Annotated in this window: 210 protein-coding genes and 3 pseudogenes (2 of these 213 only partly in view); 102 read left to right on the top strand and 111 right to left on the bottom strand. The window is 59.2% G+C overall.

What is annotated here, in order from left to right:
• The 16 genes from nuoH to BXA01_RS05555 form a co-directional block, all read right to left on the bottom strand.
• On the bottom strand, positions 1-190 hold the 5' end (the start) of the coding sequence (gene nuoH, locus BXA01_RS05630) for an NADH-quinone oxidoreductase subunit NuoH (protein WP_016775282.1). The gene continues 818 nt to the left of window position 1, outside the view; 190 of the gene's 1,008 nt are visible here — the first part of the coding sequence; its start codon is at positions 188-190; its stop codon lies off the left edge, out of view.
• Positions 187-2,901 (bottom strand): NADH-quinone oxidoreductase subunit NuoG, encoded by a 2,715-nt coding sequence (gene nuoG / locus BXA01_RS05625; RefSeq protein ID WP_076563526.1) that lies wholly within the window; start codon positions 2,899-2,901, stop codon positions 187-189. The genes nuoH and nuoG overlap by 4 nt, the downstream gene beginning before the upstream one ends.
• Before the next feature lie 136 nt (positions 2,902-3,037).
• Positions 3,038-4,393, bottom strand: coding sequence for an NADH-quinone oxidoreductase subunit NuoF (gene nuoF, locus BXA01_RS05620; protein WP_024013417.1), 1,356 nt, complete (start codon positions 4,391-4,393; stop codon positions 3,038-3,040).
• Complete coding sequence (gene nuoE / locus BXA01_RS05615) at positions 4,390-4,887, bottom strand: NADH-quinone oxidoreductase subunit NuoE (RefSeq protein WP_076563525.1); 498 nt, start codon at positions 4,885-4,887, stop codon at positions 4,390-4,392. The genes nuoF and nuoE overlap by 4 nt, the downstream gene beginning before the upstream one ends.
• Positions 4,888-4,889: 2 nt before the next feature.
• Positions 4,890-6,674 (bottom strand): NADH-quinone oxidoreductase subunit C/D, encoded by a 1,785-nt coding sequence (gene nuoC / locus BXA01_RS05610; RefSeq protein ID WP_076563524.1) that lies wholly within the window; start codon positions 6,672-6,674, stop codon positions 4,890-4,892.
• A 69-nt stretch (positions 6,675-6,743) separates the two neighbouring features.
• Entirely contained in the window at positions 6,744-7,418 is a 675-nt protein-coding gene (locus BXA01_RS05605) for a NuoB/complex I 20 kDa subunit family protein (RefSeq protein ID WP_016775278.1), read from the bottom strand.
• Positions 7,419-7,428: 10 nt separating this feature from the next.
• The gene (locus tag BXA01_RS05600) at positions 7,429-7,842 is read right to left on the bottom strand and encodes an NADH-quinone oxidoreductase subunit A (protein WP_003223812.1); all 414 of its coding nucleotides are present in this window, start codon (positions 7,840-7,842) and stop codon (positions 7,429-7,431) included.
• 646 nt (positions 7,843-8,488) lie between these two features.
• Positions 8,489-9,814 (bottom strand): isocitrate lyase, encoded by a 1,326-nt coding sequence (aceA, locus tag BXA01_RS05595; protein WP_016775277.1) that lies wholly within the window; start codon positions 9,812-9,814, stop codon positions 8,489-8,491.
• A 474-nt stretch (positions 9,815-10,288) separates the two neighbouring features.
• The gene (locus BXA01_RS05590) at positions 10,289-11,050 is read right to left on the bottom strand and encodes a secretin N-terminal domain-containing protein (RefSeq protein WP_024013416.1); all 762 of its coding nucleotides are present in this window, start codon (positions 11,048-11,050) and stop codon (positions 10,289-10,291) included.
• 288 nt (positions 11,051-11,338) lie between these two features.
• Positions 11,339-11,764, bottom strand: a complete 426-nt coding sequence (locus BXA01_RS05585; RefSeq protein WP_016775275.1) for a GNAT family N-acetyltransferase — start codon at positions 11,762-11,764, stop codon at positions 11,339-11,341.
• Positions 11,757-12,926, bottom strand: coding sequence for a ribosomal protein uL16 3-hydroxylase (locus BXA01_RS05580; protein WP_016775274.1), 1,170 nt, complete (start codon positions 12,924-12,926; stop codon positions 11,757-11,759). The genes BXA01_RS05585 and BXA01_RS05580 overlap by 8 nt, the downstream gene beginning before the upstream one ends.
• Before the next feature lie 86 nt (positions 12,927-13,012).
• A complete protein-coding gene (gene purB / locus BXA01_RS05575) occupies positions 13,013-14,383 on the bottom strand; it encodes an adenylosuccinate lyase (protein WP_003223822.1) in 1,371 nt (456 codons plus the stop codon).
• 126 nt (positions 14,384-14,509) lie between these two features.
• Positions 14,510-15,133 (bottom strand): high frequency lysogenization protein HflD, encoded by a 624-nt coding sequence (hflD, locus tag BXA01_RS05570; RefSeq protein ID WP_039763308.1) that lies wholly within the window; start codon positions 15,131-15,133, stop codon positions 14,510-14,512.
• Positions 15,130-16,254 (bottom strand): tRNA 2-thiouridine(34) synthase MnmA, encoded by a 1,125-nt coding sequence (mnmA, locus tag BXA01_RS05565; protein WP_076563523.1) that lies wholly within the window; start codon positions 16,252-16,254, stop codon positions 15,130-15,132. Before mnmA ends, hflD begins: the two co-directional genes overlap by 4 nt.
• 59 nt (positions 16,255-16,313) lie before the next feature.
• Positions 16,314-16,760, bottom strand: a complete 447-nt coding sequence (locus BXA01_RS05560) for an NUDIX hydrolase (protein ID WP_076563522.1) — start codon at positions 16,758-16,760, stop codon at positions 16,314-16,316.
• A 203-nt stretch (positions 16,761-16,963) separates the two neighbouring features.
• A complete protein-coding gene (locus BXA01_RS05555; RefSeq protein ID WP_076563521.1) occupies positions 16,964-19,189 on the bottom strand; it encodes an NADP-dependent isocitrate dehydrogenase in 2,226 nt (741 codons plus the stop codon).
• A gap of 481 nt (positions 19,190-19,670) precedes the next feature.
• Here BXA01_RS05555 and icd point away from each other — a divergent pair, with 481 nt between their 5' ends.
• Positions 19,671-20,927: an NADP-dependent isocitrate dehydrogenase gene (icd, locus tag BXA01_RS05550; protein ID WP_024013414.1), complete on the top strand. Its 1,257-nt coding sequence runs from the start codon at positions 19,671-19,673 to the stop codon at positions 20,925-20,927.
• Positions 20,928-21,005: 78 nt separating this feature from the next.
• On the opposite strand, the gene BXA01_RS05545 is transcribed toward icd, so the two are convergent.
• Positions 21,006-21,287, bottom strand: coding sequence for a cold shock domain-containing protein (locus BXA01_RS05545; protein WP_076563520.1), 282 nt, complete (start codon positions 21,285-21,287; stop codon positions 21,006-21,008).
• A 224-nt stretch (positions 21,288-21,511) separates the two neighbouring features.
• On the opposite strand from BXA01_RS05545, the gene clpS reads away from it, so the two are divergent.
• Together clpS and clpA are read left to right on the top strand one after the other, a co-directional pair.
• Positions 21,512-21,895 carry an ATP-dependent Clp protease adapter ClpS gene (gene clpS / locus BXA01_RS05540; RefSeq protein ID WP_011334948.1) on the top strand — a complete coding sequence of 128 codons (384 nt, stop codon included), beginning with the start codon at positions 21,512-21,514 and terminating at the stop codon, positions 21,893-21,895.
• Between the two features lie 30 nt (positions 21,896-21,925).
• On the top strand, positions 21,926-24,196 hold the full coding sequence (gene clpA / locus BXA01_RS05535) for an ATP-dependent Clp protease ATP-binding subunit ClpA (protein ID WP_016775266.1): 2,271 nt from the start codon (positions 21,926-21,928) through the stop codon (positions 24,194-24,196).
• 655 nt (positions 24,197-24,851) lie between these two features.
• Here clpA and infA read toward each other — a convergent pair.
• The 3 genes from infA to aat form a co-directional block, all read right to left on the bottom strand.
• Positions 24,852-25,070 (bottom strand): translation initiation factor IF-1, encoded by a 219-nt coding sequence (gene infA / locus BXA01_RS05530; RefSeq protein WP_002553999.1) that lies wholly within the window; start codon positions 25,068-25,070, stop codon positions 24,852-24,854.
• 112 nt (positions 25,071-25,182) lie between these two features.
• The gene (locus BXA01_RS05525) at positions 25,183-25,890 is read right to left on the bottom strand and encodes an arginyltransferase (RefSeq protein ID WP_041477071.1); all 708 of its coding nucleotides are present in this window, start codon (positions 25,888-25,890) and stop codon (positions 25,183-25,185) included.
• Between the two features lie 58 nt (positions 25,891-25,948).
• Complete coding sequence (gene aat / locus BXA01_RS05520; RefSeq protein ID WP_076563519.1) at positions 25,949-26,629, bottom strand: leucyl/phenylalanyl-tRNA--protein transferase; 681 nt, start codon at positions 26,627-26,629, stop codon at positions 25,949-25,951.
• A 521-nt stretch (positions 26,630-27,150) separates the two neighbouring features.
• On the opposite strand from aat, the gene ftsK reads away from it, so the two are divergent.
• The 6 genes from ftsK (at position 27,151) to cysG (ending at position 34,830) form a co-directional block, all read left to right on the top strand.
• Positions 27,151-29,559: a DNA translocase FtsK gene (ftsK, locus tag BXA01_RS05515; protein ID WP_076563518.1), complete on the top strand. Its 2,409-nt coding sequence runs from the start codon at positions 27,151-27,153 to the stop codon at positions 29,557-29,559.
• A 67-nt stretch (positions 29,560-29,626) separates the two neighbouring features.
• Positions 29,627-30,247, top strand: coding sequence for an outer membrane lipoprotein chaperone LolA (gene lolA / locus BXA01_RS05510; protein ID WP_016775262.1), 621 nt, complete (start codon positions 29,627-29,629; stop codon positions 30,245-30,247).
• 195 nt (positions 30,248-30,442) lie between these two features.
• A complete protein-coding gene (locus BXA01_RS05505) occupies positions 30,443-31,765 on the top strand; it encodes a replication-associated recombination protein A (protein ID WP_051600478.1) in 1,323 nt (440 codons plus the stop codon).
• Positions 31,765-32,139 (top strand): fluoride efflux transporter CrcB, encoded by a 375-nt coding sequence (gene crcB / locus BXA01_RS05500; RefSeq protein ID WP_016775261.1) that lies wholly within the window; start codon positions 31,765-31,767, stop codon positions 32,137-32,139. The genes BXA01_RS05505 and crcB overlap by 1 nt, the downstream gene beginning before the upstream one ends.
• 15 nt (positions 32,140-32,154) lie before the next feature.
• Positions 32,155-33,435: a serine--tRNA ligase gene (gene serS, locus BXA01_RS05495; RefSeq protein WP_024013408.1), complete on the top strand. Its 1,281-nt coding sequence runs from the start codon at positions 32,155-32,157 to the stop codon at positions 33,433-33,435.
• Positions 33,436-34,830, top strand: coding sequence for a siroheme synthase CysG (gene cysG / locus BXA01_RS05490; protein WP_041477064.1), 1,395 nt, complete (start codon positions 33,436-33,438; stop codon positions 34,828-34,830). It begins immediately after the preceding gene.
• A 132-nt stretch (positions 34,831-34,962) separates the two neighbouring features.
• Here the strand turns inward: cysG and BXA01_RS05485 are convergent, their stop codons facing one another.
• The 7 genes from BXA01_RS05485 to BXA01_RS05455 all read right to left on the bottom strand — a co-directional run bounded on the left by BXA01_RS05485 (position 34,963) and on the right by BXA01_RS05455 (position 38,949).
• On the bottom strand, positions 34,963-35,964 hold the full coding sequence (locus BXA01_RS05485) for a glutathione S-transferase family protein (protein ID WP_076563517.1): 1,002 nt from the start codon (positions 35,962-35,964) through the stop codon (positions 34,963-34,965).
• A gap of 91 nt (positions 35,965-36,055) precedes the next feature.
• Positions 36,056-37,057 carry a glycosyl transferase family protein gene (locus tag BXA01_RS05480; RefSeq protein WP_076563516.1) on the bottom strand — a complete coding sequence of 334 codons (1,002 nt, stop codon included), beginning with the start codon at positions 37,055-37,057 and terminating at the stop codon, positions 36,056-36,058.
• Positions 37,054-37,389 carry a TusE/DsrC/DsvC family sulfur relay protein gene (locus BXA01_RS05475; RefSeq protein ID WP_016770652.1) on the bottom strand — a complete coding sequence of 112 codons (336 nt, stop codon included), beginning with the start codon at positions 37,387-37,389 and terminating at the stop codon, positions 37,054-37,056. Before BXA01_RS05475 ends, BXA01_RS05480 begins: the two co-directional genes overlap by 4 nt.
• Complete coding sequence (gene tusB / locus BXA01_RS05470) at positions 37,386-37,679, bottom strand: sulfurtransferase complex subunit TusB (RefSeq protein WP_056788919.1); 294 nt, start codon at positions 37,677-37,679, stop codon at positions 37,386-37,388. The genes BXA01_RS05475 and tusB overlap by 4 nt, the downstream gene beginning before the upstream one ends.
• The gene (gene tusC / locus BXA01_RS05465; RefSeq protein WP_076563515.1) at positions 37,679-38,035 is read right to left on the bottom strand and encodes a sulfurtransferase complex subunit TusC; all 357 of its coding nucleotides are present in this window, start codon (positions 38,033-38,035) and stop codon (positions 37,679-37,681) included. Before tusC ends, tusB begins: the two co-directional genes overlap by 1 nt.
• A gap of 2 nt (positions 38,036-38,037) precedes the next feature.
• Positions 38,038-38,430 carry a sulfurtransferase complex subunit TusD gene (tusD, locus tag BXA01_RS05460; protein WP_038860118.1) on the bottom strand — a complete coding sequence of 131 codons (393 nt, stop codon included), beginning with the start codon at positions 38,428-38,430 and terminating at the stop codon, positions 38,038-38,040.
• A 189-nt stretch (positions 38,431-38,619) separates the two neighbouring features.
• Entirely contained in the window at positions 38,620-38,949 is a 330-nt protein-coding gene (locus tag BXA01_RS05455) for a DUF6388 family protein (protein ID WP_041477057.1), read from the bottom strand.
• Between the two features lie 251 nt (positions 38,950-39,200).
• On the opposite strand from BXA01_RS05455, the gene BXA01_RS05450 reads away from it, so the two are divergent.
• The 4 genes from BXA01_RS05450 to BXA01_RS05435 all read left to right on the top strand — a co-directional run bounded on the left by BXA01_RS05450 (position 39,201) and on the right by BXA01_RS05435 (position 45,049).
• A complete protein-coding gene (locus BXA01_RS05450) occupies positions 39,201-40,670 on the top strand; it encodes a site-specific integrase (RefSeq protein WP_076563514.1) in 1,470 nt (489 codons plus the stop codon).
• Positions 40,663-42,588: a hypothetical protein gene (locus BXA01_RS05445; protein WP_076563513.1), complete on the top strand. Its 1,926-nt coding sequence runs from the start codon at positions 40,663-40,665 to the stop codon at positions 42,586-42,588. Before BXA01_RS05450 ends, BXA01_RS05445 begins: the two co-directional genes overlap by 8 nt.
• 218 nt (positions 42,589-42,806) lie before the next feature.
• A complete protein-coding gene (locus tag BXA01_RS05440) occupies positions 42,807-44,636 on the top strand; it encodes an integrase (protein WP_231991016.1) in 1,830 nt (609 codons plus the stop codon).
• Positions 44,637-44,638: 2 nt separating this feature from the next.
• Positions 44,639-45,049: a hypothetical protein gene (locus tag BXA01_RS05435; RefSeq protein WP_076563511.1), complete on the top strand. Its 411-nt coding sequence runs from the start codon at positions 44,639-44,641 to the stop codon at positions 45,047-45,049.
• Between the two features lie 804 nt (positions 45,050-45,853).
• Here the strand turns inward: BXA01_RS05435 and BXA01_RS05430 are convergent.
• Positions 45,854-46,135 carry a helix-turn-helix domain-containing protein gene (locus BXA01_RS05430; RefSeq protein WP_076563510.1) on the bottom strand — a complete coding sequence of 94 codons (282 nt, stop codon included), beginning with the start codon at positions 46,133-46,135 and terminating at the stop codon, positions 45,854-45,856.
• 36 nt (positions 46,136-46,171) lie between these two features.
• On the opposite strand from BXA01_RS05430, the gene BXA01_RS05425 reads away from it, so the two are divergent.
• The 3 genes and pseudogenes from BXA01_RS05425 to BXA01_RS27575 all read left to right on the top strand — a co-directional run.
• The gene (locus BXA01_RS05425; RefSeq protein ID WP_231991015.1) at positions 46,172-46,675 is read left to right on the top strand and encodes a hypothetical protein; all 504 of its coding nucleotides are present in this window, start codon (positions 46,172-46,174) and stop codon (positions 46,673-46,675) included.
• Between the two features lie 226 nt (positions 46,676-46,901).
• Positions 46,902-47,222, top strand: a complete 321-nt coding sequence (locus BXA01_RS27580; protein WP_076563508.1) for an MbcA/ParS/Xre antitoxin family protein — start codon at positions 46,902-46,904, stop codon at positions 47,220-47,222.
• Positions 47,223-47,237: 15 nt separating this feature from the next.
• Positions 47,238-47,450: pseudogene (locus BXA01_RS27575) on the top strand (IS66 family transposase); the annotation flags it as partial.
• A gap of 94 nt (positions 47,451-47,544) precedes the next feature.
• Here the strand turns inward: BXA01_RS27575 and BXA01_RS05410 are convergent.
• Both BXA01_RS05410 and BXA01_RS05405 read right to left on the bottom strand, forming a co-directional pair.
• Entirely contained in the window at positions 47,545-49,329 is a 1,785-nt protein-coding gene (locus tag BXA01_RS05410) for a UvrD-helicase domain-containing protein (protein WP_076563507.1), read from the bottom strand.
• On the bottom strand, positions 49,329-51,467 hold the full coding sequence (locus BXA01_RS05405; RefSeq protein WP_076563506.1) for an ATP-dependent nuclease: 2,139 nt from the start codon (positions 51,465-51,467) through the stop codon (positions 49,329-49,331). The genes BXA01_RS05410 and BXA01_RS05405 overlap by 1 nt, the downstream gene beginning before the upstream one ends.
• A 187-nt stretch (positions 51,468-51,654) precedes the next feature.
• Between BXA01_RS05405 and BXA01_RS05400 the strand changes: the two genes are divergently transcribed.
• The 5 genes and pseudogenes from BXA01_RS05400 to BXA01_RS05380 all read left to right on the top strand — a co-directional run bounded on the left by BXA01_RS05400 (position 51,655) and on the right by BXA01_RS05380 (position 65,352).
• On the top strand, positions 51,655-56,991 hold the full coding sequence (locus BXA01_RS05400) for a hypothetical protein (RefSeq protein ID WP_157115953.1): 5,337 nt from the start codon (positions 51,655-51,657) through the stop codon (positions 56,989-56,991).
• 511 nt (positions 56,992-57,502) lie between these two features.
• Positions 57,503-60,151, top strand: coding sequence for an AAA family ATPase (locus BXA01_RS05395; RefSeq protein WP_076563504.1), 2,649 nt, complete (start codon positions 57,503-57,505; stop codon positions 60,149-60,151).
• A gap of 3 nt (positions 60,152-60,154) precedes the next feature.
• Positions 60,155-60,364: pseudogene (locus BXA01_RS05390) on the top strand (integrase core domain-containing protein); the annotation flags it as partial.
• A gap of 62 nt (positions 60,365-60,426) precedes the next feature.
• Positions 60,427-63,768 (top strand): DEAD/DEAH box helicase, encoded by a 3,342-nt coding sequence (locus tag BXA01_RS05385; RefSeq protein ID WP_076563502.1) that lies wholly within the window; start codon positions 60,427-60,429, stop codon positions 63,766-63,768.
• A 30-nt stretch (positions 63,769-63,798) separates the two neighbouring features.
• Positions 63,799-65,352 (top strand): endonuclease NucS domain-containing protein, encoded by a 1,554-nt coding sequence (locus BXA01_RS05380; protein WP_076563501.1) that lies wholly within the window; start codon positions 63,799-63,801, stop codon positions 65,350-65,352.
• Positions 65,353-65,453: 101 nt separating this feature from the next.
• On the opposite strand, the gene BXA01_RS05375 is transcribed toward BXA01_RS05380, so the two are convergent.
• From BXA01_RS05375 to BXA01_RS05365, 3 genes are all read right to left on the bottom strand, one after another.
• Positions 65,454-67,760, bottom strand: a complete 2,307-nt coding sequence (locus tag BXA01_RS05375; RefSeq protein ID WP_076563500.1) for an ATP-binding protein — start codon at positions 67,758-67,760, stop codon at positions 65,454-65,456.
• Between the two features lie 291 nt (positions 67,761-68,051).
• The gene (locus tag BXA01_RS05370) at positions 68,052-68,459 is read right to left on the bottom strand and encodes a hypothetical protein (RefSeq protein ID WP_076563499.1); all 408 of its coding nucleotides are present in this window, start codon (positions 68,457-68,459) and stop codon (positions 68,052-68,054) included.
• A 63-nt stretch (positions 68,460-68,522) separates the two neighbouring features.
• Positions 68,523-69,323 (bottom strand): hypothetical protein, encoded by an 801-nt coding sequence (locus BXA01_RS05365; protein WP_076563498.1) that lies wholly within the window; start codon positions 69,321-69,323, stop codon positions 68,523-68,525.
• 460 nt (positions 69,324-69,783) lie between these two features.
• Between BXA01_RS05365 and BXA01_RS05360 the strand changes: the two genes are divergently transcribed.
• Positions 69,784-70,134: a hypothetical protein gene (locus BXA01_RS05360; protein WP_076563497.1), complete on the top strand. Its 351-nt coding sequence runs from the start codon at positions 69,784-69,786 to the stop codon at positions 70,132-70,134.
• A 102-nt stretch (positions 70,135-70,236) separates the two neighbouring features.
• Here the strand turns inward: BXA01_RS05360 and BXA01_RS05355 are convergent, their stop codons facing one another.
• On the bottom strand, positions 70,237-70,662 hold the full coding sequence (locus BXA01_RS05355; protein ID WP_076563496.1) for a GNAT family N-acetyltransferase: 426 nt from the start codon (positions 70,660-70,662) through the stop codon (positions 70,237-70,239).
• Between the two features lie 152 nt (positions 70,663-70,814).
• Between BXA01_RS05355 and BXA01_RS05350 the strand changes: the two genes are divergently transcribed.
• The 6 genes from BXA01_RS05350 (at position 70,815) to BXA01_RS05325 (ending at position 76,460) form a co-directional block, all read left to right on the top strand.
• Positions 70,815-71,255, top strand: coding sequence for a hemerythrin domain-containing protein (locus BXA01_RS05350; RefSeq protein ID WP_076563495.1), 441 nt, complete (start codon positions 70,815-70,817; stop codon positions 71,253-71,255).
• A 207-nt stretch (positions 71,256-71,462) separates the two neighbouring features.
• Positions 71,463-72,098 (top strand): lytic polysaccharide monooxygenase auxiliary activity family 9 protein, encoded by a 636-nt coding sequence (locus BXA01_RS05345; protein ID WP_076563494.1) that lies wholly within the window; start codon positions 71,463-71,465, stop codon positions 72,096-72,098.
• 99 nt (positions 72,099-72,197) lie between these two features.
• Entirely contained in the window at positions 72,198-72,785 is a 588-nt protein-coding gene (locus BXA01_RS05340) for an NUDIX domain-containing protein (RefSeq protein ID WP_076563493.1), read from the top strand.
• A gap of 148 nt (positions 72,786-72,933) precedes the next feature.
• Positions 72,934-74,661 (top strand): gamma-glutamyltransferase, encoded by a 1,728-nt coding sequence (gene ggt, locus BXA01_RS05335; protein WP_041477051.1) that lies wholly within the window; start codon positions 72,934-72,936, stop codon positions 74,659-74,661.
• Positions 74,662-74,725: 64 nt separating this feature from the next.
• A complete protein-coding gene (locus tag BXA01_RS05330; RefSeq protein ID WP_056788931.1) occupies positions 74,726-75,259 on the top strand; it encodes a cysteine hydrolase family protein in 534 nt (177 codons plus the stop codon).
• Positions 75,260-75,443: 184 nt separating this feature from the next.
• Positions 75,444-76,460 (top strand): lysozyme inhibitor LprI family protein, encoded by a 1,017-nt coding sequence (locus tag BXA01_RS05325; protein WP_076563492.1) that lies wholly within the window; start codon positions 75,444-75,446, stop codon positions 76,458-76,460.
• On the opposite strand, the gene BXA01_RS05320 is transcribed toward BXA01_RS05325, so the two are convergent.
• Positions 76,427-76,771, bottom strand: coding sequence for a DUF7693 family protein (locus BXA01_RS05320; RefSeq protein ID WP_076563491.1), 345 nt, complete (start codon positions 76,769-76,771; stop codon positions 76,427-76,429). The genes BXA01_RS05325 and BXA01_RS05320 overlap by 34 nt on opposite strands.
• 160 nt (positions 76,772-76,931) lie before the next feature.
• On the opposite strand from BXA01_RS05320, the gene BXA01_RS05315 reads away from it, so the two are divergent.
• On the top strand, positions 76,932-78,377 hold the full coding sequence (locus BXA01_RS05315; protein ID WP_076563490.1) for a SulP family inorganic anion transporter: 1,446 nt from the start codon (positions 76,932-76,934) through the stop codon (positions 78,375-78,377).
• Here the strand turns inward: BXA01_RS05315 and BXA01_RS05310 are convergent.
• Positions 78,345-80,576, bottom strand: a complete 2,232-nt coding sequence (locus BXA01_RS05310) for a response regulator (RefSeq protein ID WP_076563489.1) — start codon at positions 80,574-80,576, stop codon at positions 78,345-78,347. The two genes, BXA01_RS05315 and BXA01_RS05310, sit on opposite strands and share 33 nt — an antisense overlap.
• Positions 80,577-80,763: 187 nt before the next feature.
• On the bottom strand, positions 80,764-81,282 hold the full coding sequence (locus tag BXA01_RS05305) for a carboxymuconolactone decarboxylase family protein (protein ID WP_076563488.1): 519 nt from the start codon (positions 81,280-81,282) through the stop codon (positions 80,764-80,766).
• Between the two features lie 131 nt (positions 81,283-81,413).
• On the opposite strand from BXA01_RS05305, the gene BXA01_RS05300 reads away from it, so the two are divergent.
• Positions 81,414-82,229: an AraC family transcriptional regulator gene (locus tag BXA01_RS05300; protein WP_076563487.1), complete on the top strand. Its 816-nt coding sequence runs from the start codon at positions 81,414-81,416 to the stop codon at positions 82,227-82,229.
• Positions 82,230-82,232: 3 nt separating this feature from the next.
• On the opposite strand, the gene BXA01_RS05295 is transcribed toward BXA01_RS05300, so the two are convergent.
• On the bottom strand, positions 82,233-83,126 hold the full coding sequence (locus BXA01_RS05295; protein WP_076563486.1) for a DMT family transporter: 894 nt from the start codon (positions 83,124-83,126) through the stop codon (positions 82,233-82,235).
• Positions 83,127-83,215: 89 nt separating this feature from the next.
• On the opposite strand from BXA01_RS05295, the gene BXA01_RS05290 reads away from it, so the two are divergent.
• Entirely contained in the window at positions 83,216-84,547 is a 1,332-nt protein-coding gene (locus BXA01_RS05290; protein WP_076563485.1) for an aminotransferase-like domain-containing protein, read from the top strand.
• A 40-nt stretch (positions 84,548-84,587) separates the two neighbouring features.
• Positions 84,588-84,965: a c-type cytochrome gene (locus BXA01_RS05285; protein WP_076563484.1), complete on the top strand. Its 378-nt coding sequence runs from the start codon at positions 84,588-84,590 to the stop codon at positions 84,963-84,965.
• Between the two features lie 509 nt (positions 84,966-85,474).
• On the opposite strand, the gene BXA01_RS05275 is transcribed toward BXA01_RS05285, so the two are convergent.
• Entirely contained in the window at positions 85,475-87,130 is a 1,656-nt protein-coding gene (locus BXA01_RS05275; RefSeq protein ID WP_076563482.1) for a sensor domain-containing diguanylate cyclase, read from the bottom strand.
• A gap of 177 nt (positions 87,131-87,307) precedes the next feature.
• Between BXA01_RS05275 and BXA01_RS05270 the strand changes: the two genes are divergently transcribed.
• Entirely contained in the window at positions 87,308-87,643 is a 336-nt protein-coding gene (locus BXA01_RS05270; protein ID WP_076563481.1) for a hypothetical protein, read from the top strand.
• Positions 87,644-87,717: 74 nt separating this feature from the next.
• Here BXA01_RS05270 and BXA01_RS05265 read toward each other — a convergent pair whose 3' ends face one another.
• Positions 87,718-88,275 carry a phage infection protein gene (locus BXA01_RS05265; RefSeq protein ID WP_076563480.1) on the bottom strand — a complete coding sequence of 186 codons (558 nt, stop codon included), beginning with the start codon at positions 88,273-88,275 and terminating at the stop codon, positions 87,718-87,720.
• A 124-nt stretch (positions 88,276-88,399) separates the two neighbouring features.
• Complete coding sequence (locus BXA01_RS05260; protein WP_076563479.1) at positions 88,400-88,969, bottom strand: chorismate mutase; 570 nt, start codon at positions 88,967-88,969, stop codon at positions 88,400-88,402.
• 199 nt (positions 88,970-89,168) lie between these two features.
• On the opposite strand from BXA01_RS05260, the gene BXA01_RS05255 reads away from it, so the two are divergent.
• Both BXA01_RS05255 and BXA01_RS05250 read left to right on the top strand, forming a co-directional pair.
• On the top strand, positions 89,169-90,527 hold the full coding sequence (locus BXA01_RS05255; RefSeq protein WP_076563478.1) for an MATE family efflux transporter: 1,359 nt from the start codon (positions 89,169-89,171) through the stop codon (positions 90,525-90,527).
• 74 nt (positions 90,528-90,601) lie between these two features.
• A complete protein-coding gene (locus BXA01_RS05250; RefSeq protein WP_076563477.1) occupies positions 90,602-91,159 on the top strand; it encodes a YceI family protein in 558 nt (185 codons plus the stop codon).
• A gap of 4 nt (positions 91,160-91,163) precedes the next feature.
• On the opposite strand, the gene BXA01_RS05245 is transcribed toward BXA01_RS05250, so the two are convergent.
• Positions 91,164-91,649: a DUF3592 domain-containing protein gene (locus BXA01_RS05245; RefSeq protein ID WP_076563476.1), complete on the bottom strand. Its 486-nt coding sequence runs from the start codon at positions 91,647-91,649 to the stop codon at positions 91,164-91,166.
• A 151-nt stretch (positions 91,650-91,800) separates the two neighbouring features.
• On the opposite strand from BXA01_RS05245, the gene BXA01_RS05240 reads away from it, so the two are divergent.
• Positions 91,801-92,487 (top strand): GNAT family N-acetyltransferase, encoded by a 687-nt coding sequence (locus tag BXA01_RS05240; protein WP_076563475.1) that lies wholly within the window; start codon positions 91,801-91,803, stop codon positions 92,485-92,487.
• Between the two features lie 57 nt (positions 92,488-92,544).
• On the opposite strand, the gene BXA01_RS05235 is transcribed toward BXA01_RS05240, so the two are convergent.
• Positions 92,545-93,669: a DmpA family aminopeptidase gene (locus BXA01_RS05235; RefSeq protein WP_076563474.1), complete on the bottom strand. Its 1,125-nt coding sequence runs from the start codon at positions 93,667-93,669 to the stop codon at positions 92,545-92,547.
• Between the two features lie 73 nt (positions 93,670-93,742).
• Positions 93,743-94,846, bottom strand: coding sequence for a polyamine ABC transporter substrate-binding protein (locus BXA01_RS05230; RefSeq protein ID WP_076563473.1), 1,104 nt, complete (start codon positions 94,844-94,846; stop codon positions 93,743-93,745).
• Positions 94,847-94,957: 111 nt separating this feature from the next.
• On the opposite strand from BXA01_RS05230, the gene BXA01_RS05225 reads away from it, so the two are divergent.
• Positions 94,958-95,737 carry a helix-turn-helix transcriptional regulator gene (locus tag BXA01_RS05225; protein WP_076563472.1) on the top strand — a complete coding sequence of 260 codons (780 nt, stop codon included), beginning with the start codon at positions 94,958-94,960 and terminating at the stop codon, positions 95,735-95,737.
• A gap of 60 nt (positions 95,738-95,797) precedes the next feature.
• Here BXA01_RS05225 and BXA01_RS05220 read toward each other — a convergent pair whose 3' ends face one another.
• Positions 95,798-96,739, bottom strand: coding sequence for a class I SAM-dependent methyltransferase (locus BXA01_RS05220; protein WP_076563471.1), 942 nt, complete (start codon positions 96,737-96,739; stop codon positions 95,798-95,800).
• A 197-nt stretch (positions 96,740-96,936) separates the two neighbouring features.
• Here BXA01_RS05220 and BXA01_RS05215 point away from each other — a divergent pair, with 197 nt between their 5' ends.
• From BXA01_RS05215 to BXA01_RS05200, 4 genes are all read left to right on the top strand, one after another.
• Entirely contained in the window at positions 96,937-97,350 is a 414-nt protein-coding gene (locus tag BXA01_RS05215; RefSeq protein WP_016775233.1) for a response regulator, read from the top strand.
• Positions 97,351-97,406: 56 nt separating this feature from the next.
• The gene (locus BXA01_RS05210) at positions 97,407-98,075 is read left to right on the top strand and encodes an HAD-IA family hydrolase (protein WP_076563470.1); all 669 of its coding nucleotides are present in this window, start codon (positions 97,407-97,409) and stop codon (positions 98,073-98,075) included.
• A 162-nt stretch (positions 98,076-98,237) separates the two neighbouring features.
• Positions 98,238-99,035, top strand: coding sequence for an SDR family NAD(P)-dependent oxidoreductase (locus tag BXA01_RS05205; RefSeq protein ID WP_076563469.1), 798 nt, complete (start codon positions 98,238-98,240; stop codon positions 99,033-99,035).
• Positions 99,036-99,056: 21 nt separating this feature from the next.
• Positions 99,057-99,467 carry an SRPBCC family protein gene (locus BXA01_RS05200; RefSeq protein WP_076563468.1) on the top strand — a complete coding sequence of 137 codons (411 nt, stop codon included), beginning with the start codon at positions 99,057-99,059 and terminating at the stop codon, positions 99,465-99,467.
• A 131-nt stretch (positions 99,468-99,598) separates the two neighbouring features.
• On the opposite strand, the gene BXA01_RS05195 is transcribed toward BXA01_RS05200, so the two are convergent.
• Both BXA01_RS05195 and BXA01_RS05190 read right to left on the bottom strand, forming a co-directional pair.
• Positions 99,599-100,993 carry a sensor histidine kinase gene (locus BXA01_RS05195; protein ID WP_056788994.1) on the bottom strand — a complete coding sequence of 465 codons (1,395 nt, stop codon included), beginning with the start codon at positions 100,991-100,993 and terminating at the stop codon, positions 99,599-99,601.
• Entirely contained in the window at positions 100,971-101,654 is a 684-nt protein-coding gene (locus BXA01_RS05190) for a response regulator transcription factor (protein ID WP_056788996.1), read from the bottom strand. Before BXA01_RS05190 ends, BXA01_RS05195 begins: the two co-directional genes overlap by 23 nt.
• A gap of 308 nt (positions 101,655-101,962) precedes the next feature.
• Here BXA01_RS05190 and BXA01_RS05185 point away from each other — a divergent pair, with 308 nt between their 5' ends.
• The 4 genes from BXA01_RS05185 to hcnC all read left to right on the top strand — a co-directional run bounded on the left by BXA01_RS05185 (position 101,963) and on the right by hcnC (position 106,283).
• Entirely contained in the window at positions 101,963-102,892 is a 930-nt protein-coding gene (locus BXA01_RS05185) for a hypothetical protein (RefSeq protein ID WP_076563467.1), read from the top strand.
• A 418-nt stretch (positions 102,893-103,310) separates the two neighbouring features.
• Positions 103,311-103,625: a (2Fe-2S)-binding protein gene (locus tag BXA01_RS05180; RefSeq protein WP_076563466.1), complete on the top strand. Its 315-nt coding sequence runs from the start codon at positions 103,311-103,313 to the stop codon at positions 103,623-103,625.
• Positions 103,622-105,031: a cyanide-forming glycine dehydrogenase subunit HcnB gene (hcnB, locus tag BXA01_RS05175; protein ID WP_076563465.1), complete on the top strand. Its 1,410-nt coding sequence runs from the start codon at positions 103,622-103,624 to the stop codon at positions 105,029-105,031. Before BXA01_RS05180 ends, hcnB begins: the two co-directional genes overlap by 4 nt.
• Positions 105,024-106,283, top strand: a complete 1,260-nt coding sequence (gene hcnC / locus BXA01_RS05170) for a cyanide-forming glycine dehydrogenase subunit HcnC (protein ID WP_076563464.1) — start codon at positions 105,024-105,026, stop codon at positions 106,281-106,283. The genes hcnB and hcnC overlap by 8 nt, the downstream gene beginning before the upstream one ends.
• 120 nt (positions 106,284-106,403) lie before the next feature.
• Here the strand turns inward: hcnC and BXA01_RS05165 are convergent, their stop codons facing one another.
• Entirely contained in the window at positions 106,404-108,212 is a 1,809-nt protein-coding gene (locus BXA01_RS05165; RefSeq protein ID WP_076563463.1) for a monovalent cation:proton antiporter-2 (CPA2) family protein, read from the bottom strand.
• A 250-nt stretch (positions 108,213-108,462) separates the two neighbouring features.
• Between BXA01_RS05165 and BXA01_RS05160 the strand changes: the two genes are divergently transcribed.
• Entirely contained in the window at positions 108,463-109,377 is a 915-nt protein-coding gene (locus BXA01_RS05160; protein WP_016775221.1) for a LysR family transcriptional regulator, read from the top strand.
• Here the strand turns inward: BXA01_RS05160 and BXA01_RS05155 are convergent.
• Both BXA01_RS05155 and BXA01_RS05150 read right to left on the bottom strand, forming a co-directional pair.
• Positions 109,367-110,137, bottom strand: coding sequence for a substrate-binding domain-containing protein (locus BXA01_RS05155; RefSeq protein WP_076563462.1), 771 nt, complete (start codon positions 110,135-110,137; stop codon positions 109,367-109,369). The two genes, BXA01_RS05160 and BXA01_RS05155, sit on opposite strands and share 11 nt — an antisense overlap.
• A gap of 12 nt (positions 110,138-110,149) precedes the next feature.
• On the bottom strand, positions 110,150-111,442 hold the full coding sequence (locus BXA01_RS05150) for an MFS transporter (RefSeq protein ID WP_076563461.1): 1,293 nt from the start codon (positions 111,440-111,442) through the stop codon (positions 110,150-110,152).
• Positions 111,443-112,297: 855 nt separating this feature from the next.
• On the opposite strand from BXA01_RS05150, the gene BXA01_RS05145 reads away from it, so the two are divergent.
• Positions 112,298-112,606, top strand: coding sequence for an RcnB family protein (locus tag BXA01_RS05145; RefSeq protein WP_042609276.1), 309 nt, complete (start codon positions 112,298-112,300; stop codon positions 112,604-112,606).
• A gap of 87 nt (positions 112,607-112,693) precedes the next feature.
• Complete coding sequence (locus BXA01_RS27085) at positions 112,694-113,206, top strand: hypothetical protein (protein ID WP_076563460.1); 513 nt, start codon at positions 112,694-112,696, stop codon at positions 113,204-113,206.
• Position 113,207: 1 nt separating this feature from the next.
• On the opposite strand, the gene BXA01_RS05135 is transcribed toward BXA01_RS27085, so the two are convergent.
• Both BXA01_RS05135 and BXA01_RS05130 read right to left on the bottom strand, forming a co-directional pair.
• On the bottom strand, positions 113,208-113,519 hold the full coding sequence (locus BXA01_RS05135; protein ID WP_041477010.1) for a protealysin inhibitor emfourin: 312 nt from the start codon (positions 113,517-113,519) through the stop codon (positions 113,208-113,210).
• Positions 113,520-113,533: 14 nt separating this feature from the next.
• Positions 113,534-114,580, bottom strand: coding sequence for a M4 family metallopeptidase (locus tag BXA01_RS05130; protein ID WP_076563459.1), 1,047 nt, complete (start codon positions 114,578-114,580; stop codon positions 113,534-113,536).
• A 131-nt stretch (positions 114,581-114,711) separates the two neighbouring features.
• On the opposite strand from BXA01_RS05130, the gene BXA01_RS05125 reads away from it, so the two are divergent.
• The gene (locus BXA01_RS05125) at positions 114,712-115,050 is read left to right on the top strand and encodes an FKBP-type peptidyl-prolyl cis-trans isomerase (RefSeq protein ID WP_076563458.1); all 339 of its coding nucleotides are present in this window, start codon (positions 114,712-114,714) and stop codon (positions 115,048-115,050) included.
• A gap of 32 nt (positions 115,051-115,082) precedes the next feature.
• Positions 115,083-115,493, top strand: a complete 411-nt coding sequence (locus BXA01_RS05120) for a hypothetical protein (RefSeq protein WP_076563457.1) — start codon at positions 115,083-115,085, stop codon at positions 115,491-115,493.
• 33 nt (positions 115,494-115,526) lie between these two features.
• On the opposite strand, the gene BXA01_RS05115 is transcribed toward BXA01_RS05120, so the two are convergent.
• The 3 genes from BXA01_RS05115 to ftrA form a co-directional block, all read right to left on the bottom strand.
• Positions 115,527-115,835, bottom strand: a complete 309-nt coding sequence (locus tag BXA01_RS05115) for a helix-turn-helix domain-containing protein (protein WP_016775213.1) — start codon at positions 115,833-115,835, stop codon at positions 115,527-115,529.
• Positions 115,836-115,838: 3 nt separating this feature from the next.
• Positions 115,839-116,162: a type II toxin-antitoxin system RelE/ParE family toxin gene (locus tag BXA01_RS05110; protein WP_024013362.1), complete on the bottom strand. Its 324-nt coding sequence runs from the start codon at positions 116,160-116,162 to the stop codon at positions 115,839-115,841.
• Positions 116,163-116,353: 191 nt separating this feature from the next.
• Positions 116,354-117,343: a transcriptional regulator FtrA gene (ftrA, locus tag BXA01_RS05105; protein ID WP_076563456.1), complete on the bottom strand. Its 990-nt coding sequence runs from the start codon at positions 117,341-117,343 to the stop codon at positions 116,354-116,356.
• A gap of 101 nt (positions 117,344-117,444) precedes the next feature.
• Here ftrA and BXA01_RS05100 point away from each other — a divergent pair, with 101 nt between their 5' ends.
• The 4 genes from BXA01_RS05100 to BXA01_RS05085 all read left to right on the top strand — a co-directional run bounded on the left by BXA01_RS05100 (position 117,445) and on the right by BXA01_RS05085 (position 121,146).
• A complete protein-coding gene (locus BXA01_RS05100; RefSeq protein ID WP_076563455.1) occupies positions 117,445-117,873 on the top strand; it encodes a rhodanese-like domain-containing protein in 429 nt (142 codons plus the stop codon).
• A 258-nt stretch (positions 117,874-118,131) separates the two neighbouring features.
• The gene (locus tag BXA01_RS05095) at positions 118,132-118,911 is read left to right on the top strand and encodes an ABC transporter substrate-binding protein (protein WP_024013359.1); all 780 of its coding nucleotides are present in this window, start codon (positions 118,132-118,134) and stop codon (positions 118,909-118,911) included.
• Positions 118,912-119,110: 199 nt separating this feature from the next.
• Entirely contained in the window at positions 119,111-120,223 is a 1,113-nt protein-coding gene (locus BXA01_RS05090; RefSeq protein WP_076563454.1) for a succinylglutamate desuccinylase/aspartoacylase family protein, read from the top strand.
• 206 nt (positions 120,224-120,429) lie between these two features.
• The gene (locus BXA01_RS05085) at positions 120,430-121,146 is read left to right on the top strand and encodes an alpha/beta hydrolase (protein ID WP_076563453.1); all 717 of its coding nucleotides are present in this window, start codon (positions 120,430-120,432) and stop codon (positions 121,144-121,146) included.
• Here BXA01_RS05085 and BXA01_RS05080 read toward each other — a convergent pair.
• Complete coding sequence (locus BXA01_RS05080) at positions 121,136-121,693, bottom strand: hypothetical protein (RefSeq protein ID WP_076563452.1); 558 nt, start codon at positions 121,691-121,693, stop codon at positions 121,136-121,138. The genes BXA01_RS05085 and BXA01_RS05080 overlap by 11 nt on opposite strands.
• Before the next feature lie 85 nt (positions 121,694-121,778).
• Entirely contained in the window at positions 121,779-122,552 is a 774-nt protein-coding gene (locus BXA01_RS05075; protein WP_076563451.1) for a hypothetical protein, read from the bottom strand.
• Positions 122,553-122,698: 146 nt separating this feature from the next.
• On the opposite strand from BXA01_RS05075, the gene BXA01_RS05070 reads away from it, so the two are divergent.
• From BXA01_RS05070 to BXA01_RS05055, 4 genes are all read left to right on the top strand, one after another.
• On the top strand, positions 122,699-123,235 hold the full coding sequence (locus BXA01_RS05070) for a chalcone isomerase family protein (RefSeq protein WP_076563450.1): 537 nt from the start codon (positions 122,699-122,701) through the stop codon (positions 123,233-123,235).
• An 80-nt stretch (positions 123,236-123,315) separates the two neighbouring features.
• Positions 123,316-124,635 (top strand): Nramp family divalent metal transporter, encoded by a 1,320-nt coding sequence (locus BXA01_RS05065; RefSeq protein ID WP_076563449.1) that lies wholly within the window; start codon positions 123,316-123,318, stop codon positions 124,633-124,635.
• Between the two features lie 167 nt (positions 124,636-124,802).
• On the top strand, positions 124,803-126,023 hold the full coding sequence (locus BXA01_RS05060) for a putative DNA modification/repair radical SAM protein (protein ID WP_024013352.1): 1,221 nt from the start codon (positions 124,803-124,805) through the stop codon (positions 126,021-126,023).
• Positions 126,020-126,841 carry a TIGR03915 family putative DNA repair protein gene (locus tag BXA01_RS05055; protein WP_076563448.1) on the top strand — a complete coding sequence of 274 codons (822 nt, stop codon included), beginning with the start codon at positions 126,020-126,022 and terminating at the stop codon, positions 126,839-126,841. Before BXA01_RS05060 ends, BXA01_RS05055 begins: the two co-directional genes overlap by 4 nt.
• Before the next feature lie 149 nt (positions 126,842-126,990).
• Here the strand turns inward: BXA01_RS05055 and BXA01_RS05050 are convergent, their stop codons facing one another.
• The 5 genes from BXA01_RS05050 to BXA01_RS05030 form a co-directional block, all read right to left on the bottom strand.
• Entirely contained in the window at positions 126,991-128,010 is a 1,020-nt protein-coding gene (locus BXA01_RS05050) for a branched-chain amino acid aminotransferase (protein WP_041476992.1), read from the bottom strand.
• Positions 128,011-128,261: 251 nt separating this feature from the next.
• Positions 128,262-129,635 carry a dihydrolipoyl dehydrogenase gene (gene lpdA, locus BXA01_RS05045; RefSeq protein ID WP_076563447.1) on the bottom strand — a complete coding sequence of 458 codons (1,374 nt, stop codon included), beginning with the start codon at positions 129,633-129,635 and terminating at the stop codon, positions 128,262-128,264.
• A 4-nt stretch (positions 129,636-129,639) separates the two neighbouring features.
• Positions 129,640-130,914, bottom strand: a complete 1,275-nt coding sequence (locus BXA01_RS05040) for a dihydrolipoamide acetyltransferase family protein (protein WP_076563446.1) — start codon at positions 130,912-130,914, stop codon at positions 129,640-129,642.
• Positions 130,915-131,973, bottom strand: a complete 1,059-nt coding sequence (locus tag BXA01_RS05035) for an alpha-ketoacid dehydrogenase subunit beta (protein WP_003224000.1) — start codon at positions 131,971-131,973, stop codon at positions 130,915-130,917.
• Position 131,974: 1 nt separating this feature from the next.
• Positions 131,975-133,210, bottom strand: coding sequence for a 3-methyl-2-oxobutanoate dehydrogenase (2-methylpropanoyl-transferring) subunit alpha (locus BXA01_RS05030; RefSeq protein WP_071172847.1), 1,236 nt, complete (start codon positions 133,208-133,210; stop codon positions 131,975-131,977).
• A gap of 184 nt (positions 133,211-133,394) precedes the next feature.
• On the opposite strand from BXA01_RS05030, the gene bkdR reads away from it, so the two are divergent.
• Complete coding sequence (gene bkdR, locus BXA01_RS05025; RefSeq protein WP_039762201.1) at positions 133,395-133,883, top strand: Bkd operon transcriptional regulator BkdR; 489 nt, start codon at positions 133,395-133,397, stop codon at positions 133,881-133,883.
• Positions 133,884-134,060: 177 nt separating this feature from the next.
• Here the strand turns inward: bkdR and BXA01_RS05020 are convergent, their stop codons facing one another.
• Positions 134,061-134,924, bottom strand: coding sequence for an MBL fold metallo-hydrolase (locus BXA01_RS05020; RefSeq protein ID WP_076563445.1), 864 nt, complete (start codon positions 134,922-134,924; stop codon positions 134,061-134,063).
• Positions 134,925-135,016: 92 nt separating this feature from the next.
• Between BXA01_RS05020 and BXA01_RS05015 the strand changes: the two genes are divergently transcribed.
• The 3 genes from BXA01_RS05015 (at position 135,017) to BXA01_RS05005 (ending at position 137,580) form a co-directional block, all read left to right on the top strand.
• Positions 135,017-135,358: an ArsR/SmtB family transcription factor gene (locus BXA01_RS05015; RefSeq protein WP_016775194.1), complete on the top strand. Its 342-nt coding sequence runs from the start codon at positions 135,017-135,019 to the stop codon at positions 135,356-135,358.
• A 166-nt stretch (positions 135,359-135,524) separates the two neighbouring features.
• Positions 135,525-136,769, top strand: coding sequence for an NAD(P)/FAD-dependent oxidoreductase (locus BXA01_RS05010; RefSeq protein WP_076563444.1), 1,245 nt, complete (start codon positions 135,525-135,527; stop codon positions 136,767-136,769).
• Positions 136,770-136,779: 10 nt separating this feature from the next.
• Entirely contained in the window at positions 136,780-137,580 is an 801-nt protein-coding gene (locus BXA01_RS05005) for a sulfite exporter TauE/SafE family protein (RefSeq protein ID WP_076563443.1), read from the top strand.
• Positions 137,581-137,631: 51 nt separating this feature from the next.
• Here the strand turns inward: BXA01_RS05005 and BXA01_RS05000 are convergent, their stop codons facing one another.
• The 6 genes from BXA01_RS05000 to BXA01_RS04975 form a co-directional block, all read right to left on the bottom strand.
• Positions 137,632-138,912 carry a TRAP transporter large permease gene (locus BXA01_RS05000; protein WP_016775191.1) on the bottom strand — a complete coding sequence of 427 codons (1,281 nt, stop codon included), beginning with the start codon at positions 138,910-138,912 and terminating at the stop codon, positions 137,632-137,634.
• Positions 138,912-139,439 (bottom strand): TRAP transporter small permease, encoded by a 528-nt coding sequence (locus tag BXA01_RS04995; RefSeq protein ID WP_076563442.1) that lies wholly within the window; start codon positions 139,437-139,439, stop codon positions 138,912-138,914. The genes BXA01_RS05000 and BXA01_RS04995 overlap by 1 nt, the downstream gene beginning before the upstream one ends.
• Positions 139,440-139,514: 75 nt before the next feature.
• Entirely contained in the window at positions 139,515-140,489 is a 975-nt protein-coding gene (locus BXA01_RS04990; RefSeq protein ID WP_076563441.1) for a TRAP transporter substrate-binding protein, read from the bottom strand.
• Between the two features lie 60 nt (positions 140,490-140,549).
• Positions 140,550-141,443, bottom strand: coding sequence for an SMP-30/gluconolactonase/LRE family protein (locus BXA01_RS04985; protein WP_076563440.1), 894 nt, complete (start codon positions 141,441-141,443; stop codon positions 140,550-140,552).
• Between the two features lie 43 nt (positions 141,444-141,486).
• Positions 141,487-142,311 (bottom strand): NAD-dependent epimerase/dehydratase family protein, encoded by an 825-nt coding sequence (locus BXA01_RS04980; protein ID WP_076563439.1) that lies wholly within the window; start codon positions 142,309-142,311, stop codon positions 141,487-141,489.
• Between the two features lie 272 nt (positions 142,312-142,583).
• Positions 142,584-143,879 carry an OprD family porin gene (locus tag BXA01_RS04975; protein WP_016775185.1) on the bottom strand — a complete coding sequence of 432 codons (1,296 nt, stop codon included), beginning with the start codon at positions 143,877-143,879 and terminating at the stop codon, positions 142,584-142,586.
• A gap of 309 nt (positions 143,880-144,188) precedes the next feature.
• Between BXA01_RS04975 and BXA01_RS04970 the strand changes: the two genes are divergently transcribed.
• Both BXA01_RS04970 and BXA01_RS04965 read left to right on the top strand, forming a co-directional pair.
• Positions 144,189-145,844, top strand: coding sequence for an MFS transporter (locus BXA01_RS04970; protein ID WP_073471236.1), 1,656 nt, complete (start codon positions 144,189-144,191; stop codon positions 145,842-145,844).
• Entirely contained in the window at positions 145,841-146,983 is a 1,143-nt protein-coding gene (locus BXA01_RS04965) for an HlyD family secretion protein (RefSeq protein ID WP_076563438.1), read from the top strand. Before BXA01_RS04970 ends, BXA01_RS04965 begins: the two co-directional genes overlap by 4 nt.
• Before the next feature lie 18 nt (positions 146,984-147,001).
• On the opposite strand, the gene BXA01_RS04960 is transcribed toward BXA01_RS04965, so the two are convergent.
• Positions 147,002-147,196, bottom strand: coding sequence for a hypothetical protein (locus tag BXA01_RS04960; protein ID WP_024013337.1), 195 nt, complete (start codon positions 147,194-147,196; stop codon positions 147,002-147,004).
• Between the two features lie 108 nt (positions 147,197-147,304).
• Here BXA01_RS04960 and thpR point away from each other — a divergent pair, with 108 nt between their 5' ends.
• Positions 147,305-147,844: an RNA 2',3'-cyclic phosphodiesterase gene (gene thpR, locus BXA01_RS04955; protein WP_076563437.1), complete on the top strand. Its 540-nt coding sequence runs from the start codon at positions 147,305-147,307 to the stop codon at positions 147,842-147,844.
• Between the two features lie 257 nt (positions 147,845-148,101).
• Here thpR and BXA01_RS04950 read toward each other — a convergent pair whose 3' ends face one another.
• The 5 genes from BXA01_RS04950 to BXA01_RS04930 all read right to left on the bottom strand — a co-directional run bounded on the left by BXA01_RS04950 (position 148,102) and on the right by BXA01_RS04930 (position 153,450).
• Positions 148,102-149,199: a polyamine ABC transporter substrate-binding protein gene (locus tag BXA01_RS04950; RefSeq protein WP_076563436.1), complete on the bottom strand. Its 1,098-nt coding sequence runs from the start codon at positions 149,197-149,199 to the stop codon at positions 148,102-148,104.
• Between the two features lie 195 nt (positions 149,200-149,394).
• Positions 149,395-150,267 (bottom strand): ABC transporter permease subunit, encoded by an 873-nt coding sequence (locus tag BXA01_RS04945; RefSeq protein WP_076563435.1) that lies wholly within the window; start codon positions 150,265-150,267, stop codon positions 149,395-149,397.
• Complete coding sequence (locus BXA01_RS04940) at positions 150,264-151,178, bottom strand: ABC transporter permease subunit (RefSeq protein WP_024013334.1); 915 nt, start codon at positions 151,176-151,178, stop codon at positions 150,264-150,266. The genes BXA01_RS04945 and BXA01_RS04940 overlap by 4 nt, the downstream gene beginning before the upstream one ends.
• Positions 151,175-152,317, bottom strand: coding sequence for a polyamine ABC transporter ATP-binding protein (gene potA / locus BXA01_RS04935; RefSeq protein WP_024013333.1), 1,143 nt, complete (start codon positions 152,315-152,317; stop codon positions 151,175-151,177). The genes BXA01_RS04940 and potA overlap by 4 nt, the downstream gene beginning before the upstream one ends.
• A gap of 371 nt (positions 152,318-152,688) precedes the next feature.
• Positions 152,689-153,450: a gamma-glutamyl-gamma-aminobutyrate hydrolase family protein gene (locus BXA01_RS04930; protein WP_076563434.1), complete on the bottom strand. Its 762-nt coding sequence runs from the start codon at positions 153,448-153,450 to the stop codon at positions 152,689-152,691.
• A gap of 282 nt (positions 153,451-153,732) precedes the next feature.
• Between BXA01_RS04930 and BXA01_RS04925 the strand changes: the two genes are divergently transcribed.
• From BXA01_RS04925 to BXA01_RS04900, 6 genes are all read left to right on the top strand, one after another.
• Positions 153,733-155,109: a glutamine synthetase family protein gene (locus BXA01_RS04925; RefSeq protein WP_007918694.1), complete on the top strand. Its 1,377-nt coding sequence runs from the start codon at positions 153,733-153,735 to the stop codon at positions 155,107-155,109.
• A 183-nt stretch (positions 155,110-155,292) separates the two neighbouring features.
• Positions 155,293-156,786 carry an aldehyde dehydrogenase gene (locus tag BXA01_RS04920; protein WP_172834027.1) on the top strand — a complete coding sequence of 498 codons (1,494 nt, stop codon included), beginning with the start codon at positions 155,293-155,295 and terminating at the stop codon, positions 156,784-156,786.
• Positions 156,787-156,835: 49 nt separating this feature from the next.
• Positions 156,836-158,119 carry an NAD(P)/FAD-dependent oxidoreductase gene (locus BXA01_RS04915; RefSeq protein ID WP_024013330.1) on the top strand — a complete coding sequence of 428 codons (1,284 nt, stop codon included), beginning with the start codon at positions 156,836-156,838 and terminating at the stop codon, positions 158,117-158,119.
• Positions 158,120-158,468: 349 nt separating this feature from the next.
• Entirely contained in the window at positions 158,469-159,017 is a 549-nt protein-coding gene (locus BXA01_RS04910; RefSeq protein ID WP_011333561.1) for a cupin domain-containing protein, read from the top strand.
• 196 nt (positions 159,018-159,213) lie between these two features.
• Positions 159,214-159,498, top strand: coding sequence for a hypothetical protein (locus BXA01_RS04905; RefSeq protein WP_076563432.1), 285 nt, complete (start codon positions 159,214-159,216; stop codon positions 159,496-159,498).
• A 191-nt stretch (positions 159,499-159,689) separates the two neighbouring features.
• On the top strand, positions 159,690-159,974 hold the full coding sequence (locus tag BXA01_RS04900; protein WP_076563431.1) for a hypothetical protein: 285 nt from the start codon (positions 159,690-159,692) through the stop codon (positions 159,972-159,974).
• Between the two features lie 70 nt (positions 159,975-160,044).
• Here BXA01_RS04900 and BXA01_RS04895 read toward each other — a convergent pair whose 3' ends face one another.
• On the bottom strand, positions 160,045-160,476 hold the full coding sequence (locus BXA01_RS04895; protein ID WP_076563430.1) for a hypothetical protein: 432 nt from the start codon (positions 160,474-160,476) through the stop codon (positions 160,045-160,047).
• 158 nt (positions 160,477-160,634) lie between these two features.
• Between BXA01_RS04895 and BXA01_RS04890 the strand changes: the two genes are divergently transcribed.
• The 3 genes from BXA01_RS04890 (at position 160,635) to BXA01_RS04880 (ending at position 163,231) form a co-directional block, all read left to right on the top strand.
• Entirely contained in the window at positions 160,635-161,057 is a 423-nt protein-coding gene (locus tag BXA01_RS04890; protein WP_076563429.1) for an HD domain-containing protein, read from the top strand.
• A 146-nt stretch (positions 161,058-161,203) separates the two neighbouring features.
• Positions 161,204-162,259 carry an AbrB family transcriptional regulator gene (locus BXA01_RS04885; RefSeq protein WP_076563428.1) on the top strand — a complete coding sequence of 352 codons (1,056 nt, stop codon included), beginning with the start codon at positions 161,204-161,206 and terminating at the stop codon, positions 162,257-162,259.
• A 186-nt stretch (positions 162,260-162,445) separates the two neighbouring features.
• A complete protein-coding gene (locus tag BXA01_RS04880) occupies positions 162,446-163,231 on the top strand; it encodes a DeoR/GlpR family DNA-binding transcription regulator (protein ID WP_076563427.1) in 786 nt (261 codons plus the stop codon).
• A gap of 128 nt (positions 163,232-163,359) precedes the next feature.
• Here BXA01_RS04880 and BXA01_RS04875 read toward each other — a convergent pair whose 3' ends face one another.
• The 5 genes from BXA01_RS04875 to BXA01_RS04855 form a co-directional block, all read right to left on the bottom strand.
• A complete protein-coding gene (locus tag BXA01_RS04875) occupies positions 163,360-164,643 on the bottom strand; it encodes an NAD(P)/FAD-dependent oxidoreductase (protein ID WP_076563426.1) in 1,284 nt (427 codons plus the stop codon).
• 148 nt (positions 164,644-164,791) lie between these two features.
• Complete coding sequence (locus BXA01_RS04870; protein ID WP_076563425.1) at positions 164,792-166,156, bottom strand: glutamine synthetase family protein; 1,365 nt, start codon at positions 166,154-166,156, stop codon at positions 164,792-164,794.
• 575 nt (positions 166,157-166,731) lie between these two features.
• A complete protein-coding gene (locus tag BXA01_RS04865; RefSeq protein ID WP_076563424.1) occupies positions 166,732-167,631 on the bottom strand; it encodes a bestrophin family protein in 900 nt (299 codons plus the stop codon).
• 25 nt (positions 167,632-167,656) lie between these two features.
• Entirely contained in the window at positions 167,657-168,655 is a 999-nt protein-coding gene (gene moaA, locus BXA01_RS04860; protein WP_016775169.1) for a GTP 3',8-cyclase MoaA, read from the bottom strand.
• A 119-nt stretch (positions 168,656-168,774) separates the two neighbouring features.
• The gene (locus tag BXA01_RS04855; protein WP_076563423.1) at positions 168,775-169,626 is read right to left on the bottom strand and encodes a CAP domain-containing protein; all 852 of its coding nucleotides are present in this window, start codon (positions 169,624-169,626) and stop codon (positions 168,775-168,777) included.
• Between the two features lie 198 nt (positions 169,627-169,824).
• On the opposite strand from BXA01_RS04855, the gene BXA01_RS04850 reads away from it, so the two are divergent.
• Positions 169,825-170,445, top strand: a complete 621-nt coding sequence (locus tag BXA01_RS04850; RefSeq protein WP_016775167.1) for a cell wall hydrolase — start codon at positions 169,825-169,827, stop codon at positions 170,443-170,445.
• Here BXA01_RS04850 and BXA01_RS04845 read toward each other — a convergent pair.
• Positions 170,442-171,155 carry a murein L,D-transpeptidase catalytic domain family protein gene (locus BXA01_RS04845; RefSeq protein WP_076563422.1) on the bottom strand — a complete coding sequence of 238 codons (714 nt, stop codon included), beginning with the start codon at positions 171,153-171,155 and terminating at the stop codon, positions 170,442-170,444. The genes BXA01_RS04850 and BXA01_RS04845 overlap by 4 nt on opposite strands.
• Before the next feature lie 152 nt (positions 171,156-171,307).
• Here BXA01_RS04845 and BXA01_RS04840 point away from each other — a divergent pair, with 152 nt between their 5' ends.
• On the top strand, positions 171,308-172,924 hold the full coding sequence (locus BXA01_RS04840; protein WP_076563421.1) for a L,D-transpeptidase family protein: 1,617 nt from the start codon (positions 171,308-171,310) through the stop codon (positions 172,922-172,924).
• Positions 172,925-173,010: 86 nt separating this feature from the next.
• Here BXA01_RS04840 and BXA01_RS04835 read toward each other — a convergent pair whose 3' ends face one another.
• The 4 genes from BXA01_RS04835 to BXA01_RS04820 form a co-directional block, all read right to left on the bottom strand.
• On the bottom strand, positions 173,011-173,853 hold the full coding sequence (locus BXA01_RS04835; protein ID WP_076563420.1) for an NAD-dependent protein deacetylase: 843 nt from the start codon (positions 173,851-173,853) through the stop codon (positions 173,011-173,013).
• Between the two features lie 55 nt (positions 173,854-173,908).
• Positions 173,909-174,955 carry a class I SAM-dependent methyltransferase gene (locus BXA01_RS04830; protein WP_076563419.1) on the bottom strand — a complete coding sequence of 349 codons (1,047 nt, stop codon included), beginning with the start codon at positions 174,953-174,955 and terminating at the stop codon, positions 173,909-173,911.
• A 150-nt stretch (positions 174,956-175,105) separates the two neighbouring features.
• Positions 175,106-176,416, bottom strand: coding sequence for an ATP-binding protein (locus BXA01_RS04825; RefSeq protein WP_076563418.1), 1,311 nt, complete (start codon positions 176,414-176,416; stop codon positions 175,106-175,108).
• Positions 176,413-177,153 carry a response regulator gene (locus BXA01_RS04820; protein WP_039762337.1) on the bottom strand — a complete coding sequence of 247 codons (741 nt, stop codon included), beginning with the start codon at positions 177,151-177,153 and terminating at the stop codon, positions 176,413-176,415. The genes BXA01_RS04825 and BXA01_RS04820 overlap by 4 nt, the downstream gene beginning before the upstream one ends.
• Positions 177,154-177,450: 297 nt before the next feature.
• On the opposite strand from BXA01_RS04820, the gene BXA01_RS04815 reads away from it, so the two are divergent.
• The 3 genes from BXA01_RS04815 (at position 177,451) to BXA01_RS04805 (ending at position 179,469) form a co-directional block, all read left to right on the top strand.
• The gene (locus BXA01_RS04815; protein WP_016775158.1) at positions 177,451-177,714 is read left to right on the top strand and encodes a DUF2790 domain-containing protein; all 264 of its coding nucleotides are present in this window, start codon (positions 177,451-177,453) and stop codon (positions 177,712-177,714) included.
• Positions 177,715-177,747: 33 nt separating this feature from the next.
• Complete coding sequence (locus tag BXA01_RS04810) at positions 177,748-178,170, top strand: hypothetical protein (RefSeq protein ID WP_073471218.1); 423 nt, start codon at positions 177,748-177,750, stop codon at positions 178,168-178,170.
• Between the two features lie 87 nt (positions 178,171-178,257).
• Positions 178,258-179,469, top strand: coding sequence for a cytochrome c biogenesis protein DipZ (locus BXA01_RS04805; protein WP_076563417.1), 1,212 nt, complete (start codon positions 178,258-178,260; stop codon positions 179,467-179,469).
• A gap of 17 nt (positions 179,470-179,486) precedes the next feature.
• On the opposite strand, the gene BXA01_RS04800 is transcribed toward BXA01_RS04805, so the two are convergent.
• Positions 179,487-179,948, bottom strand: coding sequence for a GNAT family N-acetyltransferase (locus BXA01_RS04800; RefSeq protein WP_076563416.1), 462 nt, complete (start codon positions 179,946-179,948; stop codon positions 179,487-179,489).
• A 230-nt stretch (positions 179,949-180,178) separates the two neighbouring features.
• Between BXA01_RS04800 and BXA01_RS04795 the strand changes: the two genes are divergently transcribed.
• Positions 180,179-180,991 (top strand): class I SAM-dependent methyltransferase, encoded by an 813-nt coding sequence (locus tag BXA01_RS04795; protein WP_076563415.1) that lies wholly within the window; start codon positions 180,179-180,181, stop codon positions 180,989-180,991.
• Positions 180,992-181,126: 135 nt separating this feature from the next.
• On the opposite strand, the gene pcsA is transcribed toward BXA01_RS04795, so the two are convergent.
• Positions 181,127-181,849 (bottom strand): phosphatidylcholine synthase, encoded by a 723-nt coding sequence (pcsA, locus tag BXA01_RS04790; RefSeq protein ID WP_076563414.1) that lies wholly within the window; start codon positions 181,847-181,849, stop codon positions 181,127-181,129.
• A 260-nt stretch (positions 181,850-182,109) separates the two neighbouring features.
• Here pcsA and BXA01_RS04785 point away from each other — a divergent pair, with 260 nt between their 5' ends.
• On the top strand, positions 182,110-182,847 hold the full coding sequence (locus BXA01_RS04785; RefSeq protein WP_076563413.1) for a tellurite resistance TerB family protein: 738 nt from the start codon (positions 182,110-182,112) through the stop codon (positions 182,845-182,847).
• 132 nt (positions 182,848-182,979) lie between these two features.
• A complete protein-coding gene (gene ligD, locus BXA01_RS04780) occupies positions 182,980-185,622 on the top strand; it encodes a DNA ligase D (protein ID WP_076563412.1) in 2,643 nt (880 codons plus the stop codon).
• Here ligD and BXA01_RS04775 read toward each other — a convergent pair whose 3' ends face one another.
• From BXA01_RS04775 to sodC, 3 genes are all read right to left on the bottom strand, one after another.
• On the bottom strand, positions 185,623-186,024 hold the full coding sequence (locus BXA01_RS04775) for a hypothetical protein (RefSeq protein WP_172833998.1): 402 nt from the start codon (positions 186,022-186,024) through the stop codon (positions 185,623-185,625).
• A gap of 80 nt (positions 186,025-186,104) precedes the next feature.
• Complete coding sequence (locus BXA01_RS04770; RefSeq protein WP_016775151.1) at positions 186,105-186,419, bottom strand: DUF2388 domain-containing protein; 315 nt, start codon at positions 186,417-186,419, stop codon at positions 186,105-186,107.
• Between the two features lie 126 nt (positions 186,420-186,545).
• Positions 186,546-187,067 (bottom strand): superoxide dismutase family protein, encoded by a 522-nt coding sequence (gene sodC / locus BXA01_RS04765; RefSeq protein ID WP_056789153.1) that lies wholly within the window; start codon positions 187,065-187,067, stop codon positions 186,546-186,548.
• A 222-nt stretch (positions 187,068-187,289) separates the two neighbouring features.
• On the opposite strand from sodC, the pseudogene BXA01_RS27570 reads away from it, so the two are divergent.
• Together BXA01_RS27570 and BXA01_RS27565 are read left to right on the top strand one after the other, a co-directional pair.
• A pseudogene (locus BXA01_RS27570) lies at positions 187,290-188,018 on the top strand (MCP four helix bundle domain-containing protein); the annotation flags it as partial.
• A 42-nt stretch (positions 188,019-188,060) separates the two neighbouring features.
• Entirely contained in the window at positions 188,061-188,924 is an 864-nt protein-coding gene (locus BXA01_RS27565; protein WP_442961913.1) for a methyl-accepting chemotaxis protein, read from the top strand.
• 167 nt (positions 188,925-189,091) lie between these two features.
• Here BXA01_RS27565 and BXA01_RS04755 read toward each other — a convergent pair whose 3' ends face one another.
• Positions 189,092-189,523, bottom strand: a complete 432-nt coding sequence (locus BXA01_RS04755) for a nuclear transport factor 2 family protein (RefSeq protein WP_076563409.1) — start codon at positions 189,521-189,523, stop codon at positions 189,092-189,094.
• A 529-nt stretch (positions 189,524-190,052) separates the two neighbouring features.
• Between BXA01_RS04755 and mqo the strand changes: the two genes are divergently transcribed.
• Positions 190,053-191,699 (top strand): malate dehydrogenase (quinone), encoded by a 1,647-nt coding sequence (gene mqo / locus BXA01_RS04750; RefSeq protein ID WP_076563408.1) that lies wholly within the window; start codon positions 190,053-190,055, stop codon positions 191,697-191,699.
• A gap of 76 nt (positions 191,700-191,775) precedes the next feature.
• Here the strand turns inward: mqo and BXA01_RS04745 are convergent, their stop codons facing one another.
• On the bottom strand, positions 191,776-192,204 hold the full coding sequence (locus tag BXA01_RS04745; RefSeq protein ID WP_076563407.1) for a nuclear transport factor 2 family protein: 429 nt from the start codon (positions 192,202-192,204) through the stop codon (positions 191,776-191,778).
• Positions 192,205-192,392: 188 nt separating this feature from the next.
• Between BXA01_RS04745 and BXA01_RS27080 the strand changes: the two genes are divergently transcribed.
• Positions 192,393-192,548 carry a hypothetical protein gene (locus tag BXA01_RS27080; protein ID WP_172833990.1) on the top strand — a complete coding sequence of 52 codons (156 nt, stop codon included), beginning with the start codon at positions 192,393-192,395 and terminating at the stop codon, positions 192,546-192,548.
• Between the two features lie 95 nt (positions 192,549-192,643).
• The gene (locus tag BXA01_RS04735; protein ID WP_083957539.1) at positions 192,644-193,447 is read left to right on the top strand and encodes an OBAP family protein; all 804 of its coding nucleotides are present in this window, start codon (positions 192,644-192,646) and stop codon (positions 193,445-193,447) included.
• Position 193,448: 1 nt separating this feature from the next.
• On the opposite strand, the gene BXA01_RS04730 is transcribed toward BXA01_RS04735, so the two are convergent.
• Both BXA01_RS04730 and BXA01_RS04725 read right to left on the bottom strand, forming a co-directional pair.
• Entirely contained in the window at positions 193,449-194,315 is an 867-nt protein-coding gene (locus BXA01_RS04730; RefSeq protein ID WP_076563406.1) for a CAP domain-containing protein, read from the bottom strand.
• A 250-nt stretch (positions 194,316-194,565) separates the two neighbouring features.
• A complete protein-coding gene (locus tag BXA01_RS04725) occupies positions 194,566-195,336 on the bottom strand; it encodes an alpha/beta hydrolase (protein WP_076563405.1) in 771 nt (256 codons plus the stop codon).
• Between the two features lie 111 nt (positions 195,337-195,447).
• On the opposite strand from BXA01_RS04725, the gene BXA01_RS04720 reads away from it, so the two are divergent.
• Positions 195,448-196,407 carry an aldo/keto reductase gene (locus BXA01_RS04720; protein ID WP_172833997.1) on the top strand — a complete coding sequence of 320 codons (960 nt, stop codon included), beginning with the start codon at positions 195,448-195,450 and terminating at the stop codon, positions 196,405-196,407.
• 333 nt (positions 196,408-196,740) lie between these two features.
• Here BXA01_RS04720 and BXA01_RS04710 read toward each other — a convergent pair whose 3' ends face one another.
• A complete protein-coding gene (locus BXA01_RS04710) occupies positions 196,741-197,634 on the bottom strand; it encodes a LysR family transcriptional regulator (protein ID WP_076563403.1) in 894 nt (297 codons plus the stop codon).
• 96 nt (positions 197,635-197,730) lie between these two features.
• Here BXA01_RS04710 and BXA01_RS04705 point away from each other — a divergent pair, with 96 nt between their 5' ends.
• A complete protein-coding gene (locus BXA01_RS04705; RefSeq protein ID WP_076563402.1) occupies positions 197,731-198,201 on the top strand; it encodes a (R)-mandelonitrile lyase in 471 nt (156 codons plus the stop codon).
• 120 nt (positions 198,202-198,321) lie between these two features.
• On the opposite strand, the gene paoC is transcribed toward BXA01_RS04705, so the two are convergent.
• The 4 genes from paoC to BXA01_RS04685 all read right to left on the bottom strand — a co-directional run bounded on the left by paoC (position 198,322) and on the right by BXA01_RS04685 (position 204,118).
• Entirely contained in the window at positions 198,322-200,520 is a 2,199-nt protein-coding gene (gene paoC, locus BXA01_RS04700) for an aldehyde oxidoreductase molybdenum-binding subunit PaoC (RefSeq protein WP_076563401.1), read from the bottom strand.
• Entirely contained in the window at positions 200,517-201,473 is a 957-nt protein-coding gene (locus BXA01_RS04695) for an FAD binding domain-containing protein (RefSeq protein WP_076563400.1), read from the bottom strand. Before BXA01_RS04695 ends, paoC begins: the two co-directional genes overlap by 4 nt.
• Positions 201,470-202,093 (bottom strand): aldehyde dehydrogenase iron-sulfur subunit PaoA, encoded by a 624-nt coding sequence (gene paoA / locus BXA01_RS04690; RefSeq protein WP_076563399.1) that lies wholly within the window; start codon positions 202,091-202,093, stop codon positions 201,470-201,472. Before paoA ends, BXA01_RS04695 begins: the two co-directional genes overlap by 4 nt.
• Positions 202,094-202,363: 270 nt before the next feature.
• Positions 202,364-204,118, bottom strand: a complete 1,755-nt coding sequence (locus BXA01_RS04685; RefSeq protein WP_056789178.1) for an L-lactate permease — start codon at positions 204,116-204,118, stop codon at positions 202,364-202,366.
• 244 nt (positions 204,119-204,362) lie between these two features.
• Between BXA01_RS04685 and BXA01_RS04680 the strand changes: the two genes are divergently transcribed.
• Positions 204,363-204,569, top strand: coding sequence for a hypothetical protein (locus tag BXA01_RS04680; RefSeq protein WP_016775135.1), 207 nt, complete (start codon positions 204,363-204,365; stop codon positions 204,567-204,569).
• Positions 204,570-204,619: 50 nt separating this feature from the next.
• On the opposite strand, the gene BXA01_RS04675 is transcribed toward BXA01_RS04680, so the two are convergent.
• Positions 204,620-204,901 (bottom strand): hypothetical protein, encoded by a 282-nt coding sequence (locus BXA01_RS04675; RefSeq protein ID WP_041480860.1) that lies wholly within the window; start codon positions 204,899-204,901, stop codon positions 204,620-204,622.
• Positions 204,902-205,181: 280 nt separating this feature from the next.
• Here BXA01_RS04675 and BXA01_RS04670 point away from each other — a divergent pair, with 280 nt between their 5' ends.
• Positions 205,182-206,204, top strand: a complete 1,023-nt coding sequence (locus tag BXA01_RS04670) for a hypothetical protein (protein ID WP_076563398.1) — start codon at positions 205,182-205,184, stop codon at positions 206,202-206,204.
• A gap of 90 nt (positions 206,205-206,294) precedes the next feature.
• Complete coding sequence (locus tag BXA01_RS04665; protein ID WP_024013291.1) at positions 206,295-206,915, top strand: TetR/AcrR family transcriptional regulator; 621 nt, start codon at positions 206,295-206,297, stop codon at positions 206,913-206,915.
• A gap of 164 nt (positions 206,916-207,079) precedes the next feature.
• Here the strand turns inward: BXA01_RS04665 and preA are convergent, their stop codons facing one another.
• The 3 genes from preA to hydA form a co-directional block, all read right to left on the bottom strand.
• Entirely contained in the window at positions 207,080-208,354 is a 1,275-nt protein-coding gene (preA, locus tag BXA01_RS04660) for an NAD-dependent dihydropyrimidine dehydrogenase subunit PreA (protein WP_076563397.1), read from the bottom strand.
• On the bottom strand, positions 208,355-209,722 hold the full coding sequence (locus BXA01_RS04655; RefSeq protein WP_076563396.1) for an NAD(P)-dependent oxidoreductase: 1,368 nt from the start codon (positions 209,720-209,722) through the stop codon (positions 208,355-208,357).
• A 164-nt stretch (positions 209,723-209,886) separates the two neighbouring features.
• Positions 209,887-211,326 (bottom strand): dihydropyrimidinase, encoded by a 1,440-nt coding sequence (gene hydA / locus BXA01_RS04650; RefSeq protein ID WP_076563395.1) that lies wholly within the window; start codon positions 211,324-211,326, stop codon positions 209,887-209,889.
• Positions 211,327-211,950: 624 nt separating this feature from the next.
• On the opposite strand from hydA, the gene BXA01_RS04645 reads away from it, so the two are divergent.
• The 4 genes from BXA01_RS04645 to BXA01_RS04625 all read left to right on the top strand — a co-directional run bounded on the left by BXA01_RS04645 (position 211,951) and on the right by BXA01_RS04625 (position 217,050).
• A complete protein-coding gene (locus BXA01_RS04645) occupies positions 211,951-213,435 on the top strand; it encodes an NCS1 family nucleobase:cation symporter-1 (protein WP_076563394.1) in 1,485 nt (494 codons plus the stop codon).
• Positions 213,436-213,670: 235 nt separating this feature from the next.
• Positions 213,671-214,954, top strand: a complete 1,284-nt coding sequence (locus tag BXA01_RS04635) for a Zn-dependent hydrolase (protein ID WP_076563392.1) — start codon at positions 213,671-213,673, stop codon at positions 214,952-214,954.
• 201 nt (positions 214,955-215,155) lie between these two features.
• Entirely contained in the window at positions 215,156-216,652 is a 1,497-nt protein-coding gene (locus BXA01_RS04630; protein ID WP_076563391.1) for a helix-turn-helix transcriptional regulator, read from the top strand.
• Between the two features lie 140 nt (positions 216,653-216,792).
• The gene (locus BXA01_RS04625; protein WP_024013284.1) at positions 216,793-217,050 is read left to right on the top strand and encodes a DUF1652 domain-containing protein; all 258 of its coding nucleotides are present in this window, start codon (positions 216,793-216,795) and stop codon (positions 217,048-217,050) included.
• Positions 217,051-217,726: 676 nt separating this feature from the next.
• On the opposite strand, the gene BXA01_RS04620 is transcribed toward BXA01_RS04625, so the two are convergent.
• Entirely contained in the window at positions 217,727-218,206 is a 480-nt protein-coding gene (locus BXA01_RS04620) for a copper chaperone PCu(A)C (RefSeq protein WP_076563390.1), read from the bottom strand.
• Positions 218,206-218,811: an SCO family protein gene (locus BXA01_RS04615; RefSeq protein ID WP_016774221.1), complete on the bottom strand. Its 606-nt coding sequence runs from the start codon at positions 218,809-218,811 to the stop codon at positions 218,206-218,208. The genes BXA01_RS04620 and BXA01_RS04615 overlap by 1 nt, the downstream gene beginning before the upstream one ends.
• Before the next feature lie 273 nt (positions 218,812-219,084).
• Here BXA01_RS04615 and BXA01_RS04610 point away from each other — a divergent pair, with 273 nt between their 5' ends.
• From BXA01_RS04610 to BXA01_RS04600, 3 genes are all read left to right on the top strand, one after another.
• Complete coding sequence (locus BXA01_RS04610; protein ID WP_076563389.1) at positions 219,085-220,011, top strand: Gfo/Idh/MocA family protein; 927 nt, start codon at positions 219,085-219,087, stop codon at positions 220,009-220,011.
• Positions 220,012-220,141: 130 nt separating this feature from the next.
• Entirely contained in the window at positions 220,142-220,771 is a 630-nt protein-coding gene (gene ycaC / locus BXA01_RS04605; RefSeq protein ID WP_016774235.1) for an isochorismate family cysteine hydrolase YcaC, read from the top strand.
• Between the two features lie 143 nt (positions 220,772-220,914).
• Positions 220,915-221,115 carry a hypothetical protein gene (locus BXA01_RS04600; protein WP_071171863.1) on the top strand — a complete coding sequence of 67 codons (201 nt, stop codon included), beginning with the start codon at positions 220,915-220,917 and terminating at the stop codon, positions 221,113-221,115.
• A gap of 34 nt (positions 221,116-221,149) precedes the next feature.
• Here BXA01_RS04600 and BXA01_RS04595 read toward each other — a convergent pair whose 3' ends face one another.
• Entirely contained in the window at positions 221,150-221,776 is a 627-nt protein-coding gene (locus tag BXA01_RS04595) for a helix-turn-helix domain-containing protein (RefSeq protein ID WP_076563388.1), read from the bottom strand.
• A gap of 46 nt (positions 221,777-221,822) precedes the next feature.
• Here BXA01_RS04595 and BXA01_RS04590 point away from each other — a divergent pair, with 46 nt between their 5' ends.
• Positions 221,823-222,518 carry a B3/B4 domain-containing protein gene (locus tag BXA01_RS04590; protein WP_076563387.1) on the top strand — a complete coding sequence of 232 codons (696 nt, stop codon included), beginning with the start codon at positions 221,823-221,825 and terminating at the stop codon, positions 222,516-222,518.
• A 163-nt stretch (positions 222,519-222,681) separates the two neighbouring features.
• On the opposite strand, the gene BXA01_RS04585 is transcribed toward BXA01_RS04590, so the two are convergent.
• Entirely contained in the window at positions 222,682-223,419 is a 738-nt protein-coding gene (locus BXA01_RS04585; protein WP_076563386.1) for an SDR family oxidoreductase, read from the bottom strand.
• 126 nt (positions 223,420-223,545) lie between these two features.
• Positions 223,546-224,427, bottom strand: a complete 882-nt coding sequence (locus tag BXA01_RS04580) for a helix-turn-helix domain-containing protein (protein WP_083957576.1) — start codon at positions 224,425-224,427, stop codon at positions 223,546-223,548.
• Between the two features lie 259 nt (positions 224,428-224,686).
• Here BXA01_RS04580 and BXA01_RS04575 point away from each other — a divergent pair, with 259 nt between their 5' ends.
• Positions 224,687-225,451, top strand: a complete 765-nt coding sequence (locus BXA01_RS04575; protein WP_076563384.1) for an SDR family NAD(P)-dependent oxidoreductase — start codon at positions 224,687-224,689, stop codon at positions 225,449-225,451.
• A 174-nt stretch (positions 225,452-225,625) separates the two neighbouring features.
• Positions 225,626-226,543, top strand: coding sequence for an AraC family transcriptional regulator (locus tag BXA01_RS04570; RefSeq protein WP_076563383.1), 918 nt, complete (start codon positions 225,626-225,628; stop codon positions 226,541-226,543).
• On the opposite strand, the gene BXA01_RS04565 is transcribed toward BXA01_RS04570, so the two are convergent.
• A complete protein-coding gene (locus BXA01_RS04565; RefSeq protein WP_076563382.1) occupies positions 226,544-227,473 on the bottom strand; it encodes a LysR family transcriptional regulator in 930 nt (309 codons plus the stop codon).
• 94 nt (positions 227,474-227,567) lie between these two features.
• Positions 227,568-228,209, bottom strand: the 3' portion of a protein-coding gene (locus BXA01_RS04560) for an SDR family NAD(P)-dependent oxidoreductase (RefSeq protein ID WP_016774234.1). 69 nt of this gene lie beyond the right edge of the window; only the last 642 of its 711 coding nucleotides appear in the window; its start codon lies off the right edge, out of view — the gene reads right to left on this strand; it ends in the stop codon at positions 227,568-227,570.

Below are 228,209 nucleotides of genomic sequence, written 5' to 3'. Positions count from 1 at the left end.
TGTCGGCGGCGATCTGGAACATGCCGAACGGGCCAACGCGGTTCGGACCGTAACGGTCCTGCCACCAGCCCAGCAGACGACGTTCGACAAAGCTGAGCAAGGCGCCTGCGACCACCACGGCCAGCAGGATCACGATGGCTTTGATGACCGTCAGGATCACATCGATCACTTCAGGGGTGAACCAGGTCATTGCGCTGCCTCCTGCAGACCGTCGACGGACACGCCGGCGAATGCCGGTGGAATGCCGGCGATGCCCGCAGGCAATGCCACCAGACCGGCGCCCAGTTCTTCATTGATGCGCAGCGGCAGACGCAATGTCTGACCGGCCACGTTCAGGCTCAGCAGGGCACCGTCGTTGACGCCGAGGCGATCCGCTTCGGATTTCGCCAGAGCCACGTACGGAGCCGGAATGCGTTCCTGTACCGGTGCGGCTTTCGAAGAGTTTTCTTCGCTGCCGAACAGGTGGAAGAACGGCACGGCTTGCCAGGTACCCGGCGCCGGGTTGAACGCACGCGGCGCAGCAGCGAACCAGTTCAGCGAATCACCGGTGCTTTCGATCAGGCGTGTGCCCGGGTCGCCAGCGCGCAGATGACCACCGACTTCGTCCTGGAACTTGTTCCACGCTTGTGGCGAGTTCCAGCCCGGCGACCATGCGAATGGCACCTGCTGACGCGGTTCGGCGGAGCCCGAGTAACCTTCCATGGAGAAGGCGAACGCGGTGTCCTGGTCTTGCGGGGTGCGTGGTTCGTGTACGCTGATGTCGGCGCGCATGGCGGTGCGGCCGGAATAACGCAGCGGCTCACGGGCCAGTTTCAGACCCTTGATGCGGAAAGCAGCCGATGGGGCTGCGTCGACGATACGCGCCAGTTGCGCGGTGCTCGAGGCAACGGCAGCGGTGACGTGGTCAAGTTGCGTCCAGTCGATCGGCTGGTTCAGCAGGGTCGAGCGCAGGGCGTGCAGCCAGCGCCAGCCTTCGTGCACCAGAATGCTCGCGTCCATGTATTGCGGATCGAAAACCTGGAAGAAGCGCTGGGCGCGGCCTTCCTGGCTGACCAGCGTACCGTCGCCCTCGGCGAAGCTCGCCGCTGGCAGAACCAGGTGCGCGCGATCAGTGGTGGCGGTTTTCTGATGGTCAGCGACGATCACTACTTTGGCGGCGTTCAGCGCAGCATCGACCTTGGCGTTGGCAGTGCGGGTGTACAGATCGTTTTCCAGCACGACGATAGCGTCGGCCTTGCCATCGATGACCGCTTGCAGCGCGGCGTCGACCGATTCGCCACCGAGCATGGCCAGACCGAGGCTGTTGGCCTCCGGCACGATCAGGCTGATCGAACCGTTCTTCTCGCGCAGCTTCAGGGCCTTGGCGATGTTCGCGGCAGCTTCGATCAGAGCTTTGGAGCCCAGCGAAGTACCGGCGATGATCAGCGGACGCTTGGCGGCGAGCAGGGCATCGGCGATGCGCTGCGCCAGTTCCAGGGCTTCGGCGTCGAGACCTGCGACGGCCGGAGCGCTGGCATCCAGCGCGTGAGCCACGGCGAAACCGATGCGCGCCAGGTCGTCGGGAGCGGCGTGAACGCACTCTTCGGCGACGTCGTCGAGCTTGGTTTCGGCGAGGCTGGCGATGAACAGCGGGTTCAGCGCGTGCTGGCCGATGTTCTTCACCGCCGCGTCGAGCCAAGGCTGTACGCGCATGGCTTCGGCCATGTCTTCAGCCTTGCCCTTGACCGACTGACGCAGAGCCAGCGCCATACGCGCGGCGGTCTGGGTCAGGTCTTCGCCGAGGACGAAGATCGCGTCGTGGTCTTCGATGTCGCGCATGTTCGGCACTGGCAGCGGGCTGTCGTTCAGCACTTGCAGGACCAGACGAATGCGCTCCAGCTCGGAGGCTTCGATACCCGAATAGAAGTGCTCGGCACCGACCAGTTCGCGCAACGCGTAGTTGCTCTCGAGGCTGGCGCGAGGCGAACCGATACCGACGATGTTGCGTCCGCGCAGCAGGTCGGCGGCTTTGTCCAGCGCAGCGTCGAGGCTGAGCTTGGTGCCATCGGCCAGCATCGGCTGACGTGGACGGTCGGTGCGGTTCACGTAGCCATAACCGAAACGGCCACGGTCGCAGAGGAAGTACTGGTTAACCGAACCGTTGAAACGGTTTTCGATGCGACGCAGTTCACCGTAACGCTCGCCCGGGGAAATGTTGCAACCGCTCGAGCAGCCATGGCAGATGCTCGGGGCGAACTGCATGTCCCACTTGCGGTTGTAGCGCTCGGAGTGGGTCTTGTCGGTGAACACACCGGTCGGGCAGACCTCGGTGAGGTTGCCGGAGAACTCGCTTTCGAGGGTGCCGTCCTCAACGCGACCGAAGTACACGTTGTCGTGGGCGCCGAATACACCGAGGTCAGTGCCGCCGGCGTAGTCCTTATAGAAACGCACGCAGCGGTAGCAGGCGATGCAGCGGTTCATTTCGTGGGAAATGAACGGGCCGAGTTGCTGGTTCTGGTGGGTGCGTTTGCTGAAGCGATAACGGCGCTCGTTGTGGCCGGTCATCACTGTCATGTCTTGCAGGTGGCAGTGACCGCCTTCCTCGCACACCGGGCAGTCGTGCGGGTGGTTGGTCATCAGCCATTCGACAACGCTGGCGCGGAACGCCTTGGATTCTTCATCGTCGATGGAGATCCAGGTGTTGTCGGTGGCCGGGGTCATGCAGGACATGACGATACGACCACGGGTGTCGTTCTCGTCGGTGTACTGCTTGACCGCGCACTGGCGGCAGGCCCCGACGCTACCGAGCGCGGGGTGCCAGCAGAAATATGGAATGTCGAGGCCCAGCGACAGACATGCCTGTAACAGGTTGTCTGCCCCGTCGACTTCGAGCGCTTTGCCGTCTACGTGGATAGTGGCCATGGTTCAAAGGTCTTCGTTGGCCCGGTGTCAGCGGGCGTGGCTAATGGAATCTTGTTATGCGTCCGAATCCAAACAGCCCCGGAGGGCGTCATCGGACGAAAGGCGAAGGGCACGGACCCTTCGCCTTTTTAAGCGTTTACGCGCCGACTACGATCGGCCTCGCCAGAGGCGGGACGGCGGCGCTGACAGGCGCAATACCGGCTTCGAACTCTGGACGGAAGTATTTGATCGCGCTGCCCAGCGGCTCCACGGCACCCGGTGCATGAGCACAGAAGGTCTTGCCCGGGCCGAGAAAACCGACCAGACCCAGCAGGGTCTCGATGTCGCCCGGCTGGCCCTTGCCCTGTTCGATGGCCATCAGGAGCTTGACGCTCCATGGCAGACCATCGCGGCACGGGGTGCAGAAACCGCAGGATTCGCGTGCGAAGAACTGCTCCATGTTGCGCAGCAGCGAGACCATGTTGACGCTGTCATCCACCGCCATCGCCAGACCGGTACCCATCCGGGTCCCGACCTTGGCGATACCGCCGGCATACATTTGTGCGTCGAGGTGCTCCGGCAGGAGGAAACCGGTACCGGCGCCCCCTGGCTGCCAGGCCTTGAGCTTGAAGCCGTCGCGCATGCCGCCGGCGTAGTCTTCGAACAGTTCACGACCGGTGACGCCGAATGGCAGTTCCCACAGGCCCGGGTTCTTGACCTTGCCGGAGAAGCCCATGAGCTTGGTGCCCATGTCTTCGGAGCCTTCGCGGGCCAACGATTTGTACCAGTCAACGCCGTCGGCAATGATCGCCGGCACGTTGCACAGGGTTTCGACGTTGTTCACGCAGGTCGGCTTGCCCCACACGCCGACGGCGGCAGGGAAGGGCGGCTTGGAGCGCGGGTTGGCGCGGCGGCCTTCAAGGGAGTTGATCAGTGCGGTTTCTTCACCGCAGATGTAACGCCCGGCGCCGGTGTGGACGAACAGCTCGAAATCGAAACCCGAACCGAGAATGTTCTTGCCCAGCAGGCCGGCCGCCTTGGCTTCTTCCACGGCACGGTTGAGGTGCTTGGCGGCGGTGGTGTATTCGCCGCGCAGGAAGATGTAGCCACGGTAGGTTTTCAGCGCGCGGGCACTGATCAGCATGCCTTCGATCAGCAGATGGGGCAGTTGCTCCATCAGCATGCGGTCTTTCCAGGTGTTCGGCTCCATTTCATCCGCGTTGCACAGCAGGTAGCGGATGTTGATGGATTCGTCCTTGGGCATCAGGCCCCACTTCACGCCAGTGGGGAAGCCGGCGCCGCCGCGACCCTTGAGGCCAGCGTCTTTGACGGTCTGGACGATCGCGTCCTGATCCATCTCGGCGAAGGCTTTGCGTGCAGCGGCGTAACCGTTCTTGGCCTGGTATTCGTCGAGCCACACGGCTTCGCCGTCATCACGCAGACGCCAGGTCAGCGGGTGTGTCTCGGCCGAACGCTGGATGCGGTTGGCTGGACCAAAAGATGTCAGGGTCATACGTAGCCCTCGAGCAGTTTGGCCACGCCAGCAGGCTGCACGTTGCCAAAGGTGTCGTCGTCGATCATCAGCGCCGGTGCCTTGTCGCAGTTGCCGAGGCAGCAGACAGGCAGCAGGGTGAAACGACCGTCGGCGGTGGTCTGACCCAGGCCGATGCCCAGATTGTTCTGGATTTCGCTGACCACCGACTCGTGGCCGCCGATGTAGCAGACCATGCTGTCGCAGACGCGAATGATGTGGCGGCCGACCGGCTGACGGAAGATCTGGCTGTAGAACGTCGCCACACCTTCAACGTCGCTGGCCGGGATGCCGAGGATCTCGCCGATCGCGTACAGGGCGCCATCCGGCACCCAGCCGCGTTCCTTCTGAACGATCTTCAGGGCTTCGATCGACGCCGCGCGCGGGTCTTCGTAGTGATGCAACTCGTGCTCGATGGCCGAGCGCTCGGTTTCACTCAAGGTGAAACGGTCTGTCTGGATAAGCGTGCTGTTCATGCTTAGCGGTCCACGTCGGCCATAACGAAGTCGATACTACCCAGGTACGCAATCAAGTCCGCGACCATGCTGCCTTTGATCACCGAAGGGATCTGTTGCAGATGCGGGAAGCTTGGAGTACGGATCCGGGTACGGTAGCTCATGGTGCCGCCGTCGCTCGTCAGGTAATAACTGTTGATGCCCTTGGTCGCTTCGATCATCTGGAAGGATTCGTTGGCCGGCATGACCGGGCCCCACGAAACCTGCAGGAAGTGCGTGATCAGGGTTTCGATGTGCTGCAGCGTGCGCTCTTTCGGCGGCGGCGTGGTCAGCGGGTGATCCGCCTTGTACGGGCCTTCCGGCATGTTGCGCATGCATTGATCGATGATCTTGATGCTCTGGCGCATCTCTTCGACGCGAACCATGCAGCGGTCGTAGGCATCGCCGTTGACGGCCAGCGGCACTTCGAATTCGAAGTTCTCGTAGCCCGAGTAGGGACGCGCTTTGCGCAGGTCGAAATCGCAACCGGTCGAACGCAGGCCAGCACCGGTGACGCCCCATTCCAGGGCCTCTTTGGTGTTGTAGGCAGCGACGCCGACAGTACGACCCTTGAGGATGCTGTTCTGCAGGGCGGCTTTGGTGTATTCGTCGAGACGCTTGGGCATCCACTCGACGAAATCCTTGACCAGTTTTTCCCAGCCGCGCGGCAGGTCGTGGGCGACGCCACCGATGCGGTACCAGGCCGGGTGCAGACGGAAACCGGTAATGGCTTCGATCACCGTGTACGCCTTCTGGCGGTCGGTGAAAGTGAAGAACACCGGGGTCATGGCGCCGACGTCCTGGATATAGGTACCGAGGAACAGCAGGTGACTGGTGATCCGGAAGAACTCGGCCATCATGATGCGGATGACGTCGACCTTCTGCGGCACCTTGATGCCGGCGAGCTTCTCGACCGAGAGCACGTACGGCAGGTTGTTCATCACGCCGCCGAGGTAGTCGATACGGTCGGTGTACGGAATGTAGCTGTGCCAGGACTGACGCTCGCCCATCTTCTCGGCGCCACGGTGGTGGTAACCGATGTCCGGGACGCAATCGACGATCTCTTCGCCGTCCAGCTGCAGGATGATGCGGAACGCACCGTGCGCCGAAGGGTGGTTCGGGCCGAGGTTGAGGAACATGTAGTCCTCGTTGGCACCGGAACGCTTCATGCCCCAGTCTTCCGGACGGAAACGCGCGGCTTCCTCTTCCAGCTGCTGCTTGGCGAGGTTGAGGCTGAACGGATCGAATTCGGTGGCGCGCGCCGGGAAGTCCTTGCGCAGCGGGTGACCTTCCCAGGTCGGCGGCATCATGATGCGCGACAGGTGCGGGTGGCCTTTGAAGTCGATGCCGAACATGTCCCAGACTTCGCGCTCGTACCAGTTGGCGTTCGGCCAGATGCTGGTGACGGAAGGCATGCTGAGGTCGCCTTCGGACAAGGCCACCTTGATCATCACGTCACTATTACGCTCCAGCGACATGAGGTGATAGAACACGGTGAAATCGGCGCCGGTTGGCAGCCCTTGACGCTTGGTGCGCAGACGCTCGTCCACGCCGTGCAGGTCATAGAGCATGACGTACGGCTTGGGCAGGTTGCGCAGGAAAGTCAGGACTTCAACCAGTTTGGCACGGGCCACCCACAGCACCGGCATGCCGGTGCGGGTTGCCTGCGCGGTGAACGCTTCGGCGCCAAAACGGTTGTTCAGTTCGACGACCACATCCTGGTCGTCTGCCTTGTAAGGCGGGATGTACAGAGCGCTGCCTGTAGTCATGGTTATTTTTTCGCTTTCGGTCAACGTAAAGAATGAAGCCAGCTTCTCGTTACTTGGAACAGAACTGGATCAGACTTCGTCAGGGCTGCGCAGATTGGTGACTGCGATTCGCTGTTCGCGGCGCTGTTCCTTCTGCGATGGCATGTCGGCGCGATACACGCCTTGATCACCAACGACCCAGGAAAGCGGACGACGCTCCTGTCCAATCGATTCCTGCAACAGCATCAAGCCTTGCAGAAATGCTTCCGGACGGGGCGGGCAGCCAGGTACGTAGACGTCCACGGGCAAGAACTTGTCCACCCCTTGAACCACGGAGTAGATGTCGTACATGCCGCCGGAGTTGGCGCACGAACCCATGGAGATAACCCATTTCGGTTCGAGCATTTGCTCGTAGAGACGCTGAATGATCGGCGCCATCTTGATGAAGCAGGTACCGGCGATAACCATGAAGTCGGCCTGACGCGGCGAGGCCCGGATGACTTCGGCGCCAAAGCGCGCGATGTCGTGGGGCGCCGTGAAGGCGGTGGTCATTTCCACGTAGCAGCACGACAGGCCGAAGTTGTACGGCCACAGGGAGTTCTTACGTCCCCAGTTGACCGCGCCACTCAGCACGTCTTCCAGCTTGCCCATGAAAATGTTTTTGTGGACTTGATCTTCTAACGGATCGGCAACGGTTTCCCGCTGGCCAATCGGATACTGCTCGTTAGGAGCATCGGGGTCGATCCTGGTGAGATTGTATTGCATTGCCAAAGCCTCATTGTTTCAGCTTCGCCTGCCGCTTGCGACGAGCTTCCGGAGCCCAGTCAAGGGCGCCCACTCGGAACAGGTAGACAAGACCTGCCAACAGAATTGCTATGAAAACGAGAGCTTCGACGAATCCGGTCCAGCCGCTTTCGCGGACGGACACAGACCATGCAAAGAGAAAGAGGGCTTCGATATCGAAGATCACGAAGAGCATCGCGACCAGATAGAATTTGGCTGAGAGCCGCAAGCGGGCGCCACCGGTAGGTAGCATGCCCGACTCGAACGGTTCGTTTTTGCTGCGACCCCAGGCTTTTGACCCGAGGAGGCTGGAGACGCCAAGCATGAAGGCACACAGGCCGACGACACCCAGAAGGAAAATGGCAAAGCCCCAGTTGTGGGCCATGAGTCCTGTCGCTTCGGGCATGCTGGTAATCCTTAACAGAGAGCAAAGGTCTCTGAGCTTGATAAAGAAATAAGGCAGTGACGATATGTCGCAGCAATCAATCGGGCTGATTTTATGGCTAAACACCCGGCAAGTAAAATTCCAAAGGCGAAATTATTTACCGGATTAAGGACATAGCGCTTGTCCATAGCCCTGCGGCCCATGCGTTGCGGGCATTAGCCGGGTTTCCGTCAATTATGTTTTGTAGGCTTTGTAACGAACATAGTTGCTGCTAAATGATAATTGATATCGTTTGGAGTGGTTTTGTAACTGTTTAACGAGTGAGTGGCTGGGAAGTTGTCTTACTTGCGCGTTACTGCAAGTAGCGAAGCCTACCGTTTTAACGGAAATTTCTGACGCTTGTAGCGCTTCAGATCAATGTTTCGTCTCGCGGCTGACGGTAGCCCTGTGGGAGCGAGCCTGCTCGCGAAAGCGGTGGATCAGCCTCCAGATGTGCAAGCTGACTTGTCGCCTTCGCGAGCAGGCTCGCTCCCACCGGGGATTTATGGGGGCTTTGAGATTCCAGCAGGCAAAAAAACGCCCCGATCCAGTCGGGGCGTCAGTCTTGCGGCTTTGCGGTTAGCTTTTTATTCGATCCGCAAAGGCCGTTTGCTCAGGTGAAGCCGAATCAGTGGAACTGTTCTTCTTCGGTCGAGCCGGTCAGCGCGGTCACCGAGGACGAGCCGCCCTGGATCACGGTGGTCATGTCGTCGAAGTAGCCAGTGCCCACTTCCTGCTGGTGCGCAACGAAGGTGTAACCCTTGGCGGCGTCAGCGAATTCCTGCTCTTGCAGCTTCACGTAGGCAGTCATGTCGTTGCGGGCGTAGTCGTGCGCCAGGTTGAACATGCTGTGCCACATGTTGTGAATGCCGGCCAGCGTGATGAACTGGTGCTTGTAGCCCATGGCGGACAGTTCGCGCTGGAACTTGGCGATGGTCGCGTCGTCCAGGTTCTTCTTCCAGTTGAAGGAAGGCGAGCAGTTGTACGACAGCAGCTGGTCCGGGTATTCCTTCTTGATCGCTTCAGCGAAGCGACGGGCTTCTTCCAGATCCGGCTTTGCGGTTTCGCACCAGATCAGGTCGGCGTACGGAGCGTAAGCCAGGCCACGGGCGATGGCTTGATCCAGGCCGGCACGTACCTTGTAGAAACCTTCCTGAGTGCGCTCGCCGGTCACGAATGGCTGATCGTACGGGTCGCAGTCGGAAGTCAGCAGGTCAGCCGCGTTGGCGTCGGTGCGGGCCAGAATGATGGTCGGCGTGCCGGCAACGTCAGCGGCCAGACGGGCAGCGGTCAGCTTCTGCACGGCTTCCTGGGTTGGCACCAGAACCTTGCCGCCCATGTGGCCGCACTTCTTCACCGAAGCCAGTTGGTCTTCGAAGTGAACGCCAGCGGCGCCGGCTTCGATCATGCTTTTCATCAGCTCGTAGGCGTTGAGTACACCGCCGAAACCGGCTTCAGCGTCGGCCACGATTGGTGCGAAGTAGTCGATGTAGCCGTCATCGCCCGGGTTCTTGCCGGCTTTCCACTGAATCTGGTCGGCACGACGGAACGAGTTGTTGATGCGCTTGACCACGGTTGGTACGGAGTCCACCGGGTACAGCGACTGATCCGGGTACATCGATTCTGCGGAGTTGTTGTCCGCAGCCACCTGCCAGCCGGACAGGTAGATCGCCTGGATACCGGCCTTGACCTGCTGAACAGCCTGGCCGCCGGTCAGGGCGCCCATGCAGTTGACGAAATCTTTCTCTGGACGGAAGGACGGCTTGGCACCCTGGGTGACCAGGTTCCACAGCTTCTCGGCGCCCATTTTCGCGAAGGTGTGCTCAGGCTGAACCGAGCCACGCAGGCGGACCACGTCAGCAGCGGAGTAAGTGCGAGTCACGCCTTTCCAGCGCGGGTTCTCGGCCCAGTCTTTTTCGAGGGCTGCAATTTGCTGTTCGCGTGTCAGTGCCATGGAGATAAACCTCGTCGCGTCTTTTATGAAAAGTTGTTCTGCGGTGGAAAATTCCTGCGCTCGCTGACCAGAAGCTTAGGTGGTCAAGTCGAATTCGGCGGGGTAGGCGACGGGATGAACGATGGGCTCGAGGGGAAGTGAGCAGGTAGTGGCGCGGTGCGGGCGCATTCCGGCGTCGTGGGCCTTTATACGGTCTGCAGCGTGAAGCCGGGTTACCTAAATACGCTTCCGTCCCTCGGGACAACTTCGTTCCAGTCGGCAACCTCGTCAAACACACCTTGTGGGCGGTACAGACACGAAACGGCTCGCGGGGTAGGTGCGAGCGGCGCTTCGAAGGCCCTTGCCAGGGCCTCTGATTAGCGGGAGCGAGGCCATCATGCCTTCGCTTTTTGGCCTCGTCAAACGTTTTGTAGTGCTTTTTTCAAGGCACTACATCTTTCGTCTAATACGACTAATCAGTCAGTTTTCGGTGCTTTAGTCCAGCGTGTCGACTTTCACCCGCAAGGTCATGTCATCGCGGCCTTGAGTCGAGTAGCTGCGGGTCAGCCCCTGTTTGTCGGCCTGAGTCTGGCTGTTGACGCCCGCCAGAGTGATCCATTCGCCGAGGCGCCCGGTGACGGTTGTGTCGGTGCTTTGCACGTTCACTACATCGGGACGTTCCTGGCTCATGCGGTCACGGTTGGTACTGATCGCCAGATGAACGGTCTCGCCGGTGACGCTGGCGGTGACGTAGAAACCTTGGGTGACGTTGCGGTATTGGGTCTCGCTGCTGTAACCGCCGTAGGAGTCGCTCTGGGTGTTGGTGATCGGCACGCTCTGGCCAACCTGAATCAGCGCCGGAGTGCCTTCACTGGTTTGCACTTGCTGAACGCCGCCGTTGCGGCTGGTGGTGCTGCGGCTGATGATCCGGGTCTGGTTCGGCTGGGCGCCGTTGACCGAATAACCTTCGTCGCCACGGCCATTGTTTTCGTTGGTGTCGACGGTGATCAGCAAGCGCTTCGGTGCGGTATCGAGTTGCGCCAGCAGATCTTTCAGTTCCTGTATCTTGCCCGGCTCGGCTTTGACGATCAGCTGATTGCCGTAAGCGCTGACCTGACCGTCCTGGCCGATGAAATCCTGCGCCACTGGCAACATGTCAGCGCTGGTGTGGTATTTGAGGGGGACGATTTCTGTAGCTGCCAGCACCGAAAAACTGCAGCCGAGCAGCAGGGTGGTGAGCAGGGTGCGTAGGGACATGTCCGTTATCTCCGCGTTCGAAAGGCTTGATATTGCCAGTTTGTCGGCCCGGGGTGGGGCAAGTTGAATCGTAGACAGCAAAACGCCCCGGCATCCGAAAATGGCGGGGCGTTTTGTGGTGCGCTGGCGGCCTTTTGTGGTGAGGGGATTTATCCCCGCTCGGCTGCGCAGCAGTCGCCGACCCAGCGCGCTCGATTTAACTGACTCACCGAGTTTTCTGGATTTGGGGCTGCTTCGCAGCCCAGCGGGGATAAATCCCCTCGCCACAGGGATCTAGAGGTTTCGGCATCAGGCCGAATGCCGAACCATGTCGACATGCGGAATCCCGGCCTCAAGAAACTCTTCGCTGACCAGGCTGAAACCCAGGCGCTCGTAGAACGCCGTGGCTTGCACCTGAGCGCTGAGCTTCTGTTGCTTCAGCCCGCGCGCTTCGGCTTCGGCGATGACCGCTTGCATCAGCGCGTCGCCGACCTTCATTCCGCGCCAGTCTTTGAGCACCGAAACCCGGCCGATATGGCCGTCGGGCAACAGCCGCGCAGTGCCGATTGGGAAGTCGCCTTCGAACGCCAGAAAATGCACGGCGGTCGCGTCATCGGCGTCCCACTCAAGCTCGGGTGGCACCGATTGTTCGGCGATGAACACCGTTTCACGAATGCGCCGGATCTCAGCGATATCCTTCTGCCAGTCTGCGACACGAACGCGAATTTTATTCATCGGCGAACCCCAGGCTTCCTTGCTTGACCAGTTCGCAGAGCAGGCTGCGGCCGTCTTCGTCGCTCAGCCACTCGCCGAGGTTGTCGGCGTGCAGGGCGTCAGCGGCGCAGATCAGCTTCAGCAGTTCGCGCAGCTTGCCCGGCAGGTAACGGCTCTGGCCACTGGCGAACAGCAGCAGATCGTCGTCGACTTCCGACCAGGCCAGGCGCGCGCTCGGGTTGCGGATCAGCACGGCGCCGTCCTGCAGGGCGGCGAGGAAGTCTTCTTCTTCGACGTCTTCCGGGCCGACCACCAGTTCCGGGTAGCGCGGCTCGGTCATGTACTGGCCGAACCAGGTCAGCAGCAGACGCTCGTCGCTCATGTGCTCGGCGAGCAGGCTTTTCAGGCGATCCAGCGCATCGTGTTGAATCTGGTGCGGATCGACCGCCGGCTTGGCGTCGGCATCGGTGTAGCGCTCTTCGTCGGTCAGGAACTGGCTGAGGAAGTCGGTGAAGTGGGTCAGCACTTCAGCGGCGCTCGGCGCGCGGAAGCCGACCGAGTAGGTCATGCAATTGTCGACCGCGACACCGCAATGAGCCAGACGCGGCGGCAGGTAGAGCATGTCGCCCGGCTCCAGCACCCATTCTTCGGTCTCGTGGAATTCAGCGAGGATGCGCAGGTCGGCGTGTTGCAGCAGCGGGCTCTCGGAGTCGCACATCTGGCCGATTTTCCAGTTGCGCTTGCCGTGGCCCTGCAGCAGGAACACATCGTAGTTGTCGAAATGCGGGCCGACGCTGCCACCCGGGGCGGCGAAGCTGATCATCACGTCATCGACGCGCCAGCTCGGCAGGAAGCGGAAGTTTTCCAGCAGTTCGCTGACTTCCGGCACGAACTGGTCAACCGCCTGCACCAGCAGTGTCCACTCTTTCTCTGGCAATTTGCTGAACTCGTCTTCGGCGAACGGGCCGCGACGCAATTCCCATGGGCGCTCGCCATGTTCGATGACCAGGCGCGATTCGACTTCTTCTTCCAGGGCCAGGCCGGCCAGTTCGTCGGCGTCGATCGGGCTTTCGAAGTCAGGAATCGCCTGACGGATCAGCAGCGGTTTTTTCTGCCAGTAGTCACGCAGGAATTCGCGTGCTGTGAGGCCGCCCAGAAGTTGAAGAGGAATATCGGAATTCATATGTAACCTATTGAAAAAAAGCACTTTTCAGACGGGAATAAAAACGCCCGGCGCGGCCGGGCGTCTCAAACGGAGCAAACGGTCGATCAGATGCGTTTGGCTTGTGCCACAGCGTTGCCGATGTAGTTGGCCGGGGTCAGTTGCTTGAGCTCGGCTTTGGCTTCGGCTGGCATGTCCAGGCCATCGATGAAAGTCTGCAACGCTTCAGGGCTGATGCCCTTGCCACGGGTCAGTTCTTTCAGCTTTTCGTACGGGTTTTCGATGTTGTAGCGACGCATCACGGTCTGGATCGGCTCGGCCAGGACTTCCCAGCAAGCGTCGAGGTCGGCGGCAATCTTCTGCTCGTTGAGCTCGAGTTTGCTGATGCCTTTGAGGCTGGCTTCGTAAGCGATCACGCTGTGGGCGAAGCCGACACCGAGGTTGCGCAGGACGGTGGAGTCGGTCAGGTCGCGCTGCCAGCGGGAGATCGGCAGTTTGCTCGCCAAGTGCTGGAACAATGCATTGGCGATACCCAGGTTGCCTTCGGAGTTTTCGAAGTCGATCGGGTTGACCTTGTGGGGCATGGTCGACGAACCGATTTCGCCAGCGATGGTGCGCTGCTTGAAATAACCCAGGGAGATATAGCCCCAGATATCACGGTCGAAGTCGATCAGGATGGTGTTGAAGCGCGCGATGGCGTCGAACAGTTCGGCGATGTAGTCGTGCGGTTCGATCTGCGTGGTGTACGGGTTGAAACCCAGGCCCAGCTCGTCTTCGATGAAGGCTCGGGCGTTGGCTTCCCAGTCGATCTGCGGATAGGCCGACAGGTGTGCGTTGTAGTTGCCAACGGCGCCGTTGATCTTGCCCAGCAGCGGCACGGCAGCGACCTGAGCGATCTGGCGCTCGAGACGGTAAACCACGTTCGCCAGCTCTTTACCCAAAGTGGTCGGCGAAGCCGGCTGGCCGTGGGTGCGCGACAGCATCGGCACGTCGGCGAAACGGATCGCCAGTTCGCGGATGGCGTTGGCGGTCTGGCGCATCAGCGGCAGCATCACGTCGTCACGGCCTTCGCGCAGCATCAGGGCGTGGGACAGGTTGTTGATGTCTTCGCTGGTGCAGGCAAAGTGGATGAATTCGCTGACCTTGGCCAGCTCCGGCAGCTTGGCCGCCTGCTCTTTGAGCAGGTATTCGATCGCTTTGACGTCGTGGTTGGTGGTGCGCTCGATCTCTTTGACGCGCTCGGCGTGCTCCAGCGAGAAGTTTTCAGCCAGTTCGTTGAGAACGGCGTTGGCCTCGGCGGAGAAGGCTGGCACTTCAGGGATGCCAGCGTGGGCGGCCAGGCGCTGGAGCCAGCGCACTTCAACCAGAACGCGGGCACGGATCAGGCCGTACTCGCTGAAAATCGGGCGCAGGGCCTGGGTTTTGCCGGCGTAGCGGCCGTCAACAGGGGAAACCGCAGTGAGCGAAGAGAGCTGCATGGGGTGTTCTCGGACAGTCGGGCAACGAAATGGGGCGCGTATCATACATGAAAAAATCCGCCGGTCCGTCGCCAACTGACCGGCGTATTACGCGTTACAGACTACAAAGCCTTCATGACGCGGCGTTTACTCGCTGCGCATCAACGGATAAAGCTCTTTGAGCAACTTGCGGCGGCTGATCACCAACTGCCAGCGATGACCACCGAGCTGACGCCACAGGCGCGCCGAGCGGATACCGGCGAGGAGCAGGGCGCGGATCTTCGAGGCATTGCTCGGCTGCTGCAGGTTGCGCATGTCGCCGTGCACCTGAATGCGCTGGCGCAGAGTGCTCAAAGTGTCCTGATACAACGCACCGCAAGCGGCGACGACGTTTTCGTGGGCCGGGCCAAAGTGCTCCACCTGCGACTGAATCTGCGGCAGGCGCTTGGCAATCGTCTCGAGCATGTCGTCACGCTTGGCCAGCTGTCGCTCCAGGCCGAGCATCGACAGGGCGTAGCGCAATGGCTCGCGCTGCAAAGTGCTTGGATCGCGCTCCAAAGCGCCGATCAATGCGCGATAACCCTCGCGCAGATTGATGTCGTCGCCGCCGTATACATCCAGCGTATCTTTTGGGTCGCGGACCAGCAGGCTGCCGAGCATGCAGCTCAGGCCCGCTTCGTTGGTCTGGCCGGTCTTGGCGATGCGATCGACCAGTACGGCGGCGAGAAACACACCGCCCAGCGCTGTCAGTTGCTCCTGAGTCGGGCTCATGCCTGGCCGCTCCACGGCTCGGCCACTTCGATCACGCCGCCGCCGAGGCAGATTTCACCGTCATAGAAAACCACCGACTGGCCCGGCGTCACCGCACGTTGCGGTTCGTCGAACACGGCGCGATAGCCGCTGGCGGTTTTTTCCAGGGTGCAGGCCTGATCGCTCTGGCGATAACGCACTTTCGCCGTCAGGCGCAGCGGCTGGCTCAGATCGATCGGATTGACCCAGTAGATTTCCGAAGCGAGCAGGGCGCTGGAGAACAGCCACGGATGGTTGTTGCCCTGGCCGACGATCAGCTCGTTGTTCTGCAGATCCTTGCGCAGCACGTACCACGGCTCGTCACCGGCATCTTTCAAGCCGCCGATACCGAGGCCCTGGCGCTGGCCGATGGTGTGGTACATCAAGCCGTGATGACGGCCGATGACTTCGCCTTCGGTGGTCTTGATTTCGCCCGGTTGTGCCGGCAGGTACTGCTTGAGGAAATCGCTGAAACGGCGCTCGCCGATGAAGCAGATCCCGGTGGAATCCTTCTTCTTGGCGGTGGCCAGTTCGTATTTCTCGGCAATCGCGCGCACTTCAGGCTTTTCCAGTTCGCCGACCGGGAACAGGGTCTTGGCGATCTGTTCGCCGCCGACGGCGTGCAGGAAATAACTCTGATCCTTGTTCGGATCGAGGCCTTTGAGCAGTTCGGTGCGGCCGTCGATATCACGGCGGCGCACGTAGTGGCCGGTGGCGATCAGGTCGGCGCCGAGCATCATCGCGTAGTCGAGGAACGCTTTGAACTTGATCTCGCGGTTGCACAGGATGTCCGGGTTCGGCGTGCGCCCGGCCTTGTATTCGGCGAGGAAGTGCTCGAACACGTTGTCCCAGTACTCGGCGGCAAAGTTGGCGGTGTGCAGCTTGATGCCGATCTTGTCGCAGACAGCCTGAGCATCCGCCAGGTCGTCCATGGCGGTGCAGTATTCCGTTCCGTCGTCTTCTTCCCAGTTCTTCATGAACAGGCCTTCCACTTCATAACCCTGCTCGATCAGCAGAAGGGCGGAAACGGAAGAGTCCACGCCGCCGGACATGCCGACAATGACGCGCTTCTTGGATGTGTCAGAAGGGGCTGGATCACGCATAGGGATTCAATGAGTGTCTTGGAAAAGGGCGCGATTCTATCAGGCTCGCGGCCGCAAGGCTAAAGAGAAGGGCGGATCAGTTCGAGGCTGAAGTGATGACCGGCCAGATAATCGTCGATGCAACGGATGATCAGTTCACTGCGCCAGTTGTCGCGCTGGGCGATTAATTCGTCGCGGGTCAGCCACTTGGCGCCAAGGATGCCGTCGTCGAGTTGGTAATCCGGGTGATGCTGCACGGCTTTGGCGCTGAAGCATATGCGCTGGTAAGTCACGCCGTTGCTCGGTGCGGTGTACAGATAAATGCCGATCACGCCTGTCGGCTCGACGTCCCAGCCGGTTTCTTCGAGGGTTTCGCGAATGGCCGCATCGATCAGGGTTTCATCCGGATCGAGATGGCCGGCGGGCTGGTTGAGCACATTGCGCCCACCTTTGTGCTCTTCGACCATCAGGAAGCGGCCGTTGTCCTCGACGATGGTGGCGACGGTGATGTGGGGGAGCCATTCCATAAAACCTTCCTCAATCTATTGGTTAAACCCCAATCCCTGTGGGAGCTGGCTTGCCAGCGATAGCGGTGGTTCAGTCACCATCCATGCTGGATGATAAACCGCCATCGCTGGCAAGCCAGCTCCCACAAAGTTTTGTGGTGATCACAAAACCCGGAAACACAAACCCCGGCACAAGGCCGGGGTCTGTTTAACTCTTTACAACCTTAAACCAGCGCAGCAATCGCCGCGTTGAAGGTTGCGCTTGGGCGCATGGCCTTGCTGATCAGCTCGGCGTCGGCGTGGTAGTAACCGCCGATGTCGACTGGCTTGCCCTGCACGGCGTTGAGCTCGGCAACGATGGTTGCCTCGTTCTCGGTCAGGGTTTTGGCCAGAGTCGCGAACTGCGCTTGCAGTGCAGCGTCTTCGGTCTGGGCAGCCAGGGCCTGAGCCCAGTACATCGCCAGATAGAAGTGGCTGCCGCGGTTGTCGATGTTGCCGACCTTGCGCGATGGCGACTTGTTGTTGTCGAGGAACTGGCCGGTGGCCTGGTCCAGGGTCTTCGACAGCACCAGTGCTTTCGGGTTGTTGTAGTTCACACCCAGGTGCTCAAGGGAAGCGGCGAGGGCAAGGAACTCACCCAGCGAATCCCAGCGCAGGAAGTTTTCTTCAACCAGTTGCTGCACGTGCTTCGGAGCCGAACCGCCGGCGCCGGTTTCGAACAGACCACCGCCGTTCATCAGCGGCACGATCGACAGCATCTTGGCGCTGGTGCCCAGTTCCATGATCGGGAACAGGTCGGTCAGGTAGTCGCGCAGTACGTTGCCGGTCACCGAAATGGTGTCCTTGCCTTCGCGGGTGCGCTGCAGGGTGTACTTCATCGCGTCGACCGGCGCCATGATCTGGATGTCCAGACCGCTGGTGTCGTGATCCTTCAGGTAGGCCTGAACCTTCTCGATCACCACGCCATCGTGAGCGCGCATCGGGTCGAGCCAGAAGATCGCCGGCGTGCTGCTCGCGCGAGCACGGTTGACGGCCAGTTTGACCCAGTCCTGGATCGGCGCGTCTTTGGTCTGGCACATGCGGAAGATGTCGCCGGCTTCGACAGCCTGTTCCATCAGCAGCTTGCCTTTGCTGTCGGTGACGCGAACAACGCCGTCAGCCTTGATCTGGAAGGTCTTGTCGTGCGAGCCGTACTCTTCGGCTTTCTTCGCCATCAGACCGACGTTCGGCACGCTGCCCATGGTGGTCGGGTCGAAAGCGCCGTTGGCTTTGCAATCTTCGATCACGGCCTGGTAGATGGTCGCGTAGCAACGATCCGGGATCACAGCCTTGGTGTCGTGCAGCTGACCGTCGGTGCCCCACATCTTGCCGGAGTCACGGATCATCGCTGGCATCGAGGCGTCGACGATGACGTCGCTCGGCACGTGCAGGTTGGTGATGCCTTTGTCGGAGTTGACCATCGCCAGCGAAGGACGAACGGCGTAGACCGCTGCGATATCGGCTTCGATCTGCGCTTGCTGCTCGGCCGGCAGGGCCTTGATGCGCGCGTACAGATCGCCGATGCCGTTGTTCAGATTGAAGCCGATCTGGTTCAGCACGTCAGCGTGCTTGGTCAGTGCGTCTTTATAGAACTCGGCAACGATCTGGCCGAACATGATCGGGTCCGAGACCTTCATCATGGTCGCTTTCAGGTGAACCGAGAGCAGCACGCCCTGGGCCTTGGCGCTTTCGATCTCGGCAGCGATGAACGCACGCAAGGCGTTTTTGCTCATCACGGCGCAGTCGAGGATCTCGCCAGCCTGAACGGTGGTTTTTTCTTTCAGAACGGTGGCAGCACCGTCCTTGGCGACCAGTTCGATCTTCACAGCGTCAGCGGCGTCGATCAGGACAGCTTTTTCGCTGCCGTAGAAATCGCCGGTGCTCATGTGCGCGACGTGAGACTTGGAATCCTTGGCCCAGGCGCCCATTTTGTGAGGGTGCTTGCGCGCGTAGTTCTTCACCGACAGTGGAGCGCGGCGGTCGGAGTTGCCTTCACGCAGAACCGGGTTTACGGCGCTGCCCTTGACCTTGTCGTAACGCGCCTTGGCGTCTTTGTCGGCGTCGCTGGTCACGGTTTCCGGGTAGTCCGGCAGGTTGTAGCCCTGCGCCTGCAGCTCTTTGATCGCGGCTTGCAGCTGTGGCACCGAAGCACTGATGTTCGGCAGCTTGATGATGTTGGCTTCAGGCGTAACGGCCAGGTCGCCCAGTTCGGCGAGGTGGTCGGCTACGGCTTTGTCGCCCAGTTGCTCGGGGAAGCTTGCCAGGATGCGCGCTGCAAGAGAGATATCGCGGGTTTCCACGGCGATATCGGCCGAGGCGGTGTAAGCCTCGATGATCGGCAGCAGGGAATAGGTGGCGAGGGCAGGAGCTTCGTCGGTGAAGGTATAGATGATCTTCGAGCGGGTGGGCATATTCGGATTAACTCTCTCTTCTTTGCTAAAGCGTGCGCAGAAACTCGAGGGGCGCCGGGTAAGCGCGTTCGTTCAAAGTCATCCATGAACCGAATGTCGAGATTCTTCGCGGTGATGTTGGGTGCATCAGTAGAGCGTCAAGCAGTCAGGCTGCGGTAACAACCCGACCAATCAGGCGGAAAGTCTCGTACTAGAGAGGCCAGCCGTCGTGACCCTGTGGTCAGCGGGCGGCATTATACATAGGTAGCTGGCAATCTGCCGATGGTTCATATGCAACGATTCTCGTCCATTGGTCTAAAGGTCGCAGGGCGCGACCGGGCAAAGACTCGTTACGAATGCTGGAGTTTGGCGCTTTTCCCTTTGCTTTCAGGCTTGTACGAAACGAGATGTGCGCGGCGCAGGAACATAGGGTTTGCGTGTTGATTCAACTGGGTTACGCTCGAAGCAAGCCAGGTGTTCAATCCAAACAATGGAGTTCAGCATGGGTTACAAGAAGATTCAGGTTCCAGCCGTCGGTGACAAAATCACTGTCAATGCAGACCATTCTCTCAATGTTCCTGATAACCCGATCATCCCCTTCATCGAAGGTGACGGTATTGGTGTCGACATCAGTCCGGTGATGATCAAGGTTGTCGATGCTGCTGTTGAAAAGGCCTACGGCGGCAAGCGCAAGATTTCCTGGATGGAAGTCTACGCCGGCGAAAAGGCCACTCAGGTTTATGACCAGGACACCTGGCTTCCGCAGGAAACCCTCGACGCGGTCAAAGATTACGTGGTCTCGATCAAAGGCCCGCTGACCACTCCGGTTGGTGGCGGTATCCGCTCGCTGAACGTGGCCCTGCGTCAGCAGCTCGACCTGTACGTCTGCCTGCGCCCGGTGCGCTGGTTCGAAGGCGTGCCAAGCCCGGTGAAAAAGCCCGGCGATGTCGACATGACCATCTTTCGCGAGAACTCCGAAGACATTTACGCCGGTATCGAATGGAAGGCTGGTTCGCCGGAAGCCACCAAGGTCATCAAATTCCTTAAAGAAGAAATGGGCGTCACCAAGATCCGTTTCGACGAAAACTGCGGCATCGGCGTCAAGCCGGTCTCCCGCGAAGGCACCAAGCGTCTGGCGCGCAAGGCTCTGCAATACGTGGTCGACAATGACCGCGACTCGCTGACCATCGTGCACAAAGGCAACATCATGAAGTTCACCGAAGGTGCCTTCAAGGAATGGGCCTACGAAGTGGCGGCCGAAGAATTCGGCGCGACGCTGCTGGACGGCGGTCCGTGGATGCAGTTCAAGAACCCGAAAACCGGCAAGAACGTCGTGGTCAAGGACGCCATCGCCGACGCCATGCTCCAGCAGATCCTGTTGCGCCCGGCCGAATACGATGTGATCGCTACGCTTAACCTCAACGGTGACTACCTGTCCGACGCGCTGGCGGCAGAGGTGGGCGGTATCGGCATCGCGCCGGGCGCCAACCTGTCCGACACCGTGGCGATGTTCGAAGCGACCCACGGTACCGCACCGAAATATGCCGGCAAGGATCAGGTCAACCCGGGCTCGCTGATTCTCTCGGCCGAGATGATGTTGCGTCATATGGGCTGGACTGAAGCGGCGGACCTGATCATCAAGGGCACCAACGGTGCGATCGGCGCGAAGACTGTTACTTATGATTTCGAGCGTTTGATGGATGGCGCGAAGCTGGTGTCGTCTTCCGGGTTCGGGGATGCGTTGATTTCGCATATGTAAAAGTTGCAGGTACGCAAAAACCGCCTGACTCGATGGGTTGAGTCAGGCGGTTTTTTTATGACCGAATGTTTTGAGGCTTCAACTGGTTGCCGTTTGTTTTTCCGTGGCAATCGCGCTCGGCGCCGAAGCGACTTCGACCGAAGTTATCTTCACGGCATGCAAGCCTTTGGGGCCTTGAACGATGTCGAATGTGACTGCCTGACCCGCTTTCAGGGTCTTGTACCCATCCATTTCAATGGCCGAGTAGTGGGCAAAGAAGTCAATGTCCTTGCCATCCTCATCGCGACCTTCCCGGGCATCGGTATTGATAAAGCCGAATCCCTTGGCATTGTTGAACCATTTCACCTTGCCGACAGCCATGCTCAAATCCCTCTGCAACAGACTCCATCGCTGGAGTATCATCCACGACATCCGCAATCGAATTCGATAAAAGAATTGACTCCGCGGATCTTTTTTACCCACTGTGGGCTCTATTGGTTGTAACACCGTTTTCCCGATAGTCAAGGTGACCGGGCAGTCGTAGTTGAAAACGTGTGCAACCGCCCCCACCACTGTATTCGCACAACTGACGAACCTTTTTTTCCATGCATGCAATCAGCCAGATTCGACTAACATTCAATCAGGATCGCCCGCTTCTCCAAAAGGATCTTCCACAGGAGCACGACGACGATTCGGCAGGCGTTGCTGTTCAGGAAGCAAAGCCCGCGTTACAGGCGCCGCCGATGTACAAGGTGGTTTTGTTCAACGATGACTACACACCGATGGATTTCGTCGTCGAAGTGCTCGAGGTGTTTTTTAACCTGAATCGCGAGCTGGCGACCAAGGTCATGCTGGCCGTCCATACAGAAGGACGGGCAGTATGTGGAGTGTTTACCCGCGACATCGCCGAGACAAAGGCCATGCAGGTCAACCAGTACGCCAGGGAAAGCCAGCATCCGCTACTCTGTGAAATCGAGAAGGACGGTTAATCGCCGACCACTTGGGTATGAGGTGAAGCTATGTTAAACCGCGAGCTCGAAGTCACCCTCAATCTTGCCTTCAAGGAGGCTCGTTCGAAGCGTCATGAGTTCATGACCGTCGAACATCTCCTGCTGGCCCTATTGGATAATGAGGCTGCCGCCACCGTTTTGCGTGCCTGCGGCGCAAACCTCGACAAACTCAAGCATGATCTGCAGGAGTTCATCGACTCCACCACGCCATTGATCCCCGTCCATGACGAGGATCGCGAAACCCAGCCAACCCTGGGCTTCCAGCGTGTCCTGCAGCGTGCTGTTTTTCACGTACAGAGCTCGGGCAAACGCGAAGTGACCGGCGCCAACGTGCTGGTCGCCATCTTCAGTGAGCAAGAGAGTCAGGCCGTGTTCCTGCTGAAACAGCAGAGCGTGGCGCGCATCGATGTCGTCAACTACATCGCCCACGGCATTTCGAAAGTACCGGGGCACGGCGATCACTCTGAAGGTGAACAAGATATGCAGGACGACGAGGGCGGTGAGTCTTCTTCTTCAGGCAATCCTCTGGATGCTTATGCCAGCAACCTCAACGAACTCGCGCGCCAGGGTCGCATTGATCCGTTGGTTGGTCGTGAGTCGGAAGTCGAGCGTGTCGCGCAGATCCTCGCGCGCCGGCGCAAGAACAATCCGCTGCTGGTGGGTGAGGCAGGCGTGGGTAAAACCGCGATTGCCGAAGGCCTGGCCAAGCGCATCGTCGACAATCAAGTGCCGGATCTGCTGGCCAATGCGGTTGTTTATTCGCTCGATCTCGGCGCTCTGCTCGCGGGTACCAAGTATCGCGGTGATTTCGAGAAGCGCTTCAAGGCGCTGCTCAATGAACTGAAGAAACGTCCGCAGGCGATCCTGTTCATCGACGAGATCCACACCATCATCGGTGCGGGTGCTGCGTCCGGTGGCGTGATGGATGCGTCCAATCTGCTCAAGCCGCTGCTGTCGTCTGGCGACATTCGCTGCATCGGTTCGACCACATTCCAGGAATTTCGCGGCATCTTCGAGAAGGATCGTGCCTTGGCGCGTCGCTTCCAGAAGGTCGATGTCGTCGAGCCATCGGTGGAAGACACCATCGGTATCCTGCGTGGCCTGAAAGGGCGTTTCGAGCAGCATCACAATATCGAATACAGCGATGAGTCGTTGCGTGCCGCTGCCGAACTGGCGTCGCGCTACATCAATGACCGGCACATGCCGGACAAGGCCATCGACGTGATCGACGAGGCGGGCGCCTACCAGCGTCTGCAACCGGTGGAAATGCGCGTCAAGCGAATCGAAGTGCCACAGGTCGAGGACATCGTCGCGAAAATCGCGCGGATTCCGCCGAAGCACGTCACCAGTTCCGACAAGGAGCTGCTGCGTAACCTGGAGCGTGACCTGAAGCTGACGGTGTTTGGTCAGGACGCGGCGATCGATTCGCTGTCGACTGCGATCAAGCTGTCCCGTGCCGGGCTCAAATCGCCGGACAAGCCGGTCGGTTCGTTCCTGTTTGCCGGGCCTACCGGTGTCGGTAAAACCGAGGCCGCGCGACAGTTGGCCAAGGCACTGGGCATTGAGCTGGTGCGCTTCGACATGTCCGAGTACATGGAACGGCACACCGTATCGCGTCTGATCGGTGCGCCTCCAGGGTATGTCGGTTTCGACCAGGGCGGTCTGTTGACCGAAGCGATCACCAAGCAGCCGCATTGCGTATTGCTGCTCGACGAAATCGAGAAGGCGCATCCGGAAGTCTTCAACCTGCTGTTGCAGGTCATGGACCACGGCACGCTGACCGACAACAACGGGCGCAAGGCGGACTTCCGCAATGTGATCGTGATCATGACCACCAACGCCGGTGCCGAGACGGCAGCGCGGGCTTCGATCGGTTTCACCCATCAGGACCACTCGTCCGATGCGATGGAAGTGATCAAGAAGAGCTTCACGCCGGAATTCCGTAACCGTCTGGACACCATTATCCAGTTTGGTCGCCTCAGTCATGAGGTCATCAAGAGTGTGGTGGACAAGTTCCTCACCGAGCTTCAGGCGCAGTTGGAAGACAAGCGTGTGTTGCTTGAGGTTACTGATGCTGCGCGTAGTTGGCTGGCGGCGGGTGGTTATGACTCGGCGATGGGCGCACGTCCGATGGCGCGTCTGATCCAGGACAAGATCAAGCGTCCGCTGGCGGAGGAGATTCTGTTTGGCGAACTGGCCGAGCATGGCGGTGTGGTGCACATCGACATCAAGGATGGGGAGTTGACGTTCGACTTCGAAACTACTGCGGAAATGGCCTGACGGCTTGATGTGGATTGGAAAGGCGCCTTCGGGCGCCTTTTTGTTGTCCGGTGTTTTTGGGCTCTGGGTGTATATCCGTTGCTGCGGTGATGGCTTATTACGGTTTCGCCTTTACGGCGAGTCACCTTTTTCAAACGCCAAAAAGGTAACCCAAAACGCTTGCTCCTACGTTCGGCCCTCGCAGGCTCGGGTTCCTTCGCTGCGGGACTGATCCGGGCGCAGCGGCTCCGGTTTGCTCCGCTGCACCTACACTCGCTGTGTCTGGCTGCGCCAGACGGTCGCTGCGCTCCCACGCCCGGATCAATCCCTCCGCTCAGCCTTCCGACGTCGCCGGTGGATCAACAGCAAGATCAAAAGCACTCGAGCTTGCGCTCATTGTTGAGTGGGTCGACTTCGCCGCGGGCAGCTGCGCTGCTTGCTTTTCTGTGGGAGCGAGCCTGCTCGCGAAGGCGGCCTGCTGGTCAACCCGTCTCTATCGAATTCACGCGATCCAAGCGTAGGGGCTGCCGGAGGCTGCGATCTTTTGATTTGCATGCTGTAAGCGCGAAACCGCCAGCGGCAACACCCGCAGCAACGATTAAGTCCCCAGCCTCCAAACCTCAAAACGCAGACACAAAAACGCCCGGCATAAACCGGGCGTTCTGTATTGACTTGATTAACGAGCGCGGTAAGTGATCCGCCCTTTGCTCAAGTCATAGGGCGTCAGCTCGACGCGCACTTTGTCACCGGTAAGAATACGAATGTAGTTCTTGCGCATCTTGCCGGAAATATGCGCGGTTACGACGTGCCCATTTTCCAACTCCACACGAAACATGGTGTTGGGCAGGGTGTCGACGACAGTGCCTTCCATTTCGAAGCTGTCTTCTTTCGACATGCAGTAAAGCCCTCGGTATCCAATGAATGGCCCGGTGCAACTGCGCCAGGCAAAAGCGGCGTGCATTGTGCCCGAAAAATGGTGTTTACGCCAAGGGGTTTAGGCCGCAGGTTCAGTTCAGGATGACCCAGCGCTGATTGATCAGCAATTCGATGGGCCGATATTGCGTCTTGTAGTTCATCTTTTTGCAGTTCTTGATCCAGTAACCCAAGTACACGGCCTCAAGGCCCAGACGCTGGCTCTCGGCGATTTGCCAGAGGATTGCGTAACGGCCGAGGCTGCGGCGTTCTTCGTTCGGTTCGTAGAAGGTGTACACCGCTGACAAACCGTTGGGCAGCAGATCGGTCACCGCCACCGCGAGCAACCGTCCGTCGAGTCGAAACTCGTAGAAGCGCGAGAAGGGCAGGTCACGCACCAGGAACGTCGAGAACTGATCGCGGCTTGGCGGGTACATGTCGCCGTCAGCATGGCGCTGTTCTATGTAGCGCTGGTACAGGTCGAAATATTCTTCGCTGAAGTGCGGTTTGACCGGCTGCACCTGCAAATCCGCGTTGCGTTTGTAGATGCGCTTTTGCTGGCGATTGGTGATGAATTGTGCGGAGGGAATGCGCGCAGGCACGCACGCATTGCAATTCTGGCAATGCGGCCGGTACAGATGATCGCCGCTGCGGCGAAAGCCCATTTCCGACAGGTCTGCGTAGACATGCACATCCATGGGCTGACTCGGGTCGAGAAACAGCGTCGTGGCCTGCTCCTCGGGCAGATAACTGCAAGAGTGGGGCTGAGTGGCATAAAACTTCAAACGCGCCAACTCGGTCATGAATCAACCCTCGGGATAAGCTGGTGGATTAAGTGTAAGCCACCTGCGCAAAAGTCGCTCAGCAAACCCAGGTCGCTGAATTCGGTTGATCTAGATGGCGCTGCAGATAGTCGGCGAATTCGCCGCGCGGAATCGACCGCGCACCGAGGCTGTGCAGGTGATCGGTCGGCATCTGGCAGTCGATCAGCACAAATCCGGCGGCTTTCAAATGCTGGACCAGCGTGGCAAAGCCATATTTGGACGCGTTGTCAGCGCGGCTGAACATCGACTCGCCAAAAAACAGTTGGCCCATCGCCAGGCCGTACAGGCCGCCGACCAGCTGTCCCTCGTCCCAGACCTCAACCGAATGAGCGAAACCGCGCCGATGCAATTCTACGTAAGCATCCTGCATGGCCTCGGTGATCCAGGTGCCGTCGGCGTAATCACGCGGTGCAGCGCAGGCGCGGATGACGGCGTCGAAGTCCTGATCGAAGGTCACTTGATAGCGTTGCTTGCGCAGCAGCTTGCCGAGACTGCGCGAGACGTGCAGTTCGTCGGGAAACAGCACGGTACGCGGATCCGGCGACCACCAGAGAATGGGTTGGCCTTCGGAAAACCAGGGGAAGCAGCCATGGCGATAGGCCTGGATCAGTCGGTCTGCCGACAGGTCGCCGCCGGCGGCGAGCAATCCATTCGGCTCGCGCATGGCTTTTTCCAGTGGAGGAAAGGTCAGAGAATTACGTTGTAACCAAGTCAGCATGGCATCCAGGCTTGCAGAAGGGGAGGGCGGTCAGGGGCGTGCAGGCCCCGCGAAAGAGTTTGCCGCGAAACAGCGCCGCTGTCCTGCACAGTTGTCTGCTGCAGTAAGCATTGAGCTGCAACTTGATGTGTCGCCCGTGGTCGTAAGCGTCGCCGTGTCGATGCTCTTGAGCATTCATGTGAGCCTGATCCGGCCAGGTTCGCTACGATCATCAAATACAGCTCATAAGCCTTTGTCACAAAAGGCAATGCATGCTCCAATTGCAAGGCATTGCGTGTGCGGTTGGCTATGCTCAAGGCTGGGGCCTCAGACATGGCATCGGGCGCACAAACCCGTACAATGCCGGGTTGTGACAGGCATTTCGCTGCGCACAGTGTTTATGGCTGTGTTTATAAAACCAGTGGCACAGTGTTAAAAGTAGTCCCAGTTGAGCTTTTCACCTTTTTTACCTGCCTGGATTGGGCAGTTTTTTATCGTCATTCAATAGATGGACGCGCCTCGGGCGCAGGAAAAGAAGCGTTTTGAAGAAGACCACCGAAGCACCCAAAACAGTCGTTCCGCTCTGGCGCCAGCAACTGCACTACCGGCTCAAGGAAGGTGCATTGATCGCCATTGGCGCTTTGTGCCTGTTCCTGATGATGGCTTTGCTGACTTACGGCAAGGACGACCCGGGCTGGAGCCATAACAGCAAGATCGACGATGTGCAGAACTTCGGTGGCCCGGCCGGCTCGTACAGCGCCGATATCCTGTTCATGGTGCTCGGTTACTTCGCCTATATCTTCCCGTTGCTGCTGGCGATCAAGGCGTACCAGATATTTCGTCAACGCCACGAACCATGGCAGTGGAGCGGCTGGCTGTTTTCCTGGCGTCTGATCGGCCTGGTATTCCTCGTGCTCTCCGGTGCTGCGTTGGCGCACATTCATTTCCATGCCGCGACCGGTCTGCCGGCCGGCGCTGGCGGTGCCCTGGGCGAAAGCCTTGGCGATCTGGCGAAGAATGCGCTGAACATTCAGGGCAGCACGCTGCTGTTCATCGCGCTGTTCCTGTTCGGCCTGACCGTGTTCACCGACCTGTCGTGGTTCAAGGTGATGGACGTCACCGGCAAGATCACCCTCGATCTGTTCGAGCTGTTCCAGGGCGCGCTCAACCGCTGGTGGTCGGCGCGCACTGAACGCAAGCAACTGGTTGCGCAACTGCGTGAGGTTGATGACCGCGTCCACGATGTGGTCGCACCGACTGTCACCGACAAACGCGAACAGGCCAAGGTCAAGGAACGCCTGATCGAGCGTGAGCAAGCGTTGAGCAAGCACATGTCCGACCGCGAGAAGCAGGTGCCACCGGTGATCGCGCCGGCACCGGCCAAGGCGCCGGAGCCGAGCAAGCGCGTGCAGAAAGAGAAGCAGGCGCCGTTGTTCGTCGACAGCGCGGTCGAAGGCACCTTGCCGCCGATCTCGATTCTTGATCCTGCGGAAAAGAAACAGCTCAACTATTCGCCTGAGTCCTTAGCGGCGGTCGGCCACTTGCTGGAAATCAAGCTCAAGGAATTCGGCGTCGAAGTCACCGTTGATTCGATCCATCCGGGTCCAGTGATTACCCGATACGAAATCCAGCCTGCCGCCGGGGTAAAAGTCAGCCGCATCGCCAACCTCGCCAAGGACCTGGCACGTTCGCTGGCGGTGACCAGTGTGCGGGTGGTCGAGGTGATTCCGGGCAAGACCACTGTCGGTATCGAGATTCCCAACGAAGACCGCCAGATCGTACGTTTCTCCGAGGTGCTGTCGACCCCCGAGTACGACAACTTCAAATCCCCGGTCACCCTGGCGCTCGGTCATGATATCGGCGGCAAGCCGGTCATCACCGACCTGGCGAAGATGCCGCACTTGCTGGTGGCCGGTACCACCGGTTCCGGTAAGTCCGTGGGCGTGAACGCGATGATCCTGTCGATCCTGTTCAAGTCCGGGCCTGACGACGCCAAGCTGATCATGATCGACCCGAAGATGCTTGAGCTGTCGATCTACGAAGGCATTCCGCACCTGCTCTGCCCGGTTGTGACTGACATGAAGGACGCTGCCAACGCCTTGCGCTGGAGCGTTGCCGAGATGGAGCGTCGCTACAAGCTGATGGCGAAAATGGGCGTGCGTAACCTCTCCGGCTTCAACGCCAAGGTCAAGGAAGCCCAGGATGCCGGCGAGCCGTTGAGCGATCCGCTGTACAAGCGCGAAAGCATTCACGACGAAGCGCCGCTGCTGCAGAAACTGCCGACCATCGTCGTAGTGGTGGACGAATTTGCCGACATGATGATGATCGTCGGCAAGAAGGTTGAAGAACTGATCGCGCGTATTGCGCAAAAGGCGCGTGCGGCGGGGATTCACTTGATTCTTGCGACCCAGCGCCCCTCGGTGGACGTGATCACTGGTCTGATCAAAGCCAACATCCCGACACGTATGGCGTTCCAGGTATCGAGCAAGATCGACTCGCGAACCATCATCGACCAGGGTGGCGCCGAGCAACTGCTCGGTCACGGTGACATGCTCTACATGCCGCCGGGCACCAGTTTGCCGATCCGGGTTCACGGCGCGTTCGTCTCCGACGATGAGGTTCACCGTGTGGTCGAGGCCTGGAAACTGCGCGGCGCGCCGGAATACAACGACGATATCCTCAACGGTGTTGAAGAGGCAGGCAGCGGCTTTGAAGGCAGCAGTGGTGGTGGCGACGGTGATGATCCGGAAGCCGACGCGCTGTATGACGAAGCGGTGCAGTTCGTCCTCGAAAGCCGTCGCGCGTCTATTTCCGCTGTGCAGCGCAAGCTGAAGATCGGCTACAACCGCGCCGCGCGGATGATCGAGGCGATGGAGATGGCCGGCGTCGTTACCTCAATGAACACCAACGGTTCGCGTGAAGTCCTGGCCCCTGGCCCGGTACGCGACTGAAACGCAACGACTCGGGTGGCGCAATGACGCGCCACCCGCTTTCCCACGAGTATTCAAGAGGACTCTCATGCGCCTTATCCGCATGCTGTTGCCAGTACTGGCGCTGACCACACTCACGGCCCACGCCGATGAAAAGGACGTGGCGCGTCTGACCCAATTGCTCGAAACATCGAAAACCCTGTCGGCGAACTTTTCGCAGTTGACCCTCGATGGCACCGGCACCCAGTTGCAGGAAACCACCGGCAACATGACCTTGCAGCGTCCGGGCCTGTTCTACTGGCACACCAATGCGCCGGCCGAGCAGACCATGGTCTCCGATGGCAAGAAAGTCACCCTGTGGGACCCGGATCTGGAGCAGGCAACCATCAAGAAGCTCGATGAGCGTCTGACCCAGACGCCGGCCCTGCTGCTGTCCGGTGATGTCTCGAAGATCAGCCAGAGCTTCGATATCAGCGCGAAAGAGGCGGGCGGCGTGATCGACTTCACACTGAAGCCGAAAACCAAGGACACCCTGTTCGACAATCTGCGCCTGTCGTTCCGCAACGGCCTGCTCAATGACATGCAACTGATTGACAGCGTCGGCCAGCGCACCAATATCCTGTTTACCGGGGTCAAGGCCAACGAAGCGGTGCCAGCGTCGAAATTCAAATTCGACATTCCCAAGGGTGCCGACGTTATCCAGGAATAAACACCGGCCCTTTGTGTCAGGGCCTTTGTGGTGAGGGCCTGCTATTGAGGGGCTATTGTGGCGAGGGGATTCATCCCCGTCCGGCTGCGCAGCAGTCGTCGCTTTTGGGGCCGCTTCGCAGCCCAACGAGGATAAATCCCCTCACCACAGGTACTTCAGCAGATTTCAGAAAATCAGAGGTTTCAACGCTACGTGATGGATCTGTTTCGCAGTGCACCGATTGCCCAACCCTTGGCCGCCCGTCTGCGTGCAGCCAATCTGGATGAGTACGTCGGTCAGGAACACGTGCTCGCTCGCGGCAAGCCTCTGCGTGAGGCGCTGGAGCAGGGCGCGCTGCATTCGATGATCTTCTGGGGACCGCCGGGCGTGGGCAAGACCACCCTGGCGCGCTTGCTCGCAGAGGTCTCCGATGCGCACTTCGAAACGGTCTCGGCGGTGCTCGCCGGGGTCAAGGAAATCCGCCAGGCCGTTGAAATCGCCAAGCAGCAGGCCGGCCAGTACGGCAAGCGCACGATCCTGTTTGTCGACGAAGTCCATCGCTTCAACAAGTCGCAGCAGGACGCGTTTCTGCCGTACGTTGAAGATGGCACGCTGATCTTCATCGGCGCCACCACCGAAAACCCTTCGTTCGAACTGAACAACGCCTTATTGTCGCGGGCCCGCGTTTACGTGCTGAAAAGCCTCGACGAAGCGGCCTTGCGCAAACTGGTGCACCGCGCACTCACCGAAGAGCGCGGCCTGGGCAAGCGCAACCTGACCCTGAGCGATGAAGGCTTCCAGATGTTGCTGTCGGCCGCCGATGGCGATGGCCGGCGTCTGCTCAATTTGCTGGAAAACGCCTCTGATCTGGCAGAAGACAACAGCGAAATCGGCATCGAGCTGCTGCAAAGTCTGCTCGGTGATACGCGCCGGCGGTTCGACAAGGGCGGTGAAGCGTTCTACGACCAGATCTCGGCGCTGCACAAATCCGTGCGCGGTTCCAACCCTGACGGCGCGTTGTACTGGTTCGCGCGGATGATCGACGGCGGCTGTGATCCGCTGTATCTGGCCCGGCGCGTGGTGCGCATGGCCAGCGAAGACATTGGCAACGCCGACCCGCGTGCGCTGAGCCTGTGCCTGGCGGCGTGGGAAGTGCAGGAGCGTCTCGGCAGTCCCGAAGGCGAATTGGCGGTCGCCCAGGCCATCACTTATCTGGCCTGTGCACCGAAAAGCAATGCGGTGTACATGGGCTTCAAAACTGCACTGCGCGCTGCGGCTGAGAACGGCTCGCTGGAAGTGCCGCTGCATTTGCGCAATGCACCGACCAAGCTGATGAAGCAATTGGGTTACGGCGACGAATACCGCTACGCCCATGATGAACCGGATGCCTATGCCGCCGGTGAAGACTATTTCCCGGAAGAACTCGAGCCGATTCCGTTCTATCAGCCAGTGCCCCGTGGCCTGGAGTTGAAGATCGGCGAAAAGCTCAATCACCTCGCTCAGCTCGATCGTCTGAGCCCTCGGCAGCGGAGAAAATAGTGGTTCCATTGATACTCGCAGTGTCGGTCGGCGGTGTTGCCGGCACCTTGTTGCGCTTCGCCACCGGTAATTGGGTCAGCGCCAATTGGCCGCGGCACTTCTATACCGCGACGCTGGCCGTTAATATCGTGGGCTGCCTGCTGATTGGCGTGTTGTACGGGCTGTTTCTGATACGCCCGGAGGTGCCGATCGAGGTGCGCGCCGGGTTGATGGTCGGCTTCCTCGGGGGGCTGACGACTTTTTCATCCTTTTCACTGGATACGGTGCGCCTGCTGGAAAGCGGGCAAGTGTTGCTGGCCCTGGGCTATGCCGCACTCAGCGTATTCGGCGGGCTGCTCGCAACGTGGGCCGGCCTGTCCCTGACCAAACTTTGATAACGAGAAACCGACATGCTCGATTCCAAACTGTTACGTAGCAACCTTCAGGACGTAGCGGACCGCCTGGCTTCCCGTGGCTTTGCCCTGGACACCGCGCGCATCGAAGCGCTGGAAGAACAGCGCAAGACCGTCCAGACCCGCACTGAAGCACTGCAGGCTGAACGTAACGCGCGTTCCAAATCCATCGGGCAGGCCAAGCAGCGCGGTGAAGACATCGCGCCTCTGATGGCGGACGTCGAGCGCATGGCGGGCGAGTTGAGCGCCGGCAAGGTCGAGCTGGACGCGATCCAGACCGAACTGGATTCGATCCTGCTCGGTATCCCCAACCTGCCGCACGAATCGGTTCCGGTCGGCAAGGACGAAGACGACAACGTCGAAGTGCGCCGTTGGGGCACCCCGACTCAGTTCGATTTCGAAGTCAAAGACCACGTCGCCCTTGGCGAGAAGTTCGGCTGGCTGGACTTTGAAACCGCCGCCAAGCTGTCCGGTGCTCGTTTCGCCTTGTTGCGTGGCCCGATCGCGCGTCTGCATCGTGCACTGGCACAGTTCATGATCAACCTGCATGTCACCGAACATGGCTACGAAGAGGCTTACACGCCTTATCTGGTTCAGGCTCCGGCGCTGCAAGGTACCGGCCAGCTGCCGAAGTTCGAAGAAGATCTGTTCAAGATTGCCCGCGAAGGCGAAGCCGATCTGTACCTGATTCCAACCGCCGAAGTGTCACTGACCAACATCGTTGCCGGCGAAATCGTCGATTCGAAACTGCTGCCGATCAAGTTTGTCGCCCACACCCCGTGCTTCCGCAGCGAAGCCGGTGCGTCGGGTCGCGACACGCGTGGGATGATCCGCCAGCACCAGTTCGACAAAGTCGAAATGGTCCAGATCGTCGAGCCATCGCAATCGATGGAAGCGCTGGAAGGCCTGACCGCCAACGCCGAAAAAGTCCTGCAACTGCTCGGTCTGCCTTACCGCACCCTGGCGCTGTGCACCGGCGACATGGGCTTCAGCGCGGTCAAGACCTACGATCTGGAAGTGTGGATTCCGAGCCAGGACAAGTACCGCGAAATCTCCTCGTGCTCCAACTGCGGCGACTTCCAGGCGCGGCGCATGCAGGCGCGTTTCCGCAACCCGGAAACCGGCAAGCCTGAGCTGGTGCACACCTTGAACGGCTCCGGCCTGGCGGTCGGTCGTACTCTGGTGGCGGTGCTGGAAAACTACCAGCAGGCCGACGGTTCGATCCGCGTGCCGGACGTGCTCAAGCCGTACATGGGTGGCCTTGAGGTCATCGGCTAAATGAAATATCTGCCGCTGTTTCACAACCTGCGCGGCAGTCGTGTGTTGGTTGTCGGTGGGGGGGAAATTGCCTTGCGCAAATCCCGCCTGCTGGCCGATGCCGGTGCGCTGCTGCGGGTGGTCGCACCTGAAATCGAAACGCAACTGGCTGAACTGGTCGCTGCCAGCGGCGGTGAATGCCTGTTGCGCGGTTACGCCGAAACGGATCTGGACGGTTGCGGGCTGATCATTGCCGCTACCGACGACGAAACGCTCAACGCGCAAGTCTCCACCGACGCCCACCGCCGTTGCGTGCCGGTCAACGTGGTCGATGCGCCGGCCTTGTGCAGCGTGATCTTCCCGGCGATCGTCGATCGCTCGCCGCTAATCATTGCCGTCTCCAGCGGCGGTGATGCTCCGGTACTGGCACGTCTGATCCGCGCGAAAATCGAAACCTGGATTCCTTCGACCTACGGTCAATTGGCAGGGCTGGCTGCGCGTTTTCGCAATCAGGTGAAAAACCTGTTTCCAGACGTTCAGCAGCGTCGCGGCTTCTGGGAAGACGTTTTCCAGGGCCCGATTGCCGATCGTCAACTGGCCGGGCAGGGCGCTGAAGCCGAGCGCCTGTTGCAGGCCAAGGTCGATGGCGAACCAATGGTCACCACTGGCGAGGTTTATCTGGTCGGTGCTGGTCCGGGTGATCCGGATCTGTTGACCTTCCGCGCACTGCGTCTGATGCAGCAAGCCGATGTGGTGCTCTATGACCGCCTGGTGGCGCCGGCGATTCTCGAGTTGTGCCGTCGCGATGCCGAGCGGGTGTATGTCGGCAAGCGGCGCTCCGAGCACGCCGTGCCGCAGGATCAGATCAACCAGCAACTGGTCGATCTGGCCAAGGCCGGCAAGCGTGTGGTGCGGTTGAAGGGCGGCGATCCGTTTATCTTCGGCCGCGGTGGCGAAGAGATCGAAGAACTGGCGGCCCACGGTATTCCATTCCAGGTGGTTCCGGGCATTACGGCAGCCAGCGGTTGCGCTGCTTATGCGGGGATTCCGCTGACCCACCGTGACCATGCGCAGTCCGTGCGGTTTGTCACTGGCCACTTGAAGGATGGTTCCACCGATCTGCCATGGGCCGATCTTGTCGCCCCGGCGCAGACGCTGGTGTTTTACATGGGCCTGGTGGGTTTGCCGATCATCTGTGAGCAGTTGATCAAGCATGGTCGCGCGGCGGATACCCCGGCGGCGTTGATTCAGCAGGGCACTACAGTCAATCAGCGGGTTTTCACCGGCACGCTGGCGGATCTGCCGCGAATGGTGGCGGAGCATGAAGTGCATGCGCCGACTCTGGTGATCGTCGGCGAAGTGGTGCAACTGCGCGAGAAGCTGGCGTGGTTTGAAGGGGCTCAAGCGCAGGTCTAAACGCCGCGTCGCCCCGATCGCTGGCAAGCCAGCTCCCACAGGTATTGTGTCAAAGCTGCAATCTTCAGCGTTACACAAGACCTTGTGGGAGCTGGCTTGCCAGCGATGGCGCCCTTAAGAGCTGCTCGAATTTCAACCCCGGCGCCAAACCCCTTTCCCGATCAACCGCTCGCGATCATGCGCTACGCTGAAATCCTGCTGCGGCCCCTTCGGCACTACACCGGTCGGGTTGATGGTCTTGTGGCTGCCATAGTAGTGATGCTTGATGTGCTGGAAATCCACCGTCTCGGCAATCCCCGGCCACTGATACATCTCGCGCAGCCAGTTCGACAGATTCGGGTAATCGGCAATCCGCCGCAGGTTGCACTTGAAGTGCCCGTGATACACCGCGTCAAAGCGAATCATCGTGGTAAACAGGCGCACGTCGGCCTCAGTCAGGTATTCCCCGCTCAGGTAGCGATTGGCACCCAGCAGTTGCTCCAGATGATCCAGTTCGGCGAAGACTTCATCGAACGCCTGTTCGTATGCCTGTTGCGAGGTGGCGAACCCGGCACGATAGACACCGTTGTTCACCGCCGGGTAGATCCGCTCGTTCAGCGCATCGATTTCGTTGCGTAGCGGCGCCGGGTAGAAGTCCAGATCGTTGCCAGTGATCCCGTCGAAGGCGCTGTTGAACATGCGAATGATTTCCGCCGATTCATTGCTGACGATGCGCTTGAGTTTCTTGTCCCACAGCACTGGCACCGTCACCCGCCCGGTGTAATCAGGCGTGTCGGCGGTGTATCGCTGATGCATGAAATCGAAGCCATCGAGTTTGTCGCCTGTCGAACCGAGCGCCTTGTCGAAGGTCCAGCCGTTCTCCAGCATGAGCCAGCTGACCACCGACACGTCGATCAGACTTTCCAGCCCTTTGAGTTTGCGCAGGATCAGCGTGCGATGCGCCCAAGGGCAGGCGAGGGAAACATAGAGGTGATAGCGCCCGGCTTCGGCAGTGAAACCGCCTTCACCGCTGGGGCCTGGTTGACCGTCGGCGGTCACCCAGTTGCGGCGTTGCGCTTGTTCGCGCTGGAACGCGCCGTCCTTGCTGCTTTCGTACCACTTGTCCTGCCAGTGGCCGTCGACGAGTAAACCCATGATCAAGACTCCCAAAACCAATATTCGTTGGAGTCGAGTCTATTCCGATGAGTTCGAACAAAAAGCGCAAAGATCGGGCGCTAATGATCGGTTAGATCGATGTGTTGCGCGCCGCCCAATACTGCTCGGCGGTTGCGAAGGCCTGTTCACGATTCTGACCGAGACCGCGCAGGGCAAGGGCCATGGTCGCAATCAAAGCCATTTGCGGGTAACTGTCGACCTCATCGCCACGCCACACGGCTCTCAAGTGCTCGATGTCCAGCGAGGCGGGTTTGACGTGGCGCTGCGCTGACAGCTGCGGCCATTCTTCATCCCAGCTCTGACCGCCGCTGGTGCCATAAAGGTGGCTGGTGGCGTCGGGGTTGATCTCGATTTCACCGCCATCGCCCTTGACCACAATTGCCGTGTCGCCGAGCAAGTCGCTGGCATCGCGATGCACCGCCTGGTAACCCGGGTGAAAAATGCTTTGCAGGCCGCAGCGTGCGCCCAACGGATTGAGAATCCGCGCCAGCGAGTGGATCGGCGACCGCAGGCCCAAGGTATTGCGCAGGTCGATCATCTTCTGCAGTTGCGGCGCCCAGTCCACCAGCGGCATAAAGGCCAGGCCGCCGTTGTCCAGTGCCGTGCCGACCTGCTGCCAATCACGGCACAGGGGAATGTTCAGTTCGCCCAGCAGTTGTTCGCTGTACAGGCGCCCGGCCGTGTGTGCGCCGCCGCCATGCATGAAGATGCGTACGCCGTTTTGCGCCAGGCACTTGGCTGCCAGCAGGTACCACGGCAGATGGCGTTTTTTGCCGGCGTAGGTCGGCCAGTCCAGGTCGACATTCAGCGCCGGTGCCTGCAAGCGTTCGCGCAGGGCTTCGGTGAAACCGGCCATTTCCTCGGCACTTTCTTCCTTGTGGCGCAGCAACATCAGGAAGGCACCCAGTTGCGTATCCTCGACTTGGTCATCGAGCACCATGCCCATGGCCTCGCGGGCTTCCTCGCGCGTCAGGTCGCGGGCGCCTCGCTTGCCCTTGCCGAGAATGCGCACGAATTGCGCGAACGGATGCTCGGCAGGCGTTTCGAGGGTCAATGCTGGAAAGTCGTTCATAGGCAATTCGTCGGTTTGGGCAGGCCCGCCAGTTTCGCGGCGAGTTTGGCAGGGGTGCCTTTGAACAGTCGGTTCAGGTGCAGGCTGTTGCCTTTGTCGGCGCCGAGTTTCAACGCGGTGTACTTGATCAGCGGCCGCGTGGCCGGCGATAGCTGGAATTCGGCGTAGAAGCTACGCAGAAGCTCAAGGACTTCCCAGTGTTCGGGCGTCAACTCGATGTCTTCAGCGGCGGCGAGGGCGCTGGCGACTTCAGCCGACCAGTCGCTGAGGTCAACGAGAAAGCCGTCCTTGTCCAGTTCGATGGCGCGGGCGCCTACGGTCATTGAATTCATAGCCAGCTGTTGACCTTGGCGTGATGGATCGACAGTTCGACGAAAGCCGGGTAGTCGATAGCCTCGGCCCAGTCTGGAATCTCGATCGCACGCGCCTGTGCGTCCTCAATCAATACAAACAGTCTGATTGCTCGCTCTTGAAGGGTTGAGAACGGCACAGTGTCCGGTTGCAGCGCATACACCGCATCGCCGGACAACAATACCGCATCGGCGCTGCCGAGCAGGCGCAGGCAACTGCTCAGACGATCGTCGCCGAACGGGGAATGAGACAACACATGCAAAGTCGACATCAGAGGGTGATCACCTGATCGTAACGGTCAATAAGGGCAGTGATGTGTTCAGCAGCAAGCGGCTGCGCTTCGTCCAGCGACAGGTTGCCAAGACCGCGAGCATTGGCGCTTTCGACGCAATAGAACAGCTCTTCGACACCAAACATCGGCAGCGCCTGCAGATTGGCGCTGAGGTCTTTCTGCTGCAAGGCCCTGGCGTTCTGCCCGGCGGCCAGTTGCAGCACGCCGTCATCGAGAAACAGCAAACCGATCGGCAGATCGAAGGCGCCACCGGCGAGCACGATATCCAGCGCTTCCCGCGCACCGGGGCCGGACCATGGCGATTGGCGGCTGATGATCAACAGCGATTTGGCCATGTTCAAGCGCCTCCGAAACAGATGAGACGGTCAGCATCCTGCACGGCGTCGTGCAACTGACCCAGACCGGACAATTCCCACGGCGCGCTGAGCGAAATCGCTTCACGCTGGTAACGCTTGGCTTCTTCTTCGTTCAACACACCACGGCGCAGAGCGGCGGCGATGCAGACCACGCCGTCGAGTTGCTTTTCGTTGATAAACGCGCGCCATTGTTTAGGCAAGTCCAGTTCATCCTGCGGCGTCACCACTGCATCGGAGGCGTTGAACACGCCGTCCTGATAGAAGAACAGCCGGACAATCTCATGGCCGCCGGCCAGCGCGGCCTGGGCAAATAGCAGGGCACGGCGCGAGGAGGGCGCATGGGCGGCGGAAAACAGCGCGATGGCGAACTTCATGATGGACTCGATCAGCGAAACTGCGGCCATGATAAAGCTTTATCGCGCGTGCCGCGAAATCTGGTAATACGCGGTTCCCTGTGGGAGCGAGCCTGCTCGCGAAAGCGTCGCCTCGTTCGAGATCAGTTTCGGCAGTCACGCCGCCTTCGCGAGCAGGCTCGCTCCCACGGGAGTGTTGCGGCGGCTGGATTACGGGGTGATGCCGTAAAGATCGCAATACTCGATCCAGTCCATCCCCGCCATTTCTGCCACTTCCCGGTGCACTTCCAGCCGTTGCGCCTGATAGTCCTCGGGCGAATCAGCGGTCAGCTGCAACGTCAGCTCCCAGGCAAACAACCCCTGGCTTTCCGCCTCAGCCTCGAATGCTTCATGCAAGCGTTCTTCGCGGTACTGCGCCTGGGTTTCGCCCTTGGCCTGAGCCAGCAGCGGGTTGAGATGGTCGAGGGTCTCGCGCAGTTCGGGTCGCGCATCGAGAAACAGTTTCAGGGCGTGTTCATGTCGTTGGTCGCTAGGCGCCATGTAATGTCCTATTCCATAAGTTGGACCCTTGGGTCGAATCGCTTAACAAAAAGTGATTGACGCTTTTCACTGGAGAGCTCTCCCATAACGAGCACCATTGACAGAGTTGATGGTGCTTGCATAAAACACATACCTGTCGAATTCGTTGCGTGCGCCCCGAAAATCAAGGGGTATGGACAATCTGCAACGACTTGGGATGCATCGCGACGCCCCGACCTTTAACGTTAACTCACCCATATTCGAGGTGAGCAATGTCTTACACCAATCCAAATCTTGAAGGCCGTCTGATAATCATCTCCCTCGCGCGAGATGCTTTCGCCGATCTATACACGCGAGAAATCCCTGGCGCTGTCTGCTCAATGCTTGAAGGGGGGACTTCGGAGGTTGTGTATAAGGTTAATGAGGCAGGCGCTGAGGATACGGACGATCTGTACCACGTTCCATTCCTGCTTCATCCCAATGGCAAGCCTTGGCATGAAGCAAACTCCTACCTTCTATGGTGTATGCGCGAAAAATCCCCTTCAGAGCGGCGAACTGATGAGGTCCGGCGTCGTGGCAGTAAATTACTCGATTACCTTTTGTTCTGTGAGACCAATAACTTGGATTGGTTGGACTTTTCTGGCTCGCGCCCCCCTCTTCGCCCGACCTATAAATATTTCAACAATTTGGTGATTTTGGGAAAGCGAAGTGGTGGCGTAATAAATCAATATACCTCGGTGGTATATCACTTTTACAAGTATGTATCTCAATATTGGCATCAGCTCGATATAAGGCGAGTGGATACGGTCAAGCAAGTTAAGTTCGTTATTCAGACCCAGCGGGGAGCCCGGGTAATTGACGTCATGAAGCGTAGTCAGACTCGACGCACGCCTTCTAGTAATGCAATTCAAATTGGTTATGTTAGAGACGGCGGCGAAGACTTAAGGCCACTTACCAATACTGAGCTTCGTTTGCTATTAGAAACAATTAATGGAGGTGCTGTTTGGTCCACGATTGAGAGATTGATACTTCTCACGTCCTTGATGACTGGTGCGCGCAAGCAAACAGTTTTAACGATGCGCCTAAAACATTTAAAAGCTTTCGAAGAAACCAGGCTGTTGTCGGAAGGTGCCTATAAATTGCACGCAGGACCATCGACTGGCATCGATACGAAAAACGATAAGGCACAGACTCTATATTTCCCCAAAGAGCTAGCTGAAGAATTGATGGTGCTGGCCAGCAGCCCTACGATGAAGAAGAGGCAAACCATATTTTTGGCCGAACTGCGAGCGCTTTTTCCTGATCAATCATTTGAGGAGGAAGACGTTTATCTGTTTTTATCTGATCAATGTAATAGCTACTATATGGCAAAATCTGATCCTAGATATTTTATGACTAAGTCACCTCAAACAGGCCAGGTGACGGAGACAATAAAGCGTAAGTTACTAAAAAACATACCGGCAGGTTTTCCTGGCGATTTTTCTTACCACTGGTTGCGAGCAACCTTTGCTTACCAACTATATCAGCGTCTTCAGGTTTTAATCGGAGATGGGCTAATGCATTTGGGTGATGATATAGATTTCATACAAAGGCGAATGCATCATGAGTCGCGGCAAACTACTGAGAGCTATTTGAAGTTGTTTAAAATGACGCATGAAAAAATTCGTGCCCAAGAGTTGTGGGAAAATAAGCTATTTAATGGTAGTTACGATGTGCTGATAGTGGATGGTCGGCATGTGTGAATCGGCAAACTTGGAGCACCGTGATACTAGCGTAATAACAGTCGTGGATGCTATGCAGCCATTCCTCGAGCCTGAGCGATTGCGCTTACAACTGTCAAAAAAAATAAAGAAAAAATCGATCGATATAGGCAGTCTGGCATATTTTATACGGGGTAAAAATGTAAATAATCATGATGATAGTGGAACTCCGGTAGTTAAGTCTTCATTTGTTCAGGGTCGTCGAAATTTAATTATGAGACTGCTTGAGAGCTACGCAGTAATGCGTGAATCTTCAATTTTGACTTGGAGCTATCGTTCGGAGTATTTTGTTGAATGGTTAAATAGTAATGGTTATGAAGAAATTTTCGAAAGTGACGTACACGCGCAGCGAGCGTACCGAGATTTTACGTCTTACCTCAATCACAGGATCATGGTTGGAGAGATCAAGCCCTTGACTGCAAGTGGATATCAAGATGGGGCTGTAAATATTATTGAGTTGTTATGTCCTGACACCTTTCACTATATTTTATCCGGTGTTGTTAAAATTCTTGCTCCCAGTGGTTCTGCAACGCCAAGTGATGTTCATGTGCAATTATACAAAGACGTTTTCTTGGCAATTGCGCAGCAGTGCAGTGACTTTGTTTTGAATAATAGCTCTTATCCTTGCGTGGTAAATATTCGGGACTATGAAGTTGTTATATTTCCATCAAATCATGGAGCGATTGGGCCGTTTAAGATGCCCCCGGCAATTTACAATCCCGTTCAACGGCGAGTAGCGACGCCGGAAGAGCATATGGCCGCGAAGAAAAAATTAGACAGGAAGATTATAGTTAGATTTGATTCAAATCGTGCTGTATTGAGCGCGCAAGAAAATCTTGATGCGGCTAATGAAAATAATCGTCATTGGCACCGACTATATCTGAGCGCTCTCGCTGCAAAAGCCTACGCCGGACTTTTTTTGTTAATTACAGGGGCCTCACCTACTGAGTTCTCTCAATTTACCTATGAGGAGGCAATAGAAGTTGAGAAGTCTCCACTCAAAAAAGAATTAAAAGCTATTAAGTTTCGGGCTGGCGGGAAGGGTACATTGTATAATATAGGTCGACACAATGGTTTGCCGCTACTAAGGCAGTATCTCAAGCTTCGTGAGTGGATTTTGAATGGAAAACAGGTGTCTAATTTATTTTTCGCTATGAGTAAAAGTGCGCAGGGCAATAATAAAAATTTTGAAGAGTTTTCAGCGTCGAGCACGATGAAAAAATTTCATGAGTCTATCTCAGGAGTCTTTTTAGATCCTAAGGTTCCGAAGCTATCTTCGCGAAAAATGCGAAAGCATAAAAGCAATGTACAGCATTCAGCTCGCTTATCTCCCACTACAGTTTCTAAATCGCTGAATCACACCGAAGCCGTTAATCTGTCTACCTATGCTGAGGCAACATGGGAGCAGCAGGAAGCGGAATTTGGTCTGTTTTGGCAGTCTGTGCGCCATGCCGCTGATGTAGTTCGTGAGCGCAGTGAAACTTATTCTGGCGATTCAATCTCAACAGCGGCTGGTCATTGTGATGACTTTAATCGACCATCGGTATCAGGCAGCTTGGGCGCGTCGCTTATCGAGCCAAACTGTAGAACACAGTATGGCTGTTTATACTGTTCGCATTATATATGTCATTCCGATGAAGAAGATTTGCACAAGCTCCTCAGTTTGCAATATGTAATTGAGTCAGTGCGAAAGGTAAACGTAGACGCAGGGCATGCTGATGCTCTCTTTAAGGACTTGTCGATAAGAATTGATTTCATAATTAGCGGTATTGGCGAACGCTCCGCATCCACTCTGCATTTGGTCGAGACCGTCAGAGAGAACGTCTATAGCTACGGTATATTGACCCCGTTTTGGGAAAATCGTTTGAGTCGCTATGAACAGATAGGGGTAGTATTTTGAGACGAGGAGTCGAGTCGATAGGTAGTCTTTTTAGTAGTGGAAATTTTTCTGTTGCTTGTGAGCCAGATAATGCTCCGGTAAAGATCTCTAAACCTCGCGCTGATTTTGTATTGTGCCGTAGCGCAAAGGGTCAGCCAACAGCTATATATGGACAGAGCGTTTGGGATTTCAATCCTTATAGGTTGTCAGCTAATAAGATTAGCAGGATATGCTTTATCGTGTTTGACGATCAGAATGACGAACAGAACGCACTCGTTGAAGAGGCGAAATATCTGTTGTATTGTCTGATCTACTTTGGTGGAGGTGGGCGGCTCGGCAAGCTTAGTGTTGCGACACTTTATAGGTATTGGGGGATTCTTCGAGGGGCGATGCAATTTTGTTACGCCCAGAAGCAAAAACCGATTGTCGGCGTATTGTCTTTGCAACAGCTTTTTTCTAATCCGGTCTATATGGCTGCATCAGTTCGCGAACAATTTTCAGGAACAGATAGAACAGCTTTGTCCGGACTATTGTCCCAGTTAGTGCGTGTTGGCCCAGAACGGATTGGGTACAGCGTATTAAATCCGAACCGCTTAAATCTAAGAAGGCCTGACTCTAAACAGTATCCCGTGATACCAACGCGAATATATTTAAATCTGATCAATGTGGTTGGAGATCTGCTAGATCAGCTTTACGAAGGGATTGGATCTTATCAGTCTTTCGTCAAAGCGTTTTCTGACGAACATTACGGGATTAACTTACACAACCAGAAAAGTCGCGGGCTTGGTGGAAAAAGCTACTATCGGCCCGACATGGCGCAAGCGCTCCGAGAACACGGTCTGGAGAACGTGTTAGTTGATGAATTCCGCTGCGTTTTTAAAAAGGATGTTCAGACAGTTTTGCTTAAAATGCAGCATTTGGCTAAAACTGTAATTCATCTATATACCGGTATGCGTGAACAGGAAGTGATGCGCATGTCTTATTCCTGTCTTTCCTCGGAAATTGCTAGGCCACCTGTAATTGATGATCACGGTTTGGTACGCGATCAGCCCCTAACCGTAATGGTAATCTCCAGTACGACAAAATTTACAGGATATAAAAAAGACGGTACATGGTACGCCCCAGAAGAGGTCATTAAGGCAGTTGAAGTGGCGCAGGCGGTCTGTAGAGGACTTGCAAGTCTATATGGTGTTAATGTAGATGCTAGCTGCCCACTATTTCTTAGTCCTTCAATCGTAGGTTATAGTCGGAAAACTCGAGGGGTCAATGTTACTCGGTTTAAAAATCGAAGTGCGCAATTGCATGCATTGCGTGGTTTGAGGATTCAGGCAGAGGACCTGCTAGAACTGGCTCAGAGTGATCCTAGTCGTGACTTTTATAATGAGTCAATATATTCGATTGGTAATTCATGGCCGTTAACTAGTCATCAATTCAGACGCTCGCTCGCATTCTATGGCAGCAGCAGCGGATTTGTTTCGTTGCCAGCGTTGAGAAGCCAGTTTAAGCATATGACCATCCAGATGGCGCGATATTACGCTAATAACTTTGAAAATCTTCGTACGATTTTCGGCTATTACGATCCTGAAAAAAAAGATTTTGTTTTGCCGTCGAGTCATTTCGCATTTGAGCTTCAGATGGCTATGCCCATGTCTGTCGCAAATCAATTAATCGCTGACCTGCTTTTCAGTGAGGAGCCATTATTTGGCGGTACTGGCTCGTATGTGCAAAAACAGAAGCAGCGACTCGAATCAGGTGCAGTTCATATTGAAGATATTCGAGCCGAGACTTTGCAGCGTGTCAAGGATGGAGCTATCAGCTACCGTCCAACGTTGCTTGGTGGATGTTCAAAGGTAGGTCGTTGTGATTTTTACCTGTTGGGTGATTACAGTGAGTGTTTAGTTTGCGAGGCAGCCGTAATTAAACCTAAAAAATTGATAACTGCCATTGAAGCCGCAAAACAGGAGCTAACTTTATACGCGGAGGGGTCGGGCGAGTACCAGATTGTCAAAAGTGAAGTTGAGCGAATGCGCGCTTTCAAGAGTCGTCTTGTTGACTTGGTGGAACTTTAATAATGAAACAGAAATCTACGGGTAAAGGATTGATTATTTGCGAGGAGGCATTACAGCGCCTAGTGGCTGGTAAACCCTACGTCGCCGAGCACGTTGGCTTACCCCTGTCTAAGCTAACTGCGGGAGCTGTGAGCCGAGAAGCTGGTTTTGACCCCGGCTATCTCAAAAAAAACCGTAAATCGCACTTACCATTAATCGCAAAAATACAGTCGTTGCGAGAGGGATCCTCCAATAACCCGAAATCTACAAATGCTGACAGGGTTGCATATCTTGAACGTAAATTGGCAGCACTAGAGGTAAGGCTCGTTATGGCTAATGAATTGCGTGATAAAGTTTTGACTCAGAATCTTCAGCTATGGGAGCGTGTACGGAAGCTTGAAGCTGAAGAGAGTCATGTTTATAGAATAAATTAATTCGATTCAGTGTAAACGCCCGGCGAAGTCAGCGGGCTCTCCCCGATTCGTTTATAGCAACCAACCCGATAGAGAGGCATTGGTTACGCGGGTAAGCGCTTGGCGAACTCCTATTTACTGGTTGCTAGTCGGCAGCCGTTGCTGTCTGCTACGCAAAACAGGGTTTTTATTAGAGATAGTTTGCGTTTTGGAGCAACAGCGGACCGTTCTTCGAAGACATAGAGGAAAAATGGGCTAGCGCTCCTTGGCTCAATGCGGGCCCCAACGATTACGCCGATTCCACAGTAAGCACAAGCCTAAACGCGGTTTTGTGATGCAGCGATGCATCACAAAACTGAACTCCCAATATCGGCGTGACAGTAATAGCCATAATCGATTACTGCTGTGGTACGAGAAAGACCACTTGTCATCAACTCATTTCCTTTGGAGCACCCGCGAACAGGTCATTCACCCCGCTCTGCCACATCAGCATCGATGATGACTGTACCGTTAGCCTAAGCACAGTGACGTGTTCCTTCCAGAAAGCATTAAATTCCCAGGAGTTTTGAAACAATGATCTATGTCGGGTATATCGAGCAGCAACGAAGCGAGGCAGGTCATTGAGTAGGTTCCATTCCTATCGATGGAAATCAGGGCTACCGGAGTAGCTTCGGTCAAATATGCCTTCGGCAATTCTCAACTATCGGCGTTGCCGTTGGGAATACTCGCGATCAGGCTGGCACCGCAAGCGGTTTACATGCCGTCGAGCGCTACGGACACACCACCTGTTGGCGCTGATTGAAAACCGACCCAGCCTTTACTGGGTCAGTTTTCGGTTAGCGACAACTCTTCGCGAATGCGAGTGATTAAAGAATCTAATGTGGCAGTGTCATCCAGCAGAAGGTAACAGCGCATCAGAACCGTCAACGGATGAACGTCCATGACAGAGGCGAGTGCGTCCACTTTTTCAAGGGTTGGCCCCTTTCCGCCACCCTCCAGTTGGCTAAGGTAGGTTTGGCTGCTCAAGCCTCCGAAATCCTCTTGACTCAGATGACGAGATTTTCTCATCTCTCTCAACGCCATACCAAACGCCTGTTTCAGCTCCATTTTTCTCATCCCCGCAAAAGGAATGATGAAGCCGCCTTGAACGCCAGACCTCCATTAACTATTGTTAATATTTTGGGGGAATTTTCCGTGTTTAAAACGCATAGTGCCGCTGAGCTATTTCCAGAACACGTTTTTGAGGGGGCGCGAGTTCAGCACTGGCAGTATGTTGAGCTCGAGATGCATTTTCCGTGGTTTTACATGGAACTGGTGCGGGACTACGGTGACGACATTGTAGGTAGCATGCTTATGGTTCCGACAGTTCCGATACTTCAGCGGATGCTTTTGGAACTGGATGATCACTCTTGGTTTTCTCAAGCCTATCTCATATCTCCTGGCTACCTGAGGGGCGAAAAAAGCTGGGTGATGGAGCCACTTGTAGAGGTGAGCCTTGCGGAAGGGGACGCGAACAATTTGGCGGGTTACATCTACAAAGTTGAAGGGGGCGCGTGCTACAGCATTCAGCACGAGAGCACGGGCGGTGGTCTCAAAACTGCTGAAATAATTTTTTCGGCGGAGCGGCATCTACGTAGGTGTGGGTAAACCGAATCTTGTCGACGTGGCCTTGAAGTTGTTTTATCGCGAATCTCGTTGCTTGACCGATAACTCGGAGGTGGACTGGCGCGATGGCCATCTCGGCTGTTCGGTTCACTCAACTAACGTCATAGCTGTGTGGTGATGGCAACATTCAGGCCTTTGTAACCAAGAACAGGAGTGAAATGACGTATCAAACTGACTACGGAATCAATCAACACAAACACACCCAAGCATGCTGGACAGCTGCACGCGTCTAGCATATCCAGATATTTTCGAGGCAGCAGGGATGGACGACTCACTAGCTTTAGCGCTCAGTTTCCAAGCTCCAGTCGATTGCTGGAGCAGTGAATATCGGAGCTATCTTGTCAGGTGCAGGGAGATTCTAGATATGGCTGAACGGGTACTTGGTAGCCGTCGGTCGGCCGAAAATTGGCTAGAACGAGAAGCTTTTGGCTTGGGCGGTCATGTGCCATGCGATCTGATAGCAACGGAAGCTGGGTGCACTTTGGTGAAGGATCTTCTGACTCGAATCGAGTACGGGGTCTATACATAACGTCGCCGAGCCTGGGCGCTGCATTCGATCAGCGTACTGTATGAAGTGGAACGCCATGTGCGGGACTTGTGCGGTGATGAACGCTGGCGAATACGTCAGGAAAAAGCAGCACCGATCATCAAAAAATTGCATGACTGGCCGCCGACACAGCGAGCCAGTGAGATTGACCGGTTGCTCCCGCATCGGCGGGTACAGCGCTACCGGACAAAATTGCTTCGGGTTTGCTAACGCAAAGAGCCGCGGTGCCTTACCAATCTAATTTTCTGGCTCGCAATTTGTCGGGGCGAGGCGTACTTCCGATGGCGAACTCCCAAGCGGGATGCTACTCGGTTGCGTCATAGTCAAAGACACATGCTAACAGTGCCTCTGTAGCCGCATAGTGGCCATAGCGGCCTTGGGGACGTCCACTTTCAGAAATCAGATGTAGATTCTTGCGGGCACGGGAACCTACAACGTAGAGGAGTTTGTTAGCGGCATCCAAGCTTGCTGCCTCAGTGAAATGAGGCACCATCCCCTGAAGAAGGCCGAACGCAATGACCACATCGTACTCGGCACCCTTTACGCCGTGGATCGTCGAAACGGTGATACCAGTCCGCTCCCGAAATACCTTCTTGAAGAAAGAGATGTCGTTGATATAAGGGGCTCCGTCCTTTTGGAGCCTGTCGATACGAGATTGTGAGCTGCGAAAGAACGCATCGCGGTGCTCCACCAATGCGGGGAAGCTATTCAGGGCTATGCCGAGTCGTTCAAGCAGTGCAGCGAAGGCTTGGTCAAGGTAGACAATCCCATCCGTCTCGGCGATTGCAATTGAGTTGCATTCCCTTAATAGGATGCGCGGCGTCAGACGCGATGTATCAACACCCAAATCACCCAGGTCGCTGATTACATCCCTGGCCCATCTCATGCGACGAACAAGCATCTTCGGCGATGACTCAGTCAGGATGATTTTCGAAACCTTGAACCAGAAGTTGTCTATATCATTGCTAAAGGGGACTAGACCAGGGCCGTCAAATTGCTGATCCGGAAGCATCCTTACTAATTGGCGCGTCGTCGATGCCAATAAAATCCACCATGGGGCGAGCACGCAGATCTCCTCCGGAGGATGCCCGGCCGCAAGGCTTGCCTGGATCAGTCGTACTAGCTCGTCATGCAAATTGGGGAGTGTTACTTGCTGGTTGTACGAAACCTTGCTTGGAAAAGACGAATTCGACCCCGCGCTCTCGATTGATGTCGGATAAATGTTGAAATTCGAGAAGTGGGAAATGATCCTCTTGCTCGAACGGTAATTCCGGGTAAGTGCCATTTCTCTTATCGGGATTCCAGCCTCGGCACGAAAATCAGCCACCGGAACTGCGTAGCCACCGAGGGAGCCATAGATAGCTTGGTTTGGATCGCCGACGATGAAGGTCTTCGTTCGCCCCGCTCCGGCACGCAATATAGCGGTGAGAAGGCCATACTGAATTTGCTTCGTGTCCTGATACTCGTCTACCAGGACATATGAGAAGACCGAAGCGAGAAGTGATGCAATATGCTTTTGATCACGCATCAGGATCTGCGCATACCAAAGGATCAGCTCGAAATCGATCTGACGCGCTTCGGCGAGCTCGCGGAAATATTCACCAAGAATTTTATGAAGCGTCTCATGCTTCCAAGCATCTTTGCAGCCTAAGTGATAGCCCGTTGTGCTGAAGTAGTAATCGCAATCCCAGTGCGTGATCTTTGCGTATGGCGCGCATAGTCTATCGAGCATGAGTTCGCGGTCGTGCTTGTCTAGGACTCGATAGCCGCGGGAAAGCTCTGGAAGGTAGATGCCATATGGCTTAATGATCCACTCGAGGCAAAATGAGTGAATGGTCCCGATCCACAGCTTTGACGTGTCAACACCGAGATCTTCAATGCGCTCCTGAATTTCATCTGCTGCGCGGTGCGTATAAGTAATCGCCACTACAATCCGCTTGTCCGTGGCCCGCGAAAGCTCATAAGCGATCTTATAGGTCAAAGTCCGCGTTTTTCCGCTACCAGGGCATGCGATAAGGAATACGCTCGAAGGTTCCTCGACTGCGGCAGACTGCTCGGCGTTCAATTCACGGGGATCCCAGGCGAACATCAGGCAATCCCTGCCATGAACGAACTAATGGCATCGCCTGGTAGCGCAAGGGCGACAGCAGCTTTTAGGAATACCAGATCGATTTCGCCGCGTTGGAAACGCTCAACCTCACCCCTAAGGATTGCTAGTCGTGGCTGTGCTGAATGATCGGCATAGATTTGGCAGGCAACTCGATACTGTAGGACTCTGGCGAGCAGCAGAGGGGATATTGGCCCATGCGCGAAATGAAGGGCCTGCAAGATGTAGGGAGGGATCGCTACCTGATGGTCCAGTTCTTCGGCGAGCATGATTGCAAACCAGCCTTTCCCTTCATGCTCAGCCATCAACAGCGCACGAAAACCTACTAAGTGAGGCTGACCTGATCGAAGGGCTTCCACCGATTCATTGATAGTGTGCGGCGCTTTATAGACCTTGCTCGCTGCTCGAACAAACGCCTCCTCGTTGCCCGCTGAGACTAGTTCAACTTCAAAGGTGTGTGGTGCATAGAAGGCCGAGACCCAAGGGTTTCCAGCGACAAAGGCATCGAGACCAACCTTGCGTTCGGCGCCAGCTTTTTGGGAAGCTATCGCCTTGCGCTTCTTGCTTGCCAGAAACTCAGGGTCAGTGGGCTGCGGCGTCACATCAAAGAAGGTGGTATCAAGGTCAGTGACTATCGCACAGCGCTTGCGGATTCGGAGGTCGTGAAAAAGGACGGCGACATTTTTGAACCCCGTGCTGCGTATGTTGATGACACTAATACCCAACTCATCAACGCTCAACCCAAGCACCTTTTTCACCAAGATCGGGATCAGTATCTCCTCCGCATCGCCTTCAACGAGCAGCACGCTTTTAGCGAAGAGCAAATTGCTACGGACGGCATCCAGATATCTCTGGATGCTTCTCACCTCTGATGACTCAAGCCCCGTAGCGGGTTGATAAGCTTCGCAATATGAGCCTTGCCGTCCCAGAATGTTGACGTTAGTAACATTGCTCACTTCGGAGATGTGGGTCGAATGCGTTGTGTAGATAATCTGGGCATCGCTATAGGAAATACGGTCGAAAAGAGTCTTCTGGATATGGGTGTGGATGTGCGCCTCGGGCTCCTCGATCAGCAGAAAGTTGGCAATGGCAAGCTTCTCACGCTGATACTTGAATTCAAGAAGCTTCAGCGTCAGGTAGATGAGGTTTGCTCCGCCCAAGCTCAGCTCGTGGATACCACCCTCATACCCGTCATCGGCCTCGCCTACAAAAAGGCGCAGCGACTGAAATAATTTTTCTGCCTCATCTGGTAGGTCAGATTTAATCGAAAGCGAAGCAGGCGAGTAGGTCTCTCCGGCCGCATCCTTGATCGTTTCGCGAATGTGGTTACGAACCGACTGCACGTCTTCGAGCCCCTCGATAGAGGCATTCAGGTCTCTGACCATCTGGGTTATAGGAAGCATTGACACTGGATCGATCTCACCACTCTTGCTCTTGAGTAGCGCAAACAATGGGTTCGTTCGGTTGTTGTGAAACTCGGCAACGACGTCCCGGAGGGCTTGGATGAAGGTCAGTGACACTTCTTTTGTAACCGAGAGGAATCCAGGCACTTTAGCCCCGATCTGAGGAAACTCAGTTTCAGCACTAAAAATACACGTATCGAAATCGCCCACAATCGATTGGTAGACGGTAGGGTCGCTGAAGTCGGCGCTGCTTCTTCCGGTGAACACTGTTTCGTAGTCATCGATCGAGATGGAATTGCGTATTTTCGCGAGCTTCTCATCGTCAAGAATATCGAGAGCAGCCAGCTTGAGCCGGATCTCCTTTTTCGGACGGAAGATGAGGTTATATGTGGCCTTCGCCAGCGGTCCCCCTTCGAATGCAGCCGTGCCGTGAAGAAATAGCGCCTGCACGGCCTCGTCGGCGCTGATCTCTTCAAACTCCACACTGATTATGATCCAGTGGCCTCGCCATTCGCCGAGCGATCGGCAAAAGTCGGATTCCTCCAGTCGATAAGCCGCACGCACCATGGTGTCATCCAGTAGCAGACGAATTGCACGAAGGATATTGGACTTACCTGAGCCATTCTCGCCGATGATGGTGTTGACGCCACGCTGAAACTTCAGCGTCGTGTTGCTGAAATTCCGGTAGTTGACCAATGTCATTTTGGAAATGTGCATAATTCTCCAGAGCGCCAACGCCCGTGAACAACCTTGTCCGTTTGAGCGCGATGGTAGCGTGAGGAGGCATAGTATTCCCACAGAAACAGCTTGCAGGCGCCCACCAATAGGCGCAGCTATTGCGCCGCTCCGCAATAGCTTTATCAAATGGCATAATTCTAGATATTCCCATGGACGCGGCGAATTAGTGACGAAAATGACAAGAGATGATCAGTTCCCAGACTGTTCTGATGAACCGTCTTCAGCAGGTCAGCCCCAAGGCCAGGCAGCCCCTGCCAGCCCTGAGTTAACGGGTGGAGCGGGCTTCACCTTTGAAGATGGCGTAGTTGCTGTCTACGCCGTGGCGCTTTTGGGAGAAACAACTGCAGCGGGTCTGCCTGGCCGTATTGTCAAAAAAATTTCAGTTCAGCAAGGGGCGTTGGGCCACCCCTTGGATGATCTGATCGTCGATGCTAAAGGAGCTGATGATGTGCATATGCGCCTCAGCCTTCAAGTCAAACGGAAGCTGATTATCAGCGGCGCAAAAACCAATCCTGATTTCAGAGAAACAATCCAGCGCGCTCATCTGACTGTGGTATCTGCCGGGTTCCGCAAAGGGCTTGATCGTGTGGGGGCGATCGTTAACGAAATCACAGACGCCAACAAGCGTGTGTTCGAGACGCTTTGTGAGTGGGCACGTGCTGATGCTGAGACGGCGAGTTTTGTAAACAAAGTGATGACTGAGGGGATTGCCGGCGAAAAAAAGAAACAGTTCCAGGTTGTAAGGGGGCTCCTTGGAGAATTGGTTGAAGAAGAGATGTTGGATTCAGCCACTCACTGTTTGCTCTCGCACTTTGTTCTGATGCGGTTCGAGATGCTCCACGAGGGATCCACTACCGAAGCCAATGCGGTGGTACGTCTTGCCGGTAGCCTTAATCCTGCTGAGCATTTTCGTGTAGATGATTTGTGGAGGCGCCTGCTTGCGTTGGTGCGCATTTCGGAGGGAGTGGCCGCTTCGTTTGATCGAAAAACTCTGATAGCGAGGCTGAACGGTGCGTTTCGACTGAGGGCCGCGCCTTCTCTTCGAATTGCAACGTCGCGCATTGCAGAAGAGTCGAGCCTGGCTGCCTCAGAAATTATCAATACCATTGCGGGGGTAAGTATCCCGCGGGAGCGTTTTGTTCAGCAGAGCCGCGTAGCCTTGGAACGAGGCGCTTTCGTTCTGATCGGTGGTCTGCCTGGGGCAGGTAAGTCCGTTGTGCTAAGGGCTCTCGTTGAGGACGCGCTATTAGCAGGGCCTGCTCTTTTTCTTAAAGCGGACCGCATCAGTGGTGCGTCGTGGGCGCAGTACGCTGTCGCCAGCGGCATTGGAAACCATGCGCTGGAAGATCTGCTGGTCGAGCTTTCTGCAGTAGGTACGGCGACTTTGTTTATCGACGGTATTGATCGAGTTGAGGTGGGAGGGCGTCGAGTTTTACTGGACCTTTTCAACACCATCCTCGCATCACCCCTGTTGAGTTCCTGGAAAGTGGTTGCCACTGTTAGAGATACTGGCATGGAGCCGGTGCGAACCTGGCTGCCGAGGGCGCTATTCGACAGAGGGGTTCAGGTGGTTGATGTTGACGAATTCGACGATGACGAAGCCCACTTATTAGCTAGCGCTCAACCTGCTCTTAGGTCGCTGCTTTTCGGCAGTGAGCAAGTTAAAGCGATCGTCCGCCGTCCATTTTTTGCTGGCATTCTCATTATGAGAAATAGCGCAGACGAGAGCTCTCCTCGGTCCGAGGTTGAGCTCGCTACGACATGGTGGACGGATGGTGGGTACGGCGCCGAAGCTGCGCGTGCTGGCCAACGACGCAAGGCACTGGTGCAGCTTGCGCGTGCAGGAGCAAGCAAACTTGGTCGATCCATACCTTCGCTTGATCTCGATCCGCAAGCGCTTGCCGAGCTTGAGGCCGATGGCATCGTGCGACCTGTCCGTGCTGGTCAAACAGTGCGATTCGTCCATGATATTTACTTTGAATGGGCGTTTCTTCAGTACCTCATTTCGAAGGAAGGGGATTGGGTAACCGTCATTCAGGAAGTTGGAGAGCCACCTGTTCTGGGGCGGGTGGTGGAGCTGTTATCTCAGTCGGAACTGCAGGATGGCGAGGCCTGGGAAACCTATCTACACCAGTTGGAAGCAACAGAGGGCATCCGATCACAGTGGTTGCGGGCCTGGATGCTGGGGCCTTTTGGACTTCCTACGTTCGCAACGCATCAAGCGGCCTATAGCAGGGTGTTGCTTGCAGATGAGGCTCAAAGAGTTACGAAACTAGCGGTCTGGTTTCAAGCCGAAAAGACCAAGCCCAATCCCATGGCCTTCAATATGGAGCTGTTCCCGGATCTGGATATGACTGATCGGCTACTGGCAGCTGATCTGATGGCATTCCCGTCTGATTTCAGTTCGTGGCGCTGCTTCTGTCGGTGGTTGATGGATGTTGTGGATAATCTTCCTGCTTCGATTCGTCCAGATTTAACCTCCGTTTTCGAAGTATGGCAAAACGCTTTATTGCATGTGCCAAATGTTGTGTCTGCAGCCATCATCTCCCAAGTGGACGCCTGGCTTGCTGATGTTGAGATTTACAATCACTCACGACAACAACTTGCGGAAGATAGTGCTTGGGAGTGCCTGAAGCGTGATGAGGCGAGAGAACTCGAGTCGAGGCTGCGCAAAATGCTTCTGCAAGCAAGCAAAACCTATCCCGAGTTCGCGAGAAAATATTTGAGTCGTTGGGAAGCAGAAGATGACGATGAGATACCGGCAGCAGTCAGTAATGCGGTTTTCTCATTTGCGCCAAAACTAAGTGTCATTTGCCCTAATCAACTGGCTGCTTTTACGTTACGAGTTCTGCTCGAACCTCTACCTGATGAAGTCTTACGCCGTTCTGCTGAGTCTGGCGAATACTGGAGGGCCGGGCATACTGCTCATGACTGGCGGACGTTATGTATTGCTGACCACCGTAGTTTTTTCCCGAGCGCACCGACTAGAGAGCCGTTCCACTCGCTGTTTTCCATGGCGCCAGCGTCAGCTTTGGCGTTAGTCGGTCAACTTATAAATCATGCCACGCAGGCGTGGCGTCAACTTCAGTGCTTGCCCCATGAGGAACGTCGTACTCCTATCCCCGTTTCACTTAGCTTTCCCTGGGGAGATCGAGTTTTTTGGGGAACAGAGCAAGAGTACGCATTGGTAAAAGGTGGGACAGGGTCGTACGTTTTAGGTACAGCGTTGATGGCGCTTGAGGCATGGGCTTTCAGGCGGCTGGGGGCTGGAGAAGCTGTTGATGATATTCTCAAAGATGTTTTGGCGGAACATAACAGCGTTGCTGTGTTAGCTATTGCGGTGGCAATTGTTCTTGAAAGTCAACACTTCTCCGAATGTAGTTTTCCTCTTTTGGCAAATCAACGGCTCTGGTACTGGGATATTCAGTCAAAGGTGTCTGGGGGCGCTAATCTATTCGGGTTCCGAACGGAGAGTAGAGAGCACGCTAAGGCTGTGAAAGCGATGAACGCCCGACCATGCCGTAAGAGAGAACTGCGGTCATTTGCTTCTGCGAACGTGCTCAGTGAGAGCGAATTGAGTCTGCGTCTTTCCAAGGCCATCACAGCGTTTACTACAGAGCTACCATTTGACTATAAGGAGGATCGTTCGAACTCAGTTATGGTGGACCGATTAAAGCGCACAGCAGGGCTCTGGGCTGAACTAGGAAAGGTAGAGAACTATACTGCCAACTTTAGTGAAGACGGTTCTGCGATTGTCGTGCAACATGTCAATCCAAAGGCGAAGGACGCCGAGTTCGAATCGCTCAACCGTGAGTACTCGGAAATGACAGGGCGTTTAGGGCTGCTCCATTGGGTAGATAAGTTTTTAGAGAATCGCCAGAACAATGCTATGGGTGTTGAGCAGGCCATAGCACGGGCAAAACAGATGGATTCGGAGACTTTATTTGCCGCCGCCGCATACTACACATCTACTGAGTTTCAACAGCAAGGTGCCGTAGCCGGTGTAGCAGCTGTGCTCCTGATACAGGGGCAGGCAGATGCTGACGACCTAGACTGGGCAATCAGTGTTTGTTCTCGAGTTCTCCATATGCCCACGTCTATGATGGGCTTATCCAGAAGCTCGAAACTGCTCCACCATCCTGTGCTCTATACCGTTCACGCCTTAGGTGCGCTACTGCAGGATCCATCGTTCCATGATGACGCTCGGGGCTGGCTTATCAATCTCATGGCTCACCCGTTTGAAGAAATAGGAATTGAGGCTTCGAGGGCAATGTTACGTGCTAACGAAGGGTGTTCAGGCAGCGCATGGCTGGCATTGAGTCTAGCCATGTCATTCTCGATAATCAGACCTCCACACGACAGGAATCCGGAAGACCAGGCTCGCTATCAGGCAGAGATTAAGTCTGCTATTGATGATGCTCTTCAACAAATAGATTCGAATGTGTCTGCAGCTTTGCCGGAGATGCCTCCTGCTTGGTTAAAGCTTGATGTGCCAAGGGTTAGACGAGTTCCTACATTCAGCCTACTCAACACAGAGCCTCGCACAGTAACCGTAGAATGGGAGTTCCCGCCTATTGAGCCGGATACCGAATGGCTTTCAAAGGTGCTTGAGCTCGCCCCGATTTCGGCATTCATGGCTGATACCGTGACAAGGGATTTGCTTCTAACGTGGTGTGATTCGCTCGTCCTCTGGACCTGTGAGCGCCTTTGTCCCGACTGGTCACGTGGTGCAGGCCGTCAAGATTTTAAGGCGAAATCTCACGGTTATTTCGAATGGCGAAACGCTTTGTATCTATTCCTTGCTCGTATCTCGATGATTCTTGATCCTGAGGTGAGTTATCGTCGCTTTATCGCCCCGGTGGTGGGGAAGGATGACGAAACGTTCTGTACGCTGCTGCAGTGTTATGTTGATTACTTAGTCAAAAAAATCAGGAGTGAGCCAACTGTTCAGACAACTGCATTACTGTTACTTGAGAAAATCGTTTCTCGGATTCTAGAGTGCGCAGATTGGAAGAGTGCGGTGTGGAGTGACGGACGCTTACGCTGTTCGGAGCTTGAACAAATAATTAGGGCTCTCTTCTCTATCGATATCAAGAATTCACAAAATGCATCCAAGTTTAGTAATAGCGATTTGAGCGGTATTGCGCCTATTCTGGCGTTAACTGACCCTTTATTGGCCCATCATGGAAAAATACCTTTAGTAGCCTCCTTGTTTGTGAACCGCTGCGAGCGGAATTTTGACACTTATCCTATTGAGCATTTTGTGACTCACCTTGGCCATGTGCTCGGTCGAACCGATGGGATGCCACCCGGTTGGCGTGGAACAACGCTTCCAGCGAGGCTAGCGGGCCTGATTCAGCGATTTTCAGAGCGGACTCAACCTATTCCTGCGTCTGTGGCGCAGATGCTACTAAGTGGATTGGATACGCTGGTAGATCTAGGGGATCGGCGAGCCGCTGCTGTTCAGATTAGTGAGGTATTCAAGGATGTTAGGTCAGGCTAACTATGGGGGGTGGTTAGCTTTGATTCATCCTTCACGCCCATGGCCTCAACATTACTTGTAAACGCCATCCCGTGTTATGAGGGACTTTCTCAAGCTGATACCACGCGTGTCGGTAGTTGATGGCAAGATGGATTCGTTCCTCTACCTGCGTCCGAGTCTCACCCTCAATGAACCGCTTCATGATCACCCCCGATACGATCTAGACGATGAGAAGGTTAGACAATCACTAGCGTTTTCACACAGCCTGGACCCAATCCGGACGTTCGTCGGTTTAGGCTCCAATGGCAGGGGCGAGAGGACGAAGACCCCAGCTTTTGTCCGAGAGCACCCAGTTCGAAGTGGACAGCCGACCGTATCGGGTTGCGCGTCTGCAATAGGCTAAAAGTCGTCGATTGGTGTCTCGCCGTCTTCCGCAAAACATCGAACACGGCTTTCCCCTATACAATGGAGGCATCGTGCCGACATCCCGCGCCCGACCGCATAATCGACAACAACCCCTACGCGAGCGCATATGTCCAAGTCCCTAGTCGAATTCAAACGCTTCTTGGTCAAGTCGGCCCCGAATCTATCCGAATACGAGAAAAAACTAGCCAACCTGATAGTGGGCGGTTTCCAGGAAATCGCGGCGGTCGGGTCAGCCGGAGGCCGGCGCGGGAAAGTCTTGGCAAAACTGATCGTCGAAAAGGGGGAGGCAGCGCCTCCGGCGCTCGAAATCGCGGTCGACGAAGTGGACGCCGACGAAAGCGAGATCGTCCGGCTAACCAAGGTGGAAGTCGAGCACTTTCGTGGTTTCTCCGACAAGCATACTTTCGAATTCAAGAATCCGTACACCTTCGTCTATGGACCGAACGGGACGGGAAAGTCGAGTCTATGCGAGGCACTCGAATACGGATTGCTCGCATCGATCCACGAAGCGGACTCGAAGCGTATCCCTGTCTCGGACTACATCAGGAACGCCACATCTAGGAGGTCGGCGAAACCTGTTCTGTATGGAGATACCGCCAAGGAGAAAGGAGTCGAAGTAAAAGCGGCCCCCCGAAGTTTCGAATTCTGCTTCATCGAAAAGAACCGGATCGACGGATTCGCGAGAGTGGCGGCCAATACCCCGGTCGCCCAGCAGGCGCGGTTGGCGGCGCTGTTCGGCTTGGAAGAGTTCAACACGTTCGCTACGCAGTTCAACGATAGCCTCGACACTTACTTGGCCGAGTTAGTTGGAAAGAATGGGAGGGATCTCGCGGAACGGGAGAAGGTCCTCGCCGGACACAAGGCAACCCTCGAAGGCCTCCCGGAAAAAGCCAAAGCCGCTGAAACGCGAGGCGCTGCGCTGCTATTGAAATATCCGCAGTGCAAGAACCTCGAGGAAATCAAGGCCGTCCTAATCGGCCCCGAAAGCAATGGTGGCAAGCAAAAGGAGAACAACACCGAAATCGGCCGCCTGCAGAACCTTAAAACGGCCACCGAACCCGGAACAGACGTTATCCTTACCAGCGTCTACGAACTACTCCGACTCATCAAAGATAAGGCGGAATCGGAAGCGTTCCTCAACCAGTACAAGGACCAACTTTCTCTTCGGGACCTTTACGCCGCGATCCAGGGGAACCGCGAAAAGTTTGAGAACGAGTGCCCCGCGTGCGCCTCCGAACTCTACCGAGACGGACGACTCGTAGTTCCGGTCGATCCGTACAGCAATGCGGAGGAAAAGCTGAAGTACTTCGACGCCGCCCTGAGGGCCGAAGAACGGATCAAGGAAATCCGAGAGGCACTCGATCTCGGCTGGCGGGACTTGATTTCAACAATCGCCAAGCTTCCGGCGTCCGCCACGGCAGTCGGGTTCGCCAAAGCGCCCGAGGTTGGCTCGTTCAGCGCTGAGGCTTCCAACGCTAAGGACGCGGCGGGCATCGAGACCTTCCTCCGAGCCGTGCCAGCAATGCGCGACCTCTTACAGGAGCTGAAGGACGCGACCGCCACACATAACGGAAAGGTCGAACAATCCAAAGTCGCGATCAGGAAGCTCGAGGACGATAACCTCGCGATCACCAAGGACCTCGAGGAAATAGTGGCCATCTCGACCCTCGGCGCTGCGAACGCGAAGAGCGAGAAGGAGGCGACGCAGGCTATCCAGAAGTTCAAACAAGAGAACGAAGATCTCATTAGGGAGGCGGAAGCCGAGAAACAAGGGGTCGCGAGAAGCTGGAGCTACAGCATCTCTTACGACTCGCTCCGCCAGAAACTCCTGGCCTACAACGCCGGACTGCCCTTGGCTTTGGCAGCGGATCTCAACGAGAAGACCCTCAAGTTTTACAACGAGATCAACAAGAACGACCACCCTTCCGACAGGCTCAAATCCCTGAAGTTGCCGACTGCCGCCGGGGAGAGGATAGAGATTGAGTTCGAGAACGGGGACAAGTGTGACGCGCTCCAAGTACTAAGCGAAGGTCACATTCGGTGCCTCGGGCTCGCGATCCTGTTGGCGAAGATCACCAGGGACTGCCTCCCGTTCCTGATATTCGACGATGTCGTGAACTCGATCGACGATGAGCACCGGGGCGCGATCATCGACCTCATATTGAATCCAGAAGAGGTCGGCAAGAGGCAACTCATCGTCACGACCCACGGTGAGGATTTCGTGAAGCGCCTCGAGAACGCCGTGCCGATGAAAAAGTACAATGAAACGGTGACCCGGATCGACTTCCTCGTACCGTTCATCGCAAAGAAGATCACCGTGAAGCTCGACTCGCCCCGCCACTACCTCACGGTGGCGACCCGCAGCTACGAAGAAGGGCGTATTCGCGACTCCCTGAGTTACATCCGGAAGGCCTTCGAAGAAGAGCTAAACCGTCTCTGGAAGAAGATTGCAAGTAAGAATTTGCAGGCGCAGATCAGTGTTGGAATGAGGGGGCCGGGAGACCCTGACCTTATGAGCTTGGCGACGGGGCTCCACAAGTTCCTCGGCGGGAAGGACGTGGCCGTTTTCCAGGAAGTCGTGCCGCACCTGGGTGAGATACTTGGATACCGCGATAAGCACAAAGTCGAGTGGAATTGCCTGAACAAAGGGACCCATGAAGGGGATCGGGCGGAAGAGTTCGATGCAGTTATCGTTCGGCGCATGCTTGAGACCGTCATCAAGCTTGACCAGGCGATCGAGGCCCCGCAGGCCTGATGGTGGGACAATGCGCCGATGGAGCGTGTGTTCCGCAACTTGGAAACTGAATGGATACCGACCGTGGGCTACATGACAGCTCAAGAGGCGCACCGCGACATCAGTCATTACCTGGTGCATCGGTACAATTGGGTTAGACCGCACCAATTCAACAACGGACTGGCCCCATCTCAGGCCGAGAAAAAACTTAGTGTTGTGTCCGGGATTAGTTGACCACTACAGATTGATGATTGAAATAAATACCCAACCAGCAGACAGCAGGGAAGCACGTTAAAATGAATTTAAAAGAATTACTAGTTGATGCCCGCACGAGTCTGCAGGATGGATCAGTCAACGCGGCGGAGTTCGCAAAAGATCTGAAGGTATTAAAGAAATTCAGCTTTTGGGCCGGGGGAGAAGGAGAGCCCCAGCTTTGGGAGCATCAGCGGGCCGCAATCAGTACCATTGTTGCCTATCTTAATGGTGACAAAGTAGTGCCCGAATGGCCTTCTCAAAAAGAAGCCGCGCTGCTCAAACTTCCTACCGGAACTGGCAAGTCTGGAGTAATAGCTGTCCTGGCCCGATGTATCCCCAAAATTCGTCGTGTGCTTATTTTGACCCCGCGTACTGCCCTAACTGAGCAACTCATCGCGGATATCCGCTTTCGTTTTTGGCAGCATATGGGGCTACATGCTAACGGTTCTGAATTGTTTGTAGGGAGCGTGGAGTCAACCGGAGTACCACTAGAGAATACATCCATCCGACAGTTGCTTCCAAGCAATGTCTCCAAAATAGTGCAACATTTGAATCATGATACGACTGACCGGGCTGTTATCGTAGGCACTCACCAAGCGCTCGCTGCTATTCGCAATACCTCTCTTGCTCTCGAAGATCCAAACTCTGAAAGTTGTGGCGCTCTGCTTAAGCTAGTAGCGCAGTTTGATCTCGTTGTTGTTGATGAAGGCCACTACGAACCGGCGATATCATGGTCTCACGGCGTCCGAGAATTAAATATTCCTACAGTGCTATTGAGTGCAACACCATACCGCAATGACTACAAGTCATTCTGCGTACGTGGGCGCTATGTTTTTAACATGCCTTATCAGGAAGCGTTGGATCGACGGGTGATTCGTCCAGTAGATCTTGTCATGCCGAGGATGGCCGATGTCGCGGAAGACGTTCAGCCCGCAGTAAGCCGGTTTGTCGAGATGCTTAAACAAGAGTTACCTGAAAGATTGAGGGAAGCCGAAAGGTGGTTTCGAGAAGGTGTGGTTCCGAAAGTAATTGTACGAGCTAATGATCTAGAGACGCTCACCTTGCTTCAAGCAGAAATAAATCGTGTGTTTGAAACTCGCGCCGTGGTTATCCACGATAGGGCAAAAGAGTTGGCGGGGAATCTGGATTGTTTCTCGCAGGTTTCGTCAGCGCAGCGTGTTCGGCCGGATGCTGTTTACTGGATACACCAAAACAAGCTTATGGAAGGGATCGACGATCCTGCTTTCGTTGCGATAGCTATCTTCGACCTGATGGGAAGTGCGAGGCAACTAGTGCAACAAATCGGCAGGGCCACAAGGTACTCATCGGACGCACCTGGTTCGCAACAGACTGGCTGGGTTCTGGGCTCCTCAGCGAATGCTGCCAGGATTCACGCATCATGGGAGGGATATCAGGCATATGAAGATTATGCAAAGCGAAACGCCGCACACATTGTCAGCAATGAAGTCGCACTGCCTGATCGCCTGCTCGAATATATGGCCGAGTACCAATACATTAATGGAGAGTTTCGAAAGCGTTTTGGAATTGAACAACCGTTAACTATTTCCGACATCCAGTTGCCACGTACTGCGGTAGTTCTAAAGTCTGAAGAGCCCCTTGCCGATATCCGGCTTCTAGATACGGCGATCAAGGAGGAAATTATGGATAAGGATCGCTTCAAGATAACCCCCATAGCGAACATGCCAGCCGAATCGTTTGGGTTTTCATATTATGCGTGGCGTACCTCTCCGTATCTAGTTGGCCGTTTTTTCTCCGAGTGGAAATTGGGTATTTTTATAGCCGTAAAACAGGGCGATTTAATTTTCATGCACGACACAGAAGGTCTTGTTGTTGATCTAGTTGGCTTGAAGCTCAAGCGCGTTAGCAGGGCGCAAATGGAAAGGACGTTCCCTTCAAATGAAGAGGGGAGTAATTCGCGCCTTTCAAGGATGTCATTCTCTTCGCTCGATATGTCGCAGCATGCTATTCGAGGAATGGCAATGCGAACACGGTCCTTTGCAGACGTGTTTACGGATTTACTTGACCCGTCTTTAGTGCCTTCAACTGCTGCAGGCTTTGTTAATGGTAGTGCTCGCTACGTTGGTTTCGCGCGCTCGCGATTGCGCGATGCATCCGAGCGTTATGTATCGCTAGCCGGTTTTATACAGTGGACATCGGATATTGCACAGGAGTTGGGTAACGAAGATCAACAGCGCAGCCGAGTGTTTGAACGGTATGCCGTGGTGGTTGAGAGTGTGGACGAACAAGAAGCGCAGCCGGTTTCTGTTTTGCTCGATCCTTCGTTAGGTAGTATGCAAGGCGACGAATCGGATGGCGCGGCTTGGGTGCTTCAAGAGGGCGTCGATTACTTTGATTTGTGCGCAGATGTGACTCCAGGGACGGGCGAATTTATAGTCAAAATTGGCGAAGAGGATGTGCGTTGCAAGGTTGAGTTCGTTCCCGGGACTCGAAAGTACCGGCTTACCAGTGACAGGCTGAACGAGCTTGTCCGTGCGCCGGAAGGTGACGACCGTGCGCAGCAACGGACGTGGGTGCAGCGGCTTAATAAAGAGCAGGCATTTCGCATACTTATTCAGCGCCCGGGCGTAGTGTATTCCGAAGGCACCTTTTATGAACCGCGCAATCGCTGGATTCTCGAAGATGAATCCAAACCTATCCTCGACTATATTCACTCCTCGACATCACTCGGCGAGATAATCTCCGAAAAGGGGGAGAATTTCCATGCGGATAAATTGGCGTGGCATCGGCAGTCTATCTTTGGACTCTTCTCCGCAACGTGTGATGCACAACGTGCAGCTGCCGGCATCGATGACGATGAATTGACAACGGCTATTGAGTCTATCCCTTTGTGGTTCTGCGACGACGACGGCCGAGAGGTTGCTGATTTTATTGGCGTTGATACAGTCAATAAAAAAATAGTGTTAGTTCACGCTAAGGTCGGTAAGCAGGATGCAGACGGTCGAGGCTTCAATGTTGGGGGGTTGCAGGACGTTGGGCGCCAGGCACTCGCTAGCTTAGGATTTATATCGCGTGGACAGCCGTCACCTATTTGGACGCCGCAGCGATGGGGGACACCTGTTCAGGCAAACACTGTCACCCTAACTGATGTGAGCCGTATCTTTCGCAATCCCGATCAACTCCCCGTTGAGCAGTTGAACGAAATTCTGAGCACCTCTTGTCGGAATCCTTCGTTTAATAAAGAAGTTTGGATTGTCGGCGCGAAGATGGCCCGAAAGTCGGCCCTTGAAGAAGGACTGGCTCAAGTTTCGCTAACCAACCGGCTTCGCCAGTTTTTGATGCATTGGGACTCGATGCAGACGGCTTGTGCTCGAGCGAACACTCGCTTGAGATTTTTTTGTTGAACTCAAACATCTGGTGCAGGGATAACGCGCATGTCGAAAGCTGTCTTGGGACTTTTTGATAATGAAGACGAGTTGCGTGACTATCTGGCGAAGGATCTAACGATCATCGAGCCGGAGCTTGTGCTAATTGGTACGAACTTCATTGTCGATAATCCGATTGGTTCGGGCGGTGCTTTCGATATCTTGGCCAGAGACCGCTTTGGCAACTTCGTGATTATTGAGATCAAACGCAGTGAACAGGCTGCACGGCACGCTTTGCATGAGCTGAGCAAATACATCGCGCTGTTCATGGAGGACCAGAAAGTCGATAGCCACAGAATTCGCTGCTTCGTGGTGTCCACCCACTGGCGAGAACTGGATGTGCCTCTGTCGTTCTTCCAAGATCTCTGTCCCGTGCAGGTTAAGGGGTTCGAAGTCAAAGCGCATAACCAGACAGTCATCGTTCAGGAACGGCCCTTGCCGCAGGTGAGCCTAGAATCCCGCTTGTCACCCGACATGCGGTTCTCTTTCTTCGACTCTCCAGAAAGTCAGCGGGGGTATTGTGATGATCTTCACTTGGCCTTGCGCGATGTCCCGCACGTACGTGCGGCGCTGATAGTCATGGAGCCCATTGCTGAGCGTGAGCGCATGTCGCTGCTGTGCGCCTGGCGGGTGCCCGATCTGGTCATGGACGATGTGAAAGAGCGGATCTTCAATCCTGAGTTTGAGGAAGAGCACTATTTGTTCCCAGGATGGGAGCTTGAGACAGATTTGTGTGATTGGCTAGAAGATCAGAGCAGCAAAGCCGGTGTGGTTTTGGGCTCAGACTCGCGAGCAACCCCGGAGAAAGTCGAAAACTACAAGGCGCATCACCGTTACATTCAGCTCGTCAAACTAGGCGACTGGCCCCGTAATGACCTTGTGAATAATCTAGCGGAGGTCATGCGATGCCTAGAGGCCAAGGACGTCAGTGGCAAATCGAACCGGGCGAACCGGCATCATTTCACCAAGACCTCCAGCAAATCCGCTGGCAAAGCTTGGGATTATGCATCAGGAGCCTTTGAAGCATTCATCGGGCATAACCCATTCTGGTTGTCGATGTATCGGCAGATGGCCTCAGAAATTCCAGAGGAGGCAACTGTTCAGTTCGCAGGCTTTGACATGCGGCATTTCTACTATGCCGTGCACCAAGGTGTTGAATATCACCAAGCGGAGCTGTCAATGTTTAGCATCACTATCACCGGAAGTGATCTACATACCACGGCTGTCGGTGGCTGGATTTGGGATGGGTTGACCCGGCCGCAGAATGCACGCGCCAACATCGAACAGACGTACGGTAATCTCGCAACTTTATGGGTGCTTCTTCATAGTGCAGTGGATCAGGAGAGGTACGAGTCAGTGTACGAACAACATGGGTTCTTTCCTTATGTTCTCGTCAACGATCTGACGAATAAGTCGACCAAATTGTACGGTCCGGATAATGCACCGTCCCATGGCAGCATATCACTGAGCCTAAGGGCGTTCGTAGCAGCTAACCCTGAATACTGCGATGAGGTCTCGCAGTGTTTAGAGCCTATCCCGCGTAATTTTGCCAGCGTGAGTTGAACCTGCTGAAGTCGATACCTATCTTGGGATAGACCCAATGGTCTACCCATTAGCGGCCGAAGTATACCGCGAAGGGCGCCCCGGGCTACTAGAATAAGTATTTATTCCGCGATCCCATAATTTATAAGTGTGACGAAAAGCGACTGTATATCAGCGTCCGAGACTTCTGGTGTTTTTAATGGACGTGCCACTGGTGTGTAACCTTCCTCCGAAGGCTCTGATTCTTTTTCTATCAAGTAGTCTCTGTGTTCCTGTATCTTTGTCTCCATCCAGGTTTCGAATGGAACATCGAATTGTTTAAGCGCTGAAATTAATTCATGCTCGAATATGTCCAGTTCATCGGATGAAGTGACATCCCATAATCTATCAGTCAACTCACCTAAGAACCCCCGCATCGCGGCTGCGGCCGCGGTACTAGCAGCATTGGGGGCCTCGCCGTATACATCGATCGCTTGTGCAATAGCTCCAATGTCTTCGATCGAAAGTTCATCACCGCTAGAGCTAAGCATTTCAGCAGTAGCTTCGACAAGGATTTCACTCCCAAGTAAATTTTGTTGATCCTCAAGAGATAAGTCTTGATATCGCTCCAAGGCGTGACGGCAATACATTTCGTCAACTGCGCTGATTGGATCATTGTCTAGCGTTTTAAGAGCTTTACTAATGACGCTGAACATTTTCTCATTGGAGTGCAAGCTGGCGCACATTTCAAGTCCGGAGTTCACAATTGCAATCGCCGGCGCCTTCCCTATGTAGGTAATACGCTCCAGCGCCGCCGACCAAGCTTCGTCGTTTGGGATCTGAGAGCTGCACACTTCGTGATTTCTTCTAAAGAAATTCCATATGTTGTTAAGCTCTTCGAGAGTTCCGACGGCAGCCAATACGGATGGGAGTAGTAGATCGCTAATGATTACATTGCTCAGAAAATCCTTGAGTCCAGGATTGTTGAAGTAAACATAGCCATTCGCAAGAGAAGCGATTGAGCCTTCAAGAGGTTTGAGTGCTTGTCGAAAGCTGACGATGGCTACCGAGTCTGTAACAGGATGCGTTGAAGCGCCAAGGAGGCGTTTGTATGATTCAGTAAGCTTTTCAAGGGTGGTGTAGCTGTCCCTGAAAAAGAGTGCAAGCATAACGAAGCGAGACTCTTCGCTAAGGTGCGATCGGTAAGGGGTTTCCCATAGCGCGGATGGGTTGTCAAGAACATTTAGCACAACGTCCTGAATGGGTATGTTTTGCAGTGTCAAATAGTCTGCCGAAGTAAGTAAATCGATTAGTCGCGGGCTAAAATTTGGGTGGTCTATCATTTTTAGATAGAAACTCTCTCTCAGTAATGCTTTTTTTTCATCGGTGCTTAGCGTGGAAAAATATATGTGGTTGAAGACAATTTGGGCTTTGATCGTTCGGGTGTATGCGCCGACATTTAATACTAATTCGCTGGCGGAAACCTTTTCTGAGGCTAGGCGTTCGGATTGGAGTTGAGCCTGCGTCAGCAGGTAGCTACGTGTTGTTAGGATAAAGCGTAGGTCTTTATTGGTGCGGATACGATCCAGAAAAATTGGTAGTCGCTGATCGACATTTCGAATTGCATCGTTGGTTAAGCTGATCTGCCCTAGGAAATCGTCGAGAAAAATAAGGCGTTTTTCGCCGGGAGTACATACCTCCATTGCTTCTTTGAGGTCATCAACCACAAAGACACGCCAATCTTGTGCAAGGTGCATCCATGTTAAAACTCGCGCAAGGGTTGTTTTACCTACGCCCGGCTCACCAGCAATTATTAATGTGCCGCGTCGTTCGAGTATCGCCTCCGCCGCTGCGATGCTTTCATTTTGAACTATGCGGGGTACTAAGTCCTTTATTAGCTCTAGCTCGGCATCTGTTCTATTGTAGATGCCGCTATGAATGATTCGCTCCAAAGTGTCGACGTGAGTTAACCAAAGCTTAAAGTGCTGTCTAAGAACTTTTGGTTGGCGCTCCAGCAAATTATTTATATCTTCTCTGCCTAGGACGTCCTCGCGTGAAAGGGCGGCGTCAGGCATAGCATCGATGATTTTATCCTTCAAGGCCGGGTTTAGTCGGGCTGATGTCGCCAGAATATAACGATCGGGTTTGAGTTTGGCGACTTTCGCATTCTCTATGGCGACGGCACGCAACAGTCCTCTCGTTGGAGTGTCAAGATAGTGTTTCACCTGAATGACAGTAGTCTTGCCAGCTTTTGCAAAACGAAAATCTATTCCTCCGTCCCTCCCAGGTCCAAAGCTTTCGATCCGAAGTTTAATTTCTTCCTGTAGCAAGTCGCGAACCAGGTTTTCGAAGTCAAGGGGCGATAGCTGTCTAAAGTCGTGCATGAATTTGGAGACCCCCGGCTGCTTGCGTGAGACATTAGAGTAAGCCTCATCGAACAAACCACGCACTACATATCTTAGGTCTCCGACGATGTTTTTTCACTTACCTTGGTGGGCTCCGGAAAAATACCCCGTCAACTGTCAATCCTGAATCGTACATGCGATGGTCAGCCTGGTTGGATCTGTCGTACTCATTCAACGGATCGCTTATGTCGTCAATTTTTCTGAATCATTAGCTGTCAACCGAATTAAGCTACTGATCCGTACTGAAGGTCGGCCGTGAACGTATCAATCTTCCCTGAACCTCGGTGATAAAAAGCTACTGGCCGGATGGTCCGTTGGTGGAAGCAACCGAACGTTTCAACGCTTAATGTTGATCGTTTCGATCGCAAATAGGTACAGGGCGAACATCCGAATAAATTCGACACTACCGAGTATTTTCAGGTTAATAGGGTCGGAAAAACTCGACACGTACCAAAATATAACGCACAGGCAGAACGCCAATATCACTCCCCCCAAATAAGGACCCCAACTGAAGTGATCGTGGTCAGCAAGATGGCTGTTCAGGTAGTTAACGCAGAGCACCCAGGATAGTACCAACACAGATGCGATCATTAAAAAAACAGGCAGCAGGAGGCTAGTAACGGAAAAAGGATCCTTGAGTGGCCCGCCGCCTTCCATGAATGTCGAAAAGGCCAAAGCGGAGAACACGTTCAACAATGGGCGAGATTTGATCTTGCCGAGGGCATCCAGAAGTTCCTTAAACACTGTTTTCTATCCTATTTTGTGCGAATTGACGCAGAGGCCCGTTTGCAAATCTTCAACCGATCATCAACGTTTTCGCGAACGGTTCTTATGCTGTCGACGAAGAGCTGCAGCATGCTGCGATTTGCGTTGTGCCATCTGCTGATTGAAAGGCTCCAGGACTTTGTCTAGATCTCGATACAGGTTCGACTTCGATTTCACAACCTCAGTGAAAAAGTAACGCTTGAAAGCAGAACTCTCGAAACGCCCCTGCTTCCACCCGTGCAGCATAAAGTTGCTGGTCAAAAAGAAGCAGAAGCCGCAGAACAAAATGGTCAACTGCAGGAACAATGCTTGATCAGTAGCCAATTCACCCGAAGCGTTTTTTACTAGCAACCAATATGCGGTCGCAATCCCTCCTAGGACCACACAGAACATGAGCAACGGAGCTCGCTTGCGGATGGGTTTCCCAGCGAAACTCACTTGCGTGCCTTGGATTAGGGTGTACAGAGCGTTAACCAGGAAGGGGAAGCCAACGAATGCAATGTCTATTCCCGAAAAAACATAACTCACGGAGTCCAGCCAATAAATGCTGGTCAACGCCACTGCAGTGAGCCCGGCGACGATAAGGTCCTTTTGCAACGATCTGGAGTAATCAAGATACTGCCGGCCATTTTTGCCAAAGCGCGAATGCACATAGTCAACCAGCTCTATATACGCCAATGGCCAGAAAGATGCTGTGAAACCAACGATGTAAAGGGCCTTGAGCAACGCAAGAAATTCAAAATCGTAAAGCAGCGTGAAAGGGTTGACTCTCAAGGCGAGGAACCCCCAAAAGAAAGCCACCAATGAAAGCGGGTAGAAGACGAGGCGGTGCAAGTAGCGCATGAATTTGCCCAGATGTTGGATAGAACTCCAGCCTAATCAGCGAGGATAGGGGCTGCAACTATGACATCAGGCAGACCTAGGTTAAGCCACTCTGAATCTGAGCCTTCGGGATGGGGCAAATAGAGGCGTGATTAGCGATTGACGTGTCAATGTTTTTCCATCTGAACTCGTTTTGCTATTTGCAATGGTGTCAATCCTCTCGACAATGCCCTCTCAAAATGTCAATCCGTCATAGCGAGATTGACAGTCAACGGTGTTGCTAACGAAAGCGCCAAAAGCCCACTAAGTCATGGGCTACAACGCTGTCAATGTCGAAGGTGCTAGCTGATACCTCCTTTGTGTGGCTGAAGATCTCAGAGTGCCGCAGCTGCTCACGCGTGTCGCGCATAAAAACAGTAAAGCAGAACGATTTGCCGCGTTGCAGTGCTACAGTCCGCTTTTTTCTCGATGAGCGAATGCAATGCGAATGCTGATGGTAGTGCTGGCGGCGGCCCTGTTGGCCGGGTGCGCCGGTTCGGTGATGAAAGATGCTCGCAGCAAGAGCCCGGACAAGGTCCTGACCTCGGACAAGCCGGAGAAAGACGTCGCCCGGTGCGTGCAATTCGCATGGCAGGACGAAGCGGTTTTCGGCGTGGACGCGGCGGCCTATCTGGAGCCGCGCGAGTCCGGTGGCACTACGGTTTACACGCGTTCGGCAGAGTCGTTTGTCGATGTGATCACCGAAGCGTCAGGGACAACCTTGAACTATTACGCGCAGAAGAGTGATTTTGTCGCGATGCGGCGGATGGCGGCGATGGCGACCTGCCTCTGATTGTGTGTCGAGGCGGCTGGCGCTTTCGCGAGCAGGCTCGCTCCCACAGGTTGAATGCTTTCCAGTGTGGGAGCGAGCCTGCTCGCGAAAAGGGCGACACAGTCAGTCGATCAGCCGCTTCTGGAAAAAATGCCGCTTGTGCCCCGGTGGATAGTCAACGATCTCACCGAACTGGCTGAAGCCCAGCTTCTTGTAGAACTCCGGCGCCTGAAAATCGAAGGTGTCGAGCCAGACGCCGTAGCAGTTTTTTTCCTTGGCCAGGGCTTCCGCCTGAGCCATCAATTTCGAGCCGATACCCAGTCCGCGACCTTGTTCCGGCACTGACAGCAGTTCGATGAACATCCAGCGAAAAATCATTCGCCCGTACAAACCGCCCAGTATTTCGCCATTCTGGTCTTTGACCATCAAGGCGAACGGTTCGGATTTCGAACCGCCGGTTTGAGCATCGTTGTATTCGATCAGCGGTTGCAGAATGGCCTGACGCTGTTCCTCGGTAGGATTGTGCGTCAACTCGATACGCAAATTCATGCATGACTTCCTTGTGTAATTGAACGCCCAGCCTAACGCGTGTGGGCAAGCGCTTCCAAGCCCTTCGATCAAACGAGCGGAACCGTCAAACCAGCGATGCGGTCTAGGCTTTTATCGCGTCTTTCCCTGAGCGCGATTGATGAGGAAATCCCGTGAATATTTTCGAAGCCCTGCGCGAAAGCCACGAGCGCCAGCGCACTTACGCCAAGGCTCTGATCGCGACCAGCGGCGACAGCCCTGAGCGGGTCGAGGCCTACAAGCAGCTAAAAGCAGAACTGCAAGCGCATGAAACCGCTGAAGAGCGGCACTTCTACATTCCGTTGATGGAAATCGATGAAGGCGTGGACCTGAGCCGCCACGCCATCGCCGAACACCACGAAATGGACGAGATGATGGAAGAGCTCGACGAGACCGAGATGTCCAGTCCGGCCTGGCTGGCCACAGCGAAAAAGCTTTCCGACAAGGTTCATCACCACCTCGAGGAAGAAGAGCACAAATTCTTCCAGATGGCCGGCAAGCTGCTCGACGATAAACAGAAAACGCTACTCGCCGGGCAGTACGAAAAGGAGTATCAGGCGCAACTGTCTGAATGACCAAAGGCGACTCGGCGTGTAGGTGTTCAGCTACACGTTGAGTACGATGCGTCGTCGAGTGCTGGTTATGCATCCAGTATTTACGGGCTTTTTACGTCTTGCACACTGGGACTGTGACAAAAGCGCCGATGGACAAAAAATTCACCTCCGTTAGCTTGAAGGCCTCTCCTCGGGAAGGAGAGTTCTCAAATCAACGGAGTGAAGACGATGAATCAGGCAATCCCACAAACCCAACTCAAACACGGTCGTGTCATCTCGCCAGCAAGCCGCGGCGCAGTGGCCATTGACCTCGGCCTGCTCGGCGCTTGGCAAGTCAATGAAATGGAGGGCGGCAAAAACTTTCCGGCCGTGAATGCTGGGCCGTTCCCGCAACCCTTCGAGACCGACTCGGACAGCGTCGCGCCGCCGGCCGATGGCTACATTCTCAGCGGCGGCAAGACTGATGCCCGCGATTGCGTCAATTACACCGACGACGAGATGAGCAAGGAGCTCGGCCGTTCATTCAACTGGCCGCTGCTGAATGTCGATCCGGGCCAGATTCTTGTGGTCAGTTGGGCGTACACCGCGCCGCATACCACCCGAGGTTATCGCTGGCTGATCACCAAAGACGGCTGGGAACCCCAGCAACGCATCAGCCGTGCGCAGCTGGAAACCCAGCCGTTCTTCGAGGATTTCTACCCACAAGTGCCTTATTACAGTCATGCCGGTGAACTGAAGGCGAAGGTCGATCACCAAGTGCAGCTGCCGGCGAGCAAGAAGGGCCACCATGTCATTGTGCTGATGTGGATCGTCGCCAATACCGGCAACGCCTTCTACCAGGCCTTTGACGTCGACTTTCAGTAACCGCGCAGGCTGAACGAGCCCGGTAGCGCTGCCGGGCTTTTTTTGTCGGCGCAATTGATCGACCATGGCAGTCCCCCCATGAAGACAGGATCAGACGCGATGTCCAACACAGCCGAACGGGTCAACATCGTCGACACTCAGGTGTTGTCCCACGACTGGTATCTGCTGAAGAAAATCACTTTCGACTACCACCGCAACAACGGTGAATGGCAGCGCCAGACCCGCGAGGTCTACGACCGGGGCAACGGCGCGGCGATTCTGCTGTTCAACCGCGAAAAGCGCACGGTGGTGCTGACCCGCCAGTTTCGTTTGCCGGTGTTCGTCAACGGCCACGATGGATTGTTGATCGAGGTGGCGGCGGGGTTGCTGGAAGGTGCCGCGCCGGAGCAGCGCATTCGTGACGAAGCCGAGGAGGAAACCGGTTATCGCGTGCATGACGTGAAAAAAGTATTCGAGGCGTATATGAGCCCCGGCTCGGTGACGGAGAAGCTGCACTTTTTTATCGCTGAATACGACGCCGCGTCCAAAGTCAGCGACGGTGGTGGGCTGGAAGAGGAAACCGAAGAACTGGAAGTGCTCGAATGGGGTTTCGATGAGGCACTGGCAGCATTTCAACGCGGCGAGATCTGTGACGCCAAGACCATCATGCTGATGCAATACGCAGCGATGAATAACCTCTTCGCTTGATTCGGGCAGGAGCTGCCAACGGCTGCGATGGCTCAGCATACTGGCTGAACGGGGAGGCGCAATACGCAAAGCCGACCATACTGCTTGTTGCTCCTGAAGCGTTGCCCTGCGTTTTGCGCAGTCCCCAAAAACAAAAAGAGATCGACTCATGAAGTACGAACCTTTGGCCAGATCGCTCATTGCGACCTCCCTGGCGCTCAGCTGTCTCATGGCTCACGCGGCATCAGTGGCGCCGGTTGCGGCGGAAAACGGCATGGTGGTCACCGCGCAACATCTGGCGACCCATGTTGGCGTCGATGTGTTGAAAAACGGCGGCAATGCTGTGGATGCGGCAGTGGCCGTGGGCTATGCGCTGGCGGTGGTCTATCCGGCGGCGGGCAACCTTGGCGGCGGCGGGTTCATGACTATTCAACTGGCGGACGGGCGCAAGACCTTTCTCGATTTCCGTGAGAAAGCGCCGCTGGCAGCGACCGCCAACATGTATCTGGACAAGGACGGTAACGTCATCCCGGACTTGAGCACGCGCGGCCATCTGGCCGTCGGGGTGCCGGGCACCGTGTCCGGCATGGAGCTGGCGCTGAGCAAATATGGCACCAAACAGCGCAAGGACATGATTGCCCCGGCGATCAAACTGGCCGAAGACGGTTTCGAGCTGCAGCAGGGCGATGTCGAGCTGCTCGAATACGCGACGGATGTGTTCAAGAAGGACATGCGCGATTCCGGCTCGATCTTCCTCAGCAACGGCGAGCCGATGCAGGTCGGGCAGAAACTGGTGCAAAAGGATCTGGCGAAAACCCTGCGGACGATTTCCGAGAAGGGCGCCGACGGCTTCTACAAAGGCTGGGTCGCCGATGCCATCGTCACTTCCAGCCAGGCCAACAAAGGCATCATCAGCCAGGCCGACCTGGACAAATACAAGACTCGCGAACTGGCCCCGGTGGAGTGCGATTATCGCGGCTATCACGTGGTCTCGGCGCCACCGCCCAGCTCCGGCGGGGTGGTGATCTGCCAGATCATGAATATCCTCGAAGGCTATCCGATGAAGGACCTGGGCTTCCATTCCGCTCAGGGCATGCACTACCAGATCGAAGCGATGCGCCACGCTTACGTTGATCGCAACAGCTACCTCGGCGATCCGGATTTCGTGAAGAATCCGATCGAGCACCTGCTGGACAAGAACTATGCGACCAAACTGCGCAACGCCATCCAGCCGCAAAAGGCCGGCGTGTCGGCTGAGCTCAAACCCGGTGTAGCGCCGCATGAAGGCAGCAACACCACGCACTATTCGATCGTCGACAAGTGGGGCAATGCCGTTTCGGTCACCTACACCCTTAATGACTGGTTCGGCGCTGGCGTGATGGCGAGCAAGACCGGGGTGATCCTCAACGACGAAATGGACGACTTCACCTCCAAGGTCGGCGTGCCGAACATGTACGGTCTGGTTCAGGGGGAAGCCAATGCCATCGCGCCGGGCAAGGCCCCGCTGTCGTCAATGAGTCCGACCATCGTCACCAAGGATGGCAAAGTGGTGATGGTGGTGGGCACGCCGGGTGGTAGCCGGATAATCACCGCGACCTTGCTGACCATGCTCAACGTGATCGATTACGGCATGGGGCTGCAGGAAGCGGTCGACGCGCCGCGCTTCCATCAGCAGTGGATGCCGGAGGAAACCAACCTCGAAGACTTCGCCGCCAGCCCGGATACGAAAAAGCTCCTCGAGAGCTGGGGCCACAAGTTTGCCGGCCCGCAGGATCCCAACCACATCGCCGCGATTCTGGTCGGCGCGCCGTCACTGGACGGCAAACCGGTTGGCAAGAATCGCTTCTATGGCGCCAATGATCCACGGCGTAATACCGGCTTGTCACTGGGTTACTGAGCGGAGTAAAAAGGGGCGGGCTCAGGTCCGCCCAATCTCAAGGACTGATCAAGGAAGGCTCGACATGACCACCGCATTACTGATCATCGACGTCCAGCAAGCACTGTGTGCTGGTGAATATCAGTGTTTTGAAATCGACCGCGTAATCGCCACGATCAATGATCTCAGCCAACGCGCCCGCACGGCTGGCGTTCCGGTGGTGTTGATTCAGCACGAAGAAAAGGACGGTCCGTTCGTGCATGGCGCGGACGGTTGGCAACTGGCCGAAGGTTTGCTGACTTCGACGAAAGACCTGCGTGTAGGCAAGACTACCGGGGATTCTTTCTACCAGACCGATCTCGGCAAGCTGCTGCCCAGCGAAGACTTCGAACGTCTGATCATCTGCGGCCTGCAAACCGATTACTGCGTCAACGCCACGGTGCGCAGCGCGCATTCACTGGGTTACGACATCGTCGTCGCGCGGGATGCACATTCGACGGTCGATAACGGCAACATGAGCGCCGAGGACATCATTGCCCAACACAACAAGGACTTCGCCGCCCTAACCAGTTCCGTGGCACGAATCGACGTCAAACCGGCAGCCGAAATCACCTTCTGAACTCACACAAACCCCCTGTGGGAGCGAGCCTGCTCGCGAAAGCGCTGTGACAGCCAACATCAAACCGACTGATATACCGCCTTCGCGAGCAGGCTCGCTCCTTGGGTGAGCATGCTCTACGACAACAGCGATTTACGGCAGCAGCACTGGCATAATCCCCGCCGCCCGAAGAATGGAATCTCTCATGTTCGCTATCTACCTGCGTCACGCCGTGGCGCTGGCCTCTCTCGTCATTGCCTGCACCGCTCACGCCAGCAGTTTCGATTGCACCAGTGCCACCAGCAAAATCGAAAAAGCCATCTGCACTGATCCCTACCTCTCGAGCCTCGACGACAAGCTCGCCACGCAATGGCGGAACACGCTGGGCAAAATTGCTGATCCCAAAACTCTGAAATCCGACCAACGCCAGTGGCTGAAACACCGCAACGCTTGCGGTGCCCAGAGTGCGTGTCTGCGTCGTGAATATCTGATGCGCCTCAGCGAACTCGGACACGCCGTCCAACCGTTCAGTTGGGACGCCACTTGGCAATTGATCCCGCCCGGCACCTCGACCTCGGCGACCCTTGTCACCCAACGTCGTGATGCCACGCATATCGCCATCGATATCTCAGCAGGCGAGGGCGCCAATTCCGGAGACTTGACCGGCGTTGCCATACTCAAGGATGGAACAGCCCTGTACGCCGAGGACGCCTGCAAACTCGCCTTCACGCCCATCAATGGCGTACTGAACGTCACGCAAACCGGTGCGGATTCCGACTGCGGCGGTGGCATGGGCGTGTATTACGCCGGTCGGTATGTCGCCTCCGAACAACCGCTGAAGCTGGATTACGATCTGCTCAGCCTGGGTCTGGCTCGCACACCCGCAGAAGATCAGGTACTGCGTTCGCTGCTCAAGACCGACTACCAGAAACTGGTAGAAACCTCCGGTTCCTTGCAGGTCGGCGAAGACTCAAAAGATATGGCCGATGCTCAGGTTGTAGAAATGTGGATGCGCGGTCTCGGCGGCATCGGCATTCTGATGAGTGCTGCAGACGCACAGGTCTGGCTGATCTTCAAAAGCTACGATGATCAGGGCCATGAACATCTGCGGTACTACACCAACGTGGCGAAGTGGAAGAAGCGGTTGCCCGATGTGCTGCAGGGCTGGTATGACCGCATGCAAGAAAATCAGTCGTCACCGGTTCTGGAAATGATGCCCTGAGCCACATCTCCATCCGCCTCACGCAGTAACCGCTCGATCTGCGCCAGTTCCCATGTGCTGAGCAGACTCACCGGGTCCGTGCCATAACGCTGCCACGTGTTGAGCGTCGCTTCGTCCCCGGCGCAGTTGCGCGCGTATTCACAGTGATGCAAATGTCCGTCGGCGAAGTCCAGCAGCACAAGCCAGCCCTCGATATCAACGGCAATCAGCCCGGACTGGGACATTACCTCGCAGACTTCGAACGCAAGCACGCCCAGCGCAGCTTCGCGCAGACGCTGACACACATCCCGGGCGGACAAATACGCTGACATGCTGCGACTCGATTCGATGGACAAGCCTGCAAGGATAAGGCCCGCGCCACCCCATGTCAGCGTTTCACTGGCCCGGGGCCGAACAATTCCGTAACATTCGCCTCCCTCTTTTTTCGCGAAAACAGCAGCCGTGCCCAGCGGCCGCTCAGTCAGGTAAGCCATGAAACCGATTCGTCTGCGCGCCGATGTCCTCGCCGGACTCACCACCTCGTTCGCCCTGTTGCCCGAATGCATTGCTTTCGCCCTGGTCGCGCATCTCAATCCGCTGATGGGCTTGTACGGCGCGTTCATCATTTGCACGCTGACGGCGTTGTTTGGTGGCCGACCGGGCATGGTTTCCGGTGCGGCGGGTTCGATGGCGGTGGTGATCGTCGCGCTGGTGGTGCAACACGGCGTGCAATATCTGCTGGCGACGGTGCTGCTCGGCGGTCTGATCATGATGGCGTTCGGGCTGTTGCGCTTGGGCAAACTGGTGCGCATGGTGCCGCATCCGGTGATGCTAGGTTTCGTCAACGGCCTGGCGATCATCATTGCCCTGGCGCAACTGGAGCACTTCAAAAGCGGCGAGCACTGGCTCAGCGGTACGCCGTTGTACCTGATGACCGGGCTGGTGCTACTGACCATGGCCATCGTTTACATCCTGCCGCGCCTGACCAAAGCGGTACCGCCGGCGCTGGTGGCGATCCTTGGTGTCGGCCTGCTGGTCTACCTGTTCGGCCTGCCGACCCGCACCCTCGGCGACATGGCGCACATTGCCGGTGGTCTGCCGACGTTCGCCGTGCCGGACATTGCGTGGAGCCTGGAAACGCTGCGCATCATCGCCCCGTACGCGATCCTGATGGCGATGGTCGGCCTGCTGGAAACCCTGCTGACGCTGAACCTGACCGACGAAATCACCGAAACCCGTGGCTATCCGGATCGTGAGTGCGTGGCGCTCGGCGCAGCGAACATGGTGTCCGGTGCGTTCGGCGGCATGGGCGGTTGCGCGATGATCGGCCAGACCGTGATCAACCTCAGCTCCGGCGGGCGCGGGCGCTTGTCCGGCGTTGTGGCCGGTGTGCTGATTCTGTTGTTCATTCTGTTTCTGTCGCCGCTGATCGAGCGTATTCCGCTGGCCGCACTGGTGGGGGTGATGTTTGTGGTATCTCAGCAGACGTTCGCCTGGGCGTCGTTGCGGGTGATCAACAAGGTGCCGCTGCACGATGTGCTGGTGATCATCGCGGTGACCACCATCACCGTGTTCACCGATCTGGCCACGGCCGTGCTGTGCGGGATCATCATCGCTGCGCTCAACTTCGCCTGGCAGCAGGCCCGCGAACTGTATGCCGATGAACATCTTGAAGCCGATGGCAGCAAGCTCTATCGCCTGCACGGCACGCTGTTTTTCGCCTCGACCACGCCGTTTCTCAATCAGTTCGACCCGGCCAACGATCCGGCCAAAGTCACTCTCGATTGCCGCCACCTGAGCTTTGTCGACTACTCGGCGATCGCCGCATTGAAAACCCTGCGTGAACGCTACGCCAAGGCTGGCAAGCATTTACAGGTGTTTCATCTGTCGGAACGCTGCAAGAAATTACTCAAGCGCGCCGGCGTCGATCACGACTGACGCCGCGGGTTTTGCGTCCTTGAACCAGGTCTTGCCGAGAATCCGTGAGACCTGTTCGGCGGAGTAGGGCTTGGCGAGAAATTCGAAACCTTCGTACCCGCTGCGCGCCAGCTCTTCGCTGTAGCCGGAGGTCAGAATCACCGGCAGATCGGGGCGGCGCTGGCGCAGTTCCTTGGCCAACGCGACACCGGTGATGCCCGGCATGACTACGTCGGAAAACACCGCATCGAACGCGCTGGCATCGCTACCGGCCAACTGCAGCGCTTCTTCAGCGTTGGTCGCCCACGCGGTTTCATAGCCCAGATCCTGGAGGATCTGATTGGCGAAACGGCCGACATCGAGATTGTCTTCGACCACCAGTACCCGGCGTTTTTCGCAGGCCGGCTGCACTTCGCCATCGTCCTCTGCCTCGTCCATTTCTGCCTCGATCGCCGGCACTTGCGGCAAATACAAGGTGAACTCGGTGCCTTGACCTAGCACGCTGGAGACGTCGACGTTGCCGCCCGACTGCTTGGCAAACCCGAACACCTGCGACAGCCCCAGACCCGTGCCTTTGCCGACAGCCTTGGTGGTAAAGAACGGTTCGAAGATGTGTTCAAGGGTGTGTGCGTCGATGCCGGCACCGGTGTCGGCCAGGGCAATCGACACGAAATGGCTGCTGGACCCGGCGTGACCGCGAATCGGCGGCAGCGCTTTGTGGCACTCCAGGCGCAATTTCAGCTCACCCTGACCATTCATGGCGTCGCGGGCGTTAAGCGCAATGTTGATCAACGCGGTTTCAAACTGACTGAGATCGACGCGGATGTAGCAGGGGTGATCCGGACGCTCGACGCACACGTGAATCTGCGCGCCGGTGACCGATTCGAGCATTTCGCCGATGTTTGCCAAACGTTCGCCGGCGTCGACTACCTGCGGATTGAGCGGCTGACGGCGGGCGAAGGCGAGCAACTGACTGGTCAGCTTGGAGGCGCGCTCGACGGTGTCGGACACCGCGCGCATGTAGCGCTGACGGCGTTCTTCCGGCAGGTTGGGCTGGCGCAGAAAATCCACCGACGAACGAATGATCGTCAGCAGATTGTTGAAGTCGTGGGCGACGCCGCCGGTCAATTGGCCGATGGCTTCGAGCTTTTGCGACTGGCGCAACGTCGACTCGGCCTGGGCCAGGCGCAGGCTGCGTTCCTCGACCCGTTGTTCCAGCGTGGCATTGAGTTCAGCCAATGCAAGCAAGCCCTCGCGCACGTTCGCATCGGCGCGCACCCGTTCGATGTGCGCCCAGCACCGTTCGGTCACTTCGCTCATCAATGCCTGCTCAAATTGCGACCAGACCCGCGGCACTTTGTCGTGGACGGCCATCAATGCGGTCAGACGGCCCTGCTTGATCAGTGGTACACAAATGGTCGCGGTAATACCGATGGCCTGAAAGGTCGCCGACTCTTCCGGTGGTAGCTCGCTGCGGTTGTCATGGATGACCAGCGGTTCCCCGGCGCGCAGCAGAGTCACTGCCTTCTCACCGAAATCGCGCAGGCGGTAGTGGCCGATGATGCTTGGCGAACCCGGTGCCGCATAGTCGCCGCGAATGGTGAAGCCATCCTCGTCGGCATCCATGTCGGCGTAGGCGCAGTTGGACAATTGCAACTGCTCGACCATCAGCCGCGTGCTCGCCGCCAGGATTGCTTGCGCATCCGTGGCATTGGTCACCGCTTCGCCGATGGCATCGAGGACCGCCAGGCGTCGGTTGAGATAAACGGTCTGAGTGGTCTCGGTGACGGTGTCGATCATGCCGACGACATTGCCGTGGGAATCACGAATCGGGCTATAGCAAAAAGTGAAGAACGCCTGCTCCGGGCCTTTGCCGCGTTCGATCTGCAGAGCAAAGTTTTCGATGTAAGTGGCCTGGCCGGCGTACGCTGCCTCCGCTATGGGCCTGATTTCATGCCAGGCTTCCTTCCAGATGTCGCTGAAAGAACGTCCGAGCGCATGCGGCTTGTCGCCGAGAATCGGCACGAAGGCGTCGTTATAGAGAGTGATCAGTTGCGGGCCCCAGACGATCGCCTGAGGGAAATGCGAGGCGAGACTGAGCGAGACAGTGGTCTTGAGTACATCGGGCCAGTGTTCCAACGGGCCGAGGGGCGAATTTGCCCAGTCGTGACGGCGGATCTGTCCGGCCATCTCGCCGTTGTCTTGCAACCAGTCTGTCATGGGGTTCGTGTCTTTCCGGGGCATTTGTCTGAGAACAAAGACCTGCGCACAGGCTGTTTGGTTTCAGCGCACCAGACACTGTTTGCGCTGCGAATTATTCTGACCTACATCATGGCAGCAAAAAACAGCGCTGGCGAAAAGAGCATCTTTTCGCCAGCGGATTTTTCTTCAGTTCGTGAGCGGCTGCTCAGGCCTCGACGGCGGGGAAATCAATGTCGGTCAGCGCCGTGTTGTTCAGGTAGTTAGTCAATGTCTGCACGGCCACCAGGGCAATCACTTCGATAATCTTGCGGTCATCGATACCGGCGGCGCGGGCAGCGGCCAACTGTTCATCGCTCAAGTGGCCACGGGTTTCGGTCAGTTGGCGGGCGAGGGCGGCGTAGGCATTCAGTTCGCCGTGACGTGCCGCGATGATGTCCTCCGCCGACAGCCCGGCTTTGCCGGCAAACACGGTGTGTGCGGACAGGCAATAGTCGCAACCGTTGACTTGCGAAGTGGCGAGGTAAACGGCTTCTTTCTCTTTGCCGCTCAATGAGGTCTTGCCGAGGATTGCCGAGGCTTGCAGGTAAGTGTCGAATGCAACTGGCGCTTGGGCGAGGGTGGTGAAGACGTTGGGCAGGAAGCCGATTTTTTTCTTCACGCCTTCCAGTGCAGGACGGGTGGCATCGGTGGCGGCGTCGAGGCTGATTGCAGGGATGCGGCTCATGGTGATTCTCCGAAATTCCGCAGCGAAGTGCAGCGGGGATGGAGAGATCTTAGGGGCTGCCAATGGCGCTTTGGCGGCAAATCGTCGAGGATATGCGGCAGATCGTCCAGATATGCCTTCGGGAGTCAGCCATGGATCGCCTTTCCACATTACTCAGTCATTTTGGCGTGAACGCCGGCACCTTTCATAGCGGCGCGTTTTGCGGCGTGAGCGTTCACGAAGGCGAGCCGGTCGGGCACGTGCATGTTCTGCAAGCCGGGGCGTTGCTGCTCAAACCGGGCAACGAGCGGGAAATTCGTCTGGACGAACCGTCACTGATTTTCTTTCCCCGGCCGTTTACCCATCGGATGTTTGCCGACGAAGCCATGGCCAGTCAGATTGTCTGTGCCTCGCTGACCTTCGACGGTGGCTCGGGCAATGCCCTGGCCGCCGCGTTACCGGACTATCTGGTGTTGAAACTCACCGATACCCCGGAATTGCGCAGCACCCTTGACTGGCTGTTCAACGAAGCTTTTGAAGGGCATTGCGGGCGCGTGGCGGTGATGGATCGCCTGTTCGAATTGCTGGTGATTCTGTTGCTGCGCCATCTCATCGGTAGTCGAGATCAGCAACCGGGCATGATGGCCGGCCTGGCTGACCCGCGCTTGTCTCGCGCTTTGAACCTGATCCATGAGCAACCGCACAAGCCCTGGAGTGTGGCCGATCTCGCGGCGGCGGCGAACCAGTCCCGCGCCGGTTTTGCCGAGCAGTTTCGCCGGGTTGTCGGGCAGACACCGGCCGAATACCTGCTGAGCTGGCGCGTCAGTCTTGCGCAGAAACGCCTGCGCGAAGGCCGGCCGATTGCGCTGATTGCCGAAGAGGTCGGTTACGAAAGTCCGTCGGCGCTGGCCCGGGCGTTTCGGCGCAAGACCGGGCTGAGTCCTCGGCAATGGAAAGCCGGACACTGAATACTATTTGGCAAATTTCTTCGCCCCGGCCACGCAGAGAATCACCCCAAGCGTTACGCCGAGCATGCCGACGCTGACCTGCTCATGCAGCAACGTCGCCGCCAGCGCCAGACCGAAAAACGGCTGAAGCAACTGCAACTGCCCGACCGCTGCGATTCCACCTTGTGCCAGACCGCGATACCAGAACACGAAACCGATCAGCATGCTGAACAGCGACACGTAGCCCAGGCACATCCACGCAGGCAAGCTGATGTTGCCGAACGAGGCGGGCGCCAGCCACAGGCTCAGCACTGCCATCAGCGGTAACGACATTACCAGCGCCCAGCAGATCACCTGCCAGCCGCCGAGGCTGCGTGACAGTTTCGCGCCTTCGGCGTAACCAAGGCCGCAGGCCAGGATCGCCGCGAGCATCAGCAGATCGCCGGTGGGCGAGGCGCTCAAGCCTTGGGACAGGGCAAAGCCTACCACCAGCGCACTGCCCAGGATCGAGAAGATCCAGAACACAGGCCGCGGCCGCTCACCGCCACGCAAGACACCAAACATCGCCGTGGCCAGCGGTAGCAATCCTACAAACACGATCGAATGCGCTGACGTTACGTGCTGCAATGCCAACGCGGTCAGCAGCGGAAAACCCAACACTACGCCCAGCGCCACAATCAACAGCGACAGCCACTGATGGCGCGACGGTCGCGGTTGCTTGAACAACAGCAGAAGTCCGACGGCCAGTGCGCCGGCGATCGCTGCTCGCACCACGGTCAGAAACACCGGATCGAATTCCAGCACCGCCAAACGTGTGGCCGGCAGCGAACCGCTGAAAATCAGCACGCCGATAAAACCGTTGATCCAGCCACTGGTTTTTTCCAGTGCCGGGTGGGCCGCAGTCGATGTTGTGTGCATGTCGGTCGCGCTCAAAAAGTGGCTTGTGTCGCCGTGATCCTAGGGCGGAGAATCAGCACAATCAAAAAATTGTCATGGATACAGCCGGCATGCCCCGATCCCGTTACAAGACCTTGGTTGACCGTTATGCGGCGGATATTCGTGGCGGACGACTGCCGCCGGGCACGCGATTACCTACGCATCGGCAACTGGCGGCGCAGGAAGGACTGGCGCTGGTTACCGCTTCACGGGTTTATGCCGAGCTTGAGGCGATGGGCCTGGTCAGTGGCGAAGCCGGGCGCGGAACGTTTGTCCGGGAAACGTCGCTGGCGCCGGGGCAGGGCATCGATCAGAAAGACGTAGCGGTCGGCATGATCGACCTGAATTTCAACTATCCGTCGTTGCCCGGTCAGGCTGAGTTGTTGCGCACGGCGTTGCGGCAACTGGCGTTGTCCGGCGATCTCGAAGCGTTGCTGCGTTATCAACCCCACGCCGGACGTGCCCACGAACGCGCCTCGGTGGCGCGACATTTGTCGACACGCGGCGTGACCGTTGAAGCCGACCAAGTGCTGATCGTCAATGGCGCTCAGCAAGGTTTGGCGGTGACGCTGATGGCCCTGCTCAAACCCGGTGATGTGATCGCCGCCGATGCGCTGACCTATTCCGGGTTCAAGGTGCTGGCCGACGCGTTGCATCTGGAAGTGCTGGCGATCCCGATGACGGAGCACGGTCCGGATTTGTCGGCACTGGACAGGCTCTGCCGCCAGCGTGCGGTGCGCGCCGTGTACAGCATGCCGACGCTGCACAATCCGCTGGGCTGGGTCATGCCACTGGAACAGCGCGAACGATTGGTGGCGATTGCCCGCCGCTATGATCTGACACTTATCGAAGATGCTGCCTACGCGTTTCTGGTCGAAAACCCGCCATGTCCGTTGATTGAACTGGCACCGGAACGGACGTTTTACGTATCGGGCCTGTCGAAAAACATCGCCACCGGTTTGCGCGTCGGCTTCATTGCTGCGCCGCTGCCTCAAGTGCCCGCACTGGAGCGAATCATTCGCGCGACAACGTGGAACACGCCCGGGGTGATGACCGCCATTGCGTGCGGTTGGCTCGACGACGGCACCGTCACCGTGCTTGAGGAGCAGAAGCGTAGTGATGCCATGGCCCGGCAGACGTTGGCGGCCGAGGTGCTGAAAGGGCTGCGCTTCATTGCTCATCCGGCCTCGTATTTTCTGTGGTTGCCGTTGCCCGAAGATGTGCGTGCCGATCAGATCGTGGTCGAGTTGATGCAGCAGCAGATTTCCGTCACCAGCGCCGAGCCGTTTTCGCTGGCGGCCAATACGCCCCATGCGATTCGTCTGGCGTTGGGTTCGGTGGACATGAAGGTGTTGCGTCAGGCGTTGATCACTGTCAGAACGATTGTCGGCGCTTATCTGTAAACTGCGCCCACGCCATGTAAAGCGAGGTTTGGACTGTTTAATGAAATTCACCACAGCACTGCTTCTCGCCTTGATCTTCAGCACCAGCGCTCAGGCTGAGGGTGATCCTGAAGCCGGAGAGAAGATCTTTCCGCGCCTGTGCGGCGGTTGCCATCAGGTTGGCGAGTCGGCCCGTCCAGGGTTTGGTCCGCAGTTGAACGGCATCATTGGCCGGGCTGCGGGGACTTCGGCCAATTATGTTTATTCCGATGCGATGAAGAACTCGGGGATTACCTGGGATCGGGCGACGTTGAAGGCTTATCTGGAGGATCCGAAAGAGGTGGTGCCGGGGACACGGATGATTTTCTGGGGGCTGAGTGATGAGGAGAAGTTGAATAATTTGTTGGCTTATCTGCAGAAGTTCAGTGCTGAGCCCTAGTCGGGCGATGGTTTCCTCGCTGATTGAGTACATATCCATTGCTGCGGTAACGGCTGCTTAGGGTTTCGCCCTTACGGCGAGTCACCTTTTTCAGACGCCAAAAAGGTAACCCAAAACGCTTGCTCCTGCGTTCGGCCCTCGCAGGCTCGGGTCCCTTCGCTGCGGGGTCGATCCGGGCGCAGCGGCTACGGTTTGCTTCGCTGCACCTCCTTGCGCTGTGTCTGGCTGCGCCAGACGGTCGCTGCGCTCCCACGCCCGGATCAATCCCTCCGCTCAGCCTTCCGACGTCGCCCGTGGATCAAGATCAAAAGCACTCGAGCTAACGCTCATTGTTGAGTGGTGCGGCTTCGCCGCGGGCAGCTGCGCTGCTTTGCTTTTCTGTGGGAGCGAGCCTGCTCGCGAAAGCGGTTCTCCTGCCGACCCATATTTGCGGTTTACCCCATCCCTGGAGGAGCTGGCTGGCCAGCGAGGCTGGCGGGCCGACCTGTCTCTGGTTGAAATACGCGGTGTCAGTGGGCATGGAACGCCACCTGATTGCGCCCCGCAGCTTTCGCCTGATACAGCTGCTGATCGGCGCGTTTGATCAGGGCCGTGTGGTTGTTGTCTGCCGGATCTGCCAGGCCAAGGCCAATACTCACCGTGACGTTGCCGACGCCCGGAAACTGCGCTTCGGCGACTGCCGTGCGAATCTTTTCGGCGACGACTTCCGGGGTGTCAGGTTGCGCGACTTCCGGCAGCAGTACGGCGAACTCTTCGCCGCCGTAGCGGGCGACGAAATCGGTGCTGCGTACGCTGTTCTGGATCAAGGTCGCCAGTTGTTGCAGGACCTCGTCACCGACCGCGTGGCCATGGCTGTCATTGATGCGTTTGAAGTGGTCGGCATCGATCAGCAACAGGGCAAAAGGGCGCCCGGTGCGTCGGGACAGCAGCGAGTATTCAGTGATTTTTTCGTCAAAACGGCGACGGTTGTAAACGCCGGTCAAGCCGTCATGTGTGGCCAGACTCAGCAGTTCGGCGTTGGCCTCAGTGAGTGCAGCGGTGCGTTGTGCCACGGTGGCTTCCAGCGAGGCGTTGGCTTCTTGCAGCTCTCGTTCCTTGCCGAGCAGTGACTGCGTCATTGCGTCGATGGACTGGCCGAGCTGGGCGATTTCCAGCACCGGATGCTGCAGCTGGAACTGTGCCCCGGCCTGGTTGTTTTGCACTTGTTTGGCCGAGCGTGCCAGTTGTTCGATAGGGCGGCTCAGGTACAGTGCCAGGTAATAAGCCACCAGACCGAAAACGATGGCGGCGAAAACGCCGAGGATCAGCAATTCGTATTGCAGCATCCGCGCCGGTTGCAGCGCAGTCTCCAATGGCTGGCGAATGGCGATCGACCATGATAGCGCCGTGCCCGATGGCGTCGGCACGGTGACCATGCTGGTCAGGTAACCGTTGGCCGCCGTCCAGCCCGACAATACCGGATCGTTGGTCGCCAGCTGTTGGCCCATCAGCGCTTCGGGGTAGAGCACCTTGCCATCGTGGTCGACGATCAGCGCCTGAATATCCGGCGCCGAGTTCTTGTGGGAAAACGCCGCCGACTCGACGATGCGCGTCACCCAACTCCAGTGTGCATGTGCACCCAGCACGCCAATCACCTGCCCTTCGGCATTGTGGATTGGCGCGGCAAAATCGATGAAGCGCAGCGGCTCGCCATTGGGCAGGCCCGGCAACAACTTGGCCAGCAACACTGCTTCATGGGGATCGCCGGTGTATTGCCGGCGCAGGCCGATCTGGAACCACGGGCGTTTCTGCACCGATTGACCGACCAGCAGATCATTGACCGCCTGGCGCACGTTGCCCTCGGCGTCGGTGACGCCCATCCACGCATATTCGGCGCGCGCCTGGGTGCGCAACTGCATCGACTTGAGGATGGCTGGATTGTCCAGATCGCCACGCTCCAGATGCGGCGCGCGACTGAGCAGATAGACCTCCAGTTGCCGCTCGCGCAGTTGCTCACCCAATAACGTCGCCGCCGCGCGCGCCGTGTTCAGCAACGCGTTGCCGCTGGCCTGTTTCATTTGTTCGGTGGCGATGTGACCGACATAAAAGCCGACGCTCAATAACGTCAGCAGGGACAAACCGCCGAACCACAGGGTGAGATGGCTACGCAGACTGGCTTTGAACATGGAGGCGGGTGCCTGTCTTTATTGAAGTGGCGCCATGGTATGCGACATCGCCGACGGCGGGCCAGCGAACGGGTTCAAGTAAATACAAAGAAGATTGATGCCAATGAGCCATCATTTTGGTTAGAATGCGCGCCGCCCGAGAGACGGATCCCGGGCGTTCCCCCATGGAGTTTTACTGTGAAATACCTCAGCAAAGTAGTCGCCGCCGCACTGTTCGGTGTGGTTCTGGCAGGTTGCACCGGCGCCCCGATGAAAACCGCCCATTACGACAGCAACCAATACACCGTGGTTGGCCACAGCGAAGCATCGGCCACCGGCCTGCTGCTGTTTGGCATCATCCCTATCCGCCAGAACAGCCGATTTGTGCGCGCGCAAAACGCGGCCATCCAAGCCAAGGGCGGCGATGCAATGATCAACACGCAGGTTCAGGAAAACTGGTTCTGGGCCTGGGTTCTGACCGGCTACACCACCACCATCTCCGGTGACGTGGTCAAGCTGAAAAACGCGCAATAAGCGACGGCTGAATGCAAAAAAGCCCGGCTGATCAGGCCGGGCTTTTTCATGGGTGTTGCGGACATGCAGTTGATTCATGCGACACGGCGCTCGATCAGACGATCAGAACCACCTTCGGCAACACGGCGTTCGATCAAGCGATCAGAACCACCTTCGGCAACACGGCGTTCGATCAGACGATCAGAACCACCCTCGGCAACACGGCGTTCGATCAGACGATCAGAGCCACCCTCGGCAACGCGGCGTTCGATCAGACGATCGGAACCACCTTCAGCAACGCGGCGTTCGATCAAGCGATCAGAGCCACCTTCAGCAACGCGGCGTTCGATCAGACGATCGGAACCACCTTCAGCAACACGGCGTTCGATCAAGCGATCAGAGCCACCTTCAGCAACGCGGCGTTCGATCAGACGATCGGAACCACCTTCGGCAACACGGCGTTCGATCAGACGATCGGAACCACCTTCGGCAACACGGCGTTCGATCAGACGATCCGAACCGCCTTCAGCCAGACGGCTTTCGATCAGCTTGTCCGAGCCGCCTTCAGCGACCAGGGTGTGAGCAGGCGTTACTGCAAAAGCGTTAACTGCAAAAACCGAGAAAGCGATGCCGAGAAGGGTTTGGCGTTTCATGATCGTGTGCTCCAGGAAGTTGTTTGTTTGTCTGGAGCCGATGTTACGCCGCGCAGTTTTTATGAGAACTTCATTGAGGTGATGGTGAACATCGACGCCGATGATGTTTGCCAGGAGCGGTGATTCAGAGCGCTTTCGCCCGGATGCACAACTCGCCGCTGGCACGAATCAGCGCCAGGTCATGCAGCGAATCGGCGGCCAGACCGTTGCGGACATCGGCCAGCCATGCTGGGCAATTCGGATCCTGGCGATAGGGCGCGAATGCGGCGTACTGCTGCAGCAAGCGCTTTTGCAGCTCATCCAGCTGCGGACGAATCTGCTTGCCCAGATCCGGACGCGGTGTGTCCGGTGCAGCACCTGCCGCTTGCCATTGCGCGAGCAGACCGTATTGCACCAGTTTGTTCGCTTCCATCTGTGCGGCGATCAGTTGCGCGACGTCGTCCGGATCGAGTTTGTGTTCGGTGGCCAGAGTTCGGGCATTGGCGATGACCTGCGCCTCACGCGGGCTGTCCTGGATCGGCTTGCCGCTGTCCCATTTGGTCAACGCAACCAGATCACCGATGCTCAGGCGTTCATTCAAAGTGGCCAGTAGCGGTTTCAATGAAGCAGGCGCCGCTGCGGGTGCGGCTGCCTGCGCGTAGGCGGCCGACAGAGCGAGGAGGGAGCCAAGCAGAAAATTTGCAACGTTACGCATGAACCGAGCCTCAATAGTACGTGTCGACAGAGTCGCTGATTTACCACAGCCGCAACACTGACACAAAGCGATGCACGGCATTTACACAAATGCAAAACAGACAATCAACACTGTCTGGAAATGTTGATTGCACGCTGCACGCAACTCACCGAAGCTATCGTCAATCAGGCCTGCCGCCGTCGAGATGGACCTCCATTCAATGCAAAGCGCCACCTTCGCCAAGCCGCTCTGGCAAACCTATCTGCTGTTTCTCGCACCGATGGTGCTGTCGAACTTCCTGCAATCGATGTCCGGGACGGTCAACAGCATCTACATCGGCCAAATGCTCGGCACTCAAGCGTTGGCGGCAGTGTCCGGCATGTTTCCCGTCGTGTTCTTTTTCATCGCCCTGGTCATCGGCCTTGGCGCGGGTGCTGGCGTGCTGATCGGTCAGGCGTGGGGCGCGCGCGAAACGCACATGGTCAAGGCGATTGCCGGAGCGACATTGCTGCTGGGTGTGCTGATCGGTTTGGTCGCGGCGGTGCTGGGCACGGTGTTTGCGCGACAGGCACTGACGGGGTTGGGCACGCCGGCGGATGTGCTCGACGACGCGGTGGACTATGCCCACGTCATGTTGTGGATCCTGCCATCGCTACTGGTATTCGTGCTGTTCACCCAATTGCTGCGCGGGGTCAGCGATACGCTCTCACCGCTGCTCGCGCTGATCGTCTCCACTGCCGTCGGGCTGGCGTTGACTCCGGCGTTGATTCGCGGCTGGCTGGGCTTGCCGCCACTGGGCATTCAGAGTGCGGCGTATGCCGGGCTGGCGGGGAATCTGTCGGCAATGGCATGGCTCGCCTGGCGGCTGATCCGCAAGGGCCATCCGCTGGCGCCGGATCGAGAGTTCTTTGCCGCGCTGCGACTGGATCGGGCCATTCTCGGCAAGGTCCTGCGCATCGGCCTGCCCACTGGCGTGCAGATGATCGTGCTGTCGTTGTCGGAGCTAGTGATCCTGGCACTGGTCAACCAGCACGGCTCGCAAGCGACGGCGGCCTATGGCGCAGTCACCCAGATTGTCAACTATGTGCAGTTTCCGGCGCTGTCGATTGCGATCACCGCATCGATTCTGGGTGCCCAGGCAATCGGCGCCGGGCATCTGCAACGCATGGGTCCGATCCTGCGCACCGGGCTGTTGATCAATGTGTGCCTGACCGGTGGCCTGATTGTGCTGGGTTATCTGCTATCGCACTGGTTGCTGGGCCTGTTCCTGACCGAGGACTCGACCCGGGCGATGGCCGAGCATCTGCTGCACATCATGCTCTGGAGCCTGTTGGTGTTCGGCTTCCAGGCCATCATCGGCGGGATCATGCGCGCCAGCGGCACCGTCCTGGTGCCGGTGCTCATTTCGATTATTTGCGTGGTCGGCGTGCAGTTGCCGGCGGCGTATTGGCTGGACGGGCAGTTCGGTTTGCAGGGTGTGTGGATGGCGTTCCCGGTTGCCTATTTGGGGATGCTGATTTTGCAGACTCTGTATTACAAATTGGTGTGGAAGCATCAGAAGATAGAGCGGTTGATATAGGCGCTGGCATAACAACGGGTTGTTGGCTTAAGTTAACCAAGGCCCTCGACGACGCACGCCGCCAGGAGAATGTCATGACGTTGCGATTGCTGCTGGTTGCCGCGTTTACATCGTGCGTCATGGTCGGTGCGCAGGCGGCTGAATATAACCGGGTCAACACCAGCGCCAGCCAGATCAGCTTCACCTATCAGCAGATGGGCTCGCGAATGTACGGCACCTTCGGCAAGTTCGAGGCGACGCTGGACTTCGATACCGACGACCTCGGCAAAGCCCAGACCACGCTGCATATCGATCTCGCCAGCATCGATGCCGGCAGTGAAGACGCCAATACCGAACTGGTGAAACCGGCGTGGTTCGACACCGGGAAATTCCCGCTCGCGGTGTTCAAGTCCAGCCGTTTTACTCAAGTTGACGAGCGTCGTTACCAAGTCGTCGGTCAGCTCACGCTCAAGGGCATCACTCGCGAGGTCGAGGTGCCGGTGCAGTTGAAACCGGACAACGCCATCGGCATCTTCGATGGTGAGCTGGTGCTCAACCGTGAGGCGTTCGGCCTCGGCGCAGGGGAGTGGGCCGACAGCGTGGTGTCCAGAGACATCAACATCAAATTCAGAGTGGTGGCGCCACAACAGTGACCGTTCAGTAATATCGGTCCTGTTCCTTCATCGCCTGAATCTGCCAGAACGTCCGGCCGGAAATCAGCAGGAACAGCAGGGCGAGCGTCACGCCGCCGGTCATGATGTAAAAACCTGCGCGATAGCTTTGCAGCTGGCTGGCGATGGCGCTTTTTTCCGGCATCCAGGGCGAGACCAATAGCGCAATCGGGCCATTGACTTCGTACTGGGTGTGTTCGGCGTAGCGTTCGTCGACAAAATCACCTTCATGGAGCTGGCCCAGCTCGTCGGCATAACGATAGTGAATGATTTTGCCATTCTTGTTCATCAGGATCTCTTCCAGCTGCGTGACAGTGCCGTTGGTTTGCGCGCCATTGAAATTCAGCAGCGCATACAGAATGCCTTGATGGCGCGCCATCCCGGCGAGGAGCAAGACCACGCAGCAGGCGACAGTGAGCATGACGACGCGGTTGTAAAGATGATCTTTTGCGGCTTCGCGCGGGTAATACATGGCCCGGTCCTTGGTAGTGAAATGAGGGTGTTCGTTACATCGGCCTTCGACAGCGGATCTTTAAACGGTGGTCTATCGCGGCACGGTATGATGTCGCGGTTCGTCGACGGCTCTGATCATCGGCAACGTTTTTTATCGCCGGAGTTTGCCCATGCCACGCATCACCCACTACACCTCCCCATGCCCGGAAAGCGTCAACAGCCAGATCCTGCAAATGGTCGTCGATTACCTGACCGACATCAGTGCGGTCGGCCTCGGCCCGAGCAATCTGCTGTACAACGTTTATCAGTACGCGGTGGGTTATGAGGTGCATCTCTACCTTGAGGCGTTGAACGGCCAGAAGGGCACCGAGGTGGAATTGCTGGTGGCCACCGACGATGAGGATCCAGAGCAGGTCATAGGCTTTCTGCTGTACCTGCCGGTGCAGGGCGATTGGGAGGCGTGCAGCGTCGCGTACATGGCGGTGCGTGAAGGTCATCGGCGTCAGGGTGTGGCGCGGGCGATGCTCGCGGACATGGTCGGGCGCTACCCGCATGCGGAACTGGCCTGCAGCATTGGCAAGGTGCCGTATTTCGAGGCACTGGGTTTTGAAGTGATCGGCCAGCGCGAAACCCAGGTGCTGATGAGCACGCGGCATTACCGCAGCAACGGCCTGCGCGGGTTCATCGACACGACGCCGATCTATCGCTCGCTGGAAGTGCAGCAGATTCACACCTATCTGCTGCAGAAGAACGGCAAGCGCGCGATGCTCGATGCGGAAAAACAACGCGACCGCCATCTGGACCAGACCAGCCGCCACGTAGAAGAATTCGTCCGTCAGCGCCTGACTCTGCATTGACCGGGAGCGTGCAATGGACGACTCAAGTACCGCCAGTCGTCCTTGCACAATGCCGGTTCATGCCGGACGCGACCCCGGCCAACCGGATTTTTTCAGCGCCGCCAGAAGCGTCTGCCCATCCAGGCCCGGCACCGAATGACCGTTGCCCTCGCTGCTGTTGCTGGCGAGCAGGGCATTGATGATCGCTTCTTCCACGGCTTCGGTCGCGGCCAGAAACAGCTCGCTGATGTGGTCGTTGTTGACCATGCGCAAACCGTCGCAGGTGGCTGCGCGTTTAGCCTCGTAAGCGGCAGGCGGGACATGATCATTGCCGGTGGCGAAAGCAATGAAGATGTCGCCGCTGTGGTCTTTGTTACCGCCGCCGGTACGCGCCAGGCCCAGGCTGGCACGCTGTGCCAGGCGCGTGCATTGATGGGGCAGCAGCGGCGCATCAGTCGCCAGGCAAACGACGATCGAGCCCATGCCCGGGTGCGGCAGCGCTGCCCGCAGGAACGGTGAATCCTTCTGTTCCATATAGCGCCCGACCGGGTAACCATCGACGCGTAATTCACTGCGAATGCCGTGGTTGGCCTGCACGATCGCGCCAACGGTCCAGCCTCCCTGGGCAGCACTCAAACGGCGCGATGCGGTGCCGATGCCACCTTTGAATTCGTGGCAGATCATGCCGCTGCCACCACCCACCGCACCTTCGCGCACCGGCCCGTTCACGGCGCCGTTCAGCGCTTGGGCGACATGCTCGGGTTTGACGTGAAAGCCGTTGATGTCATTGAGCAGTCCATCGAAGGTTTCCAGCACCACCGGCATATTCCAGTAAAGCCGCCCGTCATCCGGCTGTTGCTCACGGTCCAGCACAATCAGCGCATCCCGCACCACACCGAGGCTGTGGGTGTTGGTAAAGGCAATCGGACTGGTCAGCAGACCGGCCTCGCGAATCCATTCCAGGCCGGTCGCATCACCGTTGCCATTGAGTACATGCACGCCGGCAAAGCACGGTTGCTGGCTGGTCGAGCCGGGGCGCGGCTCGATCAGCGTGACGCCGGTGCAGATGTCACGGCCGCTGCTGCTGCGACCACGTACATTGCTGTGACCGACGCGCACCCCCGGCACATCGGTAATGGCGTTGAGCGGGCCGGGTTGCATCTGGCCAATCAGGATATCGAGATCACGGGCACGCGGATTCATAGGATTCAGTCTCTTCATTGAAAAGGTCGGGCGGCTTACCGCTCGGATGAGGCAGGCAGATTTCTTGCGCGGGTTACTGGCCGTTCTTGACCTTGCTCCACACCCGCGTACGCACGCGTTCGGCGGCTTTGGGTAAGGGTTCGAGGGTGTAGAGGGTGGCCATGGCGGCAGGGGACGGGTAGACCGCCGGGTTGTCGCGAGTTGCTGCTGCCACCAGCGTTGTCGCGGCGCGATTGCCATTCGGGTACGACAAGTGATCACTGACCGGCGCGATCACCTCCGGTCGCAGCAGGTAATCGATAAACGCCAGGCCTTGGGCGCGATTGGGCGCGTCCTTGAGCAGCACCAGAGTGTCAAACCACACAGGCGCGCCTTCCTTGGGCAGGCTGTAGGCGATCTTTACGCCGTTGCTGGCCTGCTCGGCGTTGGTCTTGGCTTCGAGCATCGCCCCGGACCAGCCAACCGCCACGCAGATATTGCCGTTGGACAGATCGCTGATGAACTTCGAGGAGTTGAAGTAGGCGATGTGCGGGCGCAGCTTGAGCAGCAGTGCTTCGGCTTTTTTGTAGTCTTCGGGATTGGTGCTGTTTGGCGGCAAGCCCAGGTAATGCAGGGCGACCGGCAGCATTTCCGACGGCGAATCGAGCATCGCCACGCCGCACTCGGCCAGTTTGGCCAGATTGGCTTCGTTGAACAGCAACTCCCAGGAGTCCACCGGCGCTTTGTCACCCAACACGGCGCGGACTTTGTCGACGTTGTAGCCGATGCCGTTGGTGCCCCACAGGTAAGGCACGGCGTACTGATTGCCCGGATCGTTGACCGCGAGTTTCTTCAACAGCTCGGGGTCGAGATTCTGCCAGCCTGGCAGTTGATCGCGAGGCAAAGGGGCGAGGGCGCCGGCCTTGATCAGGGTCGGCAGGCTGAAGTTGCTCGCCACGACAACGTCGTAGCCGCTGCGGCTGGTCATTAGTTTGCCTTCGAGCACTTCGGCGCTGTCGAAGGTGTCGTACACCGGCCGGATGCCGCTGTCGCGCTGGAAATCATGCAGCGTGTTCGGCCCGATGTAGTCGTACCAGTTGTAGACATGCACGCTCGGTACGTCTGCCGCCATGGCGACCGAGGAGAGACAAAAACAGGCCAGCAGGCCCGGGTTGATAGATCCACGGTGACGACGCATGATGCGGCACTCTTGGCCTGTCGCAGGCCGGTGATGAACTGGAGTGGTCAGGCTAGCGGGCCGGTCACACCAGCCCCATTCCCATCATGGGTTACTCGAAAGGGGTAGTGCGTGGACGCGTTGTTGCAGGAATTGCCGGTGCATCAGAGTCTGGCGCGGGTATTTACCCAGCTCGGGCAGGACGGTTTCTGGCGCGCGCTGGTCGACACCCTGCGCCTGCTGGTGTCGCTGGACAATGCCCTCGTCGCCCTGATGCAGCCCGGCCAGCCGCCGCGTTTGCTGATCGACTTCGACAGCAAGGGCTATGTCGACGATCAGCAAGAGCTGGCCGGTTATACCGCCGGCATGTACCTGCTCGATCCGTTTTATCAAGCCGCCGTCAGCGGGATCAGCGACGGCCTGCACAGCCTGGCGTCCGTTGCGCCGGATCAGTTTCTGCACAGCGAGTATTACCAGAGCTACTTTCGTGCCGTGGTGGGCGAGGATGAATTGCAGTTTCTGATCAACGTCGAAGGCGCGGTACTCGGCTTGTCCCTGGGCCGCTCGACCGCGTTTGGCATGGCCGAGCAGGGTCGGCTGTTGTGCGTTCGTGACTGGGTATTGGCGGCGATGCGTCGCCACATGCAGTTGCTGCCGCCGCAAGGGCCGGTGGCTGAAGCGGTGGTGGGTGATCTGGCGACGCTGCTGGACCGTTTCGATGCCCGGCTGACAGCACGCGAGATCGACACGGCGCGCCTGATCCTGCAGGGCTTTTCCAGCAAGGCGATGGCCCAGCAGATGGGGATTTCGCCGGAGACCGTGAAAGTGCATCGACGCAATCTCTATCACAAGCTCAATGTCACCGGGCATGGTGAGTTGTTTGCGCTGGTGCTGCGGCCGACGGCTTTTTGATCAACACAGAACTTGTGTGGGAGCGAGCAGGCTCGCTCCCACAGAGGCGGCCCTGGTGTTTCAGCTGATGCGGCGGAAGACCAGGGCTTTCAGGCCGCTCTCTGGGTCGATATCGGGAAACTCTGGCGGGTTGTCCAGCCGATGATCGAAGCGCAGGCTCGGCGCTTCCTGGGTCACGCCATCAATGAGAAAGTCGGAACCGAACGACGGGTCGTTCATGCACGCCAGCACCGTGCCTTGCGCGGTGAGCAGTTCCGGCAAGCGGCGCAGCACCCGTTGATAGTCCTTGGTCAGCAAAAAGCTGCCTTTCTGAAACGACGGCGGGTCGATGATCACCAGATCGTACGGGCCGCTGTTGATCACTTTGCCCCAGGATTTGAACAGGTCGTGGCCGAGAAAGCTGACCTTGCTCAGGTCGTGGCCGTTCAGGCGGTGATTGTCACGCCCTCGGCTCAGGGCCGCACGGGACATGTCGAGATTCACCACATGGCTGGCGCCACCCTCGATTGCCGCTACGGAAAAACCGCAGGTGTAGGCGAACAGGTTCAACACCCGCTTGCCCGCCGCCTGTTCGCGCACCCAGTTGCGGCCGTAGCGCATGTCGAGAAACAGCCCGGCGTTCTGCTTGCGCCCCAGGTCAACGCGGTACTGCAAGCCACCCTCGACAATGGTCATCTCTTCGATTTCCTCCCCGATCAGCCATTCGGCCGTGCTCTGCGGCAGATAACGATGCTGGATCAGCAAAGTGTGCGCGCCGGACTGCTGCCATTCGGCCGAGGCGGCGAGTTGCAGCAGTAAATCCCGCAGATCCTGCAGTTGCTCAGGCGCCGGCTCCTTGAACAGCGACACCAGCACCACGCCCTGCAACCAGTCCACGGTCAACTGCTCCAGCCCCGGCCAGCAGCGTCCGCGCCCGTGAAACAAACGACGGGTTTCGCTGGGTGCCGCCGCCAGTGCGGGCAGCAAATGAGCGTGGAGGGTAGCGAGGGCTTGAGGGTTCATGGATCAGGATCGGCCAGGCAAAGGGCCGGCATTTTAACCACAATTGAGGGTTTTCGATGGGCGCCGCGCTTCGAAAAACAACACCTTGGCGAAATCTGCTGTATCAAAAGTGAATTTCTACAAGGCGCGCTGCTCATACCTGATAAGCAGCGGATTCAAACCGCTTATCAAAAATGTAATTCGGGGGAGTGCTGTTCATGTGCCCTACACCTACGTCGAGCGCGCACCTTCCTGGCGGGTTGATTCTGGTTGTCGAGGACGATCCGTTGATTCTGGAGTTTCTTTGCGAAATTCTCCAGGAGGAAGGGTTCAAGGTCGAACCGCAAACCAGCGCCGACGCTGCGTCGCTGTATCTGGAAAAGCACGCGGCGGACGTCGCGTTGTTGCTGACCGACATCACCATGCCCGGCACGCTTAACGGCGCGGACCTGGCCAATCTGTTCGGCGATCGCTGGCCGGAAAAACCGGTGATGGTCATGTCCGGCTATGAAACGCCTGAGACCTCCGGGGTCAAGCATTCGGTGGCGTTCATCAAGAAGCCGTGGGCGATAGGTCAATTGCTCGACTGTGTGGAAAGTGCGTTCAAATCCAAGGCCCCGCAGTTGCACTGACAAGTGCTACATTGCCGGGCCAGGCTGCCCGGCCAACTGTCAGAGGATTTGTTCTTTTGTCTGCACAAGCATCGGTTTTTGATCGCGCATTCGGCGCGTTCCTGTTTGACATGGACGGCACCGTCCTCAATTCCATCGCCGCCGCCGAGCGCATCTGGTCAGCGTGGGCGGTGCGCCATGGTGTTGATGTCGCGACGTTTTTGCCGACCATCCATGGCGCACGAGCGATCGACACCATCACCCGGCTGAATCTGCCGGGTGTGGATGCCGAGCAGCAAGCGGCGTTTATCACCGCAGCGGAAATCAATGACGTTGAAGGCATTGTCGAGATTCCTGCGGCGGCAGCCTTTCTCAACGCGCTGCCGAAAAATCGTTGGGCGATGGTGACGTCAGCGCCTCGCGATCTGGCCCTGCGGCGGATGGCGGCGGCGGGGATTCCCGAGCCGGCGGTGATGATCACGGCGGAAGATGTAAAGGCTGGCAAACCTGATCCTGCGGGTTATCTCTTGGCTGCAAATAAGCTGGGAGTCGAGCCGGCTGACTGTCTGATTTTTGAAGACGCCACGGTTGGCATTCAGGCTGCGGAAGCGGCGGGCGCTGCACTGATGATCATCACCACCACGCACCAGCATCCGATCGAAACGGCGCATGCGACATTGGCCAGTTACGATGCAATCGGCGTCGGGGTCGATGGCGATGGCTTGCTTCATCTGCTGCAAAACTGAACCGGTGCGAAAAGCGTCATCCCCGTCACCGGTCGGCAGCTCAACCATGCCGGCAATATCGCAACTACGCTGATCCATGCTTCTGAAATCGCCGGCGAGTTAGAGCCCGTAACAGGCATCGACCGTCCGGCGAGATCCCTTGCCCACCGATGAGGTAAACGCATGAAGATCGATCTGAGTGGAAAACTGGCCATTGTCAGCGGCAGTACCGGCGGCATCGGTCTGGGCATCAGCCAGTCGCTGGCCGAAGCCGGGGCGACGGTGGTGGTCATCGGTCGCGACACGGCCAAGGTCGAGCAGGCGCTGGCGAGCATACGCCAAGCCGTGCCCAGCGCGCAGTTGCGTGGTCTGACGGCCGATCTGGGCACGGCCGAGGGTGCGGAAAAGCTGTTCGCCGCCGAACCGCGCGCGGACATTCTGGTGAACAACCTTGGCATCTTCAACGACGTCGATTTCTTCGAGACTCCCGACAGCGAGTGGACGCGCTTCTACGAGGTCAACGTGATTTCCGGCGTGCGTCTGGCGCGGCATTATGTGCCGGCGATGGTTGAGCAGGGTTGGGGCCGGGTGATCTTCCTGTCATCGGAATCCGGGGTGGCGACGCCGGCGGACATGCTCAATTACGGCGTGACCAAAAGCGCCAACCTCGCGGTGTCCCACGGCTTGGCCAAACGTCTGGCTGGTACCGGTGTTACGGTCAACGCGATCCTGCCGGGGCCGACTTTCACCGATGGCCTGCAGGACATGCTCAAGGACGCCGCCGCCGAGTCCGGGCGCGACCTGCGCGACGAAGCCGACGCCTTTGTGCGCAAGGCCCGTCCGACCTCGATCATTCAGCGCGTGGCGGATGTTTCGGAAGTGGCGCATCTGGTCACTTACATTGCTTCACCGCTGTCCTCGGCCACCACTGGCGCAGCGTTGCGCGTTGATGGCGGTGTGGTCGACAGCCTGACTATCTGAATTTTCCAAAAGAGAGGTTTTATGCCAACTGCATCCGCAACCATCGACATCCCGGCCTCGGCCGATCAGGTCTGGCAATTGATCGGCGGCTTCAACACGCTGCCGGACTGGCTGCCGTTGATCACCCACAGCGAACTGAGCGAAGGCGGGCGAGTGCGCACCCTGAAAACTGCTGACGGCGGCGTAGTGGTCGAACGTCTGCAGACTTTCGACAACGCTGCCCGAACGTACAGCTATTCGATCGAACAGGCACCGTTTCCGGCCAGCGATTATCTGGCGACGATCAAGGTTGAAGCCCAGGGGCAGGGCTCGCGTGTGGCGTGGTCGGGGCGCTTCAATGCGGTCGGCGTGAGCGATGAAGAAGTGGTGGCGCTGTTCAACGGCATCTACCAGGGCGGGCTCGAAGCCTTGCGGGCGAATTACCCGACCTGAGACGCAGATCGTTCCCACGCTCTGCGTGGGAATGCAGCCCGGGACGCTCTGCGTCCCATTTCGAAAGCCGGAACGCGGAGCGTCCCTTGAGGCATTCCCACGCGGAGCGTGGGAACGATCGGCGCGAGACGTCAGGACTGGCTAATCAAACTCTGCCGACAATCCAGCACCAGTTTCGCCCCGCCCAGATCGCTGCTGCCGACTTCAAGACTGAAGCCGTGCAAGCTGACAATCGCCGCAACGATCGACAACCCCAGACCAAAACCACTCTGCGGCTGGCCACCCTCGGTGCGGTAAAAGCGCTGGAACACCGCCTCACGTTCCGCCTCGGGAATCCCCGGGCCTGAATCGTGCACCTCGATCCGCGTCTGCCCACCGGCATTGACCCCACGCAACATCACCGTGCCACCGGGCGGGGTGAATTTGATCGAGTTGCTCAGCAGGTTTGCCAGCGCTTCGAACAGCAGCGCGCGGTCGCCGTTGAGCGGCGGCAGCGTCTCCGGCATGTTCAGTTGAAAGCGCAGATCGCCTTCCTCGGCCAGCGGCAGATAGAACTCGTGCAACTCCTCCAGCAAACGCACCGGATCAAGTTCGACGAAACCTGAACGGCGCTGGCGATCCTCCAGCTCGGAAATCCGCAACAAACCGCGAAAGCGCGCCATCAGCGTATCCGCTTCAGCCAGTACCAAGTCCAGTTGCGCCGCTTCTTGCGAACCTTCGCCGGCCTGTTGCTGCATGCGATACAACTGCGCGCGCAGGCGGGTCAGCGGCGTGCGCAAATCGTGGGCGATGTTGTCGCAGACACCTTTGACCTCGTTCATCAAGCGCTCGATGCGCTCGAGCATGGCGTTGACGATGGCGGCGAGCATGTCCAGTTCGTCGCGGCGATTGGACAGCGGCAAGCGGTGCGTCAGGTCGCCGGCAACGATGGCTTGCGCGCTGTTCTGGATCGCGCGGATGCGCTGCAGCGGTCGACGCCGCAGCAGATGCCAACCGGCGACCCCGGGAATAATCGTCAACGACACTCCCCAGAACAGCGCGTGCAAAATGATCCGCGTCACCGCAAACAGCGAACCGTTGTCACGCAGCAGCACCAGCCAGCGACCGTCGCGAGTCTGGGTGGCCACAGCATCGCAGCTGTCGCTCGGCAGGGTCGGGTCATCGGAATCGGCGCACTCGGCGAGCATATGGATCTTGCCGTCGAGCGGCAGTCCTTCGGGAATTTGCTGGAGTGCGCCGCCCAGGTAAACACCGTCAGCGCTGAACAGACCATAGGCGTCAATACCGCGAATATCGAAGGTCATGCTGGCCGCGAGCGCGTCTTCGAGTTGCTCGCCGCGAAAATGCGAGAACAGGTGCTGACGTTGCATCAACGAATGTTTGGCGAGCTTGTCGAGGTAGCCGGACACCTCGTAATACATGACCCCCATGAGGATCGCGCTCCACGCCACGAACAGCGAGCTGTACAGCGCCAGCAAGCGGCTGCTGGAGGAGCGCCAGCCGTCAGACGGGTTCGGCAATGACATAGCCCGAGCCCCGTACCGTGCGGATCAGCGGAACGTTGCCGGCCGCGTCGATCTTTTTGCGCAGCCGGCCGATATGCACGTCGATCAGGTTGGTGCCCGGGTCGAAGTGATAACCCCAGACCTCTTCGAAAATCATCATCCGCGAGAGAATCTGGCCGCTGTTGCGCATCAGAAACTCCAGCAGTTTGTATTCGGTGGGCAACAGCGTCAGCACCTGCTCGGCGCGACGGGCTTCGTGGCTGATCAGGTCGAGCTCGAGGTCGGCGACTTTCAGCGTGGTGGCCTGGGTGGCGACGCTGTTCTGCCGGCGCAGCAACACTTCGACCCGCGCGGCCATTTCATCGGTGGCGAACGGCTTGGTCAGGTAGTCATCGCCACCCGCGCGCAAACCGCGTACGCGCTCATCGACGTCGGAGAGGGCGCTGATCATCAGAATCGGCGTCGCCACGCCCATGGTGCGCAGGGTGGTGACGATGGCCAGACCATCCAGCTCGGGCAGCATGCGGTCGAGGGTAATCAGGTCGTAGTTGCCGCTCACGGCGCGGTCGAGGCCTTCGCGGCCATTGTCGACCCAGTCGACGTCCAGCCCGTGGCTGCTCAGTTCGGCAACGATTTCCCGCGCGGTCACGGCGTCGTCTTCGATGGTCAAGATACGAGTCATAGGCAGGCCTGCTGATCGGTTCAAACGGAATGGCAGCATTTTGCCAAGAATTTTCCGTGACGCTTTAAATTAACTTTCATCTTCGTCGCGAAGGTGAATCGGAACTGATCGAATCTGGTCCTCGGTCACCAATGCAGAAAACCCGCAGGTGTTAAGCGTTTATTGCAAATTGCACGGAGCAGGGAAGTTCAAACTTTCTAAATTGTTGAAAAGCATGGATTTATTTAGTTGCTGCAACTGGCACGGTCGCTGCAATTCCTCACCCGACGACTTGTAACACCATTTTTCATGCCTGGAGCACTACAACAATGAATAGATCCCCTGATGGCTATTATCCTGCCTTGGAAGAGTCGAGCAGCGTGTCAGGCGTGTCCTGGGGCGCGATCTTCGCCGGTGCTGCGGCTGCCGCCGCGCTGTCGATGATTCTGGTGCTGCTCGGGTTTGGCCTGGGCTTTTCGGCGGTATCACCGTGGGCCGGAGAAGGCGTCAGCGCCAAGGGCCTGGGCATCTCAACGATCGTCTGGCTGGCGGTGACGCAGATCATTGCTTCCGGTATGGGCGGCTACATTGCCGGTCGTTTGCGGGTGAAGTGGGCCAACATGCACGGTGACGAAGTCTACTTCCGTGACACCGCCCATGGCTTCCTCGCCTGGTGCGTCGCCACGTTGGTCACCGCTGTGCTGGTGGTCGGTTCGGTCAGCAGCGTGATCAGCGGCGGTGTGCAGGCTGGCGCTAACGTTGTTGGCGGTGCTGCCGGTGCGATGAGCCAGGCCGCCGGCTCTGCCGCAGCCAATACTGACAGCGATCAGTACGGCTACTTCGTCGACAGCTTGTTCCGCGATGATCGTCCTGCTGCCGTCAGCGATGACGCTGCACGCGGCACCGTGACCCGCATCTTCGCCCAAAGTCTGGCCAACGGTCAGCTCAGCGCCGAAGATCGCACCTACCTTGCACAACTGGTATCGCAACGTACCAACCTGAGCCAGGCCGATGCTGAACGTCGTGTCGACGAAATCTACGCCAACACCCAGAAAGCCATCGCTGACGCGAAACTGAAAGCTCAGCAAGCGGCCGATACCGCCGCCAAAGTCGCTGCCTACACCTCGTTGTGGATGTTCGTCGCGCTGCTGGCCGGTGCGTTCTTCGCCAGCCTGGCAGCCACCTTCGGCGGTCGTCGTCGCGATGCGGTCGAGTACGTCGAAGTCGACACCTACACCACTACCACTCCGGTCCGTTAAAAAGGAGAGTCACCATGCGCTCATTACTGCTGTTCTTCCTCGGCGTACCGATCCCGATCATCATCCTGATCGCCCTGTTCGTACACTGATCCCTCTGAGGCAGGATGCCTCTGCCGCTTTCATCTTCGGGTGAAAGCGGCTTTTTGCTTTCTGCGGGGCCAGTTCGTCTTCTCCAACTAACCGTTTCCATCCCGCCATTTTCACTGGCCTGGATCAATATTTCGCCTGGCGATATCGCCTACCGTAAATGATCCAGGCCTTTGCTGAGGTATGAGCTACAGTGCTTGTCGCGCACCTTGTTGCGCTGACGAAGTATCCGCGTCGACGTTGAAAACACAGCAATAAAAGCGTCGACGAGGCGTAGTGCAGCAAGGAGCTGTCACAACCTCAACTGAATCTTCACGGACGAATACCGTAAATGAACTGCCTAGAAAGAACTTTCGATATCCAGCCTTTGGTGCAGGCGGACATGACCGTGCACATCAATGGCCAAGCGGTCAGCGCCGCCATCGGCGAAACCGTTCTCAGCGTCATCCAGTCCCTCGGCGTGCGCCAGATCGCACGCAATGACCACGATCAGATCAGCGGCGCCTATTGCGGCATGGGCGTGTGCCAGTGCTGTCTGGTGAAAATCAACGGTCGCCACAAACGCCGCGCCTGCCAGACCCTGGTGCGCGACGGCATGCAGATCGAAACCCAGATCAACCGCGTCGTCGCGCAGGAGGTCGTATGAGCCTGCAACCGTTGATCGTCGGCGGCGGGCCGGCGGGAATGGCTGCGGCCATCGAACTGGCGCGCCACGGCGTGCGCTGCACCTTGCTCGAAGAGGCTTCGCGCCTCGGCGGCGTGGTCTATCGCGGGCCGCTGCGTGATGGTGTGCAACTGGATTATCTCGGCCCGCGTTACTCGGAAGCACTGGACAAACTGCACGGCGAATTTCAGCAGCAATCGGGGCTGATCGACGTGCGCCTCAACCATCGCGTGGTCGGCGCCGAAGGCACCCGCGCAGTGGTGGTGCTCGACGGTGATGAGCAACTGCAAGAGATCGCTTATCCGCAACTGCTGTTGGCCGCTGGATGTCACGAACGCAGCGTGCCGTTTCCCGGCTGGACGTTGCCGGGAGTGATCCTGCTTGGTGGTCTTCAATTGCAGATCAAGAGTGGCGTGGTCAAGCCGCAAGGGCCGGTGATCATCGCCGGCACCGGGCCATTGCTGCCGCTGGTCGCGACCCAGTTGCATGCCTCTGGCGTGCGCGTCGCTGGCGTCTACGAGGCGTGTGCGTTCGGCAAGATCGCCCGCGAGAGTCTGGCGCTGCTGAACAAACCGCAGCTGTTCCTCGACGGCTTGAGCATGCTCGCTTATCTGAAGCTGCACGGCATCCCCATGAACTATGGCTGGGGCGTGGTGGAGGCCCACGGCGAGGGCGAGTTGAAAAGCGTCAGCGTCGCGCCGTATTCGTCGACGTGGGAGGCGGATCTGTCGCGGGTCGAGCGTTTCGAAGCGCAGACGCTGGCGGTGGGTTACGGTTTTATTCCGCGCACGCAATTGAGCCAGCAGATGGGCCTTGATCACGGCTTCAGCGACGATGGCTACCTGCGTGCCCACGCCAATGTCTGGCAGCAAAGCAGCGTGGCGCATGTGCATGTGGCCGGCGACATGGGCGGGATCCGCGGCGGCGAAGCGGCGATGCTCGCCGGCAAGATCGCCGCCACTTCGATCCTGCTGCAACGCGGTGTGCTCGACGCCGAGCTGGCCCGGGTGCGCCGCGATCGTTACGCGAGCAAGCTCAGAGCCATCGTGCGCTTTCGTGCGGCGGTGGATCGCTACACCGAGCGCGGCGTTGGTCAGATCGCTTTGCCCTCAGCCGACACGGTGATCTGCCGCTGCGAACACGCGATCCGCGCCGACATCGATCTGGCCCTGGAGCAGGGTGTGCAAGACATCGCCAGTCTGAAAATGCGCACCCGCGTGAGCATGGGCGATTGTCAGGGGCGGATGTGCGTCGGCTATTGCAGCGATCGTTTGCGCCAGGCTACCGGACGTCAGGATGTCGGTTGGTTGCGCCCGCGCTTCCCGATTGATCCGGTGCCGTTTTCCGCGTTCCAGTCCCTCGGCAAGGAGGGCGCTTGCCATGAGTAAGTTCTACGATGTGGTCATTGCCGGTGGCGGAGTGATCGGCGCCTCCTGCGCCTACCAATTGTCCAAGCGCAAAAATCTGAAAGTTGCGCTGATCGACGCCAAGCGCCCCGGCAACGCGACCCGCGCTTCGGCTGGCGGTTTGTGGGCGATCGGCGAGTCGGTCGGCCTCGGCTGCGGGGTGATTTTCTTTCGCATGATGTCGGCCAACCGCAAGCGCGCAACCCAGGGCGCAGCGGTGGCGGTCGACGCCAGTACGCCGCATATCTTGCCGGCGTCGTTTTTCGATTTTGCCTTGCAGTCCAACGCGCTGTACCCGGCGCTGCACCGCGAGCTGAAAGACAACCACGGCATGGATTGCAAGTTCGAGAAGACCGGATTGAAATTCGTGATCTATGACGACGAAGACCGGCTCTACGCCGAGCACATCGTCGGCTGCATTCCGCATCTGGCCGATCAGGTGCGCTGGCTCGATCAGGCGGCGTTGCGCGCGGCCGAACCGAGTGTCAGCCATGAGGCGCGCGGGGCGCTGGAGTTTCTCTGCGATCATCAGGTCAGTCCGTTCCGCCTCGCCGATGCCTACATGGAAGGCGCGCGGCAGAACGGCGTCGACATCTTCGTCAACACCAACGTCACCGGCGTGTTGCATCACGGCACTCGTGTGACCGGCGTGCAGACGGCGGAGGCGGGGGTGTTCCACTGCAAGACGCTGATCAACGCCGCCGGTGCCTGGGCGGCGGATCTGAGTGAGTGGGCCACGGGGATTCGCATTCCGGTGAAACCGGTGAAAGGGCAGATTCTGCTGACCGAACGCATGCCGAAAATCCTCAACGGCTGCCTGACCACCAGCGATTGCTACGTGGCGCAAAAGGACAACGGCGAAATCCTTATCGGTAGCACCACCGAGGACAAAGGCTTCGACGTCACCACCACCTACCCGGAAATCGCCGGGCTGGTGCAGGGCGCGGTGCGCTGTCTGCCGGAGCTGGCGGACGTCAACCTCAAGCGCACCTGGGCGGGATTGCGCCCGGGCTCGCCGGATGAGTTGCCGATCCTCGGGCCGATGCGTGGGGTCGAGGGTTATCTGAATGCTTGCGGGCACTTCCGCACCGGCATTCTGACCTCGGCGATTACCGGTGTGCTGCTGGATAAACTGGTGAATGACGAGCCGCTGCCGCTGGATATCACGCCGTTTCTGGCGGATCGGTTTGCAGTCACAGCCGTCGAGCCAGCACCCGCGCTGGAACTGGCCTGAACCAATCCCTGTGGGAGCGAGCCTGCTCGCGAATGCAATCTGTCAGTGAAGTATTGGGTGACTGACACGACGCTTTCGCGAGCCGGCTCGCTCCCACAGTTGGTTCTGGCCAAGGCACGATCAGGACTTGCGCGCTTCCTCTTCGAGCTGATCCGATTCAAACAATTTGGCCAGTTCCGCCCGGGCTTCCTGAGCGGTCTGCAGGACTTTGGCGGCATCGTCGTAGACGGCGTGTTGCGCCTCCAGCATCTGTTCGTCGTGATGCTTGAAACGCTTGATCCGCGCATCGGCCTGGGCTTGGGTCAGACCGAGGCCGACCAGCGTGCGCCGGCTCATTTCCAGACTCGAATAATAGGTCTCACGAATCGCTTCCGCGCCGACATCCACCAGGCGATGCACGTGCTGACGGTTACGCGCGCGGGCGATGATTTTCATGTGCGGATAGAGCTTGTGTACCACTTCGGCAGTCTTGATGTTGGTCTCCGGATCGTCCGTGGCAATGACGAAATATTCCGCTTCGCCAACCTTCGCCGCGTGAAGGATTTCCGGGCGCATCGGGTCGCCGTAGAACACTGGCACACCGCCGAAGCTGCGTGACAGTTCGATGGTTTCCACCGAGGTGTCCAGCGCGACGAACTTGATGTTCTGCGCGCGCAGAATCCGCGCCACGATCTGGCCCATCCGGCCCATGCCGGCAATCACCACGCGCGGTGCTTCGGTGTCGATTTCGCGGAATTTCTCCGGCACTTCCACCGGCTGCACTTTCGGGCTGACCAGACGCGCGCAGATCAACAGCAACAACGGCGTCAGCGCCATTGACAGGGTGATGGTCAGCACCAGCAGGTCGTACAGACGCGGCTCGAACAGGCCCTGATCGCGACCGATCTTGAACACCACGAACGCAAACTCACCGCCGGCAGCGAGGACGATGCCGAGGCGAATTGCGCTGATTTTGTTCAATCCTCCTGCCAGGCGCCCAACCACGAACAGCAGCGGCAACTTCAGACCGATCAGCAGCAGGGTCAGGCCCAACACGGTGATCGGCGCGCTCAACAACAGGCTGAGATTGGCGCCCATGCCGACGCTGATGAAAAACAGTCCGAGCAGCAGGCCCTTGAACGGTTCGATCTGCGCTTCCAGCTCATGCCGGTATTCCGAATCCGCCAGCAGCAGACCAGCGAGAAACGCACCCAGCGCCATCGACACACCGACCAGATCCATCAGCCACGCTGTGCCGATCACCACAAGCAACGCGGTGGCGGTGGACACTTCCGGCAGCCCGGTTTTTGCCACTACGCGGAACACCGGACGCAGCAGATACCGCCCGCCGATAACCACCACGGCAATGCCGCCGAGCACCTGCAAGCTGTGACGAATATCGTCGGCGGTGCTGGTGTGATGGTCGACGCCGGCGAGCATCGGCACCAAGGCGATCAATGGAATCGCCGCAATGTCCTGGAACAGCAGAATCGCAAACGCGAGACGCCCGTGGGGGCTGGTCAGTTCCTTGCGTTCGGCGAGGCTTTGCAGGCCGAACGCCGTAGAGGAGAGCGCCAGACCGAGGCCCAGCACAATGGCGCTGTTCAGCGGCTGGCCGAACACCGACAGCGCCAGCACGCCGATCACCGATGCAGTCAACAGCACCTGCGCCAGACCGACGCCGAACACCGATTTGCGCATCACCCACAAGCGGCGCGGCGACAGCTCCAGGCCGATGATGAACAGCAGCAACACCACGCCCAGCTCGGAAATATGCGCAACGCTTTGCGGGTTGCCGATCAGGCCGAGCACCGACGGGCCGATGATCACCCCGGCAAACAGATAACCGAGCACCGCGCCCAGTTGCAGACGTTTGGCCAAAGGCACGGTGAGCACGGCCGCGAACAGAAACACGACAGCGGCTTGCAACAGATTGCCTTCATGGGGCATGTGAACGACTCCTGACTACGGGTACGGCGAGGGTGACAAGGATAAGGGTTACACGGTCTTCAGACCATTCGAGATCCAATGTGGGAGCGAGCCTGTTCGCGAATGCGCTGGGTCAGCCACCTATCCATTGACTGATGCCCCGCGTTCGCGAGCAGGCTCGCTCCCCCAAGGGCAGCTTCCATCAGGTCTGTAATAATTTGCATCAACTGGTTACATTTATAACCCCTGCGCATCAATTTCCGGAAACGCCATGGCCATCAACTTCGACCTCAACGACTTGCAAGCCTTTCGCGCGGTGGTCGAGCAGGGCAGTTTTCGCAAGGCTGCCGACACCGTGCGCCTGTCACAACCGGCGCTGAGTCGGCGTATCGAAAAGCTCGAAGACGCCCTCGGGGTCAAATTGTTCGAGCGCACCACGCGCAAGGTCAGCCTGACCCAGGCCGGGCGCGGCTTCATGCCCAGCGTCGAGCGCTTGCTGGATGATCTCGACATTGCCTTGCTTGGCATCAGCGAAGTCGCCTCGACCCGTCTGGGCCATGTCACCGTCGCCTGCGTGCCCTCGGCGGCCTACTACTTCATGCCCCGCGTGGTCGCGCGTTATCACCAGCAGTTTCCGCGGATCAAGGTCAAAGTCCTCGATTCCAGCGCTCACGATGTGTTGAGTGCGGTGGTCAATGGCGAGGCGGATTTCGGCTTGAGTTTTCTCGGCACGCAGGATGCCAAAGTCGAGTTCGAACCGCTTGTGCAGGAGTGCTATGTCGTCGCCTGTCGCCGCGATCATCCGCTGGCCGGGCGTAGCAGCGTCAGTTGGGACGAGTTCTATCAGCAGGATTACATCGCGCTGGACAAGACTTCGGGCAACCGCTTTCTGCTTGATCAGGCCTTGGGCGGGGTGGTGCCGCAGCGACAGAGCATCTGCGAGACGCGGCATGTGACGACGATGATCGGCTTGGTGGAAGCGGGGCTGGGCGTGGCGGCGGTGCCGTTGATGGCGATGCCCGGCCCGGATCATCCGATCCTGACGCGGGTGCCGTTGATTGAGCCGCAAGTGATGCGCAGTGTCGGCATCATCAAGCGCCGGGATCGCACGTTGACCCCGGCGGCACTGGAACTGGAGCGGCTGGTCGTGGAAATGCGCGTCCAGCCGCCAACGATCAACGCTTGACCGAATCCAGCCCGGTGGCCTGCACGTCAGCCTGAGCGGCCGGTGCAGCGAGGTAGGCGAGCAGGGCCTTGGCTTCTTGCGGATGCTCGGCCTCGACCGGAATGCCAGCGGCAAAACGCGTCACCGACTGCACCGATTCCGGAATCTTCGCGACGAAGCTTACGCCCGGCACGGGCAGCAATTCGCTGACCTGCTGGAAGCCCAACTGATAGTCGCCAGTGGCAACCACCGAACCGACCGGGATCCTGGCAATCATTTTCGCTTTCGGTTTCAGCTGGTCTTCGATGCCGAGTTTCTTGAACAACTGCTGTTCGATGTACACGCCGCTGGCGCTGTCGGAGTAGGCCACCGACTGCGCGTCGAGCAGGGTTTTCTTCAGGCCGTCGACGCTGCTGATGTCCGGTTTCGCCGCGCCTTCACGCACCACCATGCCGATCCGCGAGTCCGCCAGTTCAACGCGGGAGGCCGGGTCGACCTTGCCTTGTTTGATCAGCTCATCGAGGGCGTAACCGACCATGATCACCACGTCGGCGTGCTCACCGCGTGCCAGACGATTGGGAATCGCTTCCGGCGCCTTGCCCATCGACGGGCCGAGGCTGGTGGTGAGCGTGTTGCCCGTTGCGGCGGCGAATTTCGGCCCGAGGATCTTGTAGGCGGCAGTGAAACCACCGGAGGTCATCACGCTCAGTTCTTCGGCCTGGGCCGCGAAGTTGAAGGCGAGACCGGCGAGCAGGGCGGTGACAGTAAAAAGTTTTTTCATGGCGAGTATTCCTCAGGCCGTGACAGGTTGCAGACGACCACCGGCACGGCGGTACAGATAAAGAGTGGCGCACAGGGCGCACAGGGCACCGATGCTCATCCAGTAGCCTGGCGCGGCTTTGTCGCCGGTGTACTGGATCAGGAAGGTCGACATCGCCGGGGTGAAACCGCCGAAGATCGCCGTGGCCAGGCTGTAAGCCAGGGAGAAACCGGCGACGCGCACTTCCACCGGCATGATTTCGGTCAACGCCGGAATCATCGCGCCGTTGTACAAGCCGTAAATGAAGGACAACCACAGCAGCGACAGCAGCATGTTGGTGAAGCTCGGCGCCTGCACCAGGAACGACAGCGCCGGATAAGTGGTGGCCAGTGCCAGCAAGGCCATGCCGATCAGCACTGGGCGACGGCCGATCCGGTCGGACAACGCGCCGCCAATCGGCAGCCAGAAGAAGTTCGACACACCCACCAGCAGCGTTACCAGCAGCGCGTCGGAAGTGCTCAGGTGCAGCACGGTCTTACCGAAGGTCGGTGCGTACACGGTGATCAGGTAGAACGCGGTGGTGGTCAGCGCGACCATCAACATCCCGCCAAGCACCACGCCCCAGTTCTGGCCGAGGGTGCGGAACACTTCGCGCATGCTCGGGCGATGTTTACGCGCGGCGAACTCTTCGGTTTCCGCCAGATTGCGGCGCAGGAAGAAGATGAACGGGACGATCATGCAGCCGACGAAAAACGGAATGCGCCAGCCCCAGGCGGCCACGGCTTGCGGCTCCATCCACTGGTTCAGACCGTAGCCAAGCGCGGCAGCGACGATGATCGCCACTTGTTGACTGGCCGACTGCCAAGCGGTGAAAAAGCCTTTGCGGCCCGGCGTCGCGATTTCGGACAGATACACCGAGACACCGCCCAATTCCGCACCGGCCGAGAAGCCTTGCAGCAGCCGGCCTATCAACACCAGCGCCGGGGCGAACAGGCCAATGGTTTCGTATCCGGGCACCAGCACAATCAATATCGTGCCGCTGGCCATGATCGACAGGGTGACGATCAGACCTTTGCGCCGGCCGACGTCATCGATGTATGCGCCGAGCACGATGGCGCCCAGCGGCCGCATCAGGAAGCCTGCGCCGAATACTGCGAAAGTCATCATCAGGGAGGCGAACTCGCTGCTCGCCGGGAAAAACACAGCCGCGATCTGCGTGGCGTAGAAGCCGAACAGAAAGAAGTCGAACTGTTCGAGAAAGTTGCCCGAGGTCACCCGGAAGATGGCACCGGCCCGCGAGCCGTTGGTAGGGATTGAGGCTGTCATTGAAAAGTACTCCACCGCTTTTATGACGTGCGCTACGGAGAAGCGGCGCACGGTTTTTATTGAGGTGGATGGTGGCGCAGATGTAACAATCTGTTAATTGCATTGTTGGCATGGATTGATGCGTGGGGCGGATCAATGGTTTCGGTGTTTGGCGCATTTGTGGGAGCGAGCCTGCTCGCGAAGGCGCTTGGTCAGGTGATGATTTGTTTCGGTCGACCGGGTACATATCCGTTGCTGCGGTAACGGCTGCTTAAGGTTTCGCCCTTACGGCGAGTCACCTTTTTCAGACGCCAAAAAGGTAACCCAAAACGCTTGCTCCTGCGTTCGGCCCTCGCAGGCTCGGGTCCCTTCGCTGCGGGGTCGATCCGGGCGCAGCGGCTACGGTTTGCTTCGCTGCACCTCCTTGCGCTGTGTCTGGCTGCGCCAGACGGTCGCTGCGCTCCCACGCCCGGATCAATCCCTCCGCTCAGCCTTCCGACGTCGCCGGTGGGTCAAGATCAAAAGCAGGCGAGCTGACACTCGGCCTAAGGTCGAACGCGGAAACTGTAGGACCTGCCGAAGGCTGCGATCTTTTGATCTTGCTCTTGTAGGAGTGAGCCTGCTCGCGATAGCGGTGGTTCAGGCGGCAGTGATGTTGGCTGACGCACCGCTATCGCGAGCAGGCTCACTCCTACAGGGGCCGGAGCTCAGGGCAATAATTGCGCTGTAATACCAATCTCTGTGGGAGCTGGCTTGCCAGCGATGGTGGTCTGATGGACAAAGCCTTCTAACGGCCACCTCCGGCAAAAAACAAGGAATGTTTCCCGCGCCACGCAGTCGGAGTTCAGGTACTACTCATCTGAAAGAGGTTCACCGATGAACAGCAAAACCCTAATCGCCAGCCTGGCCCTTGTTGCGGGCATTGCCGGAATCACACCCATTGTTCAAGCGGCGCAAACCTCCAGCGAACCCGCCGTGCAATCGCCGACCAGCGATCGCCAACTGAAGGTCAACGACCGCGCACCGGAAATGTACCAGCGCGAAGACAAGGCGCTGAAGAACTGGAAAGCCAAAGGTCTGAAAGCACCGATCGAGCAGGCGCAGTGGGTGCAGATCAATGACAAGTACGTGATGGTGATGATCACCAACGGCACGATTGTCGAGATGCAACCCGTCGAGCGATAGATCAGGTTTACAATTGGCCACGGATGGCTGATTGCATTCGAACGCCGTTCCAGTAAAACAGCGGATGTCTGGATGAGGAACAAGGGATTGGACAAGAAACCGCTCTATCGCAAAGTGAACACTCGTACGTGGGGTGTTCGTCGCCACGAATCAGTTGCGCATTATCGCGATCAGCGCAACAGCAAAGCTGCAAGCCGTGACGAAGGCATGCGAAGTTCGATGCACGCAGGCAAACAATACGGGCGAGATTACACGCCGTTGTTTCGCTTCCTGCTGTCTCGGGTTGGCGGTTCTTGGGATGCCATTTTCAGCGAAGCTGTGGCCCGACTGGATCAATCAGCGCCGGTTTTCTGGATGGTTGCCATCCATGAGAAGGATCGCGAAGAAGTCGTGCGACTGGGTGAGTCCAGTTATTTCAACGGGCTGTATGTCGACGAGAAAAATCTCCTGCAAATGGTCAATCCGAAGCTGCAGGCGCAGGACATGACGCCGCGCTGCGAGTGCTGTACGCACACATTCAACGGTGTCGTATTCGGCCAAACCGCAGGCTTTGGCCCACGCACATCGTCAGTTGTCGACGCAGAAGAGCCGGCAGCATGAATCAGAGCAGCTCCCCCTTGTCCCAAAGCTGCACCAGCTCCCCAGGCGCACGATCCTCTGGCACCTTCAACACCATTTCCCCTGACGGGTAGCGCACTTCAATCTGGTAGAAGCGCTGATCCCCACGGCCGGATTCGCTGCTGTCCAGTGGCAGGCAACCCTCAAGCACCGAGCATATTCTCGAACGCTGACTGATGTCGCATTGCGCGAATTCGATTTCCCGTGGGCGGCTCAGGCTGTGAATCGCTGCAACGCCACCCTGGCGAGATACGCGCAAAACGGAATCTTTATCCAGCTCGGGTAGCGTTTTCATACGGTCTCCTCGGATTATTCGATACCGACCTGTGTCCAGGCTTGCTGCACTGTGTCGGCTGCTTCGGCGCCGAAGCGCTGGGCGGCGTGGTCGATCGTCAGTGTTGCGAAAGCGTCGAACGTTGCGTCCTGTTTCAAGCGGTCATCACACAGCGTGTCGTACCAGATGTGTCCGGCTTTTTCCCAGGCGAAGCCGCCAAACGCTCGGGCTGCCAGGTAAAACGCGCGGTTGGGAATGCCGGAGTTGATGTGTACGCCGCCATTGTCTTCGCTGGTGATGACGAACTTGCGCATGTGATCCGGTTGCGGATCCTTGCCCAGCATCGGGTCGTCGTATGCCGTGCCGGGATGCGACATCGAGCGCAGGCCCTTGCCTTGGATCTGTGGCATCAGCAGGTCGGCGCCGATCAACCAGTCTGCCTGCTCGGTGGTTTGGCCAAGGGTGTATTGCTTGATCAACACGCCGAATACATCCGAGAGCGACTCGTTCAACGCGCCGGACTGGTTGGCATAAATCAGCCCGGCTTCGCTTTCGGTGACGCCGTGGGCCAGTTCATGGCCGATGACGTCTAGCGAGCGGGTGAAGCGCTGGAAGATTTCGCCATCGCCGTCACCGAAGACCATCTGCGCGCCGTTCCAGAATGCGTTTTCGTAGCCCTGGCCATAATGCACGCTGCCGATCAGCGCGAATCCCTGATTGTCGATCGAGTCGCGACCGAGCACTTTCCAGAAGAAATCATAGCTGGCGCCCAGCGCATCGTACGCCTCATCGACCGCCGGATCCCCCGATGCCGGCTGGCCCTCGAGACGCACCGGCATGCCTGGCAAGAGCATTTTGTTCTGCGCATCATGCACACTGCGCCGCGCTAGGCCAGGCTTGCTCGCTTCCGGCAGAATCGCGCGAGCCGGCGGCTGCGAAGGGCGGCCGGGGTTGGGCAGCAGGCTGCGCACATGATTGAGCGTCTGCATCGCGGCGTTGCGCTGCGGCTCGGAACCGTGGGCAATGATGCGGTTGAGGATGTAGGGCGGGATGAAACTGCGCAGCAATCGAGAGTCGGTCATCTAAGCATCCTTGTCGTCATACGATGTCGATACACATGTGAGCGGCAAGGCGTGTTTTCGGTTCCATGGATTGCCATCGACGCCGGATTCTGCGAAAAACGCCGCCTGCGAACATCTCAAGAGCCAACGACATGACAGACGAACTGCAAATCATCGACCTGCAACCGGGCGACGGCAAAGCCGCGGTGAAAGGCGCGCTGATCACCACCCAATACACCGGCTGGCTGGAAGACGGCACTGAATTCGATTCGTCCTGGAGCCGGGGCAAACCGTTTCAGTGCGTGATCGGCACTGGCCGCGTGATCAAAGGCTGGGACCAGGGCCTGATGGACATGCAGGTCGGCGGCAAACGCAAGTTGCTGGTGCCGGCGCATCTGGGCTACGGCGAGCGGACCATGGGCAAGATCCCGCCGAATTCGAATCTGGTGTTTGAGATTGAGTTGCTGGAGGTTTTGACGCGGGAGGATTGAAACGGGGAGTTTTTAGCACAGGACTAAGAGTGATGGATATTTGGCAAGTAGTCTCGCAAGTCACCGATTGGCTGATTGAAAAGCATGGTACGCGTGGCAGATCAAGCTACAACTACATGTACGTATTGTCCGTCGCCGCTGGAGTGGGCAGTTGGGTGGCTAGTAAAGAACTGCTTGCCAAGCGCAAAAAGCTCAAAGCGAAGGTGGCTGGCAATCTGCAGGTCAAGCCAATAAGCGTGACCTCTTTTTCTCAGGAGAATGGGATGGCAATAAAGGTAACCGGGACACTTGTTCAAAAGGATGGAATGTTTATCGTAACTTTGGTTCGTCAGGACGATGCGTCCAATATCGAGTCATCCAGTGGAGCATTGCATTCGCTGGATGACGTCGACGGTTACCTTCGAACTCACACGACCTTTGTGCTCGCTGACTTCCGCATATAGGTCAATCGACGACTGTCCTAAACAGATCGTCAGTCAGGCCCATTGCAACGGGCCTGACGGAAAGCAAATGTCCACCTCCAGCCTTGCAGCAGCTGACAGGTTGACCAATGCATCGAGCGAGAATTTGTCGATTTTCCCGTTGAGTACATCATTGAGGCGCGGCTGCGAGATTCCCAATCTCTGTGCCGCGTCCTTTTGAGGGAGCTCCCACGCTCGAATGGTCTCGCAAAGCGAACGCATGAGCTTGGCTCGCAAACGCATGTTGGCGGCTTCCTGAGGCGTGTCCTCCAATGCATCCCATACACTGGAAAATCGTTGGGATGAGTCTTGATGTTCCTTCATGGCTTAACCTATTTCCTGATATCTGGCCCGGGCCAGTTCGATGTCTCTAATTTCCGTTTTACGCGTGGTTTTGTGCATGGCGTGAAGCACATAGATTGCTTCAGGTCGATTGACTACATAAAACACGCGAAACGCCCCTGAGTCCTCGGTGATCCTGATTTCGTTGACACCGCGTCCTACGGTTTTCATAGGGCGCCAATCGAGTGGGGCATCACCCTGTTGCAACAGGTCCAGCTGAAACCCCGCCGCTCTTCGGGCATCAACCGGGAACGCTTTGAGATCTTTCAACGCGCTTCCCACGAACACCACATCCTTGTGTTTCGGCATCGGCTAGTCCTGTGTCAAAAGGAAAAGCGTAATAGCTGAACGTAAGCGGCGACGGTGAGTTGTATTGCAAGAAGTGCCAGTGCGCGTTTGATTTTCAGGTTATATCAGAATCAATATAAAGCAAGCCGCATTTTCCGTTTCACAATTTTCACCGCGAGCGTTTCTGCCGGCCTGGCCCTCAACGTCAGCGCTTAAAACGCTGTGGGATGGAGCGAAAGCTTGTTGCTTCGCCCAAACCGCTCCCGATAAACCGACGGCGGTACGCCCACCACGCTGCGAAACGCCACACGAAAACTCTCCACCGAGCGATAGCCGCAGCGTTGGGCGATCTGCTCGGTGTGTTGATGGGTGCTCTCGAGCAGCTCCCGCGCTCGCGCCAGGCGTTCATGTTGCAGCCAGGCTTTGGGCGTTTGCCCGCTGGCTTCGGTGAAGCGCCGCAAAAACGTGCGCTCGCTCATCGCCGCTTCGCTGGCCAGATCGCGGACTTCCAGCGGTTCGTGCAGGCGTTCGCGGGCCCATTGCATGACGCGCGACAGGTCGCTGCGGGGTGTCGGGCTGACCGGGGTGGGGATGAATTGGGCCTGGCCGCCAGTGCGTTGTGGCGACATGACCAGTCGCCGCGCGACGGCGTTGGCGACCTGCGTGCCGAAGTCACGTGTCACCAGATGCAGGCAGGCGTCGATGCCGGCGGCGCTGCCGGCGGAGGTGATCAGTTGACCGGCGTCGACGTAGAGCACGTCCGGATCGACCTCGATCGCAGGGTAGCGTTGCGCCAGTTCGCTGGTGTAGCGCCAGTGAGTGGTGGCGCGGTGGCCGTCGAGCAGGCCGCTGGCGGCGAGGACGAACACGCCCGAGCAGATCGACAGCAACCGCGCGCCTCGGTCATGGGCCTGACGCAATGCGTCGATCAGCGCTGGCGGTATCGGGGCATCGCGGTCGCGCCAGCCCGGAATGACGATGGTGCGCGCTGCGGCGAGCAGTTCCAGGCCGCCATCGGCCAGCACCTGAATGCCACCCATGGCGCGCATCGGGCCTGGATCGACTGCGGCAATTGCATGCTCGTACCAAGGGAAATCGAACTCTGGTCGGGCCAGGCCGAAGATCTCCACGGCAATGCCGAACTCGAACGTGCAGAGGCCATCGTAGGCCAGAATGGCAACCAGATTGGGCTGAGCAAGCATTTGGCGGAAAACTCCCGGTCGGTGTCTTGCGCGCCACTGTAGCGGCAAGCGCTGTCTCGATAAAGTCAGTTCATCCCCCACAGACAAAAGAGCAACACAACATGACCAGCCTGGTTCGCGAAATCCCCGCCGCACCTTCGGCGATTGCCCTGATGCATTTCAGCAATCGTCTGACCTTCGAAACCGATTGTTCCGACGTGTTCAATAGCCAAGAGCCCGGGGAGGTCGACTTCGTTCTGGTGGATGTGCGAGGCCCATTGGCGTTCGAGCGCGGCCATGTACCCGGCGCGATCAATATCCCGACCCGCTTGCTCACGGCGGAGCGCTTGGCCGATTACCCGAAACACACTTTGTTCGTAGTCTATTGCGCAGGGCCGCATTGCAATGGGGCGAACAAGGCTGCGGTGAAGCTCGCGGCGTTGGGTTATCCGGTGAAAGAGATGATCGGCGGCGTCACCGGATGGCTCGATGAAGGTTTCGAACTGAGCGCGGCGTCAGTCGCCAATACACCTGTCGCCTGCGAATGCTGACGTTTCTGTTGATGCCGGAGGATCGGCGCTTCTTGCTCTGAAAACAGTCTTGTCCTACAGCCTTCGCACCACCACGGCGCACGCGTTGACCCCCGTCAATGCGTGCGCCGATGTTCTGTAAGTAATTGTCGCTTAAAAACAATTGCCTCCGTGCGCGCCGCCATAGACTGCCGGCCACGTCGGTTTTTGCCGTTAGAACGCCATGACCGAACGCTGACTCGAAAGCTGCCAATAAAAGCCTCCGCACGGGAGTAATAAATGAAAAAGCTAGTGATGTTCGGTGCCCTGGCACTGTCGATGTTGTCCCTGACCGCTGTGGCCGAAGACGCCAAGCCGATCCGCATCGGTATCGAAGCCGGTTACCCGCCATTCTCGATGAAAACCCCTGACGGCAAACTCACTGGTTTTGACGTGGACATCGGTGACGCGCTGTGCGCGCAGATGAAAGTTAAATGCACGTGGGTCGAGCAAGAGTTCGATGGCCTGATCCCGGCACTCAAAGTGAAAAAAATCGACGCGATCCTGTCGTCGATGACCATCACTGACGATCGCAAGAAGAACGTCGACTTCACCATCAAGTACTACCACACCCCGGCACGCTTCGTGATGAAGGAAGGCTCCGGCGTCAAAGACCCGCTGACCGAACTCAAGGGCAAGAAAGTCGGCGTGCTGCGTGCCAGTACCCATGACCGCTACGCGACCGAAGTGCTGGTTCCGGCCGGGATCGAACTGGTGCGCTACGGCTCGCAGCAGGAAGCCAACCTCGACATGGTGTCCGGGCGTATCGACGCGATGCTGGCTGACTCGGTCAACCTCAGCGACGGTTTCCTGAAAACCGATGCCGGCAAAGGTTTCGAATTCGTCGGTCCGACCTACGAAGACGCCAAGTACTTCGGCGGCGGCGCTGGCATTGCCGTGCGCAAGGGCGATACCGCACTGGCTGAGCAATTCAACAAAGCCATCACCGAAATCCGCGCCAATGGCGAGTACAAGAAAGTCCAGGACAAGTACTTCGACTTTGACGTGTACGGCCATTAATACGCCGTGAAAAAAAGTGGCCCCGTTTGCGCGGTGGCCACTTTTTTTATGTTTTTTTATTGATGGAAATTCTCTGTGAGAGCGAGCCTGCTCGCGAAAGCGGTCTGACATTCGACATCGTCATCGTCTGACCTGACGCATTCGCGAGCAGGCTCGCTCCCACAGGGATTTGCGTAATCCAGCTATTCAGGAGTTTTCCATGCAACGCATCGACCACGTTCTGCCCTGGAGCCATTTGGGCAGCGAGCGCTCCCTCAGCGTGTTCCGCTACGGCGCCGGCAGCCGCAAGGTGTATATCCAGGCCAGCCTGCACGCCGATGAACTGCCGGGCATGCGTACCGCGTGGGAACTCAAGCTGCGCTTGAACGAACTGGAGCGGCAGGGCCGTTTGCAGGGCGTTATCGAACTGGTGCCGGTGGCCAATCCGATCGGCCTGGATCAGCATCTGCAAGGCAATCACATGGGCCGCTTCGAATTGGGCAGCGGCAAGAATTTCAACCGCGCATTCGTCGAACTCAGCGCCCCGGTCGCTGCGCTGGTGGGCGAGCGTCTGGGCGCGGATGCCGAGGCCAATGTCGCGCTGATCCGCCAGGCCATGGCTCAGATCTTCGAAGAATTGCCGGCGCCGGCCTCGCAACTGGAAGCCTTGCACCGCTTGTTGCTGCGCCACGCCTGCGACGCCGACATCACCCTCGACTTGCACTGCGACTTCGACGCTGCGATTCACCTCTACGCGCTGCCGCAACACTGGCCGCAATGGCAATCGCTAGCGGCGCGGTTGCAGGCTGGCGTCGCGTTGCTCTGCGAGGACTCCGGCGGCAGCTCGTTCGATGAATCCTGCTCGACGCCGTGGCTGCGTCTGGCCAAAGCATTCCCGAACGCGGCGATTCCGGCGGCGAATCTGGCGACGACGCTGGAGCTGGGCAGCATGGGCGACACCCGCGTCGATCAGGCTCAGGCCAATTGTGAAGCGATTCTGGGCTTTCTCGCCGAGCAGGGTTTCATCAGCGGCGAATGGCCGGCGGCGCCGAGCGAATGTTGTGAAGGTCTGCCGTTCGAAGGCACCGAATACCTGTTCGCCCCGCACCACGGCGTGGTCAGTTTCTTGCGCAATGCCGGCGAGTGGGTAGAGCAGGGCGAGGCGCTGTTCGAGGTTGTTGACCCGTTGCAGGATCGCGTGACCACCGTGCGCGCCGGCACCAGCGGGGTGCTGTTCGCGATTGATCGCGGGCGTTATACCGAGCCGGGGATCTGGCAGGCGAAAGTGGCGGGGCGGGTGCCGTTTCGTACCGGCAAGCTGACGAACGACTGATGGCTCTTCGCTGAATTTGCTGACCTCATCGCTGGCAAGCCAGCTCCCACAGGGTTGCGGTTGATCTCAAATTTCGGAGACGCCGCAATTCTTGTGGGAGCTGGCTTGCCAGCGATAGCGGCATCAGCCACTCCACAAAATTTGGATCCTCATCCTAGAATGTTAGGCTCCCCCGCGAACCCGACACTCTGTGAAGGAACGCTGCAATGCTGAAATTGTTCGCCCTGCTGACCCTGCTCGCATCCACCGCCGTTCACGCGCAAACCACCCTGCAATCCGACTTGCCACTCAAGTACCTCGAACAGGTCCACGCCGACGCTGAACCACGTCCGCTGGTGATTTTCCTGCACGGTTACGGCAGTAACGAGGCCGATCTGATCGGCATGAAATTTCAGCTGCCGGCGCAGTACAACTACCTTTCCGTGCGCGCGCCGATGACGTTGGGTGAAGGACGTTACCAGTGGTTTCGCAAGAAGGGCGAAGGCGCCTACAACGGCGAGACCGATGATCTGAAGGTCAGCGGTCAGAAGCTGCGCGACTTTATCACCCAGGCGGCGAAGAAATATCACGCCGCGCCCGACAAGGTGTACCTGATCGGCTTCAGCCAGGGCGCGATGATGAGCTACGAAGTGGGCCTGCGCGCGCCAGCGGTCGTGGGCGGGTTTGCCGCGTTGAGCGGGCGCTTGTTGCCGGTGCTCAAAGCCGAACTCAAGCCCGGGCAAGCGCCACTGCCGCTGAGCATTTTTATCGGCCACGGCACCGCTGATGATCCGGTGCCTTACCGTCACGGCACCGAGGCCAACGCGCTATTGCAGAAGCTCGATTACCAGCCCGAGTTTCACGCGTATCCGGGCGTCGGCCACAGCATCAGTGCGGCCGAGTTGCGCGATCTGAATGGCTGGTTGCAGCGGCTCAATCCTTGACGATGGCTTTGACCAGGGCATCGTGAGCTTTCTTGTCGCTGGCGCGGGAAATCACCTGCACCAGCGCCATCTTCGTCCCCGAGCCGGCCAGCAATGTGGTGTTCAGCGTCTGGCCACCGCCCTGGGTGGCGGTGCTGTCAACCTGACGCAGCCCGAGGCCGGTGCCTTTCTGGGTCAGGCTTTTCTCGCTGAGCTTATTGAAGTCCGGCAGGGCTTTGCGCTGATCGTCGATGAAACTCGACACGCTGCCGTCGAGAAACTCACCGTCGTTGTCCTTGACGTTCTGCCCTGCGGGGATCTGGTTTTCGGCGGCGATGACCACGGTCTTGGTGGTCTGGTTGGTGTACATCGTGCCCTTGGCCCCGCTCGGGCTGGCGGGCAGCGGGTCAGCGACAAAGCCTTTGGGCAGGACGAAGGCGAATTTGCCGTCGAGCAGCGTAACCTTCTCGGTTTTGACCTTTTCCTTGGCGGCGTGCGCGTTGATCGCGGCGAAACCGGCGACGGCCGCCAGCATCAGGACGACGGCTTTTTTGCTCAACAATGACATCTGAAATCTCCGGGAAATGGTCGCGCGAGGCGGGCGATCATCCCACGGAGCGTGCCGGGCGTTCCAGCGCGATTCGTCCGGGCGGTTATTGCGCTTGCGCCTTGGCCAATGGCCGCGCCAGCAGGCGCCGGGTCACCCCGAGCATCGCCACCGACACTGCCACGCCTACGACAAAACCGCTGAGGCCCATGCTTGGCAGCGTCAAGGCGGACACCAGGCAGAACGCTGAAAACGAATACATGCCGGTCGCCGTTGCGCGCAATAACGCAGCGGTAAACGCCGGGCCGCGGGTTTGTTGCGAGAACACCGCCATCACGCTGCCAAGCACCGGAAACACCGCGAGCAGGCCGCTCCAGCGTTCGCCGACGGTGCTGGCGAGCATCGTCACCACCAGCGTCAGCGCCGCACCGGCGATCATCCGCCAGATCAGTTTGTCCGACTTCGGTGCTGGCCCGTTCAACACCGGCTGCACCTCGGGGAACAGATAAGGCGAAGCGAGCAGTGCCACCGCTGCCGCAATCACCGAGAACGGCAAGGACGAGGGGATCACCGACAACACCGTCGCCAGCGCGGCCCACACCGCCAACGAAATGGTCAACGCCCACGGCCAGTTCGCCCGCTGCGCCACCTGCGCATAAGTGATGCAGAAAGCGATCATCGCGAACATCGCCGATAGCGCAGCCACGGCGGATTGCGCGGCAAACTGCGGCCCTTGTTCGATCGCCAGAAAGAACAGAATCGGCCCGACCACCACTGGCAATCCCGACAGCCACCCGGCCACGCTCGGCCCCCAGCGTTTGCCCGCCAGGGAAATCAGCAGGAGAAAGCCGGGAATCAGCAGCAATTTCAGGATCAGCACGCGGGTGTCTCCGTCGGGTCAGGATGAGCCACGTTAGCACTGCCGCCTAAAGATTGCTGCCTATGTTCGCAATTTTTGTATACAAAAAATCAGGCGCGAATCCGGCTATGCTTTGATCATCAGAATGCAGCGGAGACGATACGGCGATGAACAGAACACCCAAGCTCGTTCGTGGCTGTTGTGGCATCGGTTTATGGGCGCTGTTGCTGACGCCGACGTGGGCCAATTGGCAGGACGCAGTGCCGGGCGCGCAAATCATCGGCAGCGGCGATTTCAGCGTGTTCGGCTTCGACGTTTACAGCGCGCGCTTGTGGAGTGCCGCGCGGCCTCTGGCGGATGGCCAGCCGTTTGCTCTGGAGCTGATCTACCGGCGCAACATCTCGCGCGACGATCTGGTCAGCACCAGCGTCGATGAGATCAAACGCCTGGCCGGTTCCCGGGTCACTTCAGCGCAATTGGCCGGCTGGCAGACGCAGATGCAACAGTCGTTTGTCGACGTGCAGGCCGGTACACGGATCACCGGCGTATATCTGCCGGGGCAGGGCGCGCGGTTTTTTGTCGGGCAGAAGCTCCAGCATGAGATTGAGGATCCGCAGTTTGCCAAGGCGTTTTTCGATATCTGGCTGGATCCACGAACACGCAGTCCCGAGTTGCGCGAGCAGTTGCTGGGCGTGAACCCATAGGTTCAGTGATCTTTGCGCTTCAAGGCATCAGGCGAAACGACTAAGCTGCCGGGCTCCCGTTTTTGTTTCTGGATGTGTGCGTGAAATTCAGCTTGCCCAAAATCGCCACCGCGCCGTTTTGCCCGCCGGAAGTGGCCGGCAGTGTCGCGGTCGATCCGACTGCCTCGTTCTTCAAACGTGTGCTGCGTTTCGCCGGTCCCGGTTTGCTGGTGTCGATCGGCTACATGGACCCGGGCAATTGGGCCACTGCGATCGAGGCCGGTTCGCGTTTTGGCTACAGCCTGTTGTTCGTCGTGTTGCTGGCGAGTCTGGCAGGCATGGTGGTGCAGTGCCTTTGCTCGCGGTTGGGCATCGCCACCGGGCGCGATCTGGCGCAGTTGTCCCGTGAGCGCTACAGCACCCCGACTGCGCGCTTGCAATGGATATTGGCGGAGATCTCGATCATTGCCACCGACCTCGCCGAAGTGCTTGGCTGCGCTCTCGCATTTCACTTGCTGCTCGGTTGCTCGCTGACCTTCGGCATCGCTCTGACGGCTTTCGACACGCTGTTGGTGCTGGCCCTGCAGAACCGGGGATTCCGTCGTCTCGAAGCGATCATGCTGGTGCTGGTCGCGACCATCGGTGTGTGTTTTTTCGTTGAGCTGTTGCTGATCAAACCCTACTGGCCAGACGTCGCGATGGGCTTCAAACCGTCGCTGTCGGCTATTGGCGATGCGGCGCCGCTGTATCTGGCCATCGGCATCCTCGGCGCCACAGTGATGCCGCATAACCTGTATCTGCACACATCGATCGTGCAAACGCGGATGATCGGCAAGGACTTGGCGAGCAAGCGGGACGCGGTGAAACTGGCGCGCATCGACACCATCGGTTCGCTGGCCCTGGCGCTGCTGGTCAACGCGGCGATCCTGATTCTCGCAGCGGCGGCGTTTCACCAGTCCGGGCACACCGATGTGGTCGACATTCAGGACGCCTATCACCTGCTCGACCCGCTGGTGGGCGGTGCGCTGGCCAGTGTGCTGTTCGGCGTGGCGCTGCTCGCGTCGGGGCAAAGTTCGACCTTCACCGGGACCATCGCCGGGCAGGTCATCATGGAGGGCTATCTGAACCTGCGCATCCCGTGCTGGCAGCGGCGTTTGATCACTCGCGGGCTGGCGCTGATTCCGGCGTTCATCGGCGTCTGGCTCATGGGCGATAACGCGATCGGCAAGTTGCTGGTGTTGAGTCAGGTCGTGCTCAGCCTGCAGTTGCCGTTTGCCTTGTACCCGCTGATTCGCATGACCAACGACCGGCAATTGATGGGGCCGTTCGTCAATCGCTGGCCCACGCGGGTGCTGGCCTGGGGGCTGTTTGTGTTGATCAGCGGGGCGAACAGCTGGTTGATATTGCAGTGGGCGTTTTGATTACTGAGTTGCGGAGACTGGCAGGGCCTCTTCGCGAGCAGGCTCGCTCCCACAGGTTTTCGCGGGCGGCCACAATTCAGCTGGCCAGCCGACGAGGGGTCATCCATCAACTTGTTTCCCGGCGGGCGAGCCTATACTGTATATGCACACAGTAAAGAGCCCGCGCCATGCAAATCATCGACAAGCTCAGCATCCTCGCCGACGCCGCCAAGTACGACGCCTCCTGCGCCAGCAGTGGTGCGCCCAAGCGCAGCTCCGAGGGCAAGAGCGGGCTCGGTTCGACGGACGGCATGGGCATTTGCCACAGCTACACGCCGGACGGGCGCTGTGTGTCGTTGCTGAAAATCCTGCTGACCAACTTCTGCCTTTACGATTGCCAATATTGCGTCAACCGCCGTTCCAGCGATGTGCCGCGTGCGCGCTTTACCCCGGAAGAAGTCGTGACGCTGACCATGGATTTCTACCGCCGCAACTGCGTCAGCGGCCTGTTTCTCAGCTCCGGGATCATCCGCTCGGCGGACTACACCATGGAGCAGCTGGTGCGTGTGGCGAAGTTGCTGCGTGAAGAGCACGAATTTCGCGGCTACATCCATCTCAAGACCATTCCGGAAGCCGATCCGGCCTTGATCGAAGAAGCCGGGCGCTATGCCGACCGCCTCAGCGTCAACATCGAACTGCCCACCGACGCCAGCCTGCAGACACTGGCGCCGGAGAAGGACATCACCTCGATCAAGCAAGCGATGAACACCATCTACACCGGCGTGCAGACGGTATTGAACGAACCGCGCTCGGCAAAATTCGCCCCGGCCGGACAAAGCACGCAATTGATCGTCGGTGCCGATGACACCGATGACAGCACCATCCTCCACAGCGCTCAATCCCTGTATGGCAACTTCCGTTTGCGCCGGGTCTATTACTCGGCATTCAGTCCGATCCCCGACAGCCCGAAAAGCGTACCGCTCGCCGCGCCGCCGCTGATGCGCGAGCATCGTTTGTATCAGGCTGATTTCCTCCTGCGCAGCTACGGCTACAGCGCTGACGAATTGCTCAAAGGCCCGGGCAATCTGGCGCTCGATATCGACCCAAAGCTGGCCTGGGCGCTGGAAAATCGCGAAGTGTTCCCGCTGGACCTCAATCGTGCCGATGCGACGTTGATCGCACGCATCCCGGGCATCGGCTTGCGCACCACCGAGCGCCTGGTCGAGCTGCGCCGTCAGCGCCGCATCCGTTACGAAGACGTCGCGCGGATGCGCTGTGTGCTGGCCAAGGCCAAGCCGTTCATCATCACCAGCGATTACCACCCGCAACAGGCGGAAGTCACCAGCCACATGCTCTACCAGCAATTACGTGACCGGCCGATGCCGCAGCAGATGGGGTTGTGGGGATGATCAGTCTTGATTGCGACGATCTGTTCGACACCTGGCGCCAGCAGGCGCGCTGGTTGCTCAGCCATGAAATCGACCCGAGTCTGGTGAGCTGGGCGGCGGAAGGCGTTGGCGATCTGTTTGCCAGTGATGATCACATGCCCGAAGGGCAGGGGCCGTTTCAGGCGCGTATTCCCCGTGCGCTGCTCGCCACCCTCGAGCACGCGGCGCGCTATCGCGGCGAACAGCGCTGGAGCCTGTTGTATGAAGTGCTCTGGCGGGTCAGTCACGGCGACCGCACGGCGATGATGGCCGGCGACAAACTCGGCAGTGAGTTGCAGCGCCGCATCAAGCAGGTCAGCCGCGAGGCCCATCATCTGCATGCGTTTGTGCGTTTCATCGAGCGGCCCAAGGATCTGCCTGGTCCACAATACGTGGCGTGGCACGAACCGGCGCATGACATTCTGCACAGCGCCAGCGAGCACTTTATCGGGCGCATGGGCCAGCATCGCTGGTTGATCGCCACACCGCGTGACGGCGTTTATTACGACGGTGAGGAATTGATTCACGAGCGGCAGTGCCCGATTGAATGGCAGCAACTGGCACAGAACGTCGATGACCCCCACGGCGATTTGTGGTTGACCTACTACAGCCACATCTTCAACCCGGCGCGGTTGAACCCGAAGGTCATGCAAGGGCATTTGCCGGTGCGGTTCTGGAAGAATCTGCCGGAGGGCGAGTTGATACCGGGATTGATCACCCAAGCGCGGATGGGCAAGCAGCAGAATGGGCAGGCGAGCGGAATCGCCAGTCGAGCCGGGAAGCGGATTGCTTTGAAATAGAAGATCGAAAGATCGCAGCCTTCGGCAGGTCTTACAGAGACCGTGTAGGAACTGCCGAAGGCTGCGATCTTTTGATCTTTTGCAGCCCAACAAAAAAGCCCTCCATCAATCACTCAATGGAGGGCTTCTGAGCATCTGCAGTCGTCAGATCAAACCTTGACGATCCAGCCCGCTGGCGCTTCGATGTCGCCGGTCTGCACGCCAGTCAGCTCTTTGTAGAGCTTCTGGGTCACCGGGCCTACCTCGGTTTCGCTGTGGAACACATGCAAGTGATCGTTGTAGCTGATGCCGCCAATCGGCGTGATCACCGCAGCGGTACCGCAGGCACCGGCTTCCTTGAAGTCCGCCAGTTTGTCGATCAGCACGTCGCCTTCAACCACTTCCAGGCCCAGACGCGATTTGGCCAGTTCGATCAGCGACAGGCGGGTGATGCCTGGCAGAACCGATGGCGAGTTCGGGGTGACGAACTTGTTGTCGTGGGTGATCCCGAAGAAGTTGGCCGAACCGACTTCCTCGATCTTGGTGTGGGTCATCGGATCAAGGTAGATCGCGTCGGCGAAGTTGGCTTTCTTGGCTTTCGAGCCCGGCATCAGGCTGGCGGCGTAGTTGCCACCGACCTTGGCCGCACCGGTGCCTTGCGGGGCCGCGCGGTCGTAGCTGGAGATCTGGAAGTTGTGCGGGGTCAGGCCGCCCTTGAAGTAGGCACCGACCGGGATGCAGAAGATCGAAAAGATGAACTCGGGCGCAGTGCGTACGCCGATGTTGTCACCGACGCCGATCACGAACGGGCGCAGGTACAGCGCGCCGCCGGTGCCGTACGGCGGGATGAAACGCTCGTTGGCGCGAACTACGGCTTTGCAGGCTTCGATGAACTGCTCGGTGTCGACCGTCGGCATCAACAGACGCGCGCAGCTGCGTTGCATGCGCAGGGCGTTCTGGTCCGGGCGGAACAGGTTGATCGAGCCGTCCTTGCAGCGATAGGCCTTCATGCCTTCGAAGCACTGCTGACCATAGTGAAGGGCAGTGGAGCCTTCGCTGATGTGCAGGACGTTATCTTCGGTCAGGGTGCCTTTGTCCCACTCGCCATCGCGGAAGTACGACAGATAGCGCTTGTCGGTCTTGATGTAGTCAAAACCCAGCTTGTCCCAATTGATGCTTTCGTTACCCATGACACCCTCTATCACTGAACAACCGCCGAAGCGGTTCAAGGCTTCTGACGTTTTTTTGGATGGGCACAACAATACTTCATTCTTGAGCGGTTTCGCAGCCGGAATTCGCTCCGCTGATCGTTCCCTCGACTGATCGTTCCCACGCTCTGCGTGGGAATGCCTCATCGGACGCTCCGCGTTCGGCTGTTGGGACGCAGAGCGTCCCGGGCTGCATTCCCACGCGGAGCGTGGGAACGATCAATTTGACGTATTTACAGATGCAGCGCATGCCCCAGCGCCCGCAACGCCGCTTCCTGCACCGCCTCACCCAAGGTCGGGTGGGCATGGATGGTGCCGCCGATGTCTTCCAGGCGCGCGCCCATTTCCAGGCTCTGCGCGAATGCCGTCGACAATTCGGAAACACCGACACCGACCGCCTGCCAACCGACAATCACATGATTATCCCGACGAGCAACCACGCGGACGAAGCCGCTTTTCGATTCCAGGGTCATCGCCCGGCCGTTGGCGGCGAACGGGAAGCTTGCAACGATGCAGTCCAGCCCGGCAGCCTTGGCCTCGTCCGGAGTTTTGCCGACCACCACCAGTTCCGGGTCGGTAAAGCACACGGCGGCGATGGCGGTCGGGTTGAATTCGCGGCGCTTGCCGCTGATCAGCTCGGCAACCATCTCGCCCTGAGCCATGGCGCGGTGGGCCAGCATCGGTTCGCCGCTCACGTCGCCAATGGCGTAGACGTTGCGCATGCTGGTCTGGCAACCGCTGTCGATCTTGATCGCCGAACCGTTCATGTCCAGATTCAACGCTTCGATATTGAAGCCTTGAGTATTGGGTTTGCGACCGACGGCAACCAGTACCTGATCGGTTTCCAGATTGAGGGTTTCGCCTTCAGGATCGCGCACCTGCAACGTGCCGTCGAAACCCAGCACGCTGTGCTTGAGGTACAGCTTCACACCCAGTTGCTTGAGCGCCTCATGCACCGGTTGCGTCAGTTCTGCGTCATAGGCCGGCAGGATGCGGTCCTGCGCCTCGACCACGCTGACTTCGGCGCCGAGCTTGCGATAGGCGATGCCCAGCTCCAGGCCGATGTAACCACCGCCAACCACCACCAGGCGTTTCGGCACAGACGTCGGCGCCAGCGCTTCGGTGGAGGAGATGATCGGCCCGCCAATCGGCAGGATCGGCAGGTTGACGCTGGTCGAACCGGTGGCCAGCACCAGATGTTCGCACTGGATTCGGGTATCGCCTACTTCCACGGTTTTGCCGTCGATGATTTTCGCCCAGCCGTTGATGACCTGAACCTTGTTCTTCTTCAGCAGCGCGGCGACGCCAGTGGTCAGGCGATCAACGATGCCATCCTTCCACTCGACGCTTTTGCTGATATCCAGGGTCGGCGCGGCAACGTTGATGCCGAGCGCCGAATGCTGGCTGTGATGCTGCGTCTGATGAAACTGCTCAGCCACATGAATCAGCGCTTTCGACGGAATGCAGCCGATATTCAGGCAGGTGCCGCCCAACGATTGGCCTTCGACCAGGATGGTCGGGATGCCCAATTGCCCGGCGCGGATCGCAGTGACGTAACCGCCGGGGCCGCCGCCGATGATCAGCAGGGTGGTGTTCAAAGTCTGCATTCCATTACTCCACAAACAAGGTAGCGGGTTGTTCGAGCAAGCCACGAATGGCCTGAATGAAAAGCGCCGCGTCCATGCCGTCGACCACGCGGTGATCGAAGGAGCTGGAGAGGTTCATCATCTTGCGGATCACCACCTGGCCTTTGACCACCATTGGCCGTTCGACGATTTTGTTTACGCCGACAATGGCCACTTCCGGCAGGTTCAGCACCGGCGTGCTGACAATGCCGCCCAATGCGCCGAGACTGGTCAGAGTAATGGTCGAACCGGACAGCTCATCGCGGCTGGCCTTGCCATTGCGCGCGGCGTTGGCCAAACGCGAAATTTCCGCGGCGCTGTCCCACAGGCTGCGCGCTTCGGCGTGACGCACCACGGGCACCATCAGGCCGACATCGCTTTGCGTGGCGACGCCGACATGCACCGCGCCCAGGCGGGTAATGACTTGCGCTTCGTCGTCGTATCGGGCGTTCATTTGCGGGAAGTCGCGCAGGGCCACCACCAGCGCGCGAACGAGGAACGGCAACAAGGTCAACTTGCCACGGCTGGCGCCATGTTTTTCATTCAGATGCGCACGCAGTTCTTCGATCGCGGTGACGTCGATTTCTTCCACATAACTGAAGTGCGCGGCACGCTGAGTAGCATCCTGCATGCGCTGGGCGATCTTGCGGCGCATGCCGATCACTTGAATCTGTTCTTCGTCGTTGCGTTGAACGTAAGCGGCAGCGGCCGGCGCCGAAGTATTCGACTGACCTTGCGCGAGATAGGCCTCAAGGTCTTCGTGCAACACGCGACCGGCCGGGCCGCTGCCGCGAACCAGACGCAATTGAATACCCAGATCCAGCGCGTGTTTGCGCACGGCCGGCGATGCGAGCGGGCGTTCATCCGCTTCGCGAGCAACTATGGGACCCTGGCAAACGGCAGCCGGACGTGGTGCGGCGGCTGCGGCGGGTTTACTTTCGACAGCGGTCTCAACTTTCGGCGCAACCGGTGCTTCTTTGACCGGCGCGGGTGCGGCGGACTCTTTAAGGTTGCCGGCACCTTCAACCTCGATGCTGATCAGCACACTGCCGACCGCCATCACTTCACCCGGCTGACCACCGAGGGCAATCACTTTCCCGTGCACCGGCGACGGAATATCGACCATCGCCTTGTCGGTCATGACATCCGCCAGCACCTGGTCTTCAACCACCAGATCGCCAACCTTGACGTGCCACTGCGACAGTTCTACTTCTGCGATGCCTTCGCCGATGTCCGGCATCTTGATAACGTGCGTGCCCATTCAGACCTCCATGACCCGTTTCAACGCCGCGCCCACGCGGGACGGCCCTGGGAAATACGCCCACTCCTGCGCGTGCGGGTAGGGAGTGTCCCAACCGGTGACGCGTTCGATCGGCGCTTCCAGGTGATGGAAGCAGTGCTCTTGCACCAGCGACACCAGCTCGGCGCCGAAACCGCAGGTGCGGGTAGCTTCGTGAACCACCACGCAGCGGCCGGTTTTCTTCACCGACTTGACGATGGTTTCCAGATCCAGCGGCCACAGGCTGCGCAGGTCGATGACTTCGGCATCGACGCCGGATTCTTCGGCAGCGACTTGTGAGACGTATACGGTGGTGCCGTAGGTCAGCACAGTCACGTCCTTGCCCGGGCGAGTGATCGCAGCAACGTCCAGCGGCACGGTGTAGTAACCGTCCGGCACTTGGGCTTGCGGGTGTTTCGACCACGGGGTTACGGGGCGGTCGTGATGGCCATCGAACGGGCCGTTGTACAGGCGTTTCGGCTCAAGGAAGATCACCGGGTCATCGTTTTCGATGGAGGCGATCAGCAGGCCTTTGGCGTCGTACGGGTTGGACGGCATCACCGTGCGCAGACCGCAGACCTGAGTGAACATCGCCTCGATGCTCTGGCTGTGGGTCTGGCCGCCGTAGATGCCGCCGCCGCATGGCATGCGCAGGGTCATCGGTGCGGTGAATTCACCGGCCGAGCGATAACGCAGACGCGCTGCTTCGGAGATGATCTGGTCGGAGGCGGGGTAGACGTAGTCGGCGAACTGGATTTCGGCGACCGGACGCAAACCGTAGGCGCCCATGCCGACGGCCACGCCGACGATGCCGCTTTCCGAGATCGGCGCGTCGAACACCCGCGAGGTGCCGTACTTGGTCTGCAGGCCTTCGGTGCAGCGGAACACGCCGCCGAAGTAACCGACGTCCTGGCCGAAGACGACGACATTGTCATCACGCTCAAGCATCACATCCATGGCCGAGCGCAGGGCCTGGATCATGGTCATGGTGGTCGTGGTCATGGCGGTTTCCAACTGAATATTGTTGTTGTGATCGTTCATGTCAGATCCCCAACTGCTGACGCTGGCGCTTCAAGTGCTCCGGCATCTCTTTGTAGACGTCTTCGAACATGGTAGCGGCGCTTGGAATCTGCCCGCCGGCGAGGGTGCCGTACTGTTCGGCCTGTTTCTGCGCGGCAATCACTTCGGCTTCGAGTTCGGCGCTGACGGCGGCGTGTTCTTCTTCCGACCAGTGGCCGACCTTGATCAAGTGCTGTTTCAGACGCGCGATCGGATCGCCGAGCGGGAAGTGGCTCCAGTCATCGGCAGGGCGGTATTTCGATGGATCGTCGGAGGTCGAGTGCGGGCCGGCGCGGTAGGTGACCCATTCGATCATGGTCGGGCCGAGGTTGCGCCGGGCGCGTTCGGCAGCCCAGGCGGAAGCAGCGTAGACCGCGTAGAAATCGTTGCCATCGACACGCAGCGAGGCGATGCCGCAACCGACGCCGCGTCCGGCGAAAGTCGTGGCCTCACCGCCGGCGATGGCCTGGAAGGTGGAAATCGCCCACTGGTTGTTGACCACGTTGAGGATCACCGGCGCGCGATAAACGTGGGCGAAGGTGAGGGCGGTGTGGAAGTCCGATTCGGCGGTGGCGCCGTCACCGATCCACGCCGAGGCGATTTTCGTATCGCCCTTGATCGCCGAGGCCATGCCCCAGCCGACGCCCTGAATGAATTGGGTGGCGAGGTTGCCGGAAATGGTGAAGAAACCGGCGTCCTTGACCGAGTACATGATCGGTAACTGGCGGCCCTTGAGCGGATCGCGCTCGTTGGACAGCAACTGGCAGATCAGGTCGACCAACGGCACATCGCGAGCCATGAGGATGCTTTGCTGGCGATAGGTCGGGAAGCACATGTCGTCGATGTTCAGTGCCAGAGCCTGGGCGCTGCCGATGGCTTCTTCGCCAAGACTCTGCATGTAGAACGACATCTTTTTCTGCCGCTGCGCGACAACCATGCGGTTGTCGTAGATCCGCGTCTTGAGCATCGCGCGCATGCCTTTGCGCAGGATCTCGACCGGCACGTTTTCGGCCCACGGGCCGAGGGCGTTGCCCTGATCGTCAAGCACGCGGATCAAACCACGGGCGAGGTCGGCGGTATCGGCAGGTTCTACATCGACAGGAGGTTTGCGCACCGTACCGGCATCGGTCAGATGCAGGTAGGAAAAATCGGTTTTGCAGCCGGGACGGCCCGAGGGTTCAGGGACGTGCAGGCGCAGCGGTTCATACGCTTGGGTCATGGCTTCTACGCTCGATCTTGTGAATTTCTTGTAGTGAGCTGGCAGTCATTCCGGGATGAGGAAATCTTGTCCTACAACAATCATAGGCGTGGCCAAGAAGAATATTTCTCTGTGTTTCGTTGCGCTGGCGACCATTTGCAGATAGAAATTCTGCATAAACATAAAAAACAGGTGGTTTTGTCTCATGCGCAAACTGGACCGTACCGACATCGGCATTCTCAACAGCCTTCAGGAGAACGCGCGCATCACCAACGCCGACCTCGCTCGCTCGGTGAACCTGTCGCCGACGCCGTGCTTCAACCGGGTCAAGGCCATGGAAGAATTGGGCTTGATTCGCGAGCAGGTCACGCTGCTGGATGCCGATCTGCTGGGGCTGCACGTGAACGTGTTCATTCACGTCAGCCTGGAAAAGCAGGTAGAGGAAGCGCTGCAGCACTTTGAGGAAGCGATCTCCGACCGGCCCGAGGTGATGGAGTGCTATCTGATGGCCGGGGACCCGGACTATCTGATCCGCGTGCTGGTGCCGAGCATTCAGTCGCTGGAACGCTTCATGATGGATTTTCTGACCAAGGTGCCGGGGGTGGCGAACATCCGCTCCAGCTTTGCGCTCAAGCAGGTGCGCTACAAGACCGCGTTGCCGTTGCCTGCGAACGGTTTGACGTTGGGGACGTGAAGATCAAAACATCGCAGCCACGGCAGCTCCATTCGCCGATCGTTCCCACGCTCCGCGTGGGAATGCATCCCGTGACGCTCTGCGTCACTTCTTGAGGCGGAACGCGGAGCGTCCCTGGCGGCATTCCCACGCAGAGCGTGGGAACGATCAGTGGGCTCCGCGCGTGAATCAGCGCGGTCAGAGTTTGTTGAGCGGAATCTTCAGGTAAACCACGCCGTTGTCCTCAGGCACCGGCAGATTCCCCGCGCGTACATTCACCTGGATCGCCGGGAGCAGCAATGTCGGCATGCCCAGCCCGGCATCTCGCTGGGTACGCATTTTGACGAACGCCGCTTCATCGATCCCGTCATGCACATGAATATTGCTTTTGCGCTGTTCGCCGACAGTGGTCTGGCACTGTGAGGCGCGGCCCTCGGGTGGGTAATCGTGGCAAACGTAAAGCTTCACGCTGGCCGGAAAAGCCAACAGCTTCTGGATCGACTTGAACAAGTGCTGCGCATTGCCACCGGGGAAATCACAGCGCGCGGTGCCGACATCGGGCATGAACAGCGTGTCGCCGACGAGGATCTGTTCGCCGTCGATCAGGTAGGCCATGTCCGCTGGCGTATGGCCGGGGACGTGCAGGGCGGTGGCCTTGAGGTTGCCGATCAGGAACGACTCGTTCGGCGCGAAAAGATGATCGAACTGCGAGCCATCGACGCAAAATTCCGGCTCCAGATTGAACAGCGCCTTGAACACATTCTGCACTTTGCTGATCGATTCACCGATGGCGATCTTGCCCCCCAGTTCCCGACGCAGGTACGGCGCGGCAGACAGGTGATCGGCGTGGGCGTGGGTTTCCAGCAGCCATTGCACTTGCAGCCGGTGCGCACGCACGAAGGCGATGATCTTGTCCGCTTGCGTCGTGCCGGTGCGCCCGGCGGCGCCATCATAGTCGAGCACCGGGTCGACGATTGCGCACTGGCCGCCGTCGGCTTCAAAGACCACGTAGCTGTAGGTCGAGGAGGCGGGGTCGAGGAACGCTTCAATCTGGGCGGACATGGCAGAAACCTGTGCTGAGGAATTTCGGGTTGCAACAGTTTATGTAAAAACATAATGTTCGCAGCTTAAGTGACCTTCAAGGCCTCGTGCAAATGCAATCCAGTCTGACCGAATGTGAAGTCGCCCAACTGCGCGCCTCGGCGTCCAAAGCCTGCGCCTTGCTTAAAGCCCTGGCCAATGAGGATCGCCTGTTGATTCTCTGTCAACTGACCCAGGGCGAGCGCAACGTCGGCGAACTGGAAAAAATGACCGGCGTACGCCAGCCGACGCTGTCCCAACAACTGGGCATCTTGCGCGATGAAGGCCTGGTCGCGACCCGCCGCGAAGGCAAATACATTTTCTATGGCCTGGCCAGTCACGAAGTGATCCAGGTGATGAAAACCCTCTCGGGGCTCTATTGCGGAGCGGTACTCAAGAGCTGGGAACAGCCATAAATGCCAGCCCTCACAAACATCTCCTGTGGGAGCGAGCCTGCTCGCGAAGGCGGCGTGTCAGCCGACGAATAGTTGACTGAGCCACCGCTTTCGCGAGCAGGCTCGCTCCCACATTGGTTGTTGTGGTGAGCCAAAAAATCCTTGCGTGCAGCAAAAGGAACAAGCAATGAACGATCAACACTGGGGCCTATCCATCAGTGCGGACATCGTGGTCATCGGCGGTGGCACGGCCGGCATCGGTTTTGTCGCCAGCCTGCTCAAGCGTGACCCGCAGCTCAAAGTCACCGTGATCGAACCGAGTTCACAGCACTACTATCAACCGGCGTGGACGCTGGTCGGCGGTGGTGCGTTTGATGTGAAAGACACCGTCAGGCCTATGAGCAAAGTCATGCCACGGCAGGCAACGTGGATTCAGGCCAGTGTCAGCGCCATTGACCCGCAAAGCCGCCAACTCACTCTCGACGACCAGCGCACCGTCAGCTATCAGAACCTGGTCGTCTGCCCCGGCCTGCGCCTGGCCTGGGAGAAAATCGAAGGTTTGCAGGAAAGCCTCGGCCAGCATGGCGTCACTTCCAACTACAGCTATCAACACGCCCAGTACACCTGGGATCAAGTGCAGAAACTGCGCGACGGCCGGGCGCTGTTCACCCAGCCGGCGATGCCGATCAAATGCGCCGGCGCACCGCAAAAAGCCCTGTACCTGTCTTGCGATTACTGGCGCAAATCCGCCGTGCTGAAAGACATCAAGGTTGAATTCAATCTCGCTGGCGCTGCACTGTTTGGCGTGCCGACCTTCGTGCCGCCGCTAATGAAGTACATCGAACAGTACGACGCGCAACTGGCGTTCAACTCGAATCTGGTCAAGGTCGACGGCCCGGCGAAAACCGCGTGGTTTGAAGTCAAGGACGCCGATGGCAATGTCAGCCGGGTCGCGAAAACCTTCGATCTGCTGCACGTCGTGCCGCCACAAGTCGCGCCGGATTTCATCGCACAGAGTGCGCTGGCCGATGCCGGCGGTTGGTGCGAAGTCGATCCACACAGCTTGCAGCATCCGCGCTATCCCGAGGTGTTCGCACTGGGCGATATCTGCGGCACCAGCAATGCGAAAACTGCCGCAGCGGTGCGCAAGCAGGTTGTCGTCGTTGCGCAAAACCTGCTGGCCGCGCGCAAACAACAGCCGCTGCCGCTCAAGTATGACGGCTACGGCTCGTGCCCGCTGACGGTGGAGAAGGGCAAGGTGATCCTCGCCGAGTTCGGCTATGGCGGCAAACTGCTGCCGACTTTCCCGCTGGACCCGACCGTGGCCCGCCGTTCGGCATGGTGGCTGAAAGCGACGCTGCTGCCGTGGTTCTACTGGCACGGCATGCTCAAGGGCCGCGAATGGCTGACGCGTCTGTCCAGGATCGACTGAGAAAACCCCTATGTTGCTGGCAAGTCTGTTTGGCGTGGTGATGGGGTTGGTCCTCGGCCTGACCGGTGCGGGCGGCGGGATTCTCGCGGTGCCGGCGCTGGTGCTCGGGCTCGGCTGGACGATGACGCAAGCGGCGCCGGTGGCCTTGTTTGCGGTCGGCAGCGCGGCAGCGGTCGGGGCGATCGACGGTTTGCGCCATGGCCTGGTGCGTTACCGCGCGGCGCTGTTGATCGCGGCACTGGGCGCGGTGTTTTCGCCGCTGGGGATCTACTTCGCGCATCAGTTGCCGGAAAAGATTCTGATGATTCTGTTCAGCCTGCTGATGGTTCTGGTCGCTTGGCGAATGTTCAGAAAGGAGCGTCAGCAAGCGGGGCCGAGCGATCACGGCCATGCCAGTTGGGGCCAGAAAAACTGCATGCTCAACGAGCAGACCGGGCGCTTCGACTGGACCGCCAAATGCACCGCCACCCTGGCTGCACTGGGAGCAGTTACTGGCGTGGTTTCAGGTTTACTTGGCGTCGGCGGCGGCTTTCTGATCGTGCCGGCGTTCAAGCAACTGACCGATGTGCAGATGCGCGGCATCGTTGCGACGTCATTGATGGTGATCAGTCTGATTTCCGCGATCGGGGTGATCGGCGCGTTTCATGCGGGGGTGCGTATCGACAGCCAGGGCGCGGCGTTCATTGTCGCCAGTATCGTTGGCATGCTCATCGGTCGCAGGCTTTGTGCGCGAGTTCCGGCGCGGGCGTTGCAGGTGGGGTTTGCCAGTGTCTGTCTGGTGGTGGCGGGGTACATGTTGTTGCGGGCGTGAAGAGCAAAAGATCGCAGCCTCCTTGCACGAGGCTGCGATCTTCTCAGCGGGTTACAACACCAGGTGCGGCAGCCACAGCGAAATCGCCGGAACGTAGGTCACCAGCAGCAACACCAGGAACAGCACGCCATAGAACGGCAGCAGCGCTTTCACGGTGCTTTCGATACTGACCTTGCCCACCGCCGAGCCGACGAAGAGCACGGCGCCCACCGGCGGTGTTATCAATCCGATCCCCAGGTTGACCAGCATGATCATGCCGAACTGCACCGGATCGACACCGATGCCCATGATCACTGGCATCAGGATCGGCGTGAGGATCAGAATCAGCGGCGCCATGTCCATCACCGTGCCAAGCAACAGCAGCATGACGTTGATGCACATGAGGATCACGTAGCGGTTGTCCGACAGGGTCAGGAACAGCGTGGTGATTTTCGCTGGGATCTGCATCAGCGTCATGATGTAGCCGAAGCTGGCGGCGAAACCGATCAGGATCATCACGATGGAGATGGTGCGCACCGTGCGGTGCATCAGCTTGGGCAGCTCGCTCCATTTGTAGTCGCGGTAGATGAACATGGTCACGAAGAATGACCACAGCACCGCGATGGCCGCCGATTCAGTGGCGGTGAAAATACCCGAGAGAATGCCGCCGAGGATGATCACCATCGCCATCATGCCCCATAGGGCTTCGCCGACGATCTTCAGCGCCTGGCGCATCGGAATCACTTCGCCCTTGGGGTAGTTGCGCTTTTTCGCGAAAATCAGGCACAGCACCATTAGGCAGGCGCTCATCAGCAGGCCCGGGACGATGCCGGCCATGAACAGCGAGGCGATCGAAACGGTGCCGCCGGCGGCCAGCGAGTAGAGCACTGAGTTATGACTTGGCGGGGTCAGCAGGGCTTGCACCGAACCGCTGACGGTCACAGCGGTGGAGAAGTCGCGCGGATAACCCTTGCGCTCCATCTCCGGAATCAGCACCGAACCCACCGACGCCGTGTCAGCCACCGACGAACCGGAGATCGCGCCGAAGAACGTCGAGGCGACGATGTTGACCAGTGACAGGCCACCACGGACGAAACCTACCAGCACGCCGGCACACGCCACCAACCGCCGGGACATGCCGCCCTCGGCCATGATCGCACCGGCCAGGACGAAGAACGGAATAGCCAGCAGCGAGAATTTGTTCACCCCCGAGGCGACCTGGATCATCACCGCCTGGAAGGGAATGTCGATCCACCATGCGCCGATCAGCGCAGCGGCGCCCAACGCGTAGGCGACCGGCATGCCGATCAGGATCAATACGATAAAACTGCCCAGCAGGATCAGAGCGTCCATTAAGCGGCACCTTCACTTTCTTCAACCAGGTCGAACTGCACGACCCGACGTTTGCTCTGGTCACCGAGCAAGAGTTTTTCCACGACAAAAATCAGCGTCAGCAAACCGCCCACGGGGATCGGCAGATAGGTCACACCAACGCGCAGATCGGGCAGGGCGGCCATGAACTGGTTCCAGGTGGACATGCACAGCTTGGTGCCCCAGATGGTCATGAAGATGCAGATTGCCGCCATCAGCAGTTGCGAAAAAATCGCTGCTGCGGATTTCAGCTGCGGTGGCATGCGGTCGGTGAGCATGGCCACGGCCATGTGCGCACCGGCGCGGTAACTGGCGGCGGCGCCGATGAAGGTGAACACCATCATCAGCAGGATCGCCGTCGGCTCTGGCCAGCTGGAGCCGGTGCCGAGCACGTAACGGGCGAACACGCCCCAGGGAATCATCAGGGAAATCGCCAGGACGGAAAGGCCGGCGACCCAGATGCACGTCATGTAGATCTTGTCGTTGATACGCAGCAGCAGATTCTTCATCGGGTTCCACCGTAACCGGGCGCGCCTGAACCGCTGGCGCGCCGGGCCTTTTTCATGAGTACGGAGCGGGAGGCGTTACTGAACAGCTTCGATTTTCTTGATCAGGTCGGCGTACTTCGCGCCGTACTTTTCCCGTACCGGAGCGGTGGCGTCGTAGAAAGGTTTCTTGTCGACTTCGATGAACTCGACGCCGGCGGCCTTGAGTTTTTCTTCACTGGCAGCGGACTTCTTGTCCCACAGCACGCGCTCCTCAGCCTGGGCAGCCTTGGCTGCCGTTTTCACCATCTTCTGTTGATCCGGAGTGAGTTTTTCCCAGGTGATTTTCGACATCACGATCGGCTCCGGCAGGATCAGGTGACCGGTCAGGCTGTAGAACTTGGCGTTCTGGAAGTGGTTGTGTTCGAGCAGGGTCGGCGGGTTGTTTTCCGCACCGTCGATCACGCCGGTCTGCAGGGCGCTGAAGATTTCCCCGGTGTCCATGGCGATGCCGTTACCGCCCATGGCGTTCATCATGTCGATGAACATCGGGTTGCCTTGCACGCGAATTTTCATGCCCTTGAGGTCTTCGAGCTTGCGCACCGGTTTCTTGGTGTAGATGTTGCGCGTGCCGCCGTCCATCCACGCCAGGGCTACCAGGCCGAATTCGGAGTTGGTGATCTTGTCGAGGATCTCATCGCCTACCGCGCCATCAATGACGTTACGCATGTGTTGCTGGTCGCGGAAGATGAACGGCATGTTGAACACGTTCACATCCGGCACCACGGGGCCGACGATGCCCAGGCTGACGCGCGACAGCTGCACCGCGCCGACCTGCATCTGCTCGATGACTTCCTTCTCGGAACCGAGCACACCGCCCGGGAAGTATTGGAAGGTCAGCTCGCCGTTGGTTTCCTTTTCAAGCGTTTTGCCCATGCTCTTTTCGGCCACCACGGTTGGGTAACCGTCTGGATGAATATCAGCGAATTTGAGTTTCATATCTGCCTGAGCGCCACCAGCAAAGGTGAACATCAGCGGGAGTGCAGCGGCGAGCAAGGTGCGTTTGAAGTTCATGGGGGTGAGTCTCCAGTCTTGTTATTTTTGTGTTCAAGGCGCAGCGGTGCAGCAGAGGGTTTAAAGCAAATCGTTGAATTGCGGTTCGGCGAGGCCCTTGACGCCTGGCTTCAGGGCGAACACGCCGCCGGCCAGGGATTGCGGGTCGTGGTCATCGCCGGGGCGAATCGAGGCGACAAACAAGGTGTCCAGGTTGCTGCCGCCGAAGGCGCACATGGTCGGTTTCTTCACCGGTACTTCCAGCGAGAAATCCAGTCGGCCATCCGGGGCAAAGCGGTGAATCAGGCCGGCGTCGTTGGCGCAGATCCAGTAGCAGCCTTCGGCATCCACGGCAGCGCCATCGGGGCGGCCGGGGAAATGATTCATGTCGACGAAGATTCGGCGATTCGATGGCGTGCCGGTCTCGATGTCGTAATCGAAGGCCCAGATCAGTTGCACATTGGGGTGCGAATCCGACAGGTACATGGTTTTGCCGTCAGGGCTGAAAGCGAGGCCGTTGGGCACGATGAAGCCATCCAGCTGCGCTTCGATCACGCCCGTCTGCCCGGCGCCGTAGCGATAGAGCCGGCCTTCAAGCGCGTTCAGGCCCATATTCAGCACCATGCTGCCGGCCCAGAAACGCCCTTGGCGATCACAGCGACCGTCGTTGAGGCGCATGTCGGCGCGGCTGTGCTCGACGGTGGCGAGCAACTCACTGTCGAGGCTGCCGTCGCTGTGCGGGTGCAGGCGAAAGAAGCCGCTTTCCATGCCAGCAACCCAGCCGCCACTGCGGTGGCGGGTGATGCAGGCGAGCATTTCCGGGGCCTTCCACGAGGCAACATGCCCGCTGTCAGCGCTCCAGCGTTGCAGTCCGCCGTTGGGGATGTCGACCCAGTACAGAGCGTTTTCCTGCGGCACCCAGACCGGGCTTTCACCGACCGCGTTGCGGGCGTCGACGATCAATTCGGCTTGCATACTCATTCCCATGGTTTTTATTGGAGGGGATCAAGTCGAACGGTCAGTCGCCGAACGGGCCTGCTGCGACGAAAGCGCCGCCCTGGTAGATCCGCGCCGGGTCATCGTCGGCCGGCATCGGTTGCGCTTCGACCTTGTCGCGGAACACTTCCGAGGTGTCCCTGGCTTCGAAACCGAGGTGGCTGGCGTAGCGGTTGTCCCACCAGACGTCTTTGTTGGCGGACATGCCGTAGACCACGGTGTGGCCGACGTTCGGTGTGTACAGCGAGCGTTCGAGCAGTTGCGTGAGATCGTCGAAGCTCAGCCAGGTGTGCATCATCCGGCGGTTCTGCGGTTCGGGGAACGAGGAGCCGATGCGGATGCTGACGGTTTCGATACCGTAGCGATCGAAGTAGAAACTGGCCATGTCTTCGCCGTAGGACTTGGACAAGCCGTAGTAACCATCGGGACGACGCGCCGAAGTGGCGTCGAGCTGTTGGTCCTGTTTGTAGAAACCGATGACGTGGTTGGAACTGGCGAAGATCACCCGCTTCACACCGTGCTTGCGTGCCGCTTCGTAAATGTGGAACACGCCACAGATGTTGGCGCCGAGGATTTCTTCGAACGGGCGCTCGACCGAGACGCCGCCGAAATGCAGGATCGCATCGACCCCTTCGACCAGTTGATGCACGGCTTGCTTGTCGGCGAGGTCGCAGAGCACGACTTCTTCGTGTTCATCGACGGCCGGGGCGAGGGCGGCGATGTCGGACAAGCGCAGCACATTGGCGTAAGGGCGCAGGCGTTCGCGCAACACTTGGCCCAGGCCGCCGGCGGCACCGGTCAGCAGCAGGCGGTTGAAAGGAGCGCGGGGGGTAGAAGTAGACGTCATGGCAATCCCTGAACACATTGTTATTAGGTTTGTTGTAGGTTGTCGTATGACTGCGCTGAAGTATCGGTAGGGTTTCCGGATCTTGTCAACGCGACTTTTGGTGTAGATGACGGAAGGGGCGATTCATTTTCTCAACACCCGATACCTGACCTGCAATGCAATCCCCTTGTGGGAGCGAGCCTGCTCGCGAAGGCGGCGTGCCAGTCAGAACAAGTCGACTGGTCCGCCGCTTTCGCGAGCAGGCTCGCTCCCACAGGGCAAACCGCCAACCCTTACAACAACGAAATCGGATAGCTGATAAAGATCCGGTTCTCGTCAAATTCGTTGGTGCTGAAGTCCCGGCGAATGGTCGCGTTGCGCCATTTCACGTTGAGGTTCTTCAGCGGGCCGCTCTGCACGGTGTAGGCCAGTTCCGATTCGCGGCCCCATTCCTTGCCGTCATTGGTGGTGGCGGTGTGTACGTTATCGCCGCTGATGTAGCGGTTCATCAGGGTCAGGCCAGGCACGCCCAGCGCAACGAAGTTGTAGTCGTGGCGCACCTGCCAGGAGCGCTCTTTGGCGTTGTCATAACTGGCGTTGTAACTGTCGTTGGCCAAGGTGCCGCCGCTGGTGCCGTTGACGCGCATCCAGGCATCGTCGCCGGTGAGTTTCTGCAGGCCGACGTAGAAGGTGTTGCCGCCATACTTGGCCGAGAGCAGGGCGAACGCGGTCTTGTTGTCGAGGTCGCCGGCCTGAGCGCTGCCGTCTTCCTTGCCGGTGAAGAAACCGAGGTTGGCGCCCAGCGTCCAGTCGCCCATCGGCTGACTGTGGCTGAGGTTGAAATACTGCTGCTGGTAGATGTCGGTGAGCTCGGCGTACCACACGCCGACCATCGTGCGTTTTTCGTTGAAGCTGTATTCGCCGCCGCCGAAGTTGAAGCGATCGGAGGTGAACGCACCGCGGCCGTTCATCGACATGTCTTCCATGCTCGCGTCGTTGCGCGGGCTGTTGCCACGAAACTGGCCGCCGTAGACGGTCAGGCCGTTGATCTCGGTGGACGTGATCTGGCCACCGCGAAAGGTCTGCGGCAGGGAGCGGCCATCGTCAGAGCGCAGGATCGGCAGCACCGGCATCCATTCACCGACTTTCAGTTCGGTCTTCGAGACTTTGGCTTTCAGCGCCACGCCGAGGCGACCGAAATTGTCGGCCGGGCGACCGTCATCATGAATCGGCAACAACTGCGTACCGCCAGTGCCTTTGCCGCCATCGAGCTTTTGCGAATACAGCCCGAGCACATCGAGGCCGAAGCCGACCGTGCCTTGGGTGAAGCCGGATTTGGCGTCGAGAATGAAGCTCTGCGTCCACTCTTCAGCCTTGCCCTGCGGATAGGCCGGGTTGACGAAGTTGCGGTTGAAGTAGGCGTTGCGCAGGTTCAGCGTGGCTTTGCTGTCGTCAAGAAAGCCTTCGGCATCGGCGCTCATCGGCAGGGCCAGAGCGAGGCTGCTGCAACCGATCAGGCTGAGGGTCGAACGCGGTTTGAAATGGGCAAAACGTGAAGGGCGGACGGAATTGCGGGCGAGTGGGCTCACTGTGACGCTCCCTGGATCGTTTGTTGTTTTTATTATTTGTTATACGTCGTCGTACAACATCGATGCGGATATTTCCCAGATTTTCGGGGATTGTCAACTGGAAGTTATACGATGACTTCCCATGTGACGCCGAACCCATGTGGGAGCGAGCCTGCTCGCGAATGCGGACTTTCATTCAATGAAGTTGTCGATTGACACAGCGCTTTCGAGAGCAGGCTCGCTCCCACAGGGTTTCAAGGTGTCTGTCGAGTCGTGTATTGCCCGTCAAATTGCGGCAAACTTCCTCCACCCCCAGCACCAGGCCGATTCATGGATAAATACGCCCCGCGCAACTGGCAACCCCACGAAAAGCCCAGCCTGCCCGGTTCTCCGTCGACCCCGTTGCATTCCACGCCCAAGCGCCTGGCGTACGCGGCGGTTGGCGTGCTGGTGGCGGTGACCGGTGGGCTGGGAAACTCGCTGGTGGTTGCCAACCTGCCTTACCTGCAAGGCTCGCTCGGCGCGACCACGGCGGAGATGGCCTGGCTGCCCGCGGCGTATGTGATGACCAACGTGTCGATGAACCTGCTGCTGGTGAAGTTTCGCCAGCAGTTCGGCTTGCGCGCGTTCACCGAAGTGTTTCTGGTGCTGTATGCACTGGTGACCTTCGGCCATTTGTTCGTCAACGATCTCAACTCGGCAGTGGCGGTGCGGGCTGCCCACGGCATGGTCGGTGCGGCGCTGAGCTCGCTGGGTCTGTATTACATGGTGCAGGCGTTCCCGGCGAAGTGGCGGCTCAAAGCGCTGGTGCTCGGCCTCGGCACGTCGCAGTTGGCGTTACCGCTGGCGCGGCTGTTTTCCGAAGACCTGTTGCAGATCGCCGAATGGCGCGGTCTGTACCTGTTCGAATTGGGCATGGCCCTGCTGTCACTCGGCTGTGTGTTGCTGCTGAAGTTGCCGCCCGGTGACCGCTTCAAAACCTTTGAAAAACTCGATTTCCTCACCTTCGCCATCCTCGCCACGGGTGTGGCGTTGTTGTGCGCGGTGCTGTCGCTGGGGCGGATCGACTGGTGGCTGGAGGCGGACTGGATCGGCGTGGCGCTGGCCTGTTCGATCGCGCTGATCATTATGGGCCTGGCTATTGAGCACAATCGCAGCAACCCGATGTTGATGACACGTTGGCTGGGCAGCGGAACGATGATTCGCCTGGCGCTGGCGGTGACCCTGATCCGCATGGTCACCTCGGAGCAATCCACCGGCGCGGTCGGTTTCATGCAGAACCTCAACATGGGCTATGAGCAGTTGCACAGTCTGTATGTGGTGATGCTGATCGGCAGTATCGCTGGGCTTGCCACCAGCGCGTTGACCATCGACCCCAAACATTTGCTGATGCCGTTGATCATTTCCTTGGCGCTGATGGCCACCGGTTCGGTGATGGACAGCTTCTCGAACAACCTGACCCGCCCCGAAAACATGTATTTCAGTCAGTTCCTGCTGGCGTTCGGCAGCACGTTTTTTCTCGGCCCGACCATGGTGTTCGGCACGCGCAACGTGCTGACCAATCCGCGCAACCTGGTGAGCTTTTCCGTGCTGTTCGGGATCTGCAATAACCTCGGCGGACTGCTCGGCGCGGCGTTGCTCGGCACTTTTCAGATCGTGCGGGAGAAGTACCATTCCAGCCACATCGTCGATCATCTGGTGATGTCCGATCCGTTGGTGGCTGCGCGAGTGCAGAGCGGCGGCTCGGCGTTCGGCGGTTTGCTCGCCGACCCGAGCCTGCGCAATCTGGCCGGCATGCGCAGCCTCGCCAATGCGGCGACACGCGAAGCGAACGTGCTGGCCTATAACGATGTCTTCATGCTGATCGCGGTCATTGCGGTACTGACCATGATCTGGCTTTCGATTCGCGCGTTGTGGCTGATGAGCACCACCAAAGCCATTGAACCGACACCTTCCGTACCACCCAGCGGTGCCACTTCTTCATGACCGAACCGACCACCACAACCACCAACGCCATCGCCGCCACACCTGAAGGGGAGGCGCCGCCGTCATCACCCAACACCGCGCCGCGTTCGCTGCGGGTGCGGATCATCTCTTCACTGGGCTTTGCCGCAATCGCCATCGTCGGCGTGCTGATCGTGTTGTATGCCTGGCAACTGCCGCCATTCAGCAGTGCGGTCGAAACCACCGAAAACGCCTTGGTGCGCGGGCAGGTGACGATCATCGGCCCGCAGCTCAGCGGCTATGTGTTCGAAGTGCCGGTGCAGGACTTCCAATACGTCAAGGCCGGGGACCTGCTGGTGCGTCTGGACGACCGCATTTATCAGCAGCGCCTCGACCAGTCCCTGGCACAACTGGCAGTGCAGAAGGCCGGACTGGCCAACGTCGTGCAGCAGCGCAACAGCGCCGAAGCAACGATCAAATTGCGTCAGGCGGTGCTTGCCGACAGCCAGGCGCAGTTGCGCAAGAGCGAGGCCGATCTGCGGCGTAATCAGGACCTGGTGCGCGACGGCTCGGTGTCCAAACGCGAATTTGACGTGACCCTCGCTGCCAACGCGCAAAGCACGGCTTCTGTGGCGCAGGCCAAGGCCAATCTGGAAATCGCCCGGCAGGATCTGCAAACGGTGATCGTCAATCGCGGCTCGCTGGAGGCCGCCGTGGCCAGTGCCGAAGCGGCGGTGCAACTGGCGCGGATCGATCTGTCGAACACGCGAATTGTCGCCCCGCGCGACGGTCAGCTCGGGCAGATCGGCGTGCGCCTCGGCGCCTACGTCAACTCCGGCGCGCAATTGATGGCGCTGGTCCCGGACCAGAAATGGGTGATCGCCAACATGAAGGAAACCCAAATGGCCAACGTACGTGTCGGGCAACCGGTGCGCTTCACCGTCGACGCCTTGAACCACCGCAGATTCACTGGCCATGTGCAGCATATTTCGCCGGGCACCGGCTCGGAATTTGCCTTGCTGCAGGCCGACAACGCCACCGGCAACTTCGTCAAGATCGCCCAGCGGGTGCCGGTGCGCATCACTATCGATCCCGATCAGCAGGAAGCAGAACGCTTGCGGCCGGGGATGTCAGTTGTTGTCAGCATCAACACCGCCGCCGGCGACACCCAACCCCACTGATCAATGCACGGGCTCTATTCATTCGGGCGAGGGGGTGACCCGGCAACTTTTGCGGTTGCGGATCTGCTCGTCGCTGGGTCTCTCGCGAACGAATTCGAAACGCGGTTCGCCTTCGCTGTAATGCACCAGCCAGCCCCATTCCAGTTCGCTTTCGTCCTGTCCGGGATGCGGTGGCCGGGCCCACCAGGGTTCTTTGCTGAGGATCTCGCGCATGGCAGCCTCCGGTTGATGGCAATCCTTGAACTATAGCTTCCTGTCGCGAGTCGTCAGAACAGGCTGTGTAGAATCGGCGCGATCATGACGATATGGGGGGGCAGGGCGATGATGGATGAAGTGCGCAGGCAGGAACCGTCGAAACGGCTGTTTTTCGCTTTGGATTGCCCGCCGGCGCAGCGCAAGGCAATCGCCCAGTGGCGCGCGGAACTGGGCCTGCGCAGCGGCAAACCGGTGCCGGCGGATAATTTTCATCTGACCCTGCTGTTTCTCGGTGCGGTGCCGCTGGCGCAGATTCACGGCGTCTGCGAAGCAGCGGGCAGTGTGCGTATTCCCGGCGAAACGTTGCGCATTGAGCTGGATCGCTTGCAGGTCTGGCATCGCGCCGGTGTGCTATCGCTGGCACCGGAACAGGCGCCGCCCGCGTTGTTGCGCCTGGTTTATGCGCTGGAGCAGGCGATGCTGCCGTTCGGTTTTGAAGAAACCACCCACGAGTTCCGCCCGCACCTGACGCTGGCCCGCGAATACCGCGCGCCGGAGCCGGAGGCGCGCACGCCGCCGGAGTTCTTTCTGCGTGCTGAACGCTTCGCTCTGTTCGAATCGCACAAGGGTCGCTATCGGGTTGTGCAGGACTGGCCGCTGATCTGAACGGACAAAAAAGGCGCCCGAAGGCGCCTGCAAATTCACCCGAGCCGAGGGAGCCGGGTGAGGCCGTTCAGAGCAGGGTGCAGCGGTGGTAAGGCGCTGCGTGAACGGAAATCTGGCAATGTCCGAATTCGATCGAAAACCTGTGGGAGCTGGCTTGCCAGCGATGGGGCCAGCGCATCTAGCGTCATCGTTGTCTGACCCACCGCCATCGCTGGCAAGCCAGCTCCCACAGGGTTTATCAGTGTTGACTGGTGTTTTTATTTACCGAGCTTCACCCGCGTCCAGCCGCGCGTCATGATCCGCTGCGTGGCAATTGGCTGATCCGGCACTGCATACAACGTCGCCATCACCACTTGCGACGGATACGAACCCGGTTCGTTGCGGATCGCTTCGTCCACCAGTGGCGTGGCCGCTGCGTTGGCGTTGCTGTAGCCGATGCTGTTGGTGACTTCGGCGATGATGTCCGGGCGCATCAGGAAGTCCATGAACAGGTAGGCGTTGTCGACGTTCGCCGCATCACGGGGGATGGCGACCATATCGTAGAAACTGCCGGCGCCTTCCTTGGGTATGCTGTAGTCGATCACCACCTTGTTGCCCGATTCCACCGCGCGGGCCTTGGCCTGCAGGACGTCGCCGGAGTAACCGACCGCCACGCAGATGTTGCCGTTGGCCAGATCGGAGATGTACTTCGAGGAATGGAAATACGCCACGTAAGGGCGGATTTTCATGAACAGCGCTTCGGCCTCGGCAATGTGCGCCTTGTCCTTGTCGTTCACCGGATAGCCCAGGTAGTGCAGGGCGGCCGGGAGCATTTCGGTCGGCGAATCGAGGAAACTGATGCCGCAGGCTTTGAGCTTTTCCGCGTTCTCCGGTTTGAACAGTAAGTCCCAGGAGTTGGTCGGGGCATTGGCGCCGAGTACTTCCTTGACCTTCGCCGGATTGAAACCGATGCCGATCGAGCCCCACATGTACGGGAACGCGTGCGCGTTGTCCGGATCACTGGCGGCGGCGTTTTTCAGCAGCACCGGGTTGAGATTCTTCCAGTTCGACAGCTTCGATTTGTCCAGCGGCTGGTAGACGCCGGCTTTGATCTGCTTGGCCAGAAAACTGTTCGACGGCACGACGATGTCATAGCCGGATTTGCCCGCGAGCAGGCGCGCTTCCAGGGTTTCGTTGCTGTCGAAGACGTCGTAGGTCACGCGAATGCCGGTCTCGTCTTCGAACTTTTTCACGGTATCCGGCGCGATGTAATCGGACCAGTTGTAAACACGCAGCACCTTGTCGTTGGCCTGGGCGCCCATGACCATTGCGCCCATTAAGGACAGTGTCAGCAGAGTCCTGCCAAACATTTTCATCGGTACAACTCCCTTCTTCTTATTCAACAAAACTAAAGCTCGGTGCACTTGAACCTTGTGGCGAGGGGATTTATCCGCGCTCGGCTGCGAAGCAGTCGCAAAACCTGAATACGGAGTCTTCAGGTAGAACTGCAGGGGCCGCTTCGCAGCCCAACGGGGATAAATCCCCTCGCCACAGTTGTTCATCGGTGTTGCTCAGGCAGTCGCCGCTGCCGGCTGTTGCCACGACTCATTCGCGGTCTGATCCATCGCTTCCTGAATCGCTTTTTTGCGGTTGGCCTCTGCCTTGCGACCGAAGTACCAGACCAGGAAAGTCACCAGCGACACCGCCAGCAGAATCAGGCTGGCGACGGCGTTGATCTCAGGCTTCACACCCAGGCGCACCGCCGAGAATACCTCCATCGGCAGCGTCGTCGAGCCCGGCCCGGAGACAAAACTCGCCAGCACCAGATCGTCCAGCGACAAGGCAAACGACATCATTCCGCCGGCGGCCAGCGACGGCGCGATCATGGGGATGGTGATCAGGAAAAACACTTTGAATGGTTTGGCGCCGAGATCCATCGCCGCTTCTTCGATCGACAGATCCAGCTCGCGAAGGCGCGCGGAGACTACCACCGCGACATAGGCTGCACAAAACGTGGTGTGGGCGATCCAGATGGTGACGATGCCGCGCTCCTGCGGCCAGCCGATCAGTTGCGCCATCGCCACGAACAGCAGCAACAGCGACAGACCGGTGATCACTTCCGGCATCACCAACGGCGCGGTCACCAGACCACCAAACAGCGTGCGACCCTTGAAGCGCGTCACCCGCGTCAGCACGAACGCCGCCAGCGTCCCCAGTGCCACAGCGGCAATCGCGGTGTAGCAGGCGATCTCCAGCGAACGCAGCACCGAGCCCATCAGTTGCGTGTTGTCGAGCAGGCCGACATACCACTTCACTGACCAGCCACCCCACACCGTCACCAGCTTCGAGGCGTTGAACGAGTAGATCACCAGAATCAGCATCGGCAGATAAATGAACATCAAGCCGAAGATCAGCATGAACTTGGAAAAGTTGAAGCGTTTCATCCCCGTGCCTCCATCTCTTTGGCCTGGCTGCGGTTGAACAGCAGAATCGGCACAATCAGGATCAACAGCATCACCACCGCCAGCGCGGAAGCCACCGGCCAGTCGCGGTTGTTGAAGAACTCCTGCCACAGCACGCGACCGATCATCAGCGTCTCCGGGCCACCCAGCAGTTCCGGGATCACGAACTCGCCGACCACCGGAATGAACACCAGCATGCAGCCGGCAATGATGCCGTTCTTGGCCAGCGGCACGGTGATCTTCCAGAAGTTGTTGAAGTTACTCGAACCCAGATCCTGCGCGGCTTCCAGCAGGCTGTTGTCGTGCTTGACGAGGTTGGCGTAGAGCGGCAGCACCATGAACGGCAGATAGGCATAGACCACGCCGATGTACACCGCAGTGTTGGTGTTGAGGATCTCGATCGGGTGATCGGTGAGTCCGGTCCACATCAGGAACCCGTTGAGCAGACCGTTGTTGCTGAGGATGCCCATCCACGCATACACGCGGATCAGGATCGCCGTCCAGGTCGGCATCATGATCAACAGCAGCAGGACGTTTTGCGTTTCCTTGCCGGTCTTGGTGATCGCGTAGGCCATCGGGAAACCGATCACCAGGCACATCAGCGTGCTCAGTGCCGCGACTTTCAGCGAGCCGAGGTACGCCGACAGGTACAGCTCGTCTTCGCCGAGCAAGGTGTAGTTGCCGATGTTCAGCAGCAGCTGGAATTTCTGTTCGGCGAAGGTGTAGATCTCCGAGTACGGCGGGATCGACAGCGCGGCTTCCGAGAAGCTTATCTTCATCACCAGAAAGAACGGCAGCATGAAGAACAGGAACAGCCAGATGAACGGAATGCCGATCACCAGTTTTCGTCCGCTGGGCACCAGGCGCAAGAATTGCTGATTGAAAGTTCTCATGAGCGCAGCACCACGCCGCTGTCGTCTTCCCACCAGACGTAGACCTTGTCGTCCCAGGTCGGCCGCGCGCCACGGCGTTCGGCATTGGCCATGAACGACTGGACGATCTTGCCGCCGGGCAGCTCGACGTAGAACACCGAATGGCCGCCGAGGTAAGCGATGTCGTGGACCTTGCCTTCGGACCAGTTGTAGCGGAACTCCGGTTGGGTGGTGCTGACGAGCATTTTTTCCGGGCGGATGGCGTAGGTGATCGACTTATCCTGCACCGACGTGCTGACGCCGTGACCGACATAGATCTTCTGTTGCAAGTCGGGGCTGTGAATGATTGCGTGGCCTTCCAGATCTTCCACCACGGTGCCGTCAAAGGCGTTCACGTTACCGATGAATTCGCAGACCATGCGGCTGACCGGCGCTTCATAAATGTCCACCGGGCTGCCGATCTGCGCGATCCAGCCCAGGTGCATGATCGCGATGCGCTGGGCCATGGTCATGGCTTCTTCCTGGTCGTGGGTGACCATGACGCAGGTCACGCCGACGCGCTCGATGATTTCCACCAGCTCAAGCTGCATCTGCGAACGCAGCTTTTTATCCAGCGCACCCATCGGCTCGTCGAGCAGCAACAGTTTCGGCCGTTTGGCCAACGAGCGGGCGAGGGCCACGCGCTGCCGCTGGCCGCCGGACAACTGGTGCGGGCGGCGCTTGGCGTATTGGGTCATGTGCACCAGACGCAGCATTTCTTCGACGCGGGCATCGATTTCGCTGGCCGGCAAACGGTCCTGTTTGAGGCCGAAGGCGATGTTCTGCGCCACGGTCATGTGCGGGAACAGCGCGTAGGACTGGAACATCATGTTGATCGGCCGCTCGTACGGCGGCATGTCGGTGATGTCCACGCCATCGAGCAGAATCCGCCCCTCGGTCGGCCGCTCGAAACCGGCGAGCATGCGCAGCAGAGTCGATTTGCCCGAACCGGAACCGCCCAGCAGCGCGAAAATCTCGCCCTGATGGATCTCCAGGGACACATCGTCCACGGCCACGGTTTCGTCGAACTTCTTGGTGACACGATCGACTTTCACCAGCACCTTTTTCGGTTGCTGCTGACCTTCGAGTGCCTTGCGGTAAGTGCTGGAGGCGTTTGCCATGTGAAACTCCCAACAGGTGTCGTGTGCCTGGCCAATGTGGCCGGGCTTAAGTGGATTGCAAGCCTGTAAGCGCTGCCCCGGTCGAATCGCCGCAATACCCTGTGGGAGCTGGCTTGCCAGCGATGGCGGTGGGTCACTCACCATTAATGTTGAAGGTGACGGCCTCATCGCTGGCAAGCCAGCTCCCACAGGGTTTTGCATTGTTCTGACAGGTATTGCACTTACCGATCCGGCTTGTCCGGCGCCGCCGTCCTGGCTGCCTGGGTCGTACTTGTTGTTATCACGGGTGTTGCGGTTCACGACGGGCGGATGTGCAAACGCACACCCGCCAGCCGTGGGGGCAGTAAATCGTTATCTGGTCTGGGATTGCGTCAGCGCTGACTGCGCTTCGCCGCCCGTTGCCGGCACGCTGCGCCGAACGCCTGGAAAATCTTCAGGTAGTTCGGGTTGTCCAGCACTTGCCATTCCGGGTGCCATTGCACGCCGAGGGCGAAAGTCGGGCTGTGCTCGACCGAGATCGCTTCGATCAAACCGTCCGGTGCCACGGCTTCAGCACGCAGGCCGGGAGCGAGGCGGTCGATGCCCTGACTGTGAATCGAATTGACCTGAAATTCGTCGGGCAGCTCCAGCGCTTCGAACACGCCGCCAGCGATCACACTGACCGCATGGGCCGGGGCGTATTGCACCGCCACGTCCGAGCTGTCGGCTTCACGGTGATCGAGCATGCCGGGCAGCTCGTGCACCTTCTGATGCAGGCTGCCGCCGAAGGCCACGTTCATTTCCTGGAAGCCACGGCAGATACCGAGCACCGGAACGCCCGCTGCGATAGCTGCACGCAATAAGGGAAGGGTAGTGGCGTCACGGGCCGGATCGTGATCCGTGCCGGGTGCACTGGCCGCGCCTTGATAGTGGAAGGGCTCCACGTTCGAGGGAGAGCCGGTGAGCAACAGACCGTCGAGCTGACCGAGCAGGTCATCGATTTCAGTCAGGTTGCCGAGGGAAGGAATGACCACTGGCAACCCTTGAGCGCCAACGCTGACAGCACGTACGTACTTGTCGCCGCTGATGTGATAGGGGTGCAGGCCAATCTGTTTGACGCACGCAGTAACGCCGATCAATGGCTTGAATGCCATTTTTATTCACCTCGAAGTCTGTCACTTGAACGAGCTTTTCCGGAGCTTAGCCTCGTTGATTTTAATTAACAACTGCCATGTAAAAAATTCTAAACGCCATTCATCAAATCGCTCAGGTTTACCGGGGTTTGCCGGCGGATATGGCACGAGAGTGTTAAGAAAAGCCCGAAAAATAAAGGCTGCAGGGCAGGGTGTTCGCTATTGACTTCACTTTGCCTTTCGGATTGACTGGCTGCGCAACACAGTGGTGAACATAATAATTAACAGCTAAATAGGTGCATCATGTCGGTCCCTCTGCGTACCGTTCAACTCAACGAAGCCAACGCATTCCTTAAGAAATATCCTGAGGTTTTGTACGTCGACCTTCTGATTGCGGATATGAACGGTGTGGTGCGCGGCAAGCGCATCGAACGCACCAGTCTTCATAAGGTGTACGAAAAAGGCATCAACCTGCCGGCGTCGCTGTTCGCGCTGGACATCAACGGCTCGACGGTGGAAAGCACCGGCCTGGGCCTGGATATCGGCGATGCCGATCGCATCTGTTACCCGATCCCCGGCACCCTGAGCATCGAGCCGTGGCAAAAACGCCCGACCGCTCAACTGCTGATGACCATGCACGAGATCGAAGGTCAGCCGTTCTTCGCCGACCCGCGTGAAGTGCTGGCCAACGTGGTGCGCAAATTCGACGACCTCGGCCTGACCATCTGCGCGGCGTTCGAACTCGAGTTCTACCTGATCGACCAGGACAACGTGAATGGCCGTCCGCAATCGCCACGCTCACCGGTATCCGGCAAGCGTCCGGTGTCGACCCAGGTTTACCTGATCGACGATCTCGACGAATACGTTGACTGCCTGCAAGACATCCTCGAAGGCGCGAAAGAGCAGGGCATTCCCGCTGATGCGATCGTCAAGGAAAGCGCCCCGGCGCAGTTCGAAGTCAACCTGCATCACGTCTCCGACCCGATCAAGGCGTGCGATTACGCGGTCCTGCTCAAGCGTCTGGTGAAGAACATCGCCTACGACCACGAGATGGACACGACTTTCATGGCCAAGCCGTATCCGGGCCAGGCCGGCAACGGTCTGCACGTGCACATTTCGATTCTGGATAAAGAAGGCAACAACATCTTCGCCAGCGAGGATCCCGAGCAGAACGCCGCACTGCGTCACGCGATCGGCGGTGTGCTCGAGACCCTGCCGGCGCAAATGGCATTCCTCTGCCCGAACGTCAACTCGTACCGCCGCTTTGGCGCGCAATTCTATGTGCCGAACTCGCCAAGCTGGGGCATCGACAACCGCACCGTGGCCGTGCGCGTGCCGACCGGTTCGGCGGATGCCGTGCGCATCGAACACCGCGTCGCCGGTGCCGATGCCAACCCGTACCTGCTGATGGCTTCAGTGTTGGCCGGCATTCACCACGGCCTGACCAACCAGATCGAGCCCGGCGCCCCGGTCGAAGGCAACAGCTACGAGCAGAACGAGCAGAGCCTGCCGAACAACCTGCGCGACGCCCTGCGCGAGCTCGACGACAGCGAAGTCATGGCGCGCTACATCGATCCGATGTACATCGACGTGTTCGTCGCGTGCAAGGAAAGCGAGCTGGCCGAGTTCGAAAACTCGATCTCAGACCTTGAGTACAACTGGTATCTGCATACGGTGTGATCACAGACACCACCGATCCAATGTGGGAGCGAGCCTGCTCGCGAATGCGGTATGTCGTTCAGAATATTGTTGCCTGACACGACGCTTTCGCGAGCAGGCTCGCTCCCACAGGGGATCGGGTTATCAATTTGGATGAGTGGGTGATCACCCGCCGTCGCCCAATTCGCCCTTGTCGAGCTCAAAATAATGACCACAACCCGCAACGACTGGGAACAACGCTTCCAGTCCCTGTCCATCGAATCCCGCGCCTTCATCGACGGTGAATATCGCCCGGCGATCAGCGGCGACACCTTCGAATGCCTGAGCCCGGTCGATGGCCGCTTTCTTGCCGCCGTCGCCAGCACCGATGAAGCCGACGCCAACCTCGCCGTCGAAGCCGCGCGCCAGTCCTTCAGCTCCGGCATCTGGGCGAAAAAAGCCCCGGCCGAGCGCAAGCGCGTGCTGATCCGCTTCGCCGATCTGATCCTGCAACACCAGGAAGAACTGGCGCTGCTGGAAACCCTCGACATGGGCAAGCCGATCAGCGATTCGATGAGCATCGACATCCCGGCGACCGCCAACGCGATCCGCTGGAGCGCCGAGGCCATCGACAAGATCTACGACGAAGTCGCCGCCACGCCGCACGACCAACTCGGCCTCGTTACCCGTGAGCCCTCCGGTGTGGTCGCGGCGATCGTGCCGTGGAATTTCCCGCTGATCATGGCCAGCTGGAAGTTCGCCCCGGCGCTGGCGGCGGGTAACTCGTTCATCCTCAAGCCTTCGGAAAAATCACCGCTGACCGCCATCCGCATCGCGCAACTGGCGCTGGAGGCGGGCATTCCAAAGGGCGTGTTCAACGTGCTGCCGGGCTACGGCCACACCGTCGGCAAGGCATTGGCGTTGCACATGGACGTCGACGTGCTGGCCTTCACCGGCTCCACGGCGATCGCCAAACAACTGATGATCTATGCCGGGCAGAGCAACATGAAACGCGTCTGGCTCGAGGCCGGCGGCAAGAGCCCGAACGTGGTGTTCGCCGACGCACCGGACCTCCGCGCGGCAGCCCAAGCGGCGGCCAGTGCCATCGCCTTCAATCAGGGCGAAGTCTGCACTGCCGGCTCGCGTCTGCTGGTCGAGCGCTCGATTCGCGAGCAGTTCATCCCGCTGCTGGTGGAAGCGCTGCAAGCGTGGAAACCGGGGCACGCGCTTGATCCGGCGACCACCGTCGGCGCCGTGGTCGACCAGCGTCAACTGGACAACGTGCTGCGCTACATCAGCATCGGCCGCGAGCAGGGCGCCGAGTTGATTGCCGGCGGCCAACGCACCCTCGAAGAAACCGGCGGCCTCTACGTGCAGCCAGCGATTTTCGACGGCGTGACCAATGCGATGACTATCGCCCAAGAAGAAATCTTCGGCCCGGTGCTGTCGCTTATCACCTTCGACACTGCCGAAGAAGCCCTGCAGATCGCCAACGACAGCATCTTCGGCCTCGCCGCCGGGGTGTGGACCAGCAACCTGAGCAAGGCTCACACCTTCGCCCGCGGTTTGCGCGCCGGCAGTGTCTGGGTCAACCAGTACGACGGCGGCGACATGACCGCGCCGTTCGGTGGCTTCAAGCAATCGGGCAACGGTCGCGACAAATCGCTGCATGCGTTCGACAAGTACACCGAACTGAAAGCGACCTGGATCAAGCTCTGACTCTTTTACAGCGGCGGCCGCCCCTGGTTGGCGGCCCTCGGAGAAACCTATGAAACAGCAACACGTAAACAGCTACTACGCCGCCACCCGCAACGAAGTCATCGACTTCCCGATTCTCGAAGAAGCGCTGGACTGCGACGTCTGCATCATCGGCGCCGGTTATACCGGTCTGTCCTCGGCGCTGTTCCTCAGCGAAGCCGGCTACAAAGTCACCGTGCTGGAAGCGGCGAAAGTCGGCTACGGCGCCAGCGGGCGCAACGGCGGGCAACTGGTCAATTCCTATAGCCGCGACGTCGACGTGATCGAAGAGCGCTACGGCGACAAGACTGCAGAAATCCTCGGCAGCATGATCTTCGAAGGCGCCGATATCATTCGTTCGCGCATCAAGGATTACGACATCAAGTGCGACTATCGCCCGGGCGGTATTTTCGCGGCGATGAACAAGAAACAGCTCAACGGCCTGGCCGAGCAGAAGCGCAACTGGGAACGCTACGGCAACCGCAATCTGAAGATGCTCGATGCAGCGGATATTCGTCGCGAAGTCGGCTCCGACGCCTACGTTGGCGGCTTGCTGGACATGCAGGGTGGCCACGTTCATCCATTGAACTTGGCCCTCGGCGAAGCCGCCGCCATCGTGCGTTTGGGCGGCAAGATCTACGAGCAATCGGCGGCGGTGGAAATCACCTACGGCGAGCCGATCACCGTGCGCACCGCCAAAGGTCTGGTCCGCGCCAAATATTTGCTGATCGCCGGCAACGCTTATCTGCCGCAAGGCCTCGACAACCGCGTCACCGCGAAAAGCATGCCCTGTGGTTCGCAGATCGTCGTCACCGAACCTCTGACCGAGCAGCAGGCGCGCAGCCTGATCACCAACAACTATTGCGTCGAAGACTGCAACTACCTGCTGGATTACTACCGCCTGACCGCCGACAACCGTCTGCTTTACGGTGGTGGTGTGGTCTACGGCGCGCGGGAGCCGGACGATATCGAGCAACTGATCCGGCCGAAGATCCTCAAGACCTTTCCGCAGCTCAAAGACGTGAAGATCGACTACCGCTGGACCGGCAACTTCCTGCTGACCATGTCGCGCATGCCGCAATTCGGCCGTATCGAAAAGAACGCCTACTACATGCAGGGCTACAGCGGCCACGGCGTCACCTGCTCGCACCTGGCCGGCAAACTGATCTCGGAAATGATCCGCGGCGACGCCGAACGCTTCAACGCCTTCGCCTCGCTGCCGCACATGCCGATGCTCGGCGGCCGCACCTTCTCCGCACCGCTTACCGCTCTGGGTGCCGTCTACTACTCCCTGCGCGACCGCTTCGGCGTCTGATTGACCTTGCCGGCGGCGGTCCGAAAGACCTCGCCGGTTTTTCACTTATGCAAAAGCACTGATGTCCACTGTGGAAGCGAGCCTGCTCGCGAAGAGGCCATATCAGGCGACATCGATTTGCCAGACACTACGCTTTCGCGAGCAGGCTCGCTCCCACAGTGACTGTATTGCCAAGGCCAACAGGACTTTTGCCGCACCATCCATCGAACCTGCTGAGCAACACCGGCAAACGTGATTTAATAGCCGCCTTTCACGGTTCCGGGACACGGGAGCAACGTGATCCGCGCGACCTGCGCGTCACCCGCCACCCACCCCCATCGCCCTTAAGTCGCTCTTACATAAGGCTGTCATGGATACGGGTTCTCGACTCAAACTAGTACGCGAAAGCTACAAACTCTCCCAGCGCGAGCTCGCCCGGCGTAGCGGCGTGACCAACGCGACCATCTCGCTGATCGAACAGAACCGCGTCAGCCCCTCCGTCAGCTCGCTGAAAAAGCTGCTCGAAGGCATACCGATGTCCCTGGCCGACTTTTTTACCTTCGACCAGCCCCCGCGCGAACACCAATACGTATTCCGCGCCAACGAACAACCCGACCTCGGCCGCCACGGCCTGCGCCTGCTGCTCATCGGCGCCTCGGTGCCCAGCCGCCAGATGCGCCTGCTCCGCGAACAATATGCCCCTGGCGCCAGCTCCGGCGAAGAGCCGATCGTGCATGCCGAAGGCGAAGAGTGCGGACTGGTCACGCGCGGCACGGTGGAATTGACCGTGGACGGGCAGGTGAGTGTGTTGAGTGCGGGGGATGGTTACTACTTTCCGACGACGTTGCCGCATAAGTTCCGCAATATCGGCGCGGATGAGGCGGAGATAATCAGTGCGAATACGCCGGCGAATTTTTGAAGGGCAGGCGTTTCGCATAGGTTTACCGAGGTTGATTTGCAGGCCCTCCCAGGCTGCCTGGGGCGTTGTCATGCGAAGCATTCGGATGTCGACATTTTGCGATGTCTTCAGGCAATAACCACTCGTCCGACACATCGCACGTTCGCCCCACAGCTTCTTCCAATGGTGTAACTCCCCACGCAACGGAAGAGCCACCATGCTGAACCAGAAAATTGCAGTGATCACCCTCGCGGCGTTGCTGTTCGGCAGTTCGCCGTACGTGCTCGCGGCGGGCGAAACGTCGACCCCGAAGGCGAGCGACGGTACCAGCCAGACTCGTGAACCGGCGTCTCCAGCCACCAATGCTGACCCGGATGCCGATTCGCTGCCCCCAGGTGGTGATGGTGGCAAGACCGACAATGGGCCGGTGCCTTCTGCCTCCAAACCTACCCCTGCGGGTCAACCATCCGGTAGCAGCAGTGGGGGTAGCGGCGGTGGTTGATGGCTCCCTCGCACTAGAATGCCCGGTTTTCCAGCCGGGCATTTTTCTGCATATCAGATAGTGATTTTTCATGACCCGATTTCTCTTGCGAGGTGAAGGGCTGATTTATTTTTGCCATTCGTCAGCCCCTCCGCATTTTCGCCGCTCGCGTTATTCCAATGCATACCTTACCCCGCAAAGGAACCGCCAACATGCGCAAACCCAACCTCGCAGCACTGACGCTAGCCACCCTGCTATCCGCCGCCTCGCTCTACGCAACAGCCGCCAGCGAAACTCCGGCACCCACCGCTAACGACGGCAATAGCCAAACCAATCCGAGTGCGCCGGAAGACATCCATTCCAATGGCGCCACCGTGCCCAAAGGCACGCAGGGCAACACCACCAATAATGACGGCTCTACACCTTCAGGTTCCAAGCCCAGTGGTTCGAAGCAATCGAACGACAGCGGCACCAGCAGCGGTGCTGGTGAGGGTTGAAGGTGTTTGCAGATGCAGCAAGCCCGGCATCAAGCCGGGCTCTCTGTCAGGCATTCCTCGATAACCGAAGCTATTTAGCCTTCCAGTTCCCGCCGCTGTTCTCGCAATCAATCTTCGCCTGCGCCAGGTGCTCACCGTCGTAGTAATACGTGGTGACTTTGGCGTTGTCGGGCATGTTCAGCGGTTTGGCGCTTTTGTCTTTGCTGGTCGAGTGCGGGTTGGCCAGGGATTCCTGGGTGAGGCGGGCGGTGCAGGTGGCCTGGTAGTGGTCGTCGCAGCGATCGACTTTTTTCTTGGTGGCGTTGAGGGTGTCCTTGCTTTCGTTGCTGCAGGACCAGTTGATGGAGTCCACGGGCATGCCTTCGTATTCGTAGCAGCTGTGGGTTTCCACCGCCGGCACCGAGGCGCTGGAGGAGCGGGTCTGCACGTCGCAGCCTTCGGCCATGACGCAGGTGGGGATGATGGCAAACGTGGCGATCAGGAGCAGCAGTCGGGTTTTCATCGGCAATTCCTCTCCAATGGCGCCGCGTCTGATCGGTGATTTGGCGCTTGTCTGGTTTCGAGGCGGCGAGGGCGGGCAAGGTTCAATCGGTTTGCGCTGAGCGATCTTCGCGTACACTGCGCAACAATCAGAAACATACAGCGCAGGATTCGATTCCCATGGCCCAAACCCTCGAACGCGCTATCGCCATTGCCGCCACGGCCCACACCGGGCAGGTGGACAAGGGCGGGGCGCCGTACATTCTTCATCCGCTGAAAGTCATGTTGCGCATGAATACGCTGGAAGAACGCATCGTCGCTGTGCTGCACGATGTGGTCGAGGATTGCGGGGTGAGTCTGGATGATTTGCGCGGGGAAGGCTTCAGCGAAGAGGTGCTGGCGGCGATTGCGGCGGTGACCAAAGTGCCCGGTGAGTCCTACGAGGATTTTGTCGACCGCGCCGCGCAAAACCCGATCGGCCGGGTGGTGAAGCTGGCGGATCTGGAAGAGAACAGCGATATCTCGCGGATTGCCTCGCCGAGTTGGGAGGATCTGGAGCGGATCGAGAAATATCGGCGGGCGATTGCACGCTTGCGTATGTAAGACGTATTGGATTCTTGTGGGAGCGAGCCTGCTCGCGAAGGCGATAGATCAGTTATCTATCTGTGACTGGCAGGACGCTTTCGCGAGCAGGCTCGCTCCCACAGGGGAATGGTGGTGCGTCAGATAAATAGCCAGGAAGGCGAACTATGAAATCCATTGTGTGCTTGTTGATTGCGGCCGGTTTCGGCGCGTTGTTGCAGTTTGAAGGCGTGCCTCACGGCTTGCTGTTGGGCTCGATTGTCGTTACTGCGTTGTTTGCCAGCAAAACCGGCATCGCCCCGGCAACTCCTTATGGCTTGGGCTACATCCAGGTCACGCTGGGCATCGCCACCGGGCTGATGTTCGAAGCATGGGACAGCGAAACGGCGACGACGATGCTGCCCAGCCTTGGCGTGTTGCTGATCTGCTTGACCGTACAAATTGCACTCGCCGGATGGTGGCTGACACGCGGTGCCGGCTGGAATCGCACCGATGCACTGCTGGCGGTGTATCCCGGCGCATTGGCCGCAGTGTTCGATTTGCTTGAGTCGGAAAAGGCTTCGAGCAAAGTCATCATCGTGCATCTGATGCGACTGCTGTTGATCACCGTGCTGGTGAGTTTGCTCATTCCCGGGCAAGCAGCGGTGGCTGAAGTAGTCAGCGATCCGTTGACCACAGGCATGGCGCTGACCGCGTTCTCTGTCGTCGCGCTGAGCGTATTGCTCGGCCGCCTGCTGTTGCTGATCGGCGTCCCGGCGCCGTTCATGCTCACTGCGATCATCATCACTGCTGTGTTTGTGAAGTCGGGATGGCTGCACGGCTTTCACATGCCGGAGTGGAGTTTGAACCTGGCCGCACTGATTCTTGGCGTGCGTATCGGCTCACGGTTTCAGGGGCTGGGCATCGCAGAGCTGGCGCGTCATGGGCGTACCGCTTTGGTTTCGGTCGGCTTGATGATCGTCGTCGCAGCGGCGTTTGCCGAGGTAGCTGCGCGCTGGCTGGGCAGTGATCCTCTGGCGCTGTGGCTGGCGTACATGCCGGGCGCGATCGAGACGATTGCGATTGTCGCGTTTGGCGGCGGGCTGAATGTGGTGTTTATCCTGACGCATCATCTGAGCCGGATGGTGCTGCTGCATTTTGCCCCGGCGTTGTTGGTGCAGGTCAGGCGTGGCCCAAGGCAATCGCGAATGACACGACGATCATGCAGGCGAAGGCGAAATTGAGATTCATGGGCTGTTCATCCTGAGCTTTTGAGAGTGTGGCCATTGTGAACAGGCGCAGCGCAAAGAAAAAATTCGCCGTGTTGATTCCAATGATCGAAAGCATTGATAGCCGCTGCGTTTGTATTTGCCTGAGACTTTCGCTAGTGTCGCTGAAACCTGCAACTACAAGCACAAACAGGCATAAACATGCACGACCACTCCATCGCCGAATTGCCGTCCCTGCGCCGGCAGAAAATCCTTTTGCTTCTCGAACGTGACGGCAAGGTCATGGCCTCCGAGCTGAGCCAGCATTTCGCGGTGTCCGAAGACACTATCCGCCGCGACCTTGCCGAACTGGACAGCGCCGGGCTGGTGCAGCGCGTGCATGGCGGGGCGTTGCCGCGACCGAAAGACTCGGGCAAAGATTACTTCACCCGCCTGGATGAGACCGACGAGGTCAAAGTACGTCTGGCGCAATTGGCGGCGCAGCATATAGAGGACGGGCAGATTGTGCTGTTCGATTCCGGCTCGACCACGTTGCAGGTGGCGCGCGCGCTACCCCCCAACATCCGCATCACCGCCGTGACCGCTTCCCCACTGACGGCGATTGCCTTGTCCGAATACAAAGGCGTGAAAGTGATTCTGGCGGGCGGTGAATTGAATCCGCATTCGATGTCGGCCAGTGGTCAGGAAGCGCTGCGACTGCTGGCCGGAATCAAGGCGGATCTGGCGATTACCGGGGTGTGTGCGATTCATCCCGAGGTCGGGATTACCTCGCTGCATTTCGATGAAGTGCCGATCAAACAGGCGATGCTCGACAGTGCAACGCGGGTGATTGCAGTGACTACGGCGGACAAGCTGGGCGCGGTGGAGCCGTTTGTGGTCGCGCCGTGTACGCGCCTGCATAGGTTGATTACCGAGCGGCATCCCGGGTCGGGGAATGTCGAGGATTATCGGCGGTTGGGGATTGTGGTGGAGCAGTTGCCGGATTGAAATTTTGTGGTGGGACTGATGGCCTCATCGCTGGCAAGCCAGCTCCCACAGTTTTTGCGGTGTACATGAATTTTGGGTACGCCACGGACACTGTGGGAGCTGGCTTGCTAGCGATAGGGCCAGTAAATTCAGCGCAACCGCTCGAGCATCTGGTAATACCACATCCCCGCCGCCAGCAACGGGTTGCCCAGCAGGTCGCCCATTGGCACGCGAATGTGCTGGCACGCGGCGAAAGTGTCGAATTGCTCCATTTGCCCGGTGATCGCGCGGCTCATGATCTCGCCCATGATGTGTGTGGTGGCGATGCCGTGTCCCGAGTAGCCCTGGCAATACCAGACGTTGTCCGAGAGCTTGCCCAGTTGCGGGATGCGGTTGATGACGATGCCCATCGCGCAGCTCCACTGGTAATCGATCGGCACGCCTTTTAGCGCCGGGAACGTGCGCTCGATACACGGGCGCAGTTCCGCAGCGATGTCGCGCGAATCCTTGCCGCTGTAGTTGGCGCCGCCGCCGAACAGCAAACGGCCGTCGGCGGTGAGCCGGTAGTAATCGAGGACGAAGCGGCAGTCGTACACGGCGAGGTCTTCGGGGTTGATCTGTTGCGCCAGATCACCGAGCGGCGCGGTGGTGACGATGCCGCCCATGGCCGGGAAGATCTTGCCCTTGAGCTGACCCGGTTCGAGCTTGTGATAGACATCGCCGGCGAGCATCACTTGATTGGCGTCGATCTGACCGTGAGCGGTGCGCACGCCAGGTGTGTCGCCGTGGATGATCTCCAGCACTTCACTGTTTTCGAAGATCAGCGCGCCCAGGCTTTCGGCTGCGCGTGCTTCGCCAATGCACAGGTTGAGCGGGTGCAGGTGCATGTTGCGGGTGTTCTTGATTGCGCCGTGGTAGAGCTCGCTTTGCAGCAGGTCGCGAACCTGGCTGCGGTCGAGCAGGCTCACTTCATCGCCCAATCCGCGACGCACGGCTTCGTCGTAATCCTTGCGCAGATCGACCATGTGGCTCGGCTTGTACGCCGCGTGCAAATGGCCGTGTTTGAGGTCGCACTGGATCGCATATTTCTCGACGCGCTCGCGGATGATTTCATGCCCGCGCCAGCGCAGATGCCAGATGAAATCGTCCACGTCATCGCCCAGTTTCGCGCGCATCTGTTTGCGCATCGCGCCGTCGCCGGAAAGGCTGCCGGTGACTTGCCCGCCATTGCGCCCGGTGGCGCCCCAGCCGATCTTGTGGCTTTCGACGATGGCGACTTTCAGGCCTTTTTCCGCCAGCTCGACGGCGGTGGCGACGCCAGTGAAACCGCCGCCGATGATCACCACATCGACCTTGTGCCGACCTTGCAGGGTCGGGTAGTCGGTGTCGCGGTTGAGGGTGGCGGTGTAGTAGGAATTGCAGCGAATGGTCATGTCGGGGTCCACACAAATTTTGAAATCGAAGTGCAATTCCTGTGGGAGCTGGCTTGCCAGCGATAGCGAACTGTCAGTCACCGCCGATGGTGAATGTGCCGGCCTCATCGCTGGCAAGCCAGCTCCCACAGGGGTTGGTGGTAAGGAATCAGGCCTCGGTCAGGTACCACCGCCAATCCTGCTCACCCACTTCAGCCATGAACTGCCGATACTCGGCACGCTTCACCGCCAGATACACCCCAAGGAATTCCTGCCCCAACGCCTCCCGTGCCCACGCGGAATTTTCCAGCGCCTGCAACGACGTCAGCCAATCGGTCGGCAGCAGTTCTTTCGCCTGGGCATAACCATTGCCCTCGACCGGGGCACCCGGATCCAGCTCTTCACGAATGCCACGGTGAATGCCGGCGAGGATCGCTGCCGCTGCCAGATACGGGTTGGCGTCTGCACCGCAGATGCGGTGTTCGATGTGTCGCGTAGGGGCCGGGCCGCCGGGTACGCGCAGGCTGACCGTGCGGTTATCGACACCCCAAGTCGGCGCCAGTGGCGCGTAGCTGTTGGCCTGGAAACGCCGGTAAGAGTTCGCGTTGGGGCAGAACAGCAGCAGCGAATCGAGCAGGGAGGCGAGCATGCCGCCGATCGCCGTGCGCAACAGCGGTGTGCCGGCCGGGTCTTCAGAGGCGAACAGATTACGCCCCTCGGCATCGGCGAGGCTGACGTGCATGTGCATGCCGGTGCCGGCCAGATCATCGAACGGCTTGGCCATGAACGTCGCCTGCATGCCGTGCTTGTGCGCCACGCCTTTGACCAGACGTTTGTAGCGTACCGCCTGATCCATCGCCTCCAGCGCATCGCCGTGTTCGAGGGTGATTTCCACTTGCCCCGGGGCGTATTCGGAGATCGCCGTGCGCGCCGGAATGCCGTGCAGTTTGCACGCGCTGTAAAGGTCGGCGAGAAACGGCTCGATCTGTTCCAGCTCGCGCAATCCATAGACTTGCGTGTGTCGCGGTCGCCCGCCGTCAGCGTCCCGCGCCGGTTGCGGGCGGCCGTTGTGATCGCGTTTGGCGTCGAGCAGATAGAACTCCAGCTCGCAGGCCATGATCGGGTGGAAACCCTCGGCCTTGAGTCCGTCGATCACCTTGATCAGCAGGTGCCGAGGGTCAGCGATGCTCGCCGGCAGGCCCTCGCTCGGGTGCATGCTGACCTGCACGGCGGCGGTCGGAATCTGTCGCCACGGCAGGCGCACCAGACTGCCTTGCAACGGATAGGCGCGGCAGTCGATGTCGCCCACATCCCAGACCAGTCCAGAGTTTTCCACGTCCTCGCCTTGTACGGTCAGGCCGAGGATGGTGCTCGGCAGTGGTCGGCCGCTTTCATACACGGCGAGCAGTTCTTCGCGATGCAACAGCTTGCCGCGCGGCACGCCGTTGGCGTCGAGAATGAACAGTTCGATCATGTCGATATCGGGGTTCTGTTCGAGGAACAGGCGTGCGTCTTCAATGGCTGCGAATTTCATGGCAAATCACTCACGATGGCGCCGCACAGGCGCGCAGATTCGGCCGGACACGACGCGACAAAAAGGCGTAGGTGTCCCGGCAGGGATATCAGGAAAATCGGGAAATTGACTGTCGCGGTTTCAGCTCACGCGATCAGGCAGGAACGGCGATATCCGGCGGGCGTGCGGAATGACGCAGCTTGGAGCGGCGCAGGGCCATGGGCAGATTGACGATGCGGTTCATACGCGGCCCCTGTTGCAGTGGGCGCGTACAGCAGAGACGTGCAACCTTTGCGGTTGTTGTGGTGACGTACTCATAACGCGTGTTTCCGTTGGCGGAAAGCGTCGGCGGCTGGGCAGGCCCGGCGACCGGTGTGCCCGGATAGTAAGGGGGAATTTGCGCGCGTGTAAATGGAAGATTCGTCGGTGGCGCTTTACGGCGTTTGGGCTGATTGGCCGAGTTGCCTTTTTCGCGAGCAGGCTCGCTCCCACAGGAGAATGCATTTCAAATGTGGGGAGCGAGCCTGCTCGCGAATGGCCGCACCTCGGTCCCGAGCGGACGCGCCGGGCCATCTCGTTGTTTGCCGCTGAGCCATTCAGCGCAGCACGTAGTCGTCCGGCTCCGGCGCGGGGGGCAATGGCGAGACGCCCAGTTCGTACAGCACATCGCGCTCCAGCGTGCGCACCAGTGCATCGGTCGGCAGATCGTTTTCATCGCGCCCGAACGGGTCTTCGAGCTCATCGGCAATCGCGTCGAAGCCGAAGAAGGTGTAGCTGACAATTGCCGTGAACAGCGGCGTCAACCATCCCAGCGATTGCGCCATGGCGAAGGGCAGCAACAGGCAGAACAGGTAGATGGTACGGTGCAGCAGCAGGGTGTAAGGGAAGGGCAGTGGCGTGTTCTTGATCCTGTCGCACACGGCCTGGGCCTGGCTCAGGCAGGTCAGGTGATTGGCCAGCAATTGATAACGCCATGGCGACAGCACACCGGCCGTTTCCAGCTCGGAACACTGGCGCCCGAGCTGATGAAGGATCTGTCCGCAGTGATCCGGCGCCGCCCCATCGATCGGCGGGCTGACCCAGTCGGCACTGGCCTGCTCCTCACTGTCTCCACGCAACCGCGCATTCAGCGCGTGGGCGAAACCGCACAGGTTGCGCAACAGTTGCCCACGCAGGCGGGTGTCATCGAGGTCTTGGGTTTCGCGCATCACCGCGCGCACCCGCAACAGCACTTCGCCCCAGGCCTTGCGGCCCTCGTACCAACGGTCGTAACAGGCGTTGTTGCGAAAGCTCAGGAAGATCGACAGCGACAGACCGAGCAGGGTGAACGGTGTCGAATTGATCTGCGCGAAGTAGCTCGGCACCAGTAGTTCGATCAGCACAATCGCCGCCGCCAGCAGTGTCAGCATCAAGGTGCGCACGGCGATGCGTTTGGCGATCGAGCCTCGGAGGGTGAACAGCACGGCCAACTGATTGGGTCTCGGTCTAACGATCATCTCGCGGTCCCGGTTGCGCGGCGAATCAGCCGCCGGTCATGTTCATGAAACGCACCACTTGCACGTCGTCGTTGACTTCGAAGTTGTGTCGATACGGCTTGAGTTTCATCGCCTCGATGATCGCGTTCTCCAGACGTTCCGGGTGGCCCGGATGGGCGCGCAACACCGCTTTGAGGTCCATCGAATGCTCGTTGCCCAGGCACAGCAGCAAGCGACCTTCGACGGTCAGGCGCACGCGGTTGCAGGTACCGCAGAAGTTATGGCTGTGCGGTGAAATGAAGCCCAGGCGAATGTTCGGCGCTTCGGCCACGCGCCAGTAGCGCGACGGCCCTTGCGTCGATTCGGTCGAGTCGATCAGGGTAAAGCGTTCGGCGATGCGTTCGCGCACTTGCGCGCTGGAATAGAAGGACTCGGCGCGGCTGTGTTCGGCGATCGCGCCCAGCGGCATCTCTTCGATGAAGGATATATCCAGATCACGCTCGATGGCGAAACTGACCAGATCGTTGATCTCGTGATCGTTGCGGCCCTGCATCACCACGCAGTTGAGCTTGGTGCGAGTGAACCCGGCGGCACGGGCGGCATCGATGCCGTCGATGACCTGCGCCAGATCGCCAGTGCGGGTCAGCTCTTTGAAGCGCTGCGGATCGAGGCTGTCGAGGCTGATATTCAGGCGCTTGACCCCAGCGTCGAACAGCGGCTGGGCCAGTCGGCCCAATTGCGAGCCGTTGGTGGTCAGGCACAGTTCGCGCAGGCCGGGCAGGGCGGCGATCTGTTCGCAGAGTTGCACGACGCCGGGGCGGATCAGCGGCTCGCCACCCGTGAGGCGGATCTTGCGCGTGCCGAGGGCGACGAAGCTTTGCGCTACCTGGAACAGTTCTTCGAGGGTGAGGATCTGCTGGCGCGGCAGGAACTGCATGTCCTCGGCCATGCAATAGACGCAGCGAAAATCGCAGCGGTCGGTGACCGACAGGCGCAGATAATCCACGCGGCGGTTGTGACCATCGATCAATTCACGCTGTGTCATGGGCTCGCCTCGTGGATGTGGAGCGCCGTCAGCGGGCGCAGATCGCGCAGGGTAGGCTGCGCCCGCCATGCCGTCCAATCACTCTGGCTGACCGAGTGATTGACGGCGTCGATGATGCCTTACGGTGCGCCAAACATTGCCGTCCAGTAAATGCCGGCGTTGCTTTTCGGGTCGGTCGCGTACGCGGCGCCCAGTTCCTGATATTGCGGATTCATCAGATTGGCGCAATGCCCGGGGCTGGCGAGCCAGCCGTCGACGACCTTGCCTACGGTGTCTTGCCCGGCGGCGATGTTCTCGCCGACCAGTTGCCCACTGTAACCGGACAGCTCGGCGCGGTCGCCTGGGGTGCGGCCGTCGCGGTCCTTGTGGTCGAGGTAATTGTTGTTGGCCATGTCGCGGCTGTGATCCTGAGCGACAGTGCCCAGCGTGGCATTCCACGCCAGCGGTGCTGCCGCTGCGAAGGACTGGCCGCCGCACTGGCGCGCCTGGCCGCGCGCGGTATTGAGTTGCGCCAGCAGCTTTTGCCCTTCGCTTTGTGCATCGCCGAGTTTCGCCGTCAGCAGCGGCCGCGCGAGAACGATGCGCCAGTCGCGGTCAACGCGGTTGACACCGATATCGACAAACTGCGGATCGAGCACCACCTGACAGAAGCTTTCCTGAATCGCCTTCATTGCTGACGCCGCATCGCGCGGGCCGTTGAGGGTGATCGCCTGCACGTTGACCATCGGGTACTGGGCGCTGGTCATGGCCTGCTGCAGATCGACCGCGCCGCTGGCCGGCAGGCGCAGCCGTGGATCGGCCGACAGCGGTGGCAACTCGTTTGACGCCTGCGTGCCGCAACGCTGGGGCTGGCTGCGATAGCTGTTGATCGACTCGATCAATTGCAGTTCATCGGCGGCCAGCGCCGAGGTGGCGAACACCACGCCCAGCGACAATGCGGCATAACGCAAAACGGACGGCATGAAGCGCATGGAAATCTCCCTTGAGCTGAATGCGCCCATGATGCGCGAAAGGCCCCCGGTGAGTGAATGTGTTTTTCTTTGCGGCGGATTTTTTTCTGCGCTGGTGTGCCCGCGCATTTGCTCGCTACACTCTGCGAAGACCCCGCAAACCGGGCGTCTCACCGACGTAACATCTTGCCCCGGGCGGGCGCTGACGGAAGAATCGACATGGGATCGAAAGGCTTGGCGGGCGGTTTGTTGTGGATCTTTCTGACCGGCGCAGCATGGGCCGGGGCGCAGGCGCCGATCGAGGCCAAGGCCGAACAGAAAGCCGAGGTGCTCGAAGAGAAAGCGGCAGACAAAGTCAGCGCCGCGCCGGCGCCGAAATCCGAGGCGATCACCCCGACCGAAGCGCAGGCGGTGGACCCGGCCGGCGCCGCGCCGCTGGACGATCCGCTGACCTGTCTCGCGCGCAGTATCTATTGGGAAGCCAAGGGCAAGGACACCCCGGAAATGGAAGCCGTCGCCAGTGTGGTGATGAATCGCCTCGGCCACGACGGCTTTCCCGACACGGTGTGCGCGGTGGTCAAGCAAGGATCGGAAAGCGGCAATTGCCAGTTTTCCTGGTGGTGCGATGGCAAGCCCGATCAGGTCAAGGAAGACGCCGAATACGCGTTGGCCAAGGAAATCGCCGGCAAGGCATTGAACCGTCAGCTCAAGGACCGCACGCGCGGTGCCCTGTATTTTCACGATCGTGGCGTGCACCCGAGTTGGGCCAAGGCCTATCGCAACACGGCGCAGACCGGCAGGTTCCTCTTCTACAAACCCGCCGGAGGCGACGCGCGTTAACTGGCGTGGGTGTTGAGAATGCTCGCCACCTGCCGCGGCTGACAGTTCAGATACGGTGACTTCTGCAACCAGCGTTGATCCGGATACCAGGAAAACATGAACTGGCCGTTCTTCAGGCGATCGATCACCTGTTTGGCGATCTGCGGCCGCACGGCGGGGCAACCCTGACTGCGGCCGATTCGCCCCTGACGCTTGCTCCACAGCGGGTTCACGTAACTGGCAGCATGAATCACGATCGCGCGATCACGGGCCAGATCATTGAAACCGGGTTCCAGACCATCCATGCGCAGCGAATAGCCGTGAGTACCTTCGTAGCTTTCCTGAGTGCGGAACAGGCCGAGGCTGGACTGATAACTGCCTTCACGGTTGGAAAACTGCGTGGCGAAGTTTTCCCCGGAGTTGGAGCCGTGGGCAACCAGGTCGCGCAGCACCAGCTTCTTTTTGCTCAGATCGAAGATCCACAGGCGGCGTTCGGTGGACGGTTGCGAATAATCGATGATCGCCAGATGCCGCGAGGGTTTCGCGCCGTTGTTGACCGCGCATTGCATGGCGTTCAATGCACCTTTGAGCGCTTGGGGATTGAGTTCCGGCGCGGCGTGGGCGAGGCTGTTGTAGAGAACCGGCGATGGCTTGCCGGCGGCAAATACTGGGCTGGTCACGGCGACAAGGGTCGCGGTGCTCAACAGAAGTCGGCGCAAAAACGTCAACATTTTATAAAGTGTCCTCAACTTGCTACATAAACGGCACTTTGGCTCCTGACTCCCAGTCAATACCCGCAGGCTCGCGGTTCGAGCCTGACTGTTCAGCGCACCTGATGTAAGGTTGACCGTCATCTGGACGGCCATGGATTGGAGTAAAGCAGTTGTTCAAAAAGTACGCATGCTACTTGAGCATTTGTTTGCTCGCTGCGCCGTTTGTCGCTTGCGCCGATGAGCCGCTGCCCCCGCTCGAAACCCTGCCGACGCCGGAAACGCAATTGCCGGTCGAGCCGCGCAGCCCGTTGCAGGCAGTTTTGATCAGCCTGGCGCAGTCGTGCCCGGCCATTGCTCCGCGCCTTAATGGCCCGGCGTTGAGCCAGTTGCAGGCGTTTTATGAACAGCAGGACTGGATGCCGGTGTGGGCGAGTGAGTCGGCACGCTTGCCGGCATTGCGCGCGCAATTGCAGCTGTTGGCCGATGATGGGTTGAATCCGAATCGCTATGCCGTGGCCACAACGCCGCCGCAGGATGGCGAGTTGTGTGCCGACATCGACATCAGCCGCAACTACCTGCAGGCCTTGCAGGATCTGCATTACGGCCGTCTGTTGCAGTCGCATTTCGAACCGCTGTGGCGTGTCGACGGCCCGCCGACCGACCGTCAGGCGCAATTGCTCAGCATTGCCGTGCCGGGCATGAACGATATTGCTGCGGCGTTCGACCTGGCCCGTCCGCATCTGCCGCAATATCAAAGCCTGCGTCAGCTGTATGCCGCGCAACGCTTGCAAGCGTTGCCGCAATGGCAGCCGGTGGGCAACGGCCCGTTGCTGCGTCCGGCGATGGAAGACCCGCGCGTGCCGGAACTGGCCCGTCGTCTGTACAACGAAGGTTATCTGGCACACGCACTGGTGACACCGGACAACGCCTACGATGACGTGCTGGTGGAGGCAGTGAAGCACTTTCAGGCCAGTCACTCGTTGCAGGCTGACGGCGTGGTCGGGCCGGGCACCATAGCCGAGCTGAACATCAGCCCGCTGACCCGCCGCGATCAGTTGCGCGTCAATCTGGAACGTTTCCGCTGGATGGCCCAGGACATGGAGCCCAGCGGGCTGGTGGTCAACGTGGCCGCCGCTGAGCTGACGCTGTATCAGGGCGGTCAACCGGTGTGGCAGACCCGCACCCAGGTCGGCCGCGCCGAACGCCAGACGCCACTGCTCAAATCCCGCGTCACCCGCCTGACGCTGAACCCGACCTGGACCGTGCCGCCGACCATCTGGAAGGAAGACAAGCTGCCGGAAATCCGCAAGGACCAGACCTTCCTCAGCCGCCAGAATCTGCAAGTGCTCGACGCCAACGGCCAGCCTCTGGCGGCGGCGGATATCGACTGGGACAACCCGGGCAACATCCTCCTGCGCCAGGACGCCGGCCCGCGCAATCCGCTGGGGCAAATGGTCATCCGTTTCCCCAACCCGTTCTCGGTCTACCTGCACGACACGCCGAGCAAGGCGCTGTTCGACAAAGGCCCACGGGCGTTCAGTTCCGGTTGCGTGCGCGTCGAGCACCCGCTGCAACTGCGCGATCTGCTGCTGTCCCCGGCAGAAAAATCCCGCACCGAGACATTGCTGGCGACCGGTAGCACCCATGAATTTCGCCTGTCGGCGCCGGTGCCGATCCTGATGACCTACTGGACGGCGCAGGTCGACAGCAGTGGCCAGGTGCGTTATGCGCCGGACATCTACAGCCACGACAGCGCATTGCTGGCGGGGCTGGATCGGGCGCACTAAGCCAGAACACTTCGGTCAGTTCCCTCTCCCTCGGGAGAGGGCCAGGGTGAGGGGCAAATCTCAAGTCGAGCGCAATACTCGAAAATTCACCGACCCAGCTCCTCCACCAACCACGGCAAAAGCTCCTCACACGACCCTTCAATCTTCAAATCGAGCAGATCATCCGCCCGGGTCTTGCCCAGATTGATCGCCATCAACGGCTTGCCACGCTCGGCAATCACCCGACACAAGCGAAACGCCGAATACGCCATCAACGACGATCCCACCACCAGCAACCCCGCCGCATTCTCGGCAGCGGCCAGCGCCCGCGCGGCTGTCGGCTGCGCCACGTTCTCGCCGAAAAACACCACATCCGGTTTCATCCGCTCACCCGCGCAATGCGGGCACTGCGGTACCCGGAAGCGCGCTTCAAACGCCGGGTCGAGCAAGGTATCGCCATCCGGCGCCTGCACCGCATCAACACCACTCAGGTAGGGATTGTGTGTCTCCATCTGCTGCTGGATCGCGTCGCGCTCGCTGCGCTGCCCGCAATCCAGGCACAGCACTCGATGCAGGCTGCCGTGCAGTTCGATCACATCGTGGCTGCCGGCCTGATCGTGCAAGGTGTCGACGTTCTGCGTGATCAAAGCGCTGATCCGGCCACGCTGTTGCAATGTCGCCAGCGCCTCATGCGCCGCATTCGGTCGGGCCTTTCGCACGCGCGGCCAGCCGAGCATGGCCCGCGCCCAGTAGCGCCGGCGTGATTCCGGGGCGGCGAGAAACTCCTGATACATCATCGGCTGCCGCCCACGACGCACGCCGTCGCTGTCGCGATAGTCCGGAATGCCCGATGGCGTGCTGATGCCGGCGCCGGTCAATATCAGGAATTTATCGTCGGCCATGGCCTGCAACAGCGTATCGAGATGTTCGCGGATCGGGCTGTCGAGCATGCTCAGCACTCCAGAATGGGCAGTGCCCCGCAGGTTAGCACGCGATCCGCACGGGTTACTTGCGCGCCTCCAGAATCAGGTTGAACGGCGTTTGCGTGGCGCGGCGGAACTGCTTGAACCCAGCCTCGACAAAAACTTTGCGCAGGCGCATTTCCCCAGCTTGCGCACCGAGCCCGAGACCGACTTCCTGTGACAGCGAATTGGGCGTGCAGATGAATGTCGAGGCGGCGTAGAACAGGCGTCCGACCGCGTTGAGATTGTCGTCCAGTTTGTCGTTGGCGAACGGTTCGACCAGCAATACCGTGCCATCGTCTTTCAGCGACTCATAAGCGTGGCGAGCGGCGCCGACCGGGTCGCCCATGTCGTGCAGGCAGTCGAAAAAGCAAATCAGGTCGTAGTCGCCGCCGGGATAGTTTTTTGCCGTGCTCTCGAAAAATCTGGCGCGATGGCCCACGCCACCTTCTTCGGCGCGTTGCGTGGCGACGGTGACTGACGGCGCATGGAAGTCGAAGCCGACAAACTGCGATTTCGGAAACGCCTGGGCCATGATCACCGTCGAGGCGCCGTGGCCGCAGCCGATGTCGGCAACTTTGGCGCCGCGTTCCAGCTTCGCCACCACGCCGTCCAGAGCCGGAAGCCATTCGGCAATCAGGTGACCTTTGTAGCCGGGGCGGAAGAAGCGTTCGGTGCCGCTGAACATGCACGGATGGTGATCGCCCCACGACAAGGCGCCATTGCCGCGCATGGCCTTGACCAGTTTGTCCTTGTCATGGAAAAACGACGCCACCACGCCGAGACCGCCAGCGACGTACACCGGCGAATCCTCCACGGCCAGCGCCAGTGCCTGTTCTTCAGGCAAGCGGAATTGACCGTCAAGGTGTTCCATATAGCCCGATGCGGCATGGGCGCTGAGCCATTCGCGCACCAGGCGCGGATTGCAGGTGGTTTTCGCCGCAAGGGCTTCGGGGCTGATCGGTTGGCTGTCGGCCATTGCCCGGTACAGACCGAGTTCTTCGCCGACAATGACATTGGCCAGCATCGCCGCGCCGCCCATGTCGTTGACCAGTTTGCCCATGAATTCGTTGAGCTTCGCCTCATTCATCACGTGTGCTCCTGAAACAGGATCACCGTCCGGCGGCGTTGAATGTCGAGGCAGGCGCCACCGGGCGGTGGTCACGGATTGGGGCAGGGCACAGCAGACGTCCTGCGGCCCCCTCGACTGGGTAATGAATGAGTCTAGTCGGTGTTTTTCTCAGCGTGGCAGCGGCAACTTCAGTTCAGCGCACAACCCGCCACCTTCACGATTGCTCAACATAAGCGAGCCACCCAGCGCCAACGCCAATTGCTGGGCGATCGCCAGTCCGAGCCCGGTGCCGCCGGTGTCGCGATTGCGCGAGTTTTCCACGCGGTAGAAGGGTTCCAGCACCTGCGCCAGTTCGGCCTCGGCGATGCCCGGGCCGCGATCGAGGACTTTCACCGACAGGCTGTTGCCCTGCGCTTCGACCTGCAATTGCGCGGCGCCGGCGAATTTCAGGGCGTTGTCGGTCAGGTTCACCAGCACCCGGCGCAGGGCCTGCGGACGGGTTTCGATTACCGCTTTGCTTTTGCCGCCGAGCTGCACGTCCTTGCCCATGTCCTGATAGTCGAAGACCAGGCTGTCGAGGAACGAGTCGAGATCAGTACGCCGGCTTTCTTCGGTGGCGCCGTGAACGCTGCGGGCGTAGGCCACGCCTTCGCGCACCAGATGCTCGATTTCGCCCAGGTCGCTGCTCAGTTTGTCTTTCTCGACCGAGTCGTCCATGAATTCTGCGCGCAGTTTCATCCGGGTGATCGGCGTTTGCAGGTCGTGGGAAATCGCCGCGAGCAGTTGCATGCGTTCTTTCAGGTAGGCGGCGATGCGCGTCTGCATGGCGTTGAACGCCCGTGCCGCGTGGACCACTTCGGTCGGCCCTTGCTCGTCGAGTTTGATCGGGTGAGCGTTGGGGTCGAGGGTTTCCACCGCATTGGCGAGGCGAGTGAGGGGACGGATGGCGATGCGCACGGCGAGCCAGGTGCAGAGGATCAGCAACGCCAGTTGCCCGAGCAGCACCACCGGCAGCCACGGCGACAACGGCACCATCGCCGGACGGATATCGATGGTCACTGGGCTGCCGTCGCTCAGGCGCAAGTGGCCTTGGAAATGTTGTCTCGGACCACCGGGAACTTCGGTAAACACGATTGGATAAGTGTCACCGATGGCCGCAGTGATCGAAGCGATCGCGACGGACTTTTCAGCCGAGGTCACCGGCATGCCCGGTTCGCCCTCATTGAGCAGGTAGCCGTAATTGCGCCGGGCCAATCGCGGCAGCCAGGCTTCGCGCTCGGCGGCAGGCAAGCGATCGAGGATCGCCATCGAGGTCGACACGTCGGTTTCGAGGTTGCCGAGCATGGTGTTTTTCGCGCTCTGGTATCGCTCGTAATACTGCGCGCCGAACGACAGACCCTGCGCCAGAATCAGCCCGATCAGGAAAATCAGCGACAGGCGCGAGGCGAGGGTGCGCGGCCATTGCAGCTTGAGTTTCATGCCGACGCCCCGAGCAGTTCGACCGGCAGCGAAAACACATAACCTTCACTGCGCACGGTCTTGATATAGGCCGGCTCGCGAGCATCGTCCAGCAGGCGTTGACGCAGGCGACTGACCAGCAGATCGATGGAGCGGTCGAACAGATCGGCCTCGCGGCCCTGGGTCAGGTTGAGCAGTTGATCGCGGCTGAGCACCCGTTGCGGATGGTCGAGGAACACCCGCAGCAGGCGGTATTCGGCGCCACTGAGGGCAACCATGGTGCCGTCGCTGTCGAGCAGGTGCCGGGCCGAGGTGTCCAGCTGCCAACGACCGAAGGCCAGCAGGCGTCCGGCTTCGGTGACCACCAGATTCGGCGGCAGCATGCGTGTGCGGCGCAATACGGCGTTGATCCGCGCCAGCAGCTCGCGGGCGGCGAAAGGTTTGGTCAGATAGTCGTCGGCGCCCATTTCCAGACCGATGATGCGGTCGGTCTCATCGTTGCGCGCGGTGAGCATCAGCACCGGCGTCGCCTTGTGTTTGCCCACGCGCAATTCGCGGCATAACTGCAGGCCATCATCGCCGGGCATCATGATGTCGAGCACGATCAGGTCGACAGTGTTGGCATCAAGGAAGCTGCGCATCTGCCGGCCATCGGCGACCACTGTCGTGCGCAGGCCGTTCTTCTTCAGGTAGTTGCCTACCAGTTCACGGATCTCGCGGTCGTCGTCGACGATGAGAATGTGATCGACATGTTCCATCGGTTCAAGCCTCTGTCAAAGGGGGAATGCCGTGCAGTCTATAGCGCCGTAGACCGCACGCCTGCCTGCCTTTGTATTGCAGTGTATCTGCCGCAGCGGCGGATACACACCGACGCAAAATCACGATTTTTTCGGGGTTTTGTATCGCTGTGTATCTACACACTGCAGGGATACACAACGAGTGATTCTCGTCCTTTCCTGACACAGACGCGATACCTCGAAGGCCTCAAATAGGCTCCATCGAGGCACACACAGACCGCCTCGGCTCAAACCCACTGAAGCCTTGAGGACTACACCATGAACAACAAATCCGTATTCGCCGCCTGCCTGTTCGCCGCTCTGAACATCTGCACCCTGTCGGCCCACGCCGAAGCTGACGTCAGCCGGCAAACCTACACCTACGGCACCCATCTGGACATCCAGAAAGTGCTGTCGATGACCGAAGACACCTCGGTGACCTGCGGCATCACCGAGGCGCGCATGACCTACCTCGATTCCGCCGGCAAAACCCGCGAGCTGGATTACAGCAAATTCGCTGACGGCTGCAACAACCAGAACTGAGTCATCCCTACTTTTTCTGCAAGGAGTTTTGCCATGAACAACGTCTCGCGCTTTCTGACCGCAGCAGCCTTCGCCTTCACCGGTGCCGCCGCCCACGCCAACAGTGCTGTGGAGCAGAGCAGTTGCGCCAGCAGCACCTGCTTCCAGCTGACCACCGTGGCGAAGGAGGGCAGCGATGCCTTGATCGCCGCTGACGGCTCCAGCCGCACACCGCAGGGGCAGATGGTCGCCGCTGATGGTTCCAGCCGCACACCGCAGGGCCAGATGGTTGCCGCTGATGGTTCCAGCCGCACACCGCAGGGGCAGATGGTTGCCGCTGATGGATCGAGCCGCACACCGCAGGGCCAGATGGTTGCCGCTGATGGATCGAGCCGCACGCCGCAAGGCCAACTGGTCGCGGAAAACGGTGCCAGTCGTACGCCTCAAGGGCAGTTGCTGGACGGCCAGACTGCATGAGCCACGGCGTAAATAAAGCGAGCTAGCGAGGGGCGTTTCCCTCGCTGCCCGGTTGTGTGCCCAGCCCCCATTCCAAGGTGACCCCTTATGTACCTCATCGCATTTCTCGGCGGTCTGCTGACCGTTCTCAGTCCGTGCATCCTGCCGGTGGTGCCGTTTCTGTTCGCTGGCGCCAACCGCACCCGCTCCTCGATCTTCCTGACTCTCGCCGGCATGGCGCTGACCTTTGCGCTGATCTCCAGCCTTGCCGTGGTCAGCAGCGAGTGGGTGATTCAGGCCAGCAACACCGGCCGCCACGTTGCCTTGTTGGTCATGGCGCTGTTCGCCCTGTCGCTGATCTCGGCCCGCGTCGGTGACTGGCTGACCAGGCCCTTCGTCGCCCTGGGCAATCGTCTCGATCAGGACACGCGTAAACGTGCCGGACCGATGGGCTCGATCATGCTCGGTGTCGCCACCGGCCTGTTGTGGGCGCCCTGTGCCGGGCCGATCCTTGGGGTGATTCTGACCGGCGCAATGTTGCAAGGCGCCAATGCGCAGACCAGCCTGTTGCTGCTGGCTTACGGCGTCGGCAGTGCCTTGTCGCTGGGCACGTTGATTTTTGCCGGGCGCGGTCTGGTCAATCGGCTGAAACCGTCGATCCCGTTCAGCGGCTGGTTGCGCCGTGGTGCTGGGGTTGCGGTACTTGCTACGGTCGCGGTGATCTCGACGGGCGCCGACAAAACCCTGCTCGCCAACACCTCTTCCGAAGGCGTGGCCAGCGTCGAGAAAAACGTCCTGGAAAACGTGCCGAAAGTGGTCGACTACTTCGTCAGCAAGGTCCGCGCCGATTCGATGATGGACCAGGCCCGGGGCGCGATGCCGTCGCTGTCGGGCGCTGTGCAATGGCTCAATTCACCAGAGCTCAGTGCCGAATCCCTGCGCGGCAAAGTGGTGCTGGTGGACTTCTGGACCTACGACTGCATCAACTGTCAGCACACCCTGCCGTACGTCAAAGACTGGGCGAAGAAATACGAGAAGGACGGCCTGGTAGTGATCGGCGTGCACACCCCCGAATACGGCTACGAACGCATCATCAACAACGTCAAGGATCAGGTGAAAAAACTCGGCATCACCTATCCGGTAGCGATCGACAACGACTATGCGATCTGGCGCAACTTCGACAATCAATACTGGCCGGCGCATTACCTGATCGACGCCAAGGGCCAGATGCGTTACAGCCACTTCGGTGAAGGTCGTTATGCCGAGCAGGAGCAGATGATCAAGCAGTTGCTGGAGGAGGCCAAGGCACCGGCAGCCTGATCAACAAAACCAATGGCTCACAGGTCGCGGACCATGAGCCATTGTTGTTTTTCCCACGCCTGGAAACCCTCCAATAGCTGCCAGCCGCGTTTACCGTAGAAGTCGTGTTTGTCTTGCGTGTGCAAGTACAAGCGCGACACCCCACGCTGCTTTGCTGCCTCGCAAATCCCTTCAATCAGCTGCTCCGCCAACCCTTGCCCGCGCGCCTCGGGATCAACGAATACGCAGGCGAGCCATGGGCCGAGATCGGCGCGATCAGCCAAGTCGTTGCGGGCCAGTGCGGCACCACCGAGCAGGCGTTCACCGTCCATGGCAATCAGGCACGACCATTCACCATTGCTTTGGCCCTCGGCAAATTCGCGCTGCCATTGAGCCAGGGGCTGGTCGGCGTATTCGTAGTGGAATTGTTGGTGAATCCACGCCGCGTAGCGATCGCTGTGTTGCATGTGCGCGGCGAGCCAGTCGAGGTGCAGTGACATCGGTCGAGTCCTTTGCGTGGGCGAGCCCGCATCAGAAACCAATCCCGCGGCGCTGACAATGCGCAAGGTGTATCAGGCGCTTGACAGATTAGCGCCGCTCATCGGCAAAGTGCCGGGTTTAGGGGGCTGGCGGACGATTGGCAGGGACGCCGGGCAGCCTCGGCGCGATAGTGACCAAGCACAGTCTGCGCCGCCGACTGTGCATTCTTTCTGCCACGGAGCTCGCTGTCATGAGTACCCCGCTTGATCTCACTGCCCTGAAGGAACGTCAGAAAGTCGCTTGGGCCAGTGGCGACTACGCCGTGATCGGCACCACATTGCAAATCGTTGGGGAAAACCTCGCCGAGGCTTGCGATCTGCGCTGTGATGAACAGGTGTTGGATGTCGCTGCCGGCAACGGCAATGCAACCCTGGCAGCGGCGCGACGCGGGTGTGTAGTGACTTCGACCGATTATGTGGCGGCACTGCTGGAGCGTGGTCAGGATCGCGCCCGGGCCGAACATCTGGAGGTGATTTTTCAGGTGGCCGATGCCGAGGCTTTGCCTTTTCCCGATGAAAGCTACGACGCCGTGTTGTCGACGTTCGGCGTGATGTTCGCGCCTGACCAGGTCACCGCCGCTGCTGAACTGGGGCGGGTCTGTCGTCGCGGCGGACGGATCGGTATGGCGAACTGGACGCCGGAGGGCTTCGTCGGCCAGATGTTCAAGATTCTCGGCCAGCATCTGCCACCGCCAGCGGTTGCACAGCCTCCATCGAACTGGGGCTCGGATGCGTGGCTGCACAAGCATTTCGATGACCGCGATTTTGTCGTGCGCGTGACCCGCAGCCACTTCAATTTCCGCTACCGCTCGGCGGCGCATTTCATTGACATCTTTCGCCACTGGTACGGGCCGGTGCACAAGGCTTTTGCGGTGTTGTCGGCGGAAGCGGGGCAGGCGTTGGAGGATGATTTGACAGAGCTGCTCAATCGCTCGAATCGGGCGGGTGACGCATCGCTGGTGGTGCCGAGCGAGTATCTGGAGGTGGTGATTACCAAGCGGTAGTCCACATCGGATCATCCTGATCGATGAAGATCTCTGTGGGAGCGAGCCTGCTCGCGAAAGAGGTGTGCCAGCCAACCTTGATGTTGATGGAACCACCGCATTCGCGAGCAGGCTCGCTCCCACAGGGGGATGTGCTTATTTCAAATGGCTGCTATCAAACCACTCCAGCGCCGTGCGCCAGATGCAGATCCCCAGGAAATAAGCCGACATCAGCAACCACAAGCCCATCACCAGCGGGTTGATCACCGGGTGATTGAGCACCAGTGACAGGCTGCACAACAGCCAGATCGCCGTCACCGCGATATTGATCGGCATGAAACGACGAACGCGAAACGGGTGCAGGAACTTCATCCGCGTCACCGTCAGCAGCGCCAGCCCGATCACGGTGAGAAAGGTAATCCACGGGCCCGGGCCAATGATGTACAGGCACAGCGCAACCACGTTCCAGGCCGCCGGGAAGCCGACGAAATAGTTGTCCTTGCTCTTCATGTTGACGTTGCAGAAACAGAACAGCGACGACACCAGAATCACCGACACCGTCAGCAACAGGGTGTAATCGGGCAGGGGAATGTAGCGGTAGATAAACAGTGCCGGGATGAATACATAAGTCAGGTAATCGATCACCAGATCGAGGATCGAACCGTCGAAACTCGGCAGCACCGATTGCACATTGACCTTGCGCGCCAGTGCGCCATCGAGGCCGTCGACGATCAGCGCCACGCCCAGCCACATCAGGCAATGAATCGGCTGGTTTTCCAGCAGCGCGAGGGTGGCAAGGAAGGCGGTGACCACGCCGGTCGCGGTAAAACCATGGGCGCCCCATGCTTTCAGCCTGGCGATGTGTACGGTTGATATCACGGGGGCGTTCTCCAGAAAGTGAAGCAAGCCGGTTATCGCCCATCATCAGAAAGGGCGTCGGCAAACCGGGTCGGGTTGCAGCTATCGACCGGTTTGGCCGGGATAAGGTTCACCACCCCTGAATCTTAGCTGGCTGGCGAAAATTTTCTCGCGTGGCGATTCAACGGTGATCGGGCGTCAGCCCAACGGTGCTGGCGCTATGGCTGCGTCGGTCTATCGTTGCCTGACGCGATCGGGCCGTGGCCTCGGAGGATAACGTCATGAACACCAGCGATTTGCTTGAACAACTGCTGCGAGGCCAGGCCTCGGCGGGACAACAACGCGGAGCTTCGGCCGGTGACGGCCTGGGCGGTTTACTTGGTGGACTGTTGGGCGGCGGCAGTCAGTCCGGAGCGGGTGGCGCGGCTGCTTCGGGTGGCCTCGGCGGCCTGGGTGGTTTGCTCGGTGGCTTGCTCGGCGGCGGTGGCTTGGGAAGCGCCCTCGGTGGCGGTAGCAGAAGCCGTACCGGCGGGACCAGTTACGCGGCGCTCGCATCGCTGGGCATGATGGCTTACCAAGCGTATCAAGCCTGGCAACGCAGCCAGGCCAGCACCGCGCCGCAGGAGCTGCCACAAACCGCCGACCTGCTCGCCGGCCCGCAAATCGAAACCCACAGCCACGCGGTACTGCGCGCCCTTATCGCCGCCGCCAAGGCTGACGGCCGCATCGACGACGCAGAAAAGCACCTGATCAGCAGCGAAATCGGCAAACACACCGCCGACCCGCAGTTGCAACAATGGCTCGACGCCGAAGTCGCCAAGCCGCTGGATGCCCGCGAAGTGGCGCAATCCGCTGACGGCGATCCTGCCGTAGCCGCCGAAATGTACCTGGCCAGCGTCATGCTGGTGAACGATCAACAGGACGCCGAACGCAGCTATCTCGATGAGCTGGCGGCAGCCTTGAACATCGATCCCGACTTGCAGGTGCATCTGGAACAGCAGGCAAGAGGGCAAGCCTGACCCGCTGTAAAAATTCCCGACACTGCCAGCCCCGGCCGCTCCATCCGTCCGGGGCTTTTTTAGCTCGATTGAATTTTTCCGCCGCCGTGTCGCTCTTCTGCATAACAGAACCCGTCTGCCATCGGTGTGCTCATGAACAGGAACCTCGACGATTACAACCGTATGCGTGATTTTTCCGCGACGTCGGAACCGGCCGCAGTCAAGCGCTCGGGCCGTAAGTCGGCCAAGGATCATGCCTTGCAGTTCTGCATCCAGAAGCACGACGCATCGCACCTGCATTACGACTTTCGCCTCGAGCTCGACGGTGCCCTGAAGAGTTGGGCGGTGCCGAAGGGACCGTCACTGGACCCGTCGGTCAAGCGTCTGGCGATTCATGTCGAGGATCATCCGCTCGATTACGCGACGTTCGAAGGCAGCATTCCCGAGGGGCATTACGGTGCCGGTGATGTGATCGTCTGGGATCGCGGTGTGTGGATTCCGCTGGACGATCCGCACAAGGCCTATGCCAAGGGCCGGCTCAAGTTTGAGTTGCAAGGCGAGAAGCTCGGCGGCGTGTGGAATCTGGTGCGCACGCACATGCCGGGCAAGAAAGATCAATGGTTCCTGATCAAGCATCAGGACAACGCCGCGCGCCCGCAGGATGATTTCGACGTATTGGTCGCCGAGCCCGACAGCGTGCTCAGCGAGCGCACGATCGTCAGTAAATCTGCGGCTGCTGCCGATAAAGCCAAACCGGTGAAAAAGGCCCCGGCCAAGCCGCGCAAGCAGGCGTCCGGGCAGCTTACCGGCGCGCGCAAGGCCAAGTTGCCGGCGCTGATCAAGCCGGAACTGGCGACGCTGGTCGACAGCGCGCCCGAAGGGCAGTGGAGCTACGAGATCAAGTTCGACGGCTACCGGATCATGGCGCGGATCGATCACGATGAGGTGCAGCTGTTCACCCGCAATGGCCACGACTGGACGCACAAACTCCCGCAGCAGGCCAAGGCACTGGCGGCGCTGGGTCTGGAATCGGCATGGCTCGACGGCGAAATGGTCGTGGCTAATGAGCAAGGTGTGCCGGATTTTCAGGCGTTGCAGAATGCTTTCGATGCCGGACGCAGCGGCAATATTGTTTATTACCTGTTCGACGCGCCGTATCTGAATGGCGTCGACCTGCGCGACGTGCCGGTCGAAGAACGCCGCGCCGCGCTGAGCACCATCCTCGGCGCGCAGAAAGAATCGTCAACGCTGCGCTTCTCCGAAGCCTTCGAAGAAACCCCGGACGCGCTGCTCAACAGCGCCTGCCAAATGCAGATGGAAGGCCTGATCGGCAAGCGGCTCGGTTCGCCTTATGTATCGCGGCGCAGCGGTGACTGGATCAAGCTCAAGTGCAAACATCGCCAGGAATTCGTCATTGTCGGCTACACCGATCCGAAAGGCGCGCGCAGTGCCTTCGGTGCCTTGCTGCTCGGCCTGCACGACCGTGACAGCGGCGAGTTGCGCTACGCCGGCAAGGTCGGCACCGGGTTCAACGAAACCACATTGAAAAGCATCCTCGCCCAACTCAAGCCGTTGCAGACCAAAGCTCCCGCAGTGGTCAATCCGCCCAGCGGTTTCGAGGCCAAAGGCGTGCACTGGCTCAAGCCGAAATTGCTGGCGGAGGTGGCGTTCGCCGAGATGACCAAGGACGGCTCGGTGCGGCATGCCGTGTTCCATGGTTTGCGCGATGACAAACCGGCCAAGGACATTACCGAGGAGCGAGCGAAGCCTGTGAAAGCTGCCAAGTCCGAAAAAACCGAAAAGACCGAAAAGACCGAAAAGACTGAAAAGACCAAAACCGCCGACAAGCAGCCGGCAAAGAAAACCGCCGCCAGCAAAAAAACCGAAATCGCGCCTTCGCAAGCAGGTCTGGCCGGCGGCAAGGTACGCATCACTCACCCCGATCGAGTGATCGATGCGGTCAGCGGCACGACCAAGATGCAACTGGCGCAGTATTACGCCAGCGTTGCCGAACACATCCTGCCGCAACTCAGGGATCGTCCCGTGGCCTTAGTGCGTGCACCGGACGGCATCGCCGGCGAACTGTTCTTCCAGAAGAACGCCGATCGCCTGGCTATCCCCGGTATCACTGCACTGGACAAGGACGTCACCGGCCAGCCAGTGATGATGATCAACAATCCCGAAGCGCTGGTCGGCGCGGTGCAGATGAGCACCGTCGAGCTGCACACTTGGAACGCTACAAAGGTGGATCTGGACAAGCCCGATCGCTTCGTCCTCGACCTCGACCCGGATCCTGCGCTGCCATGGAAAAGCATGGTTGAAGCCACCGCGCTGACCCTGACTGTGCTCGATGAGTTGGGCCTCCAAGCCTTCTTGAAAACCAGCGGCGGCAAAGGCATTCACCTGGTGGTGCCGTTGACGCGCAAGCATGGCTGGGACGAAGTGAAGGACTTCAGCCACGCCATCGTCAGCCACATGGCCAAGTTGCTGCCGGACCGCATTTCAGCGGTGTCCGGGCCGAAAAACCGCGTCGGCCGGATCTTCATCGATTACCTGCGCAACGGGCTCGGTGCCACCACCATTTGCGCCTACGCCGCACGGGCGCGCGAAGGCATGCCGGTGTCGGTGCCGCTGTACCGAGAGGAAGTCGCTGAAATCAAGGGTGGTAATCACTGGAACATCTACAACGTTCACGAGCGTCTGACCGAAGTCGGCGATGAACCTTGGGCGGACATGAAGAAAACCCGTCAGACCATCACCGCCGAGATGCGCAAACGCGTCGGCATGAAAAAGTGATCAGGTGTCGCGCAGCAAGTCGTGGGCGTTGAGCAGTTCGAAGGCGATTTGCGGGTGGTTTTCCAGGCCCTTGCGAATCGCCGCCGGGATCGCCGCGCGAGTCTTGCGACACAGGCCTGGCAGCTCTTCGATCTGAATGGCGATGCCGCGCATGGTGCGGACTTCGTTGAAACCGGGGGCGACGTCGACACGGATGCCGAGTTGCTCGTACATACGCTGTTGCAGGCGTTTGAGGTCGGCGAGGTCTTTGAGTTGTTCGAGACGTGCCAAGAGGATTTTTTCCTCGGCACGCGTCAGGCGCAGGATGCGCACATCCGCGCCGGGCGTTTCCAGCAACGGTTCGCGCCCGCAGATGCAGGCGCCGGGAGGGCAGGGTGAGCGCAAGGGCACGGTGGTCGTCATGGCCTCCATCATAGAGGCCGTCGGACATGTTTGCCTATGCGCACTCAGCGGCCGTCCATCGGCCGCTGCTTCCCTCGTGACTACTGCTGCACGCCTTCGTATTGCACCAGAATGGCGTTAGCCAGGTCTTCATCACTGGCGTTCAAGCCAGGGTTGGCCTGGCGCACCTGTTGCAGTACCGACTCAAGATAAACCCCACGAATGGCCCCGCCGCTTGCAACGAACGCAGACACGTCGTCACGGGCCGGAATCACCATTTTGTCGTCCTTGAAGGTCGAGTACAGCGACGCGGAGACACCTGCCGAGGTGGCGACGTCACCCGCGTCAACGCGGGCCAGCGCCGATCCGACCGGCAGGCAAAGCATTAAAGAAGAAATCAGGACTAACTTGCGCATGACGTGTTCCTCCACAAGCGCTAAGCAAAAAGGGAAGGGACTACATAACGTCAGAGGTGAACGGCGCGCGGGAGTTCCGTGAGCGGTGAAAAGCCGTGAGTCCGAGTTTTTCACCGCTCAGTCGGTTCAGATCACCCCGCAGGCCATGCGGTCGCCGCCACCGCCCAGTGGCTTGGGCATGTCGGAATGGTTATCGCCGCCGGCGTGAATCATCAGGGCGTGGCCCTTGATCTCGGAAATCTTCTTCAGGCGTGGCGCCAGCACTGGGTAGTTGGCGACACCATCAGCCGTCACATACACCGCCGGCAGATCGCCCAGATGTCCGTCGGCGTAAGGGCCAAGGTGCTTGCCGGTTTTCGCCGGATCGAAGTGTCCGCCAGCGGCCAGTGCCGCGCCTTTGACGCCATCCTTCATGCCCGCTTCGCAGCTGCCGTTTTCATGGACATGAAAACCGTGGATGCCGGCAGGCAATGATTTCAGCTCGGGTGTGAACAGCAGGCCATATGGCGTCTCACTGACTGTTACCGAGCCGATCGCCTGCGGCGCGCCGTCGGCGCTGACTAGGTTGATTGCGACTTTCTCCGTTGCCGCCTGCGCGGTGCCGATTGCCAGGGTGCCGAGCAGACCAAACCACAGTGCGCGTTTCATAAGCGTTTCCTTCAGCTGCATGAATGTTCGTAGCCATGGATTGATAGCCTGCCGGGGTTAACCAGCGATGAAGGCGTTATCCATCGGCGCTGCAAGGTGTGACCGGGTTCACGCTTGAAAAGTTTTGCCGGATTCAAGTCGCCCCTGACATCAGCCGATACGCTCTGTGTCGGCAGTTCCCTGCACATAGGCTTAACTGAAATCCGACAAGCGCAATCCAGCGTGCCCACGGGAGATTCCACGGTGTCGATCAAACTGCGTTTGGTGTTGCTGATTGCGACCAGCCTGCTGACGGCGCTGATCGTGAGTCTGGTCAGTTACGTCGGCAACCTGCGGATGGCCACGGCGGTCGGCGATAACACGGTAAGCATGAGCGCGCTGCGCAATCACATGGAAGCCGACATGATGCACGACGCCCTGCGCGCCGATGTCTATTCGGCGATGCTGGTCGGCCTGGGCAAGAGCACCGCCACCGCCACAGAAGTGCGCGATTCGCTGGCCGAGCACGCAGGGCATTTTCGTGAAGTGCTGGATGACAACCTGAAACTGCCGATCAACCCGCAGCTGCGCACGGCGCTGGAGCAGATCAAGCCGAGCCTCGACACCTACATCAAATCCGCCGAGCAGATCGTCGGCGTGGCGCTGGACAAGCCGGATGCCGCCCAGCAGCAGCTTGGTACTTTCAATAGCGCTTTTACTCAGCTCGAAGAGCAGATGGGCGCACTCAGCGAACTGATCGAAAACAACACCCTGCACACCAGCGAAGGCACTGAAGCGGCCATCCGCCACGCCAATGTCGCGCTGGGAGTGGTGCTGGTCGTCAGTCTGTTGCTGCTGCTGATTCAGGGGCGCTGGGTGATCCTGAGTATCATGGGGCCGCTCAAATCCGCCAGCCGCATCGCTGAAAGCATTGCCCATGGCAATCTCAGCGAACCGATTGTCGAACCCGCCGGCAAGGACGAAGCCAGCGCGCTGATCCGTACATTGGCGACCATGCAACGTGACTTGCGCAACATGATCGACGTGGTCCGGCGCAACGCCCACGGTGTCAGCGGCATGAGCGAGCAGCTCAGTCAGGGCTGCCATCAGGTCGCCGACAGCAGCCAGCAGCAAAGCGTTGCCGCTGGGACCATGGCGGCCGCCGCCAGTCAGATGACCGCGAGCATCGAAGAAATCACCCGCCACGCCGAACGTGCCCTGAGCATGGCCAATCAGGCGGAAAATCTGGCCAAGGAGGGTGGCGGGGTGATTCATCAAGTGGTCAGCGACATGGACGACATCGCCCGCTCGGCACAGCAGTCGGCGCAGGTGATCCGCACGCTGGATCAGGAGTCCGAGGCGATCTTCAACATCATTCAGGTGATCAAGAGCATCGCCGACCAGACCAACCTGCTGGCCCTCAACGCCGCGATCGAGGCGGCGCGGGCAGGAGAGCAGGGCCGTGGTTTTGCCGTGGTCGCCGATGAAGTGCGCAGTCTGGCCGCACGCACCAGCGCCTCGACCCAGGAAATCGCAGCGATGGTCGCACGCATCCAGAACAGCACGCGCGAGGCGGTCAGCAGCATGGAGGCGGGCGTGGCGCAGGTCGACAAGGGCATGGCGGTGACGGCGGAAGTCGAGCGGGCGATTCGCGAGATCCTCGACGCCACGCTGAACACCACGCACCTGGTCAATGACATCACCCGCACGATTGGCGAACAGAGTCAGGCCAGTAATGAGATCGCCCATCAGGTGGAGATGATTGCGGGAATGAGCGAGGGCAATAGCCGGGTGATCGGGCAGACGGCGACGACCACCGATGAATTGTCGAATCTGGCGGGGCAGCTGGCGCGGTCGGTGGATCGGTTTCGGTTGTGATAGCGGTAGGACTGGTGTCTATCACGGCCTTATCGCTGGCAAGCCAGCTCCCACAGGGTTTGATGTTGTGAATGCAACGGTGTGTACACCATCATCCACTGTGGGAGCGGGCTTGCCCGCGATGAGGCCAGCTCGGGCAACACTGAATCAGGCCAATGTTCCCTTAATCAAAACCTGAACGCCTGCCGCCCCACCAACAACCATTTGCCGCCCTGTTTCTGCCAGATCTGGAAATTTTCGATCTCGGTCGGAATCACCTCAGTCCCCTTCAACGCCTGCGCGGAGAAGTGGTGGCGCACCAATGCGGTATCGCCGGATATCGTGATGGTCTGCTTCTGCATCTCCAGGGTCTTGAATGCGCTGCGGCCGGTTTCGATGTCGGCGATGAATTCCTGCTTGTCCTGAATCTTGCCGCTGGAGTGGCCGTAGGTCAGGTTCGGCGCGGTCAGAGCGTTCAACTCGGCGATGTCTTTATGCAGCATCGCCTGAGTCAGGTGATCAACTGCTTGAGCAACGTCCTTTTCCGCTGGGGCAGGGGCGGCCATGACGCAGGCGCTGAAGGCGCAGAACAAACCGATGAGGAGGCGGGATTTGGTCATGTTGTTTCCTTGTTGTTATTGGGTTGGGATGACTGGCTTGGTTCATCAGTCATCGTACAACTTAGCAGGTTATTTTCTCCATGAACAACGAGCGGTTGGCGCCGATTTATCAAGTTGCGATGCGTATCGCGCAAAAAACTTTGCAGGCCAATGCCTGATCGCAGTCATGTTTGGTTGCCGATGGCCGATAAGTCTCTGAGCGGAAAAAGACTTTCAAGTCGGGAACAGACGCGCGGGTTCGCCCTGACGTGATATTCTCCGCGCCAAATTTGCTTTGACCTAATTCGGTTGGCTGGCCTTTCGGGCGGGCCGACGGGATCCCTGTCGCTCAAGCAGCTGAAGCCAATAACGATAAGAAGTCAGTTCAGAAGGGACATTAACTGAGGTCGATGCCACATGTCGGCCTTGTGTGCCCACCCGTCAATATTGAAGTGTGCCGGATTGCGCGACGCCAGCCTGAGCGTCAACAAAGCGCAACGCAGACTGATAACAACGACGGGCGGAAGGCGTTTTATCATAGGTGCAACAGATGTTTAAGAAAGTGAACACAGCCTTGCTCGGTCTGGCTTTGGCGATGGGGATGTCGTCTGCCAATGCTGCCGAAGCCAAGAAAGTTGATGTCCTGCTGATCGGCGGCGGCATCATGAGCACCACCCTGGGTGTGTGGATCAATGAGCTGGAACCGACCTGGTCGATGGAAATGGTCGAGCGCCTCGATGGCGTCGCTCTGGAAAGCTCCAACGGCTGGAACAACGCCGGTACCGGTCACTCGGCCCTCGCCGAGCTGAACTACACCCCGGAAGACGACAAGGGCAACGTAACGATCCCGAAAGCTGTCGAGATCAACGAAGCGTTCCAGGTTTCCCGTCAGTTCTGGGCGTGGCAGGTTCAGCAGGGCGTGCTGAAGAACCCTCGTTCGTTCATCAACACCACACCGCACATGAGCTTCGTGTGGGGCGATGACAACATCAAGTTCCTGAAAAAGCGCTACGAAGCACTGCAGGCGAGCCCGCTGTTCGCCGGCATGCAGTACTCCGAAGACCCGGCTGTGATCAAGAAGTGGGTACCGCTGATGATGGAAGGGCGTGACCCGAACCAGAAAATCGCGGCCACCTGGAGCCCGCTGGGTACGGACATGAACTTCGGCGAAATCACCCGCCAGTTCGCCGCTCACCTGCAAACCAAACCCAACTTCGATCTGAAACTGTCGAGCGAAGTCGAAGACATCACCAAGAACGCCGATGGCACCTGGCGTGTGAGCTACAAAAACCTCAAAGACGGCAGCAAGACCGAAACCGACGCCAAGTTCGTGTTCATCGGCGCTGGCGGCGGTGCTCTGCACCTGCTGCAGAAGTCGGGCATTCCTGAAGCCAAGGAATACGCAGGCTTCCCGGTTGGTGGCTCGTTCCTGGTAACCGAGAACCCGACGATTGCCGAGCAGCACCTGGCCAAGGCCTACGGTAAAGCTTCGGTTGGCGCGCCACCGATGTCGGTTCCGCACCTGGACACCCGTGTTCTGGATGGCAAGCGCGTCATTCTGTTTGGCCCGTTCGCGACCTTCAGCACCAAGTTCCTCAAGGAAGGTTCGTACTTCGACCTGCTGACCAGCACCACCACCCACAACATCTGGCCAATGACCAAGGTCGGCATCAAGGAATACCCGCTGGTCGAGTACCTTGCCGGCCAGTTGATGCTGTCGGATGAAGACCGTCTGAACGCGCTGAAGGAATACTTCCCGAACGCCAAGGCCGAAGACTGGCGCCTGTGGCAAGCCGGCCAGCGCGTGCAGATCATCAAGCGTGATGAAGCCGCTGGTGGCGTGCTGAAACTGGGCACCGAGATCGTTGCTTCGCAAGACGGCTCGATCGCCGGCCTGCTGGGCGCATCGCCGGGCGCGTCGACTGCTGCACCGATCATGCTGAGCGTGTTGCAGAAAGTCTTCAAAGACAAAGTCGCAACCCCTGAGTGGCAAACCAAGCTGCACCAGATCGTGCCAAGCTACGGCACCCAGCTGAACAGCGATCCGGCCAAAGTGGCTGCTGAGTGGGCTTACACCGCGAAAATCCTCGAACTGCCGACGCCTCCGGTGATCGGTCAGGTAGCTGCTCCGGCGGCACCTGCGGCTGACAAAGCCGTAGCGCCGAAGGAAAACGCTGCACGTGACATGGCTCTGTAAGCAGAACCCTGACACACAAAACCCACTGAACCGGCGACGGTCAGTGGGTTTTTTTATGCCGGATCACCGGCACGACTCAGGCCTTTGCGCTGGACAGATAAGCCCCCAGGCGCCGACCCATTTCTTCGCCCAGTGCCTGCAATCCGCTCAGCGGCCGTACCATCACTTCGAACTCGACAATCTTGCCGTGCTCATCGAAGCGAATCATGTCGATGCCTTTGAGTTCCTTGCTGCCGACCCTGGCGCTGAATTCGAGAATCACATTCAGGCCATCCGCCGTCGCCAATTCGCGGTGATAGGCGAAATCTTCAAAGACTTCGAACACGGTGTTGAGGATCATCGCCACCACCGGCGCGCCGGGGTAGGGCGTGTGGGCCATGGGCGAGCGAAACACAGCTTGCGGATCGAGCAGTTCAGGCAGGGCTTTGAGATTGCCGCTGCGGATCATCGCGTGCCAGCGCTCAAGGGACGCGGCGACGTTGGGCTGCAAGGCGAGGTCGGGCATGGTCACTCCGGTTTTTATTGTTGTCGGTTGGCAATGACTGTAGATCAACCGGGCCGAAAGTGAATCCCCAAGTCTCAGCCTGAATATCTGTTCATGCCCGAAGCGGATCAGATGCGCATCTGATCCGTATTTTTCTGTTTCATCTGCCTCTGTATTCAGTACAGCCACAGGCTCAGAATGCCCCGGCAGTGCGGCCAATCACCCTCCGACCTCATTCCGAAGCGTCCGGTGCACCGCACACCCGCATCAAGGAGCGCGACATGTACAAGATGGCAATTTTTCTCGGCGGTTTTCTGACCTTGACCATTCTGATCGGCGTGCTGGCGACGATCTCTCCAGTCTGATCCGCGCGCTTTTTTTCGAACTCCGCCGTTCTCCTGCTTTCAGTTGCAGAACAGGGCCAGCACGCGCCCGTCACTGACAGTTCGAGGAGTGAAACATGCGTACGACAACCTCACAGGGACGTTGGGTTCCTATCGGTTTGATGGTCGCCGCATTGGCCGGTTGCGCCATGAGCAACACCGATTCGCCGGTGCAGACGCCCGGCCAGGCCAAGGCCTCCGATACTGAAATGCTTGAAGTCGGCGCGCAGTGGTTGCAGGACAAACCGCCAATCCGCGCGTTGAACATGTACCTTGATGGCTTTCATTTTTACAACGGTCATCCCGGCGCGCAGATGGAAGCGCACCACTACTGCTCGGCGCTCAACGAAGAAGTGTTCCAGTGCGTGATCTACGACGGCAACACCGCTGAAGCCAAGTTGATGGGCGTCGAATACATCATCAGCCAGCGCCTGTTTACGCAATTGCCGGCAAAAGAAAAAGCCTTGTGGCACAGCCATGCCCACGAAGTGACTTCCGGCCAGTTGGTCGCGCCGGGCATCCCGCAAGTGGCAGAAACGCGCTTGATGGAAAAACTCGCCAATACCTACGGCAAGACCTGGCACACCTGGCACACCGATCAGGACAAGCAACTGCCACTGGGCGTGCCGCAGTTGATGATGGGCTTTACCGCTGACGGTCAAGCCGATGCACAAATGGTCCGCCAGCGCGATCAGCGCCTGGGCATCGACAGTGCCGAGAAGAAAAAGGCTCGCGCCGGGATCAAACCGGCACCTGTCGCAACGGGAGCTGATGCGTGGCAGAAGGGCAACGCCGTGCAGCTCAACGACCCGACCGGCCATCAACACGTCATGCCGCGCCCGGCCACGCCAAGCGATGAGAATGCCCGGAGTCAGCCGTGATTTACGGCGCGCCGAACAGCATCGTCCAGTAAACGCCGTCGTCGCTGCGCGCTTCGCTGGCGAAGCCGGCGCCGACCTGAGTGAACATCGGGTTCATCAAGTTCGCGCAGTGGCCCGGGCTGGCCAGCCAGCCGGCCATGGCGTTGCCTGGTGAGCTTTGTCCGGCAGCGATATTTTCCCCGACCTGGCGGCCGCGATAACCGGCAGCACGGGCGCGGTCGGCCGGCATGTCACCGTCGGGATCGCGGTGGGCGAAATAATTGCCGTAAGCCATGGCTTTGCTGTGGCCCTGAGCCGCTGCGCCGAGGGCGGCGTTCCAGCTCAACGGCCGCGCGGCGGCAAAGCGCTGGCGGCCGCACATGCGCGGCCGGGCGCGGGCGGCGTTGACCTCGGCGAGCAGCGCCTTGCCGACGCTGCGGTTGTCACCGACGCGGCTGTCGAGCACCGGTTGCGCCAGCACCACCTGCCATTGATTGCGCGAATGGCTGACGCCGATGTCGGCGTAGTTCGCATCCAGCAAGGCAGCGCAATAGTCGCTCTGCAACTGATCGAAGGCCTCGTCGGCGTCTTCGGCTCCGATAATGCGGATGCTGCGCACCGTGATTGCTGAATAGCCGGAAGACTTCAACGCCTCGCGCATGCCGCCGCCGTAGCGATAGCCGATCGGCAAGGCCAGATTCGATTTCAAAGCCAACGGCGCCAGACGCTGCGCAGGGCGGCGGTCGCAGCGTTGCGGATGGGCGCGGTAATCATTGATGGCGGCCACCAGTTCGCGCTCTGCACTGGCGTGGGCGGATTCAGTGAAAAAGGGGAACAGGCTCAGCAGGCACAGCGAAACGAAGCGAGACGAACGAACGGCGTGGCGCATGGGACGGACAGCTCTGAAAGGGGACTGCGCTAGAGTGAGGGAGCCGTGTGTGGCGGCGCGGATAGGACTGGGTTTTTTGGACTTGGTTCAGTGGCGGCAAATGCAATTGAATTGCTGTTGTTCGAACCGCTGCCTTCGCGAGCAGGCTCGCTCCCACATCGCGCTTACGGCGTACTCGAACAACTGTGGGAGCGAGCCTGCTCGCGAAGACGCCGCCCCGGTCAACCCCTTTATCACTGGCAAACAACCACTAGCGATTCAACACATCCCCCATCCACCGCAAATACTCCCCCCGCTCGGAAATCGAGTTATGCCCCGAGTCCGGCACCACCTTCAGCGTCGCCACGCCCGCGGGAAAACTCTCGAACAAGCGCTGCGTGCTGCTGCGTCCAATCACGTCGTCATCACTGGCCGCCAACAGCAACGTCGGCGTGCGGATATGCGCCGCGTACTTGCCCGATTCGAAACGATCCTTGAGCAACCACTTCACCGGCACCCACGGGTATTGCCGTTCGGCGATTTCCTCGAGGCTGTTGAACGGCGTCACCAGAATCAGATTCTGCACCGGCCGCTGACTGGCCAAGCGCACCGCCACCCCCGAACCGAGGCTGCGACCGACCACGGCGACCTGCGGATGAGTGGCATTGACCTGATCGAACAACGCCAGTGCATCTTCGGCAATCGCGGCTTCCGATGGCGAGCCGGTGCTGCCACCAAAGCCCCGGTAATGCAGGAAATACAGCGCGTAGTCGGGAAACGCCTCGGCGAATTGCGGCAGATTTCGCGAGACGTCCTCGGCATTGCCCCCGAAATAGATCAGCGCCCGCGTTCCGCTGCGCTCTCGGTCAGTCACCCAGATCTCGGCATCCGGCATCGACAGTTTCAAGCGCGAATCCGCTGCAACCACGGCGGCAGGCTGGGGAAACCAGATCAGCGAGCGCTGAAACACGAACAGCGCGGCGCACAGCAGCAGGTACACGGCAACGATGAAAACGACGAGTGACATCAGGGTTCGGGACATTCGGCTACTTTTAACGGGGAGAGAGGTTGGCTGTGGCAGTTTAGTTCAGCGCCTGCGCCTGACAGCCGGCGCACACACCATGCAACAGATCCGCGCAGCAGGAGGACACGCATGCGCCACACTGAGGGTTACTCCCGTCGCCGCTTGCTCACCCTGGCTGCCCAGGCTGCGGCGCTGTTCACCATTGATCGGGCGTTGGCCAGCAGCGTAGCGCCGACCGCCACTGCGCCGCACACGGCAGGAGACCAGACCATGCAGACCCGCGCCATCCCTTCGAGCTCCGAGGCACTGCCCATGGTCGGGTTGGGCACCTATCGCGGTTTCGACGTCGCGCCGGGCGATCCGGTTTACCGGCAGTTGCCCGCCGTCCTCGAAGCGCTGTTCAGAAAGGGCGGCACGCTGATCGACAGCTCGCCCATGTATGGCCGCGCCGAGCAGACCACCGGTGAACTGCTGTCGATCCACGAACCACGTTCGCCGGCTTTCCTCGCCACCAAGGTGTGGACGCGCGGACGCGAGGAAGGCATCGCGCAGATGGAGCAGTCCTTCAGCCTGCTGCAAACCGAGCGCATCGACCTGATGCAGATTCACAACCTGCTCGACTGGCAAACCCATTTGCCGACCCTGCGCGAATGGCAGGAGCAGGGACGGATTCGCTACATCGGCATCACCCATTACACCTCGTCGGCCTATGACGAAGTCGAAGCGGTGCTGAAAGCCGAGAAGCTGGATTTTCTGCAGATCAACTACGCCCTCGATGATCGCGCGGTCGAGAAACGCATCCTGCCGCTGTGCCGTGAGCGTGGGGTGGCGGTGATTTGTAATCGGCCGTTTGGCGGCGGCGATTTGCTCGCCCGGCTCAAAGGCAAGCCGCTGCCGGCTTGGGTCTCGGATGTACAGGTCAACAGTTGGCCGCAACTGGCACTGAAATTTCTCCTGGCGCACCCGGCGGTGACCTGTGTGATTCCCGGGACCAGCAATCCGCGCTACATGGCTGACAACGCCGGAGCCGGTTTTGGGCCGATGTTGACCGATGCGCAGCGGCATCAGTTGATTGCGTTGCTGGGCTGATCAGCCTTGAAAATTCGCGAAGCCCTTTTGATTAATTGCAAATTGTTCTAAAAAACTGTCAACCCTGACAGTTGGCTGAGCTGTGCCTGAAGCCAATCATGCAGTTCCAGCCAAACGGCCGAACAGTCATGAACGTGAAACACCAGAGATTTCTTGGTTTGGCAGGCGTCTGCCTGATATTGACGTCCCTCAAGGTAATCGGCGAAACCGCAGAGTATGTGTGCATGGGAAGCCAGAGAGGCCAAATCGCAATCGTGCGGGCAAATTCTTTATTGGAGGCGAACCAGTTAGCCAAGGCAGCGTGGGGGGCTGCCGGCTGCTATAAAAAGTGACTCAACTGCGATAGCGCAACGCCTCCAGCAACAACGCAAACGCCGGCGCTGCCTGGCGTCGGCTCGGGTAGTACAGGTGATAACCGGAAAATGCCGGGCACCAGTCTCCCAGCACCTGGACCAGGCGACCGTCCGCCAGAAACGGCGCAACGACGTTTTCCGGGATGTAGCTCAGACCGAAACCGTCCAGCGCGGCGTCGAGCAATGGGTACACGCCATTCAAGGTGACCTGGCCGGAGACGCGCACTTTCAGGCTTTCACCGTCCTTTTCGAACTCCCACGAATACAGTCCGCCATTGGTTGGCAGGCGCAGGTTGTTACAGGCGTGGTCGGTCAGGTCGCGCGGGGTTTGCGGTGCAGGGCGCCGGGCGAAGTAGGCGGGCGAACCGACCACGGCCATGCGCATGTCCGGACCGATACGGGTGGCGATCATGCCTTGGGCGACGTCTTCGCCCAGGCGCACACCGGCATCGAAGCCTTGGCCGGCGATGTCGACGAAGCCATAGTCACAGCAAACCTCGACGGACACATCCGGGTACTGCGGCAGGAAATCCTGCAACACCGGACGCAGGATCCAGTTCAGCGAATGGTCGGTGGCGCTGATGCGGATCTTTCCCGCCGGGGTTTCGCGCAGGTTGCTCAGGGCGGCCAGTTCCACCTCGATTTCCTCGAAGCGCGGGCCGATGGTTTGCAGCAAATGTTCGCCGGCCTCGGTCGGCGAAACGCTGCGCGTGGTGCGGGTCAGCAGGCGCAGGCCGAGTCGCGCCTCGAGACTGCGAATGGTGTGGCTAAGCGCCGATTGCGACACGCCGAGTTTGGCCGCAGCCTTGGTGAAACTGCGTTCACGGGCGACGGCAAGAAAGGCGAGCAGGTCGGTGGCGTTTTCCCGAAGCATTGATGATCGTCCTGCATAAGTTTTTTCGGATTCTAGTCGATTATCCAAAGAGTGCGGATCGCTACAGTGGTTGCATCATTTATTGGAGGAAATGCCATGAACCCGATTGCTGCTTCCGCACTGACGCTCTCGCTGCTGGCTGGCGAGGTGTATGCCACTGAAAATCCGCGTGTCACGGTCACACCGAATGGCTCGCAACCTTCGGCCAAAGGCCCGGCTGACTGGTTTACCGGCACGGTGCGGGTGGATGCGCCGTTCAAAGGTACCGACGAGGCGCGGGTCAGTGGCGCGACCGTAACGTTTGAGCCTGGCGCGCGAACGGCGTGGCATACCCATCCGCTGGGGCAGACATTGATCGTCACTTCCGGGGCAGGGTTCGTGCAGGAGTGGGGCCAGCCAGCGCGTGAAATCCGCCCGGGCGACACCGTGTGGATTGCCCCGGGCGCCAAGCATTGGCACGGGGCAACGCCGACGACGGCGATGAGTCACATTGCGATTGCCGAAGTGCTGTATGGCAAGGTGGTGGACTGGATGGAGCAGGTCAGTGATGAGCAATATCCGCGCTAAGCGAGGCACCCTGTAGTAGCTGTCGAGTGCAGCTAGGCTGCGATCTTTTGATCTTGCTTTGGAGATCAAAGATCGCAGCCTGCGGCAGATCCTACAGGGGTGTTTTTACGTCGACTTTCTTCAGATCATCTCCGGCAACGAATCAAGAATCTTGTCCAGCGTAATCGGATATTCGCGGACCCTTGCGCCGGTGGCGTTGTAGATCGCATTCGCCACCGCCGCACTCACGCCGCAAATTCCCAATTCACCCACGCCCTTGGCCTTCATCGGCGACGAAATCGGGTCGGTTTCTTCGAGGAAGATCACTTCCTGATGCGGAATGTCGGCGTGCACCGGCACTTCGTATCCAGCCAGGTCATGGTTGACGAAAAAGCCCAGGCGCTTGTCCACCGCCAGTTCTTCCATCAAGGCGGCGCCGACGCCCATGGTCATCGCGCCGATGACCTGACTGCGCGCCGACGTCGGGTTGAGGATCCGCCCCGCAGCGCAAACCGCCAACATGCGCCGTACGCGAACTTCGCCAGTGGCGGCATCGACGGCGACTTCGACGAAATGCGCGCCGAAGGTCGATTGCTGATATTTCTCGGCCAGATCACCGAACTCGATGCTGTCTTCGCCGACCAGCGCGCCGCCTTCAGCCGCGTTGCGCAGCGGCAGGCTCTTGCTGCCGACCCGCACCTGACCATCGGCGAACTCCGCCTGATCCGCCGCGAGTCCCAGCTTCTGCGCCACCGCTTCACGCAGTTTCACACAGGCGGCATAGACGCCGGAGGTCGAGCAGTTCCCACCGAACTGACCGCCAGACCCAGCCGAAACCGGGAAGTCCGAATCACCCAGACGCACGACTACATCATCGAGACCAACGCCCATCATCTCGGCAGCGGTCTGCGCGATGATCGTGTAGCTGCCGGTGCCGATATCGGTCATGTCGGTTTCGACGACGACTTTGCCGTCACGCTCCAGGCGCACACGGGCGCCGGACTTGACCAGCAGGTTGTTGCGAAACGCCGCCGCCACACCCATGCCGATCAACCAACGGCCTTCACGACGGCTGCCCGGTTGCGCCTTGCGCTGATCCCAGCCGAATTTCTCCGCGCCGATCTGCAGGCATTTGACCAGTTGACGCTGGGAGAACGGCCGCTCGGTTTTCACCGGGTCGACTTGAGTGTCGTTAGCGATGCGGAACAGCACCGGGTCCATCTTCAGCTGTTCGGCCATTTCGTCCATGGCAATTTCCAGCACCATCAGCCCCGGCGCTTCACCCGGCGCGCGCATGGCGTTGCCTTCGGGCAGGTCGAGCGGGGCGAGGCGCATGCTGACGCGGCGGTTTTCTGCGGCGTAGAGCAACTGGCTCGGTTGCGCGGCCAGTTCGACCTTGCCGTCAGCAAGGTTGCCCGACCAGCCTTCATGGGCGATGGCGGTCAGCTTGCCGTCCGCCGCGGCGGCCATGCGGATGCGCTGAATCGTAGCCGGGCGATGGGTGGTGTTATTGGCCATTTGCGGGCGGGCGAGGGCGACTTTTACCGGCCGCCCCGCCATGCGCGCGCCGAGAGCGGCGAGGATCACGTCGGCGCGGATGAACAGCTTGCCGCCGAAACCACCGCCGATGTACGGCGAGACCAAACGCACTTTTTCCTTCGGCAGGCCGAGGGTTTTTGCAATGTCACCGACACTCCAGGCGACCATCTGGTTCGACGTCCACACGGTCAGATGATCGCCTTTCCACGCGGCGAGTGTGGCGTGCGGTTCCATCATCGCGTGGGACTGGTCTGGTGTGGTGTAGGTCTGATCGAACTGCACCGGAGCGGCGGTGAAGGCCTTGTCGAAGTCGCCGTGATTGACGTCCGGCAGCTCGTCTTTCGGCTCGACGCCGAGGTCTTTGACGCTGGCCAGATCGAACTTGCCTTCGCTGGTCTCGTAATCGACCCTGACCAGTTGCGCGGCGGCGCGGGCCTGTTCGAAGGTTTCGGCAACCACCAATGCAACGGCTTGCTGGTAGTGCTGCACTTCGGGACCGGCGAGCAAATGCGCGGCGTTGTAATCGCCTTTGTCGAGCTTGCCGGCGTTCTCGGCAGTAACGATCGCCAGCACGCCGGGCGCCGCTTTGGCCTCGCCCAGATGAATGGCTTTGATTCGGCCTTTGGCAATCGCCGAGTCAACCATGAAGCCGTAGGCCTGATTGGCCGCCGCTTCATGTTGTTCGTAGGCGTAAGTGGCCTGGCCGCTGGTTTTCAACGGGCCTTCGATGCGCTTGGTGGGCTGGCCGACGACCTTCAGGCGGTCGATGGGATTGGTGGTGGCGGGCGTGTCGAATTTCATGCGGTTTCCCTCGCTTGCGCCAACACCGAAGCCAGGGTGCGCTCGACCAGTGTCAGTTTGAATTGGTTGTCATCGGTGGGTGTCGCGCCTTCCAGCAGGCGTTCGCTGACCGCTTTGGCGCCCTTGGGCAACAGCGCTTCAGCGGCTTCGACCCGCCACGGTTTCGGCGCGATACCGCCGACGGCTACGCGGCCGGTGCCGTCTTTTTGCAGGATCAAACCGACCGAGACCAGGGCAAAGGCGTAAGACGAGCGATCCCTCACCTTGTGATAAATGTGTGTGCCGCCAACCGGCGGCGGCAGGGTCACTGCGGTAATGAATTCGCCGGGCGTGAGGCTGGTTTCGATGTGCGGCGTGTTGCCCGGCAATTGATGGAAATCGGCCATGGGAATGCTGCGCGTGCTGCCGTCAGGCTTGACCGTTTCGATCTGCGCATCGAGTGCGCGCATGGCGATGGCCATGTCGCTCGGGTGGGTGGCGATGCAAGCGTCGCTGACGCCAATGATTCCGAGTTGCCGGGTGACCCCGCCGATCGCCGCGCAACCGCTGCCGGGGTTGCGTTTGTTGCAGGCCTGGTGGGTGTCATAGAAGTACGGGCAGCGGGTGCGTTGCAGCAGGTTGCCGGCGGTGGTCGCCATGTTGCGCAACTGCCCGGAAGCCCCGGCGAGCAGGGCGCGGGAGAGCAGGGCGTAGTCCTTGCGCACGCGCGCGTCGGCGGCCAGATCGGTGTTGCGCACCAGCGCGCCGATGCGCAGTCCGCCCTCGGGTGTTGCTTCGATCTGGTCCAGGCCGAGGTGGTTGATGTCGATCAGGTGCACCGGGGTTTCGATGTCGAGTTTCATCAGGTCGAGCAGGTTGGTGCCGCCGGCGATGAACTTGGCGCCCTCGACTTGCGCAGCCTGGGATGCGGCTGCCGCAGGTGAGTCGGCGCGGCTGTAATTGAAGGCTCTCATACCGGCACCTCCGCGACTTCAGTGATGGCTTCGATGATGTTCGAGTAAGCGCCGCAGCGGCAGATATTGCCGCTCATGCGCTCCTGCAGTTCGGCGGCGATCAGTTTGGGCGGCTCGGTCAGGCTTGGGCTGACGTGGCTGGGAATGCCGTCGCGGATCTCTTTGAGCACAGCGACCGCCGAGCAGATCTGCCCCGGCGTGCAATAGCCGCACTGATAACCGTCGTGCTTGATGAACGCGGCCTGCATCGGGTGCAGCTTGTCCGGCATGCCGAGGCCTTCGATGGTGGTCACCTCGCTGCCGTCGTGCATCACCGCCAGGGTCAGGCAGGAGTTGATCCGCCGACCGTCGGCGATCACCGTGCAGGCGCCGCACTGGCCGTGGTCGCAGCCTTTCTTGGTGCCGGTCAGGTGCAGATGTTCGCGCAGGGCGTCGAGCAGGGTGGTGCGGGTGTCGACTTCGAGGGTTTGCGGTTTACCGTTGACTTGCAGGGTCACTTTACTCATGGCCGGTTGCTCCAGACTGGCCGCGTAGGCCTTGAGGCTGATAAAGGGGGGCATGGCGAACGCCGTCGCGGTTACGGCGCCGAGGATCATGAAATTGCGTCGGGAAATCGGCATGGTTCGATTCCTTGTCTCTCATCGGGCGGCAGGATTGCAAAAGGCCCAAACGGGCGCGCCGGCATGCATGCCAGTCTCGTAAAAGGAGTGACCGCAGCGGGAGGGAAAAGGTTTTGTCGGATTTGCGCTAAAGAGTTATGTGCGCAGCTCATCAATTGACCTGTGGGAGCGAGCCTGCTCGCGAAAGCGTCGGGTCAGACCCAGCCGCTGCTGGATGTGCCGACCTCTTCGCGAGCAGGCTCGCTCCCACAGTGGAGATGTGTTTTTCAGTTATGGCCCACCCACCACCATCGAGGTAAACGGTGCGACGTACGCCTGCAACGTCACCAGCCCGCCGACCAGGATCGCCAGCACGATCGAGTGGAAGAACACATAACGCAGGATCTCGCCCTCATGCCCGTACCAACGGGTCGCGGTGGAGGCGACGACGATCGACTGCGCGTCGACCATCTTGCCCATCACCCCACCGGAACTGTTCGCTGCCGCCATCAGCACCGGGCTGATACCCAGCTGTTCCGAGGTCACCCGTTGCAAGCCGCCAAACAGCACGTTCGAAGCGGTGTCGGAACCGGTCAGCGCCACCCCCAGCCAGCCGAGCAGCGTGCCGAACATCGGATAGAAAATCCCCGTGGCCGCAAACGCCAGGCCCATGGTCGCATCCAGCCCCGAATAGCGCGTGAGGAAGCCCAGCGCGAGCATCGCCGCAATCGTGATCAACGAAAATCGCACCACCCACAACGTGCGCAGGTACTGCTTGATCAGTTGCGGGATCGAATAACCCATCAGCAGACCGCCGACAATCGCCGCCAGCAAAATCCCGCTGCCGGTCGCGGTCAGCCAGGTGAACTTGTAAATCGCTTCCTCGGCTTTCGGCGCCGCGACAACCGGCGGTACTTTTTCTATTTGCAGATGCAGACCGGTGAAGGTCACCGCCGGGGCGAATATCGGATTGGCCTCGCGTACCGGTTTGCCTTGCGGGTCGAGCTTGGCCGATTGCGTGACCGGGTCGATCACCGGGCGCGTATCGAACATGTTCTTGAAGCCCTGCGTGCCCCAGGCAAACACGAACACCGTGAGAATGATCCACGGCATCCAAGCCCGCATCACTGCCGGGCGCGCCTGATCGCTGAACGCGGCGCTGGCGGTGACTGTTTCCTCGTCGACCTTGGAGTTGTCGACGCGCCCGGACAGCGCTGCCGAGGTGTGGATGGTTGCCGGTTTCCACACCTTGAGGAACAGCGTCAGGCAGGCCATGGAAATCAGCGCAGCGATGACGTCCACCAGCATCGGCCCGTGATAGTTCGAGACGAGAAATTGCGGGATGGCGAAACTCACTCCAGCCACCAGAATCGCCGGCCACACCTCAAGCATCTTGCGCCACCCGGCAAACGCCCAGATCAGCCAGAACGGCACCAGCACCGAGAAGAACGGCAACTGCCGGCCAACCATCATCGACAGCTCCATCTCATCCAGCCCGGTGACTTTGGCCAAGGTGATGATCGGTGTGCCCAGCGCACCGAAAGCAACAGGTGCAGTGTTGGCGATCAGCGCCAGGCCGGATGCGGCCAATGGCGAAAAACCCAGGCCGATCAGAATCGCACCGGTCACTGCCACCGGCGTGCCAAAGCCTGCCGCGCCTTCGAAGAACGCACCGAAACAGAAGGCGATCAGCAACAACTGCAAGCGTCGGTCATCGGTGATGCGCGCGAGGGAATCCTGCAGCACTTTGAACGAACCATTCTCGGTGGTCAGGCGATGCAGGAAGATGATGTTGAGCACAATCCAGCCGATCGGCAGCAAGCCATTCGCCGCGCCGAACAACGCCGCCGAACCGGCCATGCCTGCTGGCATATCGAAGGCGAAAATCGAGATCAGCAGGGCGGAGGCCAGCGCCAACAGCGCCGCCAGATGCGCCTTGACGTGAAAGAACGCCAGCGCCGCGAGCATCACCACTACCGGCACGGCGGCCATCAGCGTGGAGAGCACCGGGTTGCCGAACGGGTCGTAGATTTGCTGCCAGACCATGATCCACCTCTGCTTATTGTTATTGAGGGTGCAGATCCATTGCATGGGGGTAGGTTGCAAGCAGTATAGGTGGCGTTACGCGGCTGTTCGGCTGCGACGAACAAGCCGACAAACGGTCGGTAGTGGCCACTGAATCAACGCGTTTTTGCCCGGTCGTATCTGCGGCTGCGCGCACTGCGTCCCGAAGACGCGGGCGGCGTGGCGATTTCCGTCGTCAAGACCTTGGGTTTTAGGGAAGTGTTGAATGAAGCAAGCGACAACCATGCTGCTCACTGTGACCGCCGCCGTATTGCTCAGCGGCTGTATTGCGGATTTTGATGATGACCACCGGCATGGCCGGCATTACGACCGCGACCATGGCCGTTACTACGACCATGACCGGCGCTGGGACGACCGCGATGACGACCGCCGCGATGGCCGTCGTTATCACCGTGATCGCGATGATGACTGATTGAATGAAGAGGGCGTTCCCATCAAAGGAACGCCCTCTGTGCATCAGCCTCAGTTGAAAAAACGAGCGTTCGCCTGGACGCGGGATCGCGCAGGCACCGAGGCCTCGTGATCGAGCAGATGGGTGGCGAGTATGTCGCTCAGAAAACGGAACTGATCGTTGAGGCCGACCACTTCATTGCTGAAATGGTTGCTGGCGGCGGGCATCAGCAGATCGTCGAAATCTTCGTTGAACACCAGCGTCTGCGCCTTGCGCGGCACGACGTGCTGTTGGTAGTAGTTGCTGCCGAACACCGGGAAACTCACGGAGAGGGTGACTTGGGTGTGGATCATGATGTGAACGCCTCGTTGTGTTTCGGATGGGTCAATCGTGCCTTTCATCATGGGAGGGCGGAAGGCAATCGTGGCGATGGTGGATATCGATGGTGGTGATGGTTGAGGTTTGTGGTGCTGCTGTTGGCGCCTGCGCGAGCAGGCTCGCTCCCACAGGTGCAACACATTTCAAATGTGGGAGCGAGCCTGCTCGCGAAGAGGCCGGAACCTTCAGCATCGAAATCGACTGACCTGCCTATACTCAAACCAGCACCTCCCCAAGCCAAAGGACACCGCCACCGTGAACCCGCGCGCGCTGGTCGTTGCCGCACTGTTTCTGCTGGCCGGCTGCGCCACTTCGGCCCGGGCGCCAGTGAGTGCGCCGCAGGCGGTGGTGGTGTCGGCGCAAACCTGGCAGCAGATCGACCGCGAGATCCTCAGCGCATCGCAGCAGGCCACCGAGCAGGTCAAGCTGTTCGCCCGTGGCTCGATGGAACATTGGCGCACTCGGGTCTATCAGCAAACTGAAGAAAATTTCATCCCTTGGTTCAGCAGCTACTGGACCCAGGAATGGCTGTCGATGAAGGTCAGTTGGTACACGATCAGCGCCGGCGGCGAGCAGGACGCTTCGGCGAAACGGCTGGCGGCGTATCTGCTTGAGCAATATCAGGAAAAAGTCCTCGCGCCGGTCGCCGTGGAGATAGATCCGGATGCGATCTTGGCGCAGGCCACGGCGTTCTACGCGCAGTTGATGGCGCAGCAGATGCCGCTCATCGCCCAGCGTCACGGTGTGCCGATTGCGCAGCTCAACGGACGCTTGCAGAAGATCCCGGCCATCGCCCTCGGCCCGCCGCCGGCGCGGGATGCTTCGCTGTTCAAAGTCATCAGCACCGAGCCGCTCAACACCCTCCCGGCGTACGCCGCACTGATCGACAAGATCCACACCGACGGCGGCGCCAAGGGCATTTCCTCCACCGAAGCAGCCATGGCCCCGGTGGCCAAGCGCGCCAGCCAGCGCATCGAAGCAGAAATGGCCCCGCGCGGCGCCGCCAGTGCGGTGGCGGCAGCGGCGGGTAAACTCGCCGGGGCGATGATTTCGGTCGGCGTGGCCGGCATACGCGCAATCATCCAGGCCAACGACCGCCCCGACAGCGAAGCGCTGATCCGCAGCAGCCTCGGCAATACCTTCGACAAGGCCTGGCAGAAGCTGCTGCAGAATCCGACCACGGGGGTGATGGCCGGCACGTTGCACATGGCCGGGCAGGTCGAAGGTAATTTGGGCGTGAATGAACCAACGCCTATCGGTGTGAGCGCTGTGCCATAGCGCTTGTACCTGCGAAGTTTTGTTGGCGGCGGTCGCGCCCGGATCAGAGCGGATGCTAGTCTTGCGCAACGCTGTTGTCAGGGAGCCCACATGGGCAATCACAAGATCGAGATTCGCCGCAGTAACGTCGAGAAAATCCTGCTGGCGGCGGAAAAGGTTTTCGCCGAAAAAGGCTTCGGCAGCACCGCCATGGCGGACATCGCTGCCGAAGTGCAGTTGCCGCGTTCCAATCTGCATTACTACTTCAGCACCAAGAGCGAGCTGTACAGCGCAGTGCTGTTCGATCTGCTGGAAGTGTGGAAGCAGGACGCGCTGTGCTTCGAGATGTTCGACGACCCGCGCGTGGTGCTGAGCAGTTACATCCGCGCCAAGATGAATCATTCACGCAGCCGGCCCTATGGCTCGAAAGTCTGGGCCAACGAGATCATCCACGGCGCGCCGACCCTGGGCGAGGCGCTGGATGCGAGCCTGTATGACTGGGCGAAGATGAAGGAAGCGAAGATTCGCCAGTGGGTCGAGGACAAGCGGATCCTGCCGGTGGAGCCGTCGGGGTTGCTGTACATGATCTGGGCGTCGACCCAGCACTACGCCGACTTTGATCATCAGGTGAATATTCTGAATGATCATCAGCCTTTGTCGGATATGCAGTTCGAGCGGGCGGTGCAGACAGTGACGGGGGTGATTTTGCGCGGGATCGGGCTGGAGCCTTGAACCCTGTAGTGGTCGGGCTGGCCTCTTCGCCAGCAGGCTCGCTCCCTCGCGAAACTGATCGTTCCCACGCTCCGCGTGGGAATGCTTCCAGGGACGCTCCGCGTTCCAATGGGACGCAGAGCGTCCCGGGCTGCATTCCCACGCAGGAGCGTGGGAACGATCAATTAAACCGCGACGTGGTAGGGGTTGCGCGGATCATGATTCCAGTCCAGAAACGGCTTGCCCGTTTCCATCGGTACCATCTCGATGCAGTCTGCCACGGGGCAGGTGATCTGGCACAGGTTGCAGCCCACACATTCCTCATCGATCACTTCATATTTATGCGTACCGTCGGCCTGTTTCAGACTGCCGATCGCCTGGTGTGACGTATCTTCGCAAGCAATGTGGCAACGCCCGCAACCGATGCACGCCTCCTGGTCGATCTTCGCGATCACCTGGTAGTTGATATCGAGGTACTTCCAATCCGTGGTGTTACCCACGGCGCGCCCGGAAAACTCGGCGATATTGGCGTAGCCCTGGCTGTCCATCCACCGCGACAAGCCGTCCTTCATCTCTTCGACAATGCGGAAACCATGCAGCATCGCCGCCGTGCACACCTGCACCGCGCCGCTGCCCAGCGCCATGAACTCCGCCGCGTCGCGCCAGCTGCCGATGCCGCCAATGCCGCAGATCGGCAAGCCCTGGGTCTGCGGATCACGGGCGATTTCCGCGACCATGTTCAGCGCAATCGGCTTGACCGCCGAACCGCAATAACCGCCGTGGGTGCTTTTGCTGCCGACGGTGGGCAGGGCGACCATGTGGTCCAAGTCGACGCTGGTGATCGAGTTGATCGTGTTGATCAGCGACACCGCATCGGCGCCACCACGATGCGCCGCCCGGGCGGCGACGCGGATGTCGGTGATATTCGGGGTGAGTTTGACGATCACCGGCAGCGAGCAGTACGTCTTGCACCAGCGCGTCACCTGCTCGACATATTCCGGCACCTGGCCGACCGCTGCGCCCATGCCGCGTTCGGGCATGCCGTGGGGGCAGCCGAAGTTGAGTTCGATGCCGTCGGCGCCAGTGGCCTCGACCAGCGGCAGGATGTGTTTCCACGACTCCTCGACACACGGCACCATCAGCGACACGATCAGCGCGCGATCCGGCCAATCCTTCTTCACTTGGGTGATTTCGCGCAGGTTGATTTCCAGCGAGCGGTCGGTGATCAGTTCGATGTTGTTGATGCCCAGCACTTCGCGATTGGCGCCGTAATGCGCCGAATAACGCGAGGAAACGTTGACCGCCGCCGGATCCTCACCCAGGGTTTTCCAGACCACTCCACCCCAGCCCGCTTCGAAGGCGCGGACCACGTTGTAGGCCTTGTCGGTGGGCGGCGCGGAAGCCAGCCAGAACGGGTTGGGAGCTTTGATGCCGGCGAAGACTATCGAGAGATCGGCCATTTACGCAGCCTCCACGTTGAGCATCAGTTGAGCGTTGATCGCCTCGGCGGCGCGTTTGCCGTGCTGCACCGCTTGCACGGTGAGGTCCTGATCGAGGCTGGTGCAGTCGCCGCCGGCATACACGCCGGGGACGCTGGTGCGCAGGTGTTCATCGACCGCGATGCGTTCGCCCTGACGCTTGAGTTCGCGCGCCAGCGGATCGCTGAGGGCGTTGTCATCGAAGCTCTGGCCGATCGCTTTGAAGATCGCATCGGCAGCCAGCTCAAAGGTTTCTCCGGTGGTTTGCAGACGCCCTTCAACCAGATCGGTGCGGGCGAAACGCATGCCGCGCACGCGGCCCTGATCATCAAGCAACACTTGCTCCGGCTGCGCCCAGGTCAGCAATCGCACCTGATTGGCTTTGGCGATGTCCTGCTCATGGTGGGTGGCGCCCATGTCTGCCGCACCACGGCGATACACCAGATTGACGTCGCGCGCGCCGAGGCGGGCCATCTGCACGGCCATGTCGATCGCCGTGTTGCCAGCGCCGAGAACGATGCAGCGATCAGCCAAGGGCAGTTGCGTGAGGTCATCGGCCTGGCGCAGTTCGCGGATGTAGTCGGTGGCGGCGAGCAGGCCCGGCGCGTCTTCGTGGGCCAGACCGAGTTGCTTGCTGGCATTCAGGCCGAGGCCGAGGAATACCGCGTCAAACTGCTGATGCAGTTCGCTCAGGGTCAGGTTTGCACCGAGTTTCTGGCCGTGGCGGATTTCTATCCCGCCAATCTGCAGGAGAAAGTCCAGCTCCTTCTGCGCGTAATCGTCGACCAGTTTGTACTTGGCGATGCCGTACTCGTTGAGCCCGCCGGCCTTTTCCCGCGCTTCGAAAATCACCACGTCATGCCCGTGCATCGCGCTGCGATGGGCGCAGGACAACCCGGCCGGCCCGGCGCCGACCACGGCGATACGTTTACCTGTGGCCGGGGCGCGCTGGAACGGATGTTCGGCGAAATGTGCGTTGTCTACGGCATAACGTTGCAGCAGACCAATCAGCACCGGCGCACATTCCTGCGCGTTGTTGCGCACGCAGGCCTGCTGGCAGAGGATTTCCGTTGGACAGACCCGCGCGCAACTGCCGCCGAGGATGTTTGCCGAGAGGATCTTTTGCGCCGCGCCTTGGACGTTGTCCTGATGGATGTTGCGGATGAACGACGGGATATCGATTTCGCTGGGGCACGCATTGACGCAAGGCGCGTCGTAGCAATACAGGCAGCGCGAGGCTTCGAGATGCGCCTGACGGGCATTGAGCGGCGGCGCCAGATCAGTGAAATGGCCGGCGAGGGCGGCCGCGCTTTCGTGCGGATGGGGGAGGTGGTTCAGGGTCTCGATCACGGTTCATGGCCTCATGGCTGATTGAGGTGCTGCCTCTGGTGGGCAGTGGTTGATCGTTCCCACGCTCTGCGTGGGAATGCCTCAAGGGACGCTCTGCGTTCCAATGGGACGCAGAGCGTCCCGGGCTGCATTCCCAAGCAGAGCATGGGAACGATCACTAGGGGTCAGCGTTTAACAGCGCTCGGCTTATGCAACTCCGCCCGCTTGCTCAACAAATCAAACACCGCCGGATACGCCGGCCGTTCGATGTAGCGTCCGGCGCCGCGTTCGGCGCGCAGGTCGCCGTCGGCCCAGACCACGCGGCCCTGGCTGACGGTGTGGCTCGGCACGCCGCGCACGGTCTTGCCTTCGAAGATGTTGAAGTCCACCTGCTGATGGTGGGTCTTGGCGGAAATGGTCCGAGTGCCTTGCGGATCCCACAGCACCAGATCGGCATCGGCGCCCACGCGGATCGCACCTTTGCGTGGATAGAGATTGAATATCTTCGCGGTGTTGGTAGAGGTCAGCGCAACGAAATCCTGCATCGACAATCGTCCGGAGTTGACGCCTTCATCCCACAACACTGCCATGCGGTCTTCGATACCAGCGGTGCCGTTGGGAATCTTGCTGAAGTCGTCGCGCCCGGCAGCTTTCTGCTCGGCGCAAAAGCAGCAGTGGTCGGTGGCGGTGGTGTGCAGATTGCCGTTCTGCAGCCCGTGCCACAGCGCCTCCTGATGGCCGCGCGGACGGAACGGCGGGCTCATCACGTAGCCGGCGGCGGTCTGCCAGTCCGGGTGTTGATAGACGCTGTCGTCGAGCAGCAAGTGCCCGGCCAGCACCTCGCCGTAAACCGGCTGGCCCTTGCTGCGGGCATAGGTGATTTCGTCCAGAGCTTCCTTGGTGGAAACGTGCACCAGGTACAACGGCGTGCCGATGGTTTCGGCAATGCGGATCGCCCGGCTCGCGGCTTCACCTTCGACCTGCGAAGGTCGCGACAGCGGATGCGCTTCCGGCCCGGTAATGCCCTGAGCCATCAACTTGCGTTGCAGGTGATAGACCAGCTCGCCATTTTCCGCGTGCACGGTCGGCACCGCACCAAGTTCCAGGCAGCGCTCGAAACTCGCCACCAGAGTGTCGTCGGCGGCCATGATCGCGTTCTTGTAGGCCATGAAGTGCTTGAAGCTGTTGATGCCGTGGTGGCTGACCAGCTCGGCCATTTCCTCGCGCACCTGTTCGCTCCACCAGGTGATTGCGACGTGGAAGCCATAGTCCGACGCAGACTTTTGCGCCCAGCCGCGCCACTGATGAAACGCTTCCATCAGCGATTGCTGCGGATTGGGAATCACGAAATCGATGATCGAGGTGGTGCCGCCGGCCAGGCCGGCAGCGGTGCCGCTGTAGAAATCCTCGCTGGCAACGGTGCCCATGAACGGCAGTTGCATATGCGTATGCGGATCGATGCCGCCGGGCATCAGGTACTGACCACTGCCGTCGAGCATTTCTGCGCCGGCGGGAATGTCGAGGTTTTCACCAATGGCTTTGATCACGCCGTCAGCGCAATACACGTCGGCGCGGTAACTTTCATCATGGGTAACAACGGTGGCGCCACGGATCAACAGAGACATTCCGAATTCCTCGCAGGCATGACCGACTTGTGCCGGTTCTAAATGTTTTATTGAAGTACAGCGGCGCAGTTCGTATTCCTGTCATCGCTGTCAGGAATAGAAACTAGTCGCGATTTCAAGAATGATCAAGAATATTTTTTATAAGCTTATAGCTGTTTCAAGCTATTGATAAATAAAGATAAAAAAGAGAAATCACCAAAATGGTGAGGCCGTTCACCATTTTGACGCACTTGACAGGATGGAAATATGAGCAAGATTTCCTATGTGAAATCAGCCGCTTGAAGTTGTGCTGCGGTTGCGGGTTCACCGACGAAAATAAATGCAGTGCACCAGTTTGAGTCCTGACACTTCGGACAACTTGCCCGACGTTTAGCCTGAGCGTTCAGACAAGTTTTCCCGGACTCATCGAATATTCAATTAAAACTGATGAATATCAGAAAGTTGCAAAACATCCAGTGCACCGCCCAAGCGTTCAGCGCCAGACCCGGCACGTTTATTGATGCCGCCGCTGACACCATGGCCGGTGCATGAAAGTTGTCAGTTCCTCCGGCCATCGTCCGGCTGGCGTCGTATGCGCCAGCCGCCTGATGAGCAAAAAATAATCAGAAAAACAGTGGAGCGGCCATGCAACAGACCAGATCACAAGTGACCGAGCGCGACGGCTTGTACGAGCTCGAAGCGGGCAGTGATGTCCTCGACAGTCCCCGCTACAACCACGACATGGCACCGACCAAGGTGCGCGAGCGCACCTGGAACAAATGGCACATCACCGCGCTGTGGGTCGGGATGTCGATTTGCGTGCCGACCTACACCCTCGGCGGCGTGCTCACCGCCTATTTCGGCTTGAGTGTCGGCGAAGCGCTATTGGCGATTCTGTTTGCCAACGTCATCGTGTTGATTCCACTGACCCTCAATGCTTTCCCCGGCACCAAGTACGGCATTCCGTTTCCGGTGCTGCTGCGCTCGTCGTTCGGCATTCTCGGTTCCAACGTGCCGTGCCTGATCCGCGCGTTGGTGGCGTGTGGCTGGTTCGGCATCCAGACCATGTTCGGCGGACTGGCGATTCACCTGTTCCTCGGCTCGGTGTTCGAGGGCTGGAAGTCCCTCGGCGGCACCGGCGAGGTGATCGGTTTCATGGTGTTCTGGGCGCTGAATCTGTGGGTGGTGATTCGCGGTGCCGAGTCGATCAAATGGCTGGAAACCTTGTCGGCGCCGTTGTTGGTGGCGGTGGGCATCGGCCTGCTGGTGTGGGCGATGCCCAATGTGTCGATGACTGAATTGCTGGCGATCCCGCCCAAGCGTCCGGAAGGCGCCAGCGTGGTCAGTTATTTCGCAGCAGGGCTGACGGCGATGGTCGGGTTCTGGGCCACGCTGTCGCTGAACATTCCCGACTTCAGTCGCTACGCCAAGAGCCAGAAGGATCAGATCCTCGGGCAGATTTTCGGCCTGCCGCTGACCATGTTCCTGTTCGCCGCACTGGGCGTGGTGATGACCGCCGCATCGGTGAAACTGGTCGGCGTCACCGTGTCCGATCCGGTCACGCTGATCGGCCATATCCAGAGCCCGGTGTGGGTGGCGGTGGCCATGGCGCTGATCATCGTTGCCACACTGTCGACCAACACCGCCGCCAATATCGTCTCGCCAACCAATGACTTCCAGAACATCGCGCCGAAGGTGATCAACCGCACCAAAGCGGTGTTGCTCACCGGTCTGGTCGGGCTGGTGCTGATGGGCCATGAACTGCTGAAAAAGCTTGGCCTGATCGTTTCCGACATCAGCCTGGAAACCGTGTATTCGAACTGGCTGCTGGGCTACTCAAGCCTGCTCGGGCCGATCGCCGGGATCATGGTGGTGGATTATTTCCTGATCAAGAAACAGCGACTGGACCTCGCCGGGCTGTACCGCGATGACGTGTATCCGGCGTGGAACTGGGCGGGTTTTCTCGCCTTTGGCGTGCCGGTGGCGCTGACCTTGCTGTCGCTGGGCAGCGACGTCTTCAGCTGGTTCTACAGCTATGGCTGGTTCACCGGCTCGGCGCTGGGCGGGATTATTTATTACGGGCTGTGTGTGATGCGGGCGCAGCCTTCTGCCGTGAAAACCGCGGTGTGAGCAAGGGGCTTTTCGCGAGCAGGCTCGCTCCCACATTGGAAATGCATTCTCACTGTGGGAGCGAGCCTGCTCGCGAAGGCGATGCGCCATACACCGCCGAAACTGATCGTTCCCACGCTCTGCGTGGGAACGCAGCCCGGGACGCTCCGCGTCCCAACAGCGGACGCAGAGCGTCCATGGATGAATGCCCACGCAGAGCATGGGCACTATCGGCATCAGCATTGAGGAGATCCCCATGAACGCAGCCGTAGACGTTCTGCAGTCCACCCATCAGCACATCAACCGCGATCGCCTCTGGGCCTCGCTCATGGAACTGGCGAAACTCGGCGCCACGGTAAAGGGCGGGGTCTGTCGCCTGGCCCTGACCGACCTTGACCGCCAAGCCCGCGACCTGTTCGTGCAGTGGTGCAAGGACGCCGGTTGCAGCGTCACGGTCGATGCCGTCGGCAACATTTTCGCCCGGCGCGCCGGGCGCAACCCGAACCTGCCGCCAGTGATGACCGGCAGCCACATCGACACTCAGCCCACCGGTGGCAAGTTTGACGGTTGCTTCGGCGTGCTCGCCGGCGTCGAAGTGCTGCGCACCCTCAACGACCTCGGCGTGGAAACCGAAGCGCCGCTGGAAGTGGTGGTCTGGACCAACGAAGAGGGCTCACGCTTCGCCCCGTGCATGATGGGCTCCGGGGTCTTCGCCGAGAAATTCACCCTCGAAGAAACCCTCGCCAAGGTCGATGCAGACGGCGTCACCGTTGGGGAGGCGCTGAACGCCATCGGCTACGCTGGTCCGCGCCAGGTCAGCGGGCACGCGGTTGGCGCGTATTTCGAAGCGCACATCGAACAAGGCCCGATTCTCGAGGACGAAGAGAAAACCATCGGCGTGGTACTCGGCGCGCTCGGGCAGAAGTGGTTCGACCTGAAATTGCGCGGCGTCGAAGCCCACGCCGGCCCGACGCCGATGCACCTGCGCAAGGACGCCCTGGTCGGTGCCTCGGTGATCGTCGGCGCCGTCAACCGCGCCGCCCTCGGCCATCAGCCCCACGCCTGCGGCACGGTCGGCTGCCTGCAAGCCTATCCCGGCTCGCGCAACGTCATCCCCGGCGAAGTGCGCATGACCCTCGACTTCCGGCATCTGGAGCCGGCGCGGCTGGATTCGATGATTGCCGAAGTGAAACAAGTCATTGAGGCGACCTGCGAAGAGCACGGCCTCACCTACGAACTGACCCCGACCGCCGACTTCCCGCCGCTGTACTTCGAAAAGGGCTGCGTGGAGGCGGTGCGCGGTGCCGCGAAAGGGCTGGGTCTGTCGCACATGGACATTGTCAGTGGCGCCGGGCATGACGCGATCTTTCTCGCCGAGCTAGGTCCGGCCGGGATGATCTTCGTGCCGTGCGAGGGTGGGATCAGCCATAACGAAATCGAGAATGCCGCACCGGATGATCTCGCGGCGGGGTGTGCGGTGTTGCTAAGGGCGATGCTCGCGGCTTCGGCGATGGTGGCGGACAGCGAGCGTGCCGCCTAAGGTGAACACACCCAGTAAACCTGTGGGAGCGAGCCTGCTCGCGAATGCGCCGGGTCAGTCACCGAATGGTCTATCTGACCCAGCGCTTTCGCGGGCAGGCTCGCTCCCACAGGGGATTTCTGGCGATTTTGAGGCCGTGGCACGATCCCGAACCGCTGCGGTCGTACTCTTCACCTAGCCGCATCACAGTGTGGAGATCCAATGAGCCAGGAAGTCCTGACCACCGAAACCAACCGTCGCCAGTTGCAGCAGATCATCGCCGGGCTGTCGGACGGGGTGATTCTGCTGGAACTCGACAAAAGCATTCTCTGGGCCAACGAAGCGGCGCTGACCATGCACGGTGTCAGCACCATCGGTGATCTGGGCAGCAACGCCGACGAGTACGCCAAACGCTTCACGCTGCGCTATCGCAACAATCATGTCTTGCCGCCGGACAACTACCCGATCAGCCGCGTTGCGCGCTGCGAGGCGTTCAATGATGTGCTGATCGAAGTCTCGTCCGTGGACGACCCGGAGCGGGTCTGGGTGCACAGCGTGCGCAGCATGGTGCTGACCGACCGCGTCGGCCAGCCCGAGTCGCTGGTGCTGATCATGAGCGACGTCACCGATTGGGCCAACGCTGAGCTGCGTTTTGAAAAAACCTTCAATGCCAACCCTGCACCGGCAGTGATCTGCCGACTCAGCGATTTGCGTTACATCAAGGTCAACCCGGGCTTTCTGGAGATGACCGGCTATACCCGCGATCAGGTGATCGGTACCTCGGCGTATGAAATCGATATTTTCGAGCAGGCGGATCAGCGCGATCTGGCTGTCCAGCGCTTGCGTGATGTCGCGACCATTCCGCAGATGCAGGCGGAACTGCGCCTCCCCGACGGTGGCAGTAAACAGGTGATCGTTGCCGGTCAGCCGCTGCTGCTCAATGACGAGAATTGCATGCTGTTCTCTTTCGTCGACATGGAGCCCCGGCGCCGGGTCGAAGTGGCCTTGCGTCAGAGCGAGGAGCGCTTTGCCAAGGCTTTTCGTCTGACTCCGGTACCGATTCTGATCTGCACCGCGGAAAAGCAGGAGGTCATCGACGTCAATCAGGCGTTCCTCGATACCCTGGCCTATGACAGCGATGACGTACTCGGCAAAACCGTGACGCAATTGAGCTTCATCCACGATGACGGCGCGCGCACCCGGTTATTGTCGGCGTTGGCGAAGAACGGTCGGGTGGATCGGGTCGATGTGCCGGTGCGCAAGAAGGACGAGGAGTTGCTGGAGTGTGCGGTCTCGGCCGACACGGTGAACATCCACAACACCTCCTGCTACCTGCTGGTGTTGATGGACATGACCGAGCGCAAGCGCACGGAGCTGGAGCTGGTCGCGGCGATTGAAGAGGTGATGAAGGATGCGTCGTGGTTCAGCCGAACGTTGATCGAGAAGCTGGCCAACGTGAAGAAGATCAACTCGCCGCAGCTGCCAAGTGCCTCGTTCACTGACCTGACGGCCCGTGAGCGCGATGTGCTCGGCTTGATCTGTGAAGGACTGGCGGACAAGGAGATCGCCGCGCGGTTGAAACTGGCGCCCAACACCGTGCGCAATCATGTTGCCACTGTGTACTCGAAAATCGATGTGCATAGCCGCAGCGAGGCGATCGTCTGGGCTCGGGAGCGCGGTTTGTTTTCGGGAGAGTGGGGCACCAAGGGCCAGCGCTGAGGGGTGCAAATGCACTAGTTACAAGGGTGCAAATTCATGTATTGGCCAAGGCGTTGTGTTCTTAGGCTGATGGGGTGCGGTGTGAGCCATTTCTGGCCTGCGATCGTGCCCCTTTTGAAACAGTCATAGGAACAACGTCAATGATGAATCTTGCGCAGTTGCGCGCTCGGCTCGAGCACAGTTTTGCGCCGCTGGCTTGTGAGTGTTCGGTGGATGGTGATCATTCGCTGACGGTCAAGTTGTATCACCGGGATTCGGGGCAGGTGGATCTGGTGATCAGCGGGCTCGATTTGGCTTCGCTGCGTACGCCCGGGGCGGTCGAGGCGTTGGTGGATGAGTTGCGGTATGAGCTTGAGAGCAATTCGTTGCGTTCTTCGCGGGATCCGGATTTGGCTTAAGCGCGCTTTGGTCTTGGCGGCCTTTGGGCCGGCCATGCTCTGGGGGGGTTGGGTGTATATCCGTTTCTGCGGGTGTTGCAACTTACGGTTTCGCCCTTACGGCGAGGCACTTTTTCCAGACGCCGAAAAAGTACCCAAAAAGGCTTCGCCCTGACGTTCGGCCCGCTCGCTGAGGCTCGGGGTTCCTTCGCTCCGGGATCGATCCTGGCGCAGCGGCTCCGGTTTGCTTCGCTGCACCTACACTCGCTGTGTACGACTGCGTCGTACGGTCGCTGCGCTCCCACGCCCGGATCAATCCCTCCACTCAGCCTGCCGACGGGCTCTGAGATCAAGATCAAAAGCGGTACTCGAGCTAACGCTCATTGTTTTGAGTAGTGAAGAGCGGATGAGCTTTGCTTTTTGCTCTTCTGTGGGAGCGAGCTTGCTCGCGAAGGCGTCCTGACAGCCGACCTGGTTGTTACTGAATTCACTCGATCAAAACTTGTAGGAGTGAGCTTGCTCGCGAAAGCGGAGTTTCAGCCACAGATGAGTTGACTGACCTGACGCCTTCGCGAGCAAGCTCGCTCTCACAGTTTTAGCGGCGTAAACCCTCTTCCGGGCAAAAAAAACGGGGCGGCCCGATCATTGATCAGGCCGCCCCGTTTTTCTGTCAGGCGAACAGTCTTTCCGTCAGCGATCAATGCATCTTGCTGTGATCGTGGGCGCCCATGTTGGTCAGCGCGCGAACCGGTGCTTTGACCTCAATGATTTCTTTCTCGCCCTTGGCGTTTTCCACGGTAAGGGTCAGCGGCACGCTGTCGCCTTCCTTCAACTGACCGCTCAGGCCCATCAGCATGACGTGGTAGCCGTTCGGGTCGAAGCTCACGGCTTTGCCGGCAGGCAGCTCAACGGACTTCACCGGGCCCATGGTCATCACATCGTTCTTCATGCTCATTTCATGAATCTGCACGTCCTTGGCCATTGGCGAGGCAACGCTGAGCAGCTTGCTGTCGGTGTCGGTAGTGACGGTCATGAACGCGCCGCTGGCGGACTGGGTCGGCACGGTGGCACGGACCCAGGCGTCGTCGACTTTGGTCTGCGCCGACACCTGGAAGGCCAGGCCGAGCAGGGACAGTGCACATACGGTGCGTTTGAGGTGATTCAGAACGGGATGCATCAGCAGACCTCCATAACAGTAAGCAAATCTTCCGTGCACTCTTGGGCTGTCAGCGAAGTGGACAGGCCCAGGCGCAACTCACCACGCGAGTCGTAGACGTAGCTGGTGGACGTGTGGGAGATGGTGTAGGTGTCGCCGGCCGGGACTTTCTCGTAGAACACGTCGAATTCCTTGGCGGTGGCCTTGGTTTCCTCAAGCGTGCCGTACAGCGCGACGAAGCTCGGGTCGAAGGCTTTGACGTAGGCGTCGAGGATCTGCGGCGTGTCGCGTTCGGGATCGAGGGTGATGAACACCACTTGCAGGCGGTCGCCGTCGCGGCCCATGAGTTTCTTGATCTGCGCGGCGCGGGCCAGGGTGGTGGGGCAAACGGCCGGGCATTGGGTGAAGCCGAAAAAGATCATCGGCATCATCCCGCGAAAGCTCGACAGCGACATGGTTTCGCCTTCGGGGTTCTTCAGCTTGAAGGTGCGTCCGAGGATCTTGTCGCTCAGATCCTTGCCGTACTTGTACGACAGTTGGCCACGGGTGTCGCAACCGGCGAGCAGGCCGAGCCCGAGCACGCCCATTCCCGCAAGTACCTTGCGGCGAGTCAACAAAGCCGTCATCTAATACCGCCTTTTGCAGCCCGCAAGTCGGCAGGACTGGCGGGGGGTTAACCGTAAAAGCGCCGCATGATAGCAAACTGAGGCTGATCGCCGGCTGCCGATCGCCGCGCGGTGCGGGATCGGACGACAAAAGGTGTAAGAAGAAATGACGAATAAGCCATGCGTTCGCCGCGACCAAACTCGATTTAAATAGTATGACGATTGGAGGCGAGCGCAGAAACACGTACTCTTGCCGCTGCGCTGCAAAGACCAAAACAACAACAGGAGTCTGTAATGCAACCGATTCGTCTCGGCCTGGTGGGCTACGGCAAGATCGCCCAGGATCAACACGTTCCCGCCATCCTCGCCAACCCGGCGTTCCAGTTGGTGGCGGTCGCTACCCAGGGCGAACCTTGCGCCGGGGTGGAGAACTTCCAGTCGCTGGGCGAACTGCTCGAGAACGGTCCGACCGTCGATGCGATTGCGTTCTGCACGCCGCCGCAGGGGCGCTTCGCACTGGTGCAACAGGCGTTGGCGGCCGGCAAGCACGTGCTGGTGGAAAAACCGCCGTGTGCGACATTGGGCGAGGCTATGGCCCTGGTCGATCAGGTCGCCGATCAAGGCGTCAGCGCTTTGTTCGCCTGGCATTCACGCTACGCACCGGGCATCGCCGCCGCCCGCGACTGGCTGGCCAGCCGCACCCTGCAAAGCGTACAGATTGACTGGAAGGAAGACGTGCGCAAGTGGCATCCGGGTCAGGCATGGATCTGGCAACCGGGCGGCCTCGGCGTCTTCGATCAGGGCATCAACGCTTTGTCGATCATCACCCACCTACTGACGCTGCCGCTGTTTGTCGAAGCCGCCGAACTGCGCGTGCCGAGCAACTGCCAGTCGCCGATTGCCGCCTCGATCAAAATGTCTGACCCACATCAGTTGGACGTACGCGCCGAGTTCGATTTCGACCATGGTCACGACGAACTGTGGAGCATCGAAATCCGCTGCGCCGAGGGCGTTCTGCGCCTGGACAACGGCGGCGCCGTGCTGAGCATCGACGGCGTGCGCCAAAGTGTGTCGGAGGAGGGCGAGTACGCAGCGGTCTACCGCCACTTCCAGCAATTGATCAGCGACAAGGCCAGCGACCTGGATCTGCAACCGTTGCGCCTGGTGGCGGACAGTTTCTTTGTCGGTAGTCGGGCGTTGGTTGAGCCGTTTTACGATTAAGGATCGATTGTCCGGTTTGAGTGGACGGTGAAACGCTTTTCAGCCGATTTATCCCTTTGCTGTGCGTCAGTAATCTGTACCCAACTTGAACGCAACAACAAAACTTCAAACTTGAAAAGGGACGCACACCATGACCACTCCAACCTACAACCGCCTGAACAAAGACGACGCTATCGTGCTGCTGGTTGACCACCAGACCGGTCTGATCTCGCTGGTGCAGGACTTCTCGCCGAACGAGTTCAAGAACAACGTGCTGGCGCTGGCGGATCTGGCCAAGTTCTTCGACCTGCCAACCATCCTCACCACCAGCTTCGAACAAGGCCCGAACGGCCCGCTGGTACCGGAGTTGAAAGAAATGTTCCCGGACGCGCCGTACATCGCTCGACCAGGTCAGATCAACGCTTGGGACAACGAAGATTTCGTCAAGGCAATCAAGGCCACCGGGCGCAAGCAGATCATCATTGCCGGTGTCGTGACGGATGTGTGTGTAGCGTTCCCGACCCTGTCGGCACTGGCGGAAGGTTTTGATGTGTTCGTGGTGACTGACGCGTCCGGCACCTTCAACACCACCGTGCAGCAAGCCGCGTGGAGCCGCATGACTCAGGCCGGCGCACAGATGATGAATTGGTTCTCTGTAGCATGTGAGCTGCACCGCGACTGGCGCAACGACATTGAAGGCCTGGGTAACCTGCTGTCGCAGCGCATTCCCAACTACCGCAACCTGATGAACAGCTACTCGGCGCTGACGCAGCAGAAGTAATCCTCCCATCCAAAGCGAAAGCCTGCCTCGAAAGCAGGCTTTTGCGTTTTCTACAGAACGCCGTTCGTCCATTGTCGGGCACTTGTCACGCAAGGGCATTTCACACGTTCAGGTACCTATCGCTGAATACCTCGGAGAACGACATGGACATTGATGAAAACGCACCGGGCAACCAGTCGCAACAAGCCGTGACGCGCACCACCGACAACGAGACCGGGCACGATCCCAAGCGCGAAAACCCCGAGGTGCCTTTGCCGCCGGACGATCAGGCGCCTGTCGAGGAAGACATGTCAGATGTGGATGCGGCCAACTCGGTGTCAACCGAACATCCGCCGTCACGCTGATCGAGCGATTTGATCGATGCCTCCCACTCTGGAATTAGAGTGAGAGGCTCTCCCGCGCACCCTGATGCAGTTCAGTCACCGACATCGTGAAAACCAGTATCGACCGGCCATGGTTGGCATAACCATGCGCCACATCCGTCCGCGCTACCGCCGAACACCCAGGCCCGACAATCAGCTCGGCATCGCCAACCGTCAAATGCAACGTGCCTTTCTCGACGTGAAACAACTCGGTGGTGCCGTTCGGGTGACCGGCTGAAGCAAACGACTCACCGGGAAACAACTCCCAGCGCCACAACTCGAGCATGTTCGGGCCGCTGGTGCCGGCCAGCAATCGTGCCGAACCGCCCAGTTCACCGGTCCATAGCGTAGGGATGTCCTGACTGTCGATCAGGTGCGCTGCCGGGGTCGCGGCGACATTGACGAAGTCCGCCACGGACAAGCCCAGCGCTGCGGCGATCTTGCACAGCGTCGCGATGCTGGGGTTGGCCGAGCCTTTCTCGATCTCGACCACCATGCCTTTGCTCACGCCCGAGCGTCGGGACAGTTCGTCGAGCGTGATGCTCTGTTGTTTGCGCGCGTGTTTGAGCGTGCGGGAAACCGCTGCGCTTACAGTCTGAACGTCGGCGCCGGCCTCGGTCGATATATTGACTTTCTTGGTCATTGATCGCTAGCATCGTTTGAAATTCGGGTATGAGGGGGATTCTGGGATGCTGTCTGTCGTGCCGTCAATCGATCCGGCTGTTGCGCAACTGGCGCCGGGCTTCAGAGCGCTGAGCATTGTTGTGCAAGCGGCGCCGATTCTTGACGCTGAGGTGTCAGGTGTTGCGCTGGCCAGAGCCTGCCAGGCCGTCGCCGCTGGTGGCCCGCAGTGGGCGCCTGCGCATTTGCAGGCCTGGGCCGACGTGTTCCGCCAGTTCGGCGCCAAGCCGCAGCGCACGCCTTGCTCGGCCGAAGCACTGCGCAGACGCGTATTGCGCGACGGCAACTTGCCGAGCATCGATCCGGTGGTTGATCTGTACAACGCCATCAGCCTCGAATACGCGATTCCCGTGGGTGGTGAGAATGCCGAGGCCTATGTCGGCTCGCCGCGTCTGGTCGTGGCCGATGGCAGCGAACCGTTCGACACGACGAAAGAAGGCCAGCCCGCGCATGAGTTCCCGGACGCTGGCGAAGTGGTCTGGCGCGATGACCAAGGCGTGACCTGCCGGCGCTGGAACTGGCGCCAAGGCGTGCGAACCCGCCTTGATGCGCAGGCGCAGCGCATGTGGTTCATTCTCGAAAGCCTGCCGGCCATGCCGCTGGAAGCGCTGACCGAGGCCGGCGACAAGCTGATCGAAGGCCTGCAGCAAATGATGCCCGGCGCCGAGATCGAAAGCATGTTGATCGGGCCGGGGGCGCGGTAGGTTCGATAATGTCACTGAATCTTCAGGCTGGCAGAGTTCCCTTGTAGGAGTGAGCCTGCTCGCGATCGCGTTAGTCCAGTCAACATCTTCATTGACTGGCGTGAGCGATCGCGAGCAGGCTCACTCCTACAGTTGATTGGGTTTTTTCAGGAGGAATGTAGCCTCAGTAAGGGCTGGCTGTTGGACGCACGATCAGTTCGCTGACGTCGACATCCGCCGGTTGTTCAACGGCGTAGGCAATCGCGCGGGCGATGGCTTCGGCGGGGATGGCGATCTTGCGGAATGACTTCATCTCTTCGCGGCCGCCTTCGTCGGAAATGCTCTCGGCCAGTTCCGATTCGGTCACGCCCGGTGCGATGACGGTGACGCGGATATCGCCGCTGACTTCCTGGCGCAAGCCTTCGGAAATGGCCCGCACTGCGTATTTGGTTGCGCAGTACACCGCTGCGGTGGGGCTGACCGCGTAAGCGCCGATCGAGGCGATGTTGATGATCTGCCCGGCGCGCTGGCGCTGCATCAACGGCAGACTGGCGGCGATGCCGTGGAGTACGCCACGGATGTTGACGTCGATCATGCGGTTCCACTCATCGACCTTCAGCGCATCCAGCCGTGACAACGGCATGACCCCGGCGTTGTTGACCAGCACATCGACGCGGCCGTAATGCTCGACGGCGAAATCAACGAAGCGCTGCACATCCTGCTGATCGGTGACGTCCAGTGCGCGGAACTGCGCGTGGCCACCGGCGCCGTTGATCTCTTCGGCAATCACGGCCAGACGCTCGGTGCGCCGTGCGCCCAACACCACTTTGGCGCCACGTTCGGCGAGCAGGCGTGCGGTGGCTTCGCCGATGCCGCTGCTGGCGCCGGTAATCACGATCACTTTGTCTTGAATGTTCAGCATGATGTCGTCCTCTTCTGTGTGCCCGTGAGTGGGCTTGGAAGAAGATTAAGTGCGGCGGCTCATGGGCTATTAATCGATTCCTCCACGGGATTTGCCCAATTCTGCTGCATCGCTTTTCGACAGGTTTCAGGCCCCGCGTGGCGCGTCCCGGTAGGCACTCGGAGTGACCCCGACTTCACGGCGGAACACCTGGGAAAAGTGGCTGGGGCTGGAGTAGCCGACTTCCAGGCCAATGTCGATCACGCTGCGTGCGGTCTCCAGCAACAGATGACGCGCGCGGCTCATGCGCAGGCGGATGAAGTATTGCGAGGGCGATAAACCGGTGGCGCGCTTGAAGGTGCGGCTGAAGTGGTAGTCGCTCAGCCCGGCGATGGCGGCCAGATGACTGAGGCTGAAATCTTCCGCCAGATTCGCATTCATGGCTTCGATCACCCGGCGCAGTTTGTAGGCGGGCAGGGCGTTATCGCGGCGCGGGTTGCTGTCGGGGTCGAGATAATGACGCAGCAAATGGATCGCCAACGCCTGGGCCAGGCTGTGAACCAGCAGTGCACTGGGCTGGCGCTGTTCGGTCAGTTCGATGCGCAGTTGCTCAAGGATGAAGCTGACCTGCTCGTCACGCGCACCGGACACATCGACAAACGTCACTGCACCGGCCTGTTCGCCGAACGCTTCGCGCGCCGCGTGTTCGATCAAGCCCAGACCAAGATAAAGGTGCATGACTTCGAAGACCTCGCAACCTTCGGTCTGCCAGCGCATTTCATAAGGTTCGCGGGTGTTGGTCAGGAAGAAATCGCCCGCCGTGACCTGGCTCGCCTGCCATTCTCCGCCCAACGAACGTTCTTCGACCCGGGCAGTGCCGGCCAATACCAGCACCAGCAGCGGTTCGGCCACGCACGGCACGCGGATCGGCTCAAGCAGAGTCTGATGGCGGAACAGTTGCACAACTACATCCTTGATCTGCGGCCGCGGCGTGGTCGTTTCCGCAACACCGGGCAGATGCTCCGGCATGGCTTCGGCGGTGATGCGCGCGGGCTGGCTGATTGTCGGTGTAGCGGGGCTGGCAGAGGGCACAGGACGCTCCATCAAAAGCTTCGGCTGCGGAATGATTTTGAAGGTTAGGGCGGGCGAACGAGAAATTCCAGCGCAAAACTCCGACAGTCCCGGCAATCGCCCGAAAGCCCGGCGGCGGACAGTGCGCGACAGTGAAGCCGTGTTTACGACCGCGCCATCAGGCGCAACACCGATTCGCTATCGAGGAGTTAAAACCATGACTGATTTCAACCACACCCTGCCACGAGAAGTCGCCGGTAAAGTCGCACTGGTCACTGGCGCGGCCAGTGGCATCGGCAAGGCGATTGCGCTGATGCTGCACGCTCGCGGCGCCAAGGTGATTGCCGAAGACCTCAATCCGGCTGTCGAAGCACTGGCTCGTCCCGATCTGGTGCCGCTGGTGGCGGACATCACTGAGGACGGCGCCGCCGAACGTGCAGTAGGCCTTGCCGTCGAGCAGTTCGGGCGCCTGGATATCCTGGTCAACAACGCCGGGATCATTATCAACAAAGCCGTGATCGACATGAGCCGCGACGACTGGGAAAAGATCCAGGCAGTCAATGCCACGGCAGCGTTCCTGCACTGTCGCGAAGCGGTCAAGGCGATGATCCCGAACAAGTCCGGGGCGATCGTCAATATCGCTTCCTATGCCTCGTACTTTGCGTTTCCGACCATTGCCGCCTACACCGCTTCCAAAGGTGCGCTGGCACAATTGACTCGTACGCTGGCCCTGGAAGTCATCGAACACGGCATTCGCGTCAATGCCATCGGCGTCGGCGATGTGGTGACCAATATTCTCAACGATGTGGTCGAGGACGGCCCTGGCTTCCTCGCGCAGCACGGCGAAGCAGCGCCAATCGGTCGGGCGGCGCAGCCGGAAGAAATCGCCGAAATCGTCACCTTCCTCGCCTCCGACCGCGCCAGTTTCATGGTCGGCTCGGTGGTCATGGCCGATGGCGGCATGACGGTAACGGCGGGTTGATAGTGGGGTGAGAAGCCAAGGGCGCGTGTGATAACGCGCCCATGGCTTTGCCACGATCACGAGCACGCAGAATCAGGCAAATCTGCAGCATCTTTGATCTAGTCGCCGCTGGATAAAACTGGCTAATCTTCCTCCGCAGTTGACCCACCTTCGTCTGCTTTCGAGGCCCTTTGCATGGATAACCACGACGCTTCCATCCTCCACGACACGGCGGTGTATCGCGCCGAACTGGTGCGCTTGCTGACCCAGCGCTTCGATGCGCCGGGCACCTACGAAACCGCGATTGCGCCGCTGCACGTGATCCGTCTCGATGGGCCGTCCGAGGTGATCCATGTCGTGCACCGCCCGGCGCTGTGCCTGATCGTGCAGGGGCGCAAGGAAGTCGGGCTGGGTGACGAACGCTTCCTCTACGACCCGCTGAATTATCTGGTGGTGTCAGTGACGTTGCCGGTGTCGGGACGGGTGATCGAAGCCTCGCCCGAGGCGCCGTATTTTTGCGTACGGCTGGATTTCGATCCGGCACAACTGACGCAACTGATTGCCGAGTCGCCGCTGACCGGCATGCCGCAGGAAACCGGACGCGGGATGTTTCTCGACAAGATCGACGTGACATTGCTCGACACCATGCTGCGTCTGGTGCGGCTGCTGGATAATCCGCGCGACATCGGCATGCTCGCGCCGATGGCGTTGCGCGAGCTGTATTACCGCCTGCTGCGCGGCCAGCACGGGCATCTGCTGTATGAAATCGCCGTCAGCGATTCGCAGACCCACCGGGTCACGCGCGCTATCGACTGGCTGAACAAGAATTTCACTGAACCGCTGCGCATCGACGCGCTGGCGCAGGTGGCCAATCTGAGCAATTCGGCGCTGCATCACCGCTTCAAAGCCGTCACCGCCATGAGCCCGCTGCAATATCAAAAACAGCTGCGCCTGCAAGAGGCGCGGCGGCTGATCATCAATGAAGGGCTGGACGTCTCGAGCGCCTGCTACCGCGTCGGCTACGAAAGCGCTTCGCAGTTCAGCCGCGAATACAGCCGCCAGTTCGGCTGCCCGCCATCCAAGGAACTAAGCCGCCTGCGTCAGACCGGTTGATTACCTCGGGTGTCCCGCCCATTCATCACGAAACCCCAACAGAAAATCCACAAACGCCCGCACCCGTTGCGGCACATAGCGGCCGTGCGGGTAGAGCAGGGTGTAGGGGCGCGAACGTCCGGCGTACGGCTGCAGCACTTCAATCAGGCGGCCATCGGCGAGTTCCTGCTCGACGATGAAACGGTAAGTCTGAAACAGCCCGGCGCTATGCTTGGCCAGCGTCACACCGCCGAGCACATCGTCGGAACAGGAATAGCCACCGTCGGAAATCACTTCCAGGTCTCGGCCGTTTTCCTGAAACAGCCAGGAAATCCGCCGCCCGCTGCTGGGCAATTCGAACTGGATGCACTCATGCGCAATGAGATCGTCGAGGGTCTGCGGCGTGCCGGCTCTATGCAGATATTCGGGGGCGGCGACCACCACCAGGGGGGCGTCTTCCAGCAGGCGCGCGATCAGGGTCGAGTCCGGTTGCGCGCGCACGCGTATCGCCAGGTCGTAGCCCTCTTCAACGAAGTCGATATTGCGATTGCCCAAGTGCACGTCGACCGTGACCTCGGGGTACAACGCGCGAAATTTCGGCAGCAGCGGCAGGATGCGGTGATGCCCGTAGGTGGTCGGCAGGCTGATGCGCAGTCGACCCGATGGCGAAGTCTGCGCGCCCATGACTTCCTGCTGCGCTTCGACCAGTTGCGTCAGGGCCTGGCTGCATTGTTCGAAGAAGCTCCGTCCGGCGTCGGTGAGGCGAATGCTGCGCGTGGTGCGGGCGAACAGTCGCGAACCCAGGCGTTGCTCCAGACGCAGAATCGACCGGCTCACCGCAGCGGGCGTGACCCCGGCCAGTTGCGCGGCGGCGGTGAAGCTGCCGGCTTCGGCGGCCAGGCAGAACAGTTCGATACTGCCTAACTGCAAATCTTCAAAATGGCGTTTCATTGTGGCTCGCACCGAGGATCGACGGACGTTCATCCTCTGTGTACCACAACCAACGACGCCGCCGGTACCCACCGGCGGCGTTGCAGGGTTTCGATCAATGGCCGGCGCTCTGGCCACCGTCGACATGCAGGATCTCGCCAGTGACGAAATTTGCGCCGTCGAGGTAGAGGATCGCTTGCACGATGTCGTCGATTTCTCCCATGTGGCCGACCGGGTGCAGGCTGCCCAGCGCCTGATGGGTTTCCTCAGCGTGCATCGGCGTTTTGATGATGCCCGGCGATACCGCGTTGACCCGGATGCCGCGCTTGGCGTACTCGATGGCCAGGGATTTGGTCGCGGCGTTGATGCCGCCCTTGGTCAGTGACGCCAATACCGAAGGCACGCCGTCGATTGCATGATCGACCAGGCTGGTGGTGACGCTGACGACGTGGCCGCTGCCGTGTTTTTCCATCTCGGCAATGGCCAGTTGCGAGATGTAGAAGAAGCCGCTCATGTTGGTCGCCACGACCTGGGCATAGTCCGCCTGGCTGTAAGCGGTGAACGGCTTGGCCAGAAAGATCCCGGCATTGTTGACCAGCGTATCGACGCGACCGAAGCGGGCAACAGCGGCGCGAATCACGCGCTCGGCGGTTTGCGGATCGGCAATGTCACCGGCGACGGTCAGCACATCCGGGTCGCTCGACTCTTTGATCGAGCGCGAGGTCGCGACCACTTGATGGCCAAGGGCGCGAAAGCC

This window comes from Pseudomonas sp. B10, assembly GCF_900156235.1.
GTDB classification, from domain to species: Bacteria; Pseudomonadota; Gammaproteobacteria; order Pseudomonadales; family Pseudomonadaceae; genus Aquipseudomonas; species Aquipseudomonas siliginis.
This window is presented reverse-complemented; position numbering and strand designations above follow the sequence as displayed.

Bases quoted from the DNA above. Each gene is read 5' to 3' on its own strand.
- nuoG (WP_076563526.1), bottom strand. From the start codon at position 2,901: ATGGCCACTATCCACGTAGACGGCAAAGCGCTCGAAGTCGACGGGGCA.
- nuoF (WP_024013417.1), bottom strand. From the start codon at position 4,393: ATGACCCTGACATCTTTTGGTCCAGCCAACCGCATCCAGCGTTCGGCC.
- nuoE (WP_076563525.1), bottom strand. From the start codon at position 4,887: ATGAACAGCACGCTTATCCAGACAGACCGTTTCACCTTGAGTGAAACC.
- nuoC (WP_076563524.1), bottom strand. From the start codon at position 6,674: ATGACTACAGGCAGCGCTCTGTACATCCCGCCTTACAAGGCAGACGAC.
- BXA01_RS05605 (WP_016775278.1), bottom strand. From the start codon at position 7,418: ATGCAATACAATCTCACCAGGATCGACCCCGATGCTCCTAACGAGCAG.
- BXA01_RS05600 (WP_003223812.1), bottom strand. From the start codon at position 7,842: ATGCCCGAAGCGACAGGACTCATGGCCCACAACTGGGGCTTTGCCATT.
- aceA (WP_016775277.1), bottom strand. From the start codon at position 9,814: ATGGCACTGACACGCGAACAGCAAATTGCAGCCCTCGAAAAAGACTGG.
- BXA01_RS05590 (WP_024013416.1), bottom strand. From the start codon at position 11,050: ATGTCCCTACGCACCCTGCTCACCACCCTGCTGCTCGGCTGCAGTTTT.
- BXA01_RS05585 (WP_016775275.1), bottom strand. From the start codon at position 11,764: ATGAATAAAATTCGCGTTCGTGTCGCAGACTGGCAGAAGGATATCGCT.
- BXA01_RS05580 (WP_016775274.1), bottom strand. From the start codon at position 12,926: ATGAATTCCGATATTCCTCTTCAACTTCTGGGCGGCCTCACAGCACGC.
- purB (WP_003223822.1), bottom strand. From the start codon at position 14,383: ATGCAGCTCTCTTCGCTCACTGCGGTTTCCCCTGTTGACGGCCGCTAC.
- hflD (WP_039763308.1), bottom strand. From the start codon at position 15,133: ATGAGCCCGACTCAGGAGCAACTGACAGCGCTGGGCGGTGTGTTTCTC.
- mnmA (WP_076563523.1), bottom strand. From the start codon at position 16,254: ATGCGTGATCCAGCCCCTTCTGACACATCCAAGAAGCGCGTCATTGTC.
- BXA01_RS05560 (WP_076563522.1), bottom strand. From the start codon at position 16,760: ATGGAATGGCTCCCCCACATCACCGTCGCCACCATCGTCGAGGACAAC.
- BXA01_RS05555 (WP_076563521.1), bottom strand. From the start codon at position 19,189: ATGCCCACCCGCTCGAAGATCATCTATACCTTCACCGACGAAGCTCCT.
- icd (WP_024013414.1), top strand. From the start codon at position 19,671: ATGGGTTACAAGAAGATTCAGGTTCCAGCCGTCGGTGACAAAATCACT.
- BXA01_RS05545 (WP_076563520.1), bottom strand. From the start codon at position 21,287: ATGGCTGTCGGCAAGGTGAAATGGTTCAACAATGCCAAGGGATTCGGC.
- clpS (WP_011334948.1), top strand. From the start codon at position 21,512: ATGCATGCAATCAGCCAGATTCGACTAACATTCAATCAGGATCGCCCG.
- clpA (WP_016775266.1), top strand. From the start codon at position 21,926: ATGTTAAACCGCGAGCTCGAAGTCACCCTCAATCTTGCCTTCAAGGAG.
- infA (WP_002553999.1), bottom strand. From the start codon at position 25,070: ATGTCGAAAGAAGACAGCTTCGAAATGGAAGGCACTGTCGTCGACACC.
- BXA01_RS05525 (WP_041477071.1), bottom strand. From the start codon at position 25,890: ATGACCGAGTTGGCGCGTTTGAAGTTTTATGCCACTCAGCCCCACTCT.
- aat (WP_076563519.1), bottom strand. From the start codon at position 26,629: ATGCTGACTTGGTTACAACGTAATTCTCTGACCTTTCCTCCACTGGAA.
- lolA (WP_016775262.1), top strand. From the start codon at position 29,627: ATGCGCCTTATCCGCATGCTGTTGCCAGTACTGGCGCTGACCACACTC.
- BXA01_RS05505 (WP_051600478.1), top strand. From the start codon at position 30,443: ATGGATCTGTTTCGCAGTGCACCGATTGCCCAACCCTTGGCCGCCCGT.
- serS (WP_024013408.1), top strand. From the start codon at position 32,155: ATGCTCGATTCCAAACTGTTACGTAGCAACCTTCAGGACGTAGCGGAC.
- cysG (WP_041477064.1), top strand. From the start codon at position 33,436: ATGAAATATCTGCCGCTGTTTCACAACCTGCGCGGCAGTCGTGTGTTG.
- BXA01_RS05485 (WP_076563517.1), bottom strand. From the start codon at position 35,964: ATGGGTTTACTCGTCGACGGCCACTGGCAGGACAAGTGGTACGAAAGC.
- BXA01_RS05480 (WP_076563516.1), bottom strand. From the start codon at position 37,057: ATGAACGACTTTCCAGCATTGACCCTCGAAACGCCTGCCGAGCATCCG.
- BXA01_RS05475 (WP_016770652.1), bottom strand. From the start codon at position 37,389: ATGAATTCAATGACCGTAGGCGCCCGCGCCATCGAACTGGACAAGGAC.
- tusB (WP_056788919.1), bottom strand. From the start codon at position 37,679: ATGTCGACTTTGCATGTGTTGTCTCATTCCCCGTTCGGCGACGATCGT.
- tusC (WP_076563515.1), bottom strand. From the start codon at position 38,035: ATGGCCAAATCGCTGTTGATCATCAGCCGCCAATCGCCATGGTCCGGC.
- tusD (WP_038860118.1), bottom strand. From the start codon at position 38,430: ATGAAGTTCGCCATCGCGCTGTTTTCCGCCGCCCATGCGCCCTCCTCG.
- BXA01_RS05455 (WP_041477057.1), bottom strand. From the start codon at position 38,949: ATGGCGCCTAGCGACCAACGACATGAACACGCCCTGAAACTGTTTCTC.
- BXA01_RS05450 (WP_076563514.1), top strand. From the start codon at position 39,201: ATGTCTTACACCAATCCAAATCTTGAAGGCCGTCTGATAATCATCTCC.
- BXA01_RS05445 (WP_076563513.1), top strand. From the start codon at position 40,663: ATGTGTGAATCGGCAAACTTGGAGCACCGTGATACTAGCGTAATAACA.
- BXA01_RS05435 (WP_076563511.1), top strand. From the start codon at position 44,639: ATGAAACAGAAATCTACGGGTAAAGGATTGATTATTTGCGAGGAGGCA.
- BXA01_RS05430 (WP_076563510.1), bottom strand. From the start codon at position 46,135: ATGGAGCTGAAACAGGCGTTTGGTATGGCGTTGAGAGAGATGAGAAAA.
- BXA01_RS27580 (WP_076563508.1), top strand. From the start codon at position 46,902: ATGCTGGACAGCTGCACGCGTCTAGCATATCCAGATATTTTCGAGGCA.
- BXA01_RS05410 (WP_076563507.1), bottom strand. From the start codon at position 49,329: ATGTTCGCCTGGGATCCCCGTGAATTGAACGCCGAGCAGTCTGCCGCA.
- BXA01_RS05405 (WP_076563506.1), bottom strand. From the start codon at position 51,467: ATGCACATTTCCAAAATGACATTGGTCAACTACCGGAATTTCAGCAAC.
- BXA01_RS05395 (WP_076563504.1), top strand. From the start codon at position 57,503: ATGTCCAAGTCCCTAGTCGAATTCAAACGCTTCTTGGTCAAGTCGGCC.
- BXA01_RS05385 (WP_076563502.1), top strand. From the start codon at position 60,427: ATGAATTTAAAAGAATTACTAGTTGATGCCCGCACGAGTCTGCAGGAT.
- BXA01_RS05380 (WP_076563501.1), top strand. From the start codon at position 63,799: ATGTCGAAAGCTGTCTTGGGACTTTTTGATAATGAAGACGAGTTGCGT.
- BXA01_RS05365 (WP_076563498.1), bottom strand. From the start codon at position 69,323: ATGCGCTACTTGCACCGCCTCGTCTTCTACCCGCTTTCATTGGTGGCT.
- BXA01_RS05360 (WP_076563497.1), top strand. From the start codon at position 69,784: ATGCGAATGCTGATGGTAGTGCTGGCGGCGGCCCTGTTGGCCGGGTGC.
- BXA01_RS05355 (WP_076563496.1), bottom strand. From the start codon at position 70,662: ATGAATTTGCGTATCGAGTTGACGCACAATCCTACCGAGGAACAGCGT.
- BXA01_RS05345 (WP_076563494.1), top strand. From the start codon at position 71,463: ATGAATCAGGCAATCCCACAAACCCAACTCAAACACGGTCGTGTCATC.
- BXA01_RS05340 (WP_076563493.1), top strand. From the start codon at position 72,198: ATGTCCAACACAGCCGAACGGGTCAACATCGTCGACACTCAGGTGTTG.
- ggt (WP_041477051.1), top strand. From the start codon at position 72,934: ATGAAGTACGAACCTTTGGCCAGATCGCTCATTGCGACCTCCCTGGCG.
- BXA01_RS05330 (WP_056788931.1), top strand. From the start codon at position 74,726: ATGACCACCGCATTACTGATCATCGACGTCCAGCAAGCACTGTGTGCT.
- BXA01_RS05325 (WP_076563492.1), top strand. From the start codon at position 75,444: ATGTTCGCTATCTACCTGCGTCACGCCGTGGCGCTGGCCTCTCTCGTC.
- BXA01_RS05320 (WP_076563491.1), bottom strand. From the start codon at position 76,771: ATGTCAGCGTATTTGTCCGCCCGGGATGTGTGTCAGCGTCTGCGCGAA.
- BXA01_RS05315 (WP_076563490.1), top strand. From the start codon at position 76,932: ATGAAACCGATTCGTCTGCGCGCCGATGTCCTCGCCGGACTCACCACC.
- BXA01_RS05310 (WP_076563489.1), bottom strand. From the start codon at position 80,576: ATGACAGACTGGTTGCAAGACAACGGCGAGATGGCCGGACAGATCCGC.
- BXA01_RS05305 (WP_076563488.1), bottom strand. From the start codon at position 81,282: ATGAGCCGCATCCCTGCAATCAGCCTCGACGCCGCCACCGATGCCACC.
- BXA01_RS05300 (WP_076563487.1), top strand. From the start codon at position 81,414: ATGGATCGCCTTTCCACATTACTCAGTCATTTTGGCGTGAACGCCGGC.
- BXA01_RS05295 (WP_076563486.1), bottom strand. From the start codon at position 83,126: ATGCACACAACATCGACTGCGGCCCACCCGGCACTGGAAAAAACCAGT.
- BXA01_RS05290 (WP_076563485.1), top strand. From the start codon at position 83,216: ATGCCCCGATCCCGTTACAAGACCTTGGTTGACCGTTATGCGGCGGAT.
- BXA01_RS05285 (WP_076563484.1), top strand. From the start codon at position 84,588: ATGAAATTCACCACAGCACTGCTTCTCGCCTTGATCTTCAGCACCAGC.
- BXA01_RS05275 (WP_076563482.1), bottom strand. From the start codon at position 87,130: ATGTTCAAAGCCAGTCTGCGTAGCCATCTCACCCTGTGGTTCGGCGGT.
- BXA01_RS05265 (WP_076563480.1), bottom strand. From the start codon at position 88,275: ATGAAACGCCAAACCCTTCTCGGCATCGCTTTCTCGGTTTTTGCAGTT.
- BXA01_RS05260 (WP_076563479.1), bottom strand. From the start codon at position 88,969: ATGCGTAACGTTGCAAATTTTCTGCTTGGCTCCCTCCTCGCTCTGTCG.
- BXA01_RS05255 (WP_076563478.1), top strand. From the start codon at position 89,169: ATGCAAAGCGCCACCTTCGCCAAGCCGCTCTGGCAAACCTATCTGCTG.
- BXA01_RS05250 (WP_076563477.1), top strand. From the start codon at position 90,602: ATGACGTTGCGATTGCTGCTGGTTGCCGCGTTTACATCGTGCGTCATG.
- BXA01_RS05245 (WP_076563476.1), bottom strand. From the start codon at position 91,649: ATGTATTACCCGCGCGAAGCCGCAAAAGATCATCTTTACAACCGCGTC.
- BXA01_RS05240 (WP_076563475.1), top strand. From the start codon at position 91,801: ATGCCACGCATCACCCACTACACCTCCCCATGCCCGGAAAGCGTCAAC.
- BXA01_RS05235 (WP_076563474.1), bottom strand. From the start codon at position 93,669: ATGAATCCGCGTGCCCGTGATCTCGATATCCTGATTGGCCAGATGCAA.
- BXA01_RS05230 (WP_076563473.1), bottom strand. From the start codon at position 94,846: ATGCGTCGTCACCGTGGATCTATCAACCCGGGCCTGCTGGCCTGTTTT.
- BXA01_RS05220 (WP_076563471.1), bottom strand. From the start codon at position 96,739: ATGAACCCTCAAGCCCTCGCTACCCTCCACGCTCATTTGCTGCCCGCA.
- BXA01_RS05215 (WP_016775233.1), top strand. From the start codon at position 96,937: ATGTGCCCTACACCTACGTCGAGCGCGCACCTTCCTGGCGGGTTGATT.
- BXA01_RS05205 (WP_076563469.1), top strand. From the start codon at position 98,238: ATGAAGATCGATCTGAGTGGAAAACTGGCCATTGTCAGCGGCAGTACC.
- BXA01_RS05200 (WP_076563468.1), top strand. From the start codon at position 99,057: ATGCCAACTGCATCCGCAACCATCGACATCCCGGCCTCGGCCGATCAG.
- BXA01_RS05195 (WP_056788994.1), bottom strand. From the start codon at position 100,993: ATGTCATTGCCGAACCCGTCTGACGGCTGGCGCTCCTCCAGCAGCCGC.
- BXA01_RS05190 (WP_056788996.1), bottom strand. From the start codon at position 101,654: ATGACTCGTATCTTGACCATCGAAGACGACGCCGTGACCGCGCGGGAA.
- BXA01_RS05185 (WP_076563467.1), top strand. From the start codon at position 101,963: ATGAATAGATCCCCTGATGGCTATTATCCTGCCTTGGAAGAGTCGAGC.
- BXA01_RS05180 (WP_076563466.1), top strand. From the start codon at position 103,311: ATGAACTGCCTAGAAAGAACTTTCGATATCCAGCCTTTGGTGCAGGCG.
- hcnB (WP_076563465.1), top strand. From the start codon at position 103,622: ATGAGCCTGCAACCGTTGATCGTCGGCGGCGGGCCGGCGGGAATGGCT.
- hcnC (WP_076563464.1), top strand. From the start codon at position 105,024: ATGAGTAAGTTCTACGATGTGGTCATTGCCGGTGGCGGAGTGATCGGC.
- BXA01_RS05165 (WP_076563463.1), bottom strand. From the start codon at position 108,212: ATGCCCCATGAAGGCAATCTGTTGCAAGCCGCTGTCGTGTTTCTGTTC.
- BXA01_RS05160 (WP_016775221.1), top strand. From the start codon at position 108,463: ATGGCCATCAACTTCGACCTCAACGACTTGCAAGCCTTTCGCGCGGTG.
- BXA01_RS05155 (WP_076563462.1), bottom strand. From the start codon at position 110,137: ATGAAAAAACTTTTTACTGTCACCGCCCTGCTCGCCGGTCTCGCCTTC.
- BXA01_RS05150 (WP_076563461.1), bottom strand. From the start codon at position 111,442: ATGACAGCCTCAATCCCTACCAACGGCTCGCGGGCCGGTGCCATCTTC.
- BXA01_RS05145 (WP_042609276.1), top strand. From the start codon at position 112,298: ATGAACAGCAAAACCCTAATCGCCAGCCTGGCCCTTGTTGCGGGCATT.
- BXA01_RS05135 (WP_041477010.1), bottom strand. From the start codon at position 113,519: ATGAAAACGCTACCCGAGCTGGATAAAGATTCCGTTTTGCGCGTATCT.
- BXA01_RS05130 (WP_076563459.1), bottom strand. From the start codon at position 114,580: ATGACCGACTCTCGATTGCTGCGCAGTTTCATCCCGCCCTACATCCTC.
- BXA01_RS05125 (WP_076563458.1), top strand. From the start codon at position 114,712: ATGACAGACGAACTGCAAATCATCGACCTGCAACCGGGCGACGGCAAA.
- BXA01_RS05120 (WP_076563457.1), top strand. From the start codon at position 115,083: ATGGATATTTGGCAAGTAGTCTCGCAAGTCACCGATTGGCTGATTGAA.
- BXA01_RS05115 (WP_016775213.1), bottom strand. From the start codon at position 115,835: ATGAAGGAACATCAAGACTCATCCCAACGATTTTCCAGTGTATGGGAT.
- BXA01_RS05110 (WP_024013362.1), bottom strand. From the start codon at position 116,162: ATGCCGAAACACAAGGATGTGGTGTTCGTGGGAAGCGCGTTGAAAGAT.
- ftrA (WP_076563456.1), bottom strand. From the start codon at position 117,343: ATGCTTGCTCAGCCCAATCTGGTTGCCATTCTGGCCTACGATGGCCTC.
- BXA01_RS05100 (WP_076563455.1), top strand. From the start codon at position 117,445: ATGACCAGCCTGGTTCGCGAAATCCCCGCCGCACCTTCGGCGATTGCC.
- BXA01_RS05095 (WP_024013359.1), top strand. From the start codon at position 118,132: ATGAAAAAGCTAGTGATGTTCGGTGCCCTGGCACTGTCGATGTTGTCC.
- BXA01_RS05090 (WP_076563454.1), top strand. From the start codon at position 119,111: ATGCAACGCATCGACCACGTTCTGCCCTGGAGCCATTTGGGCAGCGAG.
- BXA01_RS05085 (WP_076563453.1), top strand. From the start codon at position 120,430: ATGCTGAAATTGTTCGCCCTGCTGACCCTGCTCGCATCCACCGCCGTT.
- BXA01_RS05080 (WP_076563452.1), bottom strand. From the start codon at position 121,693: ATGTCATTGTTGAGCAAAAAAGCCGTCGTCCTGATGCTGGCGGCCGTC.
- BXA01_RS05070 (WP_076563450.1), top strand. From the start codon at position 122,699: ATGAACAGAACACCCAAGCTCGTTCGTGGCTGTTGTGGCATCGGTTTA.
- BXA01_RS05060 (WP_024013352.1), top strand. From the start codon at position 124,803: ATGCAAATCATCGACAAGCTCAGCATCCTCGCCGACGCCGCCAAGTAC.
- BXA01_RS05055 (WP_076563448.1), top strand. From the start codon at position 126,020: ATGATCAGTCTTGATTGCGACGATCTGTTCGACACCTGGCGCCAGCAG.
- BXA01_RS05050 (WP_041476992.1), bottom strand. From the start codon at position 128,010: ATGGGTAACGAAAGCATCAATTGGGACAAGCTGGGTTTTGACTACATC.
- lpdA (WP_076563447.1), bottom strand. From the start codon at position 129,635: ATGCAGACTTTGAACACCACCCTGCTGATCATCGGCGGCGGCCCCGGC.
- BXA01_RS05040 (WP_076563446.1), bottom strand. From the start codon at position 130,914: ATGGGCACGCACGTTATCAAGATGCCGGACATCGGCGAAGGCATCGCA.
- BXA01_RS05035 (WP_003224000.1), bottom strand. From the start codon at position 131,973: ATGAACGATCACAACAACAATATTCAGTTGGAAACCGCCATGACCACG.
- BXA01_RS05030 (WP_071172847.1), bottom strand. From the start codon at position 133,210: ATGACCCAAGCGTATGAACCGCTGCGCCTGCACGTCCCTGAACCCTCG.
- bkdR (WP_039762201.1), top strand. From the start codon at position 133,395: ATGCGCAAACTGGACCGTACCGACATCGGCATTCTCAACAGCCTTCAG.
- BXA01_RS05020 (WP_076563445.1), bottom strand. From the start codon at position 134,924: ATGTCCGCCCAGATTGAAGCGTTCCTCGACCCCGCCTCCTCGACCTAC.
- BXA01_RS05015 (WP_016775194.1), top strand. From the start codon at position 135,017: ATGCAATCCAGTCTGACCGAATGTGAAGTCGCCCAACTGCGCGCCTCG.
- BXA01_RS05010 (WP_076563444.1), top strand. From the start codon at position 135,525: ATGAACGATCAACACTGGGGCCTATCCATCAGTGCGGACATCGTGGTC.
- BXA01_RS05005 (WP_076563443.1), top strand. From the start codon at position 136,780: ATGTTGCTGGCAAGTCTGTTTGGCGTGGTGATGGGGTTGGTCCTCGGC.
- BXA01_RS05000 (WP_016775191.1), bottom strand. From the start codon at position 138,912: ATGGACGCTCTGATCCTGCTGGGCAGTTTTATCGTATTGATCCTGATC.
- BXA01_RS04995 (WP_076563442.1), bottom strand. From the start codon at position 139,439: ATGAAGAATCTGCTGCTGCGTATCAACGACAAGATCTACATGACGTGC.
- BXA01_RS04990 (WP_076563441.1), bottom strand. From the start codon at position 140,489: ATGAACTTCAAACGCACCTTGCTCGCCGCTGCACTCCCGCTGATGTTC.
- BXA01_RS04985 (WP_076563440.1), bottom strand. From the start codon at position 141,443: ATGCAAGCCGAATTGATCGTCGACGCCCGCAACGCGGTCGGTGAAAGC.
- BXA01_RS04980 (WP_076563439.1), bottom strand. From the start codon at position 142,311: ATGACGTCTACTTCTACCCCCCGCGCTCCTTTCAACCGCCTGCTGCTG.
- BXA01_RS04970 (WP_073471236.1), top strand. From the start codon at position 144,189: ATGGATAAATACGCCCCGCGCAACTGGCAACCCCACGAAAAGCCCAGC.
- BXA01_RS04965 (WP_076563438.1), top strand. From the start codon at position 145,841: ATGACCGAACCGACCACCACAACCACCAACGCCATCGCCGCCACACCT.
- BXA01_RS04960 (WP_024013337.1), bottom strand. From the start codon at position 147,196: ATGCGCGAGATCCTCAGCAAAGAACCCTGGTGGGCCCGGCCACCGCAT.
- thpR (WP_076563437.1), top strand. From the start codon at position 147,305: ATGATGGATGAAGTGCGCAGGCAGGAACCGTCGAAACGGCTGTTTTTC.
- BXA01_RS04950 (WP_076563436.1), bottom strand. From the start codon at position 149,199: ATGAAAATGTTTGGCAGGACTCTGCTGACACTGTCCTTAATGGGCGCA.
- BXA01_RS04945 (WP_076563435.1), bottom strand. From the start codon at position 150,267: ATGAAACGCTTCAACTTTTCCAAGTTCATGCTGATCTTCGGCTTGATG.
- BXA01_RS04940 (WP_024013334.1), bottom strand. From the start codon at position 151,178: ATGAGAACTTTCAATCAGCAATTCTTGCGCCTGGTGCCCAGCGGACGA.
- potA (WP_024013333.1), bottom strand. From the start codon at position 152,317: ATGGCAAACGCCTCCAGCACTTACCGCAAGGCACTCGAAGGTCAGCAG.
- BXA01_RS04930 (WP_076563434.1), bottom strand. From the start codon at position 153,450: ATGGCATTCAAGCCATTGATCGGCGTTACTGCGTGCGTCAAACAGATT.
- BXA01_RS04925 (WP_007918694.1), top strand. From the start codon at position 153,733: ATGTCGGTCCCTCTGCGTACCGTTCAACTCAACGAAGCCAACGCATTC.
- BXA01_RS04915 (WP_024013330.1), top strand. From the start codon at position 156,836: ATGAAACAGCAACACGTAAACAGCTACTACGCCGCCACCCGCAACGAA.
- BXA01_RS04910 (WP_011333561.1), top strand. From the start codon at position 158,469: ATGGATACGGGTTCTCGACTCAAACTAGTACGCGAAAGCTACAAACTC.
- BXA01_RS04905 (WP_076563432.1), top strand. From the start codon at position 159,214: ATGCTGAACCAGAAAATTGCAGTGATCACCCTCGCGGCGTTGCTGTTC.
- BXA01_RS04900 (WP_076563431.1), top strand. From the start codon at position 159,690: ATGCGCAAACCCAACCTCGCAGCACTGACGCTAGCCACCCTGCTATCC.
- BXA01_RS04895 (WP_076563430.1), bottom strand. From the start codon at position 160,476: ATGAAAACCCGACTGCTGCTCCTGATCGCCACGTTTGCCATCATCCCC.
- BXA01_RS04890 (WP_076563429.1), top strand. From the start codon at position 160,635: ATGGCCCAAACCCTCGAACGCGCTATCGCCATTGCCGCCACGGCCCAC.
- BXA01_RS04885 (WP_076563428.1), top strand. From the start codon at position 161,204: ATGAAATCCATTGTGTGCTTGTTGATTGCGGCCGGTTTCGGCGCGTTG.
- BXA01_RS04880 (WP_076563427.1), top strand. From the start codon at position 162,446: ATGCACGACCACTCCATCGCCGAATTGCCGTCCCTGCGCCGGCAGAAA.
- BXA01_RS04875 (WP_076563426.1), bottom strand. From the start codon at position 164,643: ATGACCATTCGCTGCAATTCCTACTACACCGCCACCCTCAACCGCGAC.
- BXA01_RS04870 (WP_076563425.1), bottom strand. From the start codon at position 166,156: ATGAAATTCGCAGCCATTGAAGACGCACGCCTGTTCCTCGAACAGAAC.
- BXA01_RS04865 (WP_076563424.1), bottom strand. From the start codon at position 167,631: ATGATCGTTAGACCGAGACCCAATCAGTTGGCCGTGCTGTTCACCCTC.
- moaA (WP_016775169.1), bottom strand. From the start codon at position 168,655: ATGACACAGCGTGAATTGATCGATGGTCACAACCGCCGCGTGGATTAT.
- BXA01_RS04855 (WP_076563423.1), bottom strand. From the start codon at position 169,626: ATGCGCTTCATGCCGTCCGTTTTGCGTTATGCCGCATTGTCGCTGGGC.
- BXA01_RS04850 (WP_016775167.1), top strand. From the start codon at position 169,825: ATGGGATCGAAAGGCTTGGCGGGCGGTTTGTTGTGGATCTTTCTGACC.
- BXA01_RS04845 (WP_076563422.1), bottom strand. From the start codon at position 171,155: ATGTTGACGTTTTTGCGCCGACTTCTGTTGAGCACCGCGACCCTTGTC.
- BXA01_RS04835 (WP_076563420.1), bottom strand. From the start codon at position 173,853: ATGCTCGACAGCCCGATCCGCGAACATCTCGATACGCTGTTGCAGGCC.
- BXA01_RS04830 (WP_076563419.1), bottom strand. From the start codon at position 174,955: ATGAATGAGGCGAAGCTCAACGAATTCATGGGCAAACTGGTCAACGAC.
- BXA01_RS04825 (WP_076563418.1), bottom strand. From the start codon at position 176,416: ATGAAACTCAAGCTGCAATGGCCGCGCACCCTCGCCTCGCGCCTGTCG.
- BXA01_RS04820 (WP_039762337.1), bottom strand. From the start codon at position 177,153: ATGGAACATGTCGATCACATTCTCATCGTCGACGACGACCGCGAGATC.
- BXA01_RS04815 (WP_016775158.1), top strand. From the start codon at position 177,451: ATGAACAACAAATCCGTATTCGCCGCCTGCCTGTTCGCCGCTCTGAAC.
- BXA01_RS04810 (WP_073471218.1), top strand. From the start codon at position 177,748: ATGAACAACGTCTCGCGCTTTCTGACCGCAGCAGCCTTCGCCTTCACC.
- BXA01_RS04805 (WP_076563417.1), top strand. From the start codon at position 178,258: ATGTACCTCATCGCATTTCTCGGCGGTCTGCTGACCGTTCTCAGTCCG.
- BXA01_RS04800 (WP_076563416.1), bottom strand. From the start codon at position 179,948: ATGTCACTGCACCTCGACTGGCTCGCCGCGCACATGCAACACAGCGAT.
- BXA01_RS04795 (WP_076563415.1), top strand. From the start codon at position 180,179: ATGAGTACCCCGCTTGATCTCACTGCCCTGAAGGAACGTCAGAAAGTC.
- BXA01_RS04785 (WP_076563413.1), top strand. From the start codon at position 182,110: ATGAACACCAGCGATTTGCTTGAACAACTGCTGCGAGGCCAGGCCTCG.
- ligD (WP_076563412.1), top strand. From the start codon at position 182,980: ATGAACAGGAACCTCGACGATTACAACCGTATGCGTGATTTTTCCGCG.
- BXA01_RS04775 (WP_172833998.1), bottom strand. From the start codon at position 186,024: ATGACGACCACCGTGCCCTTGCGCTCACCCTGCCCTCCCGGCGCCTGC.
- BXA01_RS04770 (WP_016775151.1), bottom strand. From the start codon at position 186,419: ATGCGCAAGTTAGTCCTGATTTCTTCTTTAATGCTTTGCCTGCCGGTC.
- sodC (WP_056789153.1), bottom strand. From the start codon at position 187,067: ATGAAACGCGCACTGTGGTTTGGTCTGCTCGGCACCCTGGCAATCGGC.
- BXA01_RS27565 (WP_442961913.1), top strand. From the start codon at position 188,061: ATGCAACGTGACTTGCGCAACATGATCGACGTGGTCCGGCGCAACGCC.
- BXA01_RS04755 (WP_076563409.1), bottom strand. From the start codon at position 189,523: ATGACCAAATCCCGCCTCCTCATCGGTTTGTTCTGCGCCTTCAGCGCC.
- mqo (WP_076563408.1), top strand. From the start codon at position 190,053: ATGTTTAAGAAAGTGAACACAGCCTTGCTCGGTCTGGCTTTGGCGATG.
- BXA01_RS04745 (WP_076563407.1), bottom strand. From the start codon at position 192,204: ATGCCCGACCTCGCCTTGCAGCCCAACGTCGCCGCGTCCCTTGAGCGC.
- BXA01_RS04735 (WP_083957539.1), top strand. From the start codon at position 192,644: ATGCGTACGACAACCTCACAGGGACGTTGGGTTCCTATCGGTTTGATG.
- BXA01_RS04730 (WP_076563406.1), bottom strand. From the start codon at position 194,315: ATGCGCCACGCCGTTCGTTCGTCTCGCTTCGTTTCGCTGTGCCTGCTG.
- BXA01_RS04725 (WP_076563405.1), bottom strand. From the start codon at position 195,336: ATGTCCCGAACCCTGATGTCACTCGTCGTTTTCATCGTTGCCGTGTAC.
- BXA01_RS04720 (WP_172833997.1), top strand. From the start codon at position 195,448: ATGCGCCACACTGAGGGTTACTCCCGTCGCCGCTTGCTCACCCTGGCT.
- BXA01_RS04710 (WP_076563403.1), bottom strand. From the start codon at position 197,634: ATGCTTCGGGAAAACGCCACCGACCTGCTCGCCTTTCTTGCCGTCGCC.
- BXA01_RS04705 (WP_076563402.1), top strand. From the start codon at position 197,731: ATGAACCCGATTGCTGCTTCCGCACTGACGCTCTCGCTGCTGGCTGGC.
- paoC (WP_076563401.1), bottom strand. From the start codon at position 200,520: ATGAAATTCGACACGCCCGCCACCACCAATCCCATCGACCGCCTGAAG.
- BXA01_RS04695 (WP_076563400.1), bottom strand. From the start codon at position 201,473: ATGAGAGCCTTCAATTACAGCCGCGCCGACTCACCTGCGGCAGCCGCA.
- paoA (WP_076563399.1), bottom strand. From the start codon at position 202,093: ATGCCGATTTCCCGACGCAATTTCATGATCCTCGGCGCCGTAACCGCG.
- BXA01_RS04685 (WP_056789178.1), bottom strand. From the start codon at position 204,118: ATGGTCTGGCAGCAAATCTACGACCCGTTCGGCAACCCGGTGCTCTCC.
- BXA01_RS04680 (WP_016775135.1), top strand. From the start codon at position 204,363: ATGAAGCAAGCGACAACCATGCTGCTCACTGTGACCGCCGCCGTATTG.
- BXA01_RS04675 (WP_041480860.1), bottom strand. From the start codon at position 204,901: ATGATCCACACCCAAGTCACCCTCTCCGTGAGTTTCCCGGTGTTCGGC.
- BXA01_RS04665 (WP_024013291.1), top strand. From the start codon at position 206,295: ATGGGCAATCACAAGATCGAGATTCGCCGCAGTAACGTCGAGAAAATC.
- preA (WP_076563397.1), bottom strand. From the start codon at position 208,354: ATGGCCGATCTCTCGATAGTCTTCGCCGGCATCAAAGCTCCCAACCCG.
- hydA (WP_076563395.1), bottom strand. From the start codon at position 211,326: ATGTCTCTGTTGATCCGTGGCGCCACCGTTGTTACCCATGATGAAAGT.
- BXA01_RS04645 (WP_076563394.1), top strand. From the start codon at position 211,951: ATGCAACAGACCAGATCACAAGTGACCGAGCGCGACGGCTTGTACGAG.
- BXA01_RS04635 (WP_076563392.1), top strand. From the start codon at position 213,671: ATGAACGCAGCCGTAGACGTTCTGCAGTCCACCCATCAGCACATCAAC.
- BXA01_RS04630 (WP_076563391.1), top strand. From the start codon at position 215,156: ATGAGCCAGGAAGTCCTGACCACCGAAACCAACCGTCGCCAGTTGCAG.
- BXA01_RS04625 (WP_024013284.1), top strand. From the start codon at position 216,793: ATGATGAATCTTGCGCAGTTGCGCGCTCGGCTCGAGCACAGTTTTGCG.
- BXA01_RS04620 (WP_076563390.1), bottom strand. From the start codon at position 218,206: ATGCATCCCGTTCTGAATCACCTCAAACGCACCGTATGTGCACTGTCC.
- BXA01_RS04615 (WP_016774221.1), bottom strand. From the start codon at position 218,811: ATGACGGCTTTGTTGACTCGCCGCAAGGTACTTGCGGGAATGGGCGTG.
- BXA01_RS04610 (WP_076563389.1), top strand. From the start codon at position 219,085: ATGCAACCGATTCGTCTCGGCCTGGTGGGCTACGGCAAGATCGCCCAG.
- ycaC (WP_016774235.1), top strand. From the start codon at position 220,142: ATGACCACTCCAACCTACAACCGCCTGAACAAAGACGACGCTATCGTG.
- BXA01_RS04600 (WP_071171863.1), top strand. From the start codon at position 220,915: ATGGACATTGATGAAAACGCACCGGGCAACCAGTCGCAACAAGCCGTG.
- BXA01_RS04595 (WP_076563388.1), bottom strand. From the start codon at position 221,776: ATGACCAAGAAAGTCAATATATCGACCGAGGCCGGCGCCGACGTTCAG.
- BXA01_RS04590 (WP_076563387.1), top strand. From the start codon at position 221,823: ATGCTGTCTGTCGTGCCGTCAATCGATCCGGCTGTTGCGCAACTGGCG.
- BXA01_RS04585 (WP_076563386.1), bottom strand. From the start codon at position 223,419: ATGCTGAACATTCAAGACAAAGTGATCGTGATTACCGGCGCCAGCAGC.
- BXA01_RS04580 (WP_083957576.1), bottom strand. From the start codon at position 224,427: ATGCCGGAGCATCTGCCCGGTGTTGCGGAAACGACCACGCCGCGGCCG.
- BXA01_RS04575 (WP_076563384.1), top strand. From the start codon at position 224,687: ATGACTGATTTCAACCACACCCTGCCACGAGAAGTCGCCGGTAAAGTC.
- BXA01_RS04570 (WP_076563383.1), top strand. From the start codon at position 225,626: ATGGATAACCACGACGCTTCCATCCTCCACGACACGGCGGTGTATCGC.
- BXA01_RS04565 (WP_076563382.1), bottom strand. From the start codon at position 227,473: ATGAAACGCCATTTTGAAGATTTGCAGTTAGGCAGTATCGAACTGTTC.